The sequence below is a fragment of the Sphingomonas sp. BK235 genome (genome assembly GCF_004345855.1).
GTDB lineage: Bacteria > Pseudomonadota > Alphaproteobacteria > Sphingomonadales > Sphingomonadaceae > Sphingomonas.
Map to the genome: position 1 here is coordinate 1012341 of NZ_SLXN01000001.1, position 198087 is coordinate 1210427.

The window sequence follows — 198087 nt, forward strand, 5'->3', positions numbered from 1 at the left end:
GCCCTGCTCGTCCTCGAAGCGGAGCTTGCGGATCGTCGGCATCACTGGTCCTCCCGGTCGAGCTTGGCGATGCGCACCAGCGAGAAGTGGCCGAGCGGCGGGATCTCGCGGCGCTCGATCAGCGCGACGTCGTCGCGCCCGGCGATCCAGTCGGCGTAGAGCGCGAAGGGGAAGTCGGTGCGGAAGCCGAGCCGGCTGGTCACCGGCATCAGCGTCTTCTCGATCGTGCCGCGCACGCCCTTCTCGGCGCCGACGCGCGTGGTGATGACGATCTCGCCGCCCGGCCGGCAGACCCGCGCGAACTCGTCGAGCGCGCGCGCCGGGTTGGCCACCGCGCTGACGACATATTGCGCGACCACGACGTCGAAGCTCTCGTCGGCGAAGTCGAGCGCCTCGGCGTCACCGACGCGGATCGCGTCGACGTTGTGGAGGTTCTGCCGGCGTACGCGCGCGCGCGCCTTGTCGAGCATGTCCTCGGAGATATCGATCCCGGTCACCCGGCTGGTGCGCGCATAACCCGGCAGCGAGATGCCGGTGCCCACGCCTACCTCGAGGATACGGCCGCCGATTCGGTCGGCGGCGCGGATCGCGCTGGCGCGGCCCTGGCGGAAGACGGGCCCGAACACGAGGTCGTAGATCGGGGCCCAGCGATCATAGGCCTGGGCGACCCCGGCCGTCGTCATCACTGCTGTCATGTCAGCGCATTACCTTCGTTGGACCCGATAGCGGGCGACGGTGATGTCCGACCTCTCTCCACTTGTTGCGTGTCAGCTTGACGACGGATCGGTGACGCGCGCTGTCACGCCGCTGTTACCGAAGTGACATGCGGCGCATGCGGAAAGGGCGGCCCGTCGCCGGACCGCCCTCTTCAGCTCGTCTTTCAGCACGAGCCATCTTCTCAAACCGTCATCCCGGACTTGGTCCGGGATCCACCGCGCCACTGCCTCACCACTCGTGATGCTCGGTGAGCCGTGGGCCCCGGAACAAGTCCGGGGTGACGGGAGAAAAGAGGCTCGGCGACTCCTCGGATCGCTCGCGCAATCCGAGGGCGCCCGCAGGTTAGCGCTTCGAGAACTGGAAGCTGCGACGCGCCTTGGCGCGGCCGTACTTCTTGCGCTCGACGACGCGGCTGTCGCGGGTGAGGAAGCCCGCCGCCTTCACCGGCGCGCGCAGCACCGGCTCGTACTTGGTGATCGCCTGGCTGATGCCGTGCTTCACCGCGCCGGCCTGGCCCGAGAGACCACCGCCCTTGACGGTGCAGACCACGTCATACTGACCCTCGCGCTCGGTGATCCCGAACACCTGGTTGATGACGAGCCGCAGCGTCGGACGCGCGAAATAGATCTCCTGGTCACGACCGTTGATCGTGATCTTGCCAGAGCCCGGCTTGAGCCACACGCGGGCGACCGCGTCCTTGCGGCGGCCGGTGGCATAGGCGCGGCCCTGCTTGTCGAGCTCCTGCGCGCGCAGCGGGGCGCGCTGGACCGGCTCGTCGATGCTGCCGGCGAGATAGGCCTCGGCCGAGGCGTCGGCGGCGTCGGTCTGGACCTCGCGCTGCTGCTGGAGCGCCGCGCCGAGATCGGAGAGAGACTGGCGGTTGTCGGACATTATGCGCCCACCTTGTTCTTGCGGTTCATGCCGGCGATGTCGAGCACCGCGGGGTTCTGCGCCTCATGCGGGTGCTCGGTGCCCTTGTAGATGCGCAGGTTGCGCATCTGCTGGCGACCCAGCGGGCCGCGCGGGATCATCCGCTCGACCGCCTTCTCGAGCACGCGCTCGGGGAAGCGACCCTCGAGCACCTTGGCCGCGGTGACGCCCTTGATGCCGCCGGCATAGCCGGTGTGCTTGTAATAGACCTTGTCGCCCAGCTTGTTGCCGGTGAAACGCACCTTATCGGCGTTGATCACGATGACATTGTCACCGCAGTCGACGTGCGGGGTGAAGCTGGTCTTGTGCTTGCCGCGCAGCACGTTGGCGATCACCACCGCGGCGCGACCGACCACCAGGCCGTCGGCGTCGACGATGTGCCACTTCTTCTCCACCTCATGCGGCTTGGCCGCCTTGGTGGTCTTCATCAGCGCCTTCATGGTGCCTGTGACCTCGTTTCGCGTTCGAATAGAAAAGACGCGCCGCCCCGCCGGGCCTGCGCGCCGATGGCGGTGCATTGCCGGCGTGGGGCCATGAAGTCAAGGTTTCCGCGCCTTTGTCGACGGGTATCACTATACCCGTGGTCGGATCAGGCGCGATTGCGGCTCACCGCATGCGCCGCCGCGACCGCGCCGATCAGCAGCAGCGCGGCGTTCGCCTGGTGCGCCACCGCGACCGGCAGGTCGACGCCGCTGAGCAGGGTGGCGATGCCGAGCGCGATCTGCGTCGCCACCAGCAGTGCCACCGCCGCCGCGGCGCGCATCGCGCGCACCTGCCGCGCGCGATGCGCCAGCAGCAGCAGCCCCGCCGCCGCGACGAAGGCGAACCAGCGGTGGATGAACTGCACCACGATCGGGTTGTCCACCGCGTTGCGCCACGCCGGCGCGACCATCGGCGTGCCCGCGGGGAACAGAGCGTCCCCCATCAGCGGCCAACTGGCGAAGGCATAGCCCGCGTCGAGCCCGGCGGTGAAGGCGCCGAACACGATCTGCACCGCCAGCAGCGCGAGCGCCAGCGCGGGCAGCGCGCGCAGCGGCGCCGGGCGCGCCAGCGGATTGTCGGCGAGCGCGACGAGGTCGCGCGCGGTCCACACGATCCCGGCGAGGATGAACAGAGCGGTGCTGAGATGCACCGCGAGCCGCACGTGGCTGACGTCGGTCCGCACCGACAGCCCCGAGGCGACCATCCACCAGCCGATCGCCCCCTGCAGCCCGCCGAGCGCGAGCAGCGCGCCGAGCCGCCAGCCATAACCGCGCGGCACCTGCCGCTTCACCGCAAACCACAGCAGAGGCAGCGCGAATGCCAAGCCGATCACGCGACCGAGCAGCCGGTGCGCATATTCCCAGAAAAAGATCGCCTTGAAACCGTCGAGCGTCATGCCGCGGTTGAGCTGCTGATATTCGGGGATGCGCTGGTAATTGGCGAACTCGGCTTGCCATTGCGCGGTGGTGAGCGGCGGGATGGCGCCGGATATTGGCTTCCACTCGGTGATCGACAGTCCGGACTCGGTCAGCCGGGTGACGCCGCCGACCACTACCATCGCGACGATCAGCGCGGCGACGCAGTAGAGCCAGCGCGCGATCGCGCGCGGGCGGGTGCTGAGCGAGAAACCGGGGCTGGCCTGAAGCATGTCACCGCTTAGCAGAGGCCGGCGCGCCCGTCGACGCCACCGCCGCGGCCGCCTCCGCCGCGGCGCGCGCGGCGCGGCCCCAGGGTTCCTCGCGGAACCACTTGGTGACGACGTATTTGGTGCCTTCGACCACTGCCATGCCCTCGTGCAGCGTCGCGGTATTGGGGCTGCCGTCCGGGTTCATATTGTCCCAGGCGAGCAGCATGCCGCGCCGCGGTGCCACGCGCAGCCCGCCCTGCGGGAACCAGGTCGCGCCGCCCTCCTCCACGTCGTTGAGATAGATCATCGCGGTGAAGGTGCGCTGCCCGCCATTCTCGCGCATCCGCGGCCAATAGCTCTCGCCCTCGTGGAAATAATCGTGGTGCGTGCGGAACAGCTGCCCGGGCGCATAGCGCTGCCCCTGCATCGTCTCGCCATATTCGGGGGCGATGCCGAGCAGGGCGGCGATCGACTCGTCGACCTGGCGGATGCCGTCGGCGAACCGGTCCATGTCGCAGCTCTCGCTGGTCCGGTTCTTGGGGTCGCCGCGGTCGCTCAGCAGCGAGGACGGGCGGCGGTTCGAGTCGATCACCTGGATGAGCCAGTCGCACCAGGCCTGGTCGAGGAAGTCGAGGCAGCGCCACGCCGCGACCCGCTCGCTGGGGAGCCGCTGCATCCGCGGATCGGCATCGAGCTTGGCGGCCACCGCCGCGCCGATCGCGGCGCGCGCGGCGGAGGGGCCGCCCGGGGGAAGGGTCGTCAGGGCCATGCCGGGTCCATCGCGCGGCGCGGGGCGGTGTGCAAGCCGCCCCGCGCCGCGTGCGTCACCAGAAGATGCCGTAGATCACGTCGACCACCTGCCCGCGGTCGAGATCGACCAGCAGCGCGTCGTCATAATAACGCACCCAGCGATACGGCCCATAAGCGTCGGGCAACCGGTACGACCAGGGATCGTCGATCCAATAGCTTCGCGCGAACAGCGTGGGCGCGATCCGCACCCCGATGCCGAAGCGGGTGTAACCGTCGCCCCAGCCATAAGGCGCGTAATAGCGCGGCAGGCGATAGGCGTAGCGGTTGCTGCTGCGATAGCCGCTCCAGTCGAAGCGACGGTCGCGGCGCCAGTCGCGGTTCCAGCGCGCGCGACTGCCGCGGTCCTCCGCCCAGCCCTGGTTGCCGCCACTCCCCCAGCCGGTCACGCCGTCGCGCCCGCGGTCGCGTCGATCCCATTCCCCGGGCGCGCGATCGCTCCGCCACGCCTCGGCGCGGCGCGCGCGCTCGTCGTCGTTGCGGCCGGCGCCGGGCAGCCAGTCACGCCGACCGTCCCGCCACTCGGCGCGATCGTCACGCGCGTCCCAGCCGGGCGACCGGTCGCGCCGCCCGCTCTGCCACTCGGCACGCGAGCCAGCGTCACCGTCCCGCCCCCGCGGCGAGACAGCCCCCCATTGCGGCGCCACCGGCGATGCGGGCGCGGCGACGGGGGGCGGGGTCCAACCCGCGCCCGGGCGCGCGCCGTCGCCGCGGTCGCGCCGGCCCCAGCCGCTGCTGTCGACCCGCTCGGGCCGGTCGGGCCGGCGCCATTCACCGCCCCCGGCGCGCGGCGCGGCGGTCGGCGCGCGCGGCACGTCCTGACGCGCCTCGGCGCGCGCCTGCATCCGCGCGCGCATCGCGTCGCGCAACGAGCCGTCCTGCGCCGACGCCGCCGGTACCAGCCCGGCGCTCGCCAGCAGACCCACCACCATCGCCTTGATCATGGCCTTCACTCTCACTCGCCGGCGCACCAGCCGGCCCCATCCTGCGCACGGCCTATCGCGCCACGGTGGAACAGGGGCTGAACCGCCCGGTCAGCCGCGCGACAGCTCAGGCGTCGCCGCCGCGAGCAGCGCCGCGAGCCGCTCGACCAGCTGCGCGCGCGTGAACGGCTTTCGGATCACCTGTGCCTCCGGCAGCGCGGCGAGTTCGTCCGCGTCGGCATAGCCGGTGACGAACAGCACGGGCAGCGTGGGACGACCGATCCGCGCGCGCCGGCCGAACTCGATCCCGTTCATCCCCGGCATCGCGACATCGGCCACGACCGCCTCGACCGCCGGGTCCGCGGCAAGTGCGTCCAGCGCCGCGGCACCGTCTGCCGCCTCGATCACGCGACAGCCCGAGTCGCGCAGCGCCTCGGCGGTGATCTCGCGCACGCGATCCTCGTCGTCGAGCACCAGCACGCAGCGCCGTGCGATCGAGGCGGCGGTGGGCGCCGCCGAGTCGGTTGCCACCGGCGCGGGCGCGACCGCGGCGCGCGGGACATAGACCGACACGGTCGTCCCCTCGCCCGGCGCGGTGTCGATCCGCACCCCGCCCCCCGACTGTTTGGCGAAACCGAACACCTGCGCCAGCCCGAGCCCCGAGCCCTTGCCGACCTCCTTGGTGGTGAAGAAGGGCTCGAACGCGCGCGCCAGTACCTCGGGGGTCATGCCCGTGCCGGTGTCGCTCACCGCGACGCGGACATAGTCGCCCGCGGCGGGCTCCTCCGGGCGGTTGGGCGCGCCGAGGCGGACGTTGGCGGTGGCGACGCGCAACGTACCCCCGCCCGGCATCGCGTCGCGCGCGTTGATCGCCAGGTTGAGCAGGATCAGCTCGAGCTGGGTCGGGTCCACCATCGCGGGCCAGGGATCCGCGCACACCGCGGCGTTGATCGCGATCGAGCGCCCGAGCGTGCTCTCCAGCAACGGCACCAGTCCGGTCACCGCGGCGTTGAGGTCGACCACCTTCGCCTCCAGCCGCTGGCGCCGCGAGAAAGCGAGCAACTGACCGGTCAGCGTCGCGCCGCGTTCGGCCGCCGCGCGGATATGGTCGAGCTGCTCCAGCGCGCGCGCGGTGAGCGCCCCGCGCGCGGCGGCGCGCGACACCAGCTCCACATTGCCGAGCACCACCATCAGCAGATTGTTGAAGTCGTGCGCCACGCCCGAGGTGAGCTGCCCGATCGCCTCGAGCCGCTGGAGCTGGTGAAGCGTCTCCTCGACGCGCTCGCGCTCCGCGACCTGGCGCGTCAGCTCGGCGGTGCGCTCCTCGACGCGCGCCTCGAGCAGCTCGCCCGCCAGATGCGCCTCGGTGACGTCGATCGCACAACCGACATAGCCGAGGAAGGTACCGCCCAGGAAGCGCGGGCGTGCCTCGGCATGGACCCAGCGCTCGCCGCCGTCGCGCGTCAGCAGGCGATAGTCGCCGCTCAGCGGGTCGCGCGCGCGCTGGCGCTCGACCAGCCGCCGCGCCGCCGCGGCGCGCAGCTCGCTCGGCAGCAGCGAGAGCCAGCCGCCCGACACGACCGTGTCGGGGTCGAACCCCAGGATCGTGCGAAACCCCTCGCTGGCGAAGGTGAGGTTCAGCTCGGCATCGGTCAGCCACGTCAAGGCGGGCAGGCTGTCGGCCAGCATGCGGAAGCGCGCCTCGCTCTCGCGCAGCGCGTCGGCCTCACGCTTGCGCGCGGTGACGTCGATCACGGTGCCGATCGCGCGGACACAGCGATCCCCCTCGAACAGGCCGCGCCCGCGCACCGCGAGCCAGCGCACCGAGCCGTCGGGCGCGGGATGACTGCGATATTCGATGTCGTAGCGCGCGCGCCGCACCGGATCGATCGTGGCGAGGAACGCGTCGCGCACCCGCGGGCGGTCCTCCGGGTGGAGCAGCGCGCCGAAGTCCCCGAGCGTCCGCGCCGGCCCCGGCTCGATCCCGTACATCGCCCAGGTGCGCGGCGAGCAGGTGAAGCGGTCCACCACCAAATCATAGTCCCACGTCCCGATCTCGCCCGCCTCGGTGGCGAGTTCGAGCGAGTCGCGGCTCAGCGCCAGCGCGCTCTCGGCGCGATGCCGGTCGGTGACGTCGGTGCCCTCGACGAACACCGCGGTCACCGTGCCGCCCGCGTCGGTGATCGGCTGGAGGATGAAATCGAGCCGGCGCTCCTCCGCGCCGCCGTCGTCGCGCGGCAGCAGCAGCGGCACGTCGGTGCCGCGATAGGGCTGCGCGCGCGCCACCACCGCATCGAGCTTCTCGACCAGCCCGCGCTGCACCAGCTCGGGCACCGCCTCGGCGAGCGGGCGCCCGACCACGTCGCGCCCGCCGACCAGTCGGCGATAGGAGGCGTTGGCGAGCTCGACGACGTGCCCCGGCTGGCGCAGCACCGCGATGAAGCCGGGCGCCTGATCGAACATCTCGCGCAGCCGCTCGCGGTCCTCCGCCATCGCGCGCGCGGCGCGCACGCGCGCGGTGGTCTCCGAGACGATGCACAGCACGCCGCCGACGCTGCCGTCCGCCAGCGGCACCGGCGAGTAGCTGACGTCGAAATAGACGGTCTCGCCGTGGCCCGCGCGCTCGATGTAGAAGGGGCGGTCCTTGGCGGCGAAGGTCTCGCCGCTGGTGCGGACGTGCGACAGCAAGGGCTCGAGATCGTCCCACAACTCGCTCCACGCCTCGCGCGCGGGACGTCCCAGCGCGCTCGGGTGCTTGGCGCCGATCGTCGGGGCATAAGCGTCGTTGTAGAGCGCGACATAATCCGCGCCCCAGAACAGCACGATCTCGACCCGCGCGGGCAGCGCCAGCGCGAGCGCGTTGCGCAACTCGGACGGCCAGCCCGCGATCGGTCCCAGCGGCGACCCCGCCCAGTCATGCGCGAGGATCCGCGCCCCCATCTCGCCGCCATGCGCGAACAACAGCGTCGGATCGCTCGGCGAGGTTAGCGGATGGTTCATCGCATCGACGAACCTAGCGCGGCTCGCCGACTGAGAGAAGTTAAACTAGGCGAGGTTAAGCCGCCGCGGGTGGTGGCGCGGCGCCGGGAATAGTAGGCCAGTGGCATGAACCCGGCTTTCCGCTCGATCCACCACCACGGCCTGCTGCGCGTCGCCGCGGCCACCCCGCCCGCCAGCGTCGGCGATCCCGCCTTCAACGCGGAGCAGACGATCGCGCTGGCGCGGCGCGCGCACGACGGCGCGGTCGACCTCGTCGTCTTCCCCGAGCTCAACCTCAGCAGCTACGCGATCGATGACCTCCACCTCCAGTCGGCGTCGCAGCGCGCCACGCGCGACGCGATCGCGCGCGTGGTGGCGGCCTCCGCCGAGCTGCGCCCGGTGCTGCTGGTCGGCGCCGCGCTTCAGCGCGAGGGTCGGCTCTACAATTGCGCGCTGGCGATCGCGCGCGGCCGCGTGCTCGGCGTGGTGCCCAAGACCTTCCTGCCCAACTATCGCGAATATTACGAGAAGCGCTGGTTCGCGAGCGGCGCCGGCCTCACCGGGCTGACGATCCGCCTAGGCGACAAGGACGTGCCGTTCGGCACCGACCTGATCTTCGCCGCGGACGACCTGCCGCGCTTCGTCGTCCATGCCGAGATCTGCGAGGATTACTGGTCCCCCACCCCGCCCTCGACGCTCGGCGCGCTCGCCGGCGCGCTGGTGTGCGCCAATCTCTCCGCCTCGAACGTGGTGATCGGCAAGTCGCGCGAGCGGATGATGCTGTCGGCGTCGCAGTCGGCGCGCGCGATCTGCGCCTACGTCTATTCCGCCGCGGGACCGGGCGAGAGCACCACCGACCTCGCCTGGGACGGCCAGGGCACGGTGCACGAGCTGGGCGAACTCCTCGCGGAATCGACCCGCTTCGCGCACCAGCCCGAGCTGGTGATCGCCGACGTCGACCTCGAGCGGCTCGCGCAGGAGCGGCTGCGCAACGGCACGTTCAACGACAGCGCCGCGCTGCTCGGCCATCCCGAGATGCGCTTCCGCCGCGTCGGCTTCGCGCACCGGCCCGATCTCGCCGACGTTGGGCTGGAGCGCGAGCTGCGCCGTTTCCCGTTCGTGCCCAACGATCCCGCCAAGCTCGACGCGGATTGCTACGAGGCGTTCAACATCCAGGTCGAGGGCATCGCCAAGCGGCTGGTCGCGGCGAACGCCAAGCGGCTGGTGATCGGCGTGTCGGGCGGGCTCGACAGCACGCACGCGCTGATCGTCGCGGCCAAGGCGCTCGACCGGCTCGGGCGGCCGCGCGCGGACATCCTCGGGATCACCCTCCCCGGCTTCGCCACCAGCGAGGGCACCAAGAGCAACGCCTGGAAGCTGATGGACGCGCTCGGCATCACCGCCGAGGAGATCGACATCCGCCCCGCCGCGACGCGGATGCTCGCGGACATGGGCCATCCGTTCGGTCGCGGCGAGAAGGTGTATGACGTCACCTTCGAGAACGTCCAGGCGGGGCTGCGCACCGACTATCTGTTCCGCATCGCCAACCAGCGCGACGGGCTGGTGGTCGGCACCGGCGACCTCAGCGAGCTGGCGTTGGGGTGGTGCACCTATGGCGTCGGCGACCAGATGAGCCATTATGCGGTCAATGCCGGCGTCCCCAAGACGCTGATCCAGTTCCTGATCCGCTGGGCGATCGCGACCGGCCAATATGACGCGCCGACCAACGCTGTGCTCGACGCCATCCTGTCGCAGGAGATCTCGCCCGAGCTGGTGCCGGGCGAGGAGCTGCAGAGCACGGAGAGCAAGATCGGGCCGTACGCGCTCAACGACTTCTTCGCGCATTACGTGATCCGCCACGGGCTCGCGCCATCCAAGATCGCGTTCCTGGCGTGGCACGCCTGGCGCGACGCCGATCAGGGGCGCTGGCCGATCGGTTATCCCGAGGCGGCGCGCACCGCCTATGATCTCGACACGGTGCGGCTGTGGCTCGAGCGCTTCCTCGTCCGCTTCTTCCAGACGAGCCAGTTCAAGCGCTCGGCAATCCCCAACGGGCCGAAGGTGTCGGCGGGCGGCGCCCTGTCCCCGCGCGGCGACTGGCGCGCGCCCTCCGATGGGACGGCCAAGGCGTGGCTCGCGGAGCTGGCAGCGAACGGGCCGTAAGGAGGATCTGAGAACGCCCTGTTTGTTGGTGGGCCAGCTATCCTCGCGCGTTCTTTGCCAAGGTCGATAGCTGCCCGCTCGCAAGGCCCTCCCTGCCCGAGCGCGCCCGTGACTCGCCATTCGCAACATTCGCGCGCCGTCGCTCTGCGCCCCTGAACCTCCGCGCCTCTCACCCGTTCGGCGCAAATCCTCTTGGGAGATCAGCGACATGGACGATCAGGGCACGACGCGCCGCACCATCCTGGGCGGCGCTGCCGCCGGCCTCGCCTTCACCGCCACCCCGGGCGCGGCGCAGGGCAGCGGCGCGCCGCCGTCCGGCCCGGCCAAGCTCAGCGACCCGCGCAGCAAATACACCAGCCAGCCCTTCCCCGAGCAGCGCCAGCCCTGGCCCGCGCTGCAGTCGAAGATGAACCCGCGCCCCGACAGCGGCGAGACCAGCTACCGCGGCTCGGGGCGGCTCGCCGGGCGCAAGGCGCTGCTCACCGGCGCGGACAGCGGGATCGGCCGCGCCGCCGCGATCGCCTTCGCGCGCGAGGGCGCGGACGTCGCGATCAATTACTACCCGACCGAGGAGCCCGACGCGCAGGAGGTCAAGGCGCTGATCGAGCAGGCCGGACGCAAGGCGGTGCTGCTGCCGGCCGACATCCGCACCGAGCGCGCCTGTACCAAGCTGGTGGCCGACGCGGTGCGCCGGCTCGGCGGGCTCGACCTGCTCGTCAACAACGCCGCCTATCAGCAGAGCAAGTCGGACATCGCCGAGATCAGCGACGAGCAGATGGTGCGCACCTTCGAGACCAACATCTTCGCGATGTTTCGCATCGCCAAGGCGGCGATCCCGTCGATGCCGCCGGGCTCGGTGATCATCAACACCGGCTCGGTCAACAGCTACGACCCCGGCGAGGAGCTGCTCGACTATGCCTCGACCAAGGGCGCGATCCTCATCTTCACCAAGGGGCTGGCCAAGCAGCTCGCCAAGAAGGGCATCCGCGTCAACATGGTGGCGCCGGGGCCGATCTGGACCCCGCTCCAAGTCGCCGGCGGCCAGTTGCCCGGCAAGATGGGCGAGTTCGGCCAGGACACGCCGATGGGCCGCGCCGGCCAGCCGGCCGAGCTCGCCCCGCTGTACGTCGCGCTGGCAGAGGATGGGACCAGCTTCTCGACCGGCACCGCGGTGGGCGCGCACGGCGGCAAGGGCAATCCGTGAGACGAGCTGATTGAGTTAGATCAAGTCGTTGATTTTAGAGCGGAACACAACGCGATAGCGCGCGCTTGGTGGAGCAGCAGATACGAAGGAGCCCGTGATGGCCGACCAGCTGCTCCACCAGCAGTCCGACGATGCCCCCCTCGCCGCCTCGAAACAGCGCGACGCGGTCGAGCGTGCCAAGGCTTCGATCCCCGCGGCGAGCGGCACGCAGATCACCGCGCGCGCGGTGACGATCAACCGCCCGGTCGCGGAGGTGTTCGCCTATTTCCGCGACTTCGCCAACTTCCCCAGCTTCATGGAGAATGTCGAGCGGATCGACGTGCTCGACCGGCAACGCTCGCACTGGGTCGTGAAGGCGCCGGCGGGCGGCACGGTCGAGTGGGACGCGCGCCTCACCGCGGAGGAGGAGAACACGCTCCTCGCCTGGACCAGCGAGGACGGCGCGGAGGTGCCCAACTCGGGCCGGGTCGAGTTCCACGACGCCGGCGCGCGCGGCACTGTGCTGGTCGCGACGATCCTCTACGACCCGCCGGGCGGCGTGATCGGCAAGGTGATCGCCAAGATGTTCCAGCGCGAGCCCGCGATCCAGGCCCGTCGCGACCTGCGCCGGCTCAAGCAGCTGCTCGAGACCGGCGAGATCGCCACTCCCGCGATGAACCGCGAGCAATATGAGGAGATGGGGCTGTGAAGGCGATCGCCTGGCATGGCAAGCATGACGTCCGCGTCGACACGGTCGACGATCCCGGCATCGTCAACCCGCGCGACTGCGTCATCAAGGTGACCTCCACCGCGATCTGCGGCTCGGATCTGCACCTCTACGACGGCTATATCCCGACGATGCAGTCGGGCGACGTGCTCGGCCACGAGTTCATGGGCGAGGTGGTCGAGGTCGGCCCCAGGTCGACGCTGAAGAAGGGGCAGCGCGTGGTGGTGCCCTTCACCATCTCGTGCGGCAGCTGCTATCATTGCTCGAAGCACCAATATTCCGCCTGCGACAACGGCCTGCCCGCCGATAACCAGGACATCGCGCAGGAGCTGTACGGCCAGCCGGTGGCGGGGCTGTTCGGCTACAGCCACATGACCGGAGGCTATGCCGGCGGGCAGGCGGAATATGTCCGCGTGCCGTTCAGCGACGTCGGCCCGATCGTCATCCCTGACGGCGTCGAGGACGACAAGGTGCTGTTCCTCTCGGACATCCTGCCCACCGGCTGGATGGCCGCCGAGAATGCCGACATCGAGCCGGGCGACACGGTGGCCGTCTGGGGCTGCGGCCCGGTCGGGCTGTTCGCGGTGCAATCGGCCTTCCTGATGGGCGCCGAGCGCGTGATCGCGATCGATCATTTCCCCAACCGGCTCGCGCTCGCCAAGCGCTTCGGCGCGGAGACGATCAACTTCGAGGAGACCGCGGTCTATGAGGCGCTGATGGTGATGACCGGCGGGATCGGCCCCGACGCGGTGATCGACTCGGTCGGGCTCGAGGCGCACGGCTTCTTCGTCGACAACGTGCTCGACCAGATCAAGGCCTCGACCTTCCTCGGCACCGACCGCGCGCACGCCAACCGTCAGGCGATCCTCGCCTGCCGCAAGGGCGGGCGTGTCTCGATGCCGGCGGTGTATGGCGGGTTCGTCGACAAATGGCCGCTCGGCGCCTTCATGGAGAAGGGGCTGACGCTCAAGACCGGCCAGACCCACGTCCAGCATTACATGCCCGCGCTGCTCGAGGCGATCCTCGAGGACAAGATCGATACCGAGTTCCTGATCTCGCACCGGATGCCGCTGAGCGAGGGGCCGAAGGGCTACAAGATGTTCCATGACCAGCAGAACGAGGTCACCAAGATCGTGCTCAAGCCCGGTCTGGACTGAGGAGAGAGACGCATGGCGGACAAATTCGCGATCATCACCGGCGCTTCCACCGGCATCGGTTTCGAGCTGGCGACGCTCGCGGCGCAGGACGGCTATGACATCCTCGTCGTCGCCGACGAGCCGCTGATCGACGCCGCCGCGGCCGACTTCGAGCAGTTCGGCACGCAGGTCAGCTCGGTCGAGGCCGATCTCGCCACGATCGCCGGCGTCGACCAGTTGCTCGCCGCGGCGGGCGGACGGCCGATCGACCTGCTCTGCGCCAACGCGGGGGTCGGGCTCGGCCGCGCCTTCCTCGATCAGGACGTCGCCGACTGGAAGCGTGTGGTCGACACCAACATCACCGGCACCACCTATCTGCTCCAGAAGGTGTTGCAGCAGATGGTCGCCCGCGGCGACGGCAAGGTGCTGGTGACCGGCTCGATCGCCGGCTTCATCCCGGGCAGCTTCCAGGCGGTCTACAACGGCACCAAGGCGTTCGTCGACCATTTCACCGACGCGCTGCGCGACGAACTCAAGGACCATGAGGGCGTCACGCTCACCACGCTGATGCCGGGACCGGTCGACACCGAGTTCTTCGACCGCGCCGACATGATGGACACGGACGTCGGCACCTCGGACAGCAAGTCCGATCCCGCCAAGGTGGCGCGCGACGGCTGGGACGCGCTGATGGCGGGCAAGCATTCGATCGTGTCGGGCTGGAAGAACAAGCTCCAGGCCGCGGCGGCGCACGTGCTTCCCGCCGAGGTCACCGCGCACATGCACCGCAACATGGCGGAGCCGGGTACCGCCAAGGAGTGACGGGGCCGTCGACGCCGACCGGGGCGCCACCGCCACGACCCGCCGCGTTTTGGGTCAGTTCAGAATTGCCTTTCGCTCTCAAGCGTGAAAGACGATGCCCTCCTTCCGGGGAGAATGAGAATGAAGCTTGGTAAGTATCTGATTGCGGCCGCGGCGACCTCGCTCGCCGTCGCCCCGGCCGTCGCCGCTCCGGCGAACCCGGCCGCCGGCCTGTCGGTCGCTTCGTCGCGCGCTGCGGCGCCGACCGCGAAGGACAGCAAGGCGCTCGCGGGTGGTGGCCTGATCGTCGCGGCGGTGGCGGCGGCTGCCGTGGTCGCCGGGATCATCATCATCGCCGACGACGATGACGATTCGGACAGCAACTGAGCCGTCCGTACCGACGTTGACGAGGAGGGAGCGTCCTTAGGGCGCTCCCTCTTCTCATGTCCGGCTCCCGCCGACTCACTGCCTCGCGGGCGCCTCGGCGAGCAGCGGCAGCGGCTGGGGCTCGGGCGTCCCGATATCGGTGACGAACAGCCGCCGTGCCGCCAGTCGTCGACCCCAGCGCTCGCTCGCGGTCCATTGCACGATCAGCGGCGACAGCAGCAGCCCCAGCGTCACCGGCGCCAGCCACAGCGCGGTCAGCGGCATCAGCGGCGACAGCGCCAGCAGCAGCAGACCCAGCCCGAGATGCCAGCGATAGCGCGGCAGGATCGCCGCCATCGCCAGCGCGTCGCCGCGCCGGTTCTGCGGCTGCCACTCGGCGCGGCGCTGGCGTGCGATGCCGATCAGGTCGATCGTCTGCGTCACCGCGATGGCGGGGGCAGCGAGCGTCGAGAGCGGCACGTCGAGCGCGACCGAGCGCAGGATCGCCGCCGTCCCTCCCATCGAGCGGCGCAGCCGCACGTCGGCGACCGCGTTGAGCACGCCGAGCAGCTTCGGCCCGAACAAGAGCGCGAGCGTCACGATCAGGACGGTCCCGGTCGAATCGCCCGACATCAGCCCGCGCTCACCGCGCACCGCCTGGACGACGCTGACCGTGATCAGCAGCAGCCATAGCGGCGAGGCGAGATAGCCTGCCGCGCCGAGCAGCAGCTGGAGCCGGTTGATCCAGTGAAAGCCCGAGGCATGGAGCAACAGCAGGTGCTGAAGATTGCCCTGCGCCCAGCGGCGATCGCGCACCGCGGCGTCGATCATCGTCGGCGGATATTCCTCGAACGTATCCTCGGTCATCACCATATGGACGCGCCAGCCGCGACGCCGCAGCAGCGCCGCCTCGACCACGTCGTGGCTCATGATCGTGCCGCCGAACGGCGGTTTCCCCGGCAGCACCGGCAACCCGCAGCTTTCCGCGAAGGCGCGCACGCGGATCAGCGCATTGTGCCCCCAGAAGGTCGCCTCGGGCCCCGACCACCAGACCAGTCCCGCGGTCGCGGCGGGGCCGTAGATGCGGCTGGCGAACTGCATCCAGCGCTGGAACAGCGTGCGCGCGCCGATCACCTGGGGCACGGTCTGGAGCAGCCCGACCGCGGGGCGGCGATCCATGATCTGCGCCATGCCGACGATCGTCTCGCCGCCCATCAGGCTGTCCGCGTCGAGCATCAGCATGTAATCATAGCCCGCGCCGAACCGTCGCAGCCACTCGGCGACATTGCCCGGCTTGCGGCCGACATTCTCGGTGCGGCGGCGGTAATAGATCGCGCTGGCGCTGCGACGCGCGAGGATCTCCCAGGCGGCGACCTCCTCGGCCTCGTTGCCCGCGGAGGAATCGCTCAGCACGAAGAAGTCGAAGGCGGCCGCCGCGCCGGCGCGCTCCAATGCCTCGGCCATGTGCGCCAGCCGGCCGAAGACGTCGCCGACATCCTCGTTGTGGACCGGCATCAGCACCGCGGTGCGACCGCGCAACGGCTCGGACCAGCGTGGTACCGGGGTGAAGCCGGGGTGCATCCCGGTGGCGAGCACGATGAACCCGACCGCGGCGTTGATGAAGCCGAAGGCGAGCAGCGCGAAGAGCGGGAAGAAGATGCCCAGCAGCAGCGCGTCGGTCACCCCGATCCCGTCGCTCAGCACCGACTCCTTGAGCGAGGTCGAGGCGAACAGCGCCAGCCCCAGCGTCAGCAGCACCAGGATGGCGCGCCGCGCGAGGACGTCGGTGGGGGAGCCGATCGCGCCGACCAGCGGGGGCGGCGCCGAGGGCAAGGGCGGGGGACCGTCGAAGCGCTGCTCGGGCATCTCGAGCAAGGCCTCGGGCGGCAGGCGCGCGGGCAGCTCGCTCACGCCGGATAGATCGGCACGAGCAACGTCTCGCTCAGCGCCGCGCCGCCGCGTTTGAGATAGACGCGCACGTCGACCGGGGGCGCGTTGGCCGCGGCGGTATCCGGCCGGATGTCGGCGACGACACGCCAGTGATTGCGCTGACCGACCACCGGATAGACCGCGCTGTTGAGCAGCTTGCCGCGGGTCACGCCGATCTCGGCGGTGACACCGCTCTCGCGGTCCAGCCCGGCGAGCGAGTCGCCGACGAAATCGGCGACGAGCTTGCTCGCCCCCGCCAGCGCGGGCAGCCCCGGCCGCCCCGCCGCGCCGATCCAGCTGTCCACCACATGGGCGGCGCGATCGAGGCTGGGATCCTCCGAGGTCCAGCGCAGCCGATAGTCGAACTGCAGCCGCTGCCCGGCGCGCGGCGCGTTGGTCGGCGTCCAGAAGGCGACGACATTGTCGACCGTCTCGCTGTCGGTCGGGAACGCGTAGAGCATCACGCGCCCCTGCCCCCAGTCACCACGCGGCTCGACCCACAGATTGGGCCGGCGATCGTAGAAGGCGCCGTCGTCCTGGTAATGGTCGAAGCGACGGTCGCGCTGGAGCAGGCCGAAGCCGCGCACCGCATCGGCGGCGAAGCTGTCGGTGGCGGGCTGCGGCGGGTTGCGCAGCGGCCGCCACACGCGCTCGCCCTCGCGGCTGATGAGCGCGAGACCGTCCGAATCATGGATCTCGGGGCGCCAGTCGGTGGCACCGCGACGCGTCCGGTCGTCATACCAGAACATGCTCGTGACCGGGGCGATCCCCAGCCGTTCCACCGCGCGCCGCAGGAACAGCACCGACGAGACATCCTGCACCACCGCGCCGGGATGGCTGCTGACGAAGCGATAGGCGCCGGTCAGGCTCTCACCGTCGAGCAGCGCGTAGATCGAATAGCTCTTGTCGTCACCGCGCTCGATCCAGAATTCGGTGAAGTTCGGGAATTGCTCGCGCGCCAGCCCGGTGTCGACCGCGATCCCGCGTGCGGACAGGCCATATTGATCCTGCGACCCCGCGCTGCGGAAGTACGAGGCGCCGAGGAAGGCCAGCCAGTCGCTCTCGCGTCCCGGCTCCATCGCGCGAAAGCCGGCGAAGCCCGGCGGGGGCGACACCTTGCCGCCCTCGAACAGATCGGGCGAGAAGACGATCGGGCGCGATCGGCCCTTCTCGACGAGATTGATCGCGACCGGGGTGACCGCGCCATTGCCCAGCGGGAACAATCGGATGCCGCCAGCGACGGTGCGATCGGGGCGGTAGCGGATGCTTCCCATCGCGTCGAAGTCGAGCGCTTTGGCCGCCTCGCTCTCCCGCGGCGGCTGATAGCGGCGCTTCGCCAGCGCGGCGGCGCGCTGTTGCAGCAAGGCCCAGGAGAAAGGCGTTTCGGCGCCGTTCTGGCTCAGCCCCGGCCCCGCCCAGGTCAGGGCCGGGACCAGCGCCACTCCGCCGCCGGTGCTGATGAGGTCGCGTCGGGAGAGGTTTCGCATGCGTAGCGAAACAGGCGACGCCCCGCTTTGTTGCAACGCCGCAGCGACGCGTCGAGCCGCGCGGGTGACGAGCGGAGCGCGCGTCCGCCCGCCGCCCGCCCGATCCCGTCAGTTCTGGCCCAGTGCCTCGGCGACGACGCGGTTGACGATCCGGCCGCCGCGCACGTTGACGCCCTCCATCAGCCCGGCATCGGCCTCGGCCGCGGCATAGCCGCGATCGGCCAGCGCGAGGCCGTAGGGCAGCGTCGCGTTGTTGAGCGCGTGGCTCGACGTCAGCGGCACCGCGCCGGGCATGTTGGCGACGCAATAATGGATCACCCCGTCGACCTCATAGGTCGGCTCGGCATGGGTGGTGGGATGGCTCGTCTCGAAACAGCCGCCCTGGTCGATCGCGACGTCGACCAGCACCGCGCGCGGCTTCATCAGCGCGAGCATAGGGCGGGTGACGAGCTTGGGCGCCGACGCCCCGGGGATCAGCACCGCGCCGATCACCGCGTCCGCCTCGGCGACCTCGTGCTCGATCGCCTCCAGCGTCGAGACGCGGGTGCGCACGCGCCCGCCGAACAACTCGTCGAGCTCGCGCAAGCGCGGGATCGAGCGGTCGATCACGGTCACCTCGGCGCCGAGTCCGACCGCCATCCGCGCCGCATGCGTGCCGACGACACCGCCGCCCAGCACCACGATCCGCGCGGGCTGGACGCCGGGCACGCCGCCGATGAGCACGCCGCGTCCGCCGTTGACCGCCTTCAGCGCGGTCCCCGCCGCCTCGATCGACAGCCGGCCCGCGACCTCGCTCATCGGCGCGAGCAGCGGCAGGTGGCCGCGCTGATCGGTCACCGTCTCATACGCCACCGCGGTCACCCCCGAGTCCATCAGGCCACGGGCCTGGTCGGGGTCGGGCGCGAGGTGAAGGTAGGTGAAGAGGATCTGGTCGTCGCGCAGCTGCACCCACTCGCTCGGCTGCGGCTCCTTCACCTTGACGATCATCTGGGCGGTGGCGAACACCTCCTCGGCGGTGTCGACGATCGCGGCGCCCGCGGCGCGATAGGCGGCGTCGTCGGCGGCGATCCCCGCACCGGCGCCGGCCTGGACCACCACCTCATGGCCGCGCGCGACATATTCGCGCACCGCGCCCGGCGTGAGGCCGACGCGATATTCGTGGTTCTTGATCTCTTTGGGCACGCCGACGCGCATCTCAGGGCTCCTCTATCCACTGCGCAGGATAGCGCGCGCGCGGCGCCGAGTCCGGGCGAAGCGCCGCGTCATCGCGTGACATGACGCCGGGTTCCACCGCATAAAGAGAGAATGACGCAGGATTCCCCGCAACTCGACCGGATCGACCGGCGACTCGTCCAGCTGCTGCTCACGAACGCGCGCGCCACCGCCTTCACCTTGTCGGAAGCGATCGGGCGTTCCGCCACCGCGGTCGCGCGGCGCCAGCGCGCGCTGGAGGAAGCGGGCGTGATCACGGGCTATACCGCGCGGCTCGATCTGGCGCGACTGGGCTGCGCGACGATCGTCCATATCAAGATGACGCTCGAGAGCCAGCGCAAGGACGTACTCGACGCGTTCGAGGCCGCCATCGCGGTCAGCCCGTCGGTGATCCGCTGCGACCTGATGTCGGGCAGCTATGATTATCTCGTCACCGTCCGCGCGCGCGACCTCGGCGACTTCGCGCGGATCCACCGCGAGGAACTGTCGCGGCTACCCGGCGTGACTCAGATGGAATCGGGCTTCGTCCTGCGCGAGGTGGTGAGCCCCAGGCTGCCGCTCACCCTGCTCGACGAATCCTTATAATAACGCCTCGCAATAGCTTGTCGTGCCCCCGGCGGCGGGGTAGAGGCTCGTCGGTGAGCACGCTCGACCTCGCCCCGCCGCCGCTGCCAAAGACCGGCACGCCGTCGCGTCCGCCGCGTCGGCGATGGCGTGGCTGGTGGCTCAAGCAGCTGCACACCTGGCATTGGATCAGTGCCGCGATCTCGCTCAGCGCGATGCTGTTGTTCGCGGTGACGGGGATCACGCTCAATCACGCCGCCGCGATCGGCGCGACGCCGCGGGTGAGCGAGCGCTCGGCGACGCTGCCGCCCGGCGAGCGGCTGCTGCTCCGTGCGGAGCCGGACGCGCGCGCCGACCCGCTGCCGCTCGCGGTGGCCGAGCGGCTCCGCGGGACGATCGGGCTGGACGTGCGCGGGCGCGCGGCGGAATGGTCCGATACCGAGGTCTATGTCGCCCTGCCGCGCGCCGGCGGCGATGCCTGGGTCAGCGTGGATCGCGCCACCGGACGGGTCACCGCGGAGGTCACCGATCGCGGCTGGATCGCGTGGCTCAACGACTTGCACAAGGGCCGCAATACCGGCGACGCCTGGTTCTGGTTCATCGATCTGTTCGCCGGTGCCTGCATCGTCTTCACCCTGACGGGGCTGTTGCTGCTCCAGCTTCACGCGCGCCATCGCCCGCTGACCTGGCCGCTGGTCGCCCTGGGGATGCTGGTGCCCGCGTTGCTCGCTCTCTTCTTCCTTCACTGATCGCGAGGTGCCGATGCGTCCCCTGCCCCTTCTCGCCCTCGGTGCGACGCTGCTTCCCGCCGCGGCGCAGGCGGGTACCGTTACCGTGACGATCCCGCGGCTCGCCGTGGCGGAATATCACAAGCCCTATGTCGCGATCTGGCTCGAACCCGCGCGCGGCGGCACGTCGCGGACGATCGCGCTCTGGTATGCGATCAACAAGAGCGGCGGCGAGCCGGGGACCAAGTGGCTCGCCGACCTGCGCGCCTGGTGGCGCAAAGGCGGGCGGAGCGCGGCGCTCCCGATCGACGGGGTCAGCGGCGCCACGCGCGCGCCGGGCCAATATCGCGTCCCGCTCCCCGCGGACCTCGCGCCGGGCGCCTATGTGCTGAGCGTCGAGGCGGCGCGCGAGACGGGAGGGCGCGAGCTGGTCTCGATCCCGATCACCGTGCCGAGTCCGTCCGCGCGCGGGGCCGGCGCCAGCGAGCTCGGCGCGGTCACCGTCACCGCGCGCTAGTCGCTTCATCGAGGGGGAGCCACCGTCATGACCATTTTTATTCGACCCGCGCTTCGCGCGGCACTCGCGCTCGGCCTGCTCGCACTGCCCGCGGGGCTGGCGGCGCATCGCCAGTGGCTGCTGCCGTCGGGCACGATCTTCTCGGGGACGGACGATTGGGTGACGGTGGACTACGCCATCTCGAACGACCTGTTCTATCCCGATCATCACCCCGGTCAGCCGGCGCAGGTGAAGGTGGTTCGCCCCGACGGCAGCGCGGGCCGGATCGAGCATGACGCGATCGGGCGCTATCGCAGCGTCTTCGACATCCATCTCGATCAGCCGGGCACCTGGAAGATCGGCACCGAGCAGCGTGCCTTCATGGGCAGTTTCAAGATCAACGGCGAGGAGCGCCGGATCGGGCGACGCGGACCGCCGCGTCCGGGCGAGCCCGCGCCGCTGACCATCGACGACGTCCCCGCCAACGCCACCGACGTGCGGATCACCGAATCGCTCGGCACCAACCAGATCTTCGTCACCGCGGGGGCGCCGACGCGCACGGTATTGGCCACGACGGGGCGCGGGCTCGAGCTCGACGCGCTCACCCACCCCGACGAACTGGTCGCGGGCGAGCCGGCGCGCTTCCGCTTCGTCGTCGACGGCAGACCGGCGGCCGGGCTCAAGGTGACATTGATCCCGGGCGGAAAGCGCTATCGTGACGCCGAAGGCGCGCGTGAGCTGGTCGCGGGAGCGGACGGCGTGGTCACCCTCTCCTTCCCGAGCGCGGGCATGTATTGGCTCACCGCGAGTGCGAGCGACGCCAAGGTGAGCGACAAGCGCGCGACTGAGCGCCGGCTCAGCTACACCGCCACGTTCGAGGTGATGACGCCCTGATCCGCGTCGCCATCCCGCCGCTCGCCGCCGCTACGCTCGTCGGCCACGACCCGGATGCGCCGGTGATCGAGCTGGCCGGCGCGACGATGGGAACGATGTGGCGGGCACGTATCGCGCTGGCGAAGGGCGTCGAGCCCGATCGCCTCGGCGCGGCGCTGGTGGCGCGGCTCGACACGCTGGTTGACGCGCTCAGCCATTGGTCGCCGACGTCGGCGGTGTCTCGGTTCAACCGCGCGCCGGCGTCGAGCTGGCATGATGTGCCTCCCGACCTCGCCGCTTTGCTCGCGATCGCGGTGCCGATCTGGCGCGCGAGCGGGGGCGCGTTCGATCCTGCCATCGGGGCGCTGGTCGATCTCTGGGGCTTCGGCCCCCCCGGCGCGAAAGTCCCGCCCGACGGCGCGGCAGTGGCGGCAGCGGCGGCGCGGTCGGGCTGGTTACGCCTCGCCTGGGATAGCGCCAGCGGGCGCCTGCACCAGCCCGGCGGCGTCGCGCTCGACCTCTCCGCGATCGGCAAGGGCTATGCCGCCGACGCGCTCGCGACCGTGATCGCCGCGAATGGCTGCCGTCATTTCCTCGTCGAGGTGGGTGGCGAGCTGGTCGGATCCGGGCTGCGCCCCGACGGCCAACCATGGTGGGTCGAGCTCGACGCGGTCCCCGCCATCGCGCTGCCGCCGCTGCGGGTGGCGTTACACCGCGGCGCGGTCGCGACCTCGGGCAGCTATGTCCGCGGCCCGCACAACCTAGACCCCCGCAGCGGTCGACCGGTCGCGCACGAGGTGATCGCGGTCAGCGTGATCGCGGAGACCGGCGCGGTGGCGGACGGCTGGGCGAGCGCGTTGCTGGTGCTCGGCCGCGACGCCGGCCTCGACTATGCGACGCGCGAGAGGCTCGCCGCACGGTTCGTCACCCCGGCGGGAGAGTGGCTCAGCCCCACGCTGGCCGGAATGATCGAAGAATGAGAGTCTGCGCGATGCATCGCCGCTAACACATTCTTATCACGGTTTAATCAGGCACTCACTCTGCTCAGCGTTGCTGTTGCCGGAGAGAGAGGACGTCGATACGCTCGCCCAACACCCGCGTCCCTAAATGTCCGCCGATGCCTATTTCTTGTCTGAGCCCGCGGCATCCGACACCGCCGTGCCGGCCGACTTGAGGTCCTTGCCAGCGCCGTTGACCGTGTTGCACGCGGCGAGTGCCAAGATCGCGCTAAGCCCCGCCATGCGGTAGATCGTCCTTGTCATACGCATTCTCCTTTTCGCAGAAGAGGGTGTGGCGGACCCGATACGCTGGCCCGCCACGGTCACTCGGCGCCGGAAGTGACGGATCGCCCCGCACCTCATGCTCGTTCACGCCGACACTCTCCTGTCCATCGGACGAGGTGGACGAGCCTGGCACAGACGCACTCGCGTCGCATGATCTTTCCGTTTCGGTAGTTAAACCTATCCTGGATCAGTAAGTTCCTGGTAGGTTCGCGGGGGTGGAGAGGCTTGCGCCATGCCTTCCTCCGCGGCCCGCTCCTGGACGAGCGCGGCGAAGCGGAGGTGCAGCACCCGCTGTGGGGGATCAGCACAGCCGCTCGCCGAGCCGGTATGCTGCGCGCGCCGCCGCAGGATGTCGTCGCGCTCCGCGTCGGCTACCATCATCGCATTCCTCTCTCCCTGCGCACCGACCGGTGCGGTCATCGCGGACGTACGTGCGCCGCCAGGCCGGGGAAATGAGCGTGATTTACCCACCGCCTAGCAGGTGAATAGGTAGGTTGCGCCGCGGCCGCCCCGATCCCTACAAGCGGGAAGGACGACCGGCACGGGCCGGCATCACGACACGGCGCCCGTCCGGCGGCCGCGCCGCAGCGAGGGAGGATCAAAGATGTTTCGGCCGCTACTCACGGCATGCGCCGTGGCCTGTCTCGCCGCGCCGGCGCTGGCGAACGACGCCGCACCGGTGGTCCGGACCGATCGCGGCGCGGTGCGCGGCGCGGTGGCCGACAGCGTCGCGAGCTGGAAGGCGATCCCCTTCGCCGCGCCGCCGACGGGCGCGCTGCGCTGGCGTGCGCCACAACCGGCCGCCGCCTGGGAGGGCACGCGCGACGCCACCCGTTACGCGCCCGATTGCATGCAGCTCCCCTTCCCCAGCGATGCCGCGCCGCTGGGTACGACACCCGCCGAGGACTGCCTCTACGTCAACGTCTGGCGCCCCGTCGCGGGTGGGCGCAAACTGCCGGTGCTGGTGTGGATCTACGGTGGCGGCTTCGTCAACGGCGGCGCGTCGCCGCCGACCTATGCGGGGGCCGATATGGCCGAGCAGGGGGTGATGTTCGTCAGCTTCAACTATCGGCTGGGGCGGTTCGGCAGCTTCGCCGCCGCGCCGCTGACCCGCGCCGACGCGGACGGCGGTCGGCTCGGCAATTACGGCACGATGGACCAGATCGCAGCGCTCGAGTGGGTCAGGCGCAATATCGCCGCCTTCGGAGGCGATCCGGCGAACGTCACGATCGCCGGTGAGAGCGCGGGCGGCATGTCGGTCCACCAGCTCGTCACCTCGCCGCTCGCACGCGGGTTGTTCAGCAAGGCGGTCATCATGTCGGGGGGTGACGGTCGCGGCAGTCCGAGGGTGCGGACGCTCGCCGAGGCCGAGCGCGTCGGTGCGCAGTTCGCGCGATCGAAGGGGATCGACCCCGACGCACCCGACGCGCTCGAGCGGCTGCGGGCGCTGCCGGCCGAGGCGGTCGTCGACGGGCTGAACCTCGCGGCGATGGCGCCGCGTGACCCTGCCGCCCCGACCTACGCCGGCCCCTTCCCCGACGGCAAGGTGGTGGTCGACCTGGGCGAGGCCTATGCCGCGGACCGGTTCGCCCGCGTCCCCACGCTGGTGGGGGCGACCAGCGCCGACATCGGTGGGCGCACCGGCTACATGGTCGGCGGCGCGCGGCGGGTCGCCGCGACCCTGGCAGCGAAGAAGGTGCCCGTCTGGGAATATCGCTTCTCCTACGTCGCCTCCTCGATCGACCGCGCGGGCGCGCAGCATGCCACCGACATCCCCTTCTTCTTCGATACCGCCGCGATCAAATATGGCGCTGAGACCAGCGCGCGCGACCGCGCGATCGCGCGGGTGATGAGCGGTTACCTCGCCAATTTCGTCAAGCGCGGCGATCCCAACGGCGCGGGGCTGCCGCGCTGGCCGCGCTATGACCCGAGCGGCGACGTTCTGCTCGACTTCAGCGCGGCGGGCACCGCTGTCCCCGGTCGCGACCCGTGGGGAGCCGAGATCGAACGCGCCGCATCGGAGTCGCCCGGCAAGTGACCCGCGTGCGGCCGCCATCGACCCGCGGCAGGGCCTGCGCCAGCGAACCGGGCCGCGGGCGATCGACGCGGGCGCCGACGATCCGGGCGGGTGGAGCGTCACGCCGTTGCGTCAATCGCGCGCTGCGCTAGGCTGGCGGACGAAGGGGACACCAGAATATGCGCTTTCTGCTCGCGGCGACCGCGCTGTCGCTCGTCGCCACGCCCGCATTCGCCGCGCCGGACGATGCCGCGGCGATCGGCGCCGACTACGACAAGACGCTGGGCGCGATGTGGGACGATTTCCACCGCAACCCCGAGTTGTCGTTCAAGGAAGTGCGCACCGCGGCCAAGATGGCGGCGGCGCTGCGCGCGGTCGCGGGGATGCAGGTGACCGAGAAGGTCGGCGGCACCGGCGTTGTCGGCGTGCTGCGCAACGGCGCGGGTCCGGTGGTGCTCGTCCGCGCCGACATGGACGGGCTGCCGGTCGAGGAGAAATCGGGACTGCCCAACGCGAGCAAGGCGCGTCAGGTCGGCGTCGACGGTGTCGAGGCGCCGGTGATGCACGCCTGCGGGCATGACACGCATATCGTCGGGCTGCTCGCCACCGCGCGCCGGCTCGCCGCGATCAAGGAGCGCTGGGCGGGCACCGTCGTCTTCATCGTCCAGCCCGCCGAGGAGCGGGTCGGCGGCGCCGCGGCGATGCTACGCGACGGGCTCTACACGCGCTTCCCCAAGCCGCAATATGCGCTGGCCTATCACTCCAACTCGGAGGGACTGGCGGGTACCGTCTCGGCGTCCGAGGACATCCAGTACAGCTCGTCCGACAGCGTCGACATCACCGTGCCCGGGATCGGCGCGCACGGCGCCAGCCCGCATACCGGCAAGGACCCGGTCTATATGGCGAGCCAGCTCGTTATCGCCTTGCAGGGGCTGATCAGCCGCGAGCGCCAGCCGCTCCGCCCCGGCGTGATCACCGTCGGCAGCTTCCACGCCGGGCTCAAGCACAACATCATCTCGGACGAGGCCAAGCTGCAGGTCACGGTCCGCGCCAACGACGAGGCCACGCGCAAGCAGCTGCTCGCCGGGATCGAGCGGGTCACGCGCGGGATCGGCGAGCTCAACGGCATGCCCGCCGACAAGATGCCAGTGGTCAAGGTGATCGAGGGCACGCCGACGACGATCAACGACGCCGCACTGGCGCGCCGGCTCAACGGCGTGATGGCGGCGACGCTCGGTGCCGAGAAGGTGATCCCGTTCCAGCAGAAGGGCATGGGCGCGGAGGACTTCGCCGCCTTCGTCCAGCCCGAGCTCGGCGTGAAGGGCTATTATTTCGCGGTGGGCGGCACCCAGCAGGCGGCGTTCGACGCCGCGGCCGAGGGCGGGCCACCGGTGCCGTCGCATCACTCGCCCTTGTTCAAGGTCGACCCGCGCGCGGTGGTGACCACCGGCGCCACCGCGATGACCGCGGCGGTGCTCGACCTGCTCAAGCCGGGCCAGGCGAGCGCGGGGTGAGGAGTTCGTGTGCTCCTGCGAAGGCAGGAGCCTAGGGTAGCTAGCCGGCACGCTTGTGGCTCTGGGCTCCTGCGTACGCAGGAGCACAACATCAAGAATGTACGAGGAGAGGACGATGCGTTTCAAACTAGCCGCGCTTGCCGCGGTCGCAGGTATCATGCCGGCCGCGGCATCGGCGCAGGCGACGATGAACCATGTCGCGATCAACGTCACCGATCAGGCGCGCAGCGTGGCCTATTACGAGGAGGCGTTCGGGCTCAGCGAGATCCCCGCGCCGCTCAACGCCGCGCCGGGGCACCCTCGCTGGATGCGGCTGGGCAACGGGGTCGAGCTGCATATCCAGGCGATCAAGGTGCCCTTCACCCCGCCGCCGCGGATCATCCACTTCGCGCTGACGGTGAAGGACCTCGATCGCGTGATCGCCTTCCTGAAGCGGACGAACCGCACCTGGACCGACTATGCCGGCAAGGTCGGCGAGATCAACCGCACCCGCACCGACGGCGTACGCCAGATCTTCACGCAGGACCCGGACGGCTATTGGATCGAGGTCAACGACGCCGCCGACCGTCCGCCGCGCTGACGCTGGCCGCGCGCGCCGTCGGCTGCTAGCGCGTCGACATGAGCGAGCAGCGAACGAGCGCCGAGATCGATCGGCTGGTGGCGATCATGGCGCGACTGCGCGGCCCCGGCGGCTGCGAGTGGGACCGCGCGCAGACGTTCGCGACGATCGCGCCGTATACGATCGAGGAGGCCTATGAGGTCGCCGACGCGATCGAGCGCGGCGCGGTCGACGAGCTGCGCGACGAGCTCGGTGACCTGCTGCTGCAGGTGGTCTTCCACAGCCGCATCGCCGAGGAGGACGGCGCCTTCGCGCTGGGCGACGTCGCCGCCGCGATCAGTGACAAGATGGAGCGCCGCCATCCGCATATCTTCGGCGACTTGACTGAAGGCGGCCACCATCTCTGGGAGGAGGTCAAGGCGGCCGAGCGCGCCGACAAGGGCGCCGCCGGGGCGCTCGACGGCATCGCGGTGGCGCTGCCCGCGCTGGTCCGCGCCGAGAAGTTGCAGAAGCGCGCGGCACGCACCGGCTTCGACTGGCCCGACGCGAGCGGATCACGCGCCAAGGTCGACGAGGAACTGGCCGAGGTAGAGGAGGCGCGCGATGAGGCCGAGCGCGTCGAGGAGATCGGCGACCTGCTGTTCGCGGTGGTCAACTGGGCGCGGCACCTCGGGGTCGATCCGGAGCAGGCGCTGCGCGCCGCCAACGCCAAGTTCGAGCGCCGCTTCCGCGCGATCGAGGCGGCGGGCGGCGCCGGCTTCGCGGCGCTGCCGCTGGAGGAGAAAGAGGCGCTGTGGCAGCGGGTGAAGGCGGGCGGCTTACTCAATCCCGTTCGTCTCGAGTAGCCGTCGAGCTTGTCGAGACGGCGTATCGAGAGGACCGCCCGCCTGATCCCTCTCGATACGGGATGTCGACAAGCTCGATCCCTACTCGAGGCGAACGGATTGAAGATGCGCCGGGCCGTCAGCAGCTGATCGACCGGCGCCCCCCCTCACCCCTGCCGCGACAGGAAACGCTCGTGCACCGCGGGCGCCATCCGCACCTCGTAGCGCACGCGGTCGCCCTCGACCTGCTGGTCGAGCACCTCGCCGTTGGCGTGGAGCCAGGCCGCCCCCGCGCCGTCACCCGCGTCGAGCGCGATGGCGTAGCGCTGGTGGCCCTGGGTCAGCAGGTCGGCGACGTGGCGGACCAACTCGTCGACCCCCTCGCCCGTCAGCGCCGACAGCGGCACCACGTCGTCACGGCGCGCCGCCTCGTCGAGCAGCTCGGTGCGCGCCTCGCCGTGGAGCAGGTCGAGCTTGTTCCACGCCTCGATCCGCGGTGTCGTCTCGCTCACGCCGACATCGGCGAGCACGCCCTCGACATCGGCCTTCTGCGCCGCGGTGTCGGGATGCGCCACGTCGCGGACGTGGATCAGCAGGTCGGCCGAGACGACCTCCTCCAACGTCGCCTTGAACGCCGCGACCAGCTGGGTCGGCAGCTCCGAGACGAAGCCCACGGTGTCGGACAAAATTGCCTTGTCGATCCCGGGCAGGCTGATCTGGCGCAGCGTCGGGTCGAGCGTGGCGAAGAGCAGGTCCTCCGCCATCACGTGCGCGCCGGTGAGCCGGTTGAACAGCGTCGACTTGCCCGCGTTGGTATAGCCGACCAGCGCGATCACGGGCCAGGGCGCGCGCTGGCGCCGCTCGCGGTGCAGCCCGCGGGTGCGGGTCACCTGCTCCAGCTCGCGCCGCAGCCGCGCCATGCGGTCGCGGATCAGCCGGCGGTCGGCCTCGATCTGGGTCTCGCCGGGACCGCCGAGGAAGCCGAAGCCGCCGCGCTGGCGCTCGAGGTGGGTCCAGCTGCGCACCAGCCGGCCCGATTGATAGTCGAGGTGCGCGAGCTCGACCTGGAGCCGGCCCTCGGCGGTCGCGGCGCGCTCGCCGAAGATCTCGAGGATCAGCCCGGTACGGTCGATCACCTTGGTCTCGAGCGCGGTCTCGAGGTTGCGCTGCTGGATCGGGGTGAGGCTGCCGTCCACGACGACCAGCCCCGCCTCCTCCATCCGCGCGCGCGCGCCGAGTTCCTCGATCTGGCCGGCGCCGATCAGCGTCGCGGCGCGGGGGGTGCGGATGCGCAGCGCGACGCGGTCCGCCACGACCACGCCGATCGCCTCGGCGAGCCCGGCGGTCTCCTCCAGCCGTGCCTCGGCGTCGCGCGACGAGCCGCCGAGATCGGGATAGACCACGATCGCGCGCGCGCCGCGGGCAAATTCGTCGCGGTCGCGCTCGAAGCCGCCGCTCATGCGGGCTTCCTCACTCGTCCTCGCCCGCGGCCTGCTCCTCGGCCAGGTTGAGCGGGCGCGACGGCTGGATCGTCGAGACGGCGTGCTTGTAGACCAGCTGCGACATGCCGTCGCGCTGGAGCAGCATGCAGAACAGGTCAAAGCCCGCGATCGCGCCCTGCAGCATCACGCCGTTGACGAGGAACATCGTCACCGGATCCTCCGACTTGCGCACCGCGGAGAGGAAGATGTCCTGCAACAGCTGCTTCTTGCCGCCCTCGCCGAGCTGGCCGACGATGCCGGCGACGTCGATCGGGCCGGCGGGCATGATGGTGGAGATGGCGTGCTTGTAGATCAGCTGCGACTGGCCGTCACGCCGCAGCAGCACCGAGAAATTGTCGAACCAGGTAACGATGCCCTGGAGCTTGACCCCCTTGACGAGGAACATCGTGACGGGGGTCTTGGACTTGCGCAGCGCGTTGAGGAACAGGTCCTGGAGCGAGGTCTGCTTTTCGGCCATTGGAGGGTCCTTGTTCTTGGCGGGAGGTTCCCCGCGGGGTGCGCCGTTGCCGACGTCGGACGTGTCGCGCTGTAAGCGGCGGGCGTAAAATAGGGTTCCGGCGCGGGCGCGTCTAGGTGGGGGTGAAGCGGTCAGCGGCAGAGGATCGGCAGCACCCTTCCCACCCGTTCGCCTCGAGCAGGCTTCGAGCGCAGTCGAGAAGCCGACCGTCGAGAGGCCGGCGTGTGCGGCACCTCTCGACACGCCGTCTCGACAAGCTCGACGGCTGCTCGAGGCGAACGGTTGGGAGTAGGCGGCGGCGAGGCATTATTCCTGCCCCCTATTCCTCCCGTGTCTCGGTGATCCCCAGCAGCTTCAGCTTCCGGTGCAGCGCCGACCGCTCCATCCCGATGAAGCTCGCCGTACGCGAGATATTGCCCGAGAAGCGCCGGATCTGGACGCGCAGATACTCGCGCTCGAAGGTCTCGCGTGCCTCGCGCAGCGGCGCCCCCATGATCGCGGTAGCGCCCGGTCCGGCGTCGTGGCCGCCGAGCACCTCGGCGGGGAGCAGATCGAGGTCGATGCGGCCGATCCGATCGCCGGGGGCGAGGATGATGGTCCGCTCCACCACGTTGCGCAGCTCGCGTACGTTGCCGGGCCAGTCATAGGACTGGAGCGCCACGAGCGCGTCGGTGGCGATCTCGGGCACCGGCACGCGGCGCTCGGCGGCGTAGTGCGCGACGAAATGCTCGACCAGCGCGGGGATGTCCTCGCGCCGCTCGGCCAGCGGCGGGATCGTCACCGGCACCACGTTGAGGCGATAGTAGAGATCCTCGCGGAAGCGCCCCTCGGCGATCTCCAGCGAGAGGTCGCGCGCGGTCGCGGAAACGACGCGCACGTCGACCTTGACCACGCGCGTGCCGCCGACGCGGGTGAAGCTCTGGTCGGTCAGCACGCGCAGGATGCGCGCCTGGGTCGCCTGCGGCATGTCGGCGATCTCGTCGAGGAACAGCGTCCCGCCATGCGCCTGTTCGAGCAGGCCGGTGCGGACGAGATCGCCCCCCTCCTCCACCCCGAACAACTCCTCCTCGACCCGGTCGGGGCTCATGCCCGCGGTGCTGACGATGACGAAATTGGCATGGGCGCGCTGGCTCCAGCCGTGGAGCAGCCGCGCCGCCACCTCCTTGCCGACGCCGGCGGGGCCGACGATCAGCACCCGGCTACCCGTCCCCGCGACTCGCTTGAGCGTCGCACGCACCGCGTTGACCGCGGTGGAGCTGCCGGTGAGGTCGGTGCCGCGCCCCGAGGCCGCGCGCAGGCTCGCCACCTCGGCGCGCAGCCGCTCGGTCTCGGTCGCGCGCTCGACCATCAGCAGCAGCCGCTCGGCCTGGAACGGCTTCTCGATGAAGTCGGCGGCGCCCTTGCGGATCGCCGCGACCGCGGTGTCGAGCGTGCCATGGCCCGAGATCACCAGCACCGGGATCGAGGGATCGCGCCGCTTGATCTCCTCGAGCAAATCGAGCCCGTCGAGCCGCGAGCCCTGCAGCCACACGTCGAGCAGCACCAGGCTGGGGCGGCGCGTCGCGATCGCTTCCAGCGCGGCGTCGCTGTCGCCCGCCATGCGCGTGTCATAGCCCTCGTCCTCGAGCACGCCGGCCACGAGTTCGCGGATGTCGAGTTCGTCGTCCACGACGAGGATGTCGATCGCCATAGCTGTCTAGATCCGATTCCTGGTCAAAGCGGCGATCGTGCGATCGTCGTCGGTGGAGACCGCGCCGGGCGGGGAAGAATCCTCGGCGGCGAGTGGGGCGAGCAGCGACGCGTCGAACGACAAGGTCACCACGGTGCCGCCGCCCGCGCGGTCGGCGAAGGTCATCGTGCCGAAATGCTCCTCCACGATCTTCTTGACGATCGCGAGCCCCAGCCCGGTGCCGCGCGCGCGCGTGGTCATATAGGGCTCGACGATGCGGTCGCGCTCGAGCGGCAGGCCGACGCCGGTGTCCGCTACCTCGATCACGACGCGGCCCTCGCCCTCGCGCAGCGTCATCGTCACCGCGCCCTCGCTGACGTCGGCGGCCTCGACCGCCTCGACCGCGTTCTTGACGATGTTGGTGAGCGCCTGGCCGATCTGGCGTCGGTCGCACACCAGCGTCGGCGCGGGCTCGTCGTGCTCGAGCACGAAGCGGATCCCGGGATGCGCGACCTCGTGGAGGAACATCGTCTGGCGCGCGATGTCGACCAGCGCTTCCTCGCGGAACACGGGCTTGGGCATGCGCGCGAAGGAGGAGAATTCGTCGACCATGCGGCGCAGGTCGCCGACCTGGCGGACGATCGTGTCGGTCAGCCGCGCGAAGGTGGTGTCGCCCGCCTCGATCTTGCTGCCGTAGCGGCGCTGGAGTCGCTCGGCCGCGAGCTGGATCGGCGTGAGCGGGTTCTTGATCTCATGCGCGATGCGGCGCGCCACGTCGGCCCAGGCGGCGCGGCGCTGGTCGGTCAGCTGCTGGGTGATGTCGTCGAAGGTGATGATCGGCCCGGTACCGTCGCGCGCGATCCGCGCCGCGAACGTGCGCATCTCGCCCTGGACATTGTGCTGGACGTTGGCCTCGCGCGCGCCCTGGTCGAGCATCACGTCGAGCTCGGGCGCGACCGCGCGCAGCACGCGCCCCACCGGCGGTGCGTCGAGCCCCAGCAGAGTCTGCGCCGAGCTATTGACCAGCCGGATCGTGCGGTCCTGCGAGTCGATCGAGATCACCCCGGCCGACACGCCCGACATCACCGCCTCGATCAGCGCGCGCCGATTCTCGAGCTGGGTGTTGGCGGTGACCAGGGCGGTATTCTGCGCCTCCAGCCGCGCGGTCATGCTGTTGAACGCGTTCGCCAGCGTGCCGACCTCGTCGCGCGCCGGAGTCTCGGGCACGCGCGCCGACAGGTCGCCCCCGCCGACCCGCCGCGCGGCGTCGACCAACTCGCCGACCGGGCGCACCAGCCGGTCCGCCACCGCCAGCGCGATCCACACCGCCACCCCGACGATCAGCAGCGAGACGATCAACAACGCGGCGTTGAACCGGAGCTGGAGCGAACGCGCGCGCGCGATCAGCTGGCGATAATCGTTGAGCACCGCCGCGCCGCGATTGAGCTGGTTGGCGAGCTGCGGATCGAACACGCGCGCCGAGTAGAGATAGGTGTGCGGCTGATAATCGAGCCGCGTCAGCGCGCCGACGCGATCGCCCGAGCGCACCACCACCGTGGCGGCCCCGCCCTCGATCCGGTCGATCATCGGCGCGGTGACCACCCGGTCGAGCTGGCGGTCGTAGGGGTTGACTAGCGCGCGCGTGCGCAACTCGCCGTCCTGGCCGCGCTGAACGATCAACGCCTCGGACAGATTGCGCAGATAGAGCTGATAGGCCAGTCCCGCGACGAAGCGCTTGCTCTCGATCGGGTCGTTGCGCAGGTAATCGGCGAGATCCCCCGCCATCGTCATCGTCTCGCGCGCGACGCGATCCGACTCGTTGCGGTAGCTCTCCTGCGCCACCGAGGCGGCATTCTCGAACATGCCGCGCGCGCGGTCCGAGTACCAGAATTGGACACCGTACTGGAAAAGCAGCGACGCGAAGATCGTCACCAGCAGCGCGGGCACCGCCGCCACCAGCGAGAACAGCAGCACGAGGCGGACGTGGAGCCTGCCCTCGCCGCCGACGGGCGACTGCGCGGCGCGGTTGAGCGCGATGCGTCGGCCCAGCAGGATCATCAGCGCGATGCCGGCGACCAGATTGGCGACGAGCAGCAGCGCCACCACCGGCGGCTCGATCAGCGCGGAGGCGCCGCCCTCGCTGCGCACCGTGAAATAGCTGCCGACGCCGATCGCGACCGCCACCGCCAGCACCGCGAGCTCCAGCGCGGGCGTCACCGTCGGGCGCCGGCGGGCGGGCGACGTGGAAGAGGAAGAGGGAGTGACTCCCGCGATCATCGCTCCCCCGCTACAACATCGGTGTTGCACAGAGAACACATATTTCGGCGGTCTATCCCTCGCCTGGCGCCGATGATCGCGCGACGGGCTCGATCCCCAGCGCGTCGAGGCGCTTGCGCAACGTATTGCGGTTGAGCCCGATGGCGCGCGCGGCGCGCAGCTGGTTGCCGCCGTGGCGCGCCAGCATCGCTTCGATCAACGGCCGCTCCACCGCGCCGATCACGCGATCATACAGCGAGCCGTCGTCGAGCGCGCGCGGCTCCTCGCGCGACAGCCGCTCGATCATCGCGCGCACCGCCGCCTCGATCCCGGGGTCGGGCAGCGTCTCGGCCAGCGGCGGGGCGGCGCCGATCGTCGCCACCACCTCGGCCGCGCCGATCCGGTCGTCGCGCGAGAGCGCGGCGAGGCGGCGCATGAGATTCTCCAGCTCGCGCACGTTGCCGGGCCAGTCGTGCGCCTCGAGCGCGGCGACCGCCTCGGCGGCGAGCGTCTTGCGCGGCAGCCCCGCCTCGGCGGCGCGGTCGAGGAAATGGCGCGCCAGCTCGGCGATGTCGCCGCGGCGTTCGCGTAGCGCGGGCAGCGCGACCGGCACGACGTTGAGGCGATAATAGAGGTCCTCGCGGAACTGCCCGCCGGCGACCGCCTGTTGCAGGTCGCGGTTGGTGGCGGCGACGATGCGGACATCGGCCCGGATCGTGCGCGCGCCGCCCACCGTGGTGAACTCGCCCGACTGGAGGACGCGCAGCAGCCGCGTCTGCGCCTCGATCGGCATGTCGCCGATCTCGTCGAGGAACAGCGTGCCGCCGGCGGCCTGCTCGAAGCGGCCCGCGCTGCGCTGCGCCGCGCCGGTGAAGGCGCCGCGCTCATGCCCGAACAGCTCGGCCTCGATCAGCTCGCGCGGGATCGCCGCCATGTTGATCGGCACGAACGGCGCGGCACGGCGCGCGCCGAGATCGTGGATCGCGCGCGCGACCAGCTCCTTGCCCGTGCCCGACTCGCCCGAGACCAGCACCGTCAGATCGTTCGAGATCACGCGCGCGATGACGCGATACACGTCCTGCATCGCGGGCGAGCGGCCGATCAGCGGCAGCTGCTCCTCCTCGACCGCGCGGTCCTCCGCCGCCGCGCCGCCGCGCTTGAGCGCCGCCGCGACGGTGCGCGTCAGCGTGTCGAGATCGAACGGCTTGGGGAGATAGTCGTACGCCCCCGCCTCGGTGGCGCGCACCGCGGTGGTGAGCGTGTTGCGCGCGGAGAGCACGATCACCGGCATGTCGGGGCGCTCGCTCGCGAGCCGGCCGGCATGGTCGATGCCGTCGCCGTCGGGCAGCACCACGTCGGTCACCAGCACGTCGGGCGGGTGGGTGCGCAGCTCGCGCGTCATATCGGCGAGACTGGCGGCGGTGCGCACCGTGTGACCGGCGCGGCGCAGCGCGTGCGCCACCACGGTGCGCACCGCATCGTCGTCGTCGACGATCAGGATCTTGCCGCCGGTCACGCGGCGCGCGGCAGCAGCAGGCGGAAGACGGTGTGGTGCGGCTGGCCCTCGCGCGCATATTGCACGATCCCGCCCATGTCGCGCACCAGCTTGTCGACCAGCGCCAGCCCCAGCCCCTTGCCCTCGGGCCGGCCCGACACGAACGGGTCGAAGAGATGGTCGGCGATGTCGTCGGGCGCGCCCGGCCCGGTGTCGATCACGCACAGCTCGATCGGCAGCGCGACGCGCTCGCGCCCCTTGCCCGTCGCCACGGTGATGCCGTGGCGATAGGCGGTGGTGAGCGTGATGCGCCGCTCGCCGCGCTCGCCCAGCGCCGCGGCCGCGTTCTTGAGCAGATTGAGCACCACCTGGAGCAGTGCGTCGCGGTTGCCCAGCACCGGCGGCAGCGACGGGTCGTAGCGCTCCTCGATCGGGATGTCGCGCGCGAACCCCGCCAGCGCCACGCCGCGCGCGTGCGCCAGCAGCGGGTAGATGTTGAGCGGCGTCACCTCGCGCGGCCGGGTGTCGGTGAAATCCTCCATATGGTCGATCAGCGCGGCGATGCGGTCGACCTCGGTGATGACCAGGCCGGTGAGTTCGTCGGGCGACGCGCCGTCGGCGATCAGCTGCGCGGCGCCGCGGATGCTCGACAGCGGGTTCTTGATCTCATGCGCCAGCATCGCCGCCGCCCCGACCGCGGCGCGCGCCGCCGCGGCGCGGTCGCCCGAGACGCCGAGTCGACGCGACGCCGCGGCATGGTGGAGCGTGATCGTGCGCCAGCCCGGCTGGTCGACCACCGCCGCCTCGACCAGGTCGACGCGGATGCGGACACCGCCGCGCATCTCCAGCTCGATGTCGAAGGCGGCGAAGGCGTGCCCCGCACGCCGCGTCTCGGCGTCGGCGACGCCGAGCAGCTCGGCGACGGTCTGCCCGCGCATCGCGCGCTCGGAGAGGTTGAGCAGCGTCTCGGCCTCGGCGTTGGCGCGCTCGACACGATCCTCGGGGTCGACCACCAGCACCGCGACCGGCAACGCGGCGAGCAGCTCGGCCTCGCTCGGCCCGCGCTGCGTCGATCTCACGCGGCGTCCCGCATCCGGTGCGGCGCGTAGAAGTCGGCGAGCATCGCCTTGACCCGCTCGGGGTCAGGCTCCTGGTTCACCGCGTTGCGGAACTCGGCCGAGCCGTGAATCCCCTTGGTGTACCAGCCGATATGCTTGCGCGCCATGTTGACGCCGGTGACGATGCCGTAATGGCTCAGCATCATCTCATAATGTTCTGAGATCACGGCATATTGCTCGTCGAGCGTCGGGTCGGGCCGACGCTCGCCGGTGGCGAACCAGTGCATCACCTGGCCGAGCAGCCACGGGCGGCCATAGGCACCGCGGCCGATCATGATCCCATCCGCGCCGGACTGCGCCAGCGCGGTCTCGGCGTCGTCGATCCCGCAGATGTCGCCGTTGACGATCACGGGGATCGAGACGGCCTCCTTGACCGAGCGGACGAAGCCCCAGTCGGCGCTGCCCTTGTACATCTGGTTGCGGGTGCGGCCGTGGACCGTGACCATGCGGACGCCGAGATCCTCGGCGATGCGCGCCAGCTCGGGCGCGTTGAGGCTGTCGTGGCACCAGCCCATCCGCATCTTGAGCGTCACCGGCGCATCGACCGCGCGCACCACTTCCTTCACGATCGCCGCGGCGAGCCCGAGGTCGCGCATCAGCGCCGAGCCGGCGTCGCCGTTGGTGACCTTGCGGACCGGGCAGCCCATGTTGATGTCGATGATCGCGGCGCCCTTGTCGCGCGCGAGCCGCGCCGCCTCGCCCATCTCGTGCGGGGTGCAGCCGACCAGCTGCATCGACACCGGCTCCTCCGAGACGTGCCACATCGCCTTCTGCAGCGACTGGCGCGTCTCGCGGATCGCCGCCTGGCTCGCGATCATCTCGGTGACGTTGAGCCCCGAGCCGTAGCGGCGGACCAGGGTACGGAACGGCTGGTCGGAGACACCGGTCATCGGCGCGAGCACGACCGGCTGGTCGATGCTCACCTCGCCGATGCGGATCGGCGTGAGCCGAGGAGGAAGAGGCTGATTCATCGCTGCTGCTCGAAAAATGGGCAGGTAGTCGACGCGCACCGCTCTGGCAAGCTCGGCGCGGAGCGGCTAGGGCGCGCCGCCATGACCACGGTCGCCCTCATCGTCGCCGCCGGCAGCGGCTCGCGCAGCGGCAGCGCCGCGCCCAAGCAATATGCGCCCGTCGCGGGTCGGCCGATGATCGCGTGGAGCCACGAGGCGCTGTCGGCGCATCCGGCGATCGATCGCGTGATCGTCGTGATCGGCGCGGGGCAGCAGGTGCTGCTGGAGGCGGCGGTGCCCGGCGCCGAGTGGGTGACCGGTGGCGTCGAGCGACGCGACTCGGTGCGCGCGGGGCTCGACGCCGCGGCGGACGCGACGCGCGTGCTGGTGCATGACGCGGCGCGGCCGTTCGTGCCGCAGGCCTTGGTCGACCGGCTGCTCGCCGCGCTCGACGATGCGCCGGGCGCGATCCCGGTGCTGCCGGTCGCGGATACCTTGGTAGCCGCGGACGGTGCTACGATCGCCCGCGAGACACTCGCGCGCGTGCAGACGCCGCAGGCGTTCGACGCCGCGACCCTGGCGCGCGCCCACGCGGCATGGGACGGCGGTGCGGCGACCGACGACGCCCAGATGGTGCGCGCGCTCGGGCTGAGCGTGGCGCAGGTCGAAGGGGACATGATGCTCGACAAGATCACCTATCCCGCCGATTTCGCCGCCGCGGCGGCGCGCGTCGGCGTGGAGACCCGCTCGGCGAGCGGCTTCGACGTGCACCGGCTCGAGGACGGCGAGGAGCTGTGGCTCGGCGGCGTGCTGATCCCTCACCACCAGGGTCTCTCCGGCCACAGCGACGCCGACGTGGCGCTCCACGCCATCACCGACGCGGTGCTCGGCACGATCGCGGCGGGCGACATCGGCACGCACTTCCCGCCGAGCGATCCGCGCTGGCGCGGTGCGGAATCGGGACAGTTCCTCGCCCACGCGCGCTCGCTGGTCGAGGCACGTGGTGGCCGCGTCACCTTCGTCGACCTCACCTTGATGTGCGAGGCGCCCAAGATCGGCCCGCACCGCGCCGCGATGCAGGCGCGGATCGCGGAACTTCTCGGCCTCTCGACCGATCGGGTGAGCGTGAAAGCGACCACCACCGAGCGACTCGGCTTCACCGGCCGTGGGGAAGGAATCGCCGCGCAGGCGGTCGCCACCGTGACGCTGCCGGGCGGGCTGGACGCATGAACCGCTTCGCCTCGCTCGCCGCGGCGCTGGCCGGCGTCGCCCTTCTCGCCGCGCCCCCGGCCGCCGCGCAGGACCGCTGCCTGTCGAGCACCGACGCCGAGTCGATCGCTTTGGTCGCCCTGCCCGAGATCATCCGCGACGCCGGTCGCGTCTGCGCCGCGCTGCCCGCCTCCAGCCTGCTGCGGAAGTCGGACAGCGCTTTGCTCCAGAAGTACGACCGCGAGGCCGACCGCGCCTGGCCCGCGGCGCGCACCGCGATCGCCAAGCTCAGCGACCCGGCGGTGGAACTGCTGCTGCTCAGCGACTATGCGCGCCCGATGCTGACCTCGCTCTTCGCGCCGCAGATCACCGGGCGGATCCAGCCCGGCGACTGTGGGACGCTCGACCGGCTGGTGACATTGCTCGAGCCGCTGCCGGCGCGCAACACCGCGGGCATCGTCGTCGCGACGCTGCAATATCTCAAGGCCGAGAAGAACAAGGGCAAGCGCGACGCCATCCCCGACCTGCCGGTCTGCGCCGCGGTGACCGCGCGGTGAGCGACGACGTCCTCCCCCAGCAGCTGGTCGACGCGGCGCGCCGCGTGATCGAGGCCAACCGTGCCGCCGGGCGCCGCGTCGCGGTGGCGGAGAGCTGCACCGGCGGGCTCGTCTCCGCCGCGCTGACCGAGATCGCGGGCTCGTCCGACGTGTTCGACGCCGGCTTCATCACCTATTCCAACGAGGCCAAGCAGCGCCAGCTGCGGGTGAGCGGCGACGTGCTCGACACGTTCGGCGCGGTCTCGATCGCGGTGGCGTGGAGCATGGCGCAGGGCGCGCTGGCGCAGTCCGAGGCCGACGTCGCGGTGGCGATCACCGGCGTCGCGGGGCCGGGCGGCGGGACCGAGAAGAAGCCCGTCGGCACGGTGGTGTTCGCGCGTGCCGAACGCGCAGGGGATCCCGCCAACGTGGTCGCGGACAAGCGCTTCTTCGGCGACCTCGGCCGCGCCGGGGTGCGGCTTCAGGCGGCGCTGTGCGCGCTGGAGCTGCTGCTGCCCGAACCCGACGAGGAGCCAGCGACCGAATCGCCGTAGAGCGCGCGCGCGCGCTCCTCGAACGCGCCGATCATCCGGCGCAGCGCGACGCCGAACACCTGACCGGCGAGCATCTCGAACATGCGGTTCTTGAACGCGAAGTCGACGGTGAAGTCGACCAGCGAACCGCCCTCCCCGTCGGGGCGGAAACGCCAGTCGTTGTGGAGATACTTGAGCGGCCCGTCGACATATTCGACGCGGATCGTGTCCGCGCGCGCCTTGGCGACCTTCGAGGTGAAGGTCTCGCGAAGTCCCTTGAAGCCGACGATCATGTCCGCCAGCGTCTCGGTGTCACCGTCGCGGCGCACGCGCATCGCGGTGACCCAGGGCAGGAACTCGGGGTAGCGGCGCACGTCCGCGACCAGGTCGAACATCTGCTCGGGGCTGTAGGGCAGCCGGCGGGTCTCGCTATGCTTGGGCAAGCTTGGCCTCGCGCGCTGCCCGCATCTTCGCGAAATCGTCGCCGGCGTGGTAGCTCGACCGAGTCAGCGGCGAGGACGCCACCAGAAGGAAGCCCTTGGCGCGGGCGATCGCGGCGTAGGCGTCGAACGCCTTGGGGGGCACGAACTCGGCCACCTTGGCGTGGCGCGGGGTGGGCTGGAGATACTGGCCCATCGTCAGGAAATCGATGTCGGCCGAGCGCATGTCATCCATCACCTGATGGACCTCGAGCCGCTCCTCGCCGAGCCCGAGCATGATGCCGGACTTGGTGAAGATCGACGGGTCGAGCTTCTTGACGCTCTCGAGCAGTCGGATCGAGGCGTAATAGCGCGCGCCGGGCCGGATCGTCGGGTACAGCCGCGGCACGGTTTCCAGATTGTGATTATACACGTCTGGGCGCGCCGCGACGATGGCCTCCACCGCGGCTTCGTGCTTGTTGCGGAAATCGGGTGTGAGGATCTCGATCGTCGTCCGTGGGTTGGTGCGGCGGATCGCCTCGATCACCCGTACGAACTGCCGCGCGCCGCCATCGGGCAGGTCGTCGCGGTCGACGGAGGTGACGACGATATGCTCCAGGCCCATCTGCGCGGCGGCGTCGGCGACGTTCTGCGGCTCCATCGGGTCGACCGCGCGCGGCATGCCCGTCTTGACGTTGCAGAAGGCGCAGGCGCGCGTGCAGGTGTCGCCCAGGATCATCACGGTCGCGTGCTTCTTGGTCCAGCACTCCCCGATGTTCGGGCAGGCGGCCTCCTCGCACACGGTGGTGAGGCTCTTCGAGCGCATCAGCGCGCGCGTGGCGGCGAAGCCCTCGCTGGTGGGCGCCTTGACGCGGATCCAGTCGGGTTTGCGCTGGCGCGCGGGAGCCGGAAGCGGAGTCATCTCGTTCATGCCGTCGCAGATAGCGGCTGGCCGTCTTCGAAACAACGGAAGGGTAACTGACGAATGAGCAAGTTCCACGATATGATCGACGGCTACTACCGCTTTCGCGGTAACGAGTGGCTGGAGGAGCGCGAGCGCTGGACCGAGCTGGCCAGCGGCCAGTCGCCCAAGGTGATGGTGATCGCCTGCTCCGATAGCCGGGTCGATCCCGCCACCATCTTCGGCAGCCGCCCGGGCGAGGTGTTCGTGGTGCGCAACGTCGCCGCGCTGGTGCCGCCGTTCGAGACCGGCGGCGGGCGCCACGGCGTCTCGGCCGCGCTCGAGTTCGCGGTCACCGTGCTCCAGGTCGAGGAAGTGCTGGTGCTCGGGCACGGCGCGTGCGGCGGCGTCAAGGCGGCGCTGTCGGGCGATCTCAAGCAGGCCGAGCCGGGCCATGGCGGCTTCGTCGCGGCGTGGATCGACCTGCTCGACGACGCGCGCGAGAAGGTGATCCACGAGCACGGCAAGGGGCCTGAAGGTCAGACCGCGCTGGAGCAGGAGGGCGTCAAGGTCTCGCTGGCGAACCTGATGACCTTCCCGTTCGTGCAGGAGCGGGTCGAGGCCGGCAAGCTGCGACTGCACGGCGCGGTCTTCGCGATCGCCGACGGCAAGCTGCGCGTGCTGCAGGACGACGGCCACTTCGAGCCGGCGTGATCGGGTTGGGGGCGTCTGCGGAGGCGGGCGCCCCGTTCCTGCGCAACGCATCTCCACCCATCCCCGGCTCTCGGACCCTTTGCACAACCCTCCCGTCATCCCGGACTTGTTCCGGGATCCACCCCACCGCGAGAGCAACGCGCACTGCGTTCGCGGGTCGGCGGATCCCGGAACAAGTCCGGGATGACGGATGATGAGGAACGTTCGGCGACTCTCGTGAAGGTCCGGCGCACGCCGGGGGGCGTAAGGGGAAAGGGGGCTCCCCTATCCCTCTCCCCTCACCCCGCCTTGGGCGCCACCAGCGCGTCGCTATCCTTCGGCAGCTCGGCGGTCACCTTGATGTTCAGCTCCTTGAGCTGCTTGGCCGAGACGAAGCTCGGCGCGCCCATCATCAGGTCCTCGGCCTTCTGCGTCATCGGGAAGACGATGACCTCGCGGATGTTGGGCTCGTCGGCGAGCAGCATCACGATCCGGTCGATCCCCGGCGCCGACCCGCCGTGCGGCGGCGCGCCGAACTTGAAGGCGTTGATCATGCCGGCGAAATTGGTGTCGACGTCGGCCTTGGTATAGCCCGCGATCTCGAACGCCTTGTACATGATGTCGGGGCGGTGATTACGGATCGCGCCCGACGACAGCTCGATGCCGTTGCAGACGATGTCGTACTGATAGGCGAGGATGTCGAGCGGGTCCTTGGTCTCCAGCGCCTCCAGCTCGCCCTGCGGCATCGAGAAGGGATTGTGGCTGAAGTCGATCTTCTTGTTGTCCTCGTCATATTCGAACATCGGGAAGTCGACGATCCAGCAGAACTCGAAGCGCGACGTGTCGATCAGCCCGAGCTGGTCGGCGACGCGGGTGCGCGCCAGCCCGGCGAGCTTGGCCGCTTGCGCCTCCTTGCCGGCGGCGAAGAACAGCCCGTCGTCCGGCCCGAGCGCGAGCGCGTCGGCGAGCGCGTTCATCTTCTCCTCGCCATGGTTCTTGGCGATCGGGCCGCCCCACTCGCCTGCCTTGCGGGTGGCATAGCCGAGCCCGGCATAGCCCTCGCCCTGCGCCCAGGCGTTCATGTCGTCGAAGAACTTGCGGCTCTTGTCGGCGGTGTTCGGCGCCGGGATCGCGCGCACCACGTCGCCCGCCTCCACGATCGACGCGAATCGGCCGAAGCCCGAGCCGACGAACTGCGCGCCGACGTCGCTGATGATCAAAGGGTTGCGCAGGTCGGGCTTGTCGTTGCCATATTTGAGCATCGACTCGCGGTAGGGGATGCGGCGGAACGGTAGCGCGGAGACGGTGCGTCCCTTGCCCTGCCAGTCCGCAAATTCTTCGAACACACCGTGGAGCACGGGTTCGATCGCGGCGAAGACGTCGTCCTGCGTGACGAAGCTCATCTCGAAGTCGAGCTGGTAGAATTCGCCCGGGCTGCGGTCGGCGCGCGCGTCCTCGTCGCGGAAGCAGGGAGCGATCTGGAAATAGCGGTCGAAGCCCGCCACCATCAGCAGCTGCTTGAACATCTGCGGCGCCTGCGGCAGCGCGTAGAACTTGCCGGGGTGGACGCGGCTGGGCACCAGATAGTCGCGCGCGCCTTCGGGCGACGAGGCGGTCAGGATCGGCGTCTGGAACTCGGTGAAGCCCTGTTCCACCATGCGGCGCCGGATCGAGGCGATCACGCTCGAGCGCAGCATGATGTTGGCGTGGAGCTTGTCGCGGCGCAGGTCGAGGTAGCGGTTGCGCAGCCGGATCTCCTCCGGATATTCGGCGTCGCCGAACACGGGCATCGGCAGCTCGGCCGCCGCGCTCTGCACCGTCGCGGCGCGCGCATAGACCTCGATCTCGCCGGTCGCGAGCGCGCCGTTCACCGTCGCCTCGCTGCGGCGCTTCACCTCGCCGTCGATCGTCACTACCGACTCGACGCGCACGCCCTCGAGCAGCGCCAGCGCGGGCGAATCGCTGTCGGCGACGATCTGGGTGACGCCATAATGGTCGCGCAGGTCGACGAAGAGCACGCCGCCATGGTCGCGCTTGCGATGCACCCAACCCGAGAGGCGGACGGTCTGGCCCGCGTCGTCGGCGGTCAGCGCGGCACAGGTGTGGGAGCGATAGGCGTGCATGGGGCGGAAACTCTGGCTACGGCGCCGCGCTTCACTCCGGGCGCCGGCGCCGCGGGGGAGCGGCGGCACGGCGGCCCGCGACGCGCCGCGACGGCGGTTGTCGGATGATCGCCGCCCTCTCGCGTCATTACCCTCTTTGTCAACCCGCGCCTGCCCGGCTATGGGCAGGCGCTTATGCACGTTCACCCCCTGATCACCGACAGCGCGACGCTGGCCAATCTCTGCACCCGCCTCAGCGAGGCGCCGTACGTGATGGTCGACACCGAGTTCATGCGCGAGAGCACCTATTATCCGGAGCTCTGCCTGATTCAGATCGCCGACACCGAGGAGGCTGCCGCGATCGACCCGATGGCGCCGGGCATCGACCTCGCGCCCTTACTCGCGCTGCTGGTCGACAATGAGGACGTGCTCAAGGTCTTCCACGCCGGCGGGCAGGACATCGAGATCATCTACAATCTCACCGGCAAGACCCCGCACCCGCTGTTCGACACGCAGGTGGCGGCGATGGCGCTCGGCCAGGGCGAGCAGATCGGCTATTCCAACCTCGTCGACAGCTGGCTCGGCATATCGGTCGACAAGGGCGCGCGCTTCACCGACTGGGCACGCCGCCCGCTCGACGCGCGCCAGATCGAATATGCCATCGGCGACGTGACTCATCTCGCCAAGATCTTCCCCAAGATGCTCGAGCGGCTGCGCAAGACCGGGCGCGGGGCGTGGCTCGACCAGGAAATGGAGCGGCTCGCCGACCCCGCCAATTACGCCAACGACCCCGACGTGGCGTGGAAGCGTGTCCGCGTGTCGAGCCGCAAGCCCGAGGTGCTCGGCCGGCTCAAGGCGATCGCGCGCTGGCGCGAGCTGGAGGCGCAGGCCAAGGACCTCCCGCGCGGGCGCATCGTCAAGGACGAGACGATCGCCGATCTCGCCAGCCACCCGCCGCGCAAGCAGGTCGATCTCGCCAAGGTGCGCGGCCTGTCGCAGACCTGGGCGGGCAACGACATCGGCGCGCGGCTGATGGCGGCGATCGAGTCGGCGGGGCCGCTGCCCGACGCCGAACTGCCGCCACGCGAGGACCGCAAGCCGGGGCTCGGGCGCGAGGGCGCGTTGGTGGCGGACCTGCTCAAGCTGCTGCTCAAGATCCGCGCGCGCGACATCGACGTGGCGCCGCGGCTGCTCGCGCGCGGCGACGAGCTGGAGGCGCTGGCGGCGGGACAGCGCAACGGGCTGCAGATCCTGCAGGGCTGGCGCTACGACCAGTTCGGCCATGACGCGCTCGACCTGGTCGAGGGGCGGCTCGGCTTCGCGGTGCAGGGCGGCAAGCTCAAGATGACGCGGACGGAGGCGGCGGCATGAGCCGGGTGGCGGTCGTGTCGGTCGTGCTGATCGCGCTGGCGGGCTGCGCGCCCAAGGCGGCGGCGCCCGTCGCTGCGCCGCCGGTCGCGGGCGGCGAGGTGCCGGGCACGCGCTGCGACGCCGGCGCCGCGGCGGCGCTGGTCGGGCGCGCGGCGAATGCGTCGGCGGCGGAAGCGCAGCGGCTGAGCGGCGCGCGCACGGTGCGGCGCTACGCCACCGGCGACGCGCTGACGATGGATTATCGCGCCGACCGACTGAACGTGGAGACCGACGCGCGCGGGACGATCGTCAAGCTGAGCTGCGGCTGAGCGCTGCGGGCTGAGGATTGCGGGCTGCGGGCTAAGGGGAGAGCGCTGGCCGTCCCGCCCCGCTCCCGCTGCCGTCATCCCGGACTTGGTCCGGGATCCACCGTGCCGCGCACTTAGTGGCCGCTGGGTACGCGGACGGGTGGATCCTGAAACAAGTTCAGGATGACGGCAGTGGGTGGTGGGAGAAGGCGAAACGCGCCCACAGCCGCCCTCACCCCAGCCGCGGCTGCAACCCCAGCGCCTGCGCCAGCGCCTTGTGCCGCTTCTGCACCGTCTCGCCGTACAGCGCGGCGTCGTCGTCCGGCAGCGTCACCACCAGCTCCCCCGCCTCGACCCGCAGCGACGAGCGCGCCAGCGGCCCCGCCACGCCGCCGCTGAGCCGCTGCCCCAGCCGCATCGCGGTGCCCCACGCCGCCGCACGCTTCAGCGACGGCTCGTCCGCGAGCAGCGTCAGCGGCGGCGGCGGGGTGGCGGCGCCGCCCATGCCGGTCCACAGCGCCTGCCCCAGCATCGCGCGACCGCGCGCGTCGATCCCGACCCAATTGCCATGGAGCGCGATCTCGAGCCCGCGCTCGGCGCGGAAATCGGGGTTGGCGCGCCAGCCCACGTCGGCGAGGTGGCAGGCCGCGGTGCGCAGCCGCGCGTCGCCGGCGTCCTCGTCGGCGAAGAGCGGCGCGATCCAGGCGTCGAGCAGGTCGCCGTGCTCGGGAAAGCGCCCGCTCACGCGGCCCTCCTCGCGCGCCGCCACCACCAAGGGATCCAGCGCGCGCTCCTCGGTGCCGAGTTCGTCGTAGAGCAATCCCTCGCGCAGGCCATAGGCCGAGACGATCGTCTGCGTGCTCCCGAGGTGGCGCAGCACCGCGGCGAGCAGCGCCGCGGCGTCGCCCAGCGTCGGCACGCGCCCGCCCGAGATGCCGGGGATCTCGCGCAGTCGCGCCTTGTTGACGTGCGCCAGCGTGCGCCGCAGCCGCGCGATCGTGTCCGCCGACATGCCGTACTGATGGATCACCGGCAGCGGGTAATGCGTCACCACCATGTCGAGCCGCGCCAGCGACCGCCACGAGCCCCCGACGAGATAGAGCGGCGTCCCCCGCCCCGCCCCGGTCCAGCCGCCGGCGTCGAGCAGCGCGCCGACCTTCTTGTCGAGCTGGTTCTTCTCGCGCAGCGCGCCGATCCGCAGCACGCCGAGCGGGAAGGAGGCGCGCTCGTGCAGCGCGCCGCCGCGCACGCGCACCAGCTCGAGGCTGCCGCCGCCCAGATCGCCGACGATCCCGTCGGCGTCGGGGATGCCCGACAGTACGCCCAGGCCTGCCGCCTCGGCCTCCTTCTCGCCCGGCAAGGTCTCGACGCTGAGCCCGGCCGCCTCGGCCATCGCGATCAGCTCGGCGCCGTTCGCGGCGTCACGCACCGCCGCGGTCGCCACGGTGCGCAGCCGGGTCACCTCCATCTCGCGCGCCAGCCCGGCGAAGCGCTGGAGCGCGGTGCGCGCGGTCGCCATCGCCTGCGCGTCGATCGCGCCCGACTGCGCCAGGCTGCGCCCGAGCCCGGCGAGCACCTTCTCGTTGAACAGGATCGAGGGCAGCCGCGGCGGCCCCTGGTAGACCACGAGGCGGATCGAGTTGGACCCGATGTCGATGATGGCGGTGCGCGGCGGCTCATCACCGCCGACGTCCGGCGTGCGCCGCACCCGGCGCGTCGGCAACAGCCTCAACGCCGCCGCCTCAGCGACAGCACCGGCACCTCATCACCGTCGAGCGCCGCCCCGCGCCCCGACAAGGACGGATTGACCATGAAATAGCGGTGCAGGTTGAACGGCTTGTCCCCCGGCTCGACGCGCTCATAGCTGCCGTCGGGCTGGAGTTCCCAGCTCTGCTCATTGTCGATCAGATTGGCGACCATCACCTGGTCGAGCACCTGGTCGTGGACGGTCTCATTGTCGATCGGCAGCAGATATTCGACGCGGCGATCGAAGTTGCGCGGCATCCAGTCCGCCGACGAGATATAGACCAGCGCGTCGTCGTTGGGCAGCGCGGCGCCGTTGCCGAAGGCGGCGATGCGGCTGTGCTCGAGAAAGCGGCCGACCACCGACTTGACGCGGATGTTCTCGGACATGCCGGGCACGCGCGGCTTGAGGCAGCAGATGCCCCTGACGATCAGGTCGATCTCCACCCCGGCGTTGCTCGCCTCGTACAGCTTCTCGATGAGCGTGGGGTCGACCAGCGAGTTCATCTTGGCCCAGACCGCGGCGGGGCGGCCGGCACGCGCGTGCGCGATCTCGCCGTCGATGTCGCGCATCAGCCGCTCGCGCAGGTCGCGCGGGCTGAGCACCACCTTCTCCATGTCGCCCGGCTCGACATAGCCGGTGATGTAGTTGAACAGCCGCGCCGCGTCGCGCCCCACCCGCGGGTCGGCGGTGAAGAAGCTGAGGTCGGTGTAGATCCGGGCCGTCACCGGATGATAGTTGCCGGTGCCGAAATGGCAGTAGGTCCGGAACTTGCCGTTCTCGCGCCGCACCACCATCGCCACCTTGGCGTGCGTCTTCCAGTCGATGAAGCCGTAGACGACCTGCACGCCGGCGCGCTCCAGCGCGCTCGCCCATTGCAGGTTCTGTTCCTCGTCGAAGCGCGCCTTCAGCTCCACCACCGCGGTGACCGACTTGCCCGCCTCGGCCGCGGCGATCAGCGCGCTGATCACCGCCGACTGTTTGCCCGCGCGATACAACGTCTGCTTGATCGCGACCACGTCGGGGTCGTTCGCCGCCTGTTTGAGGAAGGCGAGCACCACGTCGAACGTCTCGTACGGGTGGTGGACGACGATGTCCTTGGAGCGGATCGCGGCGAAACAATCGCCGCCGAACTCGCGGATCCGCTCGGGGAAGCGCGGCGTGAAGGGGACGAACTTGAGGTCGGGCCGGTCCTCGTCGGCGAGCAGCGAGAGGTCGCCGATGCCGAGGAACGATCCCGTCTCGGTGACGATCGCGTCCGCGCCGCCGAGCTCGTCGCGCAGCACCGCGGCGAGCGTGTCGGGCATGCCGGTCTCCAGCTCGAGCCGGATCACGCGGCCGCGGCGCCGGCGCTTGATCGCGTTGGCGAAGTAGCGGACGAGGTCCTCCGCCTCCTCCTCGATCTCGATGTCGCTGTCGCGCAGCAGCCGGAATTCCGCGGCGCCGAGCACGTCGTAGCCGGGGAAGAGAGCGGGCGCGAAACGCTTGAGGATCGACTCGGTGGCGACGTAGCGCGCGCCCTCGCCGGGCACGCGGACGAAGCGCGGCATGCCGGGCGGCAGCATCACCAGCTCGCGGATCGGCTCCTGGTCCGAGCGGCGCACCAGGTCGAACATCAACGCCATGCCGCGATTGGGCAGGAAGGGGAACGGGTGCGCCGGATCGAGCGCCTGCGGCGTGATCACCGGGAAGAGCTGCTCGTGGAAATGCGTCTCGAGCCACGCCTGCTGCTCGCCGTCGAGCGCGGTGGCGAGCGAATGACTGCCGAGCACCGCGATGCCGGCCTCGGCGAGCTCGGCGCGGATGTCACGCCACACCGCCTGCTGGCTCGCCATCAGCGAGTCGGCCTCGTCGACGATCGCGCTGAGCTGCTGGCCCGGGGTGAGCCCGTCGGCCGAGCGCGCCTCGACGTCCTGGAGCTGCTGCCCCTTCAGTCCGGCGACGCGCACCATGAAGAATTCGTCGAGGTTCGCGCCCGAGATGGCGAGGAAGCGCAGCCGCTCGAGTAGAGGATGCGCGCGGTTGCAGGCCTCGTCGAGCACGCGCCGGTTGAACGACAGCCACGACAGCTCACGGTTGAAGTAGCGCCCGCCGTCGCGGTCCATGAAGGGATCGTCGAGCACGTCCTCGGCGTCGATGCGGGCGATGGTGGTCGGTCGGGTCATGGCTGGTCGCTCTGCGCGGTGAACGCCGCGTCGGACTGGAGGGTTTCGCGCGCCAGCGGGATCGACAGCCGGCGCCGACCCGCCAGTGCGGCGCGATCCAGTCTCTCTATAGCATCGATGACAGCGGCATGACTCCGTTCGACCCGCGCGGCGAGCCAGGCGATCAAGTCGGGTCGCGCGTCGAGGTGGCGCCGCGCGAAGCCGCGCTCGAGCAGCGCGCGCACCAGCGCGTCGTCGGGCGCGCCGATCGTCGCCGCGGGGCTCGCCGCGAGCCGCGTCCGCAAGTCGGGCAGCGCGATCGTCCAGGTCGGCGGCAGCTCGGCGACGAGGAGCAGCAACGGCCGACGCTCATCCTGCGCGCGGTTCCAGGCGTGGAACAACTCATCCTCGGGCGCACGCTCGGCGTCGTCGATCACCTGCGCGCCCGATCGCGCCGAGAAGATCGCGCCGAGCAGACTGCGCCCCGATCGCGGCGGTCCCGCGATGATCGCGCTGCGCACCGGCCAGGTCGCCCAGTGATCGAGCAGCCGCACCGCCGCGGCGTTCGAATCGGTGACGAGGAATTCCGCGTCGCGCGCGTCGGCGGGCAGCGCCAGCGGCAGCGCGAATTGGTTCATCCCCCCGGACCGCGGGAGGGCGCGGCGGCGGGCGGCGCAGCCCCGGGCGCGGCGGCCGCGGGAGCCGCACTCCCCGCGGGGGCGCGGCGGATGCGCAGCGTGGTGCCGCTGCCGAACACCTGCCAGCCCCGCGTCTCGAGCGCGGCGCGAAACGCCTCGGGCGTCCCGGTGAAGCTGACGTTCATCAGCGACACGCCTCCCAGCGCCAGGCTGGTCGTCGCCGCCGACGACACGCCCGGCACCCCGCGCAACGCCCCCTCCGTGCCCGTCACCGCGCCGGCATCGGGCGTGTCGAACTGCACGGTGATGCTGCTGTTCACCGCGGTCGGCACGCCGAGGTCGGCGAACGCGCCGGTCAGGTCGATCGGCGTCGGAGTCGCCTCCGGCATGATCGGGTTGAGCCCGCTGTCGGGATCGAGGTCACCCCCGCGCAGCGCCTCCTGATAGATCGAGTCGAGCCGCCGCACCGCCTCGTCGAGCAGCGCGGGGATGCCGCGCGCGCTGCCGACGCGAAGCGTGAAACTGCGGAGCAAGCGGTGATCGGGGCCATAACGCGCCTCGAACGTGCCCACCACCGGGCCGCCGGGCCATTGCCGGGTCAGCCGTGCCGTCGGCATCAGCACGTCGCTGGCGCCATATTGGTCGATCACGGTGCGCCACCAGCCGCGGTCGGGCCGTTCCGCCTGACCGAGGTTGAGCAACAACGGATCGGGGCCACTGCCGCTCGGCCGGACATAGTCGATCGTGCTGCCCCCGGTGCGGAAGCGCGCCCAGGCTTCCTGCCAGACGGTGCGCTGCTCGAACCCGGTGGCGACGCCGGTCGACCATTGCACCGGCACCACCACGAAGGGCGGCGAACGCTCGACATAGGCCGAGACGCCGAGCAGCGCCGCGGTGCGCGTGCGGTCGAACAGCAGGCCGAGCCGCGCGATATAGCGGTTGGGGCCGATCTGCTCCTGCTCGACGACGATGCTCGACACGATCGAGTCGAGCGCGCCGTCGGGCAGCGTCCGCTCGCCCGCGCCCAGTCGCCGCGCGAGCTGGGTGAAGCCCTTGCGCTGCGCCTCGCGCCAGCCGGCGAGCCGCGCCGCCTCGGCGTTCGCGCCGGTGACGTCGACGCGCAGGCCGCTCACCTCGAAATCGTTCGAGCTGTCGACCGCGGCGACGCCACGGTCGCCGCCCTCGATCTGCGCGACGACCGCGGCGGTGCCGAGCGCGGTCGCGGCCACGGCGGCGGTGAGGACGGGGAGGCGGCGCATGTCGCGCGTCTTTTGGCGAAGCAGGCGTGGAAATCCAAGCGCGATGTGGCTAGGCGCGTCGCCATGAGCAACGAAGGCTATACTTACGAGCAGGCGGGCGTCTCGATCGCCGCGGGCAACGCGCTGGTGCGCGCGATCGCGCCGCTGGCGCGTGCGACGCGTCGCCCCGGTGCGGACGCCGACCTGGGCGGGTTCGGCGGCTTCTTCGATCTGCGCGCGGCGGGCTTCACCGATCCGCTGCTCGTCGCCGCCAACGACGGGGTCGGCACCAAGCTGAAGCTCGCGATCGACTGGCAGCGCCACGAGGGCGTCGGCATCGACCTGGTCGCGATGTGCGTCAACGACCTCATCGTCCAGGGTGCGGAGCCGCTGTTCTTCCTCGACTATTACGCGACCGGTCGGCTCGACACCGCGGTCGCGGAGCGAGTCGTCGCCTCGATCGCGGAAGGGTGCCGCATCGCCGGTTGCGCGCTGATCGGCGGCGAGACCGCCGAGATGCCGGGCATGTACGCCGAGGGCGATTATGATCTGGCCGGCTTCTGCGTCGGCGCGGTGGAGCGCGGCGACGTGCTCACCGGCACGACCATCGCGCCGGGCGACGTCATCCTCGGGCTCGCCTCCTCGGGCGTCCATTCCAACGGCTTCTCGCTGGTGCGCCGCCTCGCCGCGGACAAGGGCTGGAAGCTCGACCGCCCGGCTTTGTTCGACCCCGACCGGCTGCTGGTGGACCATCTGATGGCGCCGACGCGGATCTATGTTTCCAGCCTGCTGCCACTGCTGCGCGCGCACCGGATCAAGGGGCTGGCGCATATCACCGGGGGCGGCCTGCTGGAGAACCTGCCGCGCGTGTTGCCCGCCGGAACGCACGCCGAGGTGGACGCGGACGCCTGGGAGCAGCCGCGGCTGATGGCGTTCCTCCAGGCGCAGGGCGGGATCGAGCCGGGCGAGATGGCGCGCACCTTCAACTGCGGGATCGGGATGGCGGTCGTCGTCGCGGCCGATGCCGCCGCACAAGTGGCCGACGCGCTCACCGCGGCGGGCGAGACCGTCCACCGGATCGGGCGAATCGTGGCGGGCGAGCGCGGCTGCACCGTCTCCGGCAGCGCCGAGACGTGGAGCGCGCGCACGCCCTGGACCGCGACTCACCACGCATGACCGCGCCGACTCGCGTCGCGGTGCTGATCTCGGGCCGCGGATCGAACATGCGCTCGCTCGTCGCTGCGGCGGGCGACGCTTATGCGATCGTGCTGGTCGCGTCGGACAAGCCCGACGCGGCCGGGCTCGACTGGGCGCGGGAACAGGGCCTCCCCACGTTCGCGCTCTCCCCGCGCGGCATCGGCAAGCCCGCCTATGAGGCGGCGCTCGACGCCGCGCTGCACGACGCGGGCACCGAGGTGATCGCGCTCGCGGGCTATATGCGGCTGCTGTCGGACTCGTTCGTCGCGCGCTGGCGCGGGCGGATCATCAACATCCACCCCTCCCTCCTGCCCAAGTACAAGGGGCTCGACACGCATGCCCGCGCGATCGCGGCGGGCGACGCGGTCGCGGGATGCTCGGTGCATGTCGTCACCGAGGAGCTCGACGGCGGTACCGTGCTCGGCCAGGCCGAGGTGCCGGTGCTGCCCGATGACACGCCAGACGCGTTGGCGACGCGCGTGCTCGCCGCCGAGCATCGCCTCTACCCCGCGGTGCTGACCCGATATGCACGCGGCCTGGCGCACCCGGGCTGAGCGTCGGTCAGGCGGCGCGCTGGAGCCGTGCGAAGCTGTCGAAGGTGGCGCGCACCGCGGGAGAGGCGGCGGCGACCAGCTCCTCGACCCGGCGGGTGAAGGCGGCGCCATCGGCACCCGGCACCCGCTCCGCCATCGCCCAGCCGCCGAACTCGCGCGCGGCGACCTCGCGACGCGACAGCACCACCAGCGCACGATGCCGCGGGTCGCGCGCGATCCGGGCATAGCTGCGCTCGACCATCGCCGTGTCACCCTCCAGCGCCTGGAGGAAGCGCCTGCCGTCGCAGAACAGCAGGCCGGTGATCCGGTCGCGCGTGTTGTTGGCGCGCGACACGTCGAGGATGGCGGCGGTATCGACGGCGGCGACGACGGTGCTGATATAAACCAGCTGCAACATGGCTGACTCCCTCACGAGCCCCCTATCTCCGCAATAAAGACTTCTTTTTGCTGAAGATTTCCGGTCCGCCCGATATGCTGGACAAGCACGGTGGCGCCGCGCTACTCAGGCCAGCGATGACCATGGCCCGCGGCCTCGCCCTGCTGCTTCGACTTACGCGCCCTTAGGCGCGTCACCGCTCGCGCGTTCGCCGCGCCGCGCCTAAGGGCTGGACCGTCCCCCCTTCCGCTCCTGTCGAGAGAGCCACCGTCATGCTGCGCGACCCCGCGACCAAATACCGCCCCTTCCCTCCCGTCGACCTGCCCGACCGGCGCTGGCCCTCGGCCACGATCACGCGCGCGCCGCGCTGGCTCTCCACCGACCTGCGCGACGGCAACCAGGCGCTGATCGATCCGATGGACGCCGAGAAGAAGACGCGCTTCTTCGACCTGCTGGTGAAGGTCGGGCTCAAGGAGATCGAGGTCGGCTTCCCCTCCGCCGGTGCGACCGAGTTCGACTTCATCTCGGGCCTGATCCGCGACGATCGCGTGCCCGAGGACGTGCAGATCCAGGTGCTCACCCAATCGCGCCGCGACCTGATCGAGCGCAGCTTCGCGAGCCTGGAGGGCGCGCACAGCGCGATCGTCCACCTCTACAATGCCGTCAGCCCGGCGTGGCGCAAGATCGTCTTCGGCATGACGCGCGACGAGGTGAAAAGGATCGCGGTGGAGGGCGCCAAGGTGCTCCGCGACGAGGCCGCCAAGCGCCCGAACACGCGCTGGCAGTTCGAATATTCGCCCGAGACCTTCTCCACCGCCGAGCTCGATTTCTCGCTCGAGGTCTGCGAGGCGGTCGCCGAGGTGCTGGCCCCGACGCCCGAGGCGCCGATCATCTTCAACCTGCCCGCCACGGTCGAGTGCGCGACCCCCAACGTCTATGCCGACCAGATCGAATGGTTCGCGCGCCACCTGCGCCAGCGCAACGCCGCGGTGATCTCGCTCCACACCCACAATGACCGCGGCACCGGCGTCGCCGCGGCCGAGCTCGGCATCATGGCGGGCGCCGACCGGGTCGAGGGCTGCCTGCTCGGCAACGGCGAGCGCACCGGCAACTGCGACCTCGTGACGGTCGCGCTCAACATGTACACGCAGGGTGTCGATCCCGGGCTCGACCTCTCCGACATCGACGCGATCGTGAAGACGGTGGAATATGCCACCAACATCCCGGTCCACCCACGCACGCCCTATGCCGGCGACCTCGTCTTCACCGCTTTCTCGGGCTCGCATCAGGACGCGATCAAGAAGGGCTTCGCCGCGCAGGCGACGCGCAACGACGGGCTGTGGGAAGTCCCCTATCTGCCGATCGACCCGGCCGACCTCGGGCGCAGCTACGAGGCGGTGATCCGCGTCAACTCGCAGTCGGGCAAGGGCGGCGTCGCCTGGGTGATCGAGCAGGACAAGGGGCTGCGGCTGCCCAAGCGGCTCCAGGCCGACTTCAGCCGCCACGTCCAGGCGCTGGCGGACGAGACCAGCCGCGAGCTCAACGCCGCCGATATCTGGGGCGCGTTCGACCGCGCCTATCTGCCGGGGGCGAGCGACCGCTTCGTGCTGCGCGACTATGACGAAAGCGGCGCCGCGGGCGAGCGCGTCTTCGTCGGCCGCATCGCCATCGACGGCGAGGAGCGCTCGCTGTCGGGTCGCGGCAACGGCCTGATCTCGGGCGTGATCGCGGCGCTGGCCGACAGCACCGGGCCGACGCTCGACGTCATCGACTATGCCGAGCACGCGATCGGCCACGGCGCCGGCGCGCAGGCCGCCGCCTATCTCGAGTGCCGCACCGCGGACGGCCGCACCGTCTGGGGCGTCGGCATCGACAGCGACATCGCCACCGCGAGCGTCCGCGCCGTGCTCTCCGCGGCGAACCGCGCGTGACGCGCCGCTACGCCGCCTTCCTGTTCGACATGGACGGGACGCTGATCAACTCGATCCCGTCCGCGATCCGCGCCTGGACCGCCTGGGCCGAGCGCAACGGTGTCGATGTCGACGAGCTGATGAAGGTGATGCACGGCGTGAAGGCGATCGAGACGATCCGTCGCTTCGCCCCGCCCGGGGTCGACCCGCAGCGCGAGTTCGAGCTGCTGCTCCAGGCCGAGATCGACGATGTCGCCGACGTGGTCGAGATCGCGGGGGCAGCGGCCTTCACCGCGGCACTGCCGCCGGAGCGCTGGGCGATCGTCACCTCGGCGCCGCGCTCGCTCGCCGAGGTCAGGCTCAAGGCGGCCGGCGTCACCCCGCCTGCGGTGATGGTCACCGCCGACGACGTCGAGCGCGGCAAGCCGGCACCCGACTGTTTCCTGCTCGCCGCCGAGCGGCTCGGCGTCGACCCGCGCGACTGTCTCGTCTGGGAGGACGCGCCCGCGGGCATCGCCGCGGCCGAGGCGGCGGGTGCCGACGTGATGGTGATCTCGGCGACGCACCATGAGCCGCTCGACACGCGCTGGCGCGCGATCGGGAGTTATGGGGAACTCACCGCGGCGTGGGAGGACGGCGCCCTCACGCTCGGCGATCCGGATCAGCGACCCGGCGTCGAATAAGCGGGCGGATCGCTGGCGGGGAAGGACTCGTCCGATGCCTCGTCGATCGCGTCCCAGTCGACCGTGCCGGGCTCGACCGGGGCCACGTGCTCGGTCGGACCGGCGGCACGCGGCCGCCGCGCCGGCCTGGGAAGAAGCTGACCGAGCAGGAAACCGATCGCGCCGGCGAGCAGCAGCGCGCGGGGATCGACGGTCGATCGCGTCGGAGCCGTGACGCGTCGGTCGCTGGCCGGAACTCGGCCGTCCGCCTCGACGTGGCTGACCCCCGATTGTTCGTCGACAACGAGTGACCTGCCGTCGCTCGACTCGACCTGCCGCAGGAAGCCGGTACCGCCGGGATCGGCATCTCCCTCACCGCGCATCCCGCTCGCGGGCGGACGCTGGTCCATCGCGGGATCGGGCGTACCGTAGAGGCGGAAACCCTCGCCACTCATGCGACGTCGCCGCGCGCCGGGATGATCTCATCGGTCATGATGCGCACCTCCTGTGCCGAAGAGATCAACGCCGTTCGGCGTCCGTCGTTCAGCTCGGATCGACTGACATGGATCATGGCGCGCGTGACGCGGGTTATATGACATGCCGATGACAGCGTCGTGCCGCGCTGCTAGAACTTAGGCATCGCGGTGGGATCGCGGTGGGGGCACGATCACGATGAAGGCGGTTGTCTCGGCTTCCGCACGACGGCGGCTCGACGGTGGAAACACGTTCGTCGCCTGCGGCGCCGCGCTGCTGCTCACCGCCGTCGCCGCGGCGGTGCGGCTGCTTCTGGATGATATCTTCCCGCCGGGCTTCCCCTTCGTCACCTTCTTCCCGGCGGTGATCCTGTCCTCCTTCCTGTTCGGATCCCGCGCGGGGATCGTCGCCGCGCTCGCGTGCGGGCTCACCGCCTGGTATCTGTTCATCCCACCGCTGATGAGCTTCCGGCTGGTCGGCGGAACATGGTTGGCCCTCGTCTTCTACGCGGCGGTGGCCGGCCTGGACATCGCGCTGATCCACTGGCTGCAGCGCGCCAATCGTCATCTCGAGCAAGAGCGCGAGCGCAGCCGCGCGCTGGCGGAGCGGAGCGACCTGCTGTTCCGCGAGCTACAGCACCGGGTCGCCAACAATCTCCAGATGGTGGGCGCGGTGCTGCACCATCACCGGCGCAGCGTCGACGATCCGGCCGCGCGCGCGGCGCTCAACGAGGCGGGAACCAAGCTCCAGCTGATCGGCCGGATCCAGCGCCAGCTCTACGACAGCGCGGGCGAGCCGGTCGCGCTCGACACCTTCCTCGCCGATCTGGTGGAGGACGTGATGGCGGCGGGAAGCAAGCCGGGGCTGCGCCACACCCTGCGGATCGAACCCGGTCTCACTTTGTCGCCCGACACCGCGATCCCGCTCGCGCTGATCCTTGCCGAGGGGATCGCCAACGCGATCGAGCACGGCTTCGCCGAGCGTGACCATGGATGCATCGCGGTGACGGTGACCCGCCACCACGACTCGCTCGCACTGGTGGTGGCGGACGACGGTGACGGCCTGTCCCCCGAGTTCGACCTGGATGCCGCGACCAGCCTCGGCCTCCGCGTCGCGCGTACGCTGGCACGCCAGATCGGCGGGACGCTGACGCTGTGCGACCAGCCGCGTGGCACGGCGCTGCGCCTGGTGATCCCCAGCGCGAGCGGGGCCGGCGCGGTTAGTTCAGCTTCTCCGGCGGCGTGACCGGCACCAGCAGCGGTGCGACGGGCACCCCCTCGTCGATCAGCGCGCCGACTTCGTCCGCGCTCGCCTGACCGTGGATCGGCGCGGCGGGCTTGTCGCCGCGATGGATCGCGCGGGCCTCATCGGCGAAGCCGTCGCCGACCCAGCGCGACCGGCGCAGCATCTCGGCCTGGATCGCGGCCAGCGCCGCGCGCGCGGTAACCGGACCGGAGCGTGTCACCGCGCGGTTGCCCTTCGCAGCGACATTCGGCGCCATGATCGACTTCTCGATCGCGTCGTCGCCGCAGGTCGGACAGGCGATCAGGCGCCGGGCGCGCTGTTCCTCGAACGCCGCGGAGGAGGCGAACCAGGCCTCGAAGACATGATCGCCGGCACAGCGCAGATCGAAAACGATCATCGCCCGCTCACGCCGCGAGCATCGGATCCAGCTCGCCGGCGCGATCGAGCGCGTGGAGATCGTCCGACCCGCCGACATGGACACCGTCGATGAAGATCTGCGGCACCGTCGACCGCCCGCTCGCGCGTCCGATCATCTCGGCGCGCTTGTCGCGCTGCAGACCGATGTCGGTCTCCTCCACCGTCACCCCCTTGCGCGCCAGCAGGTTCATCGCGCGCGCGCAATAGGGGCAGAACGCCTTGGTATATATCTCGACCCGTGCCATCCGGCCTAGGTGTGGGCTCGTCGCGCCGCTGTCAATCCGCGTGGTCGGCCAGTACGCGCGCCCAGACCAGCACGGTGACCGACCGCGCCCCGGCATCGAGCAGCGCGGCGGCACAGGCGTTCGCGGTCGCGCCGCTGGTGTAGACGTCATCGATCAGCACCACGCGCGCGTCGTGCAGCGCCGCGGGGCGGCGGACGCGAAACGCACCCGCGACCGCCTCGCGCCGCGCCGCTGGTCCGCGATCGCGCAACATGGGTGTCGCGCGATGGCGTTGCAGCAACAGCGCGTCGCTGGGCACCGCCACCAGCCGCGTCAGGGCGGTGGCGATCAGCGCCGCCTGGTTATAGCCGCGCGACCATAAGCGCCAGCGATGCAGCGGCACCGGGACGAGCAAGGTCGCGTCCGCTGGCATGAGTCGCGCCATCAGCCGCGCCGCCGTGCCCGCATAGGCCGCGCGACCACCGTGTTTGAGCCGCAGCACCAGCGTCCGGGCGACCGCGTCATAGGCGACCGCCGCGCGCACCCCTGCGTGGCGCGGCGGCGCCGCGGCACAGGCGGCGCAGAGCGCGCCCGGCCCGGCGTCGAGGACGAACGGCAGGTTGCACCCCGCGCACCATGGCTCGCCGAGGAAGCGCAATTGCCCCCAGCACGCCGCGCAGAAGCGCCCCTGCGCGAGCACGACCGCGCCGCAGCCGGGACAGCGTGGCGGCAGCACCGCGTCGATCAGTCGCCCCAACACACCGCGCTTGTGGGATGCGGCGCGAGCGGGCACAAGCCGGCCTCCGACCCATGCAGCCACCCGAGATCTTCGCTCGCCGCGCGCGGCGCCAACGGCGGGACCGTGCCGTGGCCGGTTACCCGGCACACGACTTCCTGCGTGCCGCCATGCTCGACGGGATCGCCGATCGGCTCGACGCGGTGAAGCGCGACTTCACCGATGTGCTCGATCTCGGCTGCCACGCGGGCCGCTTCGTCGCGCCGCCGGGCGCGCGGGTGGCGCGGCTGGACCCCGGCTTCGGTTTCGCGCGCGCGGCCGGCGGGGTGCAGGCGGACGAGGATCGCTTGCCCTTCGCCGATGCGGCCTTCGACCTCGTCGTCGCCGCAGGCACGCTCGACAGCGTCAACGATCTGCCCGGCGCGCTCGCGTTGATCCGTCGCGCACTACGCCCGGACGGGCTGTTTCTCGGCGCCTTCGTCGGCGGCAACAGCCTGTCCGCGCTGCGCGCCGCGCTGCGTGGCGCGGAGGAGCCAGCGGTCGCCCGGCTTCACCCGCAGATCGACGTGCGCTCCGCCGGGGACCTGCTCGTCCGCGCGGGCTTCACCCTGCCCGTGGCCGATGTCGAGACGCTCGACGTGCGCTACCCGGGGCTGGGGCGGCTGCTCGACGATCTGCGCGGCATGGCGGCGAGCAACCTGCTGGTGGACCGTCACCCGCTCGCGCGCGAGGCGCTCGCGCGGGCGGCGGCGGCCTTCGCGGCACGCGCCGAGAAGGACGGGCGCGTCCGCGAGCGCTTCGATCTGATATTCCTCACCGGCTGGTCACCCTCCCCCGACCAGCCCAAGCCGGCACGGCGCGGCAGCGCCGGCGCGTCGCTGGCGGCGGCGTTGCGCGGCGGGGGCGATTAGACAGCGGGTAGCGGCTTCGCGTCGCGGCCGCGCCGGATCGATCGACATCCGATGACGCAGCCGGTCAGATCAGCTCGTCGTCGTCCCCGTCGGCGAGCAGCCGCCCCATCGAGTCGAACAAAGCGTCCATCGCCACGGGCTTGAAGATCACGTCGTCCGCACCCGCCTCCAGGCAGCGCTGACGCAGGTCGACCGCGGTGTCCGCGGTGACGACGATGATCGGCAGGCGCGCCTTGAGGTCGTGGCGCGCGCGGATGTGGCGGATCGCAGTGATCCCATCCATGCCCGGCATGCGCAGATCGACCAGGATCACGTCGAAGTCGCCGCGATCGATCAGCTCGAGGCCCAGCTCGGCGCTCTCCGCCTCGACCATCGCGACACCCGCGACATCGAGCATGTCTCGGACGACGCGCCGATTCATCCGGTCGTCCTCGATGAACAGGGCCGTGAGTGCCGTCACTACCGCTCTGCCCCCCCATGGCACCGCGATCCGGATCGTCGCTTCAACATCATCTACCACATCACGCCGCGTCGCGCACCGTCGCGCTCGGCAAGGCGCGCACTGCCGCGACCAACGCGCTCTTGGCTATAGGCTTCTCGATAACCTGGGTGATTGACGGCGTCTGCCAATCGATTCGGCGCACGGTCGTGTCGGCCGACATCAGCATCGCGATCGGCGCTCGTGTGGCGGCCGCGAGCGCGGCGAGCTGTTCGCCGCCGGTGGTAGGATCGAGCGAGCCGGCATCGACCAGCACCCGCTCCGGCCGTGCGCGCTCCGCCACCGCGGGCGCCTCCGCGGCATCGGCGAAGGCGACCGTACCGATCGGCTCGAACAACGCCTTGTACATCGCCCGGGTGATCGGATTGCGCTCGATCACCAGCAGCGCGAGCGCGGCGCGCTCCGGCTCGGCCCCCTCTGCCGGGACGCACGGCAGATCGAGGACGAAGGTAGCCCCTTCTCCGAGGCGGCTCGCCACGGTGACATCGCCCCCCATCGCCCGCGCCAGGTTCCGGCAGATCGACAATCCCAGCCCCGTGCCGCCGAACTGCCGCGTCGTTCCCGCATCGGCCTGGCGGAACGACTCGAAGATCAGCTGATGGACGTTCTCCGCGATGCCGATCCCGGTATCCGCGACGGTAATGCGAAACCGCCCGTCCTTCGCCGAGGCCTCGAGGCGGACCGTCCCCGCCGGCGTGAACTTCACCGCATTCGACAGGAGATTGAACACGATCTGCCGCAGCCGCGCCGAGTCGCCCTTGATCCAGCGCGGCACGTCATCGATCGCGGTCGCGAAGGTGAGCCCCTTGGCGTTCGCGGGATCGCGCCACAGCCGTGCCGATTCATCGAGCAACAGCCGCAGGTCGAGCGGTGCGGTCTCGATCGTCATCCGACCGGTCTCGATCTTGGCGACGTCGAGGATGTCGTCGACCAGCGCGCGCATCGTCGTGCCGGCGCCATGGACGACACCGAGCCGGTCGCGCGTCACGCCGTCCAGCGTCGGATCCGCCATCATCACCTGGGTCATGCCAAGGATGCCGTTGAGCGGGGTGCGGATCTCATGGCTGGTGGTGGCGAGGAACTCGGTCTTGGCGCGCAGCGCCTTCGCCAGCTCGCTGTTGCTGGCGGCGAGTTCCTCGTTGGCGGCGCGCACCTCGTTGCGGCTGCGACGGATCGTGAACAGCCCGATGCCGAGCAGCGTGATGATCAGCACCGTGCTCGCCACCGTCCCGTACAGGATCAACCGCTGGCTCCGCGCGGTGGCACGCTCGAACGCGACGGTCTTGGCGAGGTCCGCCGCCTTCAACCGCGCGATCCGCAACTCCTGATTGGCATAATCGAAGCGCGCGGCCGCCAGCGCCGCGCTGTTCGAGCGCGCGATCTCGGTGGCCTGGTCGTCGAGCCGCTTGACCGCGCGCAGGTGACGCAGCGCCGCGGCGTCGTCTCCCCCGGCGGCGTAGATGCGATAGGCGATGTCGTGGACGTCGCGGTCGGCGATCAGCGTGCGCGCGAGATCGACCCCGGCGAAGCGCTGCTCGATCAGCGCGCGCGCGCGCGCCGGGTCACCCGCCTGGAGCGCGGCGTCGGCGGCGAGCGCCAGCAGCTGCGGGCGCTGCACCGCGACACTCTCCTGCTGGGTCAGCGCGAGCCCGCGCCGGATGCTCTCGGCGGCGCGGCTGGTCTGGCCGAGCCGAAGCTGCGCCTCGGCGACACTGCTCAGCGCCTGCGCGAGCGCCAGCGGACTGCGAACCGCCGCGGCGGCGCGAAGCGCGCGCCGGAACGAGGCCTCCGCCTCGCCGAACCGCCCCAGCGCGGACAATGCCTGCCCGCGACCATTCTCGATCGCAACCGTCAGGCCGGGATCGTCGGCGTACCGGTCCGACGCCTCGGAGAAATAGCGCAGCGACGTCGCATAATCGCCCGCGCTCCGGTACAATAGAGCGATGAGTGTCAGCGCCTTGGCCTGACTGCGCTGGTCACCCAGCGCGACGAACCGGTCATGGGCGCGCTGCAAGGCGGTGAGCGCCTCGGTGATGCGCCCGGCGTCGGTGAGCGCGCTGCCCTGCGACAACAGGATGTCCGCCGCGAGCCGCGACTGGTCGCCCGCGGCGCGGGCCTGACGCTGCGCCACGCTCAGCAACCCGAGCGCGCGGCGCGGCTGCCCGATCCGCGTATATGCCTCCGCCTCGAGCCAGCTGAGCGTGGCGGCGCGGTTCCATTCGGCGGGCCGGCGCGGCGACGGCGCGGCGGCGCGCGCCCGTTCCGCGAGGGTGATCGCGCCGCGCGGGTCGACGAGCATCTGCTCGCGGATCTGGTCCACCACGGCAACCTTGCCGCCCGGCGCCGCCTGCGCGGTGAGCGGCGACCATGATGCGGCGACGAAGACGATAACGGCGGCAAACCGCCGGATCAGGCGCGCTTCCACGTCGCGCTCAGTCGGGTGAAGGACGCGCGCGTGTCCGCCGACGCGCGATGATGCCGCTCCTCCGAGAGGAAACCGGCGAGCGTCTCGAGCTCGACCGGCCGACTGAGCACATAGCCCTGCACCATGTCGCAGCCCATCACCGACAATAACGCGAGCGCCGCGTGCGACTCGACGCCCTCGGCGACCACCTCCATGTCGAGCGCATGCGCCAGGTCGATCGTCGAGCGCACGATCAGCGGATCGCGATGCGAGCTGGTGATCCCGGTGATGAAGAGCTTGTCGATCTTGAGCTCGCGCGCGGGCAGCTGCTTGAGATAGGCGAGGCTCGACAGCCCGGCGCCGTAATCGTCGATCGACACGGTGATCCCGATCGAGTCGAATCGCTGGAGGTTGGCGATCGCGCGCTCGGGATCGCGGATCACCGCGGTCTCGGTGATCTCGAAGCCGAGCCGCGCATCGGGCGCGGCGGCGATATAGCCACACACCGCCTCGGCGAAGGCAGCGTCGGCGAGCACCTGGCCCGAGATGTTGATGAACAAGCGGACGTCATGGCCGAGCCGCCGCAACCGCCGCTGGTCCTGGATCGCGCGGCGCACGGTCCACAAGGTGAGCGGCCCGACGCGGCGCCCTTCCTCGGCCGCGGGGATGAAATCGGCCGGCAGGATCAGCCCGCGGCGGGGGTGACGCCAGCGGATCAGCGCCTCGGCGCTCTTGATCTCCTGTTGGCGGACGTGGAGCTTGGGCTGGTAGAACAGCTCCATCTCGTCCTCGGCCAGCGCGCGATCGAGCTCGCTGGCCAGATCCTCGCCGGCGACGAGCGGCGGGCCGACGCTATGCGCCGCCTGTGCGGCCAGCGCCTGCGCCAGCGAGGCCTCGGCTGCCTCGGCGAGCGTCACGTCGCCCACGTCAGTCTCGCCGATCGCGACGCCGATCGCCCAGCCATGCGCGGCGACGCGATCGGCTCCCGCCGCCGTCGGATCGAAGAAGGACCGCACTCCCGCCGCAACATGCTCCACCTCGTCGAACGCGCCACTGCAGTCCACCTGCACCACGTCCTGCCCCACCGACCCGACCCGCGCCAGCGGCAACGCCGCCGCGAGCCGAGCCGCCGCACCGGGCACCAGATCGCCCGCGGCGGCGACGCCGAGGCTGCGCCGCACGGCGGCATAGTCCCGGAGCCGCGCGAGCAGCTGGATCCGCCCCGTGCGTAGCACGTCCGCGGTGCCGCCGTCGCGCCGCGCGTCACCGTGCGGCCGGGGCGGCCAAGGAAGAGGCTGAGTGGCCATCGCGCGCCCACTCTAGAAAGCCGATCTTAAAGATTGACTTAAGTACGTCCCACTTTGGGTTAACCTCTGGTTAACGACATTGAGAAGTGGTGAAAAAAGCGTTACTGGCGCGTTACCCTTCGGGGGGGTTGAGCAAGATATAGGGAGAAGCCCCATGTTCGCATTCGTTCTCGCGCTGATCGGTTTCGTCGGCACCACCATCAAGCCCTGGTAAGACGGAGAAGATCGATGCTCGCTTTCGTTCTCGCGCTGATCGGTTTCGTCGGCACCACCATCAAGCCCTGGTAAGACGGAGAAGATCGATGCTCGCTTTCGTCCTCGCGCTGATCGGTTTCGTCGGCACCACTATCAAGCCCTGGTAAGGAGAAGACCAATGTTCGCATTCGTCCTCGCACTGATCGGCTTCGTCGGCACCACGATCAAGCCCTGGTAAGCTAGGCGACGCCCCGGCACTTGCAGCCACGATGGCTGCGATCCGGGGCGTCCTATGTTCGACTGGCCGACGCGGCCGGCTTTGTTTGGCGTCGCGCGGTTTCGACGCGCGTCCCCGTGCTAAATATCATCTCGTCGTCGATCGCACCGAACCGCAATGCGGCCAGATCGAGCCAATATGCCTGGTGGAGCCGCCACGGACGACGATCGCCCTGCTGCGGCAGGAGCGGCAGCGCGCGGCGTATGTAACCCGAGGTCAGGTCCGCGAACGGCTGTCGGCGCACCCCGCGCTTACCGACCCGAGGCGTCGCGCTGACGGCGCCGCGCCGTCGCATCGCCCGCAGCAACCGGCACAGATAGGTCGCGACCAGGTCCGCCTTCAGCGTCCACGACGCATTGGTATAGCCGAAGGTGAAGCTGAAGTTCGGCACGTCCGACAGCATCATCTCTTTATATTGGACCGCCTGCGCCGGATCGACCGCGCGGCCGTCTTGACGAAGCGTCATCCCGCCGAGCAGGGCGATCTCGAGCCCGGTCGCGGTGACGATCACGTCCGCGTCGACCGCTGTTCCATCGGTCATCACGATCCCGCCGGGTCCGAACCGCTCGATCGTGCCGGTCACCATGCGTGCGCGACCGTCGCGAAGCACGCGGAACAGGTCGCCGTCGGGCACGAGGCAGAGTCGCTGGTCCCACGGATCGTAACGCGGGGTGAAATGCGCGGTGACGTCATGCCCCTCGCCCAGCTCCGCGCGCACCATCGCGATGAGGCGCCGCACAACGCCGCGTGGCCGGCGCCGCGCGAGCTGGAAGAAGATCTGGCCGAGCACGACATTCTTCCAGCGCGTCACGGCATAAGCGGCTCCCTCGGGCAGATGATCGCGCAGCCAGTCGGCGACCCGATCGCGCGACGGTCGCGCCACGACATAGCCGGGCGAGCGTTGTACCATCGTCACGTGAGCCCCGGCCTCGGCCAGCGCCGGGACCAGCGTCACCGCGGTGGCGCCGCTGCCGATCACCGCCACCCGCTTGCCCGCCACGTCGAGCGATTCGGGCCAGAATTGCGGATGGACGATCACGCCGTCGAAGCGCTCCTGCCCGGCGAAACGGGGCTGGTGCGCGCGATCGTACGCGTAATAGCCCGAGCAGGCGTGCAGCCAGTCGCAGCGGATCGTCTGCGGATCGCTGTCGCGAGTCGCGATGGTCAGCGTCCAGCACGCCAGCTCGCTCGACCAGTCGGCGTCGATCACGCGATGGCCGAAGCGGATCGAGTCGATCACCCCGCACGCGACGGCGGTCTCCTCGATATACTGCCGGATGGCCGTGCCGCTCGCGATTGCCTCCGCCGCGCGCCAGGGGCGGAAGCCGTAGCCGAGCGTGTGCATGTCCGAGTCGGATCGCACCCCCGGATAGCGGAACAGGTCCCAGGTTCCGCCGATCGCCTCGCGCGCCTCGAGGATCAGCAGGCGGTGATCGGGGCATCGCCGCCGCACATGGCAGGCCGCACCGATACCCGAGAGGCCCGCGCCGATGATGATGACGTCGAACTGTTCCACCATGCCTCCCCGGAGCCGGTCGGTTCAGCGATCGGCCGTGGCAATCGCCGCGCTTGCCGCTGTTGGCTCAGAATGTCGGAAGCTTAGACGATCATCCGCGGCTGACCATATCGACTCTGGTGACCTCGACCGCGAAGGAACGCGGCGACGGTCCCGTGACGCGGACAGGAGGGGACAGCTGTCCCATGCGGCGACTGGGCCGCGCGCGCCTCGCGCGCGGCCTGCCCGCTAGAAGTCGCGCGAGTAGCGCAATTGCACGTTCGACCCGCCGAACGACCCCGCCTGCGACAGCACGCTGATCGCGCGCGTCAGCGCGATCGTCAGCTGGGTGGCGGTGAAGCCGCGCGCGTCGGTGACGATCTCGATGTAGATGTCGTCGGTCAGGTATTTGCCCGCCGCCAGTGCCGACCCGCGCCCGGTGGCCTCGTCCGCGCCGAGGATGCGCAACCGATCGAACCCGGTCGCCGAGCGCAGCTTGCCCAGGGGGTTGAGCCCCCCACCCGACCCGCGCAGCGAGTTGAGCGCGCTGGCGAGCTGGATCGCCTCGGTCGCCGACAGATTCTCCGGGTTGGTCCCGAACAGCAGGCGGCTCAACACCTCGTCCTGCGGCAAGGACGGAGTAGAGGTAAAGGCGATCTGCGGCCGCTGGCCCGTGCCGGTGATCGCGATGTTGAACGTGACATTGTCGTTGGTCGTGGTCGCCAGGATGTTGATGTCCGGATCGGTCAGCGCGCCGCCGCGGAAGCGCACCTGCCCACGCTCCACCTCGAAGCGCTTGCCCGCGAAGGAATAGGTGCCGCGCACCAGATCCAGGCCGCCAGCGATCGTCGGCGCGGCCGAGGTCCCGCCGACGCGCAGGTCCATCTCCCACTCGCTCTCCAGCCCCATGCCCGAGACATAGAGCTGGTTGTCCGCGCGCACGCGCAGGTCGAGCTTGAACAGGCCGGGCGGCGATGCGGGCGCGGCCGGCCGGCCGGCCGCCTCCGCCGCCGCGGCGGCGGCCTGCGCGGCACGGACCTCGCTCTTCTTGCGCACGCCCGTCAGTTCCGGCACCTCGGCGGCGCCCTGGCGGATGATCTCGTAGCGCGCGTTGGGGATGTTGATCTGTCCGCTGATCAGCCCACCGTTGGCGCCGTTCTGGATCCGCACGTCGCCGCTCGCGGTCGCGCCGAGCGCGTCGGACCGCGCCAGCTGCGCGTTGCGCATCGCCACCGTCAGGTCGAGCGGGAAGCCCTGCGCCGCGGCGAGACCGACATTGCCCTGCGCCTGCACCGTCCCCTGACCGGCGCGCGCCTGCATCTGCTGCAGCTCGAGCCGATCGTTGTTGAAGCGCGCCGCGATCCGCATGTTGGTCAGGCGCGTGCCGTAGGTCTCATTGTCATAGGTAAGATTGTCGGCCCGGATCAGACCGTTGACCCGCGGCGCCGCGACCGTGCCGCCGAGATCGGCGGCGATCGCGATCGGGCCGGAGAGCTGCTGCTCGGCGAGGCCGGCGAAGCTGAACAGGACGCCAGCCGGGCCGTTGTAACGGATCCCGCCGCCCAGCGGCCCCTGCATCAGCCGGGTCGACCAGCGGCCGCTGCCGCTCGGGGTCAGCGTCGCGACGAGGCGGCCGACGGGGGTGCCCGCGCGCTTGATCAGCGCGCGCCCCTCACCTGCCGCGCTCGACAACCTGCCCTGGAAGACGATGTCGACGGGCTCGGACACCGCCACCAGACTGGAGCGCGTGAAATTGTTGACGTTGAGGCGCACGTCGGCGCGGGGGAAGGCCTCGCCGGCGCTTTGCACATAATCGAGGCTGCCGGTCGCCTGTCCGCCGACCCCGAGATTGGGCACGAGCGCGCTGATCAGCGACAGATCTAGCCGGTCGAGCCGCATCTGCGCCTGGGTCGCCCCGCCGCCGAAGCGTCCGGCCAGCCGCATCGATCCCTTGTCGAAGTCGAGTCGCGCCGGCTCGAGCCGGTAACCACCGTTCGCCGGCACGATCCGGGCCGGCTGCGCGGTGCGGAACGCCACATTGTTCGCCGCACCGCTCAGCGCGACGAGATAGAGGCTGGGCGACAGGCGCGAGTTGACCGCCAGCCGGAAAGGTACGCCGTTGGAGCCGTTGAACAACGCCTGCGCCGTCCCCGCGCCGTTGCGGTAATCGACCTTGACGCGCCCGGTCTGGAGCAGCGTGGCGCCGTAGCGCAGATTGGCGACCTGCGCGTCGGCGACGATCTGCGGCTTGTCGTACATCACCGCGTCGGCGGTGACGATCGCGCGGCCGATGCTGAAGCCCGCCATGCCCGGGATCGTCGCGCCGGCGGCGCGCGCGTCGACGCTGGCGCGCTGATACTTGCCCTGCGCGCCGAGCGCGACATGGCCGTTGAGCCCGTTGCCGGCGAAGCGCACCTGCCCCGCGAACGGGCCGGCCGCCGTCTGGACGACGCGCCCGGCGAAGTCGATGCCGGCGAACAGCACGCGACGGATGTCGACTGCGAGCTGGTTGCCCGGCGTCACCAGCACGTCGGCGGTGAAGGCGCCGTAATTGGTGCCGCCGCTGGCGTTGACCTGATAGGCCCCACCGCGCCCGACCACGCGCGCGTCGAGGTTGGCGAGGCCGATCCCCACCCCCGGTCGCGGCGCCCGCAGCCGCACGACCGGCGCGGTGGAGGAGCCGGTCACGCGCGCGTAGAGCGGGCCATATTGGGTCGAATAAGCGTCGGCGTCGATCAGCAGCGCGCCGTTGGCGGGATCGAAGCGACCCTGCCCGCGCGTGACGCGGAACTGCGGCGCGTTGAGCGACAGGCTCTGGAACGTCACCACGCCGGTCGGCGAATAGCCGAAGCGTGTGCTCATCACCGCATTGCCGCCGAGGAAGTTGCGGACGCCCTCGTTGAACAGCTGCTTGGTCTGGAGCGCGACCTTGCCGGTGATGCCGAATCCGCCGTTCGGGCCGGGCACCAGGTCGGCGTTGGTCTGCACGTTGATGATGCCGACGCTGTCGACGCGGAAGTTGTTGACGCGCCCCTGTAAGCCGCCGGTGTAGCGGCCCGTTTCCATGTTGGCGGCGATGATCGCGGTGGCGTCGATCGTGTCCGAGCGGATGCGCAGATTGTCGGACAGGATGTTGGGCATGGCGATGGCGAGGTCGCCGTCGATTCGCGCGTTGGTGGTGAGCCCGCCGAGCGCGGCATTGAGCCCGGCGATCCGGCGCGCGCGCGCGTGGACCGGCACAAGGATACGATCGCTGTTCACCCGCGCCAGACCCTCGGCATACAGGTCCTGCACCGAGGTCTGCTGGAAGCCAAGCGCGGCGGCGCGGATCTTATAGTCGACCGTCGGGGTCGCGAAGGCGCCGTTGAGCACCACGCGCGCGAGCACGTCACGCCCGCTCACGCCCGGCATGATCGCACCCGGCGTCAGCAGCTTGGCGTCGACCGCGAAATTGCCGAAGCGGCTGTTGGCGAGGTCGAGCAGCCCGCCCGCGTCGACCGCGAGCGCCTGCGAGGCGAGCTTGATCCGCGTGTCCGCGCGGCGCTCGGCGAGCGTCACGTCGGCGGCGACGTTGAGCGCGGGGGCGGTCAGCCGCTCCACCGGTCCCTCGAGATAGAGGCCGGGCCGCGTCGGGCCGCGTACCTCGATATGGCCATCGCGCGCAGTGATGGCGAGGTTGGCGAGCTCGCCGCCGCCCAGGTTGGCCAGCAGCCGCCCCTGCCAAGACGCCCAGCTGCCGCGCCCGCCGATCGTCGCGGTGAGCGGCGCCTTCAGGCCGGCGAGCTGCGCCACCGCGCCGTTGGCGGGCGCGGTGAGCCGCACGTCCACGTCGAGCTTGTTGTCGTCGGGTACCGCGTCGAGCCGCACCCGTGCGACGTCGCCGCCGGCGACACCGGGGGCGCGCAGCGTCGCCGCGTCGACGACGAGCTGGGCGCGGCGGTCGGCGATATGCGCCTGCCCGTCGAAGCGCGCGACATGGCGCGCGCCCGCCACCGGCGGCTCCATCACGAAGCGGCCGACGTGGAGCCGGTTGATGTCGATGTCGAGGTCGGGCAGCAGCGGCGCGTTCGCGTCCTCGGGCGTGGTCGGCGTCGGCTTGAGTTCGGGGTTGCGCCGCAGCGTGATCAGATCGGCCGAGACGCTGCGCACGTCGACGTGGTTGCTGACGAAGGCGAACGGCCGCCAGTCGAGGTCGAGCCGCGGCGAGGTCAGGAACACGCCCTTGGGGTCGCTCACGCGCACGTCGCTCAGGCGAAGGTGGCCGTAGAGCGAGCCGTCGATCCGCCCGACCTTGATGTTCAGGCCCGACGCGGTGGTGTAGCCCCCGATCTTGTCGGCGACGAAGCGGCGGCCGGGATCGGTGTTGATCCCCAGCACGATCGCGACGACGAGCAGCACCAGCGCGGCGAGCACGATGCCGACCCACTTCAGCACGCGCTGCCACAAAGGGCGGCGGACGACGACGGTCTCGCCGGCGGTCGGGAGCGTGTCCTCGGCCATCAGAATGCCTGCCCGATCGAGATGTAGAGCGCGATCTTGCTGTCCCCTTCGCGCGGGTTGAGCGGCGTCGCGACGTCGACGCGCAGCGGCCCGAAATTGGTGTAGAAGCGGCCACCGATACCGGCGCCGAGGCGCAAGTCGCTGCCCTTCGGCAGGCTGCTCTCATAGGCGTTGCCGGCATCGATGAAGGGCACGATGCCGAAATTCCCGAACCGGTAGCGCGCCTCCAGCGCGAATTCGTTGATGCTGCGGCCGCCGAGCGGGCGAAGGTCGGCACGATCGACGTTGCCGTTCTCGTCGGGCGTCAGCGACGCGACGGGCTCGAGCGGGCCGAGCCGCTGGAAGCCATAGCCGCGCACCGACCCGCCCCCGCCGCCATAGTAACGCCGCGACGGCGCGATGTCGTCGCGCGCGATGCCGAAGATGCTGCCGGCGCGCGCGCGGCCCGCGATCACCAGGCTGTCGCTCACCGGATAATAAGCGGTGCCCTCGATCAGCGTGCGCGCATAGGGCTTGGTCTGGCCCGAGACCGACACTTCGGGGCTGACGTTGAGCTTGAGGCGATAACCGCGGGTCGGGTTGAGCAGATCGTCCGACGTGTCGAACAGCACCTGTCCGGGCAGCGCGACCACGCCATAGGTGCGGCGGTCGCGGGCGAAATCGTCGAAGTCGAACACGCTCTCGTTGGTGCCGACCAGCTCGAAGCCATAAGCGTAGGTGAACCGCTTCTGCCAGATCGGAGTCGAGTCATAGCTGACGCGGCCGGAGATCGTGCCGGTGAAGGCGTCGAACGCGTCGTAGCTCGAGTGATTGGCGCTGGCGAGCAGGCTGACGGTGCGGTCGCGCTTGCCCGCGTTCTGGCGGCGCAGCCCGACCGACAGGCCCTGCTGCTGCGTGCCCGCGATCACGCCGAGGATCAGCGCACCCTCGGGCGGGAAGCGGTTGCGGTTGGTGAAATTGGCCTCGGCCTTGATACCCTCGCCGGTGTTGAAGCCGACCGAGCCCGACAGGCTCTTCGCCGGCCCGCGCGTCTGCCGCACCAGCAGGTCGACCTGCTCGGTCCCGTCCGCCGCGGTGACGCCGGTGCGCACCGGCTCGACTCCGACGCCGTTGAACAGCCCGGTCGCGACCAAAGCCTCGCGCAGGTCGTCGGTGAGCCGCGCGTCGTACAGCTGCCCCTGATCGAAGCGCGGGAAGACGTTGAGGTGCTTGAGGTCGAACACCGGGTCGCCCTCGGTCCGCAGCGTGCCGAACGAGGAGCGCGGCCCGGTGTCGACCGGCAGGGTGTAATCGCCCTTGCCGGTCTGCTCGTCGAGCAGCACGTCGCGCTCGCCGACCTTGACGAAGGGATAGCCCTGCTGCGGCAGGCGCAGGCTGACATTGGCCTCGGCGCCCTGGATCCGCGCCGCCTCGATCGGGTCGCCGACCTTGAGCGGCAGCTCGCGGCGAACCAGCTCAGGCGGCTGGGTCGCCCCTGCCTTCACGGTGACGCTGCCGAGCTTGTACTGCTGCCCCGGCGTGGCGGTGACCAAAGCGCGCAGCTTCGCCGGCGTCCCCGCCACGGTTTCCACCGTCGAGGCGGCGGTGCCGTCATAATAGCCCAGCGACTTCATCAGCCGCAGCGCGAGCTGCTCGTCCTCGCGCGCGCGCGCCGACACCTGGGTCGCATTGTCCGCCTTGCCGCCGCCCTTCTTGAGCGCCGACAGCGAGTCGAACTCGTCGGTGAGGCCCAGCGGGTCGAGCCCCTGCACCTCGCTGGCGTAGCGGATATCGGGCTGATCGGTGCTCGCCGGATCGGCGACGGTCTGGAGCGGCGTGGTATCGAAGGTGGAGAGCGGCTCGAGCGGCCGCGCGAGCTGCGGATCCTGCGGCGGTGCGGGGGGCAGCTCGCCCGGTGTGATCGGCTGCTGCGCGGCTGCCTGGGCAGGCGCCTGCGACGGGTCGGTCGTCGGCTGCGGGGTCGCGGGCGGTGGCGTCGCCGCATTGTCCGCGGGCATCGGCTCGAGCGGCGCGTTCAGATCGCCCGACAGCGGCGGCAGGGCGGCGTCGAACTCTGCCTCGGGAACGATCGGCGTGGTGTCGGCCGGGGGCGTCGTCTCGGCCGGCGGCGGCGAGTCCGGTCCCTGGGCGGGAGCGCTGCCGGGCTTCTGGAGCTGCGCCTGCGCCGCGGCACATCCCAGCGCCAAACCCGCGGTGGCGAGCAGAAGGCGCGATCGACGAACAGTAAAAGACAAGCAATACGCCCCTTTAGGCAGGGCATGCGGCGTTCCGCTGAGCCCCCGTCATCCTGCAACGAGCCAGCGCGGGATCGGTTTCATCATGACGACGTGCCGGCGCTGCGAGGAGCTTCGCCGTGACGGGTCGCCGCCGTGAAAAATCTGGCACCCTTGCGAAACATTTGCGACAAATTGCGGTTAGGCGCCGGGGCAGCCCGAAGTTTCGCGGGGACAAGGTAGAGAATGCGTATCGAGGTTCGGCCGGGCCGCCAGGTCATCGGCGGCGCGGCGGCGTCGGCGCTGCTCGCGCTCGCGGCGTGCGGCGGCGGCGGGCAGCCCCAGGGCAAGGAGAAAGGCGGCGCACCGGGTCAGGCGGGCCCGGTGACGGTCGGCTATGTCGTCGTCCAGCCCACGTCGGTGCCGACCACGAGCGAGCTGCCCGGCCGCACCGTCGCCTATCAGAGCTCGGAGGTGCGCCCGCAGGTCTCGGGCGTGATCCAGCGCCGCTTCTTCACCGAAGGCGCGATCGTCAAGCGCGGCCAGCCGCTCTACCAGATCGATCCCTCGCTCTATCGCGCCAGCGCCAACCAGGCGAGCGCCAACGTCGCCAACGCCCAGGCCACCTATGACGCCGCCAAGATCCGGGCGGACCGCTACAAGCCGCTCGCCGACATGGAGGCGATCAGCGCGCAGGACTATACCGACGCCGTGGCGACGCAGCGCCAGGCGGCGGCGACGATCGCGGTCAACCGCGCGCAGCTCGATACCGCGCGCGTGAACCTGCGCTTCACCACCGTGCCCGCGCCGATCACCGGGCGGATCGGCCGCTCGCTCTTCACCGTCGGCGCGCTGGTGAGCGCGACCCAGACCGACCCGCTCGCGACGATCCAGCAGCTCGACCCGATGTTCGTCGATATCCAGCAGTCGAGCGCCAACCTGCTCGCGCTGCGCCGCAGCCTCGCCTCGGGCGGCGCGGTGCCCGCGCGCGCGGAGGTGACGCTGAAGCTCGAGGACGGCAGCGACTACGGTATCAAGGGCACGGTCGAGTTCGCCGAGGTAGTGGTCGATCCCAGCACCGGGACGGTCGCGCTGCGTGCGCGCTTCCCTAACCCCAACGGGCTGCTGCTGCCGGGCATGTTCGTGCGCGCGGTCTTCTCGCAGTCGATCCAGCAGAACGCCTTCCTCGTCCCCCAGACCGCGATCAACCGCGATGCCAAGGGCAATGCCACGCTCTACGTCGTCGCCGCGAACAACCGGGCCGAGCAGCGCACCGTCACCGCCGAGCGGACCCAGGGCGCCTATTGGGTCGTGATCGACGGGCTGAAAGCGGGTGACAAGGTGATCACCCAGGGTCTCGCGAACGTGAAGCCCAAGACCCCGCTCCAGCCCGTGCCGGCCGACACGCCGCAGAAGGTCCAGGCGCCCTCGCCCGAGCAGATGGAGAAGATGTCGTCGGCCAAGGGCAAGGCTGGCTGATCCCGCATGTCCCGCATCTTCATCGATCGGCCGATCTTCGCCTGGGTACTCGCCATCATCGTGATGCTGGCGGGCGTGGGCGCGATCCTGTCGCTGCCGATCGCGCAATATCCCGACGTCGCGCCGCCGCAGGTCTCGATCCGGGCGACCTTCCCCGGCGCCAACGCGCAGACGCTGCAGAACAGCGTCACCCAGGTGATCGAGCAGCAGCTCACCGGCATCGACGGCCTGCTCTACTTCCAGTCGAGCTCGTCGAGCCGTGGCTCGGTGACGATCACCGCCACGTTCGACAAGGGCACCGACCCCGATATCGCGCAGGTCCAGGTGCAGAACCAGGTGCAGCAGTCGCTCAGCCGGCTGCCGCAGCAGGTGCAGCAGCAGGGACTGGTGGTGCGCAAGTCCAACCCGGACTTCCTGCTGATCGTCGGCGTCTATGACGTCACCGACAAGCTCACCAACCAGGACGTGTCGGACTATCTCGTCTCCAACCTCCAGGACCCGCTCGGGCGTATCCAGGGCGTCGGCGACACCAACGTGTTCGGCTCGCAATATGCCATGCGGGTGTGGCTCGATCCGGAGAAGCTCAACAGCTTCCAGCTGATGCCCGGCGACGTCGTCACCGCGATCACCAACCAGAACACCGAGGTCGCCGCGGGTGAGGTCGGCGGCCAGCCGATGCCGTCGACGCAGATGCTCAACGCGATCGTCACCGCGCAGTCGCGGCTCCAGACGCCCGCCGAATTCGCCAACATCATCCTCAAGACGCAGAGCAGCGGCGCCACCGTACGGCTCGCCGACGTGGCGCGGATCGAGCTGGGCGCGGAGAGCTACAATGCGTTCAGCCGCGTCAACCGCCACCCCGGCGCGGGCATCGCGGTGCTGCTCGCCCCCGGTGCCGACGCGCTGAAGACCGCCGAGCTGGTCAAGGCGCAGGTCGCCGCCGCGGCCAAGGGCTTCCCGCCCGGCCTCGAATATGCCTTCGCCAACGACACCACCGACTTCATCAAGCTGTCGATCGAGGAGGTGGTGAAGACGCTGATCGAGGCGATCATCCTCGTCGTGATCGTCATGTTCGTGTTCCTCCAGAGCTGGCGCGCCACGCTGGTGCCCGCGATCGCGGTGCCGGTGGTGCTGCTCGGCACCTTCGCGGTCTTCTACGTCGCCGGCTTCTCGATCAACACGCTGACCTTGTTCGGCCTCGTCCTCGCGATCGGTCTGCTGGTCGATGACGCGATCGTGGTGGTCGAGAATGTCGAGCGGCTGCTCGACGAGAATCCCGGCATGACCCCGCGCGAGGCGACGATCGAGTCGATGAAGGAGATCACCGTCGCGCTGGTCGCGATCGCGCTGGTGCTCTCCGCGGTGTTCATGCCGATGGCCTTCTTCGGCGGCTCGACCGGCGTGATCTACCGCCAATTCTCGCTGACGATCGTGTCGGCGATGGTGCTCTCGGTGCTGGTCGCGGTGATCCTCTCGCCCGCGCTCACCGCCACGCTGCTCAAGCAGAGCCACGACGAGCACGGCGATCCGATCGAGCAGAGCTGGCTGGGGCGCAAGTTCCCCAAGGTGGCGCATCTGCTCGAGCGCGCGCGCGACAAGTTCAACGACACGTTCGACAAGGGCGTCGCCCGCTACGTCGCCGGCGTGCGCCGCGTGATCGATCGCAAATGGATCTTCCTGCTGGTCTATGCCGGGACGGTGGCGCTGCTCGCGATCCTGTTCCTGCGCATGCCGACGGGCTTCCTGCCGACCGAGGACCAGGGCAGCGCGATCGTGCAATTCCAGCTGCCCGCCGGCGCCACGCGCGCGCGCACCGAGGAGGTGCAGCACCGCGTCGAGGATTATCTCGCCGGCAGCGAGGGCAAGAACGTCCGCACCATGTTCACCGTCAGCGGCGGCGGCGGCGGCGGCGTCAGCGGGCAGAACACCGGCCAGGGCTTCGTCAACCTGACGCCGTGGGACGATCGCAAGGGCAAGGAGAATACCGCCGACGCGATCGTGGCGCGCGCCTCCGCGGCGTTCCGCGGCCTGCGCGACGCGCGCGTCTTCGCGCTGGTGCCGCCCGCGATCCGCGGCCTCGGCCAGTCCAACGGCTTCACCATGGAGCTGCAGAACACCAGCGGCATGACCGCGGAGAAGTTCAACGACGCGCGCGACCGGCTGCTCGCGCTCGCCAACGCCGACCCCGCGCTCACCGCGGTGCGCCTGACCGAGCTGCCCGACGTCGGCACGCTCAAGGTCGACGTCGACCAGCAGAAGCTCGCCGCCTTCGGGCTGAGCCAGGCGGACGTCAACACGACGCTGTCGACCGCCTGGGGCGGCCGCTATGTCAACGACTTCATCGATCGCGGCCGCGTCAAACGCGTGTTCGTGCAGGGCGACGCGCCTTATCGCGCCGCGCCGACCGACCTCAACCAATGGTTCGTTCGCGGCAGCGGCGGGCAGATGGTGCCCTTCTCCGCCTTCGCGCGGATCGGCTGGAGCCAGGCGCCCGTGATCCTGTCGCGCTTCAACGGCGTTCCCTCGTTCGAATTCCAGGGGTCGGCCGCGGCGGGCAGGAGCTCGGGCGACGCGATGGCGCGGATCCAGGAGCTCGCCGGGCAGATCCCGGGGACCAGCGTCGCCTGGGCCGGGCTGTCGTATCAGGAGCGGCTGTCGTCCGGGCAGGCGCCCCTGCTCTACGGCCTGTCGATCCTGGTCGTCTTCCTCTGCCTCGCCGCGCTGTACGAGAGCTGGTCGATCCCGTTCGCGGTGCTGCTGGTGATCCCGCTCGGGCTCATCGGCGCGATCCTGTTCACCACGCTGCGCGGGCTGGTCAACGACGTCTACCTCCAGATCGGGCTGCTGACGACGATGGGGCTGGCGGCGAAGAACGCGATCCTGATGATCGAGTTCGCCGAACAGGAGGAGAAGAAGGGCAAGCGCGTGATCGACGCCGCGCTCTCCGCCGCGCGGATCCGGCTGCGACCGATCATCATGACCAGCCTCGCCTTCATCTTCGGCGTGCTGCCGCTGGCGATCTCGACCGGCGCGGGCGCCAACAGCCGGATCGCGATCGGCACCTCGGTGATCGGCGGCATGCTGACCGCGACGGTGCTGGCGATCTTCTACATTCCCTTGTTCTTCGTGCTGGTGCGCCGCGGCTTCCGCGACGGTCTCAAGGGCCTGCGCCGCGGTGCCGACCCGAGCCCGGACGAGGGCGAGGGCGGTGACGATCACGGCGGCCCCGGCGGCGGGGGCGGCACCCCCGGCGGCGAGCGCCCGCCGCAGCTGCCGCGCCCGATCGACCACCCCGCGCTGCCCGCGCCGGAGCCTGCCCGATGACCCGCCTCCCCGCGCTCGTCGCGCTCGCCGCCGGCACCGCGCTCGCCGGTTGCTCGCTGGCGCCGACCTATGTCCGCCCTGCCGCCCCCGTGCCGACCTCCTGGCCGGTCGGCGACGCCTATCTGCGCCAGTCGGAAGCGCGGCTGCCCAGCGTCACCTATCGCGACATCTTCCGCGACCAGCGCCTCCAGACGATCATCGACCAGGCACTCGCCAACAACCGTGACCTGCGCGTCGCGGTGGCCAATATCGAGGCGACGCGCGCGCAATATCGCATCCAGCGCGCCGACCTGTTCCCGCAGGTCAACGCCACCGGCGCCTACAGCTATCGCGACAACGGCAGCAGCGGCGTGGTGACCGGCACCAACAACGGCGGCGCGGGAACCGGGACGGGAGGAACCGGCACGGGCGGGACCGGGACCGGCGGGACCGGAACCGGTGGAACGGGCGCCGGCGGTACCGGCGTCACCACGGTTTCCTCGGCACGCAGCACCTTTCAGGCGCAGCTCGGCGTCACCGCCTTCGAGATCGACCTGTTCGGCCGCGTCCGCTCGCTGACCAGCGCGGCGCTGTCGCGTTATTTCGCGCAGGAATCGGCCGCTCGTGCCACCCGGCTGACCCTGGTGGGTGATGTCGCCAATGCCTGGCTCACCTATGCCGCGGACCGCAGCCTGCTCACCGTCGCGGAGCAGACCGCCGCGGCGGCGCGCGCGAGCGTCCGGCTCACCGATGCCCGCCGGCGCGGCGGGGTCGCGCCGCGCACCGACCTGCGCCAGGCGCAGCAGATCCTCGCCACCGCCGAGGCCAATCTGGCGCAGCAGAAGACGCTGCTGGCGCAGGACGTGAACGCGCTTCAGCTGCTGGTCGGCGCACCGGTTGCGCCGGCGCTGCTGCCCGGCTCGATCGAGCAGGCCGCGGCCACGATCGGCGAATTGCCCGCGGGGATCGACTCGGGCGTGCTGCTGCGACGTCCCGACGTGGTGCAGGCCGAATATTCGCTGCGCGCCTTCAACGCCGAGATCGGCGCGGCGCGCGCCGAGCTGTTCCCCCGCATCACGCTCACCGGGCTGGTCGGCTTCGCCAGCACCGCGCTGCGCACGCTCTTCAACAGCGGGTCGTTCAACTATTCGGTCGCGCCCAACGCGAGCTACCCGATCTTCCGCGCCGGTGCGGGCCGCGCCGGGGTCGACTTCAGCCTCGCGCAGCGCGACGCGGCACTGGCGACGTATGAGCAAACGATCCAGTCAGCCTTCCGCGAAGTGTCCGACGCCCTGGCGCGGCGCGGCACGATCACCGAGCAGCTCGCCGCCAACCGCCGCTTCTACGAGGCGGCGCAGGACACGCTCACCCTCACCAACGCGCGCTATCGCGGCGGGATCGACACGTTCCTGTCGTCGCTCGACGCGCAGCGCCAGCTCTACTCGGCGCAGCAGATACTGGTGCAGACCCAACTCACCCGCGCGACCAATCTGGTCACGCTCTACCGCACCCTCGGCGGTGACTCGCTGCTCGACGCCACGCCGCAGGGGCCGGTCCCCGTCGATGGTGGCGCCGCGACGTCGCCGCCGCGCCCCAACTGACCCGCACGCGCGGCGCCTGATCCGCCGCTGCCGACGGCGCGGCGATCGGCGCCGCGGATCAGGCCTCCGCGGCGGCCGCGACGATCGGCAGGAACTTGGCCGCGGTCAAACTGGCGCCGCCGACCAGCGCGCCGTCGACGTCGGGCATCTCCATGATCGCGCGCGCATTGTCGCCGGTGACCGAGCCGCCGTAGAGGATGCGTACCCCGCTCGCCGCGTCGCCGATCAGCTTTCGCATCTTGGCGCGCGCGATCGCGTGGATCGCGGCGATGTCCTCCAGCGTCGGGGTCGCGCCGGTACCGATCGCCCAGCGCGGCTCATAGGCGAGCGTCAGCCAATCTCCCGCGGCATTCTCGGGGAGTGATTTCTCGATCTGCGCCTGCACCACGCGCTCGGCGCGCCCCGCGTCGCGTTCGGCGCCGGTCTCGCCGCAGCACAGGATCACCTGCAGGCGGTGACGATGCGCCGCCGCGGCCTTGGCCCAGGCGTCCTGGCTGGTCTCGTGCTGGTCATGGCGACGCTCGGAATGACCCACGATCGTGAAGCGCGCGCCCGCCTCGCGCACCATCGGCGCCGAGACGCAGCCGGTGTGCGCACCGCTGTCCGCCTCGTGGACGTCTTCGGCGCCGATCATCAGCCCGGGCACGCGTTCGCTCGCCGGCGCGATCAGCGTGAACGGGACCGCGACCATGACGTCGACCGAGGGACTCGCCGCCGCGGCCGCCGCGATCGCCTCCAGCTCGGTCAGCGACTCGCGGCTGCCGTTCATCTTCCAATTGCCCGCGACCAGCTTGCGACGCGTCATCCCCATCCCCTCTTCTCGTTTCGGTGCCGCGATAACCGGCCTGGCGGCTTGATGCCACCTCGGCTTGTCCCTAGGACGCGGCCTTCACTCTGTCGGTCCCCTGCTCGCTTATGCTCACCTTTTTCCGCGGCATCATCCATTCCAAGGTCGGCATGATCGTCACCTTCGGTGTCCTGATCGTGATCGCGCTCGCCTTCGCGGCGGGGGACGTGACCGGCCTGGCGAGCAGCACGGGGCTGGTCGGCCATCCGATCGCCAGCGTCGGTGGGCAGAGCGTCACCGCCGCGGACATCCGCCAACAGGCGCGCGACGAGCTCACCCAGGCACGGCAGGAGCAACCGACGCTCGACATGGCGCAGTTCGTCCAGCTCGGCGGGGTCGACGCGGTGATCAACCGCAACGTCAGCGCGCTCGCGCTCGAGACCTTCGGGCGCGACGAGGGCATGCGCGTCAGCCGGGCGCTGATCGGAAGCGAGCTCAAGGCGATCCCCGCCTTCGCCGGTGCGACCGGCCAGTTCGACCAGCAGGCCTATGAGCGGCTGATCGCGCAGCGCGGCTTCACCGACGCGCAGGTGCAGGCGCAGTTCGCGCGCCAGATCATGGTCCAGTTCCTCACCCAGCCGACGATCGGCGCGCATCAGGTGCCGCAGCAGGTCGCGCTCAACTACGCCTCCCTGCTGCTCGAGCGCCGCACCGGCCAGGTCGCGCTCGTGCCCGCGCTGCCGGCGACGACCCCGCCGAACGATGCCGAGGTGCAGCAATGGTATCAGCGCAACATCGCACGCTACACCACGCCCGAGCGGCGCGTGATCCGCTACGCCAGCGTCGGCCCCGCGCAGGTCGCCGCGCAAGTGAACCCGACCGACGCCGAGGTGCAGAAGGCCTATGCCGACGCCAAGGCGACCTATGCGCCCAAGCAGCTGCGTGACGTCACGTTGGTGACCGTGCTCGACGAGAAGGCCGCCGGCGCGCTCGCGGCCAAGGTCAAGGCGGGCACGCCGCTGCCCGCCGCGGCGCGCGCCGCCGGGCTCGAGGCGCGGACGATCACCGGCGTCGAGCAGAGCGCGCTGGCGGCGCAGACGTCGCCCGCGCTGGCGCAGGCGGTCGCGGCGGCGGCGAGCGGGGCGGTGGTCGGCCCGGTGCGCGGCGCGATCGGCTTCGTCGTGGCGCGCGTCGACAAGGTCACCGCGGATCCGGGCAAGACGCTGGCGCAGGCACGCGACGAGATCGTCGCCCAGCTGCGCGCGAGCAAGACCAAGGAAGCGATCGGCGCGATCCGCGACAAGGTGGACGATGCGCTCGGCGAGAACGCCAATATCGCCGAGGTGGTCGCCGACCAGAAGCTCGCCGCGCAGACGACTCCCGCGCTGCTCCAGGACGGCACCAATCCCGACCAGCCGCAGGCAGCGGCCGACCCCAAGCTGACCCCGGTGGTCGCCGCCGCCTTCGCCGCCGAGGAAGGCGACACGCCGACGACGGTGAACCTCGGCGAGGATGGCAGCTTCGCGGTGGTCGCGCTCGACCGGGTGATCCGCCCCACCCCGCTGCCGCTCACCGCCGCGCGCGCGCGGGTGGTCGCCGATCTCACCGCAGACCGTGCCGCCCAGGCCGCGCAACAGGCGGCCAACGCCTTGGTCGCCAAGGTGAAGGGCGGCGCGGCCCTGCCCGCGGCGCTCGCCGCCTCGGGCGTGAAGGCGCCGCCGGTCCAGCCGATCAGCGCGTCGCGCGGCGACATCACGGCCAATCGCGGTCAGGTGAACCCGGTGCTCGCGGCGCTGTTCAACATGCCGGCCGGCACCGCGCGCGCGATCCCCTCGCCCGATGGCAAGGGCTGGCTGGTGCTCAAGCTCGACCAGGTCGTGCGCGGCGATGCGAGCAAGCAACCGCCGCTGATCCAGGCGACCCGCGCGGATCTCGGCCGCGCGGTCGGTCCCGAATATGCCCAGCAATTCGCCAATGCCGTGGCCAAGGTGCAGGGCGCCAAGCGTCACGATGACGCGATCGCGCAGTTGAAGAAGGACCTGCTCGGTGGCGGGGGCCAATAGCGCCGAGGCGGCGCGCGGCGCGCTCGCGGCGGGTCGTCCCGCGCTGGTCTGGCGGCGCCGCATCGCCGATACCGAGACGCCGGTCGCCGCCGCGCTCAAGCTGATCGAACCGGGCCGCGGCGACTTCCTGCTCGAGTCGGTCGAGGGCGGCGCGGTCCGCGGGCGCTACAGCCTGATCGGCCTCGCCCCCGATCTCGTCCTCCGCGCGCGCGGCGACCGGGCGGAGATCAACCGCGACTGGTTGCGCGACCGCGCCGCTTTCGTCGCCAGCCCCGAGCCGACGCTCGCCGCGCTGCGCGCGCTGGTGGCGAGCATCCGCATGGACGTTCCCGCCGAGTTGCCGGGAGCGCTCGCCTGCCTGGTCGGCTATCTCGGCTATGAGACGATCGGCCTGGTCGAGAGGCTGCCCGCGGCGACGGGCGACGCGCTCGGCCTGCCCGACATGATGTTCGTCCGGCCGACGGTGATCCTGGTCTTCGATCGCCTCGCCGACGTGCTGTTCCTCGTCGCGCCGGTGTGGCCCGGCACCGAGGCGCCCGAGGCGGTGGTGGCGGCGGCCGAGGAACGGCTCGACCTGGTGGAAGCGCGGCTCGCCCAGGCGACCCTGCCACCGCCGCCCCGCATCGACGCCGCCGAGCTGTCGCTCGCCCCCGTGCTGCCGGAAGGACGCTATCGCGCGATGGTCGCGCGGGCGAAGGACTATATCGCCGCCGGCGACATCTTCCAGGTCGTGCTCGCCCAGCGCTTCTCGGCGCCCTTCCCGTTGCCGGCCTTCGAATTGTATCGGGCGCTGCGGCGGATCAATCCGTCGCCCTTTCTCTACCATCTCGATCTGCCCGGTTTCGCGCTGACCGGTTCCAGCCCCGAGATCCTCGTCCGCGCGCGCGACGGCGAGGTGACGATCCGGCCGATCGCCGGCACGCGCCCGCGCGGGCGCACCGCGGCCGAGGATGCGGCCAACCGCGACAGCCTGCTCGCGGATCCGAAGGAGCGTGCCGAGCATCTGATGCTGCTCGATCTCGGGCGCAACGACGTCGGGCGCGTGGCCGCACCGGGGACGGTGCAGGTCACCGACAGCTACGGCATCGAATTCTACAGCCACGTCATGCACATCGTATCGAACGTGGTGGGACGGCTCGATCCCCGCCACGACGCGATCGACGCGCTGTTCGCGGGCTTCCCGGCCGGCACGGTGAGCGGCGCCCCCAAGGTCCGCGCGTGTCAGATCATCGCCGAGCTGGAGAGCGAGCGACGCGGCGCCTATGCGGGCGGTGTCGGCTATTTCTCGCCCGACGGCTCGATGGACTCGTGCATCGTGCTGCGCACCGCGGTCGTCAAGGACGGTACGATCCACGTCCAGGCGGGTGCGGGGATCGTCGCCGACAGCGATGCCGACGCGGAACAGCGCGAGTGCGAGGCCAAGGCGGGCGCGCTGTTCGCCGCCGCCCGCGAGGCGCTGCGCGCCGCGAGCGAGCCGCGCTTCGGTCAGTGATCCGGACTGGCATCCCGCGCGCGGCGACGTCGCGGCGCGATCGTCAGCGGCCGCCCGGGATCATCGAGTCGTTCTTCTCCGCCGCGCGCTTCTCCGCCTTGAAGGCATTGTTGATCGCGAGCGCGCAGCCCGTCTGACCCGCGCTGCCGACCGGCGAGCAGCTGTCCGGCACCCCGCCGTTGACGCGGCTGGCGCGATCCGCGACCGCGACACGGTTGGTCCATGCCTGGTTCTTCGCCGCGGGCTCGGCGGTGTTGCGCAATTCCTTGGGGATGCGGAACTGCTCGTCGGGATTGATGCGGCTGCACACCACCACCTCGTCGCCCTGCGACGGCGGACAGGCTTCGTTGCCCTGCAGCGTGACGCTGCGCACGCGCTGCGGCGTGCGCCCGGCATCTCCCGCGCTCTGGGTCTGCGCCGCGGCGGCGAGCGGCAGCGTGATCCCGGCGGCAACCATCAGAACCGAACGCAGCATCGACTTTCTCCTCGCGCGACCAACGCAACATAGGCCCGGTGGCTCCACCCGCCACATGGCCCCGCTATGTCGAATGTTTGCGGGGCTGCAAGATTCCTTTCGTCGCGCGTGCTGCGGCGCGTGTTGCGGTGTGGCGCGCATCGGCTATGGCAGGCGCCATGATCCTGGTGGTCGACAATTACGACAGCTTCACCTGGAACCTGGTCCATTATGTCATGGAGCTGGGTGCCGAGGTGCGCGTGGTGCGCAACGACGAGCTGACCGCGGCCGAGGCGCTGGCGAGCGGCGCGCAGGCGATCCTGATCTCGCCAGGGCCCTGTACCCCCAATGAGGCGGGCATCAGCCTCGATTTGGTCGCGGCCTGCGCCGACGAGCGGCGCCCCTTGTTCGGCGTCTGCCTGGGGCACCAGGCGATCGGGCAGCATTTCGGCGGCCGCGTCGTCCGCGGCGGGCTGATGCATGGCAAGACCTGTCCGGTGGAGCATGACGGCACCGGCGTGTTCGAGGCATTGCCCTCGCCCTTCACCGCGACGCGTTATCACTCGCTGATCGTGACCGACGTGCCCGCATCGCTCGCGGTCAACGCCACCGCGGCCGACGCCTCGGTGATGGGGCTGCGCCACCGCGAGCTGCCGATCCACGGTGTCCAGTTCCACCCGGAGAGCATCGCCACCGAACATGGCCATGCGCTGATCGCCAACTTCCTGCGGCTCGCCGGGATCGCGCACGGCACCAGGGCGGCGGCGTGACGACGGTCGCCGCCCTGCCCGATCCCGCATCGCCCCTGTCGCGCGAGAGCGCGGCACAGGCGTTCGCGGACATCCTCGACGGCCATGCCAGCGAGGAGGCGATCGCCGGCTTCCTGCTCGACCTGTCGTTGCGCGGCGAGACGAGCATCGAGATCGCCGCCGCGGCGCGCGCGCTGCGCGACCGGCTGATCCCGATCAGCGCCCCCGCCGGCGCGATCGACGTCTGCGGCACCGGCGGTGACGGACAGCACACGCTCAACGTCTCCACCGCGGTCAGCCTGATCGTCGCGGCCTGCGGGGTGCCGGTCGCCAAGCACGGCAACCGTGCCGCCTCGTCCAAGGCGGGCGCGGCGGACACGCTCGAGGCGCTCGGGCTCGACATGGAACGCGCCGGGGCGCAGGCCGAGGCGACGCTCGCGGATCTCGGCATCTGCTTCCTCTTCGCGGGGAACCACCACCCCGCGATGCGCCGCATCACCCCGATCCGGCGGCGGCTCGGCCGGCGCACCATCTTCAATCTGATGGGGCCACTCGCCAACCCGGCGCACGTGACGCGCCAGTTGCTCGGCATCGCGCGCCCCGATTATGCCCCGATCTACGCCGAGGCGCTGGCGCAACTCGGCAGCGAAGCGGCGCTGGTGGTCGCGGGCGAAGAGGGGCTCGACGAGATCTCCGGCGCCGGGCCGACCCAGGTGGTGTCGATCGGCGCGGTGGCGCTGCCCGCCCGGATCGTGCCCGAGGACGCGGGCGTGGCGCGCCATCCGACGCTGGCGATCCGCGGCGGCGACCCGGCCTATAACGCGCTGGCGTTGCGCCGACTGCTCGGTGGTGAGCGCGGTGCGTATCGCGACGCGGTGCTCATCAACGCCGCCGCGGCGCTGGTGCTGGCGGGACGCGACGCCACGCTCGCCGACGGCGCCGCGCGCGCCGCCGAGGCGCTCGACCGCGGCGACGCGAACCTGCTTCTCGACCGCTGGATCGCCTACGCATGACCATCCTCGCCGATATCTGCGCCACCAAGCGCGACGAGGTGCGCGCGCGCCGCGCCGCCATCAGCGACGCCGACCTGCGCGCGCGCGCCGCCGCCCGGTCGGCACCGCGCGGCTTCGTCGCCGCGCTCGAGCGGACGGTGGCCGCGGGCCGACACGCTCTGATCGCCGAGATCAAGAAGGCCAGCCCTTCCAAGGGCCTCATCCGGCCCGACTTCGACCCCGCGGCACATGCGCGGGCCTATGCCGAGGCGGGCGCCGCCTGCCTCTCGGTGCTGACCGACGCGTCGTATTTCCAGGGCCATGAGGATTATCTCGTCGCGGCGCGCGCGGCCTGTGACCTCCCGGTGCTGCGCAAGGATTTCACCGTCGACCCGTGGCAGGCCGCCGAGGCGCGCAGCGTCGGGGCGGACGCGATCCTGCTGATCGTCGCCGCGCTGGACGACGGCGCGCTCGCCGAATGCGAGGCGGCGGCGATCGAGCAGGGGCTCGACGTGCTCGTGGAAGTGCATGACGCGGCCGAGCTCGACCGTGCGACCCGGCTGCGCTCGCGGCTCATCGGGGTCAACAATCGCGACCTGCGGACCTTCGAGGTCGACGTCCGGCGGACCGAGCAGCTCGCCGCGCGCGCGCCCGCCGGGACATTGCTGGTGGCGGAGAGCGGGCTGTCGACGCGCGACAACCTCGACGCGCTCGCCCGCCGCGGCGTGCATTGTTTCCTGATCGGCGAGGCACTCATGCGCCAGTCCGACGTCGCCGCCGCCACGCGCGCGCTGGTCGGCTGAGGTGGCCGGGCTCACGCATCTCGACGCCGCCGGGGCGGCGCACATGGTCGACGTCGGCGCCAAAGCGGTCACGCGGCGCGAGGCGGTGGCAGTCGGGCGGATCGACATGGCAGCCGCGGCGATCGACGCGATCCGCGCGGGCACGGCGACCAAGGGCGACGTGCTCGCGGTCGCGCGCGTCGCCGGGATCATGGCCGCGAAACGGACCAGCGATCTGATCCCGCTGTGCCATCCGCTGCCGCTCAGCCGCGTCGCGATCGACCTCGCCGTCGATGAGGCGGGGATCGCGGTCACCGCCACCGTCGCGACCGACGGCAAGACGGGGGTGGAGATGGAGGCGCTCTCCGCGGCATCGGTCGCGCTGCTCACCGTCTACGACATGGCCAAGGCCCTCGACAAAGCGATGGTGATCGGCGGCGTCCGCGTGATCGAGAAGCGCGGCGGTCGATCGGGAGACTGGCGCGCCTGATGTCGGGACTGCTGCCCGTCGCCGAGGCGCAGGCGCGCGTGCTCGCGCTGGGGACGCCGGTGCCATCGATCGAAGTACCGCTCGCCGAGGCGCTGGGACGCTGGGCCACTGCCCCCGTCATCGCGCGCCGGACCCAGCCCGCGCAGGCGGTGTCGGCGATGGACGGGTACGCGCTTCGCTTCGACGATCTGTCGCGTCCGCTCCGCGTCGTCGGGGAGAGCGCGGCGGGCGCGCCCTTCGGCGGTGCGATCGGTCCAGGCGACGCGGTGCGGATCTTCACCGGGGCGGTGATGCCCGAGGGCAGCGACACGGTGCTGGTGCAGGAAGAAGCGCGGCGTTCGGGCGATCACGTCGCGCTCGACGGCGACGGTCCCTCCTACCGCGGGCGCAACGTGCGCGCGCGCGGGCTCGACTTCAGCGAGGGTGACATCTTGGTCGCGCGTGGCGAGCGCTTCACCGCGGCCCGGCTGGCGGTGTCGGCGACGGGCGGTGTGGCGCACGTCGCAATCGCGCGGCCGGTCCGCGTCGCCGTGGCGGCGACGGGTGACGAACTCGCCGAGCCCGGCACATCCGGCGAGGCGTTGCCCGAGTCCAACCGCTTGCTGCTGCGCGCGCTGCTCGCCGGCACGGGCGCGGAGATCGTCGATATGGGCATTCTGCCCGATCGGCTCGACGTTCTCACCGCGGCCTTCGCCGCAGTCGAGGCCGACCTGCTCGTGACCACCGGCGGCGCGTCGGTCGGCGATCATGACCTGGTGCGGCCCGCGCTGGCGGCCGCGGGGGTCGCGCTCGACTTCTGGCGGATCGCGCTGCGTCCCGGCAAGCCGATGCTCGCGGGGCGGCGCGAAGCGATGGCGGTAGTGGGACTGCCCGGCAATCCCGTCTCCGCTTTCGTCACCGCGCTGCTGTTCGTCCGACCGCTGGTCGCGCATCTCGCTGGGGCGGCGGCACCCTTCCCGGCGACCACCGCCGCGATCCTCGGCGAGGACCTGCCCGCCAATGGCGAGCGGACCGACTATCTCCGCGCCGAGCTGCGCGACGGCCGCGTGCGCGCCTCGACGATCCAGGACAGTTCGATGCTGCGGACACTGGCGCGCTCCACCTGCCTGATCGTGCGGGCGCCGCACGCGCCCGCGGCGCGCGCGGGTGATGCGGCGGACATCCTCACCATCGCTTGACGCGCGCTCATGTGTTCCATAAAGGTTCCTAATCCGTTCGCGATTGGGGAGTGTGGACATGCTGACGCGCAAACAGCACGAGCTGATCTGCTTCATCGAGGATCGGCTCGCCGAGAGCGGCGTGTCGCCCTCGTTCGAGGAGATGAAGGACGCGCTGGAGCTGAAGAGCAAGTCGGGCGTCCATCGGCTGATCAGCGCGCTGGAGGAGCGCGGCTATCTTCGCCGTCTCCCCAACCGCGCGCGCGCGCTGGAGGTGCTCAAGGCGCCCGAGCGCGGCGAACCCAAGCGCGCGGCGGCGAGCACGCCCCGCCGCGCCCCGGCCGAGCCCGTCGTTCCCGCCAATGACGTGGTGGAGATCCCGCTGCACGGCCGCATCGCCGCCGGCGTGCCGATCGAGGCGTTCGAGGGCGCGACCACCCTCCCCGTTCCCGCGGCGCTGCTCGGCAGTGGCGAGCATTTCGCGCTGGAGGTCGCCGGCGATTCGATGGTCGACGCCGCGATCCTCGACGGCGATTATGCGCTGATCCGTCGACAGGATGTGGCGCGCGACGGCGAGATCGTGGTGGCGCTGATCGACGAGAGCGAGGCGACGCTCAAATATTTCCGCCGCGAGGGGGCGATGATCCGGCTCGATCCGGCCAACCGCTCGTACGATCCCCAGCGCTATGCGCCGACCCAGGTGCGCGTGCAGGGAAAACTGGCGGGGATCCTGCGCCGTTACGATTGACAGGCGAGGCCCGGAACTGCGCTCCACCATCGCTGGGTCATGGCCGCCGCGGATCGCCCGTTGCTCCTTCCAGCGGCGCGCTGTCCATCTGCCGAGATCGTCGGTGCGGGAGGGCGTGGCCATGCGACACGCCGGAAGAGGCCGACGTCGCCTCGGCCACCCGCGCCGCCGCGACCCAGGGGTGTTCATCGCCGCGCGTTCGCACCGTGATGACCCGCGAGGGCGCGAAGCTGATCGCCACCCCGCCGCTTTGCGCCAGCGCGGCACGGTCGAGCGTCAGCCAGCGCGCACGACAGCGCCGCGGAAGCCGGCGTTCGCTCACCACCACGTCGGCGCGCGCGCATAGCGACGCGAGCCGCTCGACCGGCACCGGGTAAGCGCTGCGCGTCGCGAGCACGATCCGCCATCGTCCGTCGACCCGCTGCTGCCACCAGCACAGATCGCGGTTGCAGCGCGCCTCGCGCGACTGGCTGAGCAGCCCCGGCACCCCGTCCAAGCCGCCGTTTTGGGCCAAGACGTCGCGAACATAGCCCCCGCTGCGATCACGCAGCAGCGCCAGCCCGCCGTCCCGCTGCCGTACCGCGAGATGGCGCCCGTCCCCCGTGACGAGCAGGTCCGGCGCGGGCGTCAGCGCGGTCCAACCCGCGCCGAGCAGCAACGGCGCGACGCCGAGATAGCGCCAGCGCGTCCGCCACAGGGCGAGCCAGATCCCGCCCCCCACCATCGTCGCGAAGGCGCCCAACGGCATCGCGGGAATGGCGCGCACCGCACCGGGCAGAGCGGCGACCGTCTGCGCGATCCACAGCAGCAGCGCGATCGCTTCCCCCGCCACCCACCAGGCCGGGCCGCCCCATCCCGCGGGGTCCAGCATCAGCGCGAGCGCGACCGCTGGCATGATCGCGAAGGTGGTCAGCGGGATCGCCACGATATTGGCAATCGCACCGTACACGCCGGCCTGGTGGAAGTAGAAGACCGCGATCGGCATCAGCGCCAGTTCGACCACGGCCCCGGTCACCAGCAGCGACGCCGCCTCGCGCGTCCATTTGCGCGGCCAGGGCTCGTCGCGCGCCATCAGCAGCGCGCGCACGCGCGGATGTTCGTGCAGCGCGACGATCGAGGCCACCGCGGCGAAGGAGAGCTGGAAGCTCGGCCCCACCACCGCCTCGGGCCAGGCGACCAGCACGACCAGCGCCCCCATGGCGACGAGGCGCAGCGTCAGCGCCTCGCGTCCCAGCGCCAGCGCGGCGATCACCATCAGCGCGGCGACGCAGCTGCGGATCGTCGGCACCTGCGAGCCGGTCAGCCAGGTATAGCCGATCGCCGCGGCGGCGCCCGCGGCCGCGGCGATCAGCGGCACCCGACCGCTCAGCGCGAGCCGTGGCCAGAGCGCGAGCAGCCGTCGCACCACGGCCATCACGATCCCGACCGTCGCGGTGATATGGAGGCCGCTCACCGACAGCAGATGCGCCAGCCCGGCCCGCCGCATCGCCAGCGAGTCGGCGTCGTCGATCGCGCCCATGTCACCGGTGACCAGCGCCGCCGCGATCCCGCCCGCGCTGCCGGCGAGTGCGGCGGTGACGTGCGCGGTCAATCGGTCGCGTACCCCGGCCTCGCCCGGACGCGCATCGTCGTGAACCGTGATCGGCTCGAACCCGCGACCGCTCGCCCCGACCTGCTCGAACCAGGCGGCGCGCGCGGCATCATAGGCGCCGGGTACCGCCGGAGGCGCCGGGGGCATCAGCCGCGCGCGCAGCGTGATCGCGGTCCCCGGCGCCAGCGTCGCGGGGACCGCGCGCTGGACCAGGCTCACGCGCACCCGGCGCGGCGCGGGGCGCGGCGGTCGTTCCCACCGCAGGCGGCCGAGCGTCACCCGGACCAGTCCGCGCGCGGGAAGCGGCTCCAGCTTCTCGATCGTGCCCGCCATCCGGACGATCGCGGGTCGACCGAGCACCGGCGCGGCGACGCGGCGCGCGCGCCACCACGCCAGCCCGGTTCCCGCCGCGACGGCGAGACCGAGCATCGCCGCGAACGCCGGGGCACGCCCGCCGCGTCCCACCGCCCCCGCTCCCGCGGCGACGCCGAGCGCGATCAATATCACCGCCAGCCACGCGCCCGGACCGGGCAGCGCGAACCACGCCGCCGCCCCTGCCCCAATCGCCACCGGCAGCCATAGAAATAATTGATCGCGCTCCGCTTCCAGCCAGCGTTCCAAAGCGTTGCCGGCCCGGCGTGGAATTTGATGCAGCGCGGAGGCTTTGCTAGGGGCGAACGCGGCCGATCGAGCCATTCGACCATCCAACCTGGGAGCAAGCGCGCTTGAGCGCCAACGAGATCAACAAGGGCGCGGTCGTCACGCGGTTCGCCCCATCACCAACGGGGTTCCTCCACCTGGGCGGCGCGCGGACCGCGCTGTTCAATCTTCTCTATGCGCGCCACCACGGCGGCACGTTCCGGTTGCGGATCGAGGATACCGATCGCGCGCGCTCGACCCAGCCCGCGATCGACGCGATCCTCGACGGCATGCGCTGGCTCGGGCTCGATTGGGACGGCGACGAAGTCTATCAGTTCGCCCGCGCCGACCGTCACGCCGACGTGGCACACCGGATGATCGCGGCGGGGCACGCCTATCGCTGCTATCTCACCGGCGAGGAGCTCGACGCGATGCGCGCCGCGGCGCAGGCGGCGAAGCAGCCGCTGCGCATCCGCTCGCCGTGGCGCGACCGCAGCGACTGGCCCGCCGACCGATCCTATGTCGTCCGGCTGCGCGCGCCGACCGAGGGCGAGACGACGATCCACGACCGCGTCCAGGGCGAGGTGACCGTCCAGAACGCCGAACTCGACGATCTCGTCCTGCTCCGCTCCGACGGCACGCCGACCTATATGCTGGCGGTGGTGGTCGACGACCATGACATGGGCGTCACGCACGTGATCCGCGGCGACGACCATCTCAACAACGCCTTCCGCCAGCTGCCGATCTATCGCGCGATGGACGCGATCGAGGGCGGCTGGCCGGACCCGGTCTATGCGCACATCCCGCTGATCCACGGCAGCGACGGCGCCAAGCTCTCCAAGCGCCACGGCGCCGTCGGCATCGAGGCCTATCGCGACGAGATGGGCATCCTGCCCGAGGCGCTCGACAATTACCTGCTGCGACTCGGTTGGGGGCACGGCGATGACGAGATCATCGCGCGCGCCGATGCGATCCGCTGGTTCGACCTCGACGCGGTGGGCAAGTCGCCGAGCCGGTTCGATCTGAAGAAGCTCGAGCATCTCAATGGCCATTATATCCGCGCCAGCGACGACTCGCGGCTCGCCGACCTGGTCGCCGCGAGGCTCGGCTTCGATCCCGACGATACGCGGCGTGCCACGCTCGCCGCCGCCATGCCCGCGCTGAAGCCGCGTGCGGCCAATCTCAACGAGCTGGCCGAGGGTACCGCGTTTCTCTTCGCAACCCGTCCGCTCGCGATCGACCCCGACGCGGCGGCGCTGCTGGCAGGCGATGCGCCCGCGCTGCTGGCGCGGCTGCACGTCGCGCTTGACGCAGTGCACAACTGGGATACGGAGACCACCGAAGCCGCGGTGCGCCAGGTGGCCGAGGAAGCGGACGTCAAGCTCGGCCAGGTCGCCCAGCCGCTTCGCGCCGCGCTTACCGGACGCAGGACCTCGCCCGGGATCTTCGACGTACTCGTCCTTCTAGGACGCGACGAGAGCCTCGCTCGGATCGCGGACCACAAAGCCTGACAGGAGACAATCCATGACCGAATCCGCCCAGTTCGCCTTGTCGGGCAAGGAACTCGAGTATCCGGTGTTGTCGGGATCGGTCGGCCCCGACGTGGTCGACATCCGCAAGCTCTACGCGCAGACCGGCGCCTTCACCTATGACCCGGGCTTCACCTCGACCGCGTCGTGCCAGTCCAAGCTGACCTATATCGACGGCGACGAGGGCGTGCTGCTCCACCGCGGCTATCCGATCGGCGAGCTGGCGGAGCAGTCGAGCTTCATGGAGGTGTGCTACCTCCTGCTCAACGGCGAGCTGCCGAATGGCGACGAGCTGGGGAATTTCTCTCGCACGATCACGCGCCACACCATGGTCCACGAGCAGCTCGCGCAATTCTTCCGCGGCTTCCGTCGTGACGCGCATCCGATGGCGATCATGTGCGGCGTGGTCGGCGCGTTGAGCGCTTTCTACCACGACTCGACCGACATCCACGATCCGCAGCAGCGCATGATCGCGTCGCACCGGCTGATCGCCAAGATGCCGACGATCGCGGCGATGGCCTATAAGTACAGCGTCGGCCAGCCCTTCCTCTACCCCGACAACTCGCTGAGCTACACGGGCAACTTCCTGCGCATGACGTTCGGCGTGCCGGCGGAGCCCTATGAGGTGAACCCGGCGGTCGAGCGCGCGATGGATCGGATCTTCATCCTCCACGCCGATCACGAGCAGAATGCCTCGACCTCGACGGTGCGGCTCGCCGGCTCGTCGGGCGCCAACCCGTTCGCCTGCATCGCCGCGGGCATCGCCTGCCTGTGGGGCCCGGCGCACGGCGGCGCCAACGAGGCGGCGCTCAACATGCTGCACGAGATCGGCACGCCCGAGCGCATCCCCGAGTTCATCGCGCGCGCCAAGGACAAGAACGATCCGTTCCGCCTGATGGGCTTCGGCCACCGCGTCTACAAGAACTACGACCCGCGCGCGACGGTGATGCAGAAGACGGTGCGCGAGGTGTTCGCGGCGCTCAACGTGCAGGACCCGCTGTTCGAGACCGCGCTGCGGCTCGAGGAGCTGGCGCTCAGCGACGATTATTTCGTCGAGAAGAAGCTGTTCCCCAACGTCGACTTCTACTCTGGCGTGATCCTCTCGGCGATCGGCTTCCCGACCAGCATGTTCACCGTGCTGTTCGCGCTGGCCCGCACCGTCGGCTGGGTGGCGCAGTGGAACGAGATGATCACCGATCCCGATCAGAAGATCGGCCGCCCGCGTCAGCTCTACACCGGACCGACGCAGCGCAGCTACGTGCCCCTGGCGCAGCGCTGAGCCGATGCGCGTCCGACCGATCCTGATCGTGCTCGGCGCCGCGATGGCGCTGATGGGCGTGCTCTGGATCGGTCAGGGGCTCGGCTATATCCACTGGCCGCGGTCGAGCTTCATGCTCGATCAGCGGGTTTGGGCCGATTATGGCAGCGCGCTCGCGATCGGCGGGCTGCTGCTGGTCCTGCTGGGCAGGCGGCTGCGTTAGCGGCTGATCCTTCTGAAGCCGCCCGTGCCCCCACGCACGCGGGAGCCAAGAGCGGCAGGCCAGCCACCGTGCCCGATATCGTCGCACAGCAACGCGCGCCCGCGCTGGCGGCGCTGTCGCTCCGCGCCGCCGCTTTGCCCGCCTTCCTCGCGCACCGGGGCTGAGCGACGCCCAAGTGAGGGGGCTCAGCCCCCGGCGGCGTCGCGGCCGTAGATGTCGTCGCGAAACGCCACGCGCGCCTTGCTCTCGGTCGCGGTGAGATAGGTGAGATAGACCGGCACCGGCACCTGAAGCGCCACCGCCTGCTCGGGCGTGCGTGTCGCGCTCGGCAGTGGCTTACCGGTCAGCCAGCGCGCCAGCGCCGGGGCATTTTCCAGCCGGATACAGCCGTTGCTGAGATGGCGATCTTCCTTGGCGAGGAGCGCGCGGTCGGGCGTGTCGTGGAGATAGATGCCCTCCTCGTTGGGGAACAGGAATTTGACCCGCCCCATCGAGTTGCCACGTCCCGGCAGTTCGCGCAGTCGGATCTCCTGCGCGCCCGACGCCACCGCGTGCCAGTCAATCGACTTCGCGGGCAAGGGCCGGGCTTGCGCGCTCCAGTCGCTCAGCGCTTCCATGCGCAGCGAGGCGAGCGACCGGCCTGCCAGCACCTTGGGCGCCACGCTCTTGCGCGCCAGATAGGTCGGGACATTCCAATACGGGTTGACGATCGCCCATTGCACCACACCGGCGAGCAACGGGGTCTGCGTCTCGCGCGCGCCCACCACCACCTTCATCGTCCCGGCCTGCTCGCCCGCCTCATAATACCAGAGCCGGCCCGACGACGCGTCGACGACGATATGCCGCGTCCACGGCCCCGGCAGCAGTCGCGCGCGCTCCAGGTTGCGCCGCAGGCGACGCTGCTGGTCGGGCGCGAGATCGCCGCGGCGCGCGCGCGCCATCAGCGCGCGGAGGCGGACATAATGCGGGCTCATCCACTCCATGCCCGTGACGTAGCGCGCGAACGAGCGTGGAAAGGTCGCCGCGCGCAGCACCGCTTCCGGCTTGGGACGCTTCGGCTTCAGCGAACGATCGGCCCAGATCATCCCGACGTCGCGCGGCCGGCGCTGGTCGCGAACGTAGCGGGTGAAGGCCTTGGAAAGCGCGATCTCCGCCTTGGCGGTGATCGCCGGATCGCCGGCACGTCGCGCCGCGGCGACCTCGTCACGCAGCGCGTCCGCACCGTAATGCGAGCTCAATCCATCGAGTGCCGAATCGTCGAGCGCCGCGATCAAGGCGTCGGCCGCGGGGCCGAGGCGACCATCCTCAGCCCAGAGCGGACGATAGCCGCGCGCCGCATAGACGCGCCCCATCCACCCCCCGACACGGTCGCGCAGCGCCGCGGCGACCGCGCGCTCCGCGGTATCGCCCGAGGCCGCGCGCGTCGTGCCCTGGGCGTGTACGGGCGCTGCCGGTACCGCGAGCAGCAGCGCGATGCACAACAGCCAGCGGCGGGCGGCGCGGCCCGGCCGCGCCCCCCGCGCGCCGGTGATCAGCCGCGTTCTCCGCGACGGGTCGGCGCGGGCGGCGGCGGGGGCGGCGCCGGCGGTGCGTAAGGATGGTAGATGCCGTCGGACGTGTAATAGCCGTCGACGATGCCGTCGCCGTCGCGATCCGCCGCGCTGCTGCCCGCGACCGCTCCGGGCGGCGGGGGCGGCGGTAGCGGGGTCACGTCCTTCTTCGCGCAGGCGGTGAGCATCGCCATGCCGCACCCCGCGATCAAGACCGAACGAACACGCATCATTTTCTCCCTTTACCCAGCCGGCACCGCCTGACGCGATGCTGGCATGCGCTTGTCATGCCAGCACGCCACGGCACCGTCACGCGGTCATTAACCAAGCGACGGGAGGAGCGACAGGCGGGTCGGAGCGGCGATCTGGGCATGTCCCGCCGTGGGACGGGCGCTGGTAGGGAGACGACGGCGGCCGTGTCGCGCCTCACGCGCGCGCGTTCATCCCCACCGCCGCGGGCTGGCCCGCAGCGGATCGGGATCGTTCAGGCCAAGGGGGGCTGGCCGACCGCGGCACCCCGTCGCCCGCCGACCCGCCGCGGAAGGATCAGAACGGGAAGACCGCGTCGAACACTTGCTGTCCCCAGCGCGGCTGCTGGACGTCGGTGAGCTGCCCGCGGCCGCCATAGCTGATGCGCGCGTCGGCGATCTGGCTGCTGAGGATGCTGTTGTCGCGCGCGATATCCTGCGGCCGCACGATCCCGGTGACGAGCAGCTGGCGCAGCTCGAAATTGACGCGCACTTCCTGATGCCCGCGGATCATCAGATTGCCGTTGGGCAAGACCCCGACCACCGTGGCCGCCACCACCGTGTTGATCTGCTCGCTGCGCGACGTATTGCCCGAACCCGTGCTGCCCGACGCATTCTTGGTGTTGACCAGCGTCGCCGGATCGGCCCCCGACGGCAGCACCTTCCTGATCGTATTCTCCAGCCCGAGCAGGTTCGGCAGGCCGACGCTCTCGCTGCCGCTGCGCGCGCGACTCGACTTGTTGTCGAGGGAGGCGCTGTCGGCGATGCTGATGCGCACGGTGAGGATGTCCCCCACCTGCGCGGCGCGCTGGCCGTGGAAGAAGGCGCCCGCGCCGGTGCGGAACAGCGAGGCGCTCGCCCCCGGCTCGGCGATCGCGGCGGGGTCGCGCCCGGCGCGCGCCTGATCGCCGAGCGACGGGGTCACCGTCGGCGCCACCGGCGTCTCGGCGGGCTCGATCCGCGGCGGCTTGCCCACCGCCTTGAGCCGCCCGACCGCGCCGCAGCCAGCCAGCAGCGGCAGCGTCGTCGCGATCAGCAGCATGCTGCGACGGGGTAACAGTCTCATCAAACGTTCCTCATCCTAACTCGAGACCAGCACCCGCCCCGGTGCCTCGACCCGCCCCGAGAGCGTGCGACGCGTCGAGTCGCTCAGCACGCGGACGGTCTCACCGAGCCCGCCCGCGTTGAGCGCCTGCCCCGACGTGCTGATCGTCAAGGCGCCGTCACGCAGCACGATCGTCACCGGCTCGCCGCGCCGGATCACCTGCGGCGCGCGCAGATCGCCCTCGCGCACGACCGCCCCGGCGGGGAGCCGGCGCGCCGCGGCACGGCCGACGATGTTGGGCGCCGACAAGGCACCGCGCATCGGCGGTTGGTCCCCCGCGGTCCAGTCGCGCAGGTCCTCGGCCGCGACGATCGCCCCCGCGACCACCGGTCGCGCGAGCACCGTCACCTCGACGGGACGCTCCAGCCGGGAAACCGGCTCCCGCCCGGTCGGCGCGGCGCCGCCCGCCGAGCCGATGACCAGCAGCGCGCCGACGAGCAGCGCGTTTGCCGCCTCACGTCGGCGCGTCACCGGAGCTGGGTCGTGGTGGCGAGCATCTCGTCGGCGGTCTTCACGATCCGGCTGTTCATCTCATAGGCGCGCTGCGCGGTGATCAGCGCGGTGATCTCGGCGACCGGGTTGACGTTCGACGATTCGAGATAGCCCTGTTTGAGCAGGCCGAACCCGGTCTGCCCCGGATTGGAGACGGTGGGCTGCCCCGAGGCCTCGGTCTCCTTGAACAGGTTCGCGCCGATCGCCTCCAGCCCCGTCTCGTTGACGAAGGTCGCGAGATCGAGCTGGCCGACGTCCTGCAATTGCGTCTGCTCCGCCATCTTGACCTGAACGAGCCCGGTCGGGCTGATCGCGATCTCGGTCGCGCCGTTCGGGATCGCCATGTCGGGTTGAACGCGATAGCCGTCGGTGGTCACCACCTCGCCCTGGTCGGACAGTTTGAACGTACCCGCACGCGTATAAGCGATCTCGCCGTTAGGCAGCGCGATGCGGAAATAACCCTGGCCCTCGATGGCGACGTCGAGCTTGTTCTTGGACTCGCTCAGCGGCCCCTGCTCCAGCACGCGATAGACGCCCGCGGTGCGCACACCGCTGCCCAGCTGGATCCCGGCGGGGACGCGCGTGCCGTCGGCGCTGGTGACGGCGCCGGGGCGGCTCACCTGCTCGTAGAGCAGGTCCTCGAACTCGGGGCGTTGCCGCTTGAACGCCGTGGTGTTCATGTTCGCGATATTGTTGGCGATGACGTCGACGTTGGTCTGCTGGGCGAGCATCCCGCTCGCGCCGATGGACAGAGAGCGCATATCGTTGTTCCTGTCGTGGAAGGAGAAAGGGTCAGTCGGGTTTGGCGAGGCGCGCGATCGCCATCTTGCGCAGCGCATCCACGCCCGCGGCGGCCTCGCTGGTGCGCTGATAGGCGCGCAGCACCTCGATCATGTTGGTGGTCTCGACGATCGGCTGAACATTCGATCCCTCGACACCGCCGCTGTGCAGCCGCGTCTCGGCGGCGCCGAGCTGCCGGCCGCCGGCGCCGTTGAGCAATCCATCGCCGCGTTCGGACACGCGCAACTCGTCGAACTGGGTCACCGCGAGGCGCGCGATCGCGCCCGAGGTGGTCGAGACGGTGCCGTCCTCCGCGATGTGCAGGCTCGCCTGCTCCTCGGACGGCACCGCGATGTGGCGCCCGTTCTCGTCGAGCAGCGGCGCGCCCGAGGGCGTGCCCAGCTCGCCGTTCGGCAGCAGCGTGACGAAGCCGGCCCGGGTGTAAGCAGTCGCGCCCGCGGCATCCTCGACCGACAGATAACCCGGTCCTTCGATCATCACGTCGAGCGGGTTGCCGGTGGGCTGGAAGGCACCCGGGCGGGCATCGTGGACCGCACCGAAATCGAGCACGAAGGATAGCCGCTTGGCATCCTCGATCTGGGCGCGCTGCACGCGCTCCACCTGCTCGCGGAACAAGGCCTGCTCGCGCTTGTACCCGACCGTCGAACTATTCGCCATGTTGTTGGCGGTGACATCCAATTGTCGTCGCAATGCGGCCTGGTGGCTGAGCAGCACGTAGGTCGAAACGTCGGTACCCATTCCTGTCTCTCGCTCGCCTGTCGTTACGCTGCGGGCTGCCGGGTCGCTGGACCGGCACGCACCGAAATCTGTCGTGCGCCGGCAACTGCCCGATCCTCGCCCCTATAATAGGACCAACCGGGCCGGGTGGTGGGGCGCTGCCCGAAATTCGGCGACAAGCATGAGGTATGACGTGGCAGAACGAGCCGACGTGTTGAAATTCGATCGCGGTCGCCGCGCGCCGGTGTCACCGCCGGCGACCGAGAGCCGACGCACCGCACTGGTCGCGACCGGGGTGGTGCTCGGGCTCCTGCTGCTGCTCACCGGCGTGCTCTGGATGGCCGATGCCTGGCCGTTCGGCAGCGACGCCGCCGCGGTGGGCGAGGGGGAGATCAACGCGGCGCGCTACGTCGACGTCCCGCCGATGGTGGTGACGCTACGCAGCGCGGACGGGCGACAGCATTTCCTGAAGCTGCACTTCGTCATCGTCGCCGCCAACAGCGGTCAGGTGGCGCGCATCAACGCGTCCATGCCGTTGATCCTGGACACGCTGCAATCCTTCCTGCGCGAGCTGCGGCCCGAGGATCTGAACGGCTCGGCCGCGGTGTTCCGCGTCAAGGAAGAGATCCTCGTCCGGTTGCGCGACGTGCTGGGGCGTGACCGCGTCAACGAGGTGCTGGTGCAGGACCTGATCGAACAATGAGCGGCGGCAAGGAACCCCGGCCGGCCGGCAGCCCCGCCCCGCTCCGTCCCGAGAACGCCGCTACCGCCCCGCGTGAGCGAGGCGCTGGCCAAGGCGCGAGTGCGGGGGCGGCGTCTCCCCCGACCGCGCGACCGGCACCAGGCCAACGGCCCGCGGCGACGCCGCCCGCGCGTTCCGCGCCGCTCCCGCCGACACGGGATCCTGCAGCCAGCGCCGACAAGACCTCGCCGGCCGCAGACGCGCAGGCGCCGACGACACCCGCCGCGCCTCCGGCGCCGCCCGCGGACGCCGCGAGCGCGCCATCAGCGCTCGTGACGGAGCCGGTCAGCGACGCGGGCGGGGCAGCCGACGCGGTGACCCGCGACGGGGACGATCTCGCGAACGAAACGTTCGACCAGGCGAGCATCGACGCCTTATTCGGGATCGAGAGCGCTCCGCGTCCCGCCAGGCGCACGGGCCTGCGCGCGCTGATCGAAGCGGATGTCGCGCATCACGAACGCCTGCCGATGCTCGAGATCGTGTGCGAGCGCATGGTGCGTACCTTCGGCACGAGCATGCGCAACCTCACCTCGGACTCGCTCGACGTGCATACCGAGCAGGTGCGCACCAGTCGGTTCGCCGACTTCATGAACCATCTGCCGCTGCCCGCGATGATCGGCGTCTTTCGCGCGAAGCAATGGGGCAATTACGGTCTGATGACCGTGGATTCGTCGCTCGTCTATGCGGTGGTCGACTCGCTGCTCGGCGGGCGCCGCGTGACGCAGCAGTTGCGCATCGACGGCCGCGCCTTCACCGCGATCGAGACCCATCTGGTCGGCCGGATGATCCAGCAGACGCTCGACGATTTCGCTTATTCCTTCGCCGCGATCGAACCGGTCGACTTCCAGCTCGAGCGCGTCGAGGTGACGCCGCGCTTCGCCGCGATCGCGGCGCCCACCAACCTCACCGCGGTGGCCAGCTTCCGTATCGACATGGAAGGGCGCGGCGGTCGCTTCAACCTGGTGCTGCCCTTCGCCACGCTCGAGCCGGTCCGCGAGAAGCTGCTCCAGCGCTTCGTCGGCGAGAAGCTCGGCCGCGACACGATGTGGGAGGCGCATATGGCCGACCAGCTGCTCCGCACCGAGGTGCAGGTGGAGGCGGTGCTGGGCGAGAAGGAGATGCGCGTCGACGAGTATCTCGCGCTGGCCGCGGGACGGACGATCAGCCTCGATCGCGCCCCCGACAGCGACGTGGTGCTCGAATGCGGCGGCGTCCCGCTCGCCGCCGGGCGGATCGGTACGCACAGCGCGCTCGCCGCGGTGCAGCTCTCCACCGCGGTCCGCGAGGTGGCACGATGATCGACGCCTTCCTGGTGACCAACATCGTCACCTCGCTGCTGTGCGCGGGCGTGCTGGTGCAGACCGTGCGACTCTCGCGCGCGGTGCGCACCCTGCGGCAGTCGGGACTGGTCGACGTGGTGCAGACGCTGGAAGCGGCGACCGCCGCGTCGCAGCAGGCATTGTCTGCCTTGGGAACGGTGCTGGCGACCGACGGGCCGACACTCGACGCGGCGGTGCGTGACGGTCGCGCGGTCCGCGACCAGCTACACGCGCTGCGCGACGAGCTGTCGCTGATGATCGACATCGGCAATGGAGTCGCCGACCGCATCCTCGCCGCGGCCGACACCGGCAAGGCCGCACGACACCCCGCCGACGCGGCGGTGCCGTTGAACGGAGCGACGGCGCCTGACCGGCAGCCGTCGCCTGCACCGGCCGAGAGCGGGGCCGAGGGTGACGCGCCACCGAAGCGCGCGACCGCCCGTCTGAAGGACAACGACGAGGCAGCGGCGCACGACACGTCCGGCGGCGAGCCGCCTGCCGCGAGCGCGGCCAACGGTGCGGCGACGGATGTGGCGCTCGTCGAGGGGACAGGATCGTGAAGGATCGCGGCGGTATGACGATGGATGCCGGATCGAAGCCGGGGAGCGTGGCGCCTATCGCAGAACTGAAGCCGGGCGGGCGCGGCTGGCGGTCGCGGCTGCTGCGTCCCTCGCTGCTGACGCTGACCGCGGGCGCCGCGGCGGCGTCGACGATCGCCCACGCGCTCGCCGGCGTCTCCGGCGGGGAAGCGGCGACCGACAATCGCTTCGGCAATCAGATCGCGCAGAGCATCAGCGAGCGCGATCAGGCGCTCGCGCGCCGGACCCAGGCGGCGGAGCTGCGCGAGCAGAGCGCGCTCGCGCTCGAACAGCGCGTTCAGGCACAGTTGAACGCGCGTCGGTCCGGCGGGGCCAGCGCCGGCAACGCGGGCAGTGATGCGAGCGCGACCCCGGTCGACGATCTCGCGCATGTCTATCAGGCGATGAAACCCAATCGCGCCGCGCCGGTGTTCGCCGCACTCGACATCGATCTTCAGGCGCAGGTCGCGCGGCGGATGCGCGGGCGATCGCTGGCGATGATGATGGGCGCCATGTCGCCCGCCGCGGCGATGCGGCTCAGCACCGCGCTGGCGGGGCGCGCGCCGCCCGATCTGCCGCTGGCGCAGCAGCGCGTCGCCACGGCGGCCGGGATCGCACCGGTCGCGGCCGCACCGGCGCCCCGCCCCCGCCCCACCCATCCCGCGACGCCGCCGACCGACCCGCGTCCCACCACCGTGACGCTTCGGCCGCAGGTCGCCGCCCCGCGAGTCACGCGGCCGGCGCCGGCCTCAGGCGATGCGGCCGGTGGCTTCGCGTCACGACAGGATGGGCCGGTCACAGCGGCCTCGCCGCGGCCGCCCGCCTGAGCGGCCGCTCGGCCGGGCGGCCGGTCGGCGCGCCCGGTCAGGCCGGCGACAGATAGGACGATGCCCAGCCCAGCCCGGCCTCGGTCCCGGCGGCGGGGGCATATTCGCAGCCGATCCAGCCGGCGTAACCGAGCGAGTCGATATAGGGGAGCAGCCAGCCATAATTGATCTCGCCGTCGCGCGGCTCGTGGCGGCCGGGATTGCCCGCGATCTGGATATGGCCGATCTGCGGTAGCAGCCGCTCGATCGAGCGTGCGACGTCGCCCTCCATGATCTGGAGATGGTAGACGTCGAACAGGAGCTTGACGTTGTCGCGCTCGACCGCTTCGATCACCTCGATCACGGAGGCCGAGCGATCGTAGAAATAGCCGGGAACGTCGACGCGGGTGTTGATCGGTTCGAGCACCAGCGTGATCTTCTCCGCTGCGGCGCGGTCGGCGGCGTGGCGGACGTTGCTGACCAACGCGCGCGTCCAGGCGGCGCGATCCGCCTCAGGCGGGATCTTCCCCGCCATCGCATGCAAGGTCGTGCACCCGGTGGCGCGCGCATAAGCGAGCGCCTGTTCGACGCCGCGCTCGAACTCATCGGTACGCGCGGGATCCGCAGCGAAGCCGCGCTCCCCCGCGGCCCAATTCCCCGCGGGAAGGTTGAACAGCGCGACGGCCAATCCATGCCGCCGCGCCGCCTCCGCCACGTCCGCCGCGGCCTCGTCGTAAGGCGAGACGAACTCGACCGCGTCGAATCCCGCCGCCGCGGCGGCCGCGAAGCGATCGAGGAAGGGTCGGTCGGTGAACAGCATCGAAAGGTTGGCGGCCAGCCGGATCATGGTCTTTCTCCCGGCAGCACCAGCACTGCCCTGAAATCATTGACGTTCGTTCGCGTCGGACCGGTGACGATCAGGTCCCCCAGCCGGTCGAACAATGTCGCACTATCATGGCCGGCCAATCGCGCGCGCGCATCCTCGCCGACCGCGGCGGCGCGCGCGACGGTGTCGGGAGCGATCAGCGCACCGGCCGCGCGGCTACCGCCATCCTCGCCGTCGGTGTCCGCCGACAAGGCCCAGACGCGCGGATCGCCGTCGAGCGCGCAGGCCAGCGCCAGCGCGAATTCGGTGTTGCGCCCGCCACGGCCCGCGGCCGCGCCGGCGAGCGTCACCACCGTCTCGCCGCCCGACAGCAGCACCGTCGGCACGCCCACCGGGCGGCGCGCGCGTGCCGCCATCTCGCGCCCGAGCGCGACGCTCTCCCCCTCCAGATCATCGCCGAGCACGATCGGCTCGAGTCCCAGCGCGCGCGCCGCGGTCGCCGCGGCGGCCAGCATCGCCGCCGGGGTACTCGCCAGCCGCATCTCCGTCGCGCCGACCGGCTCCGGGGCGGGCAGGACGCAGCCGAGCCGCGCCGCGACCGCGGGAGGCAGCCGGTCACCCAGCAGCGCGACCACGGGGGAGAGGTCCACCTGCGTCGTCGTGTCGGGCAGCGAGGGGCCGGACGCGATCGAGGCGACGTCGTCGCCCGGGATATCGCTGATCGCGATCGTCACGACGCGCGCGGGCTGCGCCGCGGCGAGCAGCTTGCCGCCCTTGATCGCGGACAGACGGCGGCGCACCATGTTCATGGTCTTGATGTCGAGCCCGGAGGAGAGCAGCAGCCGGCTGACCTCCTGCTTGTCCGCGAGCGTGATCCCCGGCGCGGGCAGCGCGAGCACCGATGAGCCGCCGCCCGAGATCAGCACCAGGACGAGGTCGTCGGCCTTTAGTCCGTCGACCGCGGCGAGCACCGCGCGCGCCGCCGCCTCGCTCGCCGCATCGGGTACCGGATGCGCGGCCTCGCGCACCGCGATGCGTCCGGCGGGCGCGGCATAACCGTAAGGCACCACCACCACGCCGGAAAGATCGACGTCGCGCCATGCCGCGTCCACCGCCGCCGCCATCGACGCCGCCGCCTTGCCCGCGCCGACCACGATGCAACGCCCGCGCGGCGCCTCGGGCAGATGCGGCGGCAGCACCACCGCCGGGTCGGCGCTCGCCACCGCGGCCTCGAACAACCGTCGCAGCGCGCGGCGCGCCGCGGCATCGTCCCAGGCGGCGATCGGCGAGAGCGGCTGGACGGTCATGCGAGATCCACCGCGACCACCTCATGGAGCGCGACCTGCGGCACGTCGACGATCAGTCGCCCGCGCTCGCGCCGGAAGCTGGCGTCGCGCTCGGCCTCGAGCAAGCGCACGCGCGCCGGGGTAGCGCCGGGCGGCAGCAGCAGCGACACCTGATACGGCCCTGCAGGCAGGACCTCACGCATATAGCCGCGCATCGCCATGGGGTTGGTGAGGTTGACCAGATGCGCCGCGAGCGAGCGCCGCTGACGCCAATAGGCCAGATCGAGCAGGCCGGGGCCGGTGACGGTCATCGGCGGCTCCTCGTCGGTCGCCCAGCGCACCGCATTGGCGAGCAACGTGAGATGATCGCCCGTCGAATTCTCCCAGAAGGTGCGGTCGAGATCGAACGGGAAATATACCACGCGCCCCTTCCCGACCCGGCGCGCATAGACCATCGGCGTGTCGGTCTGTCGCGTCGCGGTATAGACCTTCTCCATCGGCAGATCGGGGTAGCTGGGGACGGCGGTGAAGGCAGCGCGCGGTACCGGTCCGCGCGGGCGCACATGGACCAGCTTGGTCCCGCCCATGATCCGCGGCGTATCGTCCAACCCGGCGGTGAGCGGGTGCGGCCCGCGGACGCTCAGGTAATTGTTGGGAACACGCTGGTCGACACGGCCTGCGAAGTCACAGCCGAACAGGTCGGCCAGCCCGAAATTGGCGCGGCGTTTGCCCCATTCGTCGTAGAGCGAGGTCTCGTGCGTCGCCACCAGCGCGCCGCCCCGCTCGACGTAACGGCGCAGCGCGGCACATTGCGCGTCGGACAAGGCGGCGATGTTGGGCAGGACGATCGCCTGATAGCGGTCGATCGCAGCGGGTTCGAGCAGCCGCTCGTCGACGAAGGCGAAGGGGACGCGCGCCTCGACCAAGGCCTGGTAGAAGCCGTTGACCGCATCGTCCGATCCGCCGCGCAGCGACTGCGCGTCCTGAGGCCCGCCCGCGCCCCCACCGACCGGCTCGGCGACATAATAAGTCGCGGTCTGCGCCGAGTGGAGCATCGCGACGCGCGCCAGATTGTCGGTGTTGCGGAAGTAGGTCTCGTGCCGCGCGTGCCAGGCATAGGATTCGGTCACCGCCGGCACCCATCGCTTGTCGAACACCTCGGCCTTGAACTTGGTCATCCAGGGGCGGAAGCCATGGGCCAGCCCGTCGTGGAGATAGGCGCGGATCTCGGTGGGTGCCTGCACCGAGTCCATGAAGCGATAGGGCGTCGCGGTCTCGCCGACCGCGAAGATGCCGCTGACCGGACGATCCGGCATCAGACAGGCGGTCTCCTTGGCGCTGCGACCGTTGAGCCAGGCGGGTGCGTTGCCGCTGCGCGCCTGGCGGTCCGCGAACAACGCGCGCGCGGTGCGCCGCAGCCGACGCGGGTCGAGCCGACCCCAGGTGCCGGGGGTGAAGAAGGCACGTGGGTTGGCGGCGGTGACCGTCTTGTTCCAGGCATCGAGCTGGGCGTAGCGGACCTCGTCGTCCCAGATGAGATAGGCGCGTACCGCGGGATCGGAGACGTCCTTGAGCGAGGCGGGGATGGCACGACCACTGGCGGCGCGGAACTTGGTGGTACAGACGTCGCAATGGCAGATGCCCGCGCTGCCCGCCCAGCGATTGCCGAAGACGCCGTCCACCGGATAGCGCGACACGATCTCGCGCAGCACCTGCGGCATCCACTCGAACGTGACCGCCCCGTTTGGGCAGGTGAGGAACAATTCGGGATCGGCCGGATGGCGTTTGGGCTGGCCCTGCGCATCGCGCGCGACCCAGCCGGGCTGCGCCGCGAGCACGTCGGCGCGCATCGCATGCGGATCGACGCGCGCGAGCACGCGGATGTCCATCGCCTTGACGTCGCGGACGAGCTCGCCGAACATGTCGCTCTCGCCCAGGAAGGGGCTGCGATAATGGTGCGCGATCTCGGTGGGGTAGAAAGCGGTGACCCCGCCCGCGCTGAGGCACACGCCCTGCGTGCGCGTGCGTCGCAGGAAATCGAGCCAGAAGGCCTTGTCGTAGCGACCGGGGTCATCCTCCGTGGCGCAGATCTGCACCCAACGCATCGGCTCCCATTCCCAGCCGGTGGCGCCCGACGGGGTCGCGACCGCCCCGGACGCCTCGGTCGCGCCGGCGATCCCGAGCGCGGCGGCGCCGCCGATCACCGCGCGACGATCGATCGTCATGCCGCGCGCTTCGCTGTCGTGCATCATCCTCTCCCCGTTTCGATGATGGCTAATCTTTCTTACCATGGCACGCAAGGGTGAAGAAGGTGCGAGCGCGCGGGTCAGCGACGATCCGGTTGCTTAGGATGCCAGTGACGCGGCCGTGCCCATCTTAGCCGATCTCGCTATGGTGGAGCGCGCCTCGGCGGGCGACCTCGTGAGTGACTCCTCTCGAGCGAGAGGCTTGGAGGCCATCCGCCGCGTAACTAAGTTTGGCTAGTTCAACTATCCAATTGATCCCCTCGCCTCGCTGTCCTATCCACGCCGGCGACACCGACAGGTGCGATGACAGCGAGGGGAGAAGGACGTGTTCCATCAACTGGTGACTCCCGTTGCCGGCGGGCTGCTCCCCTCGTTCCTCGTCGCCGCGCTGCCGATCGCGACGGTGCTGGTGCTGCTCGGCGTGTTGCGGCGCCCGGCGTGGCAGGCCTCGCTCGCCGGGTTGGCGGTGGCGTTCGCGCTCGCGGTGCTCGTCTGGCAGCTGCCCGCCGGGCTCGCGCTCAACAGCGTCGCGGCGGGTGCGACCTTCGCCGCCTGGCCGGTCATGTGGATCGTGCTCAACGCGCTGCTGCTGTACAATGTCGCGGTCGCGTCGGGCAGCTTCGCCGCGTTCAGCGCCTGGATGGTGCGCCATCTGCCCAACGACCGCCGCGTCGCGCTGATCGTCATCGGCTTCTCCTTCGGCTGCCTGCTGGAGGGAGTCGCCGGCTTCGGCACGCCGATCGCGATCACCAGCGCGTTGCTGGTGACGCTCGGCTTCCCCGCGGTGGAGGCGATCGTCTTCACGCTGATGTTCAACACCGCGCCCGTCGCCTTCGGCGCGCTGGGGTCGCCGATCATCACGCTGGGGGCGGTGACCCAGCTCAACGACGTCGCGCTCGGCGCGATGGTCGGCCGGCAACTGCCGCTGATCGCGCTGCTGCTGCCCTTCTACGTCATCGCGGTCTATGGCGGGCTCCGCGCGGTGCGCGGCGTCTGGCCGGTGCTGCTGGTCGCCGGCGGATCGTTCGCGGCGATGCAATTCCTGTCATCCAATTTCCTCGGCTATGCACTCACCGACGTGCTGTCGTCGCTGGCGTCGCTGATCTCCACGCTGGTGTTCGTGAAGCTGTGGCGCGTCGCGCCCGATCCCGCCTTCGCGCTGCGCCCGGCCGACGACATGCCGGTCGCGACGGGCGCCGGGCTCAAAGGCTGGCTGCCGTGGATCGTGCTGTCGATCACCGTGATCCTGTGGGTGCATCTGAAGGTCAGCGCGCTCGGCGAGTTCAAGCTCGACTGGCCGGGCCTGCACGAGGCGATCTTCATCACGACCTACGGCAAGGCCTATGCCGCGGTCTGGTCGTTCCAGCCGCTCGCCACGGGCACCGCGATCCTGGTCGCCACGATCGTCACCGCGCTGCTGGTGCGGCTGACCTCGGCACAGCTCGTGACCGCGGGCCGGCAGACGCTGCGGCAGATCCGCCTGCCGCTCGCGACGACGATGACGATCGTCGGGCTGGCCTATCTGATGAACTATTCGGGCATGGCCTATACGCTCGGGGTGGGGGTCGCCTCGGTCGGGCCGCTTTTCCCGCTGCTGTCGGCCTTCCTCGGTTGGCTCGCGGTGTTCCTGTCGGGCAGCGACACGTCGGGGAACGCGCTGTTCGGCAACCTGCAGGTGGTGGCGGCGCGCCAGCTCGACCTCAATCCCACGCTCATGGCAGCGACCAACGCGTCAGGCGGGGTGCTGGGCAAGATGATCTCGCCGCAGAATATCGCCACGGGAACCAGCACCACCGACTGCCGCGGTCATGAGGGCACGATCCTCGCGCGCACCTTCAAGCACAGTGTGGCGCTGACGCTGCTGCTCGGCGTGATCGTGATGGTGCAGCAGCATCTGCTGCCGTGGATGATCCCGGGCTGAGAGGAACGCCGCCGCTGGTTCTCCGCGTCGCCAGCCTCATGGCACGACGGTGAAGGGCGCCGGCATCCGTGACGCCGCCCCATACTGGGCCGCCGCATCTGCACTGATACCGGTTCGATCCGCGATGGCTGGCGGGCAAGCACCGCGCGCCCGATCATGGGCCAACGCGAGCACGATCGCCCTCACCGTCCCGTCCGCTATATCGTCGGCGTCAGGCGTCCACCGCTTTGCGCCGGCGCGGCGCGACGATGTCGCCGCGGGCGAGCCGGCGGATGCTCGCCTCGAGGCGGCGCTCGGCCTCCTGGATCTCGCGCTGGGTGCGCATCGCGGTCGTCATGTGCAGCCGCGCCGCGGCACGCGCCGCCTCGACCTCGCCCGCCATGATCGCGTCGTAGATCGCCTGATGCTCGCGTAGCTGCGAGTCCTTCTCCTGACGATGTTCGTAGAGATTCTTGCGGTTGAGGTAGACGTTCGAGCGCAGGATGCCCTCGATGCTGCGCATGAAGTGCAGCATCATGAGATTGTGGCTCGCCTCATAGATGGCGAAGTGGAATTCAGCGTCGGTCCGCGCGATCTCGTCGACGTCCTGCGCCCCGTGCGCGGCCACCATCGCCTCGAAACAGCGCGTGATCGCGTCGCGGTCGACCGACGAGGCGCGCTCGGCGGCGAAGGCAGCCGCGGCGGCCTCCATCTCGGCGCGCAGCTCGAGGCAGTCGATCCGCGCCTCGGGCGTATCCATCAGCTGGAGCAGCGGGTCGCGCAGGCTCTTGCCGATCTGGTCGCTCACATGCGCGACACCCTGCGCGTTGGTGGTGAGGAAGCCCGCCGCGATCAGCTTGTCGAGCGCCTCGCGCAGAGAAGGGCGCGAGACATCGAGCTTGGCTGACAGTTCGCGCTCGGACAGCAACCGCTCGCCCGGTCGCAACGCGCCCTCGAGGATCATCTGCTGGACATGCTCGGCGATCGCGTCGGCCAGCTTGGCGGGGCGGAGCGAGGGTGCGTTCATCGGGAGGCGCCTGGAACCATGTCAGGAATATAGCGCCGCGACGCGCCCGCCGGAAGGACGATCGCTCAGGCGCCGAGCAAGACCGCCTCGAACGCGGGCACCGGCGGCAAGGCGAACCAGAGATGGTCGGCGTCGCCCGCGCGGCGCGTCCCCGCGATCGCCTGCCCAGCGACCAACGCGCGAGCGCCGCGCGGTGCGCCCCGTACGCCGAGCCGGAGGTCGTGGACCGCGGGTGGATCGACGTAGCGTGTGTCACGCTGCCCGGCATAATTCACCACCGTGACGAGCGCCGTGCCGTCGGCGCGCGCCATCGTCATCAATTCGACCGGACCGGCGCCCTCGAGGCGGTAGCGCGGCGCCGGCTGGCCGCGCGCCACCAGCGCGGCGACGATCTCGCGATGCGCCGCCAGCCCGTCGCGATGATAATGCCAGCCGAGCCACCACGGCACGTGGATCGCCTCGCCGCGCCCGTGCCGCCGCACCGCGATACCGGGATCGCGGCGCGGCGCGTCGCCGGGCACCGCATAGCTGAACTCCGGCGGGCCATAACGTTGATCGGGGGCGAAGCGCATCAGCGCCTCGGCCCCCGCGCGCCCGTCTCCGCCGACGTAATCGCCGTCGAGCGGGACGCGGCCCGCCACCGCGATCGCGCCGCGCGCGGGGTCGAGCGTCCATCCTTCCGCGGGACGGGGGGCGGCGTAGCGCGTCAGGGGAAAGGCCGTCAGCGGCACCGTCGCGCGCGACCGGCCGCGCTCGTCATAGGCACCGAGCAGCCCCGTCGCGATCAACGTGCCGCCGCGCGTGACAAAGGCGTCGAGCGCGCGTGCCTCGGCGTCGGACAGCAGCATGACGTTGGGGCAGAGGATCACGTCATAGCCGGCGAGATCGTCGCTGCCGTCAGCCACGCGCGCGTCGCTGACGAGCCGGAACGGCACGCGGGAATCGACGAGCGCGCTGTAGAGGCCGCGGAACTCGGCGGTCTGGCGTGCCGCATGAGGAGTCATCCCGCCGCGCCGCGCGGTCGCGCCCGACTGATACAGGCCGACACGCGAGTCCTCCGCCATTCCCGCATAATGCGCGGCGTTGGCGGCGCGCCAGTGGAACAGCCGCGACACCGTGGGCAGGTACGTCGGGTCGTCCTGATCCGCGATCGTGCCCATCAGATAGAGGTCGAGCTTGGCCCCCACCCCCATCGCCTGCGCGAAGCGATTCGCGTGATAGGCCGCGCTCTCGGTCACCTGACGCCAGGGATAATCGACGTGCGCGGTCGAGGTCGACGACCAGGGCTTGCCGGGATTGCGCGCGAGCGCGCCGCGGCATTGCTCGCCCGACTGGTGCGCCCATTCGGGGGCGGCGCGATCGACGCGGCGCTGAACCTCGCCGCGACCGACCTGCTCGATGCTGTCGTGCTGCGCGATCGGCACGCCGGGCGCGAGCGTCGCGATATGCGCGGAGATGCGCTGGCGCAGTTCCTCGGAGGTGCGCGCCTGGAAGTCGAGATAATCGGGCCAGGCGGGATCGCCGAAGCCCTCGCGCGCGGGCAGATCGCGATGGTACATCGCGCGGAAGGCCGCCGCGCAATTGTCGCACACGCAGATGCCGTGATCGACATTCGCATAGTCGGTGCGCGGATAGCCCGTCATGTTGAAGAAGATGCCGTCGGGCTTGTAGCGCGTGAGCCCCTCGCTCAGCAGCTTGAGCCCGTACTCCTTGGCCCATGCACCGTTGGGGCAGGCCTGGTAGGTGCCGGCGAAGGTCCGCGGTGTCCCGTCGCGATTGCGCATGAACCAGTCCGGATGCGCGTCATACACCGGCTTCATCGCCTTGGAGAGGTCGAAGCGGCCGATATAGGCGAGCCCCTCCGCCTGCGCGGCGTCGATCATGCCGCGGACAAAATCACCGCGCAGATAGGGGTTGCGCCGCTGATAGGGCAGCGCCGTCGGGTAGAAGGCGACGATGCCGCCGATGTTCGACACGATCGTGTTGCCGCCGAACGCGCGCACCGCCCGCGCGATCGCGCGCGGGTCCTCGCGCGCGTCGATCTCGCGCAGATTGGTCTGGACGATGCGATAGTCGCCGAGCCACCAGCGCTTCGGATCGAAGCCGGCGGTGCGTGTCGTGCCGGGCTGCGCCGTCGCGCCACCGGCGACGCCGAGGCCGGCGAGGGACAGCGCCTGCATCACCCCGCGGCGCGACCAGCGGTCGGCGAGCGCGCTCACGCGTCCGTCCGCGCGATGTCATGGTCGGCGAGCGCCTCGAGCGCGCGCACCAGCGCCGAATGATCCCAGTCGGCGCCGCCGCGCGCGACGCAGGCGCTGAACAGCTGCTGCGCGCCCGCGGTGCCGGGCAAGGCCAGCCCGAGCGACCGCGCGCTGCCGAGCGCAAGGTTGAGATCCTTCTGGTGCAGCGCGATGCGGAAGCCCGGCGCGAAGCTGCGGTCGATCATGCGCTGGCCATGGACCTCGAGCACGCGCGACCCGGCGAACCCTCCGAGCAGCGCCGCGCGCACCTTGTCGGGATCGACCCCCGCCTTGGACGCGAACACCAGCGCCTCGCCCACCGCCGCGATGTTGAGCGCGACGATGATCTGATTGGCCACCTTGGCGACCTGACCCGCGCCGACCGCGCCGACCAGCGTGACGTTCTTGCCCATGGCGCGGAACAGCGGCTCCGCGCGCGCGAAGGCCGTGTCGCTGCCGCCGCACATGATCGTCAGGGTCGCCGCCTTGGCGCCCACTTCGCCGCCCGACACGGGTGCATCGACATAGTCGCAGCCGACCGCGGCGACGCGCGCGGCGAAATCGCGCGTCGCGATCGGATCGATCGAGCTCATGTCGATCACCAGCGTCCCGGCGCGCAGGCCGGCGACGACCCCCTCCTCGCCGAACAGCGCGCGCTCGACGTCGGGGGTGTCGGGCAGCATCAGGATGACGACGTCCGCCGCCGCCGCCAGCTCCCGCGCGCTGGCGTGGAGCGTGGCGCCCCCCGCCACCAGCTCCTCGGGCGCCGGTGAGCGATGCGGCGCCAGCAGCAGCTCGTGCCCGGCGGCCTGCAGATGGCCCGCCATCGGCCGGCCCATGATCCCGGTACCGAGGAATCCGATGCGCATAGTCTCTCTCCCAGAAGGCACGGTCAGAAGCGCAGCCGCGCGCCGACGCCGACCACGCGCCCGCGCAGGTCGTGATATTGCGACAGCGTCGCCAGCGCGACCGTGATGCTCGATTCCGCCAGCAGCGGCGGGTCGGTGTCGGTGAGGTTCTCGACCTTGGCGTAGAGCTGCAACCGGTCGGTGACGTCATATTGCACCGAGAGATCGGTGTAGAGATAGGCCGGGTAATGGTTGCGGTTGAGGTCGAGCGGGCCGAACGAATTGTCGAACGTGCCCGGCCCGATATAGTTGAGCAGCACGCGCAGGTTGAGCGGCCCCTGATCATACAGGAAGGTGGTCGAGCCGCGCCATTTGGGTGTCGCGAACCCGCCCTGGAGCTGCCCCGCGGTGTCGACCTGCCCGGTCGCGGTCGAGGAGATCAGCCGATCGACGTAGGTCGCCAGCGCGCGCGCGGTGAAGCGGCCGGCGAACAGCGGGAAATTGTAGCTCGCCTCGAAATCGACGCCGCGGGTCTTGAGCGTCTGCGCGTTGAACGAATTGGCGTTCACCTGCGTGATCGCGTTGCTCTCGTCGCGGATCACCCCGGCGCAGAACACGGGGTCGCCGCGGCCGCAGCGGTCCACCACTTCCTGCTGGCCCGGGGTGATGATCGCGTCGCGCAGGTCGATGTCATAGAAGTCGGCGGAGAGCTGGAGCCGCGGGATGAACGCGGGCTGGAGCACGATGCCGCCGGTGAAGGTATAGGCCGTCTCCGGCCCGAGATTGGGGTTGCCGCCGATCAGGAAATTGACGTTGGCCGTGCGGTTGGTGAGATAGTCCGTCACCGTGCCGATGCGAATATTCGCCTGCGCGAACAGGTCGTTGATCCGCGGAGCTCGGAAATCGCGCGAATAGGTGCTGCGCAGCCGGATGCTGTCGTTGATGGCGTAGTTGAGCCCGACCTTCCACACGCCCGTCGAGCCCACGGTGCTGTAGTCGACGAAGCGCCCTGCGAGATCGAGGTCGAGGCTGCGCGCGAATCCGGTCTCGCGCGCGAGCGGGATCGACACCTCGCCATAGCCTTCCTTGACCTCGAGCTTACCGTAATAGGAGCCGAACGTCCCCTGCCGCCAGCCGTTGACGTCGGACACCGGGTCGGAGCGATTGTCGACCGAGTCGCGACGATATTCCGCGCCGACCGCGACCTTCACCGGCCCGGCCCAGGTGTCGAACAGCTCGCCCGAGACGTTGGCGTTGGCGATCGCGCTCTGTGAGCGCGAGTCCTGGCGCGAGGTGCCGAGCACATAGGCGTTCACCTCTGGCGTGAGCGCGTCGACCCCGAAGATGTTGGCGGGGACGCAGCCGTTGCCGGGGTTGGTCAGCGTCGAGCGGCATACCACCTGGCCGCCGGGGCCAACCACGGGATCGAGCGCGAGCGCCCATTTGGCCTGGTCGCGATTGTTGCGGCCGAGGATGAGCGAGCGTGCGTAGGTGTAGCTGCCGCCGAGCTGCCACTTCCACGTCTCGCTCAGCGCACCGCTCAGCCCGCCGCTGACGCGATAATAGCTGTTCTCGGTCGAGTTGAGGTTCCGCCCCTGCTCGGGGTTGTAGCGGCCGACGCGAATCGTCGTCAGGTTATTCGCCACCATCGCGTCGCGGATGTTGGCGGGGAGATAGGCATTGTCGCGGCGCACCGTGATGTCGCCGTTGTTGGTGTTGTAATTGCCGGTGCTGCGCGCCAGCGTGTTGGCGGCGAGCACGTCGAGCCGCGCCGACAGGCTGGGCGAGACCTCGTAGCTCAGCCGCGCGAACCCGCTGATCTGGCGCGACGCCACCTGGAGCGGCGCGAAATCGGGCTGCGGCATCAGACCCTCGCCGCCCTCCATCCAGACCGTGCCGACATTGCTGCCCTGCTGGAAGCGCGACTGCGTGCCATTGGGGCCGAACTGGATGTTGCGCAGCGGACCTGGCGTGGTGATCACGCCACCCGCGGTCATCTGCGAATAGCGCGCGTTGGGGACGATCAGCTGACGGAACTGGCCGTTGGTCGGCGTGTACGCGGCGTTGGGGATGAAGGTGACGCCGTTGCGCCCCCAGTCGCGCGCGCCCTGGTAGATCACGTCGGGCTGGTCGAAATAGGAGCCCGCGACGATGAACCGCCCGCGTCCGTCGTCGAACTGCCCGCCATAGATCGCGCTGGCCGACACCTGGCCGAGGTCGCCGTGGGTCGAGACATTGTATTGCGCGTCGATCTTTCCTCCCTCGACCTTGTCAGCGAGGATGACGTTGACGACGCCGGTGACCGCGTCCGAACCGTAGACCGAGGAGGCGCCCGCGGTGACGATGTCGAGCCGCGCCACCAGCGGCGCCGGAAGGATGTTGATGTCGAAGCCATTGGCGATCGGGCTGCTGTCGAGCACGCGCTGACCGTCGATCAACAAGAGCGTCCGTGTCGAGCCGAGCGCGCGCATGTTGAAGGTGGCGAGACCGAGGTTGCGCCCGCTGCCGTTGTTGCGGTTGGGCCGCAGCGCGGGGATGTCGCGCAGCAGATCCACGACATTGGTCGCCGCTTTCTGCTCGAGCTGCTGCTCGGTGATGGTGGTGATCGGGGTCGGCGTCTGGAACGTCGAGCGCGCGATGCGACTGCCGGTGACGACGACATCGTCGAACGCCTGGGTGGTCGCGTCGGTCGGCGTCGCCTCGGTCGTGACCGGCGCGGCGGGGGTCTGCGGCGCGCCCGGCGCGGCCGCGGTGTCGAGCGGCGCCACCGCCTGCGCGAGCGCCGCGGCGGGCATCGCCAAGGCCAAGGTCGATGCGCCGAGCGCGAGCGCCCGCGCTGTCAGGATCCTGCTCATATCCCCTCCCCTCAGGCGATCTTGCCGCCTCTCGTCTCCTGACCCTTTGGATAGTTTGCCTTACCATAAAGTCCAGTGGCTAAAATGACCAACCGGATTTTGGCCATCAATCGACACGAAGCGTCGCGGTAGGAGCGGCGCGACAAAGCGGCTAGCGAGGCGCGATGATCACCGATTGGCAATTCTACGCGCTCGCGATCCCGGCCGTGATCCTGCTCGGCCTTGCCAAGGGGGGGTTCGCGGGGATGGGCGCGCTGTCGCTGCCGCTGATCGCGCTGGCGATCGATCCGGTGCGCGCCGCCGCGATCACGCTGCCGCTGCTGATCGCGCAGGACGTCGTCGGGGTGTGGGCATTTCGTCGCACCGTCGATTGGCCGCTGCTCGGCTGGATGCTGCCGGGTGCGGCGCTGGGGATCGCGCTCGGCTATGGCTTCGCCGCGAGCGTCTCCCCCGCCGCGGTGATGGCGGCGGTGGGACTGATCTCGATCCTGTTCGGTCTCTACCGGCTGCGCGTCGCGCGGCGGCCGCGCGGACGGACGGCGGCGCGCTGGCCCGAATGGGTCGGCAGCCTGTTCGGGGTCGCGTCCGGCTTCACGAGCCAGATCGCGCACGCGGGCCAGCCCCCCTTCCAGCTCTGGGTGCTGCCGCGCGACCTGCCGCGCGAGCGGCTGGTCGGCACCACCGCGATCTTCTTCGCCGCGGTGAACTGGATCAAGGTTCCCGCCTATCTCGCGCTGGGGCAATTCACGCGCGCGAACCTGCTCACGTCACTCGCGCTGCTCCCGGTCGCGCTGGTCGCGACCGTCGCCGGGGTCAAACTGGTGCGACGGATCGCGCCCGAGCGCTTCTTCACCGCCATCTACGTGCTGATGATCGGCGTGGGCGTGATCCTGGTGTGGGAAGCGCTGCGATGAGCGGGCGCGCCGTCAGAAATTGGCGCGGATGCCGAAGCCGAACGTCTGGTCGCTGAGGAAATAGGAACGCGGGCGCTCCGCGACGGTATAGACCTCGGTGCCGCGCTGGTTGGTGATGTTGGCGACGTCGACGAACAAGGCGATGTTGTCGCGCAGCTGATAGGTCGCGCTCGCGTCCCAGATACCGAACGACTCCCGCGTCTGCGGCAGGTTCAGCGCGCCGCCCGGGTTGAGGTTGATCGGATAGCTCTCGCGCCAATTGTACGCGAGGCGAGCACGGAATTTGGACAGTTCGTAGGTCAGCGAGGCATTGTACGAGTTCGGCGACAGGCCGGAGAGGGGCTCGCGCCGCTGGAGCGAGCTGTTGTACCGGCTGGAATTGATGTGGGTGAAGCTGAACCGGCCGCCGAAACCGCGCAACGGGCCGGGCAGGAAGTCATATTGCTGCTGGTAGCCGAATTCCCAGCCATCCACCTTGGCGGCGTCGGCGTTGACCAACTGGTCGATCTGGAAAACCTGACCGTCGATCACCTCGGGGATCGACACGCGCTGATAATAACCGTCGATGTCTTTCTTGAAATAGCCGAGGTAGACGAAACCCGGACGGCCGAAATACCATTCGACGGTGGCGTCATATTGGTTGGCGCGATAGGGCCGAAGCTGGGGATTGCCCCCCGATCCCTCGAACGTGTCATAGTCGAGCGTCCGCGTCGGCGAGAGATCGAGGAAGCTCGGCTTGGAGACGACCTCCGAATAGGCGCCGCGCACGACGATATCGGGGGTGATCCGCAGCGCCAGGTTCGCGCTCGGCAGCAGCGCGCTATACTGACGATCGATATCCACCGGCTCGAACTCGCCCGACGCGATCCCGGTGCGATAGCCATTGGCGTCCTGGCGCGTCCGGATATAGCGCAGGCCGACGTTGCCGGTGAGCCGCATCGTGCCGATCTCCTGGCGGATCGTCGCCATCGCATAGGCCGCGCGCGTCGATTCGTCGAACGAATAGGCCAGCAGCGGCTCCAGCGCCGGGAAATCCTCCGCGATGCCATAAGCGCGCAGCAGCCCACGAAAGTCTCGCACCGCACCGGGGGTCGGCCGCGACCAGACCGTGTCGACCAGGTCGAACCGGTTGGCGAAGAGATCGTCCGGGGTCGAATCGAGCGTGTCGGCCAGCGCGGGATTGGGGGTACGGCCGATCAGGCTGATCCCCTCGTCGAAGCCGATCCGGTCCGCCGTGCGCCGCGTCAGTCGGACGCCCCAGCGCAGCGATTCAAGCACGGGCAGGTCGAGCTGCGCGATCACGTCGAGCCGCGTCGCCCATTCCCGCCCCTCATTGGGGTAATTGTAGGTCGAGATGCGGTCGGGCCGATAGGCGGCGCGGTCGAGCAGGTCGATACCCTGATAATCGTAGAAGGGTGTCTCCGGTCGCAGGTCCATCAGGAAATTGGGCGCGATCCCGCCAGTGGTGAGGTCGCGGCGGATCTCGTTCTTCTTGCTCTTGAGCAGGCTGGTGTCGCCGCTCACCTGGAGCCGGCCGGAATAGAGTTTGAAGCCGACCGCGCCCTGCCACACCGAGTTGCGCTCGTCCTGGATGTAGGTGGTGGACTGGAAGGGCACGTTGGCGAACGTCCCTGACTCGAAGGTCATGCCGTCGGGTCGCACCGTGTAGCTCGGCAGGGTCGCGCGCGCGCCATAGAGTGTCTGGTTGAGCCGCGCGGCGATGAACGAATGGTCCTGCGTCCCGGTGTAGCTGTTGTAGATGCCGTCGACGTAGAATTCGTACTCGCCCGGCACCTTGTACTGGATGCGTCCGCCAAGTGCCCAGCGCTCGAACTCGCCCAGCGAATAGCGCGTCGTCAGCGTGGTCGGGACGTAGAGGCTGTCCGCGGGATTGTTGTCGTTGACCAGGCCGTCACCGTTGCGGTCGACGAGGTTGCGCCGATCGGCGAAGGCATCGATCGCGAGCCGGTCGGTGCGGAAGTTGCGGCGATCGTAGATGCCCGAGATGAGGACGCCCAGTCGCCCGTCGCCCACCTGCCAATTGTCCCCGATCAGCCCGGAGAAGCTGGGGTTCACCCGGTCGCTCAGGCGCCGGTAGATGCCGCGCGCGGTGGCCGAGACGGTGAGCTTCTTGAGGTCGGCCGGACTGCGCAGCTTGACGTCGACCGTGCCGCCCAGTCCGGCCTCGATCTGGTCGGCCTGCGGGCTCTTGTAGACGTCGACCCGACCGACCAGCCCCGCCGGGATCTCGCCGAGGTTGAGCGCCCGCCCGACGCCGGAGAAGATCGATCGCCCCGCGAGCGACGTGGTGATCTGGTTCAACCCGCGCACGCTGACGCCCGAGCCTTCGCCGGTGAACTCGTTGCGATCGAGCGCGACGCCCGCGACGCGCTGGAGCGCTTCGGCGACGTTGAAGTCGGGGAGCGCGCCGATGTCCTCGGCGACGACCGAGTCGACGATCTGGTCGGACTCGCGCTTGGTGTCCTGCGCCGACCGGTCGCTGCCACGCGTGCCGAGTACGACGATATCGCCGCTGCCGCCGACTTGCACCGGCTCCGCTTCCGGCTGTGCCGCCCCCGTGTCCGCACCCGTGGGCGGCGATGCGACCTGCGCAGATGCCTCGGCGACCAGCATGATGGACGCCAGGCTGGCGCTCCAGAAGCGTGTTCTCACGACCCTCTCCCTCGTCGGCGCGGTACGTTGCCGCGCGATCTGACAGCAATAAAGTAAGACAAATATGTTTGATTGGTCAAGCAACTTTCCAAGAGGCTGGTCAGCTAAGCCACCGTTTTGGTGGGCAAATGCATCCTGCTTGCGAGCGATCGAGGCTGGTGCCCGCACCGGCGCAGAGCCAAAGGCGCGCCGCGGCCGGGCCGATCCGCTCCCGCGCGGGCCACATAGTCGGACGCCGAGATCGAACGGCGCGGGCCAACTGCCCGGAAACATTACGTCATTTGAGATATAACATATCGTCTCATATCAGCCGCGGCGGGGAGACCACATCATGATCCGTCCTTTACTCACTTCCTTCGCTGCGACCGGCGCGCTGGTGGGCGCGCTGCCTGCGCATGGCCAGACCGATGCCGCGCCCGCCGGCACCCACCGCGCGGACGACATCGTCGTCACCGCCTCCGTGCTCCAGCAACGCGCCGACGAGACCGTTACGCCCGTGCTGACGCTCACCGGCGACGAACTGGTGCACCGGCGCCAGGCGACGCTCGGTGAGACGCTCGCCGGTCAACCCGGCGTCACCTTCGACAATTTCGGCGGCGGCGCGAGCCGACCGGTGATCCGCGGCCAGACCGCCCCGCGCGTGCAGGTCCTCTCGGACTCGTCGGCGATCCAGGACGCCTCGCGCGTCTCACCCGACCACGCCGTGGTAACTGAGCCCTTGTTGCTCAACGGCATCGAGGTGCTACGCGGCCCCGCCACTTTGCTCTACGGCGGCGGCGCGATCGGCGGGGCGGTCAATCTGCTCGACAGCAAGATCCCGACCACGATCCCGCGCGCTGGCATCGAAGGCGTCGCCGAGGGCCGCATCGGCAGTGCCGATGACGAGCGCTCGATCGTGGGTGGCCTGACCGCCGGACTGGGCAATTTCGCGGTGAGGGTGGAGGGCGTGCATCGGTCGAGCGACGACTATCGCGTGCCCTCCTCCTTCGGCGAGCGCCACGTCGCCGGCTCGTACAATGACACGTCCACCTTCACCGTCGGTGGCGCCTGGGTGGGTGAGCGCGGCTATCTGGGTGTCGCCTACACCGATCAGCGCAGCACTTATGGCCTGCCCGGCCATGCCCACGATTATGAGGATTGTCACCCGCACGGCAGCAGCCTCCATTGCGGCGGCCACGACCATTCGCACGACCACGATCATGACCATGATCACGACCACGAGCATGACGCCGTGCCCTATGTCGACTTGCGCAGCGAGCGTTTCGACATCCGCAGCGACTATGAGGATCCCCTGCCCGGCTTCGAGCGCGTTCGGCTGCGCATGGCCTTCACGCGCTATCGCCACGACGAGATCGAGGACGGTGCGATCGCCACGACCTTCCGCAACAAGGGCAACGACCTCCGCTTCGAACTCGCGCACAAGCCGCTGTTCGGTGCGCTGCGCGGCACCTTCGGCGTGCAGCGTATCGAGAGCGTCTTCACCGCCGATGGCGCCGAGGCCTATCTGCCGCGCAGCGACACGCGCAACACCGCGCTGTTCGCGCTCGAGACGCTCCAGGCGGGCGCCGTCCGCTTCGAGGTCGCTGCGCGGCACGAGTGGCAGTCGGTCGCGACCACGCTCCAGCGCCGCGCCGAGCATCGCCCCTTCTCCGTGTCGGGCGCCGCGATCTGGGAGACGAGCGGCGGCTATTCGGTCGCGGTGTCGCTCGCGCGATCGCAGCGGGCGCCCTCCGCGCAGGAGCTGTTCGCGCGCGGCGTCCACCTCGCCACCAACACCTATGAGCTGGGCAGCGCGACGCTCGGCAAGGAGACCGCGCGCTCGATCGACGTGACGCTGCGCCGTACCGCGGGCGCGACCCATTTCACGCTCGGCGCCTATCATCAGGACTTCGACGGCTATGTCTTCGCTGACACGCTCGACCGGTTCGAGGACTTCCGCCTGATCCGCTATGTCGCGCGCGACGCGACCTTCACCGGGATCGACGGCGAGATCCATCACGCCTTCGCGCCGGGCCTCGGTGCCGCGCTGTTCGGCGACTATGTCCGCGCGCGCCTCAAGGACGGCCTCGGGAACCTGCCGCGCATCCCCGCCGGCCGCCTCGGTGGACGCGCCGACGCGCGTGTCGGCGCCTTCAGTGCGGACGCCGAATATTTCCGCGTCTTCGAGCAGGGCCGCATCGCCACGTTCGAGACCCGTACCCCCGGCTATGACATGGTCAACGCCACGCTCGCCTATCGCCTGCCGCTCGGCGAGCGCAGCGCCGAACTCTATGTACGCGGCAGCAACCTGACCAACGCGCTGGCGTTCAACCACGCTTCCTTCATCAAGGACGCGTCGCCGCTGCGCGGGCGCAACCTGGTGGTGGGGCTGCGGGCGCTGTTCTGATGCCCGAGGCCGCGGCCACCACCTTGTTCGCGCATATCGAGGCGCTCCAGGGCGATCTGCCCTGGGGCGCGCTGCTCGATGCCGGGACGGGGTCGGGATCGATCCGCTGGATCGGCTCGCTCGCGACCGAGCGCTGGACCGCGGTGACCGGGGCGGAAGGCCATGCGCGTCAGGTCCGCGACCTGACCGCGGCGACACGGCGGACGGCCGACCGCATCGTGCTGGGGAATTGGGCCGATCCGACGCTGCTCGCGGACGAACGCTATGACACGGTGCTCGCCGACTATCTGCTCGGCGCGGTGGAGGGGTTCGCGCCCTATTTCCAGACGCGGCTGTTCGCGCGGCTGCGGCCGCTCACCGCGAAGCGGCTCTATGTCGTCGGGCTCGACCCTTATGTCACGCTCGACCCGCCCGACGAGCCCGCGACGCGGCTGATCTGGCGGATCGGTCGGCTGCGCGACGCCTGTCTGTTGCTCGCGGGCGAGCGACCCTATCGCGAATATCCCGCGGAATGGGTGATCGACCATCTGCGCCGGTCAGGGTTCGAGCCGATCGCGGCGCGGCGGTTCCCGATCCGCTTCGGTGCGCGCTTCATCGAGGCGCAGCTCGCGATGCTGGCGCCGCGCCTCGCGCGTCTCGCCGATCGCGGCCTCGCAACCGCGCTCGCCGCGCAGGCCGACGCGCTCCGGGCAGAGGCACTCGCCACCGCGGCGGAGCGCGGCGGGCTGGCGTGCGGCCACGACTATGTGATCGCCGCCGAGCCGCGCTGAACCGCCGGTCGATCAGTCGACGGTGAAGGTCGTGGTGGTGATCCGATGCAGGGTCTGCACGGTCGATCCACCGACCGTCACCTTCCCCTCGTCCTTGGTCGCGGCGCTGAGCAAGTGGCGCCCCGGCTCGGCCGATGTGAGCGCGACGACACCCTGCGCGTCGGTCTTGAGCGTCCGGGTGACGCGTTGCGGCGTGATATGGGTGACGTCATGGTTCGTCAGCGGCTGGCCGGCGCGAGTCACCACGAAGCTGTTCGCGGCGGCGCTGACCGGCGCGATCTCAAGCGGCATCGTCGCCCCCGCGCCGCTGCGCCCGGCACGCGCGTAATAGACCACAGCCTCGCGCTTGCCCTCCGGTCCCCACGGGGCGAAGACATTATCGTCCCAGGCACGCACGTCGCCGCGCGGCACCGCCACTTCGAGATACCCCGCCTTGCGCGTCATCGCCGCGGCCGTGGCCGGCAGCAACTTGGGGGCCTTGAGCTTGGCGAACTCGGGATCGCCGCCCGCGGGCTTGGGCTCGCCGGGCTCGCCCAGATAGATACGTGCCGGCCCGTCGCCGTCGCGCTCGATCCACACCTCATGCGCCGAGGCGAGCGCGGGCGCGACGAACAGCATCGCCGCGAGCATCATCTTGATCTTCATGTCCGATCTCCCGTTTTCGCGCGAGCAGCGCCCGGCCACGGCCCTAAACCGCACCCGTCACAGATGCAAGTCGCTCGCATTAGCGTGCGCGTCGGGGCACGCTTCCCTCCACCGACCCGCTTGTGCCATCGTTGGTACAGGCCGCGCAGGGTGGCGAGCGGGAGAGAAAAAAGTGAGACACGCGATCATGGGGCTCGCGCTGTGCGGCGCGGCGACGATGCCGGCACCGGGCAGCGCCCAGACGAGCGACGCCACGCCGCCCGGCTTCGCCGACGCCGCGCGCGTGCGCACGCAGGTCGCCGCGATGCTCGCCGAGATGCGACCCGATCAGGGCTTCATGTGGCGCCCGCTCGTTGGCGACGGCACCAACGTCGCCGCGATCGAGATCTGGAAGAAGCCCGGTCGTCCCGCGCTCCACCCCAGCGAGGCCGAATATGCGATGGTGGTCGAGGGCAAGGGCACGCTGGTCTCGGGCGGCACGCTCGCGCGGTCCCGTACCAGCAAGCCCGGACTGGTCGAGGGCGAGACGATCGAGGGCGGGAGCAGCCGCGCGCTCGCGCCCGGCGACGTGATCTTGATCCCCGCGGGGGTGCCGCATTGGTTCGGCATCACCGGCGAGCGTCTGGTGCTGCTCGGGATGAAGGTGCCGGGGCGGCGCTGAGGCCGTGTCGCGCGGCGAGGATCACGCCGCGGTCCGGCGCGCCTCGGCGCGTTCGCCTTTGACCGCGCCGTCCGAGCGGCTACCAAGGCGCCTCGCCCGCGGGCTGGAACGCACAGGAGTGTCAAGAGGATGAGAGCTATGAAGGGTATCGTGCTGGGCACCGGACTGTTGCTCACGGCGGCGACGGCGGTGGCCCAGGGCCAGCAGGGCGACCCCAAGGCGACCGAACAATGGTCGCCCGCCGTGCCGGTGGTCACGCCCGGCGCCTTCGCCGGCTGGGCCGCGCCCGCCGACGCCATCGTCCTGTTCGACGGCAAGGGACTGGACCGCTGGAGCGCGGTGAAGACCGGCGGCGCCGCGGGCTGGACGGTCGCCGACGGCGCCTTCACGGTGAAGAAGGGGACGGGCAATATCCAGACCCGCCAAGCGTTCGGCAGCTACCAGCTCCACCTCGAATATCGCATCCCCGCCAACATCACCGGCGAGGGTCAGGCGCGCGGCAACAGCGGGCTGTTCCTCGCCTCCACCGGGCCGGGCGACGACGGCTATGAGTTCCAGATCATGGACAGCTACAACAACCCGACCTACGTCAACGGGCAGCTCGGCGCGATCTACAAGCAGACGCCGCCGCTCGCCAATCCGGCGCGTCGCCCGGGCGAGTGGCAGACGATCGACGTCACCTTCGAGGCACCGCGCTTCGGCGCCGACGGCGCGGTGACCCGGCCCGCTTTCGTCACCGGCTATGTCAACGGCGTGCTGGTGCAGGATCATACCGAGGTGCGCGGCGGGACGGTCTATATCGGCAAGCCCAGCTACAAGCCGCACGGCAAGGCGCCGATCAAGCTGCAGGACCACGGCGACCCCAGCCAGCCGATCAGCTTCCGCAACATCTGGGTGCGCGAGCTGCCCGATCCCAAGTGATGCGCCGCGCCGGCGTCAGCGACCGGGCTGGCGCCGGCCGAACCCGGCGACGCGCGAGGGCAGCGCGCTCACAGGGGCCGCGGGCGGGAATTTCTCGAGCAGCCGCGCGACGCGATAGACCACTTCCTCGGGGTCGCACGGCTTTTTCAGATAATCGTTGCAGCCAGCGAAATAGGCGAGCTGGACGTCCTGCTCGTTGCGCCGCCCCGTCAGCATCAGCACGGGCAGGTCGAACAGGTGCGGCGATTTGCGGAGTTCCTGCAGCAGCAGCACGCCGCTCATCTCGGGCATGCTACAGTCCAGCACCGCCACATCGGGACGCCGCGCCTTGATCGCGTGGAGCGCGCCGCGCGCGTCGGTGACATGGCCCGCGCTGTGACCCGCGCCGCGCAACGCGTCGCAGACCAGCTCGCCCCAGATATCGTCGTCATCCGCGACAATGATGTGCGCCATCGGCTCGCCTTCCTCGAAGAGGAGGCTTCCCTGACAGATAATGGCAAAGGCAGCGTTAACGACGCGGCGGCTGGCCGGCGTCAGGCGGCGTCGCGCAGCGCGTCGAGCGTCTGCCGGATCAGATCGTGTCGTCCGGTGCCGATCCAGCCGGGAAGCCCATCTTCCGCCTCCGCCGCCAGCGTGCCGAGCCGCGCCTGACCGAACAGCGCCGCGGTGCCCGCGAGCTTGTGGAGCTGCTCCAGCACCTCCGCCGGGTCACCCCCCTCCCCGCGCGCCAGCCGCTCGAGCGCGTCCAGCGTCGCCGCGGTTCGCGCGGCAAAACGCGCGCGCAGTGCGGGGCTGATCGATGGGGCCGGCACCGCGGGCGCGACGCGCAGCCAGCGCGACACCGTCGCGGCGAGATCCTCGACGCGCAGCGGCTTGGCGAGATGCGCCTGCATCCCGGCGGCGCGGCATGCCTCGACATCCTCGGCGAAGGCATTGGCCGTGAGCGCCACGATCGGCAGCGCTTCGGGCGTGACCCCGGCCGCGCGAAGCCGCCGCGTCGCCGCCAGCCCGTCGAGAACGGGCATCTGCATGTCCATCAGCACCAGCGCGAACGGCTGCCCGGCCGCCGCCGCGGCTTCGACCGCCGCGATCGCCGCCGCGCCGTCGCCGACCAGAGTCGCGTTCAGCCCGAGCTGGCGCACCACCTCGACGATGAGGATCTGGTTGATGTCGTGATCCTCCGCGATCAGCACGCGCGCGCCGCTCAGCGCGCGTGGCGGAAGCGACGGAATCGGCTCGACCGCGAGCGCTACCGGCACGTCGGCGGGGCGGAGCGGCACGTCGAGCGTGAACACCGTCCCCACTCCCGGCGTGCTCGCCACCGACAGCCGCCCCTCCATCAGCCCCGCGAGCCGCGCGCTGACCGACAGCCCCAGGCCGGTCCCGCCATAACGTCGCGCGGTGTTGCTCTCCGCCTGCGCGAATTCGTCGAAGATCGTCTCGAGCCGGTCGTCGGCGATGCCGATCCCGGTGTCGCGGACACTGACACGGAGCCGGTCGTCCTCGACCGACGCGACCACGGCGATCTCGCCCGCCGCCGTGAACTTCACCGCATTGCCGAGCAGGTTGAGCACGATCTGTCGCAAGCGCAGCGGATCGCTGATGAGACGCATCGGGATCGCCGGGGCGATGTCGAGCGACATCCCCACCCCCTTCTGCTCCGCCACGGCCGCCATCAGCCCGGTACAGCGGCGCAGCAGATGGCGCAGGTCGGTAGGCTCGGCGCTGACGCGCATCTGGCCCGCCTCGATCTTGGCGAGATCGAGGATGTCGTTGAGCAGACGCATCATCGCGCGGCCCGAGTCCGCCATCAGATCGAGGTAGCGGCGCTGCTCCGCGGTGGGCGAGGCGGCGAGCAGCAGGTCGACGAAGCCGAGCACGCCGTTCATCGGCGTGCGGATCTCATGGCTCATGTTGGCGAGGAAGCTCGACTTGGCCTGGGTCGCGACCTCGGCATGCGCGCGCGCCGCCTCCAGCGCGAGCTCCAGTCGCTTGCGCGCGCTGATGTCGCGCACCGACGCGATCACACCGCGCGGCGGCTCGCCCGGCCGCGCCGCGATCGCGCGCGTGCTCGCCTCCAGCCAGCGCATCTCGTCCGTCTGCGCCGCACCGCGCCGCGCCTGCCGACAGGTCACGACCTCACGCGCCACCTCCCCGTCGAGCAACCGCGATAGGCTCGCACGCACCGCGGCGCGATCGGCGGGATCGACCAGGCTCAGCAGCGACTGGCCGATCAGTACCTCCGGCGCTACCCCGAAGACTTCCTGCGCCGAGGGCGAGGCGTAGAGACAGGTGCCGTCGCGCCCGACGCGCAGCACCGCGTCGGTGGCATTGGCGGCAAGGAGCGCCAGCTCGGCCTCGGCGCGCTCGCGCAGACGCATGTCGCGTGCGAGCCGATCGTTGGCGCGTTCCAGATCGGCGAACTGGCGGCGGCGCTCGCGCATCACGAAGGCAGCGAGCCCGATCAACAGCGTCGCGCTCGCCAGCCCGGTGATCAGCCCGAGCCGCTCGAGCCGCGCCGCGCGTTCCTGGCGTGCCACCAGCAGCCGCTGTTCGGCGGCCCGGACACGGTCGAGCGCGGCGACCACCGCGGCGGTGTTGCGCTTGCCCGCCGGCGAGCCGGTCAGCGCGATCGCACCGGCAAGATCGCCGGCGCGGCGCCGCCGCACGGCCTCGGCCATGTTGGCGAAACGGTCGTCGAGCCGCGCACGCAGGTCCGCGACATTGCCGCGCTGCGTCGGATTGTCCGCGACCATCCGCTCCAACCGCCGGAACGCGGGGAGCGCGCGATCGCGCGACGTCGCATAGGTCCGCCGCTGATCCTCGTCGCCGGTCAGGACGAATCCGCGCCGGTTGATCTCGGCGCGCATCGCGTGGATTTGCACCTCGTCCAGCGTCGCCCCGACCTCGAACGTGTGCTGGACCCAGGCAAAGGCGGCGCGGCTCTGCCAGCCGAGCAGCGCGGCACTCGCGGCACAGCACAGCAGCAGGACGAAACCGGCCACGAGCGGCAGGCCGGGCGTCAGGCGGTGGTTCGACTCGCTCGACAGGAAGCGCAGGTGGGACATGCGCGGTTCGTACCGCTCCATGGTTAACAAGCCCGTAGTTCAGCCGGAACCGCTTGTTCACGCTCGCGCGCTAGGACGGGCCGCGTCGCGTCGCGCGGGGGGTTATGCTGTTCTGGGCCAGGGAACGAGTGCCGGCGGTGGTCGAAGCGGGCGGCTGGGACGCCGCAGGCCTGCCGCTGCGCGACTGGCGACTCGCGGCCGAGGAGCTCGACGAGATCGCCGCCGCGGCGGCGCGCCTGCTCGACACGCCCGCCGCGCTGGTGACGATCGTCGACGACGAGGCCATGTGGGTCGCCGGACAGTTCAACTCGCGCCTGCGCCGGCTGGAGCGCGGGGAATGCGTCTGCGCGCATGGGATCGCCGAACCGGAGACCATCCTGTGCGTCCCCGATCTGCGCGCGGAGCCGCGCTTCGCGGCGCTGCCGGTCGCGCAGGGACCGGAGGCGGTACGCTTCTACGTCGGCGCGCCGCTGGTGGTCGCGCCCGGGCGGGCGATCGGCATGTTGTGCGGGGTGGATCAAGCGCCGCGCGCGGCGCCGTCACCGGAGCATCGCCGCGCGCTCCGGCGGCTCGCACGCGCCGCGGTCCACCGTCTCCGCCCGGCCGACCAGAGCTGACGTCGCGCCGCCTTCCCGCGACGCAATTTCGTGGTAGGTCAGGTGGATGACGTCGGCTTCCCCGCCCCCCGCCCCGATCGCGCGCAGCGGGGTCGTCGGCGCCGAACGCGAACCGATCCTCCAGCTCGACGACGCGCTGGACGCGCCGGAGACGCTCCTGCGCGCCGCCGACGATCTCGCCTTCGCCCCCGCTTTCGGCCCCGCCGGCGGTTATCCGGGGCTGCGTGCGCCAGCGCCCCGCGCCTATGTCGAGACCATCGTGGCCGGCCTCACCCCCGCGATCGCCGCGACCTTCGGGCTCGGCGCGATCCGGCCGGTCAAGGCCGATTGCGCCTTCTCGATCGTCACGCTGCCGCCCGATCGTCTCAGCCGCCCGCAGCGCGCCCCCCATGTCGACACGACCGACCGCTGGCAGTTCGCCATCCTCCATTATCTATGCGACGCGCGCTTCGGCGGCACCGCATTCTACCGTCACCGCGCGACCGGCTATGAGACGGTGACCGCCGAACGCGAGGCGGCGTTCCGCACCGTCCGCGCGCGCGAGGGCGAGTCATCGGGCTATGTCGAGGACGGCGCGCCCTGGTTCGAGCGGATCGGCGAGGTCGCCGCTGCCTTCAACCGCGTGGTGGTCTATCGCAGCCAGCTGCTCCATTCGGGGCGGATCCTGGCGCCCGAGCTGCTCTCTCCCGATCCGCGCCGCGGCCGGCTGACGGCCAATATCTTCGTCACCTACGCGCCGGACTGACGACCAGCAGCGAGACGCCCTGTCGCGGCAGCGTGAGGTCCAGCACGGCGCGCCCCTCGGTCACCGCCGCTGGCGCGGGCGTGCTGGGCACCAGCGCGGCGGCGCGGAGCAGCGCGGCGCGCTGCGCGTCGGTGGGAGCGATCGGCGAGCCCATCGCGCGCCACGCCGCGAAGCTGTTGGCATGACGCGCGTCGACGCGATATTCCGTCACCTTCGCGCCGGCGGCGAAGGCGGGCGGCAGGTCGGTCAGCCGCAACCGCACGGCGGCGCTGGCGCCCGCCACGTCGTCGTCGTGATAATGCCACACCAGCACCGACACCGTGTCGCCGTCGCGGCTCGCCACGCTGCCGACATCGGCGGCGCCGCGCACGCCGTCGCGCAGGATCGTGTCGAGCGGCAGCTGGCGATCCGACACGCTGCGCAGGTTGCGTCCGGTCATCTTGGCGAAGAGCTTGAAGACGTTCATCACCGGCAGATCGATCCCGCCCGAGGTGAGCTGGCGGAACCCCGCGAAGGGTGGCTGGTCCTCGAACTCGAACGCCCAGGTCAGGATACCCTCGAGCCGCAGCGCGCGGCGACGCGCCAGCTCGATCAGCCTGGGAAAGGACGCTGCGGTGTAGCTCGCGTACATGGTGCCGTTGCGATAGGCGTTGGCCGGCCCCTGACAGGCGGCACAGCCCTCCGGGTCGGACTCGCCGATGACGATCGGCCGGTCGCGATAGACGGGATCGGCGGCGATCGTGGTGAACTCATGGTCGGCGGCGCGCAGATGGGTACGCAGGCCCATGCGGACATGCTCGCCTCCCGCATGCTTCACCACCTCGGGCTGGCCCTTGGCATGGAAGGACAGGAAGTCGGTCGGCGTGCCCGCCGCGCGCACGTGCGCCAGGAAGGCGGCGAGGAAATCGTCTCCCGCTCCCGCATTGTCCGGCCCGCCGACGCGCGCCTCGGGCAGCGCGCGCTTCACCCCGCGCACCGCCGCATCGTGGAGGCGGAAGAACTCCTCGCGCGTACCGGCCCAATAATATTGCGACAGATTGGCTTCGTTCCACGTCTCGAAATACCAGCTCGCCACCTCGGCGCGGCCGTAGCGCTCGACACAATGCCGCACCCAGCGGTGGATCAGTTCCTCCCACCGCGCATAGTCGCGCGGCGGATAGGCCCAGCCCGTCCGCAGCGTGCCGCTGCCGGGACGCCAGTCGTGCTGATAGGGGTGCGGCCGGGTCGACAGCGCCTCGGGCATGAAACCGAGCTCGACATAGGGCTTCACCCCGCGCGCGCGGTACGTATCGAAGATGCGGTCGACGATCGTCCAGTCATAGATCGCGCGACCTCGCGCATCCTCACGGTAGACTCCGGTCGAGCCCCATTTCAGCGCGGGCGTCCCGTCGCCCGAGGTGAGCAGATTGTGCGCGCGGAAATAGACCCGCCCCGGCGCCAGCGCGCCCAGCGTCGCGAGCGTCGTGCGCCCGTCCTTCATCGTCGCGTAATTGGGTTCGTCCGCGCCGAAGAAGCGCCAGACCGGCTCGACCGCACCGGCGTCGCTCCCTGTCGCGACGTCGATCGTCACCGCGAAGGTGTCGGCGGACGCGACCGGGTCGGCGACGGCGGCGCCTGGCAGCAGCAGCGCGGCGAGCGCGACCATCATCCGGTGCATCGACGCTTTATCCTCGCCACTTTCCCCACGAGCGATGATGCGGGAGCGCGAGGCAAGGCGCAACCCGCACGATCCCGGCCGCCGGATCGGCGCGCGAGCGCGTCTTGCGTCCGGCGATGCTGCGGGGCAGCATGGGCGCGCATGCGGATCGCGATCATCGACACCAGCACCACGCGCGCGGCCATCATCTCCGAAGGTCTGCGCGAGGCGGGCCTCGACGATCTGGTCGTGATCGATCGCGACCGCCCCCTGGTGGCGCAGGTGGAGGCGGCCGCACCCGAGGTGGTGCTGGTCAATCTGGAGAATCCCAGCCGCGACATGCTGGAGGATTTCTTCGCCATGTCGCGCGCGCTCGCGCGCCCGATCGCGATGTTCGTCGACCAATCGGACGCGGAGGCGACGATGGCGGCGGTGGATGCCGGCGTCTCCGCCTATGTCGTCGACGGCCTGGCCAAGCAGCGGATCAAGCCGGTGCTCGACCTCGCGGTGCGCCGCTTCCAAGCCTTCTCGCGGTTGCAGGAGGAGCTGGCCGCGGCGCGCAGCGCGCTGGCCGACCGCCAGACGATCGATCGGGCCAAGGCGATCCTGATGCGTCGGCGCGGCCTCGACGAACCCGCGGCCTACGCGATGCTGCGACGCCATGCCATGAGCTCCAACCGCCGCATCGCCGACGTGGCCGAGGCGATCGTGACGAGCGACGCGCTGATGGGAGACCTGCCGTGAGCCACGACGTGATGCGCATCGGCTTCCTCCCGCTCGTCGACGCCGCGCTGCCGATCCTGGCGCACGAGCTCGGCTTCGCCGCGGCGGAGGGGATCGCGATCGAGCCGGTGCGCGATCTCACCTGGGCCGCGGTGCGCGACCGGCTGATCTATGGTCAGACCGATGCGGCGCATATGGTGGCGCCGCTCGCGATCGCGACGACGCTGGGACGGGACCGCGCGGCGGTGCCGCTCGCGGTCCCGTTCGTGCTGGGGCTCAACGGCAATGCGATCACCTTCTCCACCGCATTGGGCGCCGCCTGCGCGCTGGAGGACAGGCTGGGCGACCCGCGCGCGGTCGGCGCGGCGCTCCGCGCGGTGGCGCTGGAGCGGCGCGCGGCCGGACGCCCGCTCCGCTTCGGCGTGGTCCATCGCTACTCGAGCCACAATTACATGCTGCGCTACTGGCTCGCCGAGGTCGGCGTGCGCCCGGACATCGACGTCGAGATCGTGGTGACCAGCCCGACCTTCGCCGCCGATGCGCTCGCCGCGGGCGAGGTCGACGGCATCTGCGTCGGAGAGCCATGGAACTCGATCGCGGTCGACCGCGGGGTGGGGCGGATCGCGTTGGCGACCGCGCAGATCTGGCGGCGCGGTGTCGAGAAGGTGCTCGCGCTGCGACAGGAGACCGCGCTGGCGCGCCCGGAGACGCTGGCCGCGCTGATCCGCGCGCTCCACGCCGCCGCCGCGCATTTCGTCGCGCCCGACACCGCCGCGGACAGCGCCGCGATCCTGGCGCGCCCGGCCTATCTCGACGCGCCGGTCGACGCGATCCTGCGCGCGATCACCGATCGCGTGCGGCTGGTGCGCGGCGGCACCCCGGTCCATTTCGCCGACTTCATGTTCCAGCATCGCGAGGCCGCCAACTTCCCGTGGCGCAGTCAGGCGGCATGGCTGTACGCGCAGATGGTGCGCTGGGAGGGCGGCAGCGTCGAGGCGCGCGAGGCCGCCGCCGCCGAGGCGACCTTCCGCCCCGATCTGTATCGCGCCGCGCTGGCCGGCTCGGGCGCGGTGCTGCCCGGCGCGAGCAGCAAGCTGGAGGGCGCGCTCACCGCACCGATCGGCGCGGGCGCCACCCAGGGGCGGCTGATGCTGGGAAGTGATCGCTTCTTCGACGGACGCGCCTTCGATCCCGAGGATATCGCCGGTTATCTCCGCGGCCTGCCCTGAGCGGTCAGGATCCTCGGCGGCGGCATCTCCTTTAGCGCGCCGGATCGCCGCCACCGCGTGCTGCGTCTGCGAAAAGGGGCTTGCCGCGGCGGCGCGAATCAGGCAGCTTTGACGTGCAGGGCAAGGACGCCCGGCACGAGATAGCAGCGACACCTCTCCAGCGCCGGGGAGTCACCGCTGACGGAAAGCGGATGGTTCCGCGATCCGATGGAGGCAACGAAGCCGCCAGAACGCACCCCTCACCGGGTCGCCGTTCTGGCGGCTTTTTCTTTGGGCCACGCGCCCGGGAGTTGAGCATGGCAACGGCGTTCTGGGAAGGTGACGGAAGCACCCGCGGCAGCGGTTTTTGGGCGAGCGGCCACGCCCCCACGCTGATCGCGGCCTTTCTGTATTTCGATCTCGCCTTCATGGTGTGGGTGCTGCTGGGGCCGCTCGCGCCCGATATCGCGCGCTCGCTTCACCTGACCCCGGCCGAGAAGGGGTTGATGGTCGCGGTGCCGACGCTGGCGGGCGCGCTACTGCGCGTCGTCAACGGCATGATCGTCGATCGCATCGGCCCCAAGCGCGCAGGGGCGATCAGCCAGGTGATCGTGATCGCCGGGCTCGCGATCGCCTGGACGATGGGGGTGTCGAGCTTCGCGGGAACGCTCGCGCTGGGCGTGATCCTCGGCATCGCGGGCGCGTCGTTCGCGATCGCGCTGCCGCTCGCCAGCCGCTGGTACCCGCCGGAGCATCAGGGCAAGGCGATGGGGCTCGCCGGCATGGGCAATTCGGGGACGGTGATCGCCGCGCTGGTCGCGCCGACGCTGGCCGCCCTGTTCGGGTGGAACGCGGTGCTCGGGCTCGCCTGCGTCCCGCTGACCTTGGTGCTGCTCGTCTATCTCATGCTCGCCAAGGATGCCCCCAACCCACCCGCACCGCGTCCGTTCGCCGCCTTTCTCACCCCGCTGCGCGAGCGCGATTGCTGGTGGCTGATGGGCTTCTACGCGGTCACCTTCGGCGGTTTCGTCGGACTGGCGGCGAGCCTGCCGATCTATTTCACCGATCGCTTCGGCCTCTCCGCGGTGACCGCGGGTTATTGCACCGCGGCCTGCGTGTTCGCCGGCTCGCTGGTACGCCCGATCGGCGGCGCGCTGGCGGATCGCGTCGGCGGGGTGCGGACGCTGCTGGCGGTGTTCGCCATCGCCGCGCTGGCGCTGGTCGGCGTCAGTGCCGCGAGCGGGATCGCCGCCGCGCTCGCGCTGTTCGTGGTCGCGATGCTGGCGCTCGGGACCGGCAATGGCGCGGTGTTCCAGCTCGTGCCGCAGCGCTTCGCCGCCGAGATCGGAGTGATGACGGGCCTGGTCGGCATGGCGGGCGGGATCGGCGGCTTCTATCTCGCCTCGTCGCTCGGCGTCGCGCAGCAATGGACCGGCAGCTACGCGCCCGGCTTCCTCGTCTTCGCCGCGCTCGCGCTCGCAGCGCTCGCAGGCTTGGCGCTGGTGAAGGCGCGCTGGCGGCGCAGCTGGGGTGCCGCCGCCGGCGTGCGCATCTGAGCGCCGTCGCCCTCCCCTCTCACCAGATCGGACGATCGATGAAACATCAGCCGCTTCCCCCCTCGACAGTCGACTGCCGCGAGCATCTGGTCGTGATCGGCAACGGCATGGCCGGCTGCCGCGCGATCGAGGAACTGCTCGCGCGCGATCCCGCCCGCTACCGCATCACCATCTTCGGTGCCGAGCCGCGCGTGAACTACAACCGTATCATGCTGTCGCCGGTGCTGGCGGGCGAGAAGACCTTCGACGAGATCGTCATCAACGACGCCGCCTGGTACGACGACCATGACGTCACGCTGATCGCGGGCGACCCGGTGACCGCGATCGACCGCACCGCACGCTGCGTCACCGCGCGCAGCGGCCTGACGCTCGGCTACGACCGGTTGCTGATCGCGACCGGCTCGGACCCGTTCATCATCCCGGTTCCGGGCCACGACCTGCCCGGCGTCGTCAGCTTCCGCGACATGGATGATGTCGAGGCGATGCTCGCCGCCGCGGCGCGCGGCGGCAATGCGGTGGTGATCGGCGGCGGCCTGCTCGGGCTGGAGGCGGCGCATGGCCTCGCGCTCCGCGGGATGTCGGTCACCGTGCTCCACCTCATGCCCGTGCTGATGGAGCGTCAGCTCGACGAGGCCGCGGCCTGGCTGCTCAAGAGCGCGCTCGAGGCGCGCGGGCAGACCATCCTCACCGGCGCCGATACCGCCGCGATCCTCGGCAGCGACCGTGTCGAGGGCGTGCGGCTCAAGGACGGGCGCGACATCCCCGCGGATCTGGTCGTGATGGCGGTCGGCATCCGCCCCTCGGTCGCGCTCGCGCGCGACGCCGGGCTCGCGGTGGGGCGCGGCATCCAGGTGGACGATCAGATGGTCACCTCCGATCCCCGGGTGCTGGCGGTGGGCGAGTGCGTCGAGCATGACGGACAGGTCTATGGGCTGGTCGCGCCGCTGTGGGACATGTGCCGCGCGCTCGCGGACGGGCTGACCGACCGCCCCGGCGGCTACCGCGCCGCGGCCACCTCCACCAAGCTCAAGGTCGCGGGTCTCGACGTCTTCTCCGCGGGTGATTTCGCCGGGGGCGACGGCGCCGAGGATATCGTGCTGCGCGACGCCAGCCGCGGGGTCTACAAGCGCGTCGTCGTGCGCGGCGACCGGCTCGTCGGCGCGGTGCTCTACGGCGACACCGCCGACGGCGGCTGGTATTTCGACCTGCTGCGCTCGGGCGAGAGCGTCGCCGAGATCCGCGACCTTCTGATCTTCGGTCAGGCCTTCGCCTCGGGAGGGGGGCAGACGGACCCTAAGGCGGCCGTTGCGGCGCTCTCCGACACGGCGGAGGTCTGCGGCTGCAACGGCGTCAGCAAGGGCAAGGTGCTGGCTTGCATCGATGGCGGAGCGCACAGCCTCGACGCGGTGCGCGCGGGATGCAAGGCGTCGGCGAGCTGCGGCTCATGTACCGGCGTGGTCGAGGCGCTGCTCGCGCTGCGGCTCGGCGACGCGGTCGAGGCCGGGGCGAAGACGATGTGCCGCTGCACCAGCTTCGGCCACGACGACGTGCGCCGCGCGATCGTCACACAGGACATGCGCTCGATCCCCGAGGTGATGCAGCGACTGCACTGGACCACGCCCGACGGCTGCGCCTCGTGCCGCCCCGCGCTCAATTATTACCTCCTCTGCGCCTGGCCCGGCAGCTATGTCGACGACCAGCAGAGCCGCTTCGTCAACGAGCGGATGCACGCCAACATCCAGAAGGACGGCACCTATTCGGTCGTGCCGCGGATGTGGGGCGGCCTCACCAACCCGCGCGAGCTGCGCGCCATCGCCGACGTCGTGGAGAAATACGACGCGCCGATGGTGAAGGTGACGGGCGGCCAGCGGCTCGACATCTTCGGCATCCGCAAGGAGGACCTGCCCGCGGTCTGGGCCGATCTCAACGCCGCCGGGATGGTCAGCGGCCATGCCTATGGCAAATCGCTGCGCACGGTGAAGACCTGCGTCGGCAGCGAATGGTGTCGCTTCGGCACGCAGGATTCGACCGGGCTGGGCGTCAAGATCGAGCGCGCCACCTGGGGCAGCTGGATGCCGCACAAGTTCAAGATCGCGGTGAGCGGCTGCCCGCGCAACTGCGCCGAGGCGACGATCAAGGACTTCGGCATCGTCTGCGTCGATTCCGGCTATGAACTGCACGTCGGCGGCAATGGCGGGATGAAGGTCCGCGCGACCGATCTGTTGTGCAAGGTCGCGACCGAGGCCGAGGCGATCGAGACATGCGCGGCCTTCATCCAGCTCTACCGCGAGGAAGCGCGCTACCTCGAGCGTACCGCGCCGTGGATCGAGCGGGTCGGGCTCGCTTACGTCCAGTCGCGGCTGTTGCCCGATCCGGCCGAGCGCACCGCGCTGGCCGAGCGCTTCTTCCACTCGCAGACCTTCTCGCAGGACGATCCCTGGGCGCAGCGCGCCGCGGGCGAGCAGCGCGAGATCCATGCGCCGATGGCGCGCTTCCGGCCCGTGGAGGAGATGGCATGACCGGCGACTGGCTCGATATCGGCTGGGTGGAGGAGATCCCGCTGCGCGGCAGCCGCACCGTCCAGGTCGAGGGCGGCGACGACATCGCGGTGTTCCGCACCGGCGAGAACCAGGTGTTCGCGTTGCGCGACCGCTGCCCGCACAAGCACGGTCGGCTCAGCCAGGGCATCGTCCACGGCGGCACGGTGACCTGCCCGCTGCACAATTGGCGGATCGCGCTGAGCAGCGGCGCCGCGCTGGGCGAGGACGAGGGATGCACGCCGACGGTGCCGGTCAAGGTGAGCGGCGGGCGGGTGCTGATCTGCCGCGCCGGCACGCTGCAGGCGGCGGCATGACGCCGCGCCGCGCCACCCCCGCCGCGGGCCGCCGATGACGCCGGTTCGCACCACCTGCGCCTATTGCGGCGTCGGCTGCGGTGTTCTGGCGACCCCCTCGCCCGACGGTATCGCCGCGATCGCGGGGGATCCCGATCACCCCGCGAACCGGGGCTCGTTGTGCTCCAAGGGCACGCACCTCGGCGAGACGCTGGGGCTGGCCGGGCGGCTGCTCCACCCGATGATCGGCGCGCGTCGTGCCGGCTGGGACAAGGCGCTCGACCTCGTGGCGCGCCGCTTCCGCGAGACGATCGCGCAGCACGGCCCCGACAGCGTCGCCTTCTACGTCTCCGGCCAGCTGCTGACCGAGGACTATTACGTCGCCAACAAGCTGATGAAGGGCTTCATCGGCAGTGCCAACATCGACACCAACTCGCGGCTGTGCATGTCGAGCGCGGTGACGGGGCAGCTTCGTGCGTTCGGCGAGGACGTCGTGCCCGCCAGCTACGACGATCTCGACGCCGCCGATCTGATCGTGCTGGTCGGCTCGAACACCGCCTGGTGCCACCCGATCGTCTACCAGCGGCTGCGCGCGCGCTGCGACGCCGGTGCGAAGCTGGTGGTGATCGACCCGCGCCGCACCGAGACCGCCGAGGCGGCGGATCTGCATCTCGCGATCCGACCCGGCAGCGACGTGGCGCTGATGAACGGGCTGCTCGCCTGGTGCCGCGACGTCGGCGCGCTCGACCCGGCCTTTCTGGCCGCGCATGTCGAGACGCCTGCCGGCTTCTGGGATCAACTCGGCGACGGCAGCGATCTCTGGACCGTCGCGCGCCATTGCGACGTACCGGCCGCGACGCTGCGCCGCTTCTACGAGCTCTTCGCCGCGACCCAGCGCACCGTGACGTTGTTCAGCCAGGGGATCAACCAGTCGGTCACGGGCACCGATCAGGTCAATGCGATCCTCAACCTGCATCTCGCCACCGGGCGGATCGGCCGCCGTGGCGCGGCGCCCTTCTCGATCACCGGCCAGCCCAACGCGATGGGGGGCCGCGAGGTCGGCGGGCTCGCCTCGACGCTGGCCGCGCACATGGGCTTCGGCCCGGAGGACCGCGCGCGGGTCCAACGCTTCTGGGGCTCGCCGACGATCGCGAGCAAGCCGGGGCTCAAGGCGGTCGATCTGTTCCGCGCGGTCGGCAACGGGCAGGTCAAGGCGATCTGGATCATGGCCACCAATCCGGCGGTGTCGATGCCCGACGCCGGCGCGGTGCGCGAGGCGCTCGCCGCCTGCCCCTTCGTCGTGGTGAGCGACGTCGTCGCCGACACCGACACCGCCGCGCTCGCGCACGTCCGCCTCCCCGCCGCCGCCTGGGGCGAGAAGGACGGCACCGTCACCAATTCGGAGCGTAGGGTCAGCCGTCAGCGCGCCTTCCTCCCGCTGCCGGGCGAGGCGCGGCCGGACTGGTGGATCGTCAAGGAGGTGGCGCGCCGCATGGGGTGGCGCACCGCTTTCTCCTATGATCGCGCCGCCGAGATCTGGCGCGAACATTGCCGCCTGTCGACTTATGAGAACGACGGTGCCCGGCTCTTCCGGCTCGACGGTCATGCCGCGGGGGGCAACGCGGCCTATGACGCGATGGCGCCGTTCCGCTGGGGTGGCGACGCCTTCGCCGACGGTCGTTTCGCGCATCCCGACGGCCGCGCCCGGCTCGTGTCGGTCCGCCAGCGCGCGACCGCCGACGTGCCGGCGCGCTGGCCGCTGACGCTCAACACCGGCCGTTACCGCGACCAATGGCACAGCATGACCCGCACCGGGCGCGCGCCGACGCTGGCGCGCCATCGCATCGAACCTTTGGTCGAGGTTCATCCCGAGGACGCCGCGCGGCTCGGCCTGAGCGACGGCGGCCTCGCGCGCGTCGAGACCCCGCGCGGTGCGTCGCTCTACCGCGTCGCGGTCACCGACGCGCAGCGCCCCGGCGAGCTGTTCGCGCCGATCCACTGGACCGATCATACCGCAAGCGGCGGGCGGACCGGGCTGCTGACCCGCGCGCTGGTTGACCCGCATTCGGGGCAGCCCGGGTTCAAGTCCACCCCCGCCACGGCCAGCGCGGTGGTGCCGCGATGGCATGGCTTCCTCCTGCTCGCCGATCCGCGCGCAACGCCGCCCGACTGCCTCTGGGCGACGCGCGTGTCGGTGCGTGGCGGGCAATATTGGGAGCTCGCGGGTGACGAGGCCGAGCAATCGTTCCTCGACCGGCTGCTCCCGCCCGGTCAGCGCGTCGAGATGGCGGATCCGGCGAAGGGCACGCGGCGGATCGCGGTGCTGGCAGGGGGCCGGCTCGCCGCCGCGCTGTTCGTCACCGAGACGGGGCAGCTCCCCGCGCGCGATTGGCTGATCGCGCAGCTCGAACACGACGCCGTCGACGCCAGCGTGATCGCGGGGCGCGGTCGAACGCCCAGCGTCGATCGCGGCACGATCGTCTGCGCCTGTCGCGACGTGGGCGCCGCCACGATCGCCACCGCGATCCGCGACCAGGGTCTCGCCGACGTCGCCGCGATCGGCGCCGCGCTCGGCGCCGGGACACAATGCGGCTCGTGCCGGCCCGCGCTGGCGCGCCTGCTCGCCGAGACGAGGGAGACGATCCATGCACATGGTTGATTTCGCACCGGGCACGGTCTGGCTCGTCGGTGCCGGCCCGGGCGATCCCGAGCTGCTGACCCGCAAGGCCGCCCGGCTCATCGCCGCCGCGGACGTCGTCTTCTACGACGCGCTGGTGGGCGCGGCGATCGTCGACGCGCTGGCGCCCGCACAGGAACGGGTCAGCGTCGGCAAGCGGTCGGGCCGCCACTCGCGCGATCAGGCGACGATCGACGCGATGATCGTCGCCGCCGCGCGCGCGGGCAAACGGGTGGTGCGGCTCAAGGGTGGCGACCCCGCGGTCTTCGGGCGCACCGAAGAGGAACTGGCGGCCTGCCGCGCGGCGGGGATCCGGGTGATGATCTGTCCCGGAGTCACCGCGGCGAGCGCGGCCGCCGCCGGGGCGGGCACCGCGCTGACGCTGCGCGGGGCGGCGCGACGGCTCACGTTGGTGACGGCGCATCTCATGCCCGGACAGGACAAGGGTCCGGACTGGGCCGCCCTCGCCGATCCGGAGACCACGCTGGCGATCTATATGGGGCGTGCCGCCGCCGCGAGCGTCAGTCGCGGCCTGATCGCGGCCGGGCGCTCGCCCGCTACCCCGGTGCTCGTGGTCGTCAACGCCTCGCTGCCGGGCGAGCGGATGATCCGCGGCCGCCTGTCGTCGCTCGCCTTCCTGGTGGAGACGGTCAGCGACAGCGAGCCGACGATGCTGCTGATCGGCGAGGCGCTCGCCGCACCCGCGACGGCGCCAGACGCGGCCCGCGCGAGCCGACGGAGCGACGATGCACTGGCGGTCTGATCGGCTGCTGTCGCGGCCGGGCTGCGGCTGGGTGCGCTTCGGCTCGTACACGCTCGGCTGCTGCGCCGTCGCGCTGGCCGCGACGCTGCTGCGCTGACCCGCGCACGCTCCACTCACCGGCCCGCGCGCGCGTTTCCTCGCGCGCACGCATCCTTTTGCCCCTCCCCTCGTATCCCTCTCGGCGATCCGACGATCGCCCGGCGCGAGCGTGCGCGAGCAGAGGAGGTCGGATGCCGGGAAGCGAGACAGTCGAGGCGGCGCTGTCGCGACGCGCGGAGCGGCGGAGCGAGCGGCGCGACTTCTTCCGCCACGCCGCGGGCGCGATCGCGCTGGGGACCGGGGCGCTGGCGATGGCCCGCACGGCGCATGCCCAGACCGCGCCGAGCGACGTGGACATCCTCAACTTCGCGTTGAACCTCGAATATCTCGAGGCGCAATTCTATGCCTATGCCACCTCGGGCGTGGGCCTGCCCGCGGACCAGCTGACCGGCACCCAGACCCAGGGTGCGGTCACTGGCGCCCGGCGCGCCAGCCTCTCCGACCCCGAGGTGATCCAATATGCACGCGAGATCGCCGCGGACGAGGCCGCGCACGTCGCCTCGCTGCGCCGCCTGCTATCGACCGCCGCGATCGCCCAGCCCGCGATCGACCTCTCGCCCGCGGTCTTCACCGCCGCCGCCGACGCGGCGGACATCGACCTGCGCGACAGCGGGGGCGTGTTCGACCCTTACGCGAGCGACGACAATTTCCTGCTGGCCGCGTTCCTCTTCGAGGACGTCGGCGTCACCGCCTACAAGGGCGGCGCACCGTTGCTGACCGATCGCACCATCATCGATGCCGCGGCGGGTCTCCTCGCCGCCGAAGCGTTCCACGCAGGGCTGATCCGCTCCGCGCTCTACCGTCGCGGCGTGGATGTGCCCGAACTGCGGGAGAAAGCGGACGCCCTCTCCGACGCGCGCGACGATCTGGACGGCGACAAGAACGACGACGGCCCCCCGCGCCGCACCGACGGCGCAGACCAGGGGATCTCACCGATCCGCTCGATCTACGGCACCGCCGCGAACGTCGCCCCCACCGACGGGCGCGGGATCGCCTTCAGCCGCACCGTCGAGCAGGTCCATAACATCGCCTATCTCACCGACGATCAGGCGACCTCGGGTGGGTTCTTCCCCGCCGGGACCAACAATGCCAACCCGGCGCTCCGTCGCTCCGGCGCGAATTGAGGAGGCGGCGATGAACGACCAGACCGAGTTCCTCGACCTCATGGAGGGTGCGGAGCGCCAGCGGCTCGCGCGGCGGCGCTTCATCCGTCTGTGCGGCGGCGCCGCGGCGATGACGGGCGGCATGTCGCTGCTCGCGGGGTGCGGCGACGATGACGACGACACCGCCGCCCCCGCCCCCACGCCGACCCCGACGCCGAGCGGGGCGATAACGGACGTCGACATCCTCAATTTCGCGCTCCAGCTCGAGTATCTGGAGGGTGCTTATTACGCTTATGCGGTGTCGGGCAGCGGGGTTGACCCGGCGCTGCTGACGGGCACGGGTACGCAGGGCGAGGTGGCGACGGGCAGTGGCGCGGGAGCGGCGCGCGCGGTCGATTTCACCGACCGCGTGGTGCAGGAATATGCGCGCGAGATCGCGGCGGACGAGATCGGGCACATCCGCTTCCTGCGCGAGACGTTGGGCGCGTCGCGGGTCGCACAACCGGCGATCAACCTGTCGGGCAGCGCCTCGGTCACGGTGGCCGGGGCGAGTACGGTGGGCGCCTTCACGGCGGCGGCGCGCGCGGCCGGGATCATCGGCGCCGGCGATGTCTTCGATCCCTTCGCGAGCGACGAGAACTTCCTGATCGGCTCGTACCTGCTCACCGACGTCGGTGTCTCCGCCTATCGCGGCGCGGCGCGGCTGATCACCGACAAGACCTATCTCGAGGCGTCCGCGGGGATCCTCGCCACCGAATGCTATCACGACGCCGCGATCCGATCCGAGCTGTGGCGCCGAGGGCTGACCGTGCCGAGCCTCTACGCCACGGTCACGCGGATCTCGGACGCGCGCGACGGGCTCGACGGCGCGGGGGAGACCGACCAGGACATCGGCACCGCGACCGCGGCCAACATCGTGCCGACCGACGCCGACGGCTGGGTGCTCGGACGGAGCGCGGCACAGGTGCTCAACGTCGTGTTCCAGAGCCCAGCGGCAGTGACGAGCGGCGGGTTCTTCCCCGCCGGGCTCAACGGCACGATCCGGAGCAGCGCGGCCAATGGGTGAGGCGGTGCCTCGCTCGTAAGATAAATAATGTTGCTTATTGTATTGGGTGACGTATCTATGCGGAGCGCCCTAGCGGCGTATCCACCCCGACTAGGCCCGGCTTCCCCTAAGCCGGGCCGCCTTTCTGTCCGGCTCCGCCCAGCGCGTCAGTCGGCAAGCGGCGTCCGTGCGCCGGTGATCGTCAGGTCGCTCCACACCCCCGCGGCGGCGTCGGGCTGCCCGCCCCCGACGAAGAGACGATAGCGCCCGGGCAGGATCGCCCGCGCGCCATCGCGGGCCACCAGGCTGAGTGACCGCGGCGCGATCGGGAGGTCCACCACCCGGCTCTCGCCCGGCGCGAGCGCGACGCGCGCGAAGCCGACCAACTGACGCTGCAACACGGGCACGGTGCGCCCCTGCGGCTGCGGCGCGAGCGGGACGAGATAGGCCTGGACCACCTCCTCGCCGGCGCGGCTGCCGGCGTTGGTCACGCGCACGCTCGCGGTGAGTGGCGCGCCCGCGGCGACATCGCGCTCCGACGGGGTCGCGGCGGCATAATCGTAGCGCGTGTAACTCAGACCATGACCGAAGGGGTACAGGGGCGTCCCGGCGAAGAACCGATAGGTGCGGTTCTTCATGCTATAGTCGATATAGGCCGGCATATCGCGGGTGGCGGCGTAGAAGGTCACCGGCAACCGCCCGCTCGGGTTCATGTCCCCCGCAAGCAGGCGTGCGATGGCCGTGCCGCCCGACTGCCCCGGGTACCAGGCGGCGAGCGTCGCCGCGGCATGCTCTTTCGTCCAGCGATCGGCGATCGCTGCGCCGGTCATCTGCACCACCACCAGCGGCTTGCCCGTCGCGGCCAACGCCTCCAGCAACGCGCGCTGCGGTGCGGGCAGCTCGATCTTGGTACGATCCCCCCCGACGAAGCCCGGCACATCGAGCCGCAGCGCCTCGCCCTCGAGCGTCGGCGACAGGCCGGTAAAGGCCACCACCACCTCGGCGTCGCGCGCCGCCGCCACCGCCTCGGCGATCTGCGCCGCCGCGGGCGCGACCCAACGCAGGCCGATGCCGCCGTCCGCGCTGACATGGTCGAGCTCGACGCGAAGGTCGTGCGGTCGCGCGTCGGCGAAGCTGATCTGCGCCTCGACACCCTCGTCGCTGCCGCGATCGGCGATCAGCGGGCGGCCGTCGACCCATAGCCGCACCGGATCATGGCCGTCGCAGTCGAAGCAGCGCGGCACCTCGAGCCGCAGGGTGTAGGTTCCCGGCGCGGGCGGGGTGAGCCGCCCGGTCCAGCGCACCGCATAGTCGCGGTCGGTCAGCCCGCTTGCGGGCGGCGCGCGATCCCAGTCGAAGTCGATCACCCGATCCTGCCGCGTCATCACCGCGCGCCCGGTCGGCGCGCCGCCGCGGAAATACTCGCCGCGCAATCCGGGGCGCCCGCCGGCGGACAGCGCGGTCTCGGGCACCGGCACCGCGACGCCCTCGGCCAGCACGCTGCCCTGCGCGAAGCGGACGCTGGCAGCGCCGAAGCGGGTGCGAAGGGCCTGGAGCGGCGTGACCGGTGCCGCGGCGGTGCCATGGTAATTGGCCTCGAGCACGTCGAGCGAGTCGGCATTGGCGCCGATCACCGCCAGCCGCGTGCCCGGCGCGAGCGGGAGCCGGTCGCGGTTGGTCAGCAGCACCAGCGACTTCTCCGCCGCTTCGAGCGCGAGCTCACGGTGGGCCGCACTGTCCACCGCGTCGGGGTGGATTTTGTCCCATCGGCTGCGCCGCCCGAAGGCGATGCCGAGCGCGGCACGCGATCCGAGAACCCGGCGCAGCGCGGTATCGACCTCGGGCTCGGTCACCAGCCCGCGCCGTACCGCCTCGGGCAGCGCGTCGTAGCTCGGCCCGCAATCGAGATCGGTCCCCGCGCGCAGCGCCGCCGCGGCGGCCGAGGGCACGTCGAGCCGGTAATTGTGGAAGCTCTCGATATATCCCACCGCATCGCAGTCGGAGACGATCATCCCGCCGAACCCCCAGCGCGCGCGCGCGCGCTCGTTGAGCAGCGACGCCGAGGCGCAGGCGGGCACGCCGTGGATCGAATTGTACGCGCACATCGTCGACAGCGCGCCGCCTTCGGTCAGCGCGAGGCGGAAGGCGGGCGTGTAGGTCTCCGCCATGTCGCGCGGTGACACGTCGACGTCGAACGCATTGCGTCCCGCTTCCGGCCCCGAATGAACCGCGAAATGCTTGGGCGTGGCGATCGCCTTGGGATAAGCGGGGTCCGGCCCCTGCACCCCCTGGACGAAGGCGACGCCGAGACGCCCCGCAAGCAGCGGATCCTCGCCATAGGTTTCCTGCCCCCTGCCCCAGCGCGGATCACGGAAGATATTGATGTTGGGCGACCAGATATGGAGGCCGGCGAAGCGCGGCCGGTCGGCGCGGCGCGGCACCGCGTTGAACTTGGCGCGCGCCTCGGTCGACACCACGTCGCCGACCCGACGCAGCAGCTCGACGTCCCAGCTCGCCGCCAGTCCGATCGCCTGCGGGAAGACCGTCGCGATGCCGTTGCGCGCGAGCCCGTGAAGCCCCTCGCTCCAGTAATCATAAGCGGGCAGATCGGCCTTGGGCAGCGCGGGCGCGGCGTTGCCGAGCTGCGCGGCTTTCTCCTCGATCGTCATCGTCGCGATCGCGCGCTCGATCGCGGGCGCGGCGGTCTCGGCCTGCGCCGCGAGCAGAAGGAGCGAGAGCATGGCGGGTCCTGGTTCCTCTCGGCGGACGGGCGCAGGCCCCCCGCCACCGGGAGGGGAAACCTGCGCAGCCCCCTCCCCCGCCGGGGAGGCTCTGTTGAGTCAGAAGTTGGCGCGAAGCCCGAGGCGGAAGGCGCGGCCGACCACGTCGTATAGCGTCGGCGTGGTGATGTTGCCGGGCACCGTCTCGCCGTCGCGGTTGAAGACGTTGTCGACCTTCGCATAGGCCTGGAATGCCGGGCTGAAGCGATAGGACGCCGCCAGATCGACGTAGAGCGCACCCGGCACGCGATTGTAGTCATAGGTCGGGTGGTTGATCGTCGAGACCGGGCAGTCGGTCGAGCAGACGATATTCTCGTTCGAGAGCACGCCCGCGCTGATCCAGCGCTCCTGCACCGTGAAGCTGACCGTGTCGGTGCTCCAATCCTGCGACGCGAGCACCTTCCAGTGCGGCACCGCGGTCGCCTCGATATTGGTGCCGGCAAGCTGGCGCGGGATCGTGCCGGGCAGGCCAGTGTCCTGAACGAAGTTGATCGTGTGCGTCGCCAGCGCGCGCAGGCTCAACGTGCCCGGCAGGCCGATGCCGTCGAGCTTGGTCTGATAGCTCGTCTCGATGTCGAACCCGTCGGTGAAGATCGACGCGAAGTTGAACGGCTGCACGGTGACGTACGCCGAATCGAGGTTGCTCAGATCGAACGAGCCGCAGGTGAACTGCACGCCGCCGTAGCACAGGTTGATCTGCGTCTGGGCGTCGAGCGCGGAGATGGCGTCGTCGATCTTGATGCGGAAATAGTCGAACGACAGGCTGAAACCGGGCAGCCAGCTGGCGCGCGACAGCACGAAGCCGACCTCGGTGTTGCGCGCGATCTCGGGAGTCAGCGCGCGGTTGCCGGTGGTGGTCTGCAGCACCGTGATCGAGCGGTTGCCGTTGAACGGATCGATCGTGCCGGTGCGGTTGCTGGTGACCGGCGCGGCGAACAGCTCGGACAGGTTGGGCGCGCGAATGTCGCGCGAGGTCACGCCGCGCAGGCGGAAGCCGTCGAGCGGGGTCTCCCAGGTGCCGCCGACCTTCCAGGTGTAGACGGTGCCCGAGGTGCTGTAATTGGTCGCGCGCCCCGCGACGTTGAGGTTGGCACGCCCGATCGACTCGCTGTCGAACAGCGGTGCGTTGAGCTCGAGGTAGGATTCGAGCACGTCATAGCCGCCGCTACCGTTGCGGTAATTGCCGGCATACCAGTTGCCGCCCTGCGGGTTGAGCAGCGGATCGTCGGGATATTCGTCGGTATAGCCGTCGCCGGTGATGACGCCGTTGCCGTAGGGATCGGCGGTGACGCGGTAGAATTCGTGGCGGTATTCGGCACCGAACGCGACCGCGAGCGGGCCGGCGGGCAGAGCGAGTGGCTCGCCGCTGACCGAGAAGCTCGCGACGTCCTGCGTCTGGCGGGTGTGCTGATAGGGGCCGAAGCCCGGCTCGACATAGGCCCGTGTCGCGTCGGACGGGATCTGGTTGCCGATGACGTTGAGCGGCGAACAGCCGCTCGCCACCGCGACCGGGTCGGCGCAGGTGATCCGCCCGTCAGCGCCGCGCACCGCCTGGATCGCCGCGCGATAGCGCGGCATCAGCGGGATGTTCGACACGTTGATGTCGGTGATGCCGGTGCCGTGCTCGTAATAGGCTTCGTAGCGCCAGTCGGTCCCGAACGCGGGCAGCTTGCCCTTGGCGCCGATCACGCCGCGATACTGATGGCGCCGCGTGTCGACGTCGATGAAGTCGAACATCGGGTTGACCGTGCCGAAGCGGAAGCTGGTGATCCCGTTGGTCGCGCACGCCGCCTGGATCGCCGCCGGGACGAACGGGTTGGAGCATTGGATCGTGAGATTGTCCTGCGCCGATCCCGGATTGGGCGTGTTGCTGGTGTCGACCCGCGCGACGTTGAGCGTCGCGTAGATCTCATTGTCGGGATCGACGTCGAACCCGATCCGGCCATAGCTGTTGATCCGCGTGATTTCGGACTTGAAGCTGTTGCCGTTGGTCACGCTGCCGCTCAGGTCACCGCCGATGCACGAGCCCGGCAGACAGCCGGTGCCATATTGGAAGGGCACGGGATTGCCGCTGGCGTCGAAGGCGGTGCCGGCGAGCGGCCCGGCGTTGATCAGACCATAGCGGCCGAACAGCGTCGACTGGACGCGGTCGCGATACAGATATTGCGGCAGCCCGTCGGTGGTGATCCCGCGGTTCTGCACGCCGCGGGCGACCAGCCAGCGACGTCCGTTGGGACCGTCGCCGCGCGGGTCGTTGCCGACGCCGAAGCCCGGCGACGGAATGCCGTCCTCATGGCTGTATTCACCGCTGACGATCAGATGCAGCCGGCCGCCCGCGAGCGACTTGCCCGCGGCCGCCTGGACGGTGTAATTGGCGTCGTCGCCATAAGTGCTGATGCCGCCCATGACATTGGCGCGGAAGCCGGTGAAGCGCGTGTTGGTGACGAAGTTGACGACACCGCCGACCGCGTCCGAGCCGTAGGACGCCGACGCGCCGCCGGTGACGACGTCGACGCGCTCGATCAGCAGTTGCGGGAAGAGGCTGACGTCGGCGACGCCGGTGACGTTGGCGCCGACCACGCGCTGGCCGTCGATCAACGTCAGCGTGCGGATCGGCTGGAGCCCGCGCAGGCTGAGCGTGCTGAGCCCCTGCACGCCGGTCGACGTGCCGTTGGCGCCGACGGTCGCGCCGGTCGATCCCTGCAGCGCGGGCAGCTGCGCGACCGTGGTGAAGACGTTGGGCTGCGCGTTCTTGGTGATCGCCTCATAGCTGAGCACCTGGGTCGGCGTCGGCGCGTTGAAGCCGCTCGACACGATGCGCGAGCCGGTGACGACGACGTCGCGTTGCGCCTCGGGCTGGGCCTCGGGGGCGTCGGGCACCGCCTGGGCGGTGGTGCTGCCGGTGGCGCCGTCCGCGGGCTGCTGGGTCGTGACGGTGGAAGGCGACGGCGACCCCGCAGGTGCCTGTTGCGCCAGCGCGGGCGTCGCCAGCATCGTCGAGGCGATCAGGCCGAGCTTCCTCATCATGTCGCGCCGCATCGTCGTCTCCCCTTGTTCTGGTGCGGTGGATCGGTGGCATGCCCGCCACGCAATCGGTTGGGGAGCCGTGTAAGGGGGTATACGGTTACGGCGCAATATACCTTTTGCTATTTGTTTAATTTAAGCGAGTGAACGTTCTCAGAGGGTTGATGCCGGCCGTTCCTGAATGACAAGGTAAGTGGCACTGCCCCGTCGCGCTGACGATGCTGCCGCTCTGGCGGAGCCGCGCCGCCGCGCCTAATCAGCGACGATGGACTGGGACGCACGGCCGAGCGGCTGGATCAAAAGCGCGGGCGACGCGCGCTCGAACTCGGACATCGATTACGGTCGCGTCATCCACTCGGCGTCGTTCCGCCGATTGCAGGGCAAGACCCAGATCCTCAACCTGGGCGACAGCGACTTCTACCGCACCCGCCTGACGCATTCACTCGAGGTGGCACAGATCGCGGGCGGCATCGTGCGTCAGGTGCGCCACGATCATCCCGACCATCCGGTGACCGTCCACCTTCCCGACCTCGCCATGATCCAGGCGATCGGCGCGACGCACGATCTCGGCCATCCTCCTTTCGGTCATGGCGGCGAGGTCGCCCTCAACTTCTGCATGGCGGATCACGGCGGGTTCGAGGGCAACGGCCAGACGCTGCGGATCCTGACCAAGCTCGAGAAATTCTCGGACGCGCACGGCGCCGATCTGACCCGGCGCACGCTGCTCGGCACGCTCAAATATCCGGCGAGCTATGCGGCGACCGCGCATCCGGCGCTGCGGCCGCGTCTGCTCGACGCGCCGAGCGGTCTCGCGCTGATCGACCGCGAGGCGTCCAAGCCGCCGAAATGCTTCATGGAAAGCGAGGCGGCGGAGGTTGCCTGGATCCTTGCCGGACTGAGCGACGCCGACCGCACCGCCTTCGTCGCGACCGACCGGACGGAGGCGGCGGCGCTGGCGGAGATCGCGCCCAGGCATCGCAGGACCCTCCACAAGTCGCTCGATTGCAGCATCATGGACACGGCAGACGACATCGCCTTCGGCGTCCATGATCTCGAGGACGCGGCAGCGCTCGGGCTCGTGAGCGCGACAGACTGGGAGATGCACGTCACGCCAGGCGCGTGCGAGGGCTTCTTCACCTGGCTCGGCGACCGCGGGCGCAGCCGGCTCGGCAACGATGCCTATGCCGCGCTGATGGGAAAGCTGTTCGGCGACGCCTCGGCGCGCAAGCACGCGGTGAGCCTGCTGGTCGGGTTCTTCCTCCACCGCTGCGTGATCGTCCAGCAGGACGCCTTCGCCGAACCGCTCCTGCGCTTCCGTGTCGCGATCGATCCGGCCGCGCGCGCGCTCCTCGACGCGCTCAAGCGGCTCGTCTACATCACCGTTATCCGCAGCCCCGAGGTGCAGCACCTCGAGTTCAAGGGCCAGCGGATGGTGGTGTCGGTGTTCGAGGCGCTCGCCTCCGAGCCGGCCGCGTTCCTGCCGCGCAACACCTTTCGCCACTATGCGGCGTCGGGCGGCGATCGCCGCGTCATCTGTGATCATGTCGCTGGGATGACGGACATGTTCTTGCTCAAGACGTATGAGCGATTGTTCAGCCCGCGGATGGGGTCGGTGTTCGACCGCATCTAGGTGACGAGGTCGATCGCCGGGACTTCGGTCAAAAGCGATGAGTCGGATGCAGGGTTCACGCCGGCATGTCCGCGCCTGCCCGCACCAGCAGTCCCTCGAGCGCCGCCGGCGCCATCGCCATCAGCGCCAACGTACCGCGTAGCTCCTCGGGATCGATACCGCGGGTGATGAACACCATTCGCGTCCGCCGATCGGCGGAGTTCCAGCGGTCCAGTTCCACCGGCGGATGGAACAGATGCTGCACGCCATGGACCACGACGGGCGCGTCATGGCCCTCCAGATGGACGATCCCCTTGACGCGCAACAGGTCGGCACCGCGGAACATCGTCAGCAGCCCCAGCCACCGCTCGAACGCGAGCGGATCGAGCGGTCGGTCGAAGGTCAGGCAGGTGGCGCGGATGCCGTCGCCATGCCGGTCGATGTCGTGGTGATGATCGTGGCCGTGATGATGGTGATGATGATCGTCCGCATAGGCCTCGTCGGCTAGCCACCGGCGCACGTCGTCGCTCTTGCTCGCCGGATCCCATAGGCCGACATCGAAGAGCGACGCCGGATCGACCGCTCCGTCGCGCACCGTGATCACCGGTGCGGCGGGGTTGAGCGTGGCAAGCCGCGCGCGCAACAGTGCCTGGGCGGCATCGTCGACGAGATCGGTTTTGGTGAGCAGCAAGCGATCGGCCACCGCCGCCTGTTTGACCGCCTCGTGATGCGCGTCGAGCGTCGCCATCCCCGCCGCGGCATCGACGGTCGCGATCACCGCGTCGAGCCGATACAAGGGTTCGAGCTGCGCATCGGCGATCAGCGTGTGCAGGATCGGCGCGGGATCGGCGAGCCCGGTCGTCTCGATCACCACCCGGTCGAACCAGCATCGTCCGTCGCGGGCGAACCGCCAGGGTGCATCGCGCAGCGTGCGCGACAGATCGCCGCAAATCGTGCAGCACAGGCAGCCGCCCATCATGTCGACCACCATGTCGTCGCTCGATCGCGCGATCAGCTCGTGATCCAGTCCGACCGACCCGAATTCGTTGATGACGACCAAGGCCCGCCCCATGCCCGGCGAGCGCACCAGCCGGTTGAGCAACGTCGTCTTGCCGCTGCCCAGGAAGCCGGTCAGCACCGACACCGGGATGCGCGCCCGCGGCCCCGCCAGCACGCCGCTCATGCCGGCTCCTCCAGCGGGCAGCGCGGCCCCGCGGCCGCCGACGCGGGAAGATCTCTAGACACGACGTCGCTTCTCCATCTATGTGATGTTGTATCGTATCGCACTGGATCCCGATCATGACAACCCGCCCCCACCACGACCCGCGCCTGCCGGTCACCGTCCTTTCCGGCTTTCTCGGCGCTGGCAAGACGACCTTGCTCAACCACATCCTCGCCAATCGCGAGGGCCGCCGCGTCGCGGTGATCGTCAACGACATGTCGGAAGTGAACATCGACGCCGATCTCGTCCGTGGCGGCGAGGCGGCGCTGTCGCGCTCGGAAGAGGCCTTGGTCGAGATGACCAACGGGTGCATCTGCTGCACGTTGCGCGACGACCTGCTCGCCGAGGTGCGGACGCTCGCCGAGGCGGGGCGGTTCGATTATCTGGTGATCGAGAGTACCGGCATCTCCGAGCCGCTGCCCGTCGCCACGACCTTCTCCTTCCGCGACGAGGACGGCGTGTCGCTGGGCGATGTCGCGCGGCTCGACACGATGGTGACGGTGGTCGATGCGCTCAACCTGCTCGCCGATTATTCCAGCCAGGATTTCCTCGCCGACCGGGGCGAGACCCTGGGCGACGACGATCATCGCAGCCTCGTCGGCCTGCTGGTCGAGCAGATCGAATTCGCCGACGTGGTCGTCGTCAACAAGGCGTCGTCGGTGTCGGCCGCGCAGCTCGCCACGGTCAGGAAGCTGGTCGCCAGTCTCAACGCCGATGCGGTGATCGTGCCGTGCGATCATGGCCGCGTCGATCTCGACCTGGTGCTCGCCACCGGGCTGTTCGACGAAGAGAAAGCGTCGCGCCATCCGCTGTGGGCGAAGGAGCTGTACGGCTATGCGCATCACCAACCCGAGACCGAGGAATATGGCATCGAGAGCTTCGTCTATCGTGCCCGCACGCCGTTCGATCCGGCGCGGTTCCATGATTTCCTGACGACCGGCGGGCTTGACCATGTCGTCCGTGCCAAAGGCCATTTCTGGCTGGCGACGCGCCCCGACTGGGTCGGCGAGCTGGCGGTGGCGGGTAGCCAGACGACGACCGCGCGCATGGGCCGCTGGTGGGCGAGCATCCCGAAGAACCACTGGCCCGACGATGGCCGCTTCGAGGAGTTCGTCGCGAAACATTGGGATCCTTTATGGGGCGACCGGCGGCAGGAATTGGTGTTCATCGGCATCGGCATGGACGAGCCGCGCATCCGCCGCGCGCTCGACCGCTGCCTCGTCGCCGCGAGCGCCTTCACGCCCGCGCTGTGGCGCGATCTGCCCGATCCCTTCCCCGCCTGGGGCGAGCGACAGCTCGAGGCCGCCGAATGAGTCTCGCCCTGATCGACCGCGACGTGGCGGTCGGCCCGACGGCGGCTGTGCTGAACGACGTCTTGCATCCCGCCACCGCGCTGGCGATCTGGCAGCGCTCGCTCTCGCCCGTCCTGCTGGAGGCGCTCGCGCGGCTCGATGTCGATACGGTCGACGACATCGCCCTCGACACCGCCGACGCCGCGGTGGATCATACTTTGCGCGCGGCGGGTTATCCCGACGCGTTGGTCGGGCCACTGACCAGCGACATCGCCGCGTTGCTGGAGCGCCACCACGCGCTGACCGGGAGCAGCCGGCACGCGCTGCGGCTGGAGGTGGTGGAGACCGACGCCTGCCGCCGTTTCCACGCCGATGACGTCACGCTGCGGCTGCTCTGCACCTATGTCGGCCCCGGCACGCAATGGCACCGCGTCGCAGCCCCCGACACGATCGAACAGGTGCCGACCGGAGCGGCGGCGATCTTCAAGGGACGGCGACTGCTCGATCCCCCGACCGTGCTCCACCGCTCACCGCCGATCGGCGGGACCGGCGAGCGCCGGTTGCTGCTCGTCATCGATCCGGCTCGCGCCGCGGTCCCTGCCAGCGGCTGAACCGTCGGCGGCCCGGCAAATGACGATGGCGCGACCGACACGATATGGGAGGCGTGGCGTTACCGCCGCGGCCGCGCTGCTCCTGGCGCCGGGCAGCCCGGCGCGGGCCGAGCCGATCGCGGTGACGTTCGACGATCTGCCGGTGGCGGGGCCAAGTGGCCCGATCGGCAACTCCCGGACTTTGACGCAGCACCTGCTCGCCGGGCTGCGGCGGCAGCACATCCCCGCCATCGGCTTCGTCAACGAGGTTCAGCTCGAAGGACCCGAGCGCGCGCAGCGGATCGCGCTGCTCGCCGACTGGCTCGACGCCGGCATGACGCTGGGCAATCACGGCTATTCTCACCTGTCGTTCACCGTGACGCCGACGGAAGCCTATATCGCCGATGCCGCGCGCGGCGAACGGGTCACGCGCCCGCTGATGGCCGCGCGCGGCCTGATCGAGCATTTCTATCGTCACCCCTATCTCGAGACCGGTACCACCGTCGACGCGCGATCGCGCTTTGAAGCCTGGCTGGCGGCGCATGGCTATCGCGTCGCGCCGGTGACGATGGAGAATAGCGACTGGCGGTTCGCCGCGCGCTATGATGAGGCGCTCGCACGTCACGATCCGGCCGAGGCGAAGCGGATCGCGGCGGCCTATCTCAGCTTCACCGGGCGGGCCGTCGCCTGGTATCGCGCCGCGGCGCTGGACTTGCTCGGACGACGTCCGGCGCTGATCCTGCTGCTCCATGCCAACCGGCTCAACGCCGCGAGCATCGATGCGCTCGCCCGCGTCCTGCGCCATCACCAGCTGCGTTTCGTCACGCTCGACGCGGCGCTGACCGATCCCGCTTATGCCATCGCCGACACCTACACCGGCCCCAACGGCGACCAATGGCTGACCCGCTGGGCGCTGACGCTGCGGCGCCCGCTGCCCTGGTCGACGCTGCCGGCGGTCCCTGACTGGATCGCCGCGCCGCGCCGGTCGGCTCCGCAGCGCGACCAGACTGCGCACCGAAGCGGGTAGACGGGCGTGATACGATGTATCATGACGCAGGCGTTACGAGTCTCGACGAGGTGGGCATGAGCGGTTTGAGCCTGATCGCACTTCTGTTGGCGGCAACGCCGGTATCGGGGACGGTGGACGAACCCCCGCCCGCGTCGGAGGCCGATGATGCTGTCCCTGATATCATCGTCACCGGCCGGTCCGACCGCAAGATCGGCCGGACGGATTCGGCGAGCGAAGGCGCGATCGGCGGCGCCGAACTGCTGGCGCGTCCGATCCTGCGGACCAGCGAACTGGCCGAGGCGGTGCCGGGGATGATCGCGGTCCAGCATTCGGGTGGCGGCAAGGCCGCGCAATATCTGATCCGCGGCTACAATCTCGATCATGGCACCGATTTCAGCATCGCGGTCGACAATATGCCGTTCAACCTGCGCAGCCATGCGCACGGCCATGGCTATCTCGATCTCAACGGGCTGATCCCCGAGACCGTCGACCGTCTGGCCTATCGCAAGGGACCCTATCGCGCCGCCGACGGCGATTTCTCCTTCGTCGGCGCTGGCTCGCTCACGACGCGCGACAGCTTCGACCAGTCCTTCGCCACGCTGACGGCGGGCAGTTACGGCTATCGCCGCGCTGCCGCCGGAACGTCCGCTGCGCTGGGCGGCGGCACGATGTTGCTCGCGACGGAAGTCACCGCGAACGACGGGCCCTGGGCACTTCCCGAACAGCTTCGCCATGTCAGCACCTTCGGCAAATATAGCCGCGAGACGCCGCTGGGTACGATGCGCGCCAGCCTCTCCGTCTATGACGCGCGCTGGCGACCGACCGAGCAGATCCCGGTGCGCGCCATCGGGACGGTGCTTCGCGATCGCTTCGGCACGCTCGATCCGTTCCTGCGCGGCGCGACCGACCGCGAGGTGCTCAACATCGGCGTGACGGGTCCGGCGTGGACGATCACCGGCTATGCCCAGCATTACCGGTTCGAGTTGCTGTCGAACTTCACCTTCTTCCTCGACGATCCGGTACGCGGCGACGAACTCGAACAGGCGGAGGATCGCTGGACCTTCGGCGGACGCGTCGCGCGACGCGTCGCGCTCGCCGACCGGCTCGAGCTGACGCTCGGCGCCGATGCGCAGACCGATGCGATCGGCGGGCTCGGCCTGTTCCATACCGAACGTGGTCGCCGGATCGCGACGCGCAGCCTCGTCGACGCGCGTGAGACGTCGGTGAGCGGCTATGCCGAAACGGACTGGACGCCCGTCGACGCGCTCAAGCTGCTCGCCGGCGGGCGGATCGATCATCTCGCCTTCCATACCGTCGCCCGCGGTGGCGACGCGACCGGCGGCACCGCGCAGGACACGATCGTCACGCCGAAAGTGGGCGCGACCGTCACGCTGAGCCCGAACGTCGCGCTCTATGCCAATTACGGTCAGGGCTTCCACTCGAACGCCATCCGCGGCGTCATCGCGGCGCAAGAGGCCACCCCCGCCTTCGCGCGCGCCACCGGCTATGAGGTTGGCGGCCGATTCGAGCGCGGGCCGTTCGACCTGTCGCTGACCCATTGGTGGAGCCGGTCGTCGAGCGAACTGATCTATTCGGGCGACGACGGCACCGTCGCACCGACCGGCCCCAGCCACCGCCGCGGGTTCGAACTGGTCGGCAACATCCGCGCGGCGCGCTGGCTGACGCTCGACGGCGTCTATGCCACCAACCACGCGCGCTTCGTCGATGCGCCAGGTGCCGACCGGATCCCCAACGCACTCGAGTCGGCGGGTGAATTCGGGCTGATCGGGACATTCCGCACCTTCGATGCCGCGGTGCGCGTGCGCTATCTCGGCCCGCACGCTCTGCTCGAGGACGATAGCGTGCGCTCGCCCGCGACGGCGGTGGTCAATCTGCGCGCCGGCCGCCATTTCGGCGCGGTCGCGGTCGATCTCGAATTGCTCAACCTGTTCGACACCGCGCGGGCGGATGCGGACTATTATTACGCCTCGCGCCTGCCCGGCGAGCCGCTGGCCGGCGTGGAAGGGGTGCATAGCCGCACCGTGGAGCCGCGCATGATCCGGATCGGGGCGACGGTCCACGTCTGACCGAACCGAAGCCTTGCCAATCATGATACAGTGTATCATGGAAATGCCATGTCGAGCGAACCTCACGACGGGCCGGACGCCGGCGTCATACTGGATCGAGACCGGCAGTGACCGGCTGGCTACCCTATGCGCTCGGCCTCGCCGCCAGCGGCTCGACCTGGACGGGCGGGATGCTCGCGATCCGGTTCGGCCGACGGCGCGACCTGCTGTTCGGCCTGACCGGCGGCATGGTGGTCGGGCTGGCGCTGCTGGATCTTCTTCCCGAAGCGCTGGAGCATGGCGCGCGCTCGCATGGCGAGGAGGTGATCTTCCTCACCCTGACCGCGGGGATCGCGCTGTATCTCCTGCTGCATCGCCTTCCCGTCGGCGGATCGGCAGGGCGCCTGAGCCTGATCGCGCACAGCATGATGGACGGTCTGGGAATCGGTCTCGCCTTCCAGATCTCGGACGCGACCGGCTGGCTGGTCGCGATCGCCGTCCTCGCGCACGACATGGCCGATGGGGCGAACATGGTCGCGCTCTCCGCTTTGTCCGCCGCGCCACGCTCCCTGCATCGCTGGCTGCTGGCGAACGCCGCCGCGCCGCTCGCCGGCGTCGCACTCGGACAGGCGATGCGGATCGACATGGCGCAGATCGCCTTGCTGCTGGCGCTGTTCGCGGGCGGGTTCCTCTATATCGGCGCGTCCGAGCTGCTGCCGCGCAGCCGCGCCGGGGCATCGGGCCCGGTCGCGGGAATGGCAAGCGTGATCGGCATCGGCCTGATGGCCGTCGTCGTGCACCTTGCGCAATGAACCATGGAGCGCGTTGCCCCGCCGTGCCGTCACCGCCGGAATCCGCATCCTCAACCGGAGACGATCGATGAACACCTGGCTTGCCGCTCTCGCCGTCCTCGCCCTGCCCGCCGCGGCGCAGCAGCGCCCCGCCGCCGCCCCCTTCACGTTGGCGCCCCTACCCTATCCGCCCGGCGCGCTGGCGCCGGTGATCGATGCCGAGACGATGACGCTGCATCACGACAAGCATCATCAGGCCTATGTCGATGCGCTCAACAAGGCGGTGGCGGCGAACCCGGCGCTGGCGGGACAGTCGCTGGAGCAGTTGCTCGCGCGCGCCGCATCGCTGCCGCCCGCGGTGCGCAACAATGCCGGCGGCCACTGGAACCATAGCTTCTTCTGGAGGACGATGACGCGGCCCGGCACCGGCGGCGCCCCCTCGGAACGGCTTGCCCGCGCGATCGACGCCGGCTTCGGGTCGCTCGACGGGATGAAGACCGCCTTCAGGGCCGCGGGGACGGGACGGTTCGGCTCGGGCTGGGCGTGGCTGATCGTCGGCCGCGACGGCCGGCTCGCGATCGCCTCCACCCCCAATCAGGACAATCCGCTGATGGACGCGGCCGAGGTGCAGGGCATGCCGCTGCTCGGCAACGATCTGTGGGAACATGCCTATTACCTGACCTATCGCAACCGGCGCGCCGACTATCTCGACGCCTGGTGGCAGTTGGTCGACTGGGCCGAGGTGTCGCGCCGCTACGCCGCCGCAACCGCGCGGTCATCATCCTCGGGCACCACCGGGTAAGATGATCATCCCGCCATACCGGAGATCGCGACCGTGAAACGCCTTGCCTGTGCCGCTGCCTGTCTCGTCTCCACCATCGCCCTTACCGCATCGGCCCGCGACGCGGCGGGGCCGACGGGCTATCTCGCGCCCGGCGCCTTTGACATCTTGGCGGTGCTGCCGCCCGCGCCACGCCCCGGCGATGCGCGCGCGGTGGCGGACCGGACGATCTTCGCGGCGACGCGCGCGCTGAAGGACACGCCGCGCTGGGCGCTGGCGACCAACGACGTCAAGCTCGCCCCCGCCGACCTGTTCCGCGATTTCAGCTGTGCGGTCGGCGTGACGCTGACGCCCGAGGCGGCGCCGAAGACCGCGCGGCTGATCCGCCGCGCCGCGTTCGACACCGGGGCGCAGAGCGCGATTGCCAAGACCTTCTACAAGCGCGAACGGCCGTTCCAGATCGATGCCGGTCCGATCTGCCAGCCCGCCGACGAGCTGAAGGGCAGCTACGACTATCCCTCCGGCCATACGACATTGGGCTGGACCGTCGCGACGCTGCTCGCGCGGACCGCGCCGGACCGCGCGACCGCGATCCTCGCGCGCGGGCGGGCGTTCGGCGAGAGCCGGATCGTCTGCGGCGTCCACAACGCCAGCGCGGTGGAAGGGGGCCGGCTCACCGCTGCGGCGACGTTGACCGCGCTGCAGGACGATCCCACCTTCCTCGCCGACCTCGCCGCCGCCCGCGTCGAGATCGACGCGCTCCGCCGCAACGCCGCCACGCCGAAGCCGGATGCGGCGCAGTGCGCGACGGAAGCCGCGCTCGTCGCGCAGCGGATTGGGTGAGCGGCGCGCGCCGCAGGTCGAGGCACCGGCGGCGTTCGCCGCGGCGCTGCGCGCCGCCTCGGAGGTGTGAGGCGCTGCGATGACGGGGGGGGCTGGAACGACGACACCCCCGCGGAGCGGCGGCTCTGCGGGGGTGTGTCGTATGGTGGTTGCGGGGACAGGATTTGAACCTGTGACCTTCAGGTTATGAGTGCTGTAGATGCGATTACCCGCATTTTCTTTTATTTACGCGATCCTTCGCAGCCGCCGGCGGCTCGCTTGACTGTTCGCGAGGCATAGCGCTCCCGATGTTCTCGCGACTTCGCAACGTTTCGGTGCACTCTGCTTCCTAAGTGCTTCCTGAAATCGCCATTGCTAGGCCGCAGGTAAAAGGAGGTGTTATGGCCAAATTGACGAAGGTGATGGTGGAGTCCGCGATCACCCACAATAAAGAGTTCTTGTGGGATGAGGAGGTGCGCGGCTTTGGGATAAGGTTTCTCGCCTCAGGTCGGCGCGTATGGGTTTATCGCTACCGAGACACCGGGCACCGGTGGCGGCAGCTGAAAATTGGCGAAGTTGGGGTTCTCTCGCTTACCGTCGCCCGGGAGCAAGCTCGCTCCGCCGCAGCAAAGGTACAGATGGGAGGCGACCCCGCCGCCGAGCGAGACGCCAAGCGCCGTTCGATCACCGTCCGGCAGCTTGCGGAGGTATTTGACGAGCTACACATCGGCTTGTGGGTGAAAGCCAGCACGGCGGCAGAATACCGGCGGTCGTTGAAGCTCTACATTCTCCCCGCGATTGGATCAAAGCGGGTCGAAGAAGTGACCCGGGCCGACATAGCTCGGCTGCATCGCGATCTTGGCCATAAACCCACGCAGGCCAATCGAACCATTGAGATCGCGTCGAAGATGTTCAGCCTCGCTGAGGAATGGGGGCACCGCCCCGAGGGCACGAACCCGCGCAAGGGCATCAAAAAATATCCAGAGAAGAAGCGCGAGCGGTTCCTCAGCAGCGCCGAGCTTACGAGGGTCGGTGAGGTCCTTGCAGAAATGGAGGCCGAGCGGATCGAAATGCCGTCCGCGATCGCAGCGGTTCGCCTGCTGATGCTCACGGGTTGTCGCTTGAACGAAATAATGACCCTGCAATGGAGCTACGTCGACTTCAAACTTGGGCTTTTACGTCTTCCTGACTCGAAAACCGGTGCCAAGGACGTGCCCGTGGGTGAGCCGGTACTGGCGGTGGTAAGCGCCATTCCGCAGTTGACCGACAATCCCTGGGTTATCACCGGCAAGCTGCCGGGTGCGCGTCTGACCGATCTTCAGCCATTCTGGCAGCGTGTCCGTGAGCGTGCTGGCTTGAAGGACGCGCGCATTCACGATCTTCGCCACACATTTGCGTCCGTCGCCGCCGCCGCCGGGATGTCGCTGCTCGTCATCGGAAAAATCCTCGGCCACGCGAATGAGCAGACCACCAAACGCTATGCCCACCTCGCGCGGGGCACGATGCGAGAGGCGGCCAACGATGTCTCGGCCTCCATTTTCCGAAGCATGAGCGTCGGGTCAGGATCCCGCTTGAGCACAGATATGTAAGGGGTGCCCCGCAGAATAGCGGGCATTGGTCGGTCCCTTAACGCTCGTGGGACCGATTGGTAGAAAGCGACCGATCCGCTTTCGGCCACATCCGCGAAGAGTGCTGCTCCCGCGACCTTTGTTGATTGGCCCTCTAGCCTGAGATTCAGATGAAGATGAACGACACCGATCCCGAGGCCCGGCCTTTTGACGCGAGCGCGTCGGGGGTTGATGATCCTACTAAGCTCCCACTGAGATCAGCGAAGCGCTCCATCCGAATGGCTGCTTGATCCGATCGCGTTCACGTTTCACAACCTCGGCACGATCGCGGGAGAGACAGTTTGTATAAACCGGGCGGCACCATCGCGGAGGCACTTCGCCGCATACAAAACAAGGACTACGTCCTCCCGGCAATCCAACGCGAGTTCGTATGGAAGCCCGAGCAGATCGAGCGTCTCTTCGACAGCCTGATGCAGGGCTATCCGTTTGGCACCTTTCTCTTCTGGAGGGTGCCGGCGGAGACCAGCGGCAAGTTCAAGTTCTATGACTTCGTCCGGCGCTACCATCAGCGTGACGCCGCGCATTGTCCGGAACTCGGGACGCTCCACCATCAGAGCGTCACCGCCGTGCTCGACGGCCAGCAGCGCCTTACGGCGCTGAACATCGGGCTTCGCGGATCGATGGCGATGAAGCAGCCGAACAAGTGGTGGACGAACCCGGACGCCTTCCCTGAGCGGGTACTTCGCCTCGACCTGCTCGCTCCCGTTCGCCCCGATGACGATGGAGCCGTGTACCGGTTCCGCTTCCTATCCGACGAGCAGGCGGCGAAGGACGAGACGGCGCACTGGTTCAAGGTGCCAGACATAATGGCGACTGAGGACGTCATCGACCTCAACGACATGCTCGTGGACGCCGGCTTCAGCGGCGAGGCGCTGAAGGCAGCGCTTCGCCTGCTGTCGCGCCTCTACCGGGTCATCCACACGGACCCCCTCGTGCACTACTACGAGGAGGATACCCCCAATCTGGACCGGGTTCTGAACATCTTCATCCGATTGAATTCCGGCGGCACCGTGCTGTCGTATTCCGACCTGCTGCTCAGCATCGCGGTCGCACAGTGGACGAAGATTGACGCCCGGTCCGAGATCCACCGGCTCGTCGATGAGCTGAACCGCATGGGAACCGGCTTTGCCTTCAGCCAGGACTTCGTCCTCAAGGCCGGGCTGATGCTGGCCGACATCGCGAGCGTCGGCTTCAAGGTCGAGAACTTCACCAGCGACAACATGGCCAAGCTCGAGGCGGGCTGGCCCGCGATCAGATCGGCGCTGGTCCGGACCGTCGAGCTGGCGGCGTCGTTCGGCCTCAACGGCCAGACGCTCCGCGCCGACAGCGCGCTGCTGCCGATCGCCTACTACCTCTACCGACGCAACGCTCCGGAGAACTACGTCTCCCATACTCAATTCGCCTCCGACCGCGAGATGATCCGCAACTGGCTGATCCGATCGCTTCTGAAGGCATCCGGCATCTGGGGCAGCGGTCTGGATACGCTGCTGACCGCGCTGCGCGAGGCCATGCAGGCCGGCCCCGTCCAGGCCTTCCCCGTCGAGGAACTCCGGCGGGTCATGTCCGTGCGCGGCAAGTCGCTGGCGTTCGAGCCGGCCGAGATCGAGGACATGCTCCACATGGAGTACGGCGACCGACGCATGTTCGCGCTCCTGTCGCTGCTCTATCCGTTCGTGGACCTGCGAAACAATTTCCACATGGACCACGTCTTCCCGATCTCCCGCTTCGGCGCCGCCAAGCTCCGGCGCGCCGGCTACGACGACGAGGAGGCGGAACGCCTGGCGCACCGGGCCAGCCAGCTTCCCAACATTCAGCTTCTGGAAGGAGCGGCCAACGTCGAGAAGCGTGCCTCACTCCCGGAGGAATGGCTCGCCCGCTACAAAGCGGATGAGGCGAGCCGAGCGGACTATCTCGATCGACATGTCCTCGGCACGCTCCCGGTCGATCTGGCGGACTTCGATCGCTTCTACGAGGAACGGCGCCAAGCGTTGCGCGGTCGCTTGTCGGCCCTTCTCGAAGGCGCGGCTGCCGAGCAGCTGCAGAAGGCGGCGGAATGAGCCGGAAGGCCAAGCCTGCTTATCCAGTCGACGGCGCGTTCCTGATCGGAGGCGAACTTTCGGCCGCCATCCGCCACGTGCTCGGCGGCTCTGATCGCCGCTGTGCCGTCGCGTTCTGGGGCAAGGGCAGTAACGACCTTATCGATGGTAGCATTGAAGGAAGCGATCTGCGGATAGTCTGCGACATATCCATGGGCGGCTGCCACCCCGATGCGCTTCGATCGCTGGGGGCGCCGGATGACGCGGACGTCAGATATCACGATGGTCTGCATGGGAAGGTCTACCTGTCCGATCGCGGCGTCGTCGTCGGTTCGGCCAACGCCTCGGACAACGGTGTCGGCTTCGGCACCGAAGGAGCTGTGCTGGTCGAGGCCGGAACCTTCCATACGGCAGCCTCGAAGGCATGGACCCAGGCCTCGGATTGGTTCGACGCCCTGCACTTCGACGCTCGGCAGGTCGACGAAGCTGCCCTGGAGAGGGCTGGACGCCTTTTCCGACCACGTCGCGCCCCTCGTACCCTCGTCGCCGGCCGGCCTGGATCGCTGCTGGACATGATCGTCGCCGAGCCGGACCGTTTCGACGGCATCGGTTTCGTCCTCTCCTCGACCTCGTCAAATGAGGAGGAGCGCTCGGCCGCGCGCAAGTCGGCCATTAAGGCCGGCATCGATCGGAAGCTGGTGAAGGAGACCAGCGACAACGACATGTTCGTAGGCTGGGGCAGGAAGGACGTGCTTCGTTGGCCGACGACCTTCATCGAGTTGTGGATGCCGAAGAACCGCCTCTACCTCTACGCCCGCATGACGATCGCGATGCACGCCGCAGAAGGCAACGTCTTTACGAGAAAGAGCAAGCGCGCGGTGGGCAATATGCTGCCCGACGGACTACCGGATTTTCGTGAAGCGGAACGGCAGGACGCGGCGATCGTGGCCAAGCTGCTCACCGACGACGGGAAGGTCTTTCGGACGGCTACGGAGTTTGCCGCCTCGATCGAGGCGGTCACCGCCTGAGGCTCGGCCTCATAGGCACGCCGTGTAGGCTAACGGAGGCAGCCTGAGCCACGCGTAAGTAGCCCCGTTCGCTTCGCTGAGCGCCAGGACGAATCAGAGCACCCTCCTGTGCCAAGTGATCCGCGCACCCAGATCATTGAAGACGGCGACAAAGTCCTCTCGAACGGCTGCATCGTCGCGCTTAAGTCGCGACTTTCGACCGTTTATCTCCCTCTCGATGACAGCGGGATGGCAGTATGCGTCGCGCCTCTTGGCTGATGGTGACTACTCGGCGACGACGGACGCGAGCCTGAAACAGGCGGTGAAGCGGAGTAGCATGACGGGAGAAATCCCGGACGCCCAAGCTGCGTTGCGTCCCACGCGATGGAGGCCGATCGATCTGAGCGGAAGCCGCTTGCGGTTACCCCGCCGTCCCGCCGCCGATCTGCGCCTTAGGCAATCGTCTCCTCGTAAAGGCGTCGCGCGTCCTCGTCCGACGGCGCCGGCGGCATGAGAAGATCCCGACTCAGTGCCCGCTTCTGTCCGAGCAGCGCATGCAGGCGGCTATCGAAGCTGTGCTCCTCCCCACCGGGCAGCAGCGCCATAGGCAGGTAGACGTTGACCGGTCGCTGCTGTCCAATCCGATAGCAGCGGTCGGTGCTCTGATCCTCGACTGCCGGGTTCCACCACCGGGTGAGGTGGATCACGTTGTTCGCCGCAGTCAGCGTAAGACCGACGCCACCCGCCTTCGGAGAAAGGATCATCAGGTCGAAAGCGGGCGGTCCGGCCTGAAATGCATCTACGCGCTCCTGACGTCTAGGTCCCGCGACCTCGCCGGAGATGATCATCGGTGCGCGCGCCAGACCGTAGCGACGCTGCAGCACGCCCGCCAAGTCAGCCTGTGTCGCCCGCATCTCCACGAACAGCAGAGCCTTCTCGCCGCGGTCGCGGATCTCATCCAGGATCGACACCGTAGCAATGAGGCGAGCTGACGACCGAATGTAGTCATCGTCCGACGCGACCATCAATCGCTCGAGCGGCGCGAGCGACACCGCTCGCATCGCCTGCAGCGCCTCCAGCATCTTGCCCCGGTCCTTGCGACGGCGCGCCTCGGCAACGATCGCCGAATAGGCATTCGCCTGCACGTCTGGCATCGCGACCTTCCGGACATGCTCGGTCTTGGTCGGCAGTCCTTCGAGGACCTCGTCCTTCATGCGCCGGAGCATGACTGCCGGCCGCTCGGGACCCGGGACCGACAACGCGTCCTTAAGGCGTCTGAGATCTTCGGGATCGGGTCGATTTTCGTAACGACGGCTGAAATCTTTAAGCCCGCCGAGCGCTCCGGGATGGAGGGTGTCCATGAGGCACCAAAGGTCGGCCAGCCGGTTCTCGATCGGCGTTCCGGTCAGCGCCAGCGAGAACTCCACCTGCATGGCTTTGGCAGCATCGGTGACCTGCGTGCCGGGCGTCTTGATCTTCTGAATCTCGTCGAACACGACCACGCCGAAGCGGACGCGACCGAAGCTGTGCTGGTAGTCCCGCAGCGTCTCGTAGGTTGTCAACAACCAGTCCGCCGCCGCCAGCCGATTGACGTCAAGGACGGGCCGGGCGATCTCGAGTTCCGATCCCGATCCCGTCCGCAGAGTGCGCAACGATGGACCGTAGGCGCGGAGGACGCTTCCGAGCCCCGGTTCGGCGAGATGGATCTCGTGCTCCTTCTCCCAATTGCGGAGCAGTCCCGTCGGGGCGACGATCAGGATCGGCGCCCGCTCTATGAGCCCGCGTCGCATCGCCTCCCGGACCCACGCCAGGAACGCCAGCGTCTGGAAGGTCTTACCGAGCCCCATGTCGTCGGCGAGCAGGGCGCCGGTCCAGCCGGCCTGCCAGCAGCGCTGCAGCCAATCTACGCCTTCGCGCTGATGCGGCTTCGGCGTGGACCGAAGCAGAGCCCGGTGGAGGCCTGCATCGATCGGCGGCATTCGGGGAGCGGGGTCGCTGTTGAAGACGACCTCCTCAAAGTTGTTTCGCACCAGAAGGACGTGCGGTTCGATGCCGCCGGTCGTCTCACGCCCGCCTGACATGTCCTCGTCGGCTTTCGCGTCGGCACCGTGTCCATCGTCGTTCCCGGGCTTCGGTTCGCCTCTCGCCAACGCACGCTCGATCTCGTCGAGCGAAGCGAGCGTCTGTTCGGTCGCCGGAATGGGAACACCGTCGAACGCGACCTCTGGCCGCCCCTTCTCGATCGCTTCGCGGACCCGATCGGCCAGTTCCGCGACACGTTCCGCGGGCAACTGGACCGGCGCGCCGTCCACGATCAGGCCGACCGCCTCCGGTGGCAGCCACGGCTCGCGCGGCACCTGGACCCAGGGCAGCACCTTCTTCTGCCAGAGCCCGATCGCGTGGACCCGCTCGGAGAACTCGCGGGTTTCCTTGAAAAGACCCTCGACGAGATGCTCGTCCAGCTCAGGACCGAGCGCCTCGCGAAGGTAGCCGCGCGGGTTGCGGACGAAGTCGCGGGCGACCTCGCCGCCAGCTCGCTGCACCTGCCGCGCGACTCCCATGGCCTTCCGTAGCGGCGGCGACAGGATCAGCAGCCAGCCTTCGGGCAGCGCGTAGCGGCCGCGTGCATCCGAAAACTGCCGAAAGCGCCCGTCGGCGAATGCCTTCTGCAGATGATCGGGCAGAAGAGGCTCGGGATCTCCGGAAGGCACGTCGTCGCTGTCGAGCGGCTCGCCCCCGCTCGCCGCGGGAGCGCTGCCGGGCTTTGCGGCGAACAGCACCGGGTCGAAGTCTACCTCACCGTCGCGATCGAAGGGCCGCAGCGTGAACGCGCCGGCGTGCACCACCCGGACCTGTCGAAGATAGGGCGAGGCGTCGATGGCGGTCCGCTCGCCCAGCGTAGGCAGCAGCTCCTGCACCTCCATCCAGGCAGCCGCACGACTATCGGGTTCGGTCGCGGGGAGGGCGTTGAAACGGTCTATCGCTGCCGCGATCTCGAAGAGCTCCGTAGGCAGCAGATAGCGGCGCCCGCCCATCGTCAGAAACGCGCCTTCGCGTCTCGCGCCGAAGACCGGCCGACCATCGAGATGGTGCCAACGATGGTCCACCCTGAAATCGTCGCGGTCGATCGTGTCCTGGTGCTGGACGAACAGGGTGACCGGCGGCGTGACCGGCAGATCCAAGGCCGAGCGGATCGCCGGGGACAGCGCCGCAGCCTTCGCGTGAGGCAGGTGCAGTTCATTGCCGTCGGCGAGCGCGACCTCGTCCTCGACCAGCCGCCACAAGGCTCCGATCGCAGGCGCGAGCTCGGGCGCGGCCACGCCGGGCCAGCTCTCCACGTGGATCGGACCGGCCGCGTCGCGCCCGCTCACCACGACCCAGTCGCCCTGCGAGATCCACTCCAGCTTGACGTCAGGCATGTGGCCTCATCTCGTTGATGCCGACCCGCACGCCGATCCGACTGGCAAACCAGTCGCCGAGATCGCTTTGCCAGGCGTAGCGGGCGGTCCCATCGTGCCGCTGATCGAAGAGGCAGTCGGCCCTAACCTCCTCGGCAGAATAGACGTAGTCGCCCAGCGCAGGAGCTCTCGCATCATCCTGTGCCCAGATGCGGACCGAACCCGCATGACTCCACTCGGCGACGACGTAGCTGCCTATCCGCATGAGCATCACCGATTGCTTCCGCTCCGCTCCCGACAGAGTCGCGTAGGAGGACACCCGCTTCTTCTGGGCCGGATTGCGCGCCAGCCACTCTACGGCCTGCCGCCCGAACACGGGCCAGGCGTCGTCGATCGCGCCCTTGCGCTCCAGCGCCAGCCAGAAGGCCTTCCGCCAGCGCCAGATCGGATCAGCCGTGGCGCTGAGGATGTCGAAGAACAGGTCCAAGGCCTTGCGGGCGAGCCAGCGAGTGATTGTGCGGCGCGCATCCTGGCTGATGCCCACCCACGCCTTGAGATGGCTCCGCGGATCGCCGTAGAGCTCGTCGAAGAAGCCGACGAGCGCGGCCTTCGCCTCGACGTTGGCCAGGTCGCGGGTCGCGAAGGGAGCGAGGAACAGCTCGGCCAGCTCCACCCGCTCGCTGGGGAAGCGGAGCGTCCCGCCGGTCCGCAGGAAGCCGAGGACGTTCGACACGGTAGCGCCGGAGATGGGCCGCCCAGTCGTGAGCTCCCGCGACAGCCTGACCGCCAGACGCGTCGCCAACGGCGCATGCAGCCCCGACTGGGCTAGAAGCTCGGTCGTAAACCCGAGATCCCTTAGCAGAAGACGGACATCCCCCCCTTGCGAGAGCGCCGCATCCGTCATGCGGTCGGTCAGCCCGGAGGATTGGAACATCGTCACTCGCGCAGCGCGATCGCGCCAGCGCACCGCCCAGGGAGAGGTGTGCCGATCGATCTCGCGTGCAATCATGCGACCGGCGATCGCCGTCGCGCTCGCCTCCTCCTCCCAATCGCGCAGGTAGCTGTGCAGCATCGCCTTGAGAAGTCGCGGCTGCCGCTCGGCCGTCAACCTGCGGCCGAACTCCGAGGCGAACATCTCGCGATCGAGCAACCGGGGACGGCCCTGAAGGCAGACCCACGGAGCCAGGAGCCAATGCTCGGGTGACGGCTGACGTCCGCCTTCGCACCAAGCCGCAAACGCCTGCAGCGCCCGCAGAAGCTCCTCCTCTCCGGGGCGCGTCGGCATCTCGAAGAGTTCGGCGACCTTCCGCGCCGCAGTCCGCATCAGCGGCTCGGCCGGGATGTGCTTCTCGAGATCGAAGGCCAGAGCGGACAGGCCGTTCAGACTGGCCAGGGTCGACGCGAACCCGGTCATTCGACCGCGCCTAGGAATGACCCGACCGAGGATGTCGCCTTGATGTCGCCCTTGGTCGGCGGTGCGATCAGGAAGCGCACGTCGATGCGGCGGTTCCGGGCCCGACCGTCCACGGTAGCGTTGTCTGCGATCGGACGCTGGGCTGCGTAGGCGCTGACGCCGAACAGCGTCGCGTTGCCGGCGGCGTTGCGGATGCCTTCCAGGCTAGGGGCAGCCTGCACCATCGACCGGTAGGTCTGGATGGACCGGTCGGAGGAAAGCGACCAATTGTCCGAATAGCGGGCGGTAGCGATCGGTATCACGTCGGTGTGCCCCTCGACGTAGACAGCCTCCAGGATCGGTTCGGAACCGTCGGGGCAGTCGTGTCCCGCCCGGCCGCCGAGCTGGCCGTAGCAGGGGAGCTCGCGGGCGAGCAGCGATGCCAGCCGCGTCAGGGCGGCACGGCCGCGATCGCCGAGGTCGGCCGAGCCGGACGCGAACAGCACCGTCTCGGGCAGATGGAGAACGCCGTTCTTCTCGTCGATCTCGACCGGCACGTCCGAACGGGCCAGCTCCTTCTTCAGACGACGGAGCAGTCCGGCGCGCTGGTCCTCGCGCCCTCCGAGTTCATCCTCCAGCGCCGCGATACGGTGGTTCAGCCTGGCCTCCGCGCTCTGGTAGTTGAGCGCGAAGATCATTAGGAGGATGATGAAGACGAACAGCATGCCGATCAGCAGGTCGTTGAGGGAGACAAAGTAGCTCTCCTCCTCCCGCTCGTGCGGTGCGTCGATAGTTCTGGTCCTGCGCGCCACGCCCCTCAGCCCCGCATCACTCGGCCGGCTCGACCCGATCGAAGCCGGCGCGCGACACGGCATCGGCGAAGGCCTTGAAGTCGCCTCGACGCGGCAGATCGTCCAGTACCTCGTCTAGCTGCTGGACGGCGGCGCTGAGCCGTCCGACCGCCTCGGCGAGCTCCTTGTCGACTGATTTCACGAAGCCGCTCGTCCGCTCGCCGAAGGAGCCCAGACCCTCGAACAGCTTCTGCATGGCGCCCGACAGCGCGTTGTTGAGCGCACCGAGATCGCGATTTATGACCTCGACTCTTCGCGTCAGGCCCTCGACCAGCTCCGACGACCGCTCGTTGGTGGCGTCGGCGCGGTCGGCTACCTCGTCGACCCGCTCCGCCACCCGCTCGAGCCGCTCCGATACGCTCGTCATGGAAGCGGCCAGCGCGCCCAACGCCTCCGCCGACTCTCCCGCCTTGTCGACTTGGGCTACGAGGCTGCCGAGTCCCTCGGTGACGCCGCGAGCCGCCTCTAGGGCGCCCTCGAACTGCCGCGCGAGAGCGTCGCTAGTGCGAGTGAGGCTTTCCGCCAGGGCGGCGCTCCGTTCCGACACTGACCCTAGCGAGTCTGCACTCGCCTCGATCCGTCCGGCAGCGCCGTCCAAGGAGCGGGAGAGCTGCACACCCGCCTCGGAGATCCGGGCGTCCAGGTTGTCGACCGCCGCGATCATCGACGAGGAGAGTTCGGTCACACCCGCCTTCATCGCTTCGCCGACACCGGTGGCGGCCTGTTCCAGCTCGCGGCGGGCGACGACCGCTCCAGCCTCGACCTCGGTAGCGATCTGCCGGACAGCGTTCGTCATCTCGTCGGATGACTGCCGCATCGAGGCGTCCAGGTTCTCGCCCGCCGCCGCGAAGCTCGTCGCGAGCTCCTTCGAGCCCTCCTCTATGCCTGCTCGGAAGCTCTCGCCCGCGGCGTCAATCTGACCAGGAAGGGCGCCGATCGCCTCGGCCGCCGTCTCCAGCATCTCGCCGAGCCGCTTCGTATGCTCCTCCGCGGCCCCGCTGAGTTCACCGGCGAACTGCTGAGCCATTCGCTCGAGCGCCGATTGGTTGATGTCGCCCAGCTTACCCGCCATTCCGTCGATGGCGTCCTGCACCGGAGCGAGCGCCGTAGCGAAGGTCTTGCCGATGCGCTCGTCGAGGGCTTGGGCGATGCTGACCGCCAGATCCTGGTTGAAGCGCTCAAGCTGAGTCGTCTGGCGCCCCAGCTCAGCGACGGAGGCCGCCGCCAACCGCTCGGAACTGAGCGGCAGGACGAGCCGCTCGAGCTCCCGGTTAATCCTCTCGATGTGCAGTTCGGTCGCGTGCAGCCGCCGGTTCTTCCGCCAGGCGAAGATCAGTGAGGCTCCGAGCGCGGTGACCGACGTCAGGAACTTGGCTGCCGCCGCTCCCAGCAGCTTGCGGAGCGCGAGCTTGGACGTTTCGAGATCCGCCTGGATGCCGTCGCGCGCGATGAATAGCGCCGCCACGAGCCCCAGGAACGTCGCAAGCAAGCCGAGCCCGACGAGCTGGTTCGGCACGCCCTCAAACGAGCGCAGGTCGATGCGCCCCTGTCTGAACAGACGCGGGTTGAAGAACTCGCTTGGCGGGAGGCCAGAGGCGACGCGCCCGGTCCGCTCGTCGTGATGCAGATCGGCGACGTAGCCCCGCCAAGCATGGCCGATGTAGCGGTCGTCGCCGAACTCCTCCTGCAGAGCTTCGACGTCGTCGACGAACTTCAGGCCGTCGCCGCCGTAGCTGGCCAAACGGGCACCGAACCGATCGAGAGCCGCGTCGAACGCGTCGAGCTCGTCCCGACCCCTGATGTAGCGCCACCATGCGTAGACGATGATCCCAACCGAGAGCACCAGGGGCGTCGGCTGCCAACCAAACACGAGCGGTATGCCGTGCTCGATCGGCCACATGACTACACTGCCGATATCCACGCAGACCTTCCCCCCGGATGTGTTCTGATCGCGCGATCAACGTGATAGCCATGCTTCCGCGAGTCAACGTAACAACAGGCTGAACATCACGTGCCGCGCGTTATAGAAGTCACGCTGGAGAGGGAGGGACTGGTCCTAGACAGGATCGAACGCCTACCGCGCCGCATGCCGGACGGCTCCATCGGCGTCGAATACATGGGTCTGGTCTACCCTATGGCGCGGGCCGGCCGCGTCTCCATGGACGGTAGATGGTGCTACCCCTCCGAGGCGCCGATCTGCCTCGAACCGCCCGATCTGCCGGTGGAGACGGGTGGGACGTTCTGGACCATGGATCGATCTGGAACGCGACCATACCTTTTCGTGAATGGTTCCGAGGCGCTCTTCGCAGAAACGTTGTCCCGTCTGGCCAACGCCGCCGTCGCGGTAGAACACCACGGTCCTTCGTTCCGCGAAGGCGAAAGCGGGCTTCTGCACGACTGGTTCGTGAGGCTGGACCCCACCCAGGCGCCGGGCGACTGGGAGCTCGCGCAGCTATTCGCCGATGTCTCGGAACCCGACGGTCCCCCCGAAGCGACGACGCCAGAGCTCGTCACCGCTCGGCTCCGCCGGGATCACGACCGGCTGTCGACGCTCCTGGTGGCCGCCGAGCGCGAACTCGCTGCAGCCGTCGCCGCCGCCGACGCGAACAAGGCGGAGCTCGACGGAGCTAGGGCTGAGGCGGAGCGTACCAGCCGCAGACTGAAGACTGAGGCCGCCTTCCTGAGGGCAGGAATTTCGGCGCTGCAATCACAGACTTCCGTCGTCGACGATAGAGTGCTGGCCGATCTCCACGAGCGCGTCGACGCGCTCACGGCGGATCGGGACGACGCGCTCGCGTCATGGACGAGGGCGGAGGATAGCGTTGCCCAGCTCCGCGTCGGTCTCGAAGCCGCCGAGGCTGCTCTTGCCGAGGCGTTGGCGCGTCCGAACGAACGGCCGGTGCCAGCTACCAGGAAGCTCGCGAGAGCGGAAGCCGAACTGCAGACGGTCTTCAGGACCCTCCTGCCTGGTATAGACCTGGTGCGCGGCTCGGCCGACTTCATCCTGACGGAGGTGGAGGACCGCCGGGATCTATATGGCAAGCTAAGGCTGCTGGTCGACAATCCCGTCTTGGTCGGCGGAAAGCGGGTCCACGCGGCGGACGGCTGGCTCGAGGTACACATGAGCACGGGGCGCGGCCGCGACGGTCGCCTCTACTACCGAAAGGATGCTCAAGGCTGGTCGGTGCTGGTTTCGGACAAGGCCGCGCAACCGAACGACTTCCAATGGCTCAAGGCACAATGACGGTCACATCCATATCGCACTCACTTCTCGTCAGTTCAGAGGAGGCAGAAGCACTGCTCTCAGGCCGCAGCCATGTCATACTCCGATCCCGACCCACTCAGTTGCGGATGCACGTCGGCGTCCTACGGAATGACGGGGCTCTCGTGGCTACGGCACGGCTCGTGAACTCTTCGCGTCCCGACGATTATTCGACCGCAAGCGAGTGGACGCTGCATGATCTCGAGACCCTGCCCAGTCCGATTATAATCGGTAGAGGTGATGGTCCGCTGTGGCGACGCCTCGGCACATCCGATCGTGAGAGGATCGTCGGCGGGAGGACCGCAGATGATCCCGGAGGAGCAGAGCCGGCAAGCGAGAGCGCTACTGTCCGATCATCAGAGCAGCGGGCGGAGCACGCCCGATATCTGCAAGGATCGGCTCTAAGTGCCGTTGAGGGAAAGGGCATGGATGAGATCGTCGAGGAGGAGACGCGTGGATTAGCCGACGGGAACGAGGAGGCTTCAGCCGAAAACACGGCTCCCGAGACGTTCGCGGTCCACGCGACGATCGAAGAAGCAGCACATGGTGACGCGGTGACCTCCGCGATTTACGGTCGAGACGTTGACGATGCCCGCGATCGAGCACTCGCCTTCGTGCCGACGGGGATGATCGACGTCGAAGAGGCGCACCGCCTCCTGATCAGATTGCGCGACGTCGAGATCAAGCGCTTCTTCCCCGACGTCCGACCGGAGCACGGCATCCTGCGCCGCACGATGCTACAGGCCTTGCTCGACACCGGGGTCGCGTCGCACGAGGAATATGATGAGCTGATCCCGGCGGATCTCAAGCGCATAACGGATCGCCGGCAAGTCGCGGTCTATCTGGATCCCATAATCGAGATATTGTCCCGCGTCGCATGAGGATCCTCGTGCACTGACCGAAGCGAACCGTCGGCGCTTCGATCTATCCCAGTACGGCGATTGAAACGAGTGGTCGTCATCCTCAACGAAGATGCGTGCTCCTTCAAAGCGCGCCTCGAGTGATCGAGGCGACGGTGCTGCGTCTCATGCCGCCAGTTAGGACGCCATCCACTTGAGGAACTTGGCGACGCTCGGAGGTTCGTCCGAAGGCGCAAAGGCTGCCAGACGGCTGTGTGCGCGTGCGGCGCGCATGGTGCTGGATCATAAGAAGGATTACCCGGCGCGTTGGTCCGCGTTGATGTCGCTCGCGGCGAAGATCGGCTGCGCGGGGCTGACGCTTCACGAATGGGTGAAGAAGGCCGAGGTCCATAGCGGCATGCGCGCCGGAGTGCCGAGCGACGTCGTCGACCGGATCAAGGCACTTGATCGGGAGAACCGCGAAGAGCGCCAAGCCAACGAGATCCTCAGGAAGGCGTGTGCATATTTTGCGATGGCGGAGCTCGACCGCCGAGCGAGGTGATGGTGTCGTTCATCGACGCACACCGTGACGTGTGCGGGGGCGAGCCGATCCAGCGAGGAATCGCTCGTGTCATTGAAAGTCCCAACCCTGGCTTGTTGTTTAAACACTGAAGGCCGCTCCTGCGCCTTTTTACCCTTTAGTCCGCAATCGAGAAATTTCTTTTCTACCGCCTTCTACCTACAGACGCTTTCGGCTCACATATGCGGCGCAGATGGGGGCGATACCCCAAGTGAAATTTCGCCCATGCACAAAAAAATGCCCTACGCCGGTGTCCGGCTGAAAGCCTCAGGCCTTTTGCGCCCCCCTCCCTTCTTCCTTCCCCCTTCTCCCTTCCCTCTTTCTTCACCTGTTCCGAGCGGTGTCTCTGGCGCGCTCAAGGGTTTTGGGCAGGAGCTCTCCCAAGCTCCTGACACCCTCGGATGCACACTTCTGCCTTCTTCCTGATTCATGATTATGATTCTGTCGGTCAACTTGAAGGGTATCCCTACAGCATCCTGACTGATCGGATTGTGCCACCACCGGCACCGAGCGCTGAGTTATCCACAGCTTTATCAACAGCTCGTAGGTGTTGGTCTGGCGGCGTCGGGGATGCTCGTAGATCTGCTTTATGTACCCGTGCTTCACGAGATAGCTGATCGCTCGCGACGCGGTGCTCACGCTAAATCCGCAGCGGGTCGCCAATCTGGCTTGGGACGCAAAGCACCGGTGCGACCGATTCCCAAGACGGGCCATGTGCAGCAGCATATGGTTTGCCTTGTCGTTCCCAGTGTCGAGGCCAAATGCCAGATCAAGAGGATGCGAGGGGAGCGGACGCTTCCCGAGTGGGCGGCTCGTAGGCGATGAGCTTACCATTGCGACGGGTGCGTTTCGCTGGCGACCTCAAGCCGCTCGATGTCCGTAAGGCGGTACAGCACTCGGCCGGAGACCTTGATGAAAGGCACCTTGCGCGGCGGTGATCGCCAGCCCTCCAATGTACGCACGCTCATTTGCCACCGCCGAGCGAGTTCGCTCCCGGTCAGAAAAGGACTTGCGGCCCGCTTCCGAGCCTCGGCGGCGGGAGCGCTATCAAGCGGCTTTTCGCCGCGGTTGTTGGTAATGTGGTCGGCCATTCCGTGGGTCCTCGTAGGTTGTCGAGGAACCCCAAAGAGACGCGAAAACGCGACTTAAACACCCTCTAATCAAGTTTCGATTATTCGACGACGACCTGGTTTCTTATAGTCCGGCGAGATGGAGGCTTTCTCCCAAGCTCGAATGAATGCCTTGGCTTGATATTGATCACCGCATAACGCTTGTGCGAGTTCCTCTATCACCCCCTTATTGAGAACGGTCCCCGGTCTAACTACTTTACAAACAATTTCGATAAAGCGCTTGAGATTTTCAGTACGATCCTCAGTCGAAACGCGCCTGAAGTCGATATGCGTGTATCCTCCCAGGCGATTACCGACGAAATCAAACGCGGCCGAGGCCCAATCCTCTTCTTCTAGATCCTGCCGCGTGCTTGGCGAACCAAGCCGACCAGACACTTTCCAGTCGCCGCCCTCCAGCACCGAGGTGATTTTCTCGGCCATCTTATGTTTCAACTCGCACATTCGAGCATAGCCGGCGTCGGCTGGCACAACACGGAACTCGAGGATTCGCTCGGAAGGACCATTAGAAAGCACAACCTCCTCGCTCTCACCTTTTGCATCTTTAACTTTCAGCCAATCCCCCCATTCAGCTTCTTGGAGCCCCACGTGCAGTAGGAAATCTCTGATCTTCAACGGCCTTCTCCACCTACAGCATGCTCTTACAAAATGGTTGCTGGCCACCAACGACAGCGGTCGGCTTGACGACGCCTCAGCGATGCCGTCCGCGTCCGATCTTGCGATCCACCCAGTCGAGAAAATAGGCCATATTCAACCCGTCCGTGTGGCCGCCCTCATGCTGCCGCCAGGCAAGCTCACCATCGAGCAAATTGGTGCCCTGGGGCGGAAGCATCGCCGAGCGGTAATCGGTTCCACGACCAAGGTCTCGCCGGCCAAGCAGGGACCACGCGCGCGCCGCCGCTACCGTCGCCATGTAGCTACCTTGCTGATCAAGCCAGTTGGCATCACCCTGCTCCGGTACCCCGTAGCTCACAAAGGCAAGTCGCGGCGCCACCAGGGCCAACAGCTCATGTGATTCAATCGGCAGATCGTTGGCGGTCTTGCGACCGAGGCGTCCGCGTTCCGTCCCGTACTTCAGAAAATTGCCCGCCATCCAGCGGTATTCGCCGATGCTTGTCAGGTTCTCGACCTGTTCACCGAAGTTTCGCCGGTGCGGTTTGACCCCGCCCTCCCCCGACGATCCAATCAGTACCATCGCGAAGCGCTCGTCGAGCGCGGCGGTGACCAGCGCCGCCTTTCCCCAGCGTGACACGCCTTCGATGCCGACGTGCGCAACGTCGACTTCTGGGCGCGTGCCGAGATAATCGAGCAACCGGCTCGCGGACCAGCCCCATGCGCGTAATGCACCCCATTGCTCCGGCGTGCGAGGTGCACCCCGATTGACCAAGCCGATGATCCCCTGCGGTGCTGCCGATCTTCCTCGCGCAGGATCATGGCACGTTCGTCAACATGATTTCGGTCGGCGGTTTCGTCGCAACGCCCTATGCGGCAGCCTATGCCGCCAGCAAGTTCGGGCTGCGCGGCTTCAGCAAGGCGCTCCGCGGCGAGTTGTCGAAGCATCCGCGCATCCACGTCTGCGACGTATACCCGACCTTCGTCGATACACCCGGCATCGACCATGCCGCCAATTACACGGGCGCGAAGCTGTCGCTTCCGCCCGGCGCGCTTGCGCCGGAGACGGTGGCCAAGGCAGTTGTGCGGCTTGCCGATCATCCGCGAAACACCACGGTGGTCGGCGCGCCTGCCGTAGCGATGAAGGTCGGTCATTTTTTCGTCCCAAACCTTTCGGCAGCGATGATGAACGGATTCATGGATCGCTGGACCGACAAGGCGGAGGCCGGTCCGGACAGCAGCGGCGCGCTGTTCGACCCGCCCGGGAGCGTCAGCGGGATCGAGGGCGGTCGACGTCATCCCGACCGGCGGCGCAAGGCAGCGGCGGTGGGCGTCGCGGCCACGGCCGGGCTGGCTGTTCTGGGTGTCCTGCGGTGGCGGCGGGCATAACCGCGCCCTTCACCACGCCCGACGCGCGCTACATCATCGCGCGCGGACGGTTATGGCGCCGGAGCAATCCATCGCTCGCGCCGCACGTGCGACAGGCACTGGTCGACGAGCTCATGTCCGCCCGCCGCGCCATGCAGGTTGCGTTGCGGAACGACGACGAAGCGTCGCTCCGGCAAGCGCGCGCGCGCGTCGATGCCGCCAAGGTTGAGCTCGGCGAGCGTGGGCCGGTCTGGTGGACCGACGGAACGCCGGACCTGAACCGCCATATGGCGCGAAACACCGGCTATGCGGAGTGGTACGCGAAGGTGGAGAAGGGCCAGTGAACGTGTTCCTCGACTTCGAAGCGTCTTCGCTGGCGGATCGAAGCTATCCGATCGAGGTGGCGTGGGTGTTCGAAGACGGCCGGTGCGAAAGCTATCTGATCGCACCGGCACCCGGCTGGAGCGACTGGGACCCGGACGCCGAATGGATCCATGGCATCGCGCGCGAGACGTTGGTCAACGAGGGCACCGCGCACGAGCTTGTCGCGGGCCGGATGATGGAGGCGCTGTCCGGCCACGCGCTTTTCGCCAGCGCGCCGTCGTGGGACGGCAAGTGGATGAGCGCGGTGCTGCGGGCCGCCGCCCTCCCCCGCCATGCCCTGCGTCTGCAGGACACCGACGTGGCGCTATGCGAGACCGCCGCCGCGATCCTGCGCGAGGTCGTTCCGGCACACGAGCTGACGACGACGGTCCGCGACCTTGTCGCGCGCGTGAATGCGACCAAGAGCGACGCGCCCGCGCACCGCGCGCTGGCCGATGCGAAGGCGGAATGCGACCTGTGGCGAAAGGTGCGCGACGACGCCTTGTCCTACGCTGCCGCGCGCGCCGGCGCATGAGCCGTCCGACGGCGCGCGCGCGCATGGCCGTGCTGCTCGGCGCGCTTGTCGCGGCCTGCTCGCCATTGACCACCTTCGACGCATTGGTCCCGAAGGACCGCGGCGGCCTACTCGTCGCGCGGGAGGTTGCTTACGGCCCCGACCCACGCCAGCGCCTCGATGTCTACGCGCCGCGTGCCCCGTCGACGCGACCTCGCCCGGCGGTGGTCTTCTTCTACGACGGAAGCTGGAACAGCGGCACGCGCGCGGGCTATGCGTTCGTCGGCCGGGCGCTCGCCGCGCAGGGGTTCGTGACGATCGTGCCGGACTATCGCCTGGTCCCCGCGGTCCGATATCCCGCGTTCGTCGAGGATGGCGCGGCGGCGGTGCGGTGGACGATGGCGCATGCCGGCGAGCACGGCGGCAACGGCAAGGCGGTGGTGCTGATGGGGCATTCCGCCGGCGCCTATATCGCGGCGATGCTGGCGGTCGACCCGCGCTGGCTCGGCGATGAACGCGCGGCGGTGAAGGGCCTCGTTGGGCTCGCCGGACCCTATGATTTTGCTCCCTTCGACGTCGCCGCGAGCCGCGCGGCGTTCGGACGCTGGCCTCACCCCTCCGATACACAGCCCGTCAGATGGGCCGGTGCGGGCGACCCCGCGGCGCTGCTGCTGTACGGCACCGACGACACCGTCGTGCAACCGCGCAACAGCCGGGTGCTGGCAGCAAAACTGCGGGCGGGCGGCGTGCCTGAAGAGGTCCGCGCCTATTCAAAGCTCGGTCACGTCGGCATCCTGCTCGCGCTCGCCCGCCCCTTCCGCGGGCGTGCGCCGGTGCTCGCGGATGTGTCAGCCTTCGTCAGGCGCGTGACGGGATAAGCGCTGCCGTGGCGGATGCGGGGCGATGCGCGTTGATCAGCGTCGGAGGATCAGGGCGCGACAAGTTCGCCGTTCTTGAGAACGAGCCGGACGGCACGCAGCGCAGCGACGTCAGTCGTCGGATCACCGGCAACGGCGACCAGATCGGCAAGCATGCCTGGCCTTACCGATCCAAGCCGATCGCCAATCCGCATCCAGCGGGCGTTGCCGGAGGTCGCCGCCACCAAGGCCTGCGACGGCGTCATGCCCGCCGCCACCATCAGTTCAAGCTCGCGGACGTTGGTGCCATGCGCGAAGACCCCGACATCGCCCCCAATGCAGATCGGCACACCGGCCCCGAGCGCCCGGCGGAAGCTCTCCCGGCTGGCGCGCACGGCGGCCGGCGCCGGCTCCGCCCCGTTCCAACCTCGATAGCGGGCACTTGCGTCCGCAGCGGCGAGCGTCGCGCACAATGCAATGCCTTTCGACGCCATGGCCGCAAAGATCGCGGGCGTGCCACCATAACCATGTTCGATCGTATCGACGCCCGCTTCCACCGCGCGACGCATGCCCTCGGCGGTCGAGGCATGAACCGCGACCGGCCGCCCGGCATCATGCGCCGCCGCCACCGCGGCCTTGATCTCCTCGATGCTGAGCGTCGCCCGCGCGTCCTCGCCAGCGCGCCAGCGATAATCCGCATAGAGCTTCACCCAATCGGCACCGGCGGCGATCTGCCGCCGGACCGCGGCGACCATCTGCTCGGTACCCGACACCTCTTCCGCGCCCTGCGGAATGACGACGCCGGGCTCGAAACCTTTGGGACCATAGGCGCCGAGCGCGACGATCGCGCGCGTGGCGACGCTCAGCCTCGGCCCCTCGACGATCCCCTGATCAATCGCCTGCTTCAGGCCGACATCCGCATAGCCGGCGCCCTCCGTGCCCAGATCACGCGCACTGGTAAAGCCAGCGCGCAGCGTCGCGCGTGCATTGGCGACCGCGCGCGCGGTCCGCAACGCCAGCGGCTCGTGAAGAACCTGATCGTCCCAGCTCGCCTCGTCGTAGGGGTGGAGGAAGAGGTGACCATGCCCTTCGATCATGCCGGGCATCAGCGTATCGCCGGCAAGCTCGATGACACGGGCACCCGCCGGGGCCGGGAGATCGGGGCCGACCGCCACGATGTGGTCGCCACGCACCAGCACCTGCCAGCCGCTATGAACCTTGCCATCCACCCCGTCGAACACCCGGGCGGGTCGTAACACGATCGGAGCAGCAGCCGGCGCGATCTCCCGCGACGGCGCATTCGCCCCACACAGCAGCAGCATCGCCGCGATCGTCAGCCAACGCATGGCCATTGCTTCCACCCCGCCCTAGACCCGCGTCTTGGATAGGCTACTCGAACGCATGCGCAATCCGCTCACTTTTGCGATGATGCTGACCTCGGCCGCCAGCGCGCCCGAGACGGAAGGCCGTCGCTGGCAAACGGAAGCGGCGCGGGTGACGATCACGCGCGACGATTGGGGCATCCCGCATATCCATGGACGAAGCGATGCCGATGCGGTGTTCGGCATGTCCTACGCGCAGGCCGAGGATGATTTCGCGCGCGTGGAGGCGAATTACCTGACCGCGCTCGGGCGGACGGCCGAGGCGGACGGCGAGGAAGCGGTCTGGGCCGATCTGCGCCAGCGCCTTTTCGTCGATCCGGCCGACCTGCGCGCGCAATATACCGCCAGCCCGGCATGGCTGCGCGCACTGATGGACGCATGGGCGGACGGGCTCAACTTCTACCTGGCGACGCACCCCGGAACGAAGCCACGCGTGATCACGCGCTTCGAGCCGTGGATGGCGTTGAGCTTCACCGAGGGCAGTATCGGCGGCGATACCGAGCGGATCTCGCTGTCCGACCTGAAGACCTTCTACGGTCAGCCGACCCCGCCGACTCCCGAAGAACGTGGCGCGATCCCGCGCGAGCCGTCCGGATCGAACGGTATCGCGATCGCGCCCAAGCTGACGCGTGATGGCCATGCGCTACTGCTCATCAATCCGCACACCAGCTTCTATTTTCGCTCGGAAGCTCAGGTATCGAGCGACGAGGGCCTGAACGCTTACGGTGCCAGCACCTGGGGACAATTCTTCGTCTACCAGGGCTTCAACGCGCATGCCGGCTGGATGCATACTTCCTCGACCGTCGACAACGTCGACGAATTCGAAGAGGCGGTGACGCGGCGCGGAGATGGCTGGGTTTATCGCTACGGCGGCGAGCTTCGACCAGTCACGGCCAGCCAAGTCTCGATCCGTTTCCGCAGGGCCGATGGCAGCATAGGCGAGCGCCGCTTCACCACATGGCGCACCCATAATGGCCCGATCGTGGCGGCAAAGGACGGCCGCTGGATCGCGACGGCGTTGATGTGGCGTCCGATCCCGGCGCTCGAGCAAAGCTGGCTGCGCACCAAGGCCACCGACCTTGCCGCTTATCTCGAGATCGCCGAACGCAGGGCCAATTCGTCGAACGACACGCTGTTTGCCGACGACAAGGGCGAGATCGCGTTCCTTATGCCGCAGTTCATGCCGCTTCGCGACGACCGCTTCGACTATACGCGGCCGGTGGACGGCAGCGATCCCGCGACCGACTGGCGCGGTCTGCACGCCCTCCCCACTTTGCCGAGCGTGATCAACCCGCGCGTGGGCTGGGCGAACAACACCAACGACTGGCCGTGGAGCGCTGCGGGTCCCGACAGCCCGAAAGCGAAAGATTACCCGCGCTACATGGATCAGGTCGGCGGCAACGCCCGCGGCGAGCATGCCGACCTGTTGCTGACGGGGAAGCGCGGCTGGACGCCGGAGCGGTTGCGCGCCGCCGCCTACGATCCGTATCTGCCTGCGTTTGCGCGGCTCATCCCGGGGCTGGTCTCGGCGTGGCAGTCGTTGCCGGCGACCGACCCGCGGCGGCGCGCGCTGGCCGAACCGATCGCGACGCTGTCGCGCTGGGACTATCGCTGGAGCTACGATTCTATCGCCACCAGCCTCGCGGTTTTCTGGGGCGATCAGCTCTGGCGCGATGTCGGCAGCTTCGCGCAGGCGGAGCGGAGGAACGTGCCGGACTATATCGCCACGCGCGTCGACGCCGCCACGCGGCTTGCCGCGTTCGAAGCCGCTACCGCCCGACTGTCGCGCGACTTCGGCACCTGGCGAACACCGTGGCGCACGATCAATCGCTTCCAGCGGCTGGATGACGCATTACAGCCGCACTTCGACGATGCGCGGCCCTCGACTGCTGTCCCTTTCACCTCGGCGCAGTGGGGCAGCCTTGCGTCCTTCGGCGCCAAAGCCTGGCCGGGCACCAAACGCTATTACGGCACCAGCGGGAACAGCTTCGTCGCGGTCGTGGAGTTCGGCCCGCGGGTCAAGGCGAGCGCGATCATGGCCGGGGGACAAAGCGGCGATCCGGCGTCGCCGCATTTCGCCGACCAGATCGATCGCTACGCCACGGGCCGGTTGCGCCCGGTCTACTTCTACCCGGACGAACTCGCGGGGCACGTTGAGCGGCGATACAATCCGGGCGCGAAGTAGGCTTCGAAACTGACACATCGGTCGTTTCGACCCAGAAGCGGTCGTTGAACGTGCCCGCCGCCGGTTCGATTTTGAGACGTTTGTTCATGTCGCCCCGAAAGCTAATTCGCTGGTATGACGCTGCCGGACCTGAAAGCTTTTCAGTAGCCATACCGTTGACGGTGACGGGCGAGCCGGTTTCGATGTTCGATTGTGAGCGGGAGCGGCATTGTCATGTCCGCTCGCAACGCCTTGAGTGCAGCCTCACCCAGCGCTGGCGAAAACTGCGCTTCACCAGTATCGCCAAAGCTAACTAGCCCTGAGTCAAATGCCGCGTCCCAGTGCGCGGCGAGCAGCAGACCGTTATGAACATTAAGTCGCTCGGCGTCGCTGAGACACTCCGCCCACGGGACAATGTGACTGGCTCTTAGAAGCGCCGGCTCTGTAATCCCGGTGAGCGGGCAGCGCCCGTCCCAGTAGCGCATCAGCGCGCGGCGGAAGATATCCTGGCCAATGCGCCGGCGGACCAGCACTTCGGCTTCCGTCGCACCCAAGCTGGCGACTTCAGCCTCGAACTCGGCCAGGGGCGCGGAGGGCAGACTTCGTGCGAGATCGTAAGCCCGGTGGAGCGCCTCCCGCAACATCGAAGAGCTCGCAAAGCGGAAGGCGGCGCGCTTGCCGGCGGGGATGGGCAAGGCGGGTTCGGCCGTAAGCTCAACGGCGACGCCGGCATGCTCGACTGCCAAGAACCAGGTGGCCCCTTTCGCCGCGACAGCCAGCCCGATCTCGCCCGGCACTCCGATATCAGAGGCGAAGTAGAGCCACCCGTCCGCCTCGCCCCGCTCAGAGCGGTAGCCGTGGTTCCACGCCGCCTCAACTAGCTCGGAACGTAGCCCCAAGGTAGGCGGGCGGAGGCGATCGGCGGTGCTCAGCGCCACAGCACCCACGCTAGCGGATCGAGTGAAAAGCGCTCCGAACCGCGATCGCTCACCAACACGAGGACTACCACTTCTGTCCCGACCTGTCGTCTCGCAGAGTAAGCCATCATCCGAGCGGCCGAGGTTGCGTCATCAGCTGAATTTGCTCTCTACAGGTCACGATTGAACAGCCGTTCTGCTGCCGGGCTGCTGCTAAGCGTGAGCCTGAGCCAAGGCTCTGCCTGTAAACGCTCTGGCGGCGCAGTGGTCGTCGTGACGATGTATTGAAACAACGGCGTAGGCGTCAGCTCCTCCAGTTGCAGCGCAAGATCGAACAGGCGATAGTACAGGTTTAAGCCGAGATCTGCCTCGCGCGGGCTGTCGTGGATCCAGAAGTTCGGCAGCCGTGTGGCTCCCTCCATGGAAAGCATCAGAGACGCGAGATCAAATGCGACCACTTTGAGCGACTGCACAGCGGCGGCGGTCAGGGCTCCGTGCCGCGTCACCTCAGGTCGCAAGCCCTTCTCATCGAGTACAATCCTTCCGTGCGCGTCATTTGCCAACAAGAACCGCACTGTCGCGTCGAATAGCGCTGATAAACGCTCGATAGTGCTCGTCGATGCCTTGCGCGACTCCGCAACTTCTCTGATCGCGGCCGCCTCGTTGGCCTCTACTTGCTTGATTTCGCGCTCTACAGCCTGGATCTCGGGACCATAGCGGCGATAACGCACTGTGACGGTCACGTTACCTTTCGCTTCGGCAAAGCGCCGCGCCCGCGTCATCAGATCAGCGCTGGCGATCTTACGTCGGCCAAGCTCCTGCTCGGCCGCTGCGTAGGCAAGCTTGAGGCGGCTCTCTTCCAATTGCAGCGCCTGGCGGTCGCGCTGCGTTCCCGCTCTTAGCTCATCGAGCCTGTCCCGCTCAGCTTGCCTCTCCTGAATCAATTGCATCGACTCTGGTGGGATCACCCGCAAGCAGGTCGGGCAGTGCGGGTTTAGTGCATCGTTTAGGCGCAGCTCGGCGCGGGGTAGATCGTTGCCGACGGCCTTCAATGTCTGGTCGTATACGTCGCGCTTTGCTGCGATGACTGCTAGGTCTTTGTCGATCCGCGTCACCTCTGTACGCTGCTCTTCCACGAGCCGCTCAGCGTCCTGAGCCGTTCGCTCAATCTCAGGATCTTCCGCTTCTAACAGCGCTCGCGCCTCTCGGGACCAAAAGCTGGGTGTTGCAGGTTCGGCTGGGTCGCCCCCGAATGTTGCCTCCAGCCCACGTCCGACATCGTCGCGCACCCAGGAAATACGTTCGCGACGCCCCATCGCCCGCTTGATCTCCTCCGCATGTCCCGCTGCACGTCGAGCGGCGTCGATCTCGGCGGGGGTGAGAGCGTCGAGAAGGAGGCGCACCACTGCGAGCCGATCGGCTGTCGAGAGGTGTCGTACCGGCGAGCGCGACCGCGTCTCTGCCGCGCGCCAGTCTAGCACGTCGAGGAGGCGACATTCCTGGTCACGGCTGAACCAAGCAAGCGACGCTTCCCAAGCTTCGTCGGCGTTGGTGACAGGCAGGTGAGTCACCGCATCACCCAGCACATTAGCCGCGATTGCTCGGCGGAGCGGCGCGATGCTTGTATCCGCCATATCGCCTATGAACGCCGCGTCCAGCCCTGTGCCTGGACGAGCCAGATGACGCCGACTCGAGCCGAGCGGTCGCACCACGACCCAGGGTTCGCCGTCCAACATGATCTCGGCGCCCACTGCCGCATCGGGCATTGCCGTCCCGATCAGCTGTCGTTGAGCATCCGTGCCGAAGCTGTCTTCCCCTAGGCAGTAGCGCAGCAGGCGACACAGGCTGGTCTTGCCGCCACCATGGCCCATGCGTCCGTCTGCCTCGTCGGGCGTCCAGATGATGTTAAGTCCAGGCCGCAACGCCACATCACGGATAAGGCGTCCCGGCTCCTCCCATAGCACGAGACGGCGGACCCAAAGCCGCGGTCCGGCTCGCTCAGAGGAGGGCCGAAGATCACCGACGTCGGATGAAAAGAGATCAGGCTGCGAGCCGGGTGACAAAGTCACGTTCCTCCTCTGTCATCGCTGCGGCGGCTATACCGGTGTCGATCAAACGCAGCGCGTACCAGACGAAGTCGGCGCGCCCCACAGCCCAAGGTGGCAGGCTGAGGCTGTAGATGGATGCGCCCCGATCCCATGTTCCCGCGGCTGCGTCGAAGCAGAGCGCGTCCGGTGGCAGCTTGGCGCGAGCCTCCCGGAACCTCGACAAATAGGCCGCGCCGATGCCGACCACGTTACTTGGCGCGTTCGCGTCCGACCCGACCAGGCGTCGCCACTCGGCGCGCTGCGCGTCCGGCAGAAGCCCGGCCAGCAGCTCAGGACGAGCGGCCAGCACGAAGGCACGGAGCACATCCGCTACTGGCGTCCGCCCCCGCATGCGGCGGACCAGCGCCGTCATCAGCAGCCGGACGTCCAGCTCATCGGCGATCCGCCGTTCCCACGTTCCGTCCGCCAGTTCGGCCGTGGCGGGTGGCGCGGCAGCGAGAACGTCATATGCGGCGAGGACGAGGCGGCGGGTGCGGTATTCGCCAAAGCGCTTCACCTCGTTGTTCTGGAGGACGCGGAAGGTTTCGGACGGGTAGTCGGCGCCCATTACGTCCTTGGGATCGAGCACGTAACGCAGTTCGTCGCGCGATAGGCCATAGGCGAGCGCGTACCAGGCATCGAGCTCGGCGCGGAGCTGCGCGCGGCGGTCCTCGTCCCAGGCGAAGGGTGGTCCGTCATAGCCCAGATCGCGCGCGAAGGAGGCCATGGCGTAGCTTGTGTAGGTGAGTTCGAGGACGCGCGGGACGATGAAGGTGAGGTCGGCTTCGGTGTAGGCGGCAGGAGGGAGGATGGGGAGTTGTTTCACCATCTCGACGGTCAGGTGTGTGCCCCCGACCTGCTGACGGGCGACGACATCGAGCGCTAGGCTGCAAATGTTGGCGTAGAGCGCGGAAGATGTCTCTACCGAGTGATCGACGAATAGATTGCGGATCGTGTGCGCAATGGCAAACGCGGGATAGATGCCGACTATCGCGGTCCGCTCGTCGGTCGCGCGGCATATGTCGCGCCAGCCGATCAGCCAGCCACGTCGCCAACCCTTTGTCGCCTGGCGCTCCTTCGCGCGCCATTGCTCCATCCAATAGCGGGGTGTGGGCTCGAATGCGGCATCCTGCTTCTCCGCAAGTGACACGTCCCGGCTCGCATCCGAGCCACCATCGCTGGGGAAGGTGGCCCACCGATGATCGAAGTGGTGGATCATCTTGGCTTCGTACAGAGGTACATAACGCCGATCGGGCGTCTCCGCGCTGCCGGTTGATAGGTCTAGATGCGCTGCGTCCCGACCACCGCTGAGCGCTAGAGCGGGCGCAACCGGCCTTTCGGCTTGCGGTCGCACCCAATCAGTACCGCTCCGCTCCCAGCCATCGGTGGCCAGTTCCCGAGCATTGCGGAACAGCGCACTGCTATCCGCCATGTCGAACATCTTGGTCATGTAATCGAACCGCCACGGGTTCCCCGCCGCCCCTTTCACCTCATCGATCAGCACCGGCACGCGGTTGTAAATCGATGCTGTCAGCTCGGCGTCGGCGCGGGCGCGGAAGACGGGGGCAGTCTTCGTGTTGGGGTTGATGCGGGCGATCTCGGCCGGGGAGAGGGTGAAGCGACGGCGTGCGTCCTCCAGCTGCGCGGGATCGGTGAGGAAGAAGGCGAACTCCGCTTCGCGCACGCCGCTGCCGATGGTCAGCAGGCTGAACTTGAAGCTGCGATGGACGCCGGGGAACAGCGGCGCGCTGTTCTCGAAGTCGAACAGCCGAACCAGTCGCGCGCTGCTCACCAGATAGCCGAAAAACGGCGCTGTGGTCGCGTCGGTCGCGATCCCGGTCGGCACGATGATCCCCGCCCGCCCACCCTCGCGGGTCAGGTTGAGAAAGTGCTCGGCGAACAGGGCATAGGTGTTGACGTCGCCGGTGCCGGTGTAGCGAAAGCGCCCGCCCGCATCGCCCGGCACGCGCGCAAACAGGCTCATGGCTTCGGCAACGCGCTTGGCGATCTGGAAGTGATCGTAGAGCACGCGGTCGGCCGTGCCTGGCTCGGCGCGGCCGAGCGCCTCGATGGCGCGAGTGCGTGCGGCGGCGTTGGGCGCGTCAGCGACGGGGGTGCCGGCGAAATATTCCTGCTCCTGAAGCTTGATGCGCTCCCATGGCGGATTGCCCAACACCACGTCGAACCCGCCGCGCTCGACAATCACGTCGGAAAAGGCGAGGGGCCAGTGGAGCGCCCGGGCGGTCGCGGCGGCGTCGACCGCGGCGGCCTCCAGCGGTCCATAGACCTGCCCGCCCGACAGCCGCGTCCGCACCTCCGCGGTCGTCGGCACGGTGTGGCGGCCGCCATTGAGCGGCACAGCCGTTTTGGGCAGCAGGAAGGCGGCGGTGTAGAGGTCGCAGGCGACGCGGGTTGCGTAGCGCGCGGGGTCGTTGCGCCACGCCTCGAACGCCTGGCGCTTCTTCTCGACCTGCCCGACCGTATCCTCGGGCATGCGGCGGATGGTGGACAGGTTGGAGGCGAGTCGCCGGGGTGGCATCGCACCCGTACCACCCGACCAGTCGAACTGACCCTGGCCCTTCTTTGCCGCCTTGTTCTGCTGGGCGTAGTATTTGGCCGCCGCCTTGTCGTCGCCGGTCAGCGGCTTGTACGCCTCGTCGGGCACGCCCTCTTCCAGCGCCTCGAGGCTGATCACGCCGAGCAGCGCGTCGCCGCAGCGGATGTTGGCGTCGAGGAAGCCGAGCGGTTGCCCCGGAGAAACACTCTCGATCCACAGCGCCACCTTAGCGAGCTCGACCGCCATAGGATTGCGGTCGACGCCGTGGATTGAGCGGCTAACCACGTCGCGCAGCGCCGCTTGCGTGTCGGGCGCGTCGGGGTTGCGCAGCTGCGCCACCTTGTCTGCCATGCGCCGCGCGGCGCCGAGCAGGAAATGGCCCGAGCCGCATGCGGGGTCGATGACCTTGAGGTCGAGGATCGCGTCGACGCCGCCGTTCGCCTCGGCCTGAGCAAGGACGGGATCGAGCGCGGAGTCGAGCAGCGTCTCGACCAGGCTGTCGGGGGTATAATAGCTGCCGCTGGTCTTGCGGGCGTTGCCCCTGGCACCTGAGTCCAGGTCGAACGTGCCGTCGGGCAGCAGTCGCGGGCGGATCTCCAGCAGGCTCTCATAAACGCTGCCCAGCTCCTCCGTCCGCATCGCGCGCCAGTTGATGCGGGTCAGCGCGGAGTTGACGGTGATGAAGCCCAGACTGTGGACCGCCGTCAGAAAGCGCCGGTTGGGGACGCGCGCCGTGTTCAGGATCGGCGTGGCGGCGCGCGCGAACAGGCCACCGAGCGCCGGCAGGCCGAGCGCGGGTTGCCCGTGCTCCAGCGCGGCGATGGTGATCTTCATGCCCTCCCACGCGTCGTGGTGCGCATCATAGGCGGCGCGGCGCGCGGCGCGATCACGCCAGAAGCCAAACGAATAATTGGCGGCGTAGAGGTCGCGTACTTTCTGCCCGGTAGCGCGCGGGTGGAGCAAGTCGCGATCCTCAGCGACGGCGAGGAAGATCAGGCGATAGACTGTGCGCAGCAGTTCCTCGAACAGCGCGGTCATCGCGGTCGGATCACCCGCGACCCGATCGCGGATGGCCGGATTGGCGTCGACCGAGCCTTGGCCAAGCTCCCGCAAGGCCTTCTCGACGCCCTCGCGCAGCCGCTCGCGTGCGGCTGTGCCCTGCTTCAGCCCTTCCTCGCGCCAGCGCTCGAGCGGCGCGGCGGAGGCGGGGGTGCCCGCGGCTCCGAAGCGGCTGGCGTGCGTCAGCAGCCACCAGGCGGTGAAGTCCGCAAACATGTCGTCGCGGAAAATCGTGCCCAGGTCTGCCTCGATCCACGCCGCGCGGGTGAGGCTGGCATTGTCGCGCATCAGCCGCACGCGGTCGCCGGCGAAGACCAGACCCCACAGCGCCGCGTCGGTGTGGTTGAGCCAGTCCTGCAACAGGACGATGGGGGATCGGCGGGCGCGACCGCCTTCTCCGTCTCCGAACTCGGGGAGAGCCTTGGTGAAGCCCTCGCCGTCAGGCACGGGCGCAGCGACGACCACCGGCACGCGTCCGCTTTTGGCCTCCCAGGCGATGCGGTAGCGGCGCGACCCGTCGCGGTGCTCGGCCGGACCGGCGAGGTCGGTGAAGCCGAACGCCTGCGTCAGCAGGTCGCGCGCGAACTGCGCCGTCTGGGTGATGGTCGGCTGCTCGACCCGGTTGTAATCGCGCCAGATCGCCTGGCCGATGCGGAAATAGCGTGCGATCTCGTCGCCCAGGCGGACGCCCTTGGGGCTGTCATAGTCCGCGGCGGTGCGGTCGTTGCGCTCGGTCGCGGCGATCCGCGCGACCTGTTCCGGGGCGATCAGCCCGCCCTCGATCGTGATCGCCTCCAGGCCCAGCTCAGGGACGCGTGCTGCCCGCGCCATCAGTTCGCCTCCGGCACGAGGACGTAGAGGCCGATGATGTCGGCCGGCAGCACGGGCGACACCTGCGTCGTCGCGCCCTCGCCGCGAGTGGCGGCCTTGACCCGGTCGTGATCGTGGCTGAGCTCGGCCGCGCGCGCATCCGCGTGAGTACGGATGGCGAATTCGTAGCCGTCGAGCCGACCCAACGCCTGGTCGACCTGACGCGCGATCACCGATGGGTCCAGGTTGCCCGACGCTTCAGCTTCTAGCAACTTCAGCGCCCCGGCCCCACTCGCCACCTGCTCAGAACCGGCGAAGGCGAGGGCGGTCGCCTCCTCTGCCAGCAATGTGCGGCGCCCGCTCGTCACCAGGGTGAAGCGCAGCCGCATCAGCACCACCGTCGTCACCCGCGCGACGCTCCGCATTCGCCAGGCACCGGCGCGGCCCAGCGGCGCTTCGCCCTGCACTCCGCCCGGATCGAGCGCGCCTTCGGCCATGCTCTCGGCCAGCATCGCGACTAATGGGTGCACCCGTCCCACATGCGCGATGTCGGGCTGAGGCATGTCGTCGAACGTGATCGCGCGCGTGCCCGCCAGCCCGCGGGCCTTCAGTCGCTCGCCGAGCTGTTCGGGAAGCCGGTCGTAGTGGACGCGCCAATGATCCCCGACAGCGCCAAGCGGCGCATTGACCCGTGACAGCGCGCGCCGGGTGAACCGCTCCACCTCAGCGGGACCGCCATTCAGCGAACGCAGCCGTTGCCACTCGGGCATGACCTCATCCGGCCGGAGTGCGCCCTGCGCGAAGATCGCGCGGCTCTTCTTGGCGGTCTCCTCGGCATTGCGCCACTCGATCGCGAGCTGCTGCTCGGCCTGGCCGAAGTCGAATCTGCCCTGGGCGCGGGGACGCTGCGACCGCAGCAGCATGGCCTGCATCAGCGCGCTGGTGACGCTTGCCGAGTCCTCGGGCACGGGCACGGCGACGCCGGTCTCCTTGGCGATGCGTCGGGCCTTCTCGGTAATCACCTCGATGACCGCCCCGTCTATCATTGAGTTCGCGCCGAATATCATCACCGACCAGACATTGGGTGAAGGCTGTCCGAAGCGGTCGACCCGCCCTTCGCGCTGCTGGTGCCGGGTAGGGTTCCAGTTGAGGTCGTAGTGGATCACGGCGTTGAACAGCATCTGGAGGTTGATACCTTCCGAAAGGCAATCCGTGGCGACCAGGATCCGGTCAGGAGCGTCGGCCATGGCCTCGACGCGCGCGCGCCGCTCCTCGGGCGTGAGCCGGCCAGTCACGACCTCGATCCGATGTCTTTTGAAGGTGCTCGCCAGCGCGGTGCCGATCGCCTCGGCGGTGGTGATGAAGCGGCAGAACACGACAGGCCGAGCGCCCTTGTCGATCAGCGCCTTGAGCTGGCGGGTCAGTTCACGAAGCTTGGGGTCATCGGCGGGGCGGGCGGCGAGGGCCTCGGCCTCATCGATCAATCGATCCAGCGCTGCACGCTCCTCGCCGTCGACCGCTGTGGCCGGCTCCACGTCGACCTCCGATAGCACGCCGTCCTCCGCGTCGAACAGGACCGGCTCCAGCGAGTCCTCCTCGGCCAGGCCGCCGAGCCGGTTTCTGAGTGCGGTTGCGGCTGCGGCCGGCGACGATCCGACGCACCGCATCAGCGCGAGCGTGCCCCAGAAAGCGAGGCGGCGCGCCCGCTCGCCATCGGCACGGGTTGCAATGCCGACGCAATAGTCGAGCACGTCTTCCTGGAACGTCAGATGGTTGCCCGCCAGTGTGTAGGGCGCATCGGTCGCCAGCGGCTTGGCGAAGGCGCGCGCGTCGCCCCATTGATCCTCGATGTCCGGCCGGCGCCGCTGCACGAAATGCTGAGCGAGGCGCCTGCGGTACGCGGTGTTGGCCTCGGGCGACGCCGGGCCCTGAGCGAGGTCCGGATGAAGCAGGCTCAGCAGCCGAGCATAGGCGTCCTGGTCGCCGCTATGCGGGGTCGCGGTGAGCAGCAGCAGGTGACGGCTGGCATCTTCTGCGAGCCGTTGGAGCAGCGCGAACCGCTGCTGGGTTCCCCTCTCGCTCCCGCCGACACAGCTGTGCGCCTCGTCGACGATGACGAAGGGCGGGCACGCACGGGCGAATTCGTCGCGGCGGCCCTCGGCCTTGATGTAGTCGAGGCTGACGACCGTCGCAGGATAGGCGCTGAAGATGCTCTCCGACAGCGCGAGCCCGCGTTCGAGCGAGCGTGCGCGTGCCGAGGTGACGGCGACCGCGTCGATGTCGAACTTCTCGCGCAACTCGCCGACCCACTGATCGACCAGGTGGGGAGGGCACAGAACGGTGTATCGATCGACCTCGCCGCGATCGATCAGCTCGCGCAGGATCATCCCGGCCTCCACCGTCTTACCGATGCCGACATCGTCCGCGATCAGCAGCCGCTTCACCTCGAGCCGGAGCGCCATGAGCAGCGGCACGAGCTGGTACGCACGCGGCTCGACGCCCAGGTGCGCCGCGCTGCGGAAAGGGCCGGCGCCGCGCCGGAGAGACAGGCGCAGCGCGTCGGCCAGCAGCCGGGCGGCATCCTGGGTGTCGAGCTGATCAGTCGTGGGCCGGCCAAAGGCAGCGCTCGCCATCGGCGCCGTTTCAAGCGCGGGCGCGATCACGATCGCGTCCTCCTCCGATCCGGACAGGGGACGCACGCGGACAAGGCCGTCGCCCGGCTTGCCGAGCACGATCCATTCGCGACCGCGCGCCGTGACCAGGTCGCCGGTCTGCAACTGGGAGGGGATCAAAGAGCTACTCCAAGGGCGTGGGCCAATGCGGGCGGCATCGCCTCGCCGGGCATGGTCGGCAGTTCGATCAGATCGCGGCCGAGGTCCGCGCAGCGATCGACCAGCGAAGCAGGTGCCCGCCCTGCTACAGCCATGACCATCAGCGTCGGCCAGCACAGGGGATAGCGCAAGCCGTCGATCGTCTCCGCCACGGGCGGCGGTGCGCGCCAGTCAGCGAGGGCGGTCAGCCAGGGATCGCCATCCGTCGTATGTCGGTCGCCTCCCGGCTCGCCCCCTGCATCGCACCGCGTCAGTCGGTCGAGCAGGGCGACAATGGCGCCGTCCTGCCGGTTGATCAGCTCGTGATCGGGCTGATTATAGTAAGAGAGCAGGCAGCGGTAGCAGCCCGCCACACACGGGTCGGTCGCAGGATCTTCGACGATGGCGCCGTCCTGATGCTTGAAGTGCATCAGTTCGAGCGCCCGTTCCGCCAGCTGCCGCCAACGCGCCGTGTCCTCCATCAGGCGCTTCAGTACGCCCGCGCCGCCTTCCGATGCTTCATAAAGCAGGATGGCGTTGCGCCTGTCCCGTGTCGGCAGCGGTTCGCCTAGCAGCTCTCCCGTTTCCAGCACGTGCTCGGCTTCGACCGCCCGGATCAGGGCGTGCTGGATGGTCGCCATCTGCTCCTCACCCAGGCCAAGCGATGGCGCGAACTGGACCAGCAGCGCGTTCTTGGTATCCTCCACCATCGGTACAATCGTCTGGCGACGCGCGCCCCTGGGGTCGGCGCCCTCATCCTCGCCCTTGGCGTCGTTCTTCAGCCAGCGCCCGGTGACCGTGTCGATGTCGAACCCGACGACCTCCTTCGCTGTCCGGCGCCGCAGCCCCAGGTTGACGCGCGACAGCGTCGTCTGCGGGCCGTAGCGGAGGGTTGCGAGCGGTTCGCCCGCCTCACCGAGCAGCAACACCTGTTCACCCTCTCCGCGCCAGCGGAACACCGTCCGGATCTCGAATCCGCGGCGTTGGCGATCCTCGTCGTTCGCGGTGATCCGCGCGCCGGGCGTGGCGTCGACATTCTCGACGCGGAACAGCTCGGCGAGTCGGCCCTCGCTCGTCAGGATATCGCCGCATACGACGCAGAGCTCCTGCGTCGCTTCCTCGTGAGCCGCGCCACAGGTCTGGCAACAGGTGAAAGTGCGGGTCGCCAGCAAATTGTCCTCGCCCCGCGACCCGGCCGGCAGCTTGGCGCGATGGCAGCGGTATGCCTTCCCCTCATGGTAGACGAGAGCGTTGGGCCCGAACTCCGCGATGGCCAGGAAGCGGGGCCGCTGCAGGACCGTCGATGACTTCTCCTGATCGATGAACGCATAGAGCGGCAGGCGCGGGAAGTTGTATCCTGGCAGGAAGCCTTCCGTGGCGAGATAGCGATAGGCGTAGAAGTCGGACCCGGACGAGCTCGTCCCCGTTTCCAGCAACTGCACCTGGCGATCAGCCGCTAGGTAACGACTCCGTGCGTTGGCACGATCCTTCGCCGACAGACCGGTTCGTTGCGCAATCTCGTTCGCCGCCTGACGCTCCAGCACGGCGGACTGATACAGTGTTCGCCAGCGGTCGAACGCCCGGGCGAATTGATCGCCGGCGCTCCGCCACCGGTCGCGAACGAGCGCCTCCGCCTCCTCGTGCGGCAACGCCGACCGGACCACTGCGAGTGCGCGGCGTTGCGCCGCAGCGTCCGCCGTCGCCCGCGCAAAGGCATCGACCAATCGTTGCGACACCGGGTGACCGGCAACCTGCATCTGCAGGTTTTCAGGAATCGACTTGCCAAGCGCTTCCTCGGCTGCGGCCAGCCACTCGGCCTGGATGTGCGACGTGAGCAGGTCCACGTTCACAAGATCAATCGCGGGTGCCTTCACGATCCCGGCGACCAAGGCCTCGCGCCGTTCGAAATAATATTGGTCGTGCGGGCTTTGCGCCGCGCAATAGGTGACCACCAGCGCCGCCTGGCCGCTGCGCCCCGCGCGTCCGGCACGCTGGGCATAGTTGGCCGGCGTGGGTGGCGCGTTACGGAGGTAGACCAAATTTAGCTGCGAGATGTCGACGCCCAGCTCCATGGTCGGCGAGCAGAAGAGTAGCGGCAGGAAGTCGGTGCGTTCGGCCCGCGCACGCATGTCGCCGGCCGCGTCTGCGATCCGATCGCGATCGCTCTGGCCGTAGCGGAAACGATCTTCGCGCCATTCGCGAACTTTGCTGTCGACTTGCGCCGTGTGCTCGCGCGCCTCGAAGGCGAAGGGCAGCTGGCCAGCGTTGCCGAGCCGCTCGGCGACATCGGCATAGAGACCCGAGAAGAACCGATTGTCCTGGCCCGCTCTCGGGTGGCCGTCGCCCTCGTGAAGCCGGATCGCGCCGGGCGCCAGTCGCCAGCCACCCGCACCGACGCGCCGGACGATCTGGTGCGCCTCGGCGGCGGCCAGCATCGCCTCGATCAGCGGCTCGCGTTCGCCCAGCGGCACCTGGCCGCCCAGCTCCTTGGCGAGTGTCTTGGCAAGCCCGCCCCGCGCGGAGGCCTTGACCAGCCCCTGCTCGTTCACGCTCGTGGTGCCGACGACCAGCGTGCCCTGACGAGCAAGATCGCGCTCCTGTTCCTCGCGCCCGATCGACCAGGGCGCCTTGATGAACTGCCGCGACCGCTCGGCGATCTGCTCCAGCCCGACGGGATCGAGCGCGTCCGCGGCAATGGCAAGGCCCTGCCGCATCGTGTCGAACAGACAGCGGAACATCGCCGCTCGGGTTGCGGGCGAGGCGGACGCCAGCCGCGAATCGCCAGCGAACAGCTCCTCGTCCGCGGCCAGCATCTCCACCCCGGGATAGCGCACCGCGATCAGCGCGAGCTGGTCGAGGTTGGGATTCGTATAGCGCCAACCACGCCGCAGGTCGTTCCACAGGCGGTGGGCGAGCACGTGATTGATCGCGCGCTTGGCATCTTCCAGCGCGGCGAAACCGCGCGGGTCGGGGTCGAGCATCCACTCCTGCCGCCGCGTCCGGTTCTCGGGGTCGAACCCCAGGGCACGGCGCAGCGCGTCACCGAACTGCTCGTGTGCCAGGCCCTCCTCGCCTGCCCGACGCACCGCGCGCAACATCGCCCCGCGCAGCAACGTGACGAACACGAAATCGTTGAAGTGACCCGACTGCAGCGCCGCATCCTGGCGGTTATCGGTGAAGCCGAGCAGCTTGCGCCTGTACCCCTCCGCTGGCGTCCGTTCCCGCTCCATCCAGTCGAGCGCCGCGGTGGTGATCAGCGTCGTGGCCGAGCTGCGCCCTTCGGCCGAGAGGCTGGCGAGCTTGTTGATATCGCGAGCCTGGCTCGCAGGCTGATAGCGGCAGTTCGGGCAGAAGCGGAACTTGCCTTGGAAGAACCATGCGGCGACCCCGCCTGTCATCGGCAAGCCGTCAGGACCGAGCTGGATCAGCTCACCTTCATGCTTCTTTCTATGGCTGGGTTTCAGACGCAGGCCGGATGGCGTCTGCTCGAGCCAGTCGTCTGGATAGTCGTCCGGGGCACCGGCAAACGCAAGCGTGCCGTTCGCATCGGGCACCAGGAAGCCGTGTCGGGTTCCATCCGCGTCGGTCTCATCGCGCGGCACGACGTCGATCGAGCGGGCGACCACCTGCCCCGACCGCTCGACCGAGACGCTATGGACCTCCTGTCCGCATTCACGGCAGAAGAAGAGTGGGTAGAGCCGCGCCTCCGGCTTCTCGCGATCGAACTTCTCGGCTGACAGCTGCACGCGTCGTGCGCCGGCGGGTTCGAGCGTCGCATGTGCATGGCCGGCGCCCGCCAGGAAGCGGTGCAGCTTGAAGGCCATGAACGCGCCGCCGCGCGGACCTGCCATCTCGTTCATCGCCACCAACCGCTGCTGGATAGCGAGCCGACAAGCATCGACCTTCAACCCGGTCTGTTCTGCGAGCATCTCTGCCGCGCTTGTAAGGGTCCGAGGCGTTCGCCGGCGAAGTGCTTCCCCCGCCTCCAGCCCGATGTTCAGCTCGAGCCAGACGGCCAGCGGATCGGTCCGAAACGCTTCGGCCGTGGTGGGCAGTGCATCCGCAGCCTCCACCGCAGCCCGCAACTGGGCATCAAACTTGGTCGGCTCCCCGCCGAACGCGGTACAGCGCTCCAGGCTTTCGGTAATGACGTCGTCGGCGGACACAATGCTACCGAACAGCGACGTGCCGACGTTGGCTACCGCCACCCGCCCCGCGTCTTCGTCTCCCGACGCCATCGTCGCGGAGGTGCCGATGCAAAGCATGTCGCGCGCACCCAAACGCTCGCGCACGCGCCGAACGAGCATGGCGACGTCCGCACCCTGCCGGCCGCGATAGGTATGCAACTCGTCGAGCACGAGGAACTCGAGGCCCGTCATGTTGCCGATCACCTGACGATCAAGATCGTCCTGCCGAGTCATCAGCAGCTCAAGCATCATGAAATTGGTCAGGATGATGTCGGGCGGATTGCTCGCGACGCGCTGCCGTTCCGCGTCACCTTCCTGTCCGGTATAGCGCGCGAAGGTAGGTCGAAGCCGCTCCGACAGCCCGCTCTCGCCCACGAACTTGGCGAGCTCTTCCTGCTGCGAGTTGGCCAACGCGTTCATCGGATAGATCACGACCGCTCGTGTGCGGCGCGGTTCGCCGGCGCGCCTGGCCCTCAGCACACGATCGACGATGGGTACGAAGAAGCACAGCGACTTGCCTGAGCCGGTGCCGGTCGTGACGATAAAATTCTTGTGCGCCTGCGCCTTGTGGAACGCCTGCTCCTGGTGGCGGTGAAGTCTGATCCGCGCGCGCGGCTCGCCTATCGCGAAGACGTCCGCGAGGGCTGGATCGGCCTCACCGCTGGTCACCAGCTCGCTTACGTTAACGCCTGGTCGGTAATGAGGGTTCAGGCCGATGAGCGGCTCGGGCCAGAACGTACCGCTGTCGTAGATCGTGTCGATCTGCTTCTTCAGATCATCCGCGCGGACCTCAGTGAAGGATCGGACGAACGACTCGTAGCGGGCGATCAAATCGGCATCGAGATCGAAGACGTTCATGGATAAACTCAGGGGAAGAGGAGCCAAAGCGAGAAGCTCGCCGTTGCAATTCGGCGTCTGGTCATGAGTTGTCCGACGTCAGCTCCGGCCTAATAGACGCGTTGATTGTCTCAACAGCCGCCGCGCCAGAGGCAGCAAGCCGGAGGGGCCGACATCGCCGGATAGCACCTTCTAGGTCTTCGGCTCCCGATGCACCCTCCCAACCGACCGAACCTTGCGGCTACTGTGTGCCTCAGACCGCGCCGCACTGTCCAGCGCCTAGCGGCTCTGCAAGCGACCTGAATGAGCGACCAGTATGGCCATCAGAGCGCCCCAAACCAGACGAACCGCTCACCACCAGATCTTCCCCGCTTGGCTTGCGGCGGGACAATGCATTCTGCATTTTAGAAGAGGACCGACAGGGAAGAGTGCGCAGCCTCGGGGGCGGCAAGGCAGCGCCGCTGCCGGCATCGGCTACGCATGTTTTCGCCCCAGCCTGCTACCTGCGTGATACCTGGCGGTCTTGTGGCGTCGGAGCCCAGACCCAACAAAGCCCGCTAAGTCTTTCGACTCGCGGGCTATTTGTTGGTTGCGGGGACAGGATTTGAACCTGTGACCTTCAGGTTATGAGCCTGACGAGCTACCGGGCTGCTCCACCCCGCGTCACGCTCTCCTGTGCGGAGAGCGGTGTGTGTGAATGGGTTCTTGTTCGAGATGGGTGTGCAACGCGCGGGCTGCAATGCCTGGCGGCGACCTACTCTTCCACTGCTTAGGCAGTAGTACCATTGGCGCGGTCGGGTTTCACGTC

The 198087-nt window shown here is 69.5% G+C and carries 155 protein-coding genes, 1 tRNA gene, 1 pseudogene and 1 other annotated feature (1 of these 158 cut by a window edge); of the genes and pseudogenes, 81 read left to right on the forward strand and 76 right to left on the reverse strand.

What is annotated here, in order from left to right:
• From EV292_RS04700 to EV292_RS04735, 8 genes are all read right to left on the reverse strand, one after another.
• Positions 1 to 42, reverse strand: partial view of an Mpo1-like protein gene (locus EV292_RS04700; RefSeq protein ID WP_132907962.1) — the 5' end (the start) only. It extends 603 nt beyond the left edge of the window; the window shows 42 of its 645 coding nt (coding positions 1–42); it begins with the start codon at positions 40 to 42; the stop codon falls past the left edge of the window.
• The gene (locus EV292_RS04705; RefSeq protein ID WP_243693595.1) at positions 42 to 683 is read right to left on the reverse strand and encodes a methyltransferase domain-containing protein; all 642 of its coding nucleotides are present in this window, start codon (positions 681 to 683) and stop codon (positions 42 to 44) included. Before EV292_RS04705 ends, EV292_RS04700 begins: the two co-directional genes overlap by 1 nt.
• 376 nt (positions 684 to 1059) lie before the next feature.
• Positions 1060 to 1608 (reverse strand): 30S ribosomal protein S9, encoded by a 549-nt coding sequence (gene rpsI, locus EV292_RS04710; protein WP_132907964.1) that lies wholly within the window; start codon positions 1606 to 1608, stop codon positions 1060 to 1062.
• Positions 1608 to 2087, reverse strand: a complete 480-nt coding sequence (rplM, locus tag EV292_RS04715; protein WP_132907965.1) for a 50S ribosomal protein L13 — start codon at positions 2085 to 2087, stop codon at positions 1608 to 1610. Before rplM ends, rpsI begins: the two co-directional genes overlap by 1 nt.
• A gap of 149 nt (positions 2088 to 2236) precedes the next feature.
• A complete protein-coding gene (locus tag EV292_RS04720; protein WP_165927013.1) occupies positions 2237 to 3277 on the reverse strand; it encodes a COX15/CtaA family protein in 1041 nt (346 codons plus the stop codon).
• Position 3278: 1 nt separating this feature from the next.
• Positions 3279 to 4025 (reverse strand): 2OG-Fe(II) oxygenase, encoded by a 747-nt coding sequence (locus EV292_RS04725; protein ID WP_132907966.1) that lies wholly within the window; start codon positions 4023 to 4025, stop codon positions 3279 to 3281.
• 55 nt (positions 4026 to 4080) lie between these two features.
• Positions 4081 to 5007: an RcnB family protein gene (locus tag EV292_RS04730; RefSeq protein WP_243693596.1), complete on the reverse strand. Its 927-nt coding sequence runs from the start codon at positions 5005 to 5007 to the stop codon at positions 4081 to 4083.
• A gap of 90 nt (positions 5008 to 5097) precedes the next feature.
• Positions 5098 to 7986 (reverse strand): PAS domain S-box protein, encoded by a 2889-nt coding sequence (locus EV292_RS04735; RefSeq protein ID WP_132907967.1) that lies wholly within the window; start codon positions 7984 to 7986, stop codon positions 5098 to 5100.
• Between the two features lie 105 nt (positions 7987 to 8091).
• Between EV292_RS04735 and EV292_RS04740 the strand changes: the two genes are divergently transcribed.
• The 6 genes from EV292_RS04740 to EV292_RS04765 all read left to right on the forward strand — a co-directional run bounded on the left by EV292_RS04740 (position 8092) and on the right by EV292_RS04765 (position 14359).
• Positions 8092 to 10128, forward strand: coding sequence for an NAD(+) synthase (locus EV292_RS04740; RefSeq protein ID WP_132907968.1), 2037 nt, complete (start codon positions 8092 to 8094; stop codon positions 10126 to 10128).
• Positions 10129 to 10336: 208 nt separating this feature from the next.
• A complete protein-coding gene (locus EV292_RS04745; RefSeq protein WP_132907969.1) occupies positions 10337 to 11332 on the forward strand; it encodes an SDR family oxidoreductase in 996 nt (331 codons plus the stop codon).
• Positions 11333 to 11429: 97 nt separating this feature from the next.
• Positions 11430 to 12020: an SRPBCC family protein gene (locus EV292_RS04750; protein WP_132907970.1), complete on the forward strand. Its 591-nt coding sequence runs from the start codon at positions 11430 to 11432 to the stop codon at positions 12018 to 12020.
• On the forward strand, positions 12017 to 13195 hold the full coding sequence (locus EV292_RS04755; protein ID WP_132907971.1) for a zinc-dependent alcohol dehydrogenase: 1179 nt from the start codon (positions 12017 to 12019) through the stop codon (positions 13193 to 13195). The genes EV292_RS04750 and EV292_RS04755 overlap by 4 nt, the downstream gene beginning before the upstream one ends.
• Positions 13196 to 13207: 12 nt before the next feature.
• Positions 13208 to 13993: an SDR family NAD(P)-dependent oxidoreductase gene (locus EV292_RS04760; protein WP_132907972.1), complete on the forward strand. Its 786-nt coding sequence runs from the start codon at positions 13208 to 13210 to the stop codon at positions 13991 to 13993.
• 120 nt (positions 13994 to 14113) lie between these two features.
• Positions 14114 to 14359 (forward strand): hypothetical protein, encoded by a 246-nt coding sequence (locus EV292_RS04765; protein ID WP_132908197.1) that lies wholly within the window; start codon positions 14114 to 14116, stop codon positions 14357 to 14359.
• Between the two features lie 75 nt (positions 14360 to 14434).
• Here the strand turns inward: EV292_RS04765 and mdoH are convergent, their stop codons facing one another.
• The 3 genes from mdoH to ald all read right to left on the reverse strand — a co-directional run bounded on the left by mdoH (position 14435) and on the right by ald (position 18948).
• Positions 14435 to 16249: a glucans biosynthesis glucosyltransferase MdoH gene (gene mdoH, locus EV292_RS04770; RefSeq protein ID WP_243693597.1), complete on the reverse strand. Its 1815-nt coding sequence runs from the start codon at positions 16247 to 16249 to the stop codon at positions 14435 to 14437.
• Positions 16246 to 17754 (reverse strand): glucan biosynthesis protein, encoded by a 1509-nt coding sequence (locus tag EV292_RS04775; protein ID WP_132907973.1) that lies wholly within the window; start codon positions 17752 to 17754, stop codon positions 16246 to 16248. Before EV292_RS04775 ends, mdoH begins: the two co-directional genes overlap by 4 nt.
• Before the next feature lie 108 nt (positions 17755 to 17862).
• On the reverse strand, positions 17863 to 18948 hold the full coding sequence (ald, locus tag EV292_RS04780) for an alanine dehydrogenase (RefSeq protein WP_132907974.1): 1086 nt from the start codon (positions 18946 to 18948) through the stop codon (positions 17863 to 17865).
• Between the two features lie 111 nt (positions 18949 to 19059).
• Here ald and EV292_RS04785 point away from each other — a divergent pair, with 111 nt between their 5' ends.
• From EV292_RS04785 to EV292_RS04805, 5 genes are all read left to right on the forward strand, one after another.
• Positions 19060 to 19551, forward strand: coding sequence for an Lrp/AsnC family transcriptional regulator (locus EV292_RS04785; protein WP_132907975.1), 492 nt, complete (start codon positions 19060 to 19062; stop codon positions 19549 to 19551).
• An 83-nt stretch (positions 19552 to 19634) separates the two neighbouring features.
• On the forward strand, positions 19635 to 20279 hold the full coding sequence (locus EV292_RS04790) for a PepSY-associated TM helix domain-containing protein (RefSeq protein ID WP_132908199.1): 645 nt from the start codon (positions 19635 to 19637) through the stop codon (positions 20277 to 20279).
• Between the two features lie 13 nt (positions 20280 to 20292).
• A complete protein-coding gene (locus EV292_RS04795; protein WP_132908200.1) occupies positions 20293 to 20775 on the forward strand; it encodes a DUF2271 domain-containing protein in 483 nt (160 codons plus the stop codon).
• Positions 20776 to 20802: 27 nt separating this feature from the next.
• Positions 20803 to 21648: a DUF4198 domain-containing protein gene (locus EV292_RS04800; protein WP_132907976.1), complete on the forward strand. Its 846-nt coding sequence runs from the start codon at positions 20803 to 20805 to the stop codon at positions 21646 to 21648.
• 62 nt (positions 21649 to 21710) lie between these two features.
• Positions 21711 to 22607: an FAD:protein FMN transferase gene (locus EV292_RS04805; RefSeq protein WP_243693598.1), complete on the forward strand. Its 897-nt coding sequence runs from the start codon at positions 21711 to 21713 to the stop codon at positions 22605 to 22607.
• Between the two features lie 141 nt (positions 22608 to 22748).
• Here EV292_RS04805 and EV292_RS04810 read toward each other — a convergent pair whose 3' ends face one another.
• Together EV292_RS04810 and EV292_RS04815 are read right to left on the reverse strand one after the other, a co-directional pair.
• Complete coding sequence (locus EV292_RS04810) at positions 22749 to 22889, reverse strand: entericidin A/B family lipoprotein (protein ID WP_132907977.1); 141 nt, start codon at positions 22887 to 22889, stop codon at positions 22749 to 22751.
• Between the two features lie 198 nt (positions 22890 to 23087).
• The gene (locus EV292_RS04815; protein ID WP_132907978.1) at positions 23088 to 23330 is read right to left on the reverse strand and encodes a hypothetical protein; all 243 of its coding nucleotides are present in this window, start codon (positions 23328 to 23330) and stop codon (positions 23088 to 23090) included.
• A gap of 184 nt (positions 23331 to 23514) precedes the next feature.
• Here EV292_RS04815 and EV292_RS04820 point away from each other — a divergent pair, with 184 nt between their 5' ends.
• The 4 genes from EV292_RS04820 to mazG all read left to right on the forward strand — a co-directional run bounded on the left by EV292_RS04820 (position 23515) and on the right by mazG (position 27845).
• Positions 23515 to 24948 carry a carboxylesterase family protein gene (locus EV292_RS04820; RefSeq protein ID WP_132907979.1) on the forward strand — a complete coding sequence of 478 codons (1434 nt, stop codon included), beginning with the start codon at positions 23515 to 23517 and terminating at the stop codon, positions 24946 to 24948.
• Positions 24949 to 25106: 158 nt separating this feature from the next.
• The gene (locus tag EV292_RS04825; RefSeq protein ID WP_132907980.1) at positions 25107 to 26441 is read left to right on the forward strand and encodes an amidohydrolase; all 1335 of its coding nucleotides are present in this window, start codon (positions 25107 to 25109) and stop codon (positions 26439 to 26441) included.
• A 115-nt stretch (positions 26442 to 26556) separates the two neighbouring features.
• Positions 26557 to 27021 (forward strand): VOC family protein, encoded by a 465-nt coding sequence (locus tag EV292_RS04830; protein ID WP_165927014.1) that lies wholly within the window; start codon positions 26557 to 26559, stop codon positions 27019 to 27021.
• Positions 27022 to 27059: 38 nt separating this feature from the next.
• Positions 27060 to 27845 carry a nucleoside triphosphate pyrophosphohydrolase gene (gene mazG, locus EV292_RS04835; RefSeq protein ID WP_132907982.1) on the forward strand — a complete coding sequence of 262 codons (786 nt, stop codon included), beginning with the start codon at positions 27060 to 27062 and terminating at the stop codon, positions 27843 to 27845.
• Between the two features lie 146 nt (positions 27846 to 27991).
• Here mazG and hflX read toward each other — a convergent pair whose 3' ends face one another.
• The 7 genes from hflX to dusB all read right to left on the reverse strand — a co-directional run bounded on the left by hflX (position 27992) and on the right by dusB (position 37292).
• Complete coding sequence (gene hflX, locus EV292_RS04840; RefSeq protein WP_132907983.1) at positions 27992 to 29284, reverse strand: GTPase HflX; 1293 nt, start codon at positions 29282 to 29284, stop codon at positions 27992 to 27994.
• Positions 29285 to 29294: 10 nt separating this feature from the next.
• Complete coding sequence (hfq, locus tag EV292_RS04845) at positions 29295 to 30026, reverse strand: RNA chaperone Hfq (RefSeq protein WP_279432400.1); 732 nt, start codon at positions 30024 to 30026, stop codon at positions 29295 to 29297.
• A gap of 76 nt (positions 30027 to 30102) precedes the next feature.
• Positions 30103 to 31473 carry a sigma-54 dependent transcriptional regulator gene (locus EV292_RS04850; RefSeq protein ID WP_132907985.1) on the reverse strand — a complete coding sequence of 457 codons (1371 nt, stop codon included), beginning with the start codon at positions 31471 to 31473 and terminating at the stop codon, positions 30103 to 30105.
• A 6-nt stretch (positions 31474 to 31479) separates the two neighbouring features.
• Entirely contained in the window at positions 31480 to 33669 is a 2190-nt protein-coding gene (locus tag EV292_RS04855) for an ATP-binding protein (RefSeq protein ID WP_347812572.1), read from the reverse strand.
• 112 nt (positions 33670 to 33781) lie between these two features.
• The gene (gene ntrC, locus EV292_RS04860) at positions 33782 to 35224 is read right to left on the reverse strand and encodes a nitrogen regulation protein NR(I) (protein WP_132907987.1); all 1443 of its coding nucleotides are present in this window, start codon (positions 35222 to 35224) and stop codon (positions 33782 to 33784) included.
• Entirely contained in the window at positions 35221 to 36282 is a 1062-nt protein-coding gene (locus EV292_RS04865) for an ATP-binding protein (RefSeq protein ID WP_132907988.1), read from the reverse strand. The genes ntrC and EV292_RS04865 overlap by 4 nt, the downstream gene beginning before the upstream one ends.
• A complete protein-coding gene (gene dusB / locus EV292_RS04870; protein ID WP_132907989.1) occupies positions 36279 to 37292 on the reverse strand; it encodes a tRNA dihydrouridine synthase DusB in 1014 nt (337 codons plus the stop codon). The genes EV292_RS04865 and dusB overlap by 4 nt, the downstream gene beginning before the upstream one ends.
• Before the next feature lie 81 nt (positions 37293 to 37373).
• Between dusB and EV292_RS04875 the strand changes: the two genes are divergently transcribed.
• From EV292_RS04875 to EV292_RS04885, 3 genes are read left to right on the forward strand one after another with little or no spacing between them, the layout of a single operon-like run.
• Positions 37374 to 38501 carry a bifunctional 2-C-methyl-D-erythritol 4-phosphate cytidylyltransferase/2-C-methyl-D-erythritol 2,4-cyclodiphosphate synthase gene (locus EV292_RS04875; protein WP_132907990.1) on the forward strand — a complete coding sequence of 376 codons (1128 nt, stop codon included), beginning with the start codon at positions 37374 to 37376 and terminating at the stop codon, positions 38499 to 38501.
• Positions 38498 to 39037: a hypothetical protein gene (locus EV292_RS04880; protein ID WP_132907991.1), complete on the forward strand. Its 540-nt coding sequence runs from the start codon at positions 38498 to 38500 to the stop codon at positions 39035 to 39037. Before EV292_RS04875 ends, EV292_RS04880 begins: the two co-directional genes overlap by 4 nt.
• Positions 39034 to 39570, forward strand: coding sequence for a CinA family protein (locus tag EV292_RS04885; RefSeq protein ID WP_132907992.1), 537 nt, complete (start codon positions 39034 to 39036; stop codon positions 39568 to 39570). The genes EV292_RS04880 and EV292_RS04885 overlap by 4 nt, the downstream gene beginning before the upstream one ends.
• Here the strand turns inward: EV292_RS04885 and EV292_RS04890 are convergent.
• Positions 39498 to 39992, reverse strand: a complete 495-nt coding sequence (locus EV292_RS04890) for a type II toxin-antitoxin system RatA family toxin (protein ID WP_132907993.1) — start codon at positions 39990 to 39992, stop codon at positions 39498 to 39500. The genes EV292_RS04885 and EV292_RS04890 overlap by 73 nt on opposite strands.
• The gene (gene lipA / locus EV292_RS04895; RefSeq protein ID WP_132907994.1) at positions 39979 to 40899 is read right to left on the reverse strand and encodes a lipoyl synthase; all 921 of its coding nucleotides are present in this window, start codon (positions 40897 to 40899) and stop codon (positions 39979 to 39981) included. Before lipA ends, EV292_RS04890 begins: the two co-directional genes overlap by 14 nt.
• Before the next feature lie 54 nt (positions 40900 to 40953).
• Here lipA and EV292_RS04900 point away from each other — a divergent pair, with 54 nt between their 5' ends.
• Positions 40954 to 41583, forward strand: a complete 630-nt coding sequence (locus EV292_RS04900) for a carbonic anhydrase (RefSeq protein ID WP_132907995.1) — start codon at positions 40954 to 40956, stop codon at positions 41581 to 41583.
• Between the two features lie 278 nt (positions 41584 to 41861).
• Here the strand turns inward: EV292_RS04900 and aspS are convergent, their stop codons facing one another.
• Positions 41862 to 43685, reverse strand: coding sequence for an aspartate--tRNA ligase (gene aspS / locus EV292_RS04905; RefSeq protein WP_132907996.1), 1824 nt, complete (start codon positions 43683 to 43685; stop codon positions 41862 to 41864).
• Positions 43686 to 43859: 174 nt separating this feature from the next.
• Between aspS and rnd the strand changes: the two genes are divergently transcribed.
• Both rnd and EV292_RS04915 read left to right on the forward strand, forming a co-directional pair.
• Complete coding sequence (gene rnd, locus EV292_RS04910; protein ID WP_132907997.1) at positions 43860 to 45035, forward strand: ribonuclease D; 1176 nt, start codon at positions 43860 to 43862, stop codon at positions 45033 to 45035.
• Complete coding sequence (locus tag EV292_RS04915; RefSeq protein ID WP_132907998.1) at positions 45032 to 45343, forward strand: I78 family peptidase inhibitor; 312 nt, start codon at positions 45032 to 45034, stop codon at positions 45341 to 45343. Before rnd ends, EV292_RS04915 begins: the two co-directional genes overlap by 4 nt.
• 211 nt (positions 45344 to 45554) lie before the next feature.
• Here EV292_RS04915 and EV292_RS04920 read toward each other — a convergent pair whose 3' ends face one another.
• From EV292_RS04920 to EV292_RS04935, 4 genes are read right to left on the reverse strand one after another with little or no spacing between them, the layout of a single operon-like run.
• Positions 45555 to 47045, reverse strand: a complete 1491-nt coding sequence (locus tag EV292_RS04920; RefSeq protein ID WP_207913360.1) for a Ppx/GppA family phosphatase — start codon at positions 47043 to 47045, stop codon at positions 45555 to 45557.
• Positions 47046 to 47050: 5 nt separating this feature from the next.
• Positions 47051 to 49171, reverse strand: coding sequence for an RNA degradosome polyphosphate kinase (locus tag EV292_RS04925; protein ID WP_243693632.1), 2121 nt, complete (start codon positions 49169 to 49171; stop codon positions 47051 to 47053).
• A gap of 56 nt (positions 49172 to 49227) precedes the next feature.
• Positions 49228 to 49848, reverse strand: a complete 621-nt coding sequence (locus EV292_RS04930) for a chromosomal replication initiator DnaA (protein WP_132908000.1) — start codon at positions 49846 to 49848, stop codon at positions 49228 to 49230.
• Positions 49845 to 51107, reverse strand: a complete 1263-nt coding sequence (locus EV292_RS04935) for a heavy-metal-associated domain-containing protein (protein WP_243693599.1) — start codon at positions 51105 to 51107, stop codon at positions 49845 to 49847. The genes EV292_RS04930 and EV292_RS04935 overlap by 4 nt, the downstream gene beginning before the upstream one ends.
• A 63-nt stretch (positions 51108 to 51170) precedes the next feature.
• Between EV292_RS04935 and purM the strand changes: the two genes are divergently transcribed.
• Together purM and purN are read left to right on the forward strand one after the other, a co-directional pair.
• Positions 51171 to 52262, forward strand: a complete 1092-nt coding sequence (gene purM / locus EV292_RS04940) for a phosphoribosylformylglycinamidine cyclo-ligase (RefSeq protein ID WP_132908001.1) — start codon at positions 51171 to 51173, stop codon at positions 52260 to 52262.
• Positions 52259 to 52837, forward strand: coding sequence for a phosphoribosylglycinamide formyltransferase (gene purN / locus EV292_RS04945; protein ID WP_132908002.1), 579 nt, complete (start codon positions 52259 to 52261; stop codon positions 52835 to 52837). Before purM ends, purN begins: the two co-directional genes overlap by 4 nt.
• A gap of 7 nt (positions 52838 to 52844) precedes the next feature.
• Here the strand turns inward: purN and EV292_RS04950 are convergent, their stop codons facing one another.
• On the reverse strand, positions 52845 to 53234 hold the full coding sequence (locus EV292_RS04950) for a BLUF domain-containing protein (protein ID WP_132908003.1): 390 nt from the start codon (positions 53232 to 53234) through the stop codon (positions 52845 to 52847).
• 251 nt (positions 53235 to 53485) lie between these two features.
• Between EV292_RS04950 and leuA the strand changes: the two genes are divergently transcribed.
• Together leuA and EV292_RS04960 are read left to right on the forward strand one after the other, a co-directional pair.
• Complete coding sequence (gene leuA / locus EV292_RS04955) at positions 53486 to 55144, forward strand: 2-isopropylmalate synthase (RefSeq protein ID WP_132908004.1); 1659 nt, start codon at positions 53486 to 53488, stop codon at positions 55142 to 55144.
• Positions 55141 to 55806: an HAD-IA family hydrolase gene (locus EV292_RS04960; RefSeq protein WP_243693600.1), complete on the forward strand. Its 666-nt coding sequence runs from the start codon at positions 55141 to 55143 to the stop codon at positions 55804 to 55806. Before leuA ends, EV292_RS04960 begins: the two co-directional genes overlap by 4 nt.
• Here the strand turns inward: EV292_RS04960 and EV292_RS04965 are convergent.
• The gene (locus EV292_RS04965; RefSeq protein ID WP_132908005.1) at positions 55785 to 56240 is read right to left on the reverse strand and encodes a hypothetical protein; all 456 of its coding nucleotides are present in this window, start codon (positions 56238 to 56240) and stop codon (positions 55785 to 55787) included. The two genes, EV292_RS04960 and EV292_RS04965, sit on opposite strands and share 22 nt — an antisense overlap.
• A 217-nt stretch (positions 56241 to 56457) precedes the next feature.
• On the opposite strand from EV292_RS04965, the gene EV292_RS04970 reads away from it, so the two are divergent.
• The gene (locus EV292_RS04970) at positions 56458 to 57504 is read left to right on the forward strand and encodes a DUF4118 domain-containing protein (protein WP_132908006.1); all 1047 of its coding nucleotides are present in this window, start codon (positions 56458 to 56460) and stop codon (positions 57502 to 57504) included.
• Here the strand turns inward: EV292_RS04970 and EV292_RS04975 are convergent.
• Genes EV292_RS04975 through EV292_RS04985 form a run of 3 tightly spaced genes read right to left on the reverse strand, consistent with a single transcriptional unit; the run spans position 57479 to position 58902 of the window.
• Positions 57479 to 57901: a DUF1178 family protein gene (locus EV292_RS04975; RefSeq protein WP_132908007.1), complete on the reverse strand. Its 423-nt coding sequence runs from the start codon at positions 57899 to 57901 to the stop codon at positions 57479 to 57481. The genes EV292_RS04970 and EV292_RS04975 overlap by 26 nt on opposite strands.
• A 7-nt stretch (positions 57902 to 57908) precedes the next feature.
• Positions 57909 to 58166, reverse strand: a complete 258-nt coding sequence (gene grxC / locus EV292_RS04980; protein WP_132908008.1) for a glutaredoxin 3 — start codon at positions 58164 to 58166, stop codon at positions 57909 to 57911.
• Positions 58167 to 58197: 31 nt separating this feature from the next.
• Positions 58198 to 58902, reverse strand: a complete 705-nt coding sequence (locus EV292_RS04985) for a double zinc ribbon domain-containing protein (RefSeq protein WP_243693601.1) — start codon at positions 58900 to 58902, stop codon at positions 58198 to 58200.
• A 53-nt stretch (positions 58903 to 58955) separates the two neighbouring features.
• Between EV292_RS04985 and EV292_RS04990 the strand changes: the two genes are divergently transcribed.
• Positions 58956 to 59792 (forward strand): class I SAM-dependent methyltransferase, encoded by an 837-nt coding sequence (locus EV292_RS04990; protein WP_132908010.1) that lies wholly within the window; start codon positions 58956 to 58958, stop codon positions 59790 to 59792.
• Positions 59793 to 59856: 64 nt separating this feature from the next.
• Here the strand turns inward: EV292_RS04990 and EV292_RS04995 are convergent, their stop codons facing one another.
• From EV292_RS04995 to EV292_RS05020, 6 genes are all read right to left on the reverse strand, one after another.
• Positions 59857 to 60252, reverse strand: coding sequence for a response regulator (locus EV292_RS04995; RefSeq protein ID WP_279432401.1), 396 nt, complete (start codon positions 60250 to 60252; stop codon positions 59857 to 59859).
• A gap of 61 nt (positions 60253 to 60313) precedes the next feature.
• The gene (locus tag EV292_RS05000; protein WP_132908012.1) at positions 60314 to 62716 is read right to left on the reverse strand and encodes an ATP-binding protein; all 2403 of its coding nucleotides are present in this window, start codon (positions 62714 to 62716) and stop codon (positions 60314 to 60316) included.
• Positions 62701 to 64002, reverse strand: coding sequence for an EAL domain-containing protein (locus tag EV292_RS05005; RefSeq protein ID WP_132908013.1), 1302 nt, complete (start codon positions 64000 to 64002; stop codon positions 62701 to 62703). The genes EV292_RS05000 and EV292_RS05005 overlap by 16 nt, the downstream gene beginning before the upstream one ends.
• Positions 64003 to 64487: 485 nt before the next feature.
• Positions 64488 to 65993, reverse strand: a complete 1506-nt coding sequence (locus EV292_RS05010; RefSeq protein ID WP_132908014.1) for an NAD(P)/FAD-dependent oxidoreductase — start codon at positions 65991 to 65993, stop codon at positions 64488 to 64490.
• Between the two features lie 225 nt (positions 65994 to 66218).
• Positions 66219 to 70469: a translocation/assembly module TamB domain-containing protein gene (locus EV292_RS05015; RefSeq protein ID WP_132908015.1), complete on the reverse strand. Its 4251-nt coding sequence runs from the start codon at positions 70467 to 70469 to the stop codon at positions 66219 to 66221.
• Entirely contained in the window at positions 70469 to 72703 is a 2235-nt protein-coding gene (locus EV292_RS05020; protein ID WP_207913336.1) for a BamA/TamA family outer membrane protein, read from the reverse strand. The genes EV292_RS05015 and EV292_RS05020 overlap by 1 nt, the downstream gene beginning before the upstream one ends.
• A 225-nt stretch (positions 72704 to 72928) precedes the next feature.
• Here EV292_RS05020 and EV292_RS05025 point away from each other — a divergent pair, with 225 nt between their 5' ends.
• From EV292_RS05025 to EV292_RS05035, 3 genes are read left to right on the forward strand one after another with little or no spacing between them, the layout of a single operon-like run.
• Positions 72929 to 74161: an efflux RND transporter periplasmic adaptor subunit gene (locus tag EV292_RS05025; RefSeq protein WP_132908016.1), complete on the forward strand. Its 1233-nt coding sequence runs from the start codon at positions 72929 to 72931 to the stop codon at positions 74159 to 74161.
• A gap of 6 nt (positions 74162 to 74167) precedes the next feature.
• Entirely contained in the window at positions 74168 to 77485 is a 3318-nt protein-coding gene (locus EV292_RS05030) for a multidrug efflux RND transporter permease subunit (RefSeq protein ID WP_132908017.1), read from the forward strand.
• Positions 77482 to 79065, forward strand: coding sequence for an efflux transporter outer membrane subunit (locus EV292_RS05035; RefSeq protein ID WP_132908018.1), 1584 nt, complete (start codon positions 77482 to 77484; stop codon positions 79063 to 79065). The genes EV292_RS05030 and EV292_RS05035 overlap by 4 nt, the downstream gene beginning before the upstream one ends.
• Positions 79066 to 79123: 58 nt before the next feature.
• Here the strand turns inward: EV292_RS05035 and tpiA are convergent, their stop codons facing one another.
• Positions 79124 to 79870 carry a triose-phosphate isomerase gene (tpiA, locus tag EV292_RS05040; RefSeq protein WP_132908019.1) on the reverse strand — a complete coding sequence of 249 codons (747 nt, stop codon included), beginning with the start codon at positions 79868 to 79870 and terminating at the stop codon, positions 79124 to 79126.
• Positions 79871 to 79980: 110 nt separating this feature from the next.
• Here tpiA and EV292_RS05045 point away from each other — a divergent pair, with 110 nt between their 5' ends.
• Complete coding sequence (locus tag EV292_RS05045; RefSeq protein ID WP_132908020.1) at positions 79981 to 81915, forward strand: peptidylprolyl isomerase; 1935 nt, start codon at positions 79981 to 79983, stop codon at positions 81913 to 81915.
• On the forward strand, positions 81899 to 83407 hold the full coding sequence (locus EV292_RS05050) for a chorismate-binding protein (protein WP_132908021.1): 1509 nt from the start codon (positions 81899 to 81901) through the stop codon (positions 83405 to 83407). Before EV292_RS05045 ends, EV292_RS05050 begins: the two co-directional genes overlap by 17 nt.
• A gap of 43 nt (positions 83408 to 83450) precedes the next feature.
• Here EV292_RS05050 and EV292_RS05055 read toward each other — a convergent pair whose 3' ends face one another.
• Positions 83451 to 83882 (reverse strand): hypothetical protein, encoded by a 432-nt coding sequence (locus EV292_RS05055; RefSeq protein ID WP_132908022.1) that lies wholly within the window; start codon positions 83880 to 83882, stop codon positions 83451 to 83453.
• A 158-nt stretch (positions 83883 to 84040) separates the two neighbouring features.
• Here EV292_RS05055 and EV292_RS05060 point away from each other — a divergent pair, with 158 nt between their 5' ends.
• The 6 genes from EV292_RS05060 to lexA are packed head-to-tail and all read left to right on the forward strand — an operon-like array spanning position 84041 to position 88779.
• Positions 84041 to 84631, forward strand: a complete 591-nt coding sequence (locus EV292_RS05060; RefSeq protein ID WP_132908023.1) for an aminodeoxychorismate/anthranilate synthase component II — start codon at positions 84041 to 84043, stop codon at positions 84629 to 84631.
• Positions 84628 to 85623, forward strand: coding sequence for an anthranilate phosphoribosyltransferase (trpD, locus tag EV292_RS05065; RefSeq protein WP_132908024.1), 996 nt, complete (start codon positions 84628 to 84630; stop codon positions 85621 to 85623). The genes EV292_RS05060 and trpD overlap by 4 nt, the downstream gene beginning before the upstream one ends.
• Positions 85620 to 86405: an indole-3-glycerol phosphate synthase TrpC gene (gene trpC / locus EV292_RS05070; RefSeq protein ID WP_132908025.1), complete on the forward strand. Its 786-nt coding sequence runs from the start codon at positions 85620 to 85622 to the stop codon at positions 86403 to 86405. The genes trpD and trpC overlap by 4 nt, the downstream gene beginning before the upstream one ends.
• Position 86406: 1 nt before the next feature.
• Positions 86407 to 86874 carry a cyclic pyranopterin monophosphate synthase MoaC gene (gene moaC / locus EV292_RS05075; protein WP_132908026.1) on the forward strand — a complete coding sequence of 156 codons (468 nt, stop codon included), beginning with the start codon at positions 86407 to 86409 and terminating at the stop codon, positions 86872 to 86874.
• Entirely contained in the window at positions 86874 to 88052 is a 1179-nt protein-coding gene (locus EV292_RS05080) for a molybdopterin molybdotransferase MoeA (protein WP_132908027.1), read from the forward strand. The genes moaC and EV292_RS05080 overlap by 1 nt, the downstream gene beginning before the upstream one ends.
• 58 nt (positions 88053 to 88110) lie before the next feature.
• Positions 88111 to 88779, forward strand: a complete 669-nt coding sequence (gene lexA, locus EV292_RS05085) for a transcriptional repressor LexA (RefSeq protein WP_132908028.1) — start codon at positions 88111 to 88113, stop codon at positions 88777 to 88779.
• 37 nt (positions 88780 to 88816) lie between these two features.
• Here the strand turns inward: lexA and EV292_RS05090 are convergent, their stop codons facing one another.
• Positions 88817 to 90940, reverse strand: a complete 2124-nt coding sequence (locus tag EV292_RS05090) for a ComEC/Rec2 family competence protein (protein ID WP_347812573.1) — start codon at positions 90938 to 90940, stop codon at positions 88817 to 88819.
• A gap of 155 nt (positions 90941 to 91095) precedes the next feature.
• Here EV292_RS05090 and gltX point away from each other — a divergent pair, with 155 nt between their 5' ends.
• The 3 genes from gltX to EV292_RS05105 are packed head-to-tail and all read left to right on the forward strand — an operon-like array spanning position 91096 to position 94019.
• On the forward strand, positions 91096 to 92520 hold the full coding sequence (gene gltX / locus EV292_RS05095) for a glutamate--tRNA ligase (RefSeq protein WP_207913338.1): 1425 nt from the start codon (positions 91096 to 91098) through the stop codon (positions 92518 to 92520).
• A gap of 13 nt (positions 92521 to 92533) precedes the next feature.
• Positions 92534 to 93817 (forward strand): citrate synthase, encoded by a 1284-nt coding sequence (locus tag EV292_RS05100; RefSeq protein WP_132908030.1) that lies wholly within the window; start codon positions 92534 to 92536, stop codon positions 93815 to 93817.
• A gap of 4 nt (positions 93818 to 93821) precedes the next feature.
• Positions 93822 to 94019 (forward strand): hypothetical protein, encoded by a 198-nt coding sequence (locus EV292_RS05105; protein WP_132908031.1) that lies wholly within the window; start codon positions 93822 to 93824, stop codon positions 94017 to 94019.
• Between the two features lie 185 nt (positions 94020 to 94204).
• On the opposite strand, the gene EV292_RS05110 is transcribed toward EV292_RS05105, so the two are convergent.
• From EV292_RS05110 to EV292_RS05135, 6 genes are all read right to left on the reverse strand, one after another.
• Entirely contained in the window at positions 94205 to 95500 is a 1296-nt protein-coding gene (locus tag EV292_RS05110) for a L,D-transpeptidase family protein (protein ID WP_243693602.1), read from the reverse strand.
• Positions 95501 to 95550: 50 nt separating this feature from the next.
• Positions 95551 to 95799 carry a hypothetical protein gene (locus tag EV292_RS05115; protein WP_132908032.1) on the reverse strand — a complete coding sequence of 83 codons (249 nt, stop codon included), beginning with the start codon at positions 95797 to 95799 and terminating at the stop codon, positions 95551 to 95553.
• Positions 95800 to 96115: 316 nt separating this feature from the next.
• Positions 96116 to 96883 (reverse strand): flagellar basal body L-ring protein FlgH, encoded by a 768-nt coding sequence (gene flgH / locus EV292_RS05120; protein ID WP_243693603.1) that lies wholly within the window; start codon positions 96881 to 96883, stop codon positions 96116 to 96118.
• Between the two features lie 15 nt (positions 96884 to 96898).
• Entirely contained in the window at positions 96899 to 97393 is a 495-nt protein-coding gene (gene flgA / locus EV292_RS05125; protein WP_132908033.1) for a flagellar basal body P-ring formation chaperone FlgA, read from the reverse strand.
• Positions 97390 to 98175 carry a flagellar basal-body rod protein FlgG gene (gene flgG / locus EV292_RS05130; RefSeq protein WP_132908034.1) on the reverse strand — a complete coding sequence of 262 codons (786 nt, stop codon included), beginning with the start codon at positions 98173 to 98175 and terminating at the stop codon, positions 97390 to 97392. The genes flgA and flgG overlap by 4 nt, the downstream gene beginning before the upstream one ends.
• 31 nt (positions 98176 to 98206) lie before the next feature.
• Positions 98207 to 98953 carry a flagellar hook-basal body complex protein gene (locus tag EV292_RS05135; RefSeq protein ID WP_132908035.1) on the reverse strand — a complete coding sequence of 249 codons (747 nt, stop codon included), beginning with the start codon at positions 98951 to 98953 and terminating at the stop codon, positions 98207 to 98209.
• A gap of 190 nt (positions 98954 to 99143) precedes the next feature.
• On the opposite strand from EV292_RS05135, the gene EV292_RS05140 reads away from it, so the two are divergent.
• From EV292_RS05140 to EV292_RS05155, 4 genes are all read left to right on the forward strand, one after another.
• Complete coding sequence (locus EV292_RS05140) at positions 99144 to 99635, forward strand: flagellar basal body-associated FliL family protein (protein WP_243693604.1); 492 nt, start codon at positions 99144 to 99146, stop codon at positions 99633 to 99635.
• 311 nt (positions 99636 to 99946) lie between these two features.
• Positions 99947 to 100972, forward strand: a complete 1026-nt coding sequence (gene fliM / locus EV292_RS05145; RefSeq protein ID WP_243693605.1) for a flagellar motor switch protein FliM — start codon at positions 99947 to 99949, stop codon at positions 100970 to 100972.
• Positions 100969 to 101553 (forward strand): hypothetical protein, encoded by a 585-nt coding sequence (locus EV292_RS05150; protein ID WP_132908038.1) that lies wholly within the window; start codon positions 100969 to 100971, stop codon positions 101551 to 101553. Before fliM ends, EV292_RS05150 begins: the two co-directional genes overlap by 4 nt.
• A gap of 47 nt (positions 101554 to 101600) precedes the next feature.
• Entirely contained in the window at positions 101601 to 102398 is a 798-nt protein-coding gene (locus EV292_RS05155) for a magnesium transporter (protein ID WP_165927015.1), read from the forward strand.
• A gap of 37 nt (positions 102399 to 102435) precedes the next feature.
• Here EV292_RS05155 and otnI read toward each other — a convergent pair whose 3' ends face one another.
• From otnI to EV292_RS05170, 3 genes are read right to left on the reverse strand one after another with little or no spacing between them, the layout of a single operon-like run.
• Positions 102436 to 103224, reverse strand: coding sequence for a 2-oxo-tetronate isomerase (gene otnI / locus EV292_RS05160; RefSeq protein ID WP_132908040.1), 789 nt, complete (start codon positions 103222 to 103224; stop codon positions 102436 to 102438).
• The gene (locus tag EV292_RS05165; RefSeq protein WP_132908041.1) at positions 103221 to 104510 is read right to left on the reverse strand and encodes a DUF4147 domain-containing protein; all 1290 of its coding nucleotides are present in this window, start codon (positions 104508 to 104510) and stop codon (positions 103221 to 103223) included. Before EV292_RS05165 ends, otnI begins: the two co-directional genes overlap by 4 nt.
• Positions 104507 to 106738 carry an alpha-amylase family protein gene (locus tag EV292_RS05170; protein ID WP_132908042.1) on the reverse strand — a complete coding sequence of 744 codons (2232 nt, stop codon included), beginning with the start codon at positions 106736 to 106738 and terminating at the stop codon, positions 104507 to 104509. Before EV292_RS05170 ends, EV292_RS05165 begins: the two co-directional genes overlap by 4 nt.
• A gap of 322 nt (positions 106739 to 107060) precedes the next feature.
• On the opposite strand from EV292_RS05170, the gene EV292_RS05175 reads away from it, so the two are divergent.
• Entirely contained in the window at positions 107061 to 108656 is a 1596-nt protein-coding gene (locus EV292_RS05175) for an L-lactate permease (RefSeq protein WP_132908043.1), read from the forward strand.
• Positions 108657 to 108867: 211 nt separating this feature from the next.
• Here the strand turns inward: EV292_RS05175 and EV292_RS05180 are convergent, their stop codons facing one another.
• From EV292_RS05180 to EV292_RS05195, 4 genes are all read right to left on the reverse strand, one after another.
• Complete coding sequence (locus tag EV292_RS05180; protein ID WP_132908044.1) at positions 108868 to 109662, reverse strand: FCD domain-containing protein; 795 nt, start codon at positions 109660 to 109662, stop codon at positions 108868 to 108870.
• A 65-nt stretch (positions 109663 to 109727) separates the two neighbouring features.
• A complete protein-coding gene (locus EV292_RS05185; protein ID WP_132908045.1) occupies positions 109728 to 111881 on the reverse strand; it encodes an alpha-amylase family protein in 2154 nt (717 codons plus the stop codon).
• Positions 111878 to 112771, reverse strand: a complete 894-nt coding sequence (locus EV292_RS05190; protein WP_132908046.1) for a 2-hydroxy-3-oxopropionate reductase — start codon at positions 112769 to 112771, stop codon at positions 111878 to 111880. The genes EV292_RS05185 and EV292_RS05190 overlap by 4 nt, the downstream gene beginning before the upstream one ends.
• Positions 112772 to 112794: 23 nt before the next feature.
• Positions 112795 to 115605 carry a TonB-dependent receptor gene (locus EV292_RS05195; protein ID WP_132908047.1) on the reverse strand — a complete coding sequence of 937 codons (2811 nt, stop codon included), beginning with the start codon at positions 115603 to 115605 and terminating at the stop codon, positions 112795 to 112797.
• 164 nt (positions 115606 to 115769) lie between these two features.
• Between EV292_RS05195 and EV292_RS05200 the strand changes: the two genes are divergently transcribed.
• Positions 115770 to 116519: a sulfite exporter TauE/SafE family protein gene (locus tag EV292_RS05200; RefSeq protein ID WP_132908048.1), complete on the forward strand. Its 750-nt coding sequence runs from the start codon at positions 115770 to 115772 to the stop codon at positions 116517 to 116519.
• A 12-nt stretch (positions 116520 to 116531) separates the two neighbouring features.
• Here EV292_RS05200 and EV292_RS05205 read toward each other — a convergent pair whose 3' ends face one another.
• A complete protein-coding gene (locus tag EV292_RS05205) occupies positions 116532 to 119192 on the reverse strand; it encodes a TonB-dependent receptor (protein WP_165927016.1) in 2661 nt (886 codons plus the stop codon).
• A 331-nt stretch (positions 119193 to 119523) separates the two neighbouring features.
• On the opposite strand from EV292_RS05205, the gene EV292_RS05210 reads away from it, so the two are divergent.
• Complete coding sequence (locus EV292_RS05210; RefSeq protein ID WP_132908050.1) at positions 119524 to 121578, forward strand: TonB-dependent receptor; 2055 nt, start codon at positions 119524 to 119526, stop codon at positions 121576 to 121578.
• Positions 121578 to 122348, forward strand: coding sequence for a hypothetical protein (locus EV292_RS05215; RefSeq protein ID WP_132908051.1), 771 nt, complete (start codon positions 121578 to 121580; stop codon positions 122346 to 122348). The genes EV292_RS05210 and EV292_RS05215 overlap by 1 nt, the downstream gene beginning before the upstream one ends.
• Before the next feature lie 12 nt (positions 122349 to 122360).
• On the opposite strand, the gene EV292_RS05220 is transcribed toward EV292_RS05215, so the two are convergent.
• Positions 122361 to 122993 carry a DUF4198 domain-containing protein gene (locus EV292_RS05220; RefSeq protein ID WP_243693606.1) on the reverse strand — a complete coding sequence of 211 codons (633 nt, stop codon included), beginning with the start codon at positions 122991 to 122993 and terminating at the stop codon, positions 122361 to 122363.
• A gap of 172 nt (positions 122994 to 123165) precedes the next feature.
• Between EV292_RS05220 and EV292_RS05225 the strand changes: the two genes are divergently transcribed.
• Complete coding sequence (locus tag EV292_RS05225) at positions 123166 to 123654, forward strand: cupin domain-containing protein (protein ID WP_243693607.1); 489 nt, start codon at positions 123166 to 123168, stop codon at positions 123652 to 123654.
• Positions 123655 to 123792: 138 nt separating this feature from the next.
• Positions 123793 to 124575, forward strand: coding sequence for a DUF1080 domain-containing protein (locus EV292_RS05230; RefSeq protein WP_207913339.1), 783 nt, complete (start codon positions 123793 to 123795; stop codon positions 124573 to 124575).
• A gap of 15 nt (positions 124576 to 124590) precedes the next feature.
• Here EV292_RS05230 and EV292_RS05235 read toward each other — a convergent pair whose 3' ends face one another.
• Both EV292_RS05235 and EV292_RS05240 read right to left on the reverse strand, forming a co-directional pair.
• Complete coding sequence (locus EV292_RS05235) at positions 124591 to 125028, reverse strand: response regulator (protein WP_132908053.1); 438 nt, start codon at positions 125026 to 125028, stop codon at positions 124591 to 124593.
• Between the two features lie 80 nt (positions 125029 to 125108).
• Positions 125109 to 127643, reverse strand: coding sequence for an ATP-binding protein (locus EV292_RS05240; RefSeq protein WP_165927017.1), 2535 nt, complete (start codon positions 127641 to 127643; stop codon positions 125109 to 125111).
• A gap of 137 nt (positions 127644 to 127780) precedes the next feature.
• Between EV292_RS05240 and EV292_RS05245 the strand changes: the two genes are divergently transcribed.
• Positions 127781 to 128260 carry a GAF domain-containing protein gene (locus EV292_RS05245; RefSeq protein WP_165927018.1) on the forward strand — a complete coding sequence of 160 codons (480 nt, stop codon included), beginning with the start codon at positions 127781 to 127783 and terminating at the stop codon, positions 128258 to 128260.
• Positions 128261 to 128306: 46 nt separating this feature from the next.
• A complete protein-coding gene (locus EV292_RS05250) occupies positions 128307 to 129005 on the forward strand; it encodes a DUF6445 family protein (protein ID WP_132908056.1) in 699 nt (232 codons plus the stop codon).
• Here the strand turns inward: EV292_RS05250 and EV292_RS05255 are convergent.
• Positions 128986 to 130662 (reverse strand): beta-xylosidase, encoded by a 1677-nt coding sequence (locus tag EV292_RS05255; RefSeq protein ID WP_207913340.1) that lies wholly within the window; start codon positions 130660 to 130662, stop codon positions 128986 to 128988. The two genes, EV292_RS05250 and EV292_RS05255, sit on opposite strands and share 20 nt — an antisense overlap.
• Before the next feature lie 141 nt (positions 130663 to 130803).
• Here EV292_RS05255 and EV292_RS05260 point away from each other — a divergent pair, with 141 nt between their 5' ends.
• The 9 genes from EV292_RS05260 to EV292_RS05300 all read left to right on the forward strand — a co-directional run bounded on the left by EV292_RS05260 (position 130804) and on the right by EV292_RS05300 (position 142669).
• Positions 130804 to 131385, forward strand: a complete 582-nt coding sequence (locus tag EV292_RS05260) for an ANTAR domain-containing protein (protein WP_132908057.1) — start codon at positions 130804 to 130806, stop codon at positions 131383 to 131385.
• A gap of 11 nt (positions 131386 to 131396) precedes the next feature.
• Positions 131397 to 132593 (forward strand): CmpA/NrtA family ABC transporter substrate-binding protein, encoded by a 1197-nt coding sequence (locus EV292_RS05265; protein WP_132908212.1) that lies wholly within the window; start codon positions 131397 to 131399, stop codon positions 132591 to 132593.
• 296 nt (positions 132594 to 132889) lie between these two features.
• Positions 132890 to 134128 carry a nitrate/nitrite transporter gene (locus EV292_RS05270; protein WP_132908058.1) on the forward strand — a complete coding sequence of 413 codons (1239 nt, stop codon included), beginning with the start codon at positions 132890 to 132892 and terminating at the stop codon, positions 134126 to 134128.
• 38 nt (positions 134129 to 134166) lie between these two features.
• Positions 134167 to 136647 (forward strand): nitrite reductase large subunit NirB, encoded by a 2481-nt coding sequence (gene nirB / locus EV292_RS05275; RefSeq protein ID WP_132908059.1) that lies wholly within the window; start codon positions 134167 to 134169, stop codon positions 136645 to 136647.
• Positions 136644 to 136982, forward strand: a complete 339-nt coding sequence (gene nirD / locus EV292_RS05280; RefSeq protein ID WP_132908060.1) for a nitrite reductase small subunit NirD — start codon at positions 136644 to 136646, stop codon at positions 136980 to 136982. The genes nirB and nirD overlap by 4 nt, the downstream gene beginning before the upstream one ends.
• Positions 136983 to 137016: 34 nt before the next feature.
• The gene (locus tag EV292_RS05285) at positions 137017 to 139620 is read left to right on the forward strand and encodes a nitrate reductase (RefSeq protein ID WP_132908061.1); all 2604 of its coding nucleotides are present in this window, start codon (positions 137017 to 137019) and stop codon (positions 139618 to 139620) included.
• Positions 139613 to 140401 (forward strand): uroporphyrinogen-III C-methyltransferase, encoded by a 789-nt coding sequence (cobA, locus tag EV292_RS05290; RefSeq protein ID WP_132908213.1) that lies wholly within the window; start codon positions 139613 to 139615, stop codon positions 140399 to 140401. Before EV292_RS05285 ends, cobA begins: the two co-directional genes overlap by 8 nt.
• Before the next feature lie 230 nt (positions 140402 to 140631).
• Positions 140632 to 141624, forward strand: a complete 993-nt coding sequence (locus tag EV292_RS05295) for a ferritin-like domain-containing protein (protein WP_132908062.1) — start codon at positions 140632 to 140634, stop codon at positions 141622 to 141624.
• Between the two features lie 10 nt (positions 141625 to 141634).
• A complete protein-coding gene (locus EV292_RS05300; RefSeq protein WP_132908063.1) occupies positions 141635 to 142669 on the forward strand; it encodes a ferritin-like domain-containing protein in 1035 nt (344 codons plus the stop codon).
• A 146-nt stretch (positions 142670 to 142815) separates the two neighbouring features.
• Here EV292_RS05300 and EV292_RS05305 read toward each other — a convergent pair whose 3' ends face one another.
• Together EV292_RS05305 and EV292_RS05310 are read right to left on the reverse strand one after the other, a co-directional pair.
• Positions 142816 to 145389, reverse strand: a complete 2574-nt coding sequence (locus EV292_RS05305; RefSeq protein WP_132908064.1) for a glycoside hydrolase family 3 C-terminal domain-containing protein — start codon at positions 145387 to 145389, stop codon at positions 142816 to 142818.
• A 99-nt stretch (positions 145390 to 145488) separates the two neighbouring features.
• On the reverse strand, positions 145489 to 148467 hold the full coding sequence (locus EV292_RS05310; protein WP_243693608.1) for a TonB-dependent receptor: 2979 nt from the start codon (positions 148465 to 148467) through the stop codon (positions 145489 to 145491).
• Between the two features lie 250 nt (positions 148468 to 148717).
• Between EV292_RS05310 and EV292_RS05315 the strand changes: the two genes are divergently transcribed.
• On the forward strand, positions 148718 to 150082 hold the full coding sequence (locus tag EV292_RS05315; RefSeq protein ID WP_132908065.1) for an anti-phage deoxyguanosine triphosphatase: 1365 nt from the start codon (positions 148718 to 148720) through the stop codon (positions 150080 to 150082).
• Positions 150083 to 150137: 55 nt separating this feature from the next.
• Here the strand turns inward: EV292_RS05315 and EV292_RS05320 are convergent, their stop codons facing one another.
• Positions 150138 to 151244 (reverse strand): GTP-binding protein, encoded by a 1107-nt coding sequence (locus EV292_RS05320; RefSeq protein ID WP_132908066.1) that lies wholly within the window; start codon positions 151242 to 151244, stop codon positions 150138 to 150140.
• Positions 151245 to 151360: 116 nt separating this feature from the next.
• On the opposite strand from EV292_RS05320, the gene EV292_RS05325 reads away from it, so the two are divergent.
• The 10 genes from EV292_RS05325 (at position 151361) to EV292_RS05370 (ending at position 163326) form a co-directional block, all read left to right on the forward strand.
• The gene (locus tag EV292_RS05325) at positions 151361 to 152596 is read left to right on the forward strand and encodes a GTP-binding protein (protein WP_132908067.1); all 1236 of its coding nucleotides are present in this window, start codon (positions 151361 to 151363) and stop codon (positions 152594 to 152596) included.
• Positions 152593 to 153186: a DUF1826 domain-containing protein gene (locus EV292_RS05330; protein WP_132908068.1), complete on the forward strand. Its 594-nt coding sequence runs from the start codon at positions 152593 to 152595 to the stop codon at positions 153184 to 153186. Before EV292_RS05325 ends, EV292_RS05330 begins: the two co-directional genes overlap by 4 nt.
• A gap of 25 nt (positions 153187 to 153211) precedes the next feature.
• The gene (locus EV292_RS05335) at positions 153212 to 154192 is read left to right on the forward strand and encodes a polysaccharide deacetylase family protein (protein WP_132908215.1); all 981 of its coding nucleotides are present in this window, start codon (positions 153212 to 153214) and stop codon (positions 154190 to 154192) included.
• Positions 154193 to 154248: 56 nt separating this feature from the next.
• Entirely contained in the window at positions 154249 to 156261 is a 2013-nt protein-coding gene (locus EV292_RS05340) for a TonB-dependent receptor (protein WP_165927019.1), read from the forward strand.
• A gap of 170 nt (positions 156262 to 156431) precedes the next feature.
• Positions 156432 to 157052 (forward strand): ZIP family metal transporter, encoded by a 621-nt coding sequence (locus EV292_RS05345; protein ID WP_132908070.1) that lies wholly within the window; start codon positions 156432 to 156434, stop codon positions 157050 to 157052.
• 67 nt (positions 157053 to 157119) lie between these two features.
• Complete coding sequence (locus EV292_RS05350; RefSeq protein WP_132908071.1) at positions 157120 to 157833, forward strand: superoxide dismutase; 714 nt, start codon at positions 157120 to 157122, stop codon at positions 157831 to 157833.
• A 33-nt stretch (positions 157834 to 157866) separates the two neighbouring features.
• On the forward strand, positions 157867 to 158655 hold the full coding sequence (locus tag EV292_RS05355) for a phosphatase PAP2 family protein (RefSeq protein WP_243693609.1): 789 nt from the start codon (positions 157867 to 157869) through the stop codon (positions 158653 to 158655).
• 380 nt (positions 158656 to 159035) lie between these two features.
• Positions 159036 to 160223, forward strand: coding sequence for a site-specific integrase (locus EV292_RS05360; RefSeq protein WP_132908073.1), 1188 nt, complete (start codon positions 159036 to 159038; stop codon positions 160221 to 160223).
• 320 nt (positions 160224 to 160543) lie between these two features.
• The gene (locus tag EV292_RS05365) at positions 160544 to 162319 is read left to right on the forward strand and encodes a DUF262 domain-containing protein (RefSeq protein WP_132908074.1); all 1776 of its coding nucleotides are present in this window, start codon (positions 160544 to 160546) and stop codon (positions 162317 to 162319) included.
• Positions 162316 to 163326 (forward strand): phospholipase D family protein, encoded by a 1011-nt coding sequence (locus EV292_RS05370; RefSeq protein ID WP_132908075.1) that lies wholly within the window; start codon positions 162316 to 162318, stop codon positions 163324 to 163326. The genes EV292_RS05365 and EV292_RS05370 overlap by 4 nt, the downstream gene beginning before the upstream one ends.
• Positions 163327 to 163757: 431 nt before the next feature.
• Here EV292_RS05370 and EV292_RS05375 read toward each other — a convergent pair whose 3' ends face one another.
• The 4 genes from EV292_RS05375 to EV292_RS05390 are packed head-to-tail and all read right to left on the reverse strand — an operon-like array spanning position 163758 to position 170868.
• On the reverse strand, positions 163758 to 166724 hold the full coding sequence (locus EV292_RS05375; protein ID WP_132908076.1) for a DEAD/DEAH box helicase: 2967 nt from the start codon (positions 166722 to 166724) through the stop codon (positions 163758 to 163760).
• Positions 166717 to 168117, reverse strand: a complete 1401-nt coding sequence (locus EV292_RS05380; RefSeq protein WP_132908077.1) for an EH signature domain-containing protein — start codon at positions 168115 to 168117, stop codon at positions 166717 to 166719. Before EV292_RS05380 ends, EV292_RS05375 begins: the two co-directional genes overlap by 8 nt.
• Entirely contained in the window at positions 168114 to 168908 is a 795-nt protein-coding gene (locus EV292_RS05385) for an OmpA family protein (protein WP_165927020.1), read from the reverse strand. The genes EV292_RS05380 and EV292_RS05385 overlap by 4 nt, the downstream gene beginning before the upstream one ends.
• A 16-nt stretch (positions 168909 to 168924) precedes the next feature.
• On the reverse strand, positions 168925 to 170868 hold the full coding sequence (locus EV292_RS05390; RefSeq protein ID WP_165927021.1) for a methyl-accepting chemotaxis protein: 1944 nt from the start codon (positions 170866 to 170868) through the stop codon (positions 168925 to 168927).
• A gap of 165 nt (positions 170869 to 171033) precedes the next feature.
• On the opposite strand from EV292_RS05390, the gene EV292_RS05395 reads away from it, so the two are divergent.
• The 3 genes and pseudogenes from EV292_RS05395 to EV292_RS05405 all read left to right on the forward strand — a co-directional run.
• Positions 171034 to 172191, forward strand: coding sequence for a hypothetical protein (locus EV292_RS05395; RefSeq protein ID WP_132908080.1), 1158 nt, complete (start codon positions 171034 to 171036; stop codon positions 172189 to 172191).
• 443 nt (positions 172192 to 172634) lie between these two features.
• On the forward strand, positions 172635 to 173090 hold the full coding sequence (locus EV292_RS05400) for a hypothetical protein (protein ID WP_132908081.1): 456 nt from the start codon (positions 172635 to 172637) through the stop codon (positions 173088 to 173090).
• Between the two features lie 250 nt (positions 173091 to 173340).
• Positions 173341 to 173666, forward strand: a pseudogene (locus tag EV292_RS05405) (IS3 family transposase); the annotation flags it as partial.
• Positions 173568 to 173677 (forward strand) — a sequence feature (AL1L pseudoknot). Its footprint overlaps the pseudogene before it by 99 nt.
• 778 nt (positions 173678 to 174455) lie before the next feature.
• Here EV292_RS05405 and EV292_RS05415 read toward each other — a convergent pair.
• From EV292_RS05415 to EV292_RS05425, 3 genes are all read right to left on the reverse strand, one after another.
• Positions 174456 to 174719: a hypothetical protein gene (locus EV292_RS05415; protein ID WP_132908084.1), complete on the reverse strand. Its 264-nt coding sequence runs from the start codon at positions 174717 to 174719 to the stop codon at positions 174456 to 174458.
• Positions 174720 to 174788: 69 nt separating this feature from the next.
• Complete coding sequence (locus EV292_RS05420; RefSeq protein ID WP_132908085.1) at positions 174789 to 175370, reverse strand: hypothetical protein; 582 nt, start codon at positions 175368 to 175370, stop codon at positions 174789 to 174791.
• A gap of 76 nt (positions 175371 to 175446) precedes the next feature.
• The gene (locus EV292_RS05425) at positions 175447 to 176067 is read right to left on the reverse strand and encodes a hypothetical protein (protein WP_207913341.1); all 621 of its coding nucleotides are present in this window, start codon (positions 176065 to 176067) and stop codon (positions 175447 to 175449) included.
• A 92-nt stretch (positions 176068 to 176159) separates the two neighbouring features.
• Here EV292_RS05425 and EV292_RS05430 point away from each other — a divergent pair, with 92 nt between their 5' ends.
• The 4 genes from EV292_RS05430 to EV292_RS05445 are packed head-to-tail and all read left to right on the forward strand — an operon-like array spanning position 176160 to position 178490.
• Complete coding sequence (locus EV292_RS05430; protein WP_132908086.1) at positions 176160 to 176756, forward strand: SDR family NAD(P)-dependent oxidoreductase; 597 nt, start codon at positions 176160 to 176162, stop codon at positions 176754 to 176756.
• Complete coding sequence (locus tag EV292_RS05435) at positions 176741 to 177079, forward strand: hypothetical protein (RefSeq protein WP_243693610.1); 339 nt, start codon at positions 176741 to 176743, stop codon at positions 177077 to 177079. Before EV292_RS05430 ends, EV292_RS05435 begins: the two co-directional genes overlap by 16 nt.
• On the forward strand, positions 177076 to 177633 hold the full coding sequence (locus EV292_RS05440) for a transcriptional regulator (RefSeq protein WP_132908087.1): 558 nt from the start codon (positions 177076 to 177078) through the stop codon (positions 177631 to 177633). The genes EV292_RS05435 and EV292_RS05440 overlap by 4 nt, the downstream gene beginning before the upstream one ends.
• A 23-nt stretch (positions 177634 to 177656) precedes the next feature.
• The gene (locus EV292_RS05445; RefSeq protein WP_243693611.1) at positions 177657 to 178490 is read left to right on the forward strand and encodes an alpha/beta hydrolase; all 834 of its coding nucleotides are present in this window, start codon (positions 177657 to 177659) and stop codon (positions 178488 to 178490) included.
• A gap of 50 nt (positions 178491 to 178540) precedes the next feature.
• Here the strand turns inward: EV292_RS05445 and EV292_RS05450 are convergent, their stop codons facing one another.
• On the reverse strand, positions 178541 to 179821 hold the full coding sequence (locus EV292_RS05450; RefSeq protein ID WP_132908088.1) for an amidohydrolase family protein: 1281 nt from the start codon (positions 179819 to 179821) through the stop codon (positions 178541 to 178543).
• 49 nt (positions 179822 to 179870) lie between these two features.
• On the opposite strand from EV292_RS05450, the gene EV292_RS05455 reads away from it, so the two are divergent.
• Positions 179871 to 182036 (forward strand): penicillin acylase family protein, encoded by a 2166-nt coding sequence (locus EV292_RS05455; protein WP_132908089.1) that lies wholly within the window; start codon positions 179871 to 179873, stop codon positions 182034 to 182036.
• 140 nt (positions 182037 to 182176) lie between these two features.
• Here the strand turns inward: EV292_RS05455 and EV292_RS05460 are convergent, their stop codons facing one another.
• From EV292_RS05460 to EV292_RS05485, 6 genes are all read right to left on the reverse strand, one after another.
• A complete protein-coding gene (locus EV292_RS05460; RefSeq protein WP_243693612.1) occupies positions 182177 to 182812 on the reverse strand; it encodes an HNH endonuclease in 636 nt (211 codons plus the stop codon).
• 290 nt (positions 182813 to 183102) lie between these two features.
• Positions 183103 to 184803 (reverse strand): hypothetical protein, encoded by a 1701-nt coding sequence (locus tag EV292_RS05465; protein ID WP_165927024.1) that lies wholly within the window; start codon positions 184801 to 184803, stop codon positions 183103 to 183105.
• Positions 184804 to 184972: 169 nt separating this feature from the next.
• A complete protein-coding gene (locus EV292_RS05470) occupies positions 184973 to 189466 on the reverse strand; it encodes an N-6 DNA methylase (protein ID WP_132908092.1) in 4494 nt (1497 codons plus the stop codon).
• Complete coding sequence (locus EV292_RS05475) at positions 189466 to 192237, reverse strand: DEAD/DEAH box helicase (RefSeq protein ID WP_243693613.1); 2772 nt, start codon at positions 192235 to 192237, stop codon at positions 189466 to 189468. The genes EV292_RS05470 and EV292_RS05475 overlap by 1 nt, the downstream gene beginning before the upstream one ends.
• Entirely contained in the window at positions 192234 to 197300 is a 5067-nt protein-coding gene (locus tag EV292_RS05480; RefSeq protein WP_132908093.1) for a DEAD/DEAH box helicase, read from the reverse strand. Before EV292_RS05480 ends, EV292_RS05475 begins: the two co-directional genes overlap by 4 nt.
• A 565-nt stretch (positions 197301 to 197865) precedes the next feature.
• Positions 197866 to 197942 (reverse strand) — tRNA-Met (locus EV292_RS05485).
• Between the last annotated feature and the right edge of the window lie 145 nt (positions 197943 to 198087).

Excerpts from the sequence above, each read along its gene's own strand:
- EV292_RS05335 (WP_132908215.1), top strand. The coding sequence starts at position 153,212 with ATGGCGCGACCGACACGATATGGGAGGCGTGGCGTTACCGCCGCGGCC.
- EV292_RS04785 (WP_132907975.1), top strand. The coding sequence starts at position 19,060 with ATGACGCAGGATTCCCCGCAACTCGACCGGATCGACCGGCGACTCGTC.
- nirD (WP_132908060.1), top strand. The coding sequence starts at position 136,644 with ATGACCGGCGACTGGCTCGATATCGGCTGGGTGGAGGAGATCCCGCTG.
- EV292_RS04815 (WP_132907978.1), bottom strand. The coding sequence starts at position 23,330 with ATGACCGCACCGGTCGGTGCGCAGGGAGAGAGGAATGCGATGATGGTA.
- EV292_RS05115 (WP_132908032.1), bottom strand. The coding sequence starts at position 95,799 with ATGCGTGTTCGTTCGGTCTTGATCGCGGGGTGCGGCATGGCGATGCTC.
- EV292_RS05215 (WP_132908051.1), top strand. The coding sequence starts at position 121,578 with ATGCCCGAGGCCGCGGCCACCACCTTGTTCGCGCATATCGAGGCGCTC.
- EV292_RS05135 (WP_132908035.1), bottom strand. The coding sequence starts at position 98,953 with ATGGGTACCGACGTTTCGACCTACGTGCTGCTCAGCCACCAGGCCGCA.
- EV292_RS04745 (WP_132907969.1), top strand. The coding sequence starts at position 10,337 with ATGGACGATCAGGGCACGACGCGCCGCACCATCCTGGGCGGCGCTGCC.
- EV292_RS04750 (WP_132907970.1), top strand. The coding sequence starts at position 11,430 with ATGGCCGACCAGCTGCTCCACCAGCAGTCCGACGATGCCCCCCTCGCC.
- EV292_RS05320 (WP_132908066.1), bottom strand. The coding sequence starts at position 151,244 with ATGAGCGGCGTGCTGGCGGGGCCGCGGGCGCGCATCCCGGTGTCGGTG.
- tpiA (WP_132908019.1), bottom strand. The coding sequence starts at position 79,870 with ATGACGCGTCGCAAGCTGGTCGCGGGCAATTGGAAGATGAACGGCAGC.
- EV292_RS05315 (WP_132908065.1), top strand. The coding sequence starts at position 148,718 with ATGGACTGGGACGCACGGCCGAGCGGCTGGATCAAAAGCGCGGGCGAC.
- hflX (WP_132907983.1), bottom strand. The coding sequence starts at position 29,284 with ATGAGCGGCGGCTTCGAGCGCGACCGCGACGAATTTGCCCGCGGCGCG.
- EV292_RS04850 (WP_132907985.1), bottom strand. The coding sequence starts at position 31,473 with ATGGCGATCGACATCCTCGTCGTGGACGACGAACTCGACATCCGCGAA.
- EV292_RS05210 (WP_132908050.1), top strand. The coding sequence starts at position 119,524 with ATGATCCGTCCTTTACTCACTTCCTTCGCTGCGACCGGCGCGCTGGTG.
- EV292_RS04825 (WP_132907980.1), top strand. The coding sequence starts at position 25,107 with ATGCGCTTTCTGCTCGCGGCGACCGCGCTGTCGCTCGTCGCCACGCCC.
- EV292_RS05045 (WP_132908020.1), top strand. The coding sequence starts at position 79,981 with ATGCTCACCTTTTTCCGCGGCATCATCCATTCCAAGGTCGGCATGATC.
- EV292_RS04810 (WP_132907977.1), bottom strand. The coding sequence starts at position 22,889 with ATGACAAGGACGATCTACCGCATGGCGGGGCTTAGCGCGATCTTGGCA.
- EV292_RS05255 (WP_207913340.1), bottom strand. The coding sequence starts at position 130,662 with ATGCACCGGATGATGGTCGCGCTCGCCGCGCTGCTGCTGCCAGGCGCC.
- EV292_RS05310 (WP_243693608.1), bottom strand. The coding sequence starts at position 148,467 with ATGCGGCGCGACATGATGAGGAAGCTCGGCCTGATCGCCTCGACGATG.
- EV292_RS05025 (WP_132908016.1), top strand. The coding sequence starts at position 72,929 with ATGCGTATCGAGGTTCGGCCGGGCCGCCAGGTCATCGGCGGCGCGGCG.
- EV292_RS05375 (WP_132908076.1), bottom strand. The coding sequence starts at position 166,724 with ATGCCTGACGTCAAGCTGGAGTGGATCTCGCAGGGCGACTGGGTCGTG.
- EV292_RS05380 (WP_132908077.1), bottom strand. The coding sequence starts at position 168,117 with ATGACCGGGTTCGCGTCGACCCTGGCCAGTCTGAACGGCCTGTCCGCT.
- EV292_RS05220 (WP_243693606.1), bottom strand. The coding sequence starts at position 122,993 with ATGAAGATCAAGATGATGCTCGCGGCGATGCTGTTCGTCGCGCCCGCG.
- rpsI (WP_132907964.1), bottom strand. The coding sequence starts at position 1,608 with ATGTCCGACAACCGCCAGTCTCTCTCCGATCTCGGCGCGGCGCTCCAG.
- EV292_RS05395 (WP_132908080.1), top strand. The coding sequence starts at position 171,034 with ATGCCGGACGGCTCCATCGGCGTCGAATACATGGGTCTGGTCTACCCT.
- EV292_RS04730 (WP_243693596.1), bottom strand. The coding sequence starts at position 5,007 with ATGATCAAGGCGATGGTGGTGGGTCTGCTGGCGAGCGCCGGGCTGGTA.
- EV292_RS04800 (WP_132907976.1), top strand. The coding sequence starts at position 20,803 with ATGACCATTTTTATTCGACCCGCGCTTCGCGCGGCACTCGCGCTCGGC.
- EV292_RS05030 (WP_132908017.1), top strand. The coding sequence starts at position 74,168 with ATGTCCCGCATCTTCATCGATCGGCCGATCTTCGCCTGGGTACTCGCC.
- EV292_RS05250 (WP_132908056.1), top strand. The coding sequence starts at position 128,307 with ATGACGTCGGCTTCCCCGCCCCCCGCCCCGATCGCGCGCAGCGGGGTC.
- EV292_RS05415 (WP_132908084.1), bottom strand. The coding sequence starts at position 174,719 with ATGGCCGACCACATTACCAACAACCGCGGCGAAAAGCCGCTTGATAGC.
- EV292_RS05005 (WP_132908013.1), bottom strand. The coding sequence starts at position 64,002 with ATGGCCACTCAGCCTCTTCCTTGGCCGCCCCGGCCGCACGGTGACGCG.
- EV292_RS04970 (WP_132908006.1), top strand. The coding sequence starts at position 56,458 with ATGAAGGCGGTTGTCTCGGCTTCCGCACGACGGCGGCTCGACGGTGGA.
- EV292_RS04935 (WP_243693599.1), bottom strand. The coding sequence starts at position 51,107 with ATGCGCCGCCTCCCCGTCCTCACCGCCGCCGTGGCCGCGACCGCGCTC.
- EV292_RS05265 (WP_132908212.1), top strand. The coding sequence starts at position 131,397 with ATGCGCATCGGCTTCCTCCCGCTCGTCGACGCCGCGCTGCCGATCCTG.
- EV292_RS04915 (WP_132907998.1), top strand. The coding sequence starts at position 45,032 with ATGAGCCGGGTGGCGGTCGTGTCGGTCGTGCTGATCGCGCTGGCGGGC.
- purN (WP_132908002.1), top strand. The coding sequence starts at position 52,259 with ATGACCGCGCCGACTCGCGTCGCGGTGCTGATCTCGGGCCGCGGATCG.
- EV292_RS05100 (WP_132908030.1), top strand. The coding sequence starts at position 92,534 with ATGACCGAATCCGCCCAGTTCGCCTTGTCGGGCAAGGAACTCGAGTAT.
- EV292_RS05105 (WP_132908031.1), top strand. The coding sequence starts at position 93,822 with ATGCGCGTCCGACCGATCCTGATCGTGCTCGGCGCCGCGATGGCGCTG.
- EV292_RS05295 (WP_132908062.1), top strand. The coding sequence starts at position 140,632 with ATGCCGGGAAGCGAGACAGTCGAGGCGGCGCTGTCGCGACGCGCGGAG.
- EV292_RS04990 (WP_132908010.1), top strand. The coding sequence starts at position 58,956 with ATGCAGCCACCCGAGATCTTCGCTCGCCGCGCGCGGCGCCAACGGCGG.
- mazG (WP_132907982.1), top strand. The coding sequence starts at position 27,060 with ATGAGCGAGCAGCGAACGAGCGCCGAGATCGATCGGCTGGTGGCGATC.
- EV292_RS04950 (WP_132908003.1), bottom strand. The coding sequence starts at position 53,234 with ATGTTGCAGCTGGTTTATATCAGCACCGTCGTCGCCGCCGTCGATACC.
- EV292_RS05260 (WP_132908057.1), top strand. The coding sequence starts at position 130,804 with ATGCGGATCGCGATCATCGACACCAGCACCACGCGCGCGGCCATCATC.
- EV292_RS05285 (WP_132908061.1), top strand. The coding sequence starts at position 137,017 with ATGACGCCGGTTCGCACCACCTGCGCCTATTGCGGCGTCGGCTGCGGT.
- lexA (WP_132908028.1), top strand. The coding sequence starts at position 88,111 with ATGCTGACGCGCAAACAGCACGAGCTGATCTGCTTCATCGAGGATCGG.
- purM (WP_132908001.1), top strand. The coding sequence starts at position 51,171 with ATGAGCAACGAAGGCTATACTTACGAGCAGGCGGGCGTCTCGATCGCC.
- EV292_RS04820 (WP_132907979.1), top strand. The coding sequence starts at position 23,515 with ATGTTTCGGCCGCTACTCACGGCATGCGCCGTGGCCTGTCTCGCCGCG.
- flgG (WP_132908034.1), bottom strand. The coding sequence starts at position 98,175 with ATGCGCTCTCTGTCCATCGGCGCGAGCGGGATGCTCGCCCAGCAGACC.
- EV292_RS04725 (WP_132907966.1), bottom strand. The coding sequence starts at position 4,025 with ATGGCCCTGACGACCCTTCCCCCGGGCGGCCCCTCCGCCGCGCGCGCC.
- EV292_RS05465 (WP_165927024.1), bottom strand. The coding sequence starts at position 184,803 with ATGGGCCATGGTGGCGGCAAGACCAGCCTGTGTCGCCTGCTGCGCTAC.
- EV292_RS05300 (WP_132908063.1), top strand. The coding sequence starts at position 141,635 with ATGAACGACCAGACCGAGTTCCTCGACCTCATGGAGGGTGCGGAGCGC.
- flgH (WP_243693603.1), bottom strand. The coding sequence starts at position 96,883 with ATGAGACTGTTACCCCGTCGCAGCATGCTGCTGATCGCGACGACGCTG.
- EV292_RS05010 (WP_132908014.1), bottom strand. The coding sequence starts at position 65,993 with ATGGTGGAACAGTTCGACGTCATCATCATCGGCGCGGGCCTCTCGGGT.
- EV292_RS05055 (WP_132908022.1), bottom strand. The coding sequence starts at position 83,882 with ATGCTGCGTTCGGTTCTGATGGTTGCCGCCGGGATCACGCTGCCGCTC.
- EV292_RS05270 (WP_132908058.1), top strand. The coding sequence starts at position 132,890 with ATGGCAACGGCGTTCTGGGAAGGTGACGGAAGCACCCGCGGCAGCGGT.
- EV292_RS04880 (WP_132907991.1), top strand. The coding sequence starts at position 38,498 with ATGAACCGCTTCGCCTCGCTCGCCGCGGCGCTGGCCGGCGTCGCCCTT.
- EV292_RS05470 (WP_132908092.1), bottom strand. The coding sequence starts at position 189,466 with ATGGCGCGGGCAGCACGCGTCCCTGAGCTGGGCCTGGAGGCGATCACG.
- grxC (WP_132908008.1), bottom strand. The coding sequence starts at position 58,166 with ATGGCACGGGTCGAGATATATACCAAGGCGTTCTGCCCCTATTGCGCG.
- EV292_RS05445 (WP_243693611.1), top strand. The coding sequence starts at position 177,657 with ATGGCCGTGCTGCTCGGCGCGCTTGTCGCGGCCTGCTCGCCATTGACC.
- EV292_RS04720 (WP_165927013.1), bottom strand. The coding sequence starts at position 3,277 with ATGCTTCAGGCCAGCCCCGGTTTCTCGCTCAGCACCCGCCCGCGCGCG.
- EV292_RS05240 (WP_165927017.1), bottom strand. The coding sequence starts at position 127,643 with ATGTCCCACCTGCGCTTCCTGTCGAGCGAGTCGAACCACCGCCTGACG.
- EV292_RS05165 (WP_132908041.1), bottom strand. The coding sequence starts at position 104,510 with ATGACCGTCCAGCCGCTCTCGCCGATCGCCGCCTGGGACGATGCCGCG.
- EV292_RS05235 (WP_132908053.1), bottom strand. The coding sequence starts at position 125,028 with ATGGCGCACATCATTGTCGCGGATGACGACGATATCTGGGGCGAGCTG.
- EV292_RS05360 (WP_132908073.1), top strand. The coding sequence starts at position 159,036 with ATGGCCAAATTGACGAAGGTGATGGTGGAGTCCGCGATCACCCACAAT.
- EV292_RS05080 (WP_132908027.1), top strand. The coding sequence starts at position 86,874 with ATGTCGGGACTGCTGCCCGTCGCCGAGGCGCAGGCGCGCGTGCTCGCG.
- leuA (WP_132908004.1), top strand. The coding sequence starts at position 53,486 with ATGCTGCGCGACCCCGCGACCAAATACCGCCCCTTCCCTCCCGTCGAC.
- EV292_RS05190 (WP_132908046.1), bottom strand. The coding sequence starts at position 112,771 with ATGCGCATCGGATTCCTCGGTACCGGGATCATGGGCCGGCCGATGGCG.
- rnd (WP_132907997.1), top strand. The coding sequence starts at position 43,860 with ATGCACGTTCACCCCCTGATCACCGACAGCGCGACGCTGGCCAATCTC.
- EV292_RS05400 (WP_132908081.1), top strand. The coding sequence starts at position 172,635 with ATGGATGAGATCGTCGAGGAGGAGACGCGTGGATTAGCCGACGGGAAC.
- EV292_RS05015 (WP_132908015.1), bottom strand. The coding sequence starts at position 70,469 with ATGGCCGAGGACACGCTCCCGACCGCCGGCGAGACCGTCGTCGTCCGC.
- EV292_RS05350 (WP_132908071.1), top strand. The coding sequence starts at position 157,120 with ATGAACACCTGGCTTGCCGCTCTCGCCGTCCTCGCCCTGCCCGCCGCG.
- EV292_RS05195 (WP_132908047.1), bottom strand. The coding sequence starts at position 115,605 with ATGAGCAGGATCCTGACAGCGCGGGCGCTCGCGCTCGGCGCATCGACC.
- EV292_RS04930 (WP_132908000.1), bottom strand. The coding sequence starts at position 49,848 with ATGAACCAATTCGCGCTGCCGCTGGCGCTGCCCGCCGACGCGCGCGAC.
- EV292_RS05230 (WP_207913339.1), top strand. The coding sequence starts at position 123,793 with ATGAAGGGTATCGTGCTGGGCACCGGACTGTTGCTCACGGCGGCGACG.
- EV292_RS04775 (WP_132907973.1), bottom strand. The coding sequence starts at position 17,754 with ATGCGAAACCTCTCCCGACGCGACCTCATCAGCACCGGCGGCGGAGTG.
- EV292_RS04795 (WP_132908200.1), top strand. The coding sequence starts at position 20,293 with ATGCGTCCCCTGCCCCTTCTCGCCCTCGGTGCGACGCTGCTTCCCGCC.
- dusB (WP_132907989.1), bottom strand. The coding sequence starts at position 37,292 with ATGAATCAGCCTCTTCCTCCTCGGCTCACGCCGATCCGCATCGGCGAG.
- EV292_RS04705 (WP_243693595.1), bottom strand. The coding sequence starts at position 683 with ATGACGACGGCCGGGGTCGCCCAGGCCTATGATCGCTGGGCCCCGATC.
- trpC (WP_132908025.1), top strand. The coding sequence starts at position 85,620 with ATGACCATCCTCGCCGATATCTGCGCCACCAAGCGCGACGAGGTGCGC.
- EV292_RS04925 (WP_243693632.1), bottom strand. The coding sequence starts at position 49,171 with ATGGACCGCGACGGCGGGCGCTACTTCAACCGTGAGCTGTCGTGGCTG.
- EV292_RS04740 (WP_132907968.1), top strand. The coding sequence starts at position 8,092 with ATGAACCCGGCTTTCCGCTCGATCCACCACCACGGCCTGCTGCGCGTC.
- EV292_RS04900 (WP_132907995.1), top strand. The coding sequence starts at position 40,954 with ATGAGCAAGTTCCACGATATGATCGACGGCTACTACCGCTTTCGCGGT.
- EV292_RS05325 (WP_132908067.1), top strand. The coding sequence starts at position 151,361 with ATGACAACCCGCCCCCACCACGACCCGCGCCTGCCGGTCACCGTCCTT.
- cobA (WP_132908213.1), top strand. The coding sequence starts at position 139,613 with ATGGTTGATTTCGCACCGGGCACGGTCTGGCTCGTCGGTGCCGGCCCG.
- aspS (WP_132907996.1), bottom strand. The coding sequence starts at position 43,685 with ATGCACGCCTATCGCTCCCACACCTGTGCCGCGCTGACCGCCGACGAC.
- EV292_RS05150 (WP_132908038.1), top strand. The coding sequence starts at position 100,969 with ATGATCGACGCCTTCCTGGTGACCAACATCGTCACCTCGCTGCTGTGC.
- EV292_RS05455 (WP_132908089.1), top strand. The coding sequence starts at position 179,871 with ATGCGCAATCCGCTCACTTTTGCGATGATGCTGACCTCGGCCGCCAGC.
- EV292_RS04765 (WP_132908197.1), top strand. The coding sequence starts at position 14,114 with ATGAAGCTTGGTAAGTATCTGATTGCGGCCGCGGCGACCTCGCTCGCC.
- EV292_RS05450 (WP_132908088.1), bottom strand. The coding sequence starts at position 179,821 with ATGGCCATGCGTTGGCTGACGATCGCGGCGATGCTGCTGCTGTGTGGG.
- EV292_RS04760 (WP_132907972.1), top strand. The coding sequence starts at position 13,208 with ATGGCGGACAAATTCGCGATCATCACCGGCGCTTCCACCGGCATCGGT.
- EV292_RS05305 (WP_132908064.1), bottom strand. The coding sequence starts at position 145,389 with ATGCTCTCGCTCCTTCTGCTCGCGGCGCAGGCCGAGACCGCCGCGCCC.
- EV292_RS05170 (WP_132908042.1), bottom strand. The coding sequence starts at position 106,738 with ATGCACGACAGCGAAGCGCGCGGCATGACGATCGATCGTCGCGCGGTG.
- EV292_RS04830 (WP_165927014.1), top strand. The coding sequence starts at position 26,557 with ATGCGTTTCAAACTAGCCGCGCTTGCCGCGGTCGCAGGTATCATGCCG.
- EV292_RS05480 (WP_132908093.1), bottom strand. The coding sequence starts at position 197,300 with ATGAACGTCTTCGATCTCGATGCCGATTTGATCGCCCGCTACGAGTCG.
- EV292_RS04735 (WP_132907967.1), bottom strand. The coding sequence starts at position 7,986 with ATGAACCATCCGCTAACCTCGCCGAGCGATCCGACGCTGTTGTTCGCG.
- lipA (WP_132907994.1), bottom strand. The coding sequence starts at position 40,899 with ATGAACGAGATGACTCCGCTTCCGGCTCCCGCGCGCCAGCGCAAACCC.
- EV292_RS05370 (WP_132908075.1), top strand. The coding sequence starts at position 162,316 with ATGAGCCGGAAGGCCAAGCCTGCTTATCCAGTCGACGGCGCGTTCCTG.
- rplM (WP_132907965.1), bottom strand. The coding sequence starts at position 2,087 with ATGAAGGCGCTGATGAAGACCACCAAGGCGGCCAAGCCGCATGAGGTG.
- otnI (WP_132908040.1), bottom strand. The coding sequence starts at position 103,224 with ATGATCCGGCTGGCCGCCAACCTTTCGATGCTGTTCACCGACCGACCC.
- EV292_RS05060 (WP_132908023.1), top strand. The coding sequence starts at position 84,041 with ATGATCCTGGTGGTCGACAATTACGACAGCTTCACCTGGAACCTGGTC.
- nirB (WP_132908059.1), top strand. The coding sequence starts at position 134,167 with ATGAAACATCAGCCGCTTCCCCCCTCGACAGTCGACTGCCGCGAGCAT.
- EV292_RS05330 (WP_132908068.1), top strand. The coding sequence starts at position 152,593 with ATGAGTCTCGCCCTGATCGACCGCGACGTGGCGGTCGGCCCGACGGCG.
- EV292_RS04965 (WP_132908005.1), bottom strand. The coding sequence starts at position 56,240 with ATGAGTGGCGAGGGTTTCCGCCTCTACGGTACGCCCGATCCCGCGATG.
- EV292_RS05200 (WP_132908048.1), top strand. The coding sequence starts at position 115,770 with ATGATCACCGATTGGCAATTCTACGCGCTCGCGATCCCGGCCGTGATC.
- ald (WP_132907974.1), bottom strand. The coding sequence starts at position 18,948 with ATGCGCGTCGGCGTGCCCAAAGAGATCAAGAACCACGAATATCGCGTC.
- EV292_RS05180 (WP_132908044.1), bottom strand. The coding sequence starts at position 109,662 with ATGAACGCACCCTCGCTCCGCCCCGCCAAGCTGGCCGACGCGATCGCC.
- EV292_RS05345 (WP_132908070.1), top strand. The coding sequence starts at position 156,432 with ATGCTCGCGATCCGGTTCGGCCGACGGCGCGACCTGCTGTTCGGCCTG.
- EV292_RS04875 (WP_132907990.1), top strand. The coding sequence starts at position 37,374 with ATGACCACGGTCGCCCTCATCGTCGCCGCCGGCAGCGGCTCGCGCAGC.
- EV292_RS05340 (WP_165927019.1), top strand. The coding sequence starts at position 154,249 with ATGAGCGGTTTGAGCCTGATCGCACTTCTGTTGGCGGCAACGCCGGTA.
- EV292_RS05035 (WP_132908018.1), top strand. The coding sequence starts at position 77,482 with ATGACCCGCCTCCCCGCGCTCGTCGCGCTCGCCGCCGGCACCGCGCTC.
- EV292_RS04975 (WP_132908007.1), bottom strand. The coding sequence starts at position 57,901 with ATGATCGTTTTCGATCTGCGCTGTGCCGGCGATCATGTCTTCGAGGCC.